The sequence below is a fragment of the Rhodococcus sp. DMU2021 genome (assembly GCF_019641445.1).
GTDB classification, from domain to species: Bacteria; Actinomycetota; Actinomycetes; order Mycobacteriales; family Mycobacteriaceae; genus Rhodococcus; species Rhodococcus pyridinivorans.
In genome coordinates, this window is the sequence record NZ_JAIFKB010000002.1 from 1 (window position 1) to 230,686 (window position 230,686).

Genomic DNA, 230,686 nt, shown 5'->3' on the forward strand with positions numbered 1-230,686 from the left:
GAAGTGCCCGGTGGCCACGGCCACGCCTACACGACCGAGGCCGGGTTCTTCTGGGCGGACATTCTCGGCATCGAGGACGAGGTGCGCGTGAAGGCGGTCTTCGACGCACTGTCGTCGGATGAGTGACGAGGAGAATTCACCCTCCCGCTTAGTCCGGCGAATCGAGTTTTCTCCAGGTTTCTCGCACCACCCCGTGATACAACCTCGATATCGCTTGTGAATCGACACAGGAATGCGAACCGGAGTACGTCGATTCACGGGGATCGATAATTCGTCGACGCGGATCTACCGCGGGAAGGTGTCGCATATGTGCACACGAGTTGTGTGGAACGGCCCGTCCGGTCAAGTGCTCGTGGGACGCAACATGGATTACCACCGCGAAACCGCCACCAATCTGTGGGCGCTCCCCCGGGGTATCACTCGCGACGACGGTGTCGGTGGACAACTCTCGTGGACGTCGAAGTACGGCAGTGTGGTCGCGGGTGCCTACGATATGATGACCGTCGACGGACTCAACGAGGCCGGCCTCGGTGGGCACATCCTGTGGCTCACCGAATCGGACTACGGCACCCACGACAAGAGCCGACCCGCGCTCAGCGTTGCGGTGTGGATGCAGTACTTCCTCGACAACTTCGCGACCGTCGCCGAGGCCGTCGACTGGATCGAGAAGACCGGCGTGCAGGTCGTTCCGCTGGGCGACCCGGCGACCGGTGAGGTACCCGCCGTGCATCTCGCACTCGACGACGCGACCGGCGACTCCGCGATCATCGAATACCTCGACGGCACACCGACGGTCTGGCACAGCCGCGACTACGCCGTCATGACGAACTCCCCCGCCTACGGCGAACAGCTGGAACTGCTGAAGAAGGTGAAGGGATTCGGCGGTGAGGCACCACTCCCCGGCACCGGTAATGCGTCCGACAGGTTCGCTCGCGCAGCGCATTACGTCGGCAGCCTTCCGGAACCGCAGAGCCAAGTGCAGGCGATCGCGGGCGTTCTCAGCGTGATCCGCAATGCCGCGCAGCCGTTCCGCGTACCCGAACCCGGAAAACCGTATGCTTCGCAGACGATCTGGCAGACGGTGGCCGACCTCGCCGAGAAGCGTTACGTGTTCGAATCGACGACGCGCCCCAACATCGTGTGGGTCGACCTGAGCGATCTCGACCTCTCGGAGGGCGTACCGGCGGGCAAGCTCGATCTCCTGGGCGACACGGCACTCGAAGGTGGCCTCGCGGGCAATGTCAGCGGCCGATTCGAGAAGTCGGATCCGCTGACGTTCATCGCGATGCCGTCATAGATCTGCACACGAAAGATCCCCGGATGCCTTCCCTTCGGGGATCTTTCTCCATCCGATGGCCACCGCGAACGCTGGGGCGGCCGAGTCGTCTCAGTAGTCGTCGATCCCCGTCATCGTTCGTGTACCCGCATCCACGGTGTCGTCGACGACCGTTGCATCCACCCGGCCCGGCGCGATCCCGCGACGCTCCAACTCCTCCCACAGCCCGGCCATGGCCGCGACCGGGTCGAGGTAGTACTCCGATTCCCGGACCCGCCAGAACTTCCAGCCGCTGCGGTGCAGTTCACGCTCCCGCTCCAGATCGGCGCTCTGCCGGTCGGGGCTCGTGTGCCACTGCTCGTCGTCGCAGGCGACGGCCAGCTTGCCTGCCGCCCCGGTCACGACGAGATCGATGAAGTGGCCGTTCACCTCGACCCGCGGGTTCACGTGATAGCCGCGAGTGGCAATGTCCAGGAAGACGTCCTGCTGGAAGAGGCTGTCGAATGCCTCGTGCCGCTCGTCACGCGTCACGCCGGCGGGCATCGGCTCGGCCGGCCGCGGGGACGTCGTCCGCATGTGGGTGAGCAGCGAGTACCGCAGGTCGGTGCGGCGCAGCGTGTCGATGGTCCTCGAATGGAACAACCACAGCTGGTCCTGGGCACGCGACGCCGCCACGTTGAACCGTCGCTGGTATTCGGTTCGCGTCAATGCCGCGATGTTCTGTTCGGGCGCGACGACCATCGACAGGAACACCACGTTCCGTTCGTCGCCCTGGAAGTCCGGGGGCGTGCCGACGCGGAGCCTGCGTTCCTCCCACTGCTCCGGGGTGAGCCGCTCGAGCAGTTCGTTCTGGATGATGTCGACCTGCAGCTGCCCCTGCAGCACCACCACACCGAAGGTCTTGCCGTCGTAGGCAGGATCCTCGACGCACTTCACGAGCGTATCGACGAGGGCATGCGCCTCGGCATAGTTCGTCAGCGTCGAGTTCTGGCCGGTGACGGCACCGTCCTCGACAAGGGTGGTGCGCAACGGCTGCAGCCGATCGGAGCCGTACTGCCGCATGGGGACCAGCGGGTCGTCCGCGTAGAACTGGTCGCTCGACCACGCGATGATCTCCGGCATCGACCGGAAGTGCTCCCGCAACCGGACGATGCTGCCGAACCTCGACCGCAGCAACGAGAACAGACTCGATCGCGGAGTGAAGCTGTCGCGCAGATAGTTCGGGATGTCGGGCAGATACGAATCGAGACGGCTGAACACCCCGTCGAGCGCACCCAGCGACACCGCGCTCGGTGCACACTGCTTGTCATCGCCGACGACGATCACGCGCGGCGCCAGCCACAGCAGGAACAGGCTGCTGATGTCGGTCTGGCTCGCTTCGTCGACGATGACGACATCGAACGAATTCTGTTCGGGCGGAATCGAAGCCAGCACCTGCTGCAGCGGCATCACCCAGGCGGGCACTGCCCCCTGTGCGACCTGCATGGCCTCGCGTGCCGCCGCCCGATAACGCTCCGCATAACGGCCGGTGCCCTTACCGATGCTCGCGATGTGATCGCGGTACGAATGGAGCGCCTGGACCTGCTCGGCCGTGGTGCGGTCGAGACATGCGCTCCACGCCTTCTCCTCGACGAGCTCGGTCGTGAGTCGCGCGATGTCCTTCTCGAGTGCGTCGAGGTCGCGTTCGAACTGCCCGTCGTCGGTGCGCTCGTGGAAGCGTCGCACCCATTCGTCCGCGCGTCGCCACGCCCACGCCTCGTCGATGTCGGCGAGACGAACCGGCCAGGCGAGGCTCAACGGATTCTCCGCGAGGGCCTGAGCGAGTGCGGGTGCCGCGGAGGTCAGGCGTGCGTGGAGGGAGACGAGTTCCAGCTCCTCACGCTGCTCCCCCGCCGCCCGGTCCCACGCGTCCAGGGCCGCATTGATGGCGTCGAAGTCGGCGTCGTGGAAGGCACGGGCCAGCGCGCGTCCTTCGGGCGATGCTCCCCCGGAGATCTGTCCCCGCACGTACATGCCGATGGATTCGAGCCAGTTCTTGCTCGCTTCCGCGGTGCCCGCGGCGGCGATGGTCCGTGCCGACTCGGCGGTGGACCGCGCCTGCTCGATGCTCGTGATCCGCGGCGCCCCCGGATGGACTTCGCGCAGTGCGGATTCGACGTCGTGCACCCGGGCCACGAGATTGTCGACGATGGCGCGATCCCGGTCGAGGAATGCGAGGGTGCCGACGGCGCGGCTGCGTGACTCGTCGAGCTCGATGTCGATTCCGAGGTCGCGAAGGACCACCCGCGCGACCCGGATCGCCTCGAGCGCACGGAGGTGCTCGGCGACGATGCGCGCCGTCTGGGCGGTAGTGGCGGCGACGCCGTCGACGGTCGCGATCTCCCCGAGCGCTTCGACGGCGGATTGCTCGTCGCTGCGCCGGAACCGGGTGAAGCCACTGCGCCACGTGTCGCCTGCTTCGAGCTTGCGGGCGAGCGCGTCGTACGCCTCGAAGGCCTGTCGTCCCGTCACCGCGATGTCCACCGAGCTGGCACCGACGATCCGGTCGGCCTCCTGCGCGGCCTGCACGAGCCGGGCGAGCTCGGCGGTCTTCCCCCACAGGTGCTGGGCCCGGCCCGACAGGACGTCGTCGGCGACGCGCTGGATCCGGGCGTCGAGCCGGTCCGCGTCCTCGAGGGCACCCTGCAGCTGCTCGCACAGATCGCGGATACGGCCGAGTGCTTCGAGCGATGCACCCTTGAGGATCCGCAGCAGCCCCTGCGTCTCGCCGTTGGTCGTGCCGCTCGACGCCTGGGAGACGGCGGCGCACGCGTACTGCAGTTCCCTCTGGGTGGGCAGTGACAGTTCAGGGAAACGCTGCTGGCGACGGCGCGCGCGCTCGACGCTCGACCGCTGGTGCAACGAGTGGAGGGTGACGAGTTCGTCGACCGTCAGCGGTGGGGTGTCGGTGAGCAGAGGCGCGGGCAACCACGCGTACTTGGCTTCGTGTGCGCGGACCCGTCGGACGATCGACGCGGCCGTCCCCTCGTAACCGGCGGCGACGTCGGCGTGGACCTCGGTCTCCTCCGCGCGCGCCTGCCGGATCTGTTCCATCAGCGTCGCGCGACGGTCGAGAGCGTCGTTGCGTTGCGAGGTGAGCTCGTCGATGCGTTCCTGCGCGCGTCGAACGTTGAATTGCGCCTTGCGGATGGCGATTTCGCTGACACTGCGAGTGAGTTCGACCGTGCCGCCGTGCACCGGGTCGGTCACGGCCACGCACAGTTCCTGCAGCTCGGACGGGAGCTTCTCCCGGAGCACGCGCAGCGCCTGCGCCTTCTCACTGGTGACCAGCACCCGCTGCCCGCGCGCGAGCAGCGCCGCGACGATGTTGGCGATGGTGTGGGTCTTACCCGTACCCGGAGGTCCCTCGACCACGACACCGCTGTCGCCGGCGAGCCGGTCGATGATGTCGCGCTGTTCCTCGTTCGCGGGCAGCGGCAACAGCTGCTCGCCGGTGAACTCGGTCGACGGCGTGCCGATGCGGTCGAGCCATGCGACCCGGTCGGCCGGTTCGATCGCTTCGACGAGCTGCGCCAGCCCGAGCGGCACCGGGTTCGACTCGTCGGCGGCCGCCTCGGTCATGCGGCTGTAGTACTCGATGAGCGCGTGCGCGCCGCGCTTGCGCAGCACGAGCACCGGCGACGGCGTCACGAAGGCATCCGACGACGACGCTTCGTCCGCACGATCGACGACGTCGACCGGCACGGTGAGCGCACGCTCGGCCCAACTCTTCAGGAACGCGCGAGCCGCGGGGTCGAGAGGCGACGCGACCTGGGTGACGAGGGCGTCGTGCAGCTCACGGACGCTCGTCGGGTCGAAGACCTCCAGACCGGTGAGGAGCTGGACGTCCTCGAGCGACGGCCCCGCGCTGGGACTCAGCCGGACCACCAGGTCGCCGGAATCGCCCTGTCGCTCGATGAGCGCGGCTTGGGTGATCAGGTGCGTGTGGACCCGCGCGCCCGCCACACCCTCGGAGAGGTGCAGCAGACCCGACGCGACGACGAGTTCCAGCGATTCGGGCTGGTCCTCGAGGTCGAGCATCGCTCGCTGCAGGAAGGAATACAGATGCGAGGCGGCCTGCCGTTCGCGGTCGACGACCGCCCACGTGCGCCATTCCGTCAGCCACGCGTCGAGACCGTCGATGCCGATGGCCTGGGGGTCGAGTTCGGGCTCGACGGCGGAATCCGCGATGTCCCCGTGCATGTAGTTCGCGAGCTCGGCGGGCGGGCGCGGGGGCTCTTCGAGCTGAGCGCGACGCGCGCGCAGGACGATGTCGCCCGACGCGGCATGGGCACGCAGGCCGGCCCTGATATTTCCCTCCTCGAGGGACATCACGGCGCGGTGTTTGTCGACGACGCGGACGGGCGCGCTGCGGGCCTTGACGAGCTCGGCCAGGAAGGCAAGCAGGCGCTGCACGCGATCCCTCAATTCGGGTTCGCTCTCGCCTGACTCCACTCGCACTCCACTCACCCCTGCGGACGTCCTTCCGCCCGTCGACGGATACGGGCATGTCCACCTTAGAAGTACCGATCGACATGCCCGTTTCCGGTCCCACGTGACGCTCGCGACACTTCGACGCGCCGTCGCCGCCGATGCGCTGAGCTGCATCGACGGCGACGGTGCTGTGTGGAGGCGTCAGGGGATGGTGACCGTGCGCGATGTCGTCACGCCGTGATTGGTCGCGCCGAGTTCCCGTGCCGTCTGTCGCGGCGGCACCCGATCGAGCGCCCACCGCTCGACCAGCAGCGTGATTTTGGTGAGCATCTCGGTGCGCAGGCGCTGGAACGAATCCTCCGGATCGGTCCCCACCCACCCGAGGAGCACCCACCACGCCCACGCGACCGCGCCGGCGTTGGCGACGAAATCCGGGATCACCGGGATACCGCGTCCGGTGAGCACGGCTTCGGCGTCCGGCGTCGTCGCGGAGTTCGCGGCCTCGATGACGACCCGTCCGGCGACCCGGCCGACGTTCTCCGCCGTGATGGCGTAGGAGATGGCGGCGGGGACGAAGATGTCAACGGGAATGCCGATCACCGCGTCGCGCGGCAGTTGTTCGAGGTGCGACGGGAGGCGGGACCGGTCGATCTCCCCGTACTCGTCCCGAAGGTCGAGCAGTGCCGGGATATCCAATCCGTCAGCGCAATACAGTGTTCCGGCGGCATCGGCGACGGCGGTCACGCGCATGCCCGCTTCGTGCAGGTACCAGGCGGCGCCGCCGCCCATCGTGCCGATTCCCTGGATCGCCACGGTGGTCTCGGCCGGCGCCCAGCGGTATGCGTTCGCGGTGGCGATGCAGGCCTGCGCGACGCCGTAACCACCGATCACGTCGCCCAGCAGGAAACCGCCGTCGACCGGCGCATTCAGGGAGGTGCGCACCCGGTCCAGGGTGATCGCCGGGTCCGCCGCACGGCTGATCGCGGCGTGGAAGGACTGATGCAATCCCAGCCGCTCGAAGACCTCGTCGAGGAGATGCTGGGGAACGCCCAGGTCCTCGGCGGTCACCCAGTGCGCGTTCAACCAAGGACGCATCGCCTGGCAGAAGCGCTGCAGCACGTCGACGGCACGGGGATCCTTCGGGTCGAAGTCGATCCCGCCCTTCGCGCCGCCCACCGGCAGGTCGAACACCGCGGTCTTCGCGGCCATGCCGCGCGCCAGGTCCTCGACCTCCGACATCGTGCACCCGGCCCGCATGCGGGTGCCGCCGGTCGCCAGATCGCCCACCAGGGTGTGGACGACGAGATAACCGTGCGCACCTGTCACCGGATCCGTCCAGGTGAGACGCATGAAAGGTTCGTCCCTGCGGGTGTCCACCGCGTCGACGCGTGCTGCCATGGTGGTCATATGCGGTCCCCCGTTCGTCAGAGCCGTCGTTACGTCGATTCGGCCGGTGACGCCAGCGTGCCCGGGGGTAGCGCGGGGCGTCCAGTTACGAAACTCGAAGGTGAGAGTTCACGATTTCTACACAACGCGAGCTCACAGCGGTTGCAGGTCCCCGGGCGCGCCCTACGCTGACGGCATGGAGTTGTCCCTGCGCCGGTTACGGATGCTTCGAGAACTGCATCGTCGAGGTACCGTCACGGCCGCCGCGCTCGCCCTGCACTACACCACCTCGGCGGTCTCGCAGCAGCTCACCCAGCTCGAACGGGACGTCGGCGCAAAGCTTTTCGAGCGCCGGGGACGTCGGGTCCAGTTGACGGAGGCGGGCGTGCTGCTCGCCGAACATGCCGAGGAGATCCTGCAGTCGGTGGAGCGGGCGACGACCGCGCTCGAACAGTCCCGCGACGGGGTCAGCGCGCGCCTGACCGCCGGTGTGTGGGCCTCCGTCGCATCCACTCTGATCCCCAGCGCGCTGGCGTTGTTGGCTGCCGAGCACCCCGGCATCGAGGTCCGCACGAGAGAGCTCGCCCCCGAGGAGACCGCCGGAGCCGTCCGTGACGGATCGCTGGACTTCTCGTTCGTCATCGAATACTCCGGCTACCCGATGTTGTGGGATCCGGAGCTGACCAAGGTGGTGATCGCGGTCGAGCGACTGCACGCCGCGGTGCCGCCCGGGACGGTGCCGGCGGGCACCATCGCACTCGCCGACCTCGCCGAGCATCCGTGGGTATTGGCCGGCCCGAACTCGCACTTCGGCCGCGCGGTGAGCCTCGCGTGTCAACGTGCGGGGTTCGAGCCGAGGATCAACCACGAGGTCGGTGAGCAGGCGACGGCGCTGGCGATGGTCGCCGCGGGGCTGGGTGTCACGCTCGTCTCCGATCTCGGGCTGACGTTGAGCTCACCCGGGATCGAGGTGGTGGCGCTGACCGAACCGCTCGTGCGCACGATCTCCATCGCGCATCGCGGGGTCGCGTCGGAACGGCCGCCGCTGCGCCTCGTGATCGACGCGGTGCGCACCGCCGCAGCGGAACGGGGGCTCGCGGCGCAGTAGCCACGAGCCCCCGTCTGTCGCTGCCTACTGCGCGAGCTGCTTACGCAGCACGTACTTCAGGATTCCGCCGTGCTGGAAGTACTCGGCCTCGGCGGGGGTGTCGATGCGCACCGTCGCGTCGAACTCCGTGTCCCCCGCCTTCACGTGCACGGTCTCGGGGATCTCGTCGCTGTCCGCCAGACCGGTGATGGTGAATTCCTCCTCCCCCGTCAGGCCGAGGCTCTGCGCCGACTCGCCCTCCGGGAACTGCAACGGCAGCACGCCCATACCGATGAGGTTGGAGCGGTGGATGCGCTCGTACGACTGCGCGATCACCGCGCGCACCCCCAACAGCAACGTGCCCTTGGCCGCCCAGTCACGCGACGAGCCCGACCCGTACTCCGCGCCCGCGAGCACGACCAGCGGTGTGCCGTCCTCCGCGTACTTCTGCGCGGCGTCGTAGATGCTCATCTGCTCGTCGGTCGGCAGATAGCGGGTGACGCCACCCTCGACGTCCGGCACCAGTTGGTTGCGCAGTCGGATGTTGGCGAAGGTGCCGCGGATCATCACCTCGTGGTTGCCGCGTCGCGACCCGTAGGAGTTGAAGTCGGCCTGCTCGACGCCGTGCTCCTGCAGGTAGCGACCGGCGGGGCTGTCGCGTCGGATCGCACCGGCCGGCGAGATGTGGTCGGTGGTCACGGAGTCGCCGAGCAGCGCGAGTACCCGCGCGCCCTCGATGTCGCGCAGCGGCTCGGGTTCCGACGACATGTCCTCGAAGTAGGGAGGACGTCGCACGTAGGTCGACTCGTCCTTCCATTCGAACACCTCGCTGTCGGGCACGTCGAGGTTCCGCCACGTCTCGTCACCGGTGTAGACGTCCTGGTAACCGGTCTCGAACATCTCCGCGCGCACCGCGTCGTCGATGACCTCCTGGATCTCCTGCGTCGTGGGCCAGATGTCGCGCAGGTAGACCTCGTTGCCCTCGCTGTCGGTGCCGAGTGGGTCACTGAAGAGGTCGACGAGCATCGACCCGGCCAGCGCATACGCGATCACCAGCGGCGGCGACGCGAGGAAATTCATCTTCGTCTGCGGATGGATGCGTCCCTCGAAGTTGCGGTTGCCCGACAGCACGGCCGAGACGTTGACGTCGTGCTCGTCGATCGCGGCCGCGATCTCGTCGGGAAGCGGGCCGGAATTGCCGATGCAGGTCGTGCAGCCGTAACCGACGAGGTTGAAGCCGAGCTTGTCGAGATAGGGCGTCAGACCCGAACGTTCGTAGTAGTCGGTGACGATCCGCGACCCCGGAGCCAGCGTGGTCTTCACCCACGGCTTGCTCCGCAGCCCCTTCTCCACGGCCTTCTTGGCGAGCAGCGCCGCACCGATCATCACCGACGGGTTCGACGTGTTCGTGCACGATGTGATCGCCGCGATCACCACATGTCCGTTGTCGAGTTCGAACTCGTCGCCGTCCCCGACCCGCACCGGGACCTTCTTCGACGGCGGCGCCGAGGTGTCGGCGTCGTCGGGCACCGGGTCGCGCGGCTCGTCGCGGGAGTCCTCGCTGCGCACCGACACCGGGTCGCTGGCAGGGAATGATTCGAGCACGCCCTCGTCGACACCCGAGTCCTGGACGCGGGAGACGACGTCGGGCACTTCCTCACCGTTGAGCAGCGAGGTCACGGCCTTCGGCGCGAGGGCGACGGGGATGCGGTCCTGCGGTCGCTTCGGGCCGGCGACGGACGGTCGCACCTTCGACAGATCCAGTTCGACGACCTCGCTGTAGTCGGGTTCGCGATCGGGGTCGTGCCACAGACCCTGTTCTTTCGCATACGCCTCGACGAGGCGGATCTGCCCCTCGTCGCGACCGGTGAGACGCAGGTAGTCGAGGGTCGCGTCGTCGATCGGGAAGATCGAGATCGTCGAGCCGTACTCGGGGCTCATGTTGCCGATGGTCGCGCGGTTGGCGAGCGGCACGTTGGCGACACCGGGACCGAAGAACTCGACGAACTTGCCGACCACGCCTGTCTTGCGGAGCATCTCGGCGACGGTGAGCACGAGGTCGGTCGCCGTGGTGCCCTCCTGCAGTTCGCCGGTGAGCTTGAAGCCGACGACCTGCGGGATCAACATCGACGCCGGCTGGCCCAGCATCGCCGCCTCGGCTTCGATGCCGCCGACACCCCAGCCGACGACACCGAGGCCGTTGATCATGGGGGTGTGCGAGTCGGTGCCGACAAGCGAGTCGGGATAGGCGACGAGCCCGCCGTCCTCGTCCTCCCGCGTGAAGACGACGCGGGCCAGGTACTCGAGGTTCACCTGATGGCAGATGCCGGTGCCGGGCGGGACCACCTTGAAGTCGTCGAACGCCCCCTGCGCCCAGCGCAGTAGCTCATAACGTTCGCGGTTGCGCTGGAACTCGAGGTCGGTGTTGATCCGAAAGGCGTCCTCGGTGCCGAAGACGTCGGCGATCACCGAGTGGTCGATGACCAGCTCGGTGGGGATCAGAGGGTTGATGCGCTTGGGGTCGCCGCCCTGCTGGGTCATGGCGTCGCGCATCGCGACGAGGTCCACGACGCACGGCACGCCGGTGAAGTCCTGCATGAGGACGCGTGCCGGGGAGAACTGGATCTCCGGGTTGTGCGTCGACTTCGGATCCCAACCCGCCACGGCCTCGATCTGCTCCCGGGTGACGAGTCGCCCGTCCTCGGTGCGCAGCAGGTTCTCCAGCAGGACCTTGAGGCTGTAGGGCAGCCGCTCCGAGCCCGGGACCTTGTCGATGCGATAGATCCGATAGTCGGTGTCGTCGACCTTCAGGGTGTCGCGTGTGCCGAAACTGTCGTCACTCATGAACGTGCCTCCCGACTGCGATGTTTCCGGTGGTTACCCGAATGGGTAGCCCGTTCCGCTGCCCGGCAATCACGGGGGGTTCAGGTGGTCGTGCGGGCGATCTCGTCAGTAATGAGAGCGATGCCGTCAGGTGGTTCCATGACGCCGACCAGCACGGCTTGGGTGACGCCGTTACTCACTGCGACGAGGCGTAGGGCTTCCGTTCGTGCTCTGTCGGGTGGCATGCCCAACTCTTCGAGGAGTCGTCGAGTTTCCTCTGTTGTGCCTTGTGTCGACTCTTCCAGGAACGCGCGGATCCAGGGGTCGCTCGCGGATTTGGCGAGGTAGGCGTACCAGACGGACACGCCGAGGCGTCCGGCCTCGTCCGTCGGGACGGGTTGAGCGAGTAGAGCGACGAGGGCCGCCCGTGGATCGGATTCTGCTCGTTCATAGCGTTTTTCGGCTTCGGCGACCATGTATTCGGCGCCCGTGCGGATCAGGTGTTCCTTGGAATCGAAGTAGTGCTGGATCCGGCCGATCGACACTCCCCCGGCGGCGGCCACCGCCTGAAAGGTCACGCCGTCGATTCCTCGCTCGTGGATGACCGCCCACAGCGCGTACACGATTTCCCTACGGCGTTGCGCATGGTCGACGACTCTCGGCATGATCACACGATACAATATGAACATATTGCAACGTCGACAATCGGGGGTCCCGATGACCCAGCACATTCGATCGAGCAGATTTCTTCGGCGCACCGGTCTCGGAGTGGTGGCGACACTCGCAGCCGTCGGCCTGGTCGCCGCCTATCAGTTCTTCTTCGGCGCGCCGGGCGTCGGCCACTTCCGCAGTGATTCCGGTCGGGCCGGTTACGTCGCTGCCTACGAGAGAGCGATGTCTGCGCTGCCGCCACCTTCTGCAGTTCATGACGTTCCTACTCGGTTCGGCACGGTCCGCGTCTACGAATGGACGTCGCCTCGGACGGCCGACTCGGTGCCCGTCGTTCTCGTCCCGGGCCGCGCGTCGGGTGTGCCGATGTGGGGCGAGAACCTTCCGGGCTTCCTCCCCGAGCACCGCGTTCTCGCGTTCGATGCTCTCGGCGACGCAGGCTTGTCCGTCCAGGCGGCGCCTCTGACCTCCACGGACGACCAGGCGCTGTGGATCGATGACACGCTCTCAGGTCTCGGAGTGGAGACCGCTCATGTCGTCGGACATTCCTTCGGCGGGGCGAGCGCAGCGTCCTACGCGAAGCAGTTCCCCGAGAAAGTCCGGTCGCTGACGCTGCTCGAGCCTGTGTTCACCTTCGGCTATCCCCCTGCCCGAATGTTGTTCTGGGCGTCGGTGTCGACACTGCCGGGCCTTCCGACCGATTGGCGGGACACGGCACTCGCGAAGGTCGGGGGTGTCGACGACTACGACTCCGATGACGCCACGGCGACGATGATCTCGGAGGGTTCGGAGCATTTCTCCGCCGCACTACCGACCCCGTCGCCCCTGAGCGACGACGAGCTTGCGGCTTTGGTTATGCCCACCTATGTCGCTATCGCGGAGCGTGATTCACTCGTCGGAAGCGAGAAAGCAGCCGATCGAGCACGGCAACTCGCTGATGCCGAGGTTCTGGTCTTTCCCGACACGACGCACTCGCTCCCCATGCAGGCAAAAGATCGACTGAACTCGGAACTACCCGAGTTCTGGCGCGGGGTCGAGCAGGGCTGACGCGGTAGCGGAGCGGTTGTGTTAGCGTCTGCCCGACAATCGATCGGGGGGTCGCATGGGCAGGTGGGGAATCGTCACGCTCGCAGCAGTCGCGGCAGTCGCGACGGCCTGCAGTCCGAGCGCCGCGGACGATGCCACAGGAGACGAGACGACGACGTCGACCACCCGCACCCCGCGCATCACCGACGACTCCGGTCGACCGCCCGTCACCTTCGACCCCTGCTACGACATCCCCGACGACGTCATGAACGCAGCCGGGTACGACGCGGCAAAGAAGGAACTCGCGGACATGCCGATGGGGACGCATACCTTCCTCGGTTGCACATACAAGAAGGAAGATCTTGTCCCCGGAGTCAGGCGGGGGTACAGCCTGAACATCTTGTCGGGAAACGTCAGCCTCGACGAGGAGTTGAAGAAGAACGGGCATGTAGCAACCAGCGCGACCATCAACGGCCGATCCGCGCTACTCGAGGTGGATCCCGAAAACCGGGATGCATGCACTTATGTACTCCAAACGGACTTCGGCGTGGTCTTCGTCACAAGGCTGTACAACACAGACCATCCAGGGCCCGCGCCCCAGAGCGAATGGTGCGCGGGCATGGAGGAGTTCGTCGGCTCGATCGAACCGCACATCGCGAACTGAAGAGGGTGGTCATGTCGAGTTCCACCAGGCTCGAACCCAGCGTCATCGACGAACTCGTGAGGATATGCAACACAATGCTCACGGAGTTCGAAGACGCGCGAACGACCGCAGAATGGCTCACCAGAACCGAAGGTTTCGGCGACTTCGACTCAGCACAGCAGCTCGCGGCGGGATACCGACGGAAGGCTGCGGGCACTCCGGAATCGGCGAAGGAGCGCGTCGAGCAGTTCATCGATGCCCTCACCCAACTCCGCGACGCATTCGCCACCGGCGGAGAAGCCTTCCTCGACACCGAATCCGACTGGGCCCGCCAACTCGCCATCACCGACCCCGACAGCGGAGCGGGAAACGGTCATCAGGGCGCGCAATAACGCGCACCTCTGACCATTTCGCGCTCCGGAGCAGTGCCCGGGACGGTTGTGTTAGCGTCTGCCCGACAATCGATCGGGGGGTCGCATGGGCAGGTGGGGCATCGTTGCGCTCGCAGCACTGGCTGTCATGGGGACGGCGTGCAGTCCGGGTTCAGCTGATGATGTCGCTGTAGGTGACGAAACTGCCACCACGACAACCCGAACCCCGCGCATCACCGACGACTCCGGCCGCCCGCCAGTCACCTTCGACCCCTGCTACGACATACCCGACGACGTCATGAACGCAGCGGGGTACGACGCGGCCAAGAAGGAAATCGCGGACATGCCGATGGGGACGTACACCTTCCTCGGCTGCGCCTACGAAGGAACCATCAGCATCCCAGGTGTACTGGCTCGTTACGACCTGCTTGTGCTGGCTGGGAACGTCACACTCGACGAGGAACTGAAAAGGAACGGGCATGTCGCCGAGTCAGTGCAGATAGATGGGCGGCCCGCACTCGTCGAAGTCAACCCGAACGCGCGAGACACGTGCCGATACGTCTTACAGACGACCTTCGGAATCGTGGGCCTGAGTCGCATCTATCACAAGGATCACCCCGGTGCAGTCCCCCAAGATGAATGGTGCGCGGGCGTTCTGGATCTGGCAACGACATTGGAACCATTCATCCAAGACTGAATACTGCGGGGAGTAGGCATGTCCGAGGCAGTGAGGCTGGAACCAGAAGTCATCACCGAGATCGTGCGTATACGCGACGTTATGCTCGAAGAGTTCCGAAGCTCTGCAAGAGTCACCGAAAAACTGGCATTCACGGCCGGTTTCGGCGATTTCGACTCTGCACAGCAGCTCGCCGCCGGGTATCGCCGCAAGGCGGCTGGAACCCCGGAATCCGCAAAGGAACGCGTCGAGCAGTTCATAGAAGTACTCACCCAACTTCGCGACGCCTTTGCGGCAGGCGGAGAAGCCTTCCTCAACACCGAATCCGACTGGACACGCCAACTCACCATCACCGACCCCGACAGCGGAGCGGGAAACGGTCATCAGAGCGCGCAATAACGCGCGCCTCTGACCACTTCGCGCGCTCGAGCGGTTGTGTCGGCGTCCGGCTGGCATTCGATCGGGGTCGAATGGGCAAGGGGAACAACCGATGCGACTTCCATCCGCTCGCCCGTTGGCTATTCGGAACGGTGCAGACAGTATCTGCGATTGCGATCACAATCAATCCGATCCTGCGAATCAGGCCACCTTGCAGATACCTATGGGCGCGCGGAGCAGGAAACGGTCATCGGAGCGCGCTACAACGCGCTCTTGTGACTAGTTCGCGCTCCGGAGTGCTGGGCCGAGCCGTTGTGTTAGCGTCTGCCGACAAATCGATCAGGGGGTCGCATGGGCAGGTGGGGAACAGCCGCGCTCGCAGCACTGGCGGTAGTGGCGACGGCGTGCAGTCCGGGTTCGGCGGAGCCGGCCACGAGCGACGAGGCTTCCACGTCGGCCACCCGGACCCCGCGCATCACCGACGACTCCGGCAGACCCCCCGTCACCTTCGACCCCTGCTACGACATCCCCGACGACGTCATGAACGCGGCCGGGTACGACGCGGCCAAGAAGGAAATCGCGGACATGCCGATGGGGACGTACACCTTCCTTGGATGCACGTACCGAGACCGCAACCAAGTCCCCGGTGTACGACGCGGTTATAGTCTCAACATTCTTGCTGGAAACGTCTCCCTCACGGAAGAACTCGACAACAACAGGCACATCGCAACAACGTTGACTATCAACGATCGTCGCGCGTTGCTCGAAATCGACACGAACCGGAGCGACACGTGCAAGTACGTTCTCGAAACCGAGTTCGGAATCGTCATGTTCACGCGAATCCTCCATACCGAGCGACCCGGCAACGCCCTTGTAGAGGAATGGTGCGCTGACTTCGAGGAACTGGTAGCCGCAGTCGAACGGCAAATCCTTAGCTGATTCGCCTGCCAAGTCGAGAGGTTACAATGCCCGAATTCACCAGGCTGGAACCACATGTAGTTGACGAGATCCTGCGGATCTGCGAGGTGATGCTCGCAGAGTTCGACGGTACACAGGCGACGGCAGCGAAGCTCACCGACGTTCGCGGATTCGGTGACTTCGAATCCGCCCAACAGCTCGCAGCCGGCTACAAGCGTAAAGCCATGGGCACTCCGGAGTCAGCTCACGAACGCGTCAAACAATTCATTCAAGCATTGAGGAAACTCCGTGACGCCTTCGCTACCGGCGGCGAAGCCTTCCTCGACACCGAAGCCGACTGGGCCCGACAACTCGCCGCCACCGACCCCGACAACGGAGCGGGAAACGGCCATCAGAGCGCGCGATAGCGCGAACCGACGACCGTTTCGTGCTCCGCCACGCTCAGCTGATCTCCGCCCGAACGACGAAGCAGAAATCAGTCGTCGACCTCCACCCCGTACCGGCGGGCGAGGGCTGCGAGGTCGTCGTCGTATCCTTGCCCCACCGCGCGCAGCCGCCACTTGTCGGCTCGGCGGTAGATCTCGGTGAGCACCATGGTGCGTTCGGTGGTCCCGGCGTCGAGCACGAAGGTCGCGGCGGTGCCGGTCTCACTGTCGACCGCGACCGATACCGCGCCGAGTTCGCCGAAGGTGCGGTTGCCGTCGATGGCCGCTGCGATGGCGATGCGTTCGCATTCGGCGGGAAGTTCCGCGAGGTCGACGCGGATGCAGTGCTCACTCGAACCGTCGATGGTCAGTTCGATGACGCCGTCGTCGTAGAGCGGGTTGTTGTAGAAGACGAAGTCGTCGTCGGTGTCGACCTTCTCGTCGGCGCCGAGCAGGAAGGCCACAATGTCGAGATCGAATTCGTCGCCGACGGCTTCGGCTTTCCAGGCGACGTTCACGGCCCAGCGGTGACTGTCGGACGGCAGGTCGGTCACCTCACCGCGGGACAGCACCGGCGCCGTGAGCCGCGACTCCGCCCGCATGTGCGGGGGCACCACTCCGTTCTCCACCGCGGCATCGACGTCGTCGGGTCGCAGGACGGGCAGCTCGCGCGCCGCGACCCGCGCCATCCGCTTGTCGGCCTCTCCCCCTTCGAGGACCAGCACGTCGGTGACGGCGGCCGTGAAGTTGAGGGCCGGCCGGGCACCGAGCTGAGTGAGGCGCGAGCGCATCATGACGGCCTGCAGGTGCGTGCCGCCGAGCAGCAGTACCTTACGTCCGGTCCACAGCTTGGGCTTCTGTCCGGTCGGCGGCCGGACCGGGGGCACCACCGCGACCTGTGGTTCCGGTGGCGGGATGATGTCGACGACGGTCGCAACCTTCGATTCGCCCGGACTCACCCGCGCCAACAGCTCCTCGAGCTGCTGTTCGCTGATCACGGGAATGCCTTCGGCCATCGCCTTGCGGACCTTGGCGGTCTGCACGGTCGGGTCGTTGCACACCACGACGCTGGTCTGTTTGCTCGCGTTGTTCATCACGTCGAGTCCGGCGTCGGTCAGCCGGTTCGCGAGTGCGACCCGCGGAGTGACGGTGGAGCCGCTGATCACGACCTTCATGCCCTGGACGAGGCCGTCGTCGCCGAGACGACCCGGGTTCTTCCACTGGCACGCGACCCGCGGAACGGATGCGGGATACACCGACTTGCGGCTGCGGCAGTTCACGACGGGTAGCGGCAACTGCAGGTTGTCGGCCATGGCGGCGCTGCGCAGGAATATCTCCGACAGGACGCGCGCGTCGTCGTAGGCGTCGTGCTCCTGCAACTGCTGGACCTGCCAGTGCTGCGCGAGGGTGGCCAACCGGTAGTTGGGGACGTCGAGTTCGAGCCGGCGCGACAACGCGAGCGTGCACAGACGGTGCTCCGCCGGCATCGAGGTGCCGGCCCGACGGAACTCGGCGTCGAGGAATCCGTAGTCGAACGACGCGTTGTGGGCGACGAGTGTGGCGCCGTCGAGAATCCCGGCGAGTTCGCCGGCGATGTCCTCGAAGCGCGGCGACCCGGTGAGGCGCTCCCGCGTGAGGTTGTGGATGTGCACCGGTCCCGGGTCGCAGCCGGGGTCGACGAGAGTCGAGAACTCTCGCTCGGCGGACCCGTCCTCGCGCAACACGAGGGCGGCCACGCTCAGGACCCTGTGGGCGTTGGGACGCACACCCGAGGTCTCGACGTCGACCACCACCCATCGATGGTCGCGGGGCAACGTCACGGACCCCTCCGCCGGTGCATGCACTTCGATCACGTCATCCTCCGATCGCTTTCATCCCCCGACGAAAACCGACACGGTCGGACATTGTGGCCCTTGTTACCGACACTGTCGTCACCGCCCCGACATCGAGCCGATCCCGTAGGAGACGGTTGTCGTAGGCGTGTGCCACCATGGGCGCGATCGAAGCGAGAGGGAAGCTGTGTCGACTGCCGACCTGTACCGCCTGACGCGGCTGCGCGATCAGCACGCCGCGTGGACGCTGCTGCGCGCCGACCACGCCCCCGCAATCCTCGGGATGCTGGGACGACACTTCGATCGGGGAACCCGGCGACTTCCCGCCCCCGAACTGTTCGCCCGCCTCGACGCAGACCTGCAGGACCTCCGCGACCAGGGATTCGACCTTCCACGCACCGCCCAGGCCTACTGCGCAGATTGGGTGCGCGCCGGATTTCTGCTCCGACGTGCCGATACGGGCTCGCGCGAAGAGACGCTGGAGCCGACCGAGTCCGCATTCGTCGCACTGAATTTCGTTGCGCAACTGACGACCGACACCAGTTCGATCACGGAATCACGACTGACAACCCTGTCGAGCCAGTTGCAGGCGCTGGCTCGCGATTCGGACCCACGGAGCGAAACCCGTCTGGCAACGCTGCGGGCCGAGCGCGACGCACTCGACCGGCAGATCGCAGCGGTGGAATCCGGCGACTTCCCTGTCCTCGATGGCCCACGGGCCGCGGAACGCGTGTCGGAGATCCTCGCGCTTGCCGGCGAGATCCCCGGGGATTTCGCACGAGTACGGGCCGAACTCGAAGGGCTCAATCGCGAGTTGCGCGCACGGATCCTCGACGACGAAGGCGACCGCGGCGACACTCTGGGCGAGGTCTTCCGAGGTGTCGACCTCATCGGCAGTTCCGATGCAGGACGCAGCTTCACCGGGTTCTACGACATGATCATCGATCGTGAACGGTCTGCACAGCTCGACGACTGGATCGAGGCGGTACTGACTCGTCCGTTCGCCCGAAGCCTGTCTCCCGAGCAACGTCATCGGTTCCGATCCTTGCTCACCGAGATGGAGGACGCAGGTGGCGAAGTGCATGCGACGATGACGTCGCTGTCACGCTCACTGCGGCATTTCGTGCAGTCCCGCCATTACGAGGAACATCGCCGATTGCAACGTCTGTTGCGCTCGGCGCAACAGCACGCTCTGCAGGTGGCACCCCACCGCAAGCCTTATGAACCGCTCGACCTCGACCTGGTGCGGATCGGCATGAGTATCGAATCGGTCGCGGCATTACAGTTGCACAATCCCGCAGACGATCTGGTGTCCGAACCGGTGGTGTCGCAGACGCCAGGTGAGGTCGACCTCGACGATCTGCGGCGGATCGTCCGCGAATCGGAAATCGACATGGAAGAGCTGGTCGGTAGCATAGCGGCCACACTGCGCGTGCGCGGTAGCGCGACGATCGGCGAGGTCCTGCGCGAACATCCCGCAACCCAAGGGTTGGCAAGCGCCATCGGGCTTCTGGTTCTCGCCGTCGAGCACGGACACCGCGTGGAGGGCGATGAGGAGATTTGCTGGAGCTCCCCATCCGGCGTCGAACGGGTGGCCACGGTACGCCGGCATCTGTTCGATCCCACCGATCCTGCCTTCACCACCTTGGAACAGGACAGCCTATGACCGACACCACGACCGGGCTGTATCCCGGCGACACCGGCGAACTCGAACTCGACACCCGGCGCGCATTGGTCCAGCTCCTCAAGGGTCCGCTCATTACCGCCGGCAAGCATCCCGAGGTGTGGCGGACGGTGATCCGCGACGAGCGCGTGCTGCGTTCTCGGTTGGCCGATGTGTTTCTCGATCTCGTCGTCGACGAGGACGAACAGCTCGCATTCACCCGTCCCGCCGAAACCGGCGATCACAAGGCCCCCGCAGTGTTGCGCACCGAGCGATTGACATTCATGGACACCGTGATGCTGTTGTCGCTGCGGCAGCTGCTCCTCCGCGCACAACCCGGTGATCGGGTCATCGTCGATTTCGACGAAATGGCCGGGCAGCTCGAGATGTACCGTGCGGCCACGAGTACCGACCCGGCCGGTTTCCGGCGCAGGGTCAACGCTTCGTGGGAGAAGTTGAAGAAGTACAGCCTTCTCGCGTCGACGTCGACGGAGGGTCGGATGGAAGTCTCTCCGGTGTTGCGGCAGTTGTTCGATGCCGATCAGGTTGCTGCTGTGGAAGCGGAGTTCCGGCACATCGTCGCGGAGAGTCAGCCGTGACGGCCACCCCTCCCCACCCGTCCCAGTTCCGGCTTGCCCGCGTGCAGGTGGTGAATTGGGGAACCTTACACGGTCACCACGACATTCCGATTGCGCGCAAGGGTTTCCTGATCACCGGCGCGTCGGGATCCGGAAAATCCACTCTCATCGATGCGATCTCCACGGTGCTCATGCCGGGCGGCAGTGTCCGATTCAACGCGGCCGCGCAGGAATCCGCGGCCGGTTCCGGGCGCAACTTCGTCAGTTACATCCGCGGTGCGTGGCGGCGCGAAGCCGACGTCGATACCGACTCCCTGACCGCTTCCTATCTACGTACGGGCGCCACCTGGAGTGCCGTCGCGCTCACCTACCGCACCGGCGACGGTGCCGCGCCCGTGACGCTCGTCAAGCTCATGCACCTGCGGCGTGGAGCCAACGCGAACAACGATGTCTCTCACCTGCATCTGATCTTCGATTTTGATTTCGACCTGATCGATCTCGAGCCGTTCGCCGGCCGCGGTATCGACACCCGGGGCATCCGAAAGCGTTGGCCCGGGGCTACTGTCAATCCCAGTTACACGGCGTTCGCTCGCGCCTTCCGCGCGAAGCTGGGCATTTCGTCGGAGGCGGCCCAACGGTTGTTGCACCGAACACTGTCGGCCAAGAGTCTGAACAGTCTCGATCAGTTGCTGCGCGACTACATGCTCGACGAACCCGACACCTTCGCGATGGCCGATCGCGCGACGTCCCAGTTCCGCGACCTGCGCGAGGCGCACCGTGTCGTCGTCGACGCGCGTCGGCAAGTCGAGGCACTCGATCCCCTTGTCGGTCTCGCGGAGGTTCGCCGCCGAGGCCTCCAGCAACAACGCGAACTACAGGAAGAGAACGACCACCTCGACGCCGTGCATGCCCGGATGACGGTGGATCTGCTACGAGAGAAGCTCGACGAGGCCTACGCACAGATCGGACTGTTGCAGACTACCGTCGACAAGACCTCGGTCGAAGCCGAGCGCGCGGCCGAGCGCACCCTCGATCTGCGGGTGCGGCTCGAAACCACCGACGGTGGACGGTTGTCCACTCTCAGGCTGCAACGCGACGCGGCGGAAGCCGACCTGACTCGGACCGTACAGTCACGGAGCAGGTTCGACACCGCCGTCGGATCGTGGGAAGCAGAGGCACCGACCACCGCTGAGGAGTTCGCGCATCTGCGAGCCCAGCTCGAAACGGAGTTGCGTGAGCTCGACGCGACAGTCGGTACACGCAGAAACGATGTGTACGAGGTGGTGCGAGCACTCGGCACACTGCGTTCCGAACACCGACAACTCATCGCCGACCGAGAGCTGCTCGCCCGGCGACGCTCCAATCTCGATCCCGCTCTACTGCGGATACGCGAACTGGTCTGCACCGCAGCTGGTCTCAGCGAAGACATGTTGCACTTCGCGGGCGAACTCCTCGAAGTGCGCTCCGAGCATGCCGAGTGGACCGGCCCCATCGAGCGCGTACTCGGCGGGCTTGCTCGCACGATGCTCGTACCCGACGAATATTATTCACGCGTTGCAGCAGTGGTCGACGCGCAGCATCTCGGCACCCGGTTGGTGTACCGCCGGGTGCGTACTCGTTCTGGCCGACCTGCCACCCCGGCGAGCGGTGACGAATCGCTGGTTCGAAAACTGGACGTGCGGCCGGGACCGCTGGCAGCGTGGCTGCAGCACCACCTCGCCGAGCGTTTCGACTATGCGTGCGTGGCGACCGTCGACGACCTGAGAGGTGTGCCGCGCGGCGTGACCCGGGCCGGTCAGGTCAAGCACGGCGGCGAGCGGCACGAGAAGGACGACAGGTACCGCGTCGACGACCGCAGCCGATGGGTGCTCGGGTTCGACAACGAAACCAAGCTCTCCGATCTGCGTCGCCGCATCGGCGAGGTCGAATCCGAGATCGCCCGCCTGCAACGTCGGCAGGAGTTGCTCGAGCACGCAGAGTGCACGGTACAGCAGCGTCGACACGCGGCGGAGATCATCCTCGACACGACCTGGGCCGACATCGACGTCGAAGCGGCCGAGGCAGCGGTTGGCGCGATCGAGCATCGACTCGAGGGATGGTTGCAGGGCAATGCCGAGTACGCCTCGCTCACGCTCGATCTTGCCCGTGCGGAAACCGAGGAGAAGGAGGCCCGCGCAGCGTATACCGCAGCCGGATCCGGTCTCGAACGCCACCGTGGCGATGTGGAGCACACTCGGCAGCGGCTTGCAGAAGTGGAAGCACACGCCGATTCGGCGGTTCCCGACGGGATCGACAAGCGCATCCGCGCACGCTTCGATGCTGCCGCACGTCGACCGACGAGCGAGAACATCGACCGGTTACTGCATACCGTCGGACGAACCATCACGGACGAGCACCGTGCGGCGCTCACGAGAACCACGGACGCCGAGCGGCGCATCACCGCGATCCTCACCGCCTATCTCGCCGAATGGGAGTCACGACGCGCCGAGATGCGCTCCGACGCAGAGTACGTAGACGATGCTCTCGCGGTGCTCACTCGACTGCGCAACGACGGATTACCCGCATACGAGGACGAGTTCTTCCGGCTACTCAACGACCAATCGAGCCGCAACATCGGAGAGCTGGCCCGCGCGATCCGCAGGGCACCGGGCGAGATCCGTTCCCGTATCGAGCCGGTGAACGAATCGCTCCGGCGTTCTCCGTTCGACACCGACCGGACTCTGCGGATCGATGTGAAGGATCGGCGTTCGCCTGCCGCGGCCGATTTCCTCGCGGAACTGCAGCGCATTGTCAGCGGCTCGTTCAAGGAAGAGGACCGGGTCGCCGCCGAGCAACGGTTCGAACAGATGGAGCGGATCCTCGAACGCCTCGACTCGGGCGAACCCGCCGACCGGCGCTGGCGGCAGTTGGTACTGGACACCCGCCTGCACGTCGGCTTCATCGGAGTCGAGGTCGACGGGGAGGGCGTGGACGTCAATTTCCACGACTCCAGCTCCGGCCTGTCGGGTGGGCAGGCCCAGAAACTGGTGTTCTTCTGTCTCGCCGCCGCCCTGCGCTATCAGCTGGCGGCATCGGGGGAAGAGTTGCCGCGCTACGGCACAGTGATCCTCGACGAGGCATTCGACCGTGCAGATCCTGCGTACACGCGGCGAGCACTCGACGTGTTCACCCGATTCGGTTTCCATATGGTGCTCGCGACGCCGCTGAAGTTGCTGCAAACCCTCGACGATTACATTGATGGGGTGGCCGCGGTGAGCATCAGGGACAAGAAGTACTCGCAGCTGGCCTTGTTGCCGATCCGCAGCGCGGAGGAGCCCCGCGAGTGAGTACAGTGTGCGTGCCGCCGTCAGCCGTAAGTACCAGGGCAGAGACGGCCTACCGGAATCGTCGCAGCAAGTGGGTGGCCGATCCAATTGCAGCCGAATCCGATTCACTGTCGATTGCGTTGCACCCACCCTCGGAACGGCAGGTCGCGGAGGATCCCGACGCCGTGGTCGCATGGGTGCGCGCCTGGCAGATGCACCGCGGAATCGGTCGCGTGCACTGGGAGACGCGGCGCTGGCCGAGCTTCGGCACGCAGGATGTGCCGGTGCGGGTCGTGTTTGCAGGTCCCGGTGAGATTGCCGCCGCGGCAGGCCGGATGTCCGAATGGCACAGGCTCACCGCCCGGCGGGTGCAGTTGGTGGAGATTCTGGCACCCGGTACCCCCGCGCTTGCCGACGCGATCGGCTCGACGCTTTCACGGTGGCTCGAACTCGGCGAAGCCGACTTCGTGCGCCTTGTCGGCGTGGTCCGGTGGCTGGCCGACCATCCGGCTTCGGACGTTTTCATTCGGCAGCTTCCGGTGCCCGGTGTGGATACCAAGTGGATTTCGCGGCATCGCGGACTGGTCGAGGTACTTCTCGAAGGCGCTGTGGGGAATCGTGACCTCGGTGTGCGTTCGGTGCCTCGATTGTGCGAAATTGCGGTTTGTGACCGCACCTTGCTACCCACGGCACCGCGACATTGTGCAGCGCCGCTGGACGAGCTCGCCGAGTTGCCGCTCCACCCGGAGCGCATACTGGTCCTCGAGAACAAAGAGGGCCTCCATGCGCTGCCTGATCTGCCGGGCACCGTGGCCGTACACGGCAGTGGTTACGCAGTGCACGAACTGGCCGCACTATCCTGGCTCGCCGACTCGGATGTCGTTTACTGGGGTGATCTCGACACGCACGGCTTCGTGATTCTCGACCGTTTCCGCGCTTACCTGCCTGACGTGCGCAGTTTCCTCATGGACCTCCACACCCTGGAAGCGTGGAGTGCTCTCGCGGTAGAGGAACCGTCCCCCAGCTCGCACGTGCCGATGCGACTGACGCCCGCGGAAAATGAGGTCTTCACGCGGTTGCGCGTGGAACGACTCCGCCTCGAGCAGGAGCGGATTCCGTGGCCGCACGTGATGGAGGAACTTGCCCGCGCCTTCACCGGCGCGATCGGACATGATCGAGACTCGACCAGGATGGATCCGACCGCGCTTGGAGAAGGAGTCTCATGACCGAACCGGCCCTCCGCTCACCCCTCAAGATCGTGGCGCGACTGACCGTCGAGGAGAGGGCGTCGCTCACCAGCGGCCTCGACTTCTGGCACACCGAACCGGTTGCGCGCGAGAACATCCCCTCGATCATGCTTACCGACGGGCCGCACGGTGTGCGGAAGCAGACCGCCGAGGGCGACCATCTCGGTCTGCACTCGTCCGTGCCCGCGACCTGCTTCCCGCCTGCCGTCGCCCTGGGATGTTCTTTCGACCCGGAGTTGCTCGAGCGCGTCGGCGCGGCGTTGGGCGCGGAGGCCCGTGCACTGCAGGTCGGTGTCCTGCTCGGGCCCGGTATCAACATCAAGCGCTCCCCGCTGTGCGGGCGGAACTTCGAATACCTGTCTGAGGACCCGCTGCTCTCCGGTGTTCTGGGCGCCGCGCTCGTGCGCGGCCTGCAGTCGCAGGGTGTCGGCGCGTCGCTCAAGCATTTCGCGGCGAACAACCAGGAGACCGACCGCATGCGGGTCTCCGCCGACATCGACCCGCGTCCACTGCGGGAGATCTATCTGCGTGCCTTCGAGCGGGTCGTGCGCGACGCGCAGCCGTGGACGGTGATGTGCTCGTACAACCGGATCAACGGGGTGTACTCGTCCCGTAACCCGTGGCTGCTCACCGACGTCCTGCGCGGCGAGTGGGGTTTCGAGGGTCTGGTGGTGAGCGACTGGGGTGCTGTCGACGACCGCGTCGCGTCCCTCGCGGCAGGTCTGGATCTCGAGATGCCGTCCACAGGAGGTCGTACGGACGCCGAGATCGTCGCGGCGGTACGGGCGGGCACGGTCGACGAATCGGTCCTCGACACGGCAGCCGCGCGGGTGATCGAACTGGTGCAGAAGGCCGTCGCTGCGTCCGATCCCGGCGCGACCTTCGACGCCGATGCCCATCACGCCCTCGCACGCGAGGTGGCCGCGCAGAGCATCGTGCTGCTCCGCAACGAGAACGACCTGCTCCCCCTCGCCACCGACGCGAACATTGCGGTGATCGGCGAACTGGCCCGCACGCCGCGCTACCAGGGCGCTGGATCGTCCCGGATCGAACCGACGCGCCTCGACAACGCGCTCGACGAGATCCGGTCGCTGTCCGGCCGGGACGTTCCCTTCGCCGCCGGTTACGCGCTCGACGGATCGGACTCGGCCGAACTCGTCGATGAGGCAGTGAAGCGTGCCGCAGACGCCGATATCGCGGTCGTGTTCCTCGGTGTACCCGCCGAACTCGAATCCGAAGGTTTCGACCGCGACGACCTTGAACTCCCGCAGCGTCAAACCGCGCTGCTCGATGCTGTGCTGACGGCGAACCCGAACGTCGTCGTCGTGTTGTCGAACGGCGGTGTCGTGCGGCTCAGCGGCTTCGCCGACCGTGTTCCTGCGATCGTGGAAGGGTGGCTGCTCGGGCAGGCCGGTGGGGGCGCCGTCGCCGACGTGCTCTACGGGCACGCGAATCCGAGCGGCCGCCTCGCGGAGACCGTCCCGATCCGGCTCGAGGACACCCCGGCGCACACGAACTTCCCGGGCGAACACGGCCACGTGCGGTACGGAGAAGGATTGTTCGTCGGATACCGCTCGTACGACGCGCGTCGCCTCGACGTGTCCTTCCCCTTCGGTCACGGCTTGTCGTACACGACGTTCGAATATTCCGATGCCGCTGTGGAATCCGACGGCGATCTCACGGTGCACGTCACCGTCACCAACACGGGTGGGCGTGCGGGCGCCGAGGTCGTGCAGGTGTACGCCGGTGCACCCGGTTCGTCCGTTGCTCGGGCGCCGCGAGAGTTGAAGGGCTTCACCAAGGTCCGTCTGGATTCCGGCGAATCGCAACGTGTGGCCGTGAGTATCCGACGCGACGACCTCGCCTACTGGGACACCCGCGTCGATTCCTGGGTGGTCGAAGGTGGCACGTACAGCATCGACATCGGTGCGTCGAGCCGCGACATCCGGCAGACGTTCACCGTCGACATGACGGGCGACGCGGTGCGAATTCCGCTGACGATGGAGTCGTCTCTCGGAGAACTGTTCCAGAACCCCGCGGCCGCCGAGATCGTCCTGCAGGCGTTCGGTTCGCTCGGCGGCGAGGTCGGGGTCGACGAGAGTGTTCTGAAGATGGCAGCGTCGATGCCGCTCGGTCGCCTCGCCGGATTCGCTCCAGGGGTCGAGTCGGAACAGATCCAGCAACTTCTCGATGTGGTCAACCAGCAGGAGTGAAGGCAGAGCCGGTCACGAACCGGCGGTGAGGAGCACCTTTAACGCACCGGTTTCGCCGGCGCGAGAGAACACGTCGTAGGCCTGTTCGAACTCGTCGAGCGCGAACCGGTGCGTGATCATCGGCGACGTGTCGAGCTGACCAGTGCTCACGAGACCGATCAGTGTGGGCGTCGAGTAGGTGTCGACCAGGCCGGTGGTGATCGTCAGGTTCTTGATCCAGATGTCCTCGAGGTGCAGGGTCGCAGGTTTGCCGTGCACGCCGATGTTCGCGACGTGTCCGCACGGCCGAGCGAGCGCGACCGCCTGTTCGAACGTCTCCGGATAGCCGACGGCCTCCATCGTGACGTCTGCGCCGAGACCTCCAGTGAGATCGCGAACGACCGTCGCGACGTCGTCGCGACCGCTGTTGACCACGATGTTCGCCCCGAATGCCTTCGCCGCGTCGAGCCGGCTGTCGGCGAGGTCGACGGCGACGATGCGGCTCGGACTGAACAGTCGTGCGGCGAGGATCGCAGCGAGCCCGATGGGGCCGGCTCCGATGATGACGACGACGTCCGCCGGCCGGAGACGGCCGTTGAGGACGCCGACCTCGTAGGAGGTGGGCAGAATGTCGGCGAGCATGAGCATCTGCTCGTCGCTCACGCCGTCGGGAATGCGGTGGGTCGAATTGTCGGCGTACGGAACTCGGACCAGTTCGGCCTGGGTGCCGTCGATCAGGTGCCCGAGGATCCAGCCGCCGCCTCCGAGGCACTGCCCGTATCGGCTCTCGCGACAGAAGCGGCACGTACCGCACGCGGTGATACACGAGACGAGCACTCGGTCGCCGGGAGCGAGTGTCTGCACTCCGTCCCCCACCTCGACCACGGTGCCGACGGCCTCGTGGCCGAGGATCCGGCCGTCGGTCACCTCGGGCACATCCCCTCCGAGGATGTGCAGGTCGGTGCCGCAGATGGTGACCGCGTCGACCCGCACTATCGCGTCCGTACTGTCCTGGATGGTTGCGTCGGGAACGTCCTCCCAGGATCGCTTCCCCGGCCCGTGGAACACCAGTGCCTTCATGATCTGACCTCCGTACACGGATTCGGCCCTGTTCCAAGGATGACATGAGGGACACTGCGATCGGAATCGTTCGGAGGGGGTGAAAAATTCACCTCGACAGTGGGACATGTCCGGATTCGTGACACCACCACAGAGTCCCCTGCTCTTTGGGGGACCACCGATCCCGAAAGCAGACGATCGATGAAGACACTCGCAACCTCACTCGTGGCTGTGGTCGTACTGGCCGCTTCGGCGTGCAGTTCCGATACCACCGAGCCCGAATCCACACCGTCGCCGACCTCCTCCGATCAAGCTCAGCCCGAGTACGTGGCCGAGCTGGAATCGACCGTCGAGCAGTTGATGCGCGACAACGCCATTCCCGGCGCGGTGGTCCAGATCAGCTCCCCCGACCGCGGCGACTGGACCGGCACGTTCGGCACGTCCGCCCTCGACACCGACGATCCGATCTCCGCCGACGATCATTTCCGGATCGGGAGCAACACGAAGACGATGACGGTCACCGCCATCCTGCAGCTGGTGCAGGAAGGTCGCCTGTCGCTCGACGACCCGATATCTAAGTACATCGACGGTGTCCCGAACGGCGACACCATCACCCTCGCGCAGCTCGCCGAGATGCGGAGCGGCCTGTACAGCTACACCTTCGATCCGGATTTCAACGCGACACTGGACCGCGAACCCGAGAAGGTGTGGACGCAGGAGGAACTGCTGCAGATCGCGTTCGCCCAGCCGGTGAACTTCTCGCCCGGCGAACAGTTCGAATACAGCAACACCAACACGGTGCTCCTCGGACTCGTCGTGGAGGAACTGACCGGCATGCCGGTCGCTGAGGCGTTCGACGAGCGGATCTTCGCTCCGCTCGGATTGGCGAACACCTCGTTCCCGGCGATCGAGGACGCCTCGATCCCGGATCCGCATCCGCGGGGCTACATGTTCGGCACCAACGTCTCCACCATCGATACCTTCGAATTGCCGGACGACCAGCAGGCCGCAGCGGTCGCCGGAACACTGAAGCCGAATGACGTGACCGACGACAATCCCTCCTGGGCGTGGACCGCGGGCGCCGCAATCTCCACCGTCGACGACATGACCACTTATGTGAAGGCACTGGTCGGCGGCGGTCTGCTCGATGAGCAGATGCAGAATACCCGGCTCGACAGCGTGCAGTCGGTGGGCGGGGGAACCGCCGGATACGGACTCGGCATGGCGCAGTTCGGTCCCCTGCTCGGGCACGACGGTCAGCTTCCCGGCTTCATGACCTTCATGGGACACGACCCCGACACCGACCTGACGATCGTCATCGCCACGAATCTGTCGACGGTGCCGTCGGGTGAAGGTTCGGCGCTGACCCTCGTCAAGGGCATCCTGCCGATCTTCTACGGCTCCGATTATCAGGCGCCGAGCGATCCGGCACGCGCTCCCGGAGCGGAGGAAAGCACTCCCGTGCCGACGCCGGGAGGCTGATCGTACCGGCGTCCGGTGGGCGAGCACGGACGCGTCACGTGGTTGTCCACAGGCATTCGTGTTCTCCACAGACCGAGGCGATCGGAGTGCGACGGCCCCGGATCGGGTCCGGCCGTGCCCGAAGATCGGGTCCATGACCCGACAGGTGTGGACGAGGGCGATGCTCGCCGAGGCCGGCATATCGGATCGTGCGGTGCGCACACGGCTCCGGCACGGCGGGCTCGTCAGGATCGCTCGCGGCACGTACATGACACGAGAGGACGTCGACGCCCTCGGCCCCGTGGGAGTTCATCTCGCCCGGGCACGCCTCGTCGGCTCCCGCTTCGACGCCGACGAGGCGCTCAGTCATGTGACGGCCGCGGTCGTCCACGGCCTCGACGTGTGGGACGCGCCGCTGAGACGGATCCACGTCACGCGCCCACCGACGCGCAGCTGCCGGGTGAGCGACGACCTGCACATCCACACCTCCGACCTGGACGGCGACGTCGTCGACGTGGACGGTCTGCGCGTCACGTCGCTCGCTCGTACCGTCGTCGACGTCGCGCGCACGCTGTCGCGTCCACGTGCTCTCGTCATCGGCGACGCCGCGTTGCGCGCGGAACCGACGGCGCATCTCGACCTGCCCCGGATCCTTGCTGCATGTCGAGGTAGGACCGGGATCGTCGCGGCGGAGTCGGTCGCGCGCCTCGTCGACGGCCGGAGCGAGAGTGTCGGGGAGTCGCTGTCGCGGCTGCACATGATCGAGGCGGGTCTACCGATGCCCGACCTGCAGCACGAGATCGTCGTTCGTGACGGACGCCGGTACCGCGTGGACTTCTTGTGGCGCGAACTCGGCATCGTCGGCGAGTTCGACGGTGCCGGAAAGTACACCGAGCGCCACGATCTGCTTGCTGAGAAGGAGCGCGAGGATGCGCTACGGGATCTCGGGCTGGAGGTGATCCGCTGGAACTGGGCGGAACTGTCGCGATTCCACGTCGTCGTCGATCGGTTCGAGCGCGCACGTCGTCGGCAGCAGGCACGTCGGGCTGCTCTGGAGCGCGAAACGGTCATCGGCGCGCGCTACAACCCGCTCCGATGACCGCTTCGCGCTCCGCTATACCGTCTTCAGACCGAGAGAGTCGCGCAGGGTCGAGCCGGGATACTCGGTCCGGAACAGGCCGCGACGCTGCAGTTCCGGGACGACGAGGTCGACGAAGTCGTCGAGGGAATCCGGATAGGCGGGGCACATGAGGTTGAAGCCGTCGCAGGCACCCGCGGCGAACCATTCCTCGATGCTGTCGGCGACGGTCTCGGGAGTACCGATCATCGTCGCGTGACCACCACCCGCGGCGAGGTAGCCGAGCAGTTCGCGCAGGGTGGGACGGCGGGTCTCGATGATGCGCTGCACCGTCGCGTAGCGCCCCTGCGGCCCGGTGAACTCCTCAATGGGTGGCAGGTCGTCGACGGGAGCGTCGAGGTCGTGGCCGGTGTAGTCCTGACCCGTGAACACGCCGAGCTGGGTGATGGCAGCATCTACGTCGAGGAGCGCATCGAGTTCCGTCTTCTTCGCCCACGCCTCCTCCTCGCTGCGACCGACGTAGGTGACGAGCCCGGGCAGGATGGCGACCGTACCGGGATCCCTGCCGGCCGCGGCGATCCGCGCGCGCAGGTCGGTGGCGTACTCGAGCGCCGCAGTGATGTCCCACGCGACGGAGTAGACGGCCTCGGCGTGGCGGGCCGCCAGGTTGCGCCCGGTCTCCGACGCCCCCGCCTGGAACAGCACGGGTCGGCCTTGCGGGCACCGCGGCACGGTCAGGGGACCGTCGACGCGGAAGTGCTTGCCCCGGTGATGGATCGGACGGATCGCGGAGGAGTCCAGGAACCTGCCGCCGGCCCGGTCGACGAGGACACCGCCGTCGTCCCACGAATCCCACAGTGCGCAGAGCACTTCGATGAACTCTTCCGCCCGGGCATATCGCTCCGTGTGCGGCGGGAGCGCGTCGAATCCGTGGTTGCGCGCTTCCTCGTCGAACATCGAGGTGACGATGTTGGCTCCTACGCGGCCACCACTGATGTGGTCGAGTGAGGCCAGCATCCGTGCCGCGTGGAACGGCGTGAAGAAGCTTGCAGAAACGGTGGTGACCAGACCGATGCGCTCGGTCGCGCGGGCCATCGCCGACAGTGTGGTGAGCGGTTCGAGGAACCAGGTGGTGCCCGCTGTGTACTTCGGGTTGACGCTGTGACCGTCGGCGAAGAACACCGCGTCGAGACATCCGCGTTCGGCGGTGCGTGCGAGTTCCTCGAAATACGTGATGTCGCCGATGCGTTCGGCCGCGGAGTCGGGATGCCGCCATGCCGACGAGTGGTGCCCGACGCCGTAGAGGAAGGCGTTGAGGTGGAGGGTGCGTGGTCCGGGCATCAGTTCATCACCAGTCCTCCGTCGACCACCAGGTTCTGCCCGGTGACGGCCCGCGACCAGTCGGATGCGAAGAACAGCACCGCGGCCGCGAAATCCTCGGGGGTGGTGACCTTCCGGAGCGGCGTCGACGACGCGATGAGGTCGAACACCGCTTCGGGGGTCGCCGACGATGCGTCGGTCGTGCGCAGCAGACCGCCGGAGACCATGTTGACGCGGATCCCGTCGGGGCCGAGGTCGGCGGCGAAGGTGCGGGTCAGCGACAACAGCGCGGCCTTGGCGGCGGTGTAGTCGTGGTACGGGACGACGGGATGCTGGAACAGATTGGTGCCGATGTTGACGACGCTGCCGCCGCCGGCTTCCCGCATGCCCGGCAGCGCGGCCTGGATGACGTTGACGGCACCACCGACGACCCCGTCGAACTGGGCACCGAATTCGGCGTATCCGATCTCGTCCGCCTTGGCGCGGGCGTCGCCGTTGAACGAGAAGTCGGGCAGGGCGTTGTTGACGACCGTGGTGACGGGTCGCCCGAAGTGCTCGCGGGCCCGCGCGAACAGCGACTCGACGTCGGCGCGGTCGGTGACATCGGCCTTCAGAGCGACGGCCCGCTCGGGTCCGATCTTGTCGGCCAGTTCGTGCGCGCTCTCGCCGCTGCGCCGGTAGTCGAGAACGACGGCGGCTCCTTCGTCGGCGAACGCCTGCGCGATGCTGTGGCCGAGGCCGCGACCGGCACCGGTGACGAGGACGACCTGGTTCTGCAATGACATCTTCTGTGCCTTCCCTGTGTCGGGAAGGGTGCGTGAGGGCGACAGACCTCAGGCCTGTCGCCGGCTCGGCATCCCTTCGCTCGCATAATCGAGATCAGGTTCGACGGGTGTTCTCTCAGCCGTGTCCGGCACCCCGTGTCGAGTCCTGCGCACAGGTTACACCTCGGGATCTCGACCCCGTCGAGACTGTCGGCGTCGGCATTCATCGGATCGTCACATCACCGACCCGGGAACTTAGCTCAGATCGGCGTTAAAATGAGCCTTTCCTGCCCCGACCCGTGAAAGGAGATTCCGACGCACACGCCGGCCCCCTACAACGCTCCCTACGTCTCCCTTTCCCAGCAGGTCGGAGACGCCCCGCCGTTCGACCGTGCCCCGGTCCGCGGACCCGCGCGCCACGAGGACGTCGTATGGTTCGAGGATCGCTACGCGATCCCCATCACCACCACGACGCCCGACGAAGCGCAGATCGAGGACGTACTGCTCCTGCGCCGCGCCCTCGACCGGGCGCACATCGACTACCTGCTCGTCCGCGACGACAGCGACCGCCCGATCCTGGCGATCGACCGTGCCGATCGGAAGAGATTGCGTGCCGCGCTCGCCGAGGGATGCGCCGACGAGCCGTTCTACTCGAAGGCTGTCGGCTCCAAGCGACGCCCGGTTCCGGTGGCGGACGGTCGGCTCTCGCGCGACAGGAAGGACCGGGTGTTCCGGCTGTTCCGCCCGCGCGTCGAGCTGACCAGCGGGTTGCGGTACGGCGCGTCGAACGGTGTGGACATCGAGCTGTGGACCTACACCGACGACGAGGTGATCATGCCTCGTCCGAACGCCCTCACCCGCACGGTCGCCCTGCGCGACGAGATGCGCCGGACGACGGTCGAGCGGTACGGACAGCTGTGGCCCACGATCGAGGGCATGTTCGACCGCCACCCCGGCGACATCCCATTCGAGATCGACCTCGTGTTCTCGTGGGTGGACGGGTCGTCGAAGTCGTTCCAGGCCAAGCGCGCAAAGCTGATGCAGAACTACGTCGTCGGCGAAGGTGACGACACGCCGGCGCGCTACCGGCAGATCAACGAACTCAAGTACGCCCTGCGTTCGGTCCACATGTACGCGCCGTGGGTGCGGCGGATCTTCGTCGCCACCGACTCGCCGCGACCGGCGTGGCTCGCCGACGACCCGCGTGTGACGTTCGTGCGGAGCGAGGAGTTCTTCGCCGACCCGTCAGCGCTGCCCACCTACAACTCGATGGCGGTCGAGTCGCAACTGCACCACATCCCGGGGCTGTCCGAGCACTTCCTGTACTCGAACGACGACATGTTCTTCGGTCGCCGGGTGAGCCCGAGCCTGTTCTTCTCCGGCGGGGGTGTCAGCAAGTTCATCGAGTGCGACGTGCGGATCGGGCTGGGTCGGAACGACCCGTCGCGCAGCGGATTCGAGAACTCCGCCCGCATGAACCGCAAGCTCCTGCAGGATCGCTTCGGGGTCACCATCACTCGGCACCTCGAACACACCCCGGTCCCGTTGCGCAGGTCGATCATGGCGGAGATGGAACGCGAGTTCGGGGACGAGTTCGCTGCGACGGCGGCGAGCCCGTTCCGGGCGGCCGACAACATCTCGGTGACGAACTCCTTCTACCACTACTACACGCTGCTGACCGGCCGCGCGGTGCAGCAGACCACGGCGAAGGTGGAGTACGTCGACACCACTGTGAAGTCCGGTCTGCGACATCTGGACACGATCCTGGCGCGCCGCAATCTCGACCTGTTCTGCCTCAACGACGGCAGCACGCCCGAGGTCGACCTGGAGCTGCGCACCGCGAAGGTCACGCAGTTCCTGGAGCGGTACTACCCGATCCCGGCACCGTGGGAGACCGGCCACCCGGGCCGACCGGACGTCGGTTAGATCCGAACGGTGAGGTCGGGGTTCTCGGGGATGCGGATGCCGGCTTCGGCCAGACGCCGCGCCGCGTCCTCGGCCGTGTGGGGCTGCCCGGCGGTGGCGTAACTTCCGCTGGGCACCACGGAGTGCACGATCGTGTCGGGATAGACGTGCACGAGGTTGAAACCCTGCGCGCCGTCGTGCCCGCGCTGCGAACCGACCGGGACGTTCAGGTCCTGCGTGTAGCAGGTCGACGAGGCGACGGACACCGGGATGCCCGCGAACGTGGCCGAGGTCGAGTAGTGCAGGTGACCGCCGAGGATGGCGCGGACATCGGTGCCGCGCAGCACTTCGGCGAGACCGGCCTGGTCGCGCAGTTCGACGAGGACAGCCATGTCGAACACGCTCGGCACGGGCGGATGATGCAGTGCGAGAACGGTACCGAACGGGACGGGTGTCGAGAGTTCGTCGGCGAGCCAGGCGAGCTGGTCGTCGGTCACCTCACCGTGGTGATGGCCCGGGACCGAGGTGTCGAGGCTGACGATCCGAAGTCCGCCCACGGTGTGGACGGCGTCGATCGGTGCGCCGAGAGGCGCTTCGTCGAGCAGCTCTTCACGGAAGGTCGCGCGGTCGTCGTGGTTACCCATCGCCCACACGATCGCGGCGTCGAGCGCTGCGGCCAGTGGTTCGACGAGTCCGCGGAGCTTGCGGTAGGCGTCGGGCTGGCCGCGATCGGCGAGGTCGCCGGTGAACACCAGGGCGTCGGGTCGGACCCGGGAGGCACGGATGTCGTCGAGGATCAGGCCGAGGCGGGTGTCGGCGTCGACGGTGCCGTAGAGGAGTTCGTCTCCACCGACGAGGTGGGTGTCGGTGAGGTGGAGCAGCGTGTGCGAAGGTCTGGGGTATTCGGCAATTCGTTCAGGGGCCGGAGAACTGCCCATGATTTCTCACTTCCATTCGCCCGTTTCGGGGCACTTCATCGCTTTCAACGGTAGCGAGTGTATTTCTACGGCTCCACGACTTCCGGCTCACATAGAGACCCCGAACCTGCGGCGAACAGTCCGTTACTACGTGGTGACCTGCGGAAACGAACAATCCGACCTTCATCGGTGATCTGGATCATAATTCTGATCGACAGGAGCACCGGTACCCAGCGCATCCCGCAGCACGGTGTCGATCTCGTCGCTCGGGTACATCGGCAGGGTGTGAGGGGTACCGGCGGTGAGGGTGCCATCCGAGCAGATCGTCGAGCAGGGAATCCACGAAGAGCTGGTGCGTCGCAGCGGCCGCTATGCGCGGTTCTGGGAGACGTCGGTCGGGGTGGCTTCATCGATCCGCGCATAGTGAGCGAACACGGATACTCGGCAGAACCTCGCCCGCCGAACCGCACTTCACCCCGCCTATAGCACGGGCGAAGTACGGTTCGGCGGGCGAACTGCTGTAGGGCACGGGTTCTCCACAGCGGAAGTATTCATCCACAGAATGCGCCTGCGGCCTTTCTGCGGCGCTTCGGCACCCGCACGGGCTGCGACGATCGACTCATGGGCGATCCACCTATACTCACGACCGCGACACTGACGGAATCCGGCATGTCCGACAACGACATCCGCAGAGCAACCAGGGCCGGAGACCTCGTCCGCCTCGGACGCGGTATGTTCTTGCACCGATCGGACGTCGAGGCGCTCGGCGAGGTCGGGGTGCACCGGGCCCGGGCACGGCATCTCGGTCGGCAACTCTCCGCAGGAACGGTCCTGAGCCACGTCTCTGCGGCGTCCCTTCATGGGCTGGATCTGTGGAAGGCCTCGCTCGAACACGTACACGTCTCCAGGCCACCGCACCGGCACGGGCGGATGACGTCGCAGATCCATGTGCACCCGACCGAAGTCGGTGACGACGTCGTTCTCCTCGACGGCCTGCCGGTGACATCGGTCGCCCGGACGGTCGTCGACCTCGCCCGGACGTTGCCGAGAGATCAGGCCGTCGTCGTGGGTGACTCGGCTCTGCGACTGTATCCGGACGCCGCGGCGGACTTGCTCCGGGTGCTCGCCGGATCCGGACACAGGCACGGTCTCGCGAAGGCCCGCGCCGTCGTTCCGTTCCTGGACGGTCGGAGCGAGAGTGCAGGAGAGTCGCTGTCGCGTCTACGTATTGCGGAGGCGGGCCTCCCGCGGCCGATCCTCCAGTACGAGATCGTGGGTGGAAACGGTCGACGCTATCGCGTCGACTTCTTCTGGGAGAACGGCATCGTCGGAGAGTTCGACGGACGGATCAAGTATTCCGCTCCGCGCGACGTGTTCGACGAGAAGCTCCGGCAGGACGCGATCCGCGACGCTGGCTACGAGGTGGTGCGCTGGACCTGGGCGGAACTCGAGCGGTTCGACGTCGTGGCGGAGAGACTGCGGCAAGCTGCGCGTCGTGCTGCGAAGCTGACGCGGTGAACCGGGGTTCGCCCCGCGTGTTGCGGTAGCGAACCCCGGTTCGGCGCGCGAACTACACCGCGGCCGGCTGCTTCACGGGGACGACGACGGGCTCCGGAGCCGTGATCGCGGGGACCGGGCTGCGCACCAGCGCCACGGTCACGTACGCGACCAGCGAGACGAGGAAGCCGATGAAGGTCGTCCAGCCGTCGACGCTCGAGGTGACCAGAGAGTTCGGGATGTACAGCAGGGTGTTGTCGACGCCGTAGATCGTCGGGGTGAGGACGAAGAAGCCGGCGCGCACCGTGATACCGGCGATCGCTGCGGCAGCCACAGCGCGACCGTCACCGCGCGACCAGAACAGTCCGAGGATGAACGGCACTACCAGCGAGGCGAGCAGCAGGTCGAAGGTGAGGGTGAGCAGGATGCCGGTCTGCGGGACCCGCAGCGCGACGAGGGCACCGAAGGCAGCCATCGGCAGCATGAGCAGGCGGGTGGCCTTCATGACGTCCGACGACATCGCGGCGTTCTCGCCGCCTACGCGGAAGACGTTGCGCACCAGAACCGTCGCGGTGGACAGCAGCACACCACTGATCGTGGTCAGCGAAGCCGTCACCAGACCGGAGAGCACAAGGATCGACAACCACTGCGGCGTGTACTCGCCCAGCAGAACGTAGAGGATCGGGGCGTCGGCTGCGCTGTCACCGACGATCGACACGGCAGCAAGGGCCACGAAGGACAGCGGCACACACAGGACGAGAATGCCGGTCGCCGCAGAGAAGCAGGCGCGCTGCGCAGCGATCGGGGACTTGGCGGAGAACACGCGCTGCATCAGGTCGATCGCGACGAGGTTGCCGAGACCGAGAGCGACGATGGTGGCCCAGTTGACCGCGGCCCCCTGCGCCGGATCGGTGAGCTGTCCGAGATCGCCGATGCCGAGGCCGTCCCCGTGGGTGAAGCCGGGTCCGAAGGCCGTCCACACGAGGAGCGAGACGATGCCGACGGCCATGATCGCGAACTGGACCATGCCGGTGTAGACGCTGGCGAACATGCCGCCGGCCACCGTGTAGGCGAGCACGAACGGGATGATCACCAGCACCGCCGCCGTGTAGTTCAGGCCGAGGAAGTACTGGAGCAGGTAGCCCAGGGCGACGAGGTTGCCGGCGAGGAGGATGCCGAAGCTGCCGACCGTGAGCACGGACGCGGTGATCTCGGTGCCGCGGCCGAAGCGGCGGGCGAAGAACTCGGGCAGGGTCACGACGCCCGTCGCGCGTAGGCGCTTCGCGAAGAACAGTCCGACGAGCAGCACGCTCGATGCGACACCCAGCGGCATCGCCGCACCCGCCCAGAATCCGAATCCGGCCGCGAGGTCGGCGGAACCGAGGGTCGCGTTGGAATCGATGACCTGCGACATGAGCAGGACGGCAAGGACAGGGGCACCGAGCGAGCGACCTGCGAGAAGAAAGTTCCCGGCCTGTCCGCGGACCTTGCGGGTGGAGTAGAAGCCGGCCCCGAGGAGAACGACGAGGCACACGGCGACACCGGTGATGATCATGGCTGCTCCGTATGGAGAGGGTCAGACGGCAGGAGCGCTGCGTTGGGCTTCGCGTCCGAGCGAGTAGAGGGGGCGTGCATTGTCGGGAAGGGTGATCTCGCCCGCGGCGAGCCGCTTGCGGAGATAGGTGAAGCTCTGGGCCGTCTGGGCGAACAGGTGCTCGCCGGCAGTGACTCCGCCGTAGCGCGGTCCGTCGGCGTCGACGAACCTCTCCAGCGGGTCGACCCGGGTGTCGTGATCGACGTTGAAGAACAAGGGGAACGAGTAACGTTCCTCGGCAACCTTACGCACCCGATGTGACGTCGCTGTAAATACTCCGTTGGTCCAGATCTCCAGCAGGTCACCGATATTCAGGACGAAGGCATCCTCGCGGTAGGGCACGTCGATCCAGTCGCCGTCGGCGTTGAGGACCTCGAGTCCCGGTGCCGTGGGGAGCAGAAGAGTGAACACCTCGTAGTCGGTGTGGGCACCGATGCCGGGACGGTCCGAGGCGTCGGGATCGTAGGGATAGTGGATCATTCGAAGCTGAGCAGGCGGCGTGGTCACATAGCGGTCGAACCGATCCGCCGCCTCGCCGAGTGCTTCGGCAAAGGCACGCAACAACACACGTCCCAGAGCGAAGACGGATTCGTAGTACGCATTCACGGGCTCGTCGAAGTCCGGCAGGTCGGGCCACTGGTTCGGGCCGAGCAGCGGGTTGCCGGCGAGATATTCGGGATGATCGGACGGAAGGTCGATCGACAGGTCGAATGCTTCCTTGTGGTCCGGTGTGGCTCCGGCGAACACTTCCTCACCGGGCGGCACGTAGCCGCGGTGGTTGGTGGAATTGCCGATGTACACATCCATTTTCGCGTCGTCGGGAAGAGCGAAGAAGCGTTCGGCCGCGTCCTTCAATCCGCCGACGAGGATGGGGTCGACTCCGTGTCCGACGATCTGCGCGAAGCCGACTTCTCGCGCGGCGCGCCCGAGTTCGGCGACGACGGCGTCGCGTCCGGTTTCGTCGCCGGACACCAGCGCATGCACATCGACGATGGGAATACTCGTGAACGTCATGTGTCACTCCTCGGGGTCGGGTGGACGGAACGCCACCGACGGGTGATGGACGTTCCGTCGAATGTTGTGTCTCGGGTGCGGATCTCGTGACCGAAGACGGGGTGGAGATTGCGCCCGCTTCGGTACGGGAGGGTCGATGCGGAGATGGTCCACCGGCTGTCTTCGATGCGACCCACCGCGATCTCGCAGTCCAGCAACGCTCGGGCATCCGACACCGTCGCTGCGCCGAGGATCTGTTCGACGAGGGGTTCGGATCCGAGCGCGTGATCGCGACTCCGCCCGAATGTGAAGCACTCTCCGACCCGCACGAGCACTGCGGTCGCTCCGGTCTCGACGTCCTCGAGTAGGTACTCCTCGATGTCGGGCGAGACATCCGTGATGCGCCAGTGCTCGGTGTACTCCTCGAACACACCGTGTTCGACGAGGGTGTCGGTGTCGAGGGTCTCCAGGGTGCCGGCGTCGGGTGTCGGTCCGAGCGGATGGAACGACACGGCCCGTTCCCATTCGACATGGTTGCTGCTGTCGAGCAGTCGGCCGGCGAATCCGTCCTGGCTCGCGAGAGCGACGAGGTCGTCGATCTCCATCTCGGCGAGAGTAGAGGCCGTCACCGTCGGCAGTGTCGCCGGTCGTCGCAGGTCGCAGTACAACCGCTCACCCTGCAGCCACGTGACGCGGGTGGTGGTGTCCGGGATTGCTCCCGGCCGAGCCAACAGTGTTCGCTCGAACCGGGTTCCCACCGGACGGATCCGTTCGGCGGCCGTCATACGCCGTCCGCCTTCCACCGCGCGCGTTCCTGGCCGAAGGCGACGGACTGCGTCGCCTGGAAGCCGCTGATCGAAGCAGTGTTGTCCGCGAGGAACTTCCGGTGCTCGGTCAGGGAGAATGTGCCGTCGGTGATCTCCACTCCCCCACCGCGACCCGCAGCGAGATCCGCTCGCAGATCGAGCAGTTCGTCGGGGTCGACGGGGTACCACGAGATGCGGTCGAAGAAGCGCAGCAGCCACGGGGTGCCGTCCTCGAACGGGCCGGCCGGCTGCGGGTGCCGGTGGTTCCACACCTGGGTGGTGCGGCCGACGAACTGGTAGCCGCCGGGGCCTTCCATGCCGTAGATGCACAGGTAGGCGCCGCCGATGCCCACGGCGTTCTCGGGGGTCCAGGTGCGCGCGGGGTTGTACTTGGTGGTGACGAGACGGTGCCGCGGGTCGAGCGGCGTCGCGACCGGGGCGCCGAGGTAGACGTCGCCGAGGCCGAGAACCATGTAGTCGGCGGCGAAGACCGTGTCGAAGACGTCGGCGACGGTGTCGAGGCCGTTCATGCGGCGGATGAACTCGATGTTCCACGGGCACCATGGGGCGTCGGAGCGCACGCCGTGCATGTAGCGCTGGATGGCCTCGCGGGTCGCCGGGTCGTCCCAGGACAGCGGGAGTCGTACCTGCCGGCTGGGGACTTCGAGTTCGTCGCTGTCGCCGATGGTGTCCTCGACCTCGCCGAGCAGGCCGAGCAGGGTCGGCACGGGCAGGACGTCGGGGTCGACCTTGACCTGCAGCGACCGGATTCCCGGGGTGAGTTCGAGCAGACCCGCAGGACGGTCGGCCTCGAGGCGCTGGTGCAGCGCGTGCACGCGGGCCCGCAGCGCCAGGTCGAGGGTCATGTCGCCGTACTCGACGAGGACGTTGTCGTCGCCGCTACGGCGGTAGGTGACGGCGGTGTGGCCGTCACGGCGGGTGAGCACTCCGTCGTCACCGTCGCCACCGGCCGAGGTGACCAGCGACAGTCCGGCGCGACGCGCGACGCCGAGTTCGCGGCGGGACGCGGTGTGCTGCGACTTCACGGGCACGAACCGGACCGTGTTGCCGGGAGCGAGCTGGCCGAGCTTCCAACGGTCGGCGGCCACGACGGTCACCGGGCACACGAACCCGCCGAGGCTGGGACCGTCGGGGCCGAGCAGGATCGGGGTGTCGCCGGTGAAGTCGAGTGCGCCGACGGAGTAGGCGTTGTCGTGGATGTTCGACGGGTGCAGGCCCGCCTCGCCACCGTCGGTGCGCGCCCATTCGGGCTTGGGGCCGATGAGCCGCACGCCGGTGCGGTCGGAGTTGAAGTGCACCTCGTAGTCGGTGGCGTAGAGGGCATCGATGTCGGCACGGGTGAAGAATTCCGGTGCGCCGTGCGGACCTTCGGTGACCGCGATCTCCCAGCGCGTGCTCAGTGCGGGCACGTGCTCGGACGGGACCGGGGCGCTCGCGCCGGGAGCGTTCTCCCCGACGACGAGGACGTCACCCTCGCGCAGTGTGCGCCCCTCGTGACCGCCGAACGTTCCGAGCGTGAAGGTCGCTGCGCTGCCCAGGAATTCGGGAACGTCGAGACCACCGCGAACGAGGACGTAGACGCGCAACCCCGGCCCGGAGACAGCTCCGACGTCGAGCAGGCCGCCCGCCGGGACGGTGACCGGGCGCCACTGCGGGACGGCGGCCCCGTCGACGCGCACGGTGACGGGCGCACCCGTCACGCACACCTCGGTTTCCTCCGTGAACCGCAGGGCGGGGCCGGCCATGGCGGTCTCGAGACCGGGGGTGCCCTCGTCGTTGCCGAGCGCGACGTTGCCGAGGCGGAACGACAGGTCGTCCATCGGGCCCGAGGGTGGCACACCGATCTGCCAGTAACCGGTGCGTCCGGGATAGTCCTGGACGGTCGTGAGCATTCCGGGACGTTCGACGGTGATCTTCGTGGTCATGACTACCTCATTCCCCGCGGGTGACGATCATGCGGACCGGCGTGGGGTCGAAGCCGTTGCACGGGTTGTTGATCTGAGGGCAGTTGGAGACGAGGACGAGCACGTCGCGCTCGGCGCGGATTGCGAGTCGCTTGCCGGGTGCGGACAGGCCGTCGACGATGCCGAGGGTGCCGTCGGCCTCGACCGGCACGTTCATGAAGAAGTTGATGTTGGAGACGAGGTCGCGCTTGCCCAGTCCCCACTTGGCGCCTTCGATGAGGAAGTTCTCGACGCAGGCGTGCTGGTGCTTGGTGTGGTGCCCGTAGCGGAGGGTGTTGGACTCCTGCGAGCAGGCACCGCCGACGGTGTCGTGGTTGCCCACCTCGTCGGCGACGAGCGTCATCAGCGGCTCACCGTCGGCGTCGCGCAACACCGAACCGGTGGAGAGGAAGAGGTTCTGCTGGGCGGCCACGGTGGCAGCGGCACTGTAGCGGCGGGTGTGGTCGGCGGCGTCGTAGACGAGGGTGTCGACCGCCTGGTTGCCGTGCAGGTCGACGATGGTGAGTACGTCGCCGGCGGCGACGACGGCCGACCACGGGCCGCGGAGTCCGACGATCTCGTCGAGGACGACGCGACCGGGAACGAGGGCGAGGTCTGCGGTGTCGGCGGTGATGGTCATCGGTGGATCTCCGTTTCGGACGTGGCGGCGGCCCAAGCGTCGTCGGTGTTGAGCACGGCGCGCTGGCACTCGGGGTCGGTGTTCGGCAGCGAGTTCAGTTCGCCGGGTGCCCGCCAGGCGAGGACTTCGAGGCTGCCGGTGGTGAACTCGGGATTCGGATCGAGCGGGTGTGCGGTGTTGGCGATCAGGGCGATCACCGGCAGGTGGATCAGCAGGTCGACGGCGGCACCGGGACCGGCGTTGCCGGTGCTGACGAGGCTGCCGTCCTCCTCGACGCGGACACCGTGGAAGAAGGACAGTGAGGGCGGCAGGTCGCGCGGTTGCAGGTCGTGCTTGGCGGCGGCGACGGTGAACAGTTCGCGACCCGCAGGAGAGCTCGAATGGAGCGATCCCTCACCGTATTTCGCAGTGTTCCCCGCGACGTGGGTGGTGCCGCACAGCGCGTCGTGGCGTCCGGAGGTGTCGGCGACGATCGCGGCGAGGACGCGGCCCTGATCGGAGAGCAGTGGGTGCCCGACACCGAGATAGGCCTGCCACGGCACCTTCACCGTGTCGGCGACGTTGAGCCGTTCGTGCGGGGCGTCGGCGCGGAACAGGAGGATGTTGGCGCAGGCGGTGCCGTGGACGTCCCGCAGGCGCAGGCGGGTGCCGCGGGCGAGGACCTTGCTGGTGTAGCGGCCACCGGGGACGGTCTCGGCCCAGGTCATCGACGCTGCGCGACCGCTGGGCGGAGCCGGCCACGACGATGCCGGGACGATCGGCATGGCGTCGGTGACGGTTCCTGCCTGCGCTCGGGCATGGGCACGAGCAGCGTGCGTGGTGGCGGTCGCGAGGGTCTCGGTCATGGTGATCCGATCGGCGGTCCGGGGAAACTGTCGATCGACAGTTTTCCCATCGCGCATCTTCGGGGAATGTCCATGGCGTAACGAGTCCGTGACGCGTGTTTCGTACGTGTGACGAAAACTTCACGCACGAAGACGGTGGCGCTGCAGCACCTTTCGTCGTGTCACAGTGGAGGCGTGACCCATGCAGGACCAGGACGCCCCCGCCTCCGCGCCCCGCGACGGCCCGGGCCGACCGCGCGTGCCGAGATCCTCGACGCCGCCGCGGAGCTGTTCACCACCCGCGGGTTCTCCCCCACATCGACACGCACGATCGCCGAGGCCGTGGGGATCCGGCAGGCATCGCTGTACAACCACTTCGCGACGAAGAACGACATCCTCGTCGCGTTGCTCGAGGACACCGTCGAACCGACCCTCGACTTCGACGACAATCTCGACCCCGCGCTGCCGCCCGAGGTGCGCCTGTGTGCGCTCGCCTGGTTCGACACCGCCCAACTGTCCGCGGGAAGATGGAATCTCGGTGCGCTCTACCACCTTCCGGAGGTTCGCACCGAACCGTTCGATCGGTTCCGGGAGGAACGTCGGCACCTGATGGAGCGCTACCGGACCCTGGCGGCGCAGATCGTGGGCGACGGCGATCCTCGCACCCATCTGCCGTTCCGGGTCGTCGAATCGGTCATCGGCATGCGAGCCGACGACGGCGACGTCGACGCCGGGCTCCCCGAAGCGCTGGCGACGGCATCGCTGACGGTGCTCGGTGTCAGCGACCTTGCGGCAGTGACGAGCGCGGCCCGGGCACTCGTGGTGGGGGTTCCCGGCTACCTGCTGGGCTCGATGAACCCGCCGGCTCGGCCACCCGCGTGAAACGCAGAGCGGGATCGTCGACCGGTTCGCGGCGCAGCCGTCTGCGGTCGAGATAGTAGTTCTGCTCCATCGACCACGGGCCGCCTTCCCCGGATGTGGGGAACACGTCGGCCGAGCGCCGGAGATAGTTCGACGTGAGGTCCCAGAACGGCCCTCCGCCGACGGCCGGATCGTCGCAGATCGGGGTGACGACGTCGTAGCCCTGGTCCTCCATGTGGTCGAGCAACCGGCACAGATGATGGCCGGTGAGGTCGACCTTGAGGGTCCACGACGAGTTGGTGTAGCCGAACGCGAAGGCGAAGTTCGGCACGCCGGTGAGCATCGTCGCCTTGTAGGTGACGCATTCGTGCCAGTCGACCGGGACGCCGTCGACGCCGACTTCGATCCTCCCGAACGGCACCAGTTTCAGGCCGGTCGCGGTGACGATGACGTCGGCCTCGATCTCGCGCCCCGATTCGAGGGCGATCCCCGTGGGCGTGAACCGGGCGATCCGATCGGTGACCACCGACGCCTCGCCGGTGGCGATGGCGTGGAAGAGGTCACCGTCGGTCGCGACGCACAGGCGCTGATCCCACGGGTCGTAGGACGGGTTGAAGTGCACGTCGACGGGATAGTCGTCGGGCAGCACGCTCGTCATCCGAAGGCGCAGGAGACGGCGGAAAAGGTTCGGCGCCCGGCGACTCGTCCGGTACATCTCGTGCAGCATCCGGATGCTCAGGGAACGGACGGCACGGTCGGCCGCCGCTGTCGGGAGTGCACGTCGCAGCGCGTTGGCGACCTTGTTCTCCTTCGGCCACCCCAAGACGTAGGACGGGGAGCGCTGCAGCATCGTCACGTGCTCGGCGACGCCGGCCAGGGCGGGAATGAGCGTCACCGCGGTGGCGCCACTGCCGATGACGACGACGCGTTTGCCCGCACAGTCGAGAGCCTCGGGCCAGTGCTGGGGATGGACGATCGTGCCGCGGAAGTCGTCGCTGCCCTCGAACTCCGGGCTGTACCCCTCGTCGTAGTCGTAGTAGCCGGTCGCGGAGAAGAAGAACGAGCAGGTCACCGTAAGCATGGTGTCGTCGCTCGTGCGCAGGAGCGTGACCGTCCACCTGCCGGTATCGGACGAGAAGGACGCGCCGACGACGCGGTGCCCGAGGTGCAGGTAGGGACGGAGTCCGTGTTCGTCCACCGTCTCGTGGAGATAGCCGAGGATCTCGCCGCCTCCGGCGTACGCATGCTTCTTCCGCCACGGCTTGAACTCGTACCCGAGGGTGTGGAGGTCGGAGTCGGAGCGCACGCCGGGATATCGGAACAGGTCCCACGTGCCACCGAGCGCGTCACGCGCCTCGACGATCGCGAAGCTCGTCCCCGGTCTCTTCATCTTCAGGTGGTAGGCCGTGCCGATGCCGGAGATACCGGCACCGACGATCAGGACATCCACCTCGGCGGGCACGCTCCCGCCGGGTTCGACTGCGGTCATGTTCGCTCGACTCCGTCCTTCGGCGGGGTTCGTTCGATGCGCGGAGCTATCGCGGTCGATCACTCCCGGGGGATGTCGCCCGGCGTGCGGTCGGCACCTTCGAGCACGTTCACCTCGTGCTTGTCGCTACCCGGACCCACGTGCGCCTCGGCACGCATCCGCTCGACCATGTCGGGATAGTGCAGCTCGAAGGCGGGACGCTCCGAGCGGATCCGCGGCAGCTCGTAGAAGTTGTGCCGCGGCGGCGGGCAGGTCGTCGCCCATTCGAGCGAGTTGCCGTAACCCCACGGGTCGTCGACGGTGACGACCTGGCCGTAGCGGTAGCTCTTGAAGACGTTCCACAGGAACGGCAGCGTCGACGCGCCCACGACGAAGGCCCCGATCGTCGAGATGGTGTTCAAGGTGGTGAACCCGTCGGAGGGCAGGTAGTCGGCGTAACGACGCGGCATGCCCTCGTTACCGAGCCAGTGCTGCACCAGGAAGGTGGTGTGGAAACCGATGAAGGTCAGCCAGAAGTGCCAGCGGCCGAGCTGCTCGTCCATCATCCTGCCGGTCATCTTCGGGAACCAGAAGTAGATGCCGGCGTAGGTCGCGAACACGATGGTGCCGAAGAGCACGTAGTGGAAGTGCGCGACCACGAAGTACGAGTCGTGCAGGTGGAAGTCCAGCGGCGGGCTCGCGAGGATGACACCGGTCAGGCCACCGAAGAGGAAGGTCACGATGAAGCCGACCGCGAACAGCATCGGCGTCTCGAAGGTGATCTGGCCCTTCCACATCGTGCCGATCCAGTTGAAGAACTTCACGCCCGTCGGGACGGCGATCAGGAAGGTCATGAACGAGAAGTACGGCAGCAGCACGGCGCCGGTGGCGTACATGTGGTGCGCCCACACCGCGATGGAGAGCGCGGCGATGGCAATGGTCGCGTACACGAGGCCGCTGTATCCGAAGATCGGCTTGCGGGAGAAGACCGGGAAGATCTCCGAGACGATGCCGAAGAACGGCAGCGCGATGACGTACACCTCGGGGTGACCGAAGAACCAGAACAGGTGCTGGAAGAGCAGCACACCGCCGGTCGCGGGGTCGTAGATGTTGCCGCCGATCACCCGATCGACGAAGGCACCCATGAAGGCCGCGGCGAGCAGCGGGAAGACGAGGAGCACGAGGATCATCGTGATGAAGATGTTCCAGGTGAAGATCGGCATTCGGAACATGGTCATGCCGGGCGCGCGCATGCACACCACGGTGGTGATCATGTTGACGCCGCCGAGGATGGTACCGAGACCCATGACGATCAGGCCGAGGAACCACAGATTGCCGCCGATCCCCGGCGAATGGATCTCGTCGGCGAGCGGCATGTAGGACGTCCAGCCGAAATCGGCAGCGCCGCCGGGCGTGATGAATCCGAAGGCGACCGTGAGTGCGCCGAAGAGGAAGAGCCAGTAGCTGAAGGCGTTCAGGCGCGGGAAGGCGACGTCGGGGGCACCGATCTGCAGCGGCAGGATGTAGTTCGCGAAACCGAAGACGATCGGCGTCGCATACATCAGCAGCATGATGCCGCCGTGGTTGGTGAACAGCTGGTTGTACTGCTCGTTCGACAGGAACTGCAGACCGGGCACCGCCAGCTCCGCGCGCATCAGCAGGGCGAGCACACCACCGAACAGGAAGAACGAGAACGATGTGAAGATGTACATCAGTCCGAGCTTCTTCGGGTCCGTTGTGGTGATCAGGTCGTAGAGGACCGCGCCCTTGGAGTGGTAACGCGGCGGATACGGCCGCGTGGGCTTGACGGGAGCGACAACCGCGTTCATCGGGCCTCCTCGAGCCGCCGTGAGGCGGCAACGGTGCGGCGCGGACGGGATCGACGGCGCACGGCGATCACCACCCGCGATGCTGCAGGTGAACTCAGAGTAGGCGTTCCACCTCACACGCGCACCGGGTTCGCGGACCGAATTGTGACGCGACGACGAGCGACCCGAACGACTCGTGTACGGCGAAGAGAACGTTTTCTCCATATATCCGAGGTAGCCATGGCAGAGACCGTCCAGCAGGCACTCCGTGACCTGTTCGAGAACAACACCGCGGCCTTGGTCCACGCGATCGCCGGGGCCGGGCTCGCGGGCTTCCCGCTCGTCGGCCTCAACAACACCCGACGCGGTGAGGGTCTGGCACGCGACATCCTGCGTGCGGACTGCCAGATCCTGCTGACCGATGCCGAGCACGCCCCTCTGCTGGACGGCCTGGATCTCGGCGACGTCACCGTCTTCGACGTCGCGAGCCCCGAGTGGCGGGCGCTCGTCGACGGGGCCTGTCCGCTCGAGCCGTACCGGGAGGTCGGGCCGACCATCCGTTCATGTTGATCTTCACCTCGGGGACGAGCGACGATCCGAAGCCGGTGATGCTCGCCCACATGATGGTGTTGTTCTCGGGCAGCACGCTCGTCCCGCAGTTCTCGATCACGAGCGACGACGTAATCTACCTGTCGATGCCGTTGTTCCACTCCAACGCGATCCTCGCCGGGTGGCCTACAAGGACGCGGACGGCTGGATCTACCTCGCCGGTCGCACGGCCGACTGGATGCGCGTGGACGGTGAGAACCTCGCCGCCGCCCCTATCATGACCGCGATCGTGCTGCGCGACGAGACGTCGCTCGTACCCGAGGAATTCGAGAAGGAAGGACCCACAGCGGGCGACGGCGTGCTATGGGTCCGCGAGAACGAGAAGTACGTCGTGGCCTGACGTTGAGGAGCGCGAAACGGTCTTCGGCGCGGGATGTTTCGCGCTCCTATGACCGTTTCGCGCTCTGCTGTGTCAGTGCCCGTCGAAGCCGGGCAGTCGCGCCGGCTCCTCGACCACCGAGTACTCGCTCGCGTCGCCCTGCACGACCCTGCTGCGCGAGCCGTCGACGCCGACGGGGATGTCGCCGGCGAGGGTGATGCGATGCAGGCGGCGGGTGTGGTCGCCGAAGTCGGCGATGCCGTAGTGCTGCGTGGCGCGGTTGTCCCAGATCGCGACGTCGCCACTCTCCCACGACCAGCGGAACGTGTTCTCCAGCTTCGTGATCCGACTCTGCAGCAGCTGGAGCAGCGCGGCGGTCTCCGACGGCTCGAGACCGACGAACTCCTTGACGAAGTGACCGAGCAACAGGGTGCGCTCACCCGTCTCGGGATGGACCCGCACCACCGGGTGGATCGTTTCGTAGGTGTTGCGGCGGAACTCGTCCTGGTAGCGGCGTCGCTCCTCGGTCAGCGCCGGATCGGAGCTGCCCGCGTCGAGCTTCTCGGCGTAGTCGTAGAGATTGGTGTGCAGGGCCCACAGGTTGTCGACGAGCGCCTTCAGCGCATCCGGCAACTGCTCGTAGGCCGCGGTCGTGGAGGCCCACGTCGTCGCACCGCCGTACGGCGGCAGGGTCACCGCCCGCAGGATCGACGCCTTCGGAATGCGGTCGACGAAACTGACGTCGGTGTGCCAGCTGTTCGCAGCACCCTCGATGGGCAACAGCCGCTTACCCTTCGAGTGGACCGTGGGGTGCGACTGGGTCTGCGTGCCGAGCAGGCCGGCGAAGGCCCACTGCTCCTCGTCGTCGAGGTGATGCTGGTCGCGGAAGACGATCGCCTTGTGCACGGCGAGTGCGTAGCGGATGGCCTCGACGGTCTCGGACGCCAACGAGCCGGACAACCGCACCCCGTCGATCCGCGCACCGATGTGCTCCCCCAGCTTGATGACGACGATGCCCCCGGCGGTGTAGACGGATTCGGCGGTGGTCGTATCGCGATCGAGTTCGGTGATGGTCATGCGATCTCTCCTTCGATGATCTGAACCTGGCGTTGTCGCTTGCGCCGATTCAGTTCACCGCCATCCGTCGGCAGAGTCGACGGTTGTGGTCAGCGAGATCGAAACGAGCCGAGCTCGCTTACGGGAGATCGAAACGAGCCGAAGCCGCTATCGGGAGTGCGTTCTCACTCGAGGATCTCGCTCCGCCAGAAGGTGTCGCCGTCGGGGACGGTCTCGTGGTCGTCGAAGAAGGTGACGAGCGCCTGTGCGGCTGCCGCGGCGTCGGGGAAGCGACGCCCCTCCATCGGTCCCCGGTTGATCTCGAGCGTCCCGGACACCGGATCGACGCGCCCCTGCACGCGGTATCCCCCGATGTCGGCGACCACCGCGAGCCGTCCGTCGTCGGTGTCGGGTTCGGCGACCGCCGGTGTGGCCGGACGTGCTACGCGGACGGCCGCTGCCGGCACCGGCGCCGCGTCGTGGTCGGGATCCTTGACCGCGTCGAGACCGAGCAGATCCCAATGATCTTGACCGTGAACGACATTGCTGCGCTGAATCGGGTGACTGCCGGTCGGTGTCCGGCCGGGGCGGTCGGCGAGCCAGAGCGCGACCTCCTCCTCGATTCCCCCTTCGATGTCGTCCGCGTCCACCACATAGAACTCCGGTAGCTCGGGTGCGAGATCGACGAACACCCAGTACGACACGCCCGCACCGTCGGCGGCGGGAACTCCGTCGCGGCGTCGCGCGAGCCACGGATCGCTCGCCGTCGAGCACACCCGCACCACACGTTCGGATCCGTCCGCGCCCTGTACGCGGACGTCCCGCTGTCCAGGGATCGGCTCGGCCCGGCCGCCTCGCGCCAGAACCTCGGCCACGAAGGCCGCGACTCCCTGTCGAACGATGTCCCCCATATCGACTCCTCTTCTCGGTGCGCACATCGAGCAGTGAATCGGGATCGACGCGCGATGTGCCCACGTCCTGCGCGGTCTCATCGAGACCGGAGGTCTGGTGCGACCATACGTGGCTACGAGCAGAAGAAGAACTGCATGTGACCGATCACCGGAAAGCATCACCCTTAGTGGTGAGCGCCTTGACCCGTTCGACGATGCGGTCCTGAAGTTTGGACGGGGTGCGCCAGCGCATCGCGAGTTTGTCGTAGTCCATGGCGTGCTCGGCGATGATGTCCTTGAGTTGTTCGACCCCGAGGGTCGACAGCCTCTCCCGCAGAGTCGCCTCGCCGCTCTCGCGGAACACCACGAACGGGTCGAAGGCCCCGGGTGCGCGACGACTGCGACGCGCAGACGTTCGGGCCGCGGCCGGGCGCGTAGCAGGAGCGGGAGCAGGGGTCGGGGCGCTTGCGTCCGCGGTAACCGAGAGCGCTCCCGCGAGTGCCCTCGCGAACCGCGGCGTGCGTGCCGCCTCATCGGCGATCACCTGGACGAGAGCGACGAGCGCGCCGGCCGTGCCGGGTGCCGCCTCGTCGAGACGGAGCAACGCCGAACTCGCCTCGCCGATGCGCACCCGCAGACGCGCCTGTGCCATGTCGGTATCGGGGTCGGGATTCGTCACAGGTACACCTGCGCATTCATCATGATCGTCTCGGTGAGGATTCGCAGTGCGTCGTACTGGCCGGTGTTGCCGTACTTTCGCTTGAGCGTGCCGTAGGGCACGAACTCGGCGGACGCCGCGATCTGATTGGCCTCGGGCACCCAGGCGGGAACGACGCTCGCAATCCGGGGGTCGCGCTGGAGCTGTTCGATGATCGTGCGGTGCAGATTCGAGGCACTGCGGTACTTCGTGATGACGAGACCGATCTCCCGCACGGTGTGCCCGGTCCGTGTCGCGAATTCCTGGATCTTCGTCTGCAGCGGCGGAATTCCGTAGGTGGACAGGATGTCGGGAATCGTCGGGATGAGATAGCCGTCGGCGAGACGCAATCCGTTGAGGGTGAGGATCCCGAGATTCGGCGGGCAGTCGATCAGGATGTAGTCGTACCGGTCGGCGATGGGCCGGACAGCGGAGAGCAGCACCTCGACGGGACGGTGCGAGCCGGGATCGGCGTACTGCTGGTGGGTGAGCCCCTCCTGGATGTCCATGAGATCCAGCGACGACGCGAGCAGGTCGAGATCACGGACCGCTCGCACGGGCGAGACGTTCTTCTGGACGGCCTTCTCGATGTCGAACGCGTCGGCGTGGGGCGTGATCGCCTTACGGAAGAGCGTCGCGAGGGTCAGACCGAGTTCGTTCAGTTCCTGCCAGCGTTCCTCCCCCACCATCATCGTGGTGAGGTTGGTCTGCGGGTCGAGATCGATCATCAGCACCCGCTGCCCGAACTCCGCCGCCATGAACTCGCCCAGAGCGGCCGTCGTCGTGGTCTTGCCGACGCCACCTTTCAGGTTGATCGTCGCGATTACCCGTGCCACCCCACACCTCTTCGGGAAAGAAATTCATTACTCGATATCGCGAGCAGAACTACCCGAAGGCGGACATACGAGGCAGCCGGGTGACAGCTACCGGATCAGCGGCCCCTCGACTCGACCGCGAGACGGGGCATGCCGGCGAGTTCGTCGGGCGTGACGTACGAATCGGAGGTCGCGAAACCGCTCAGGTACAGCGGCGGCTCGCGGTCGGCGACCGCGCGCACGATCTGCCCCTCCGAGACGAAGACGATGAGCCCTTCGGCATCGGATCCCGGCATGTTCCGCCAGGTGACTCCGGGGGTGTGCATCACGCGGTTGAGTTCGCTCATCAGCACCGGGACGCGGAAGTAGTACATCCGGTCCCACGACTCGACACCCGCTGCGGCCGCGACCTCCCCGAGCGTGCGGGACTGTCCGGAGACGAGCACCGATTCGAACTCGGCCTCGAGCTGCGGGTCGTCGACGACGGACACGCTCGTCGTCGCCCCCGAACAACCCGAGACCCCCAGCACCGCAGCGACAGCCAGCGCAAAACCCGTACGCACGAACCGCGACGCCACCGCACCCCCCTGTGTATCGACCCCCGATAGGACGCGAGGAAGCTACCACCGGTTCGGACGAATACACCAGCGAAGACGGTCACTTTCCACGAGTTCGGGGATACGACCCGAAACGCAGCCGAATCGATGTGACAAATGACAGTAACTCCGAGTTACTCCTTTGCGGTGAGCTCGGCGATGTCCGTCCACAGAGCACTGCGGAGCGCGACCATCGGTTCGGCTGCGGCGCCGAGCTGGTCGCCGACGAAATCGGTGTTCTCGGCGGACAACTCGCGCGCACCCGATCTGCCGATCAGGTCGTCGATCCGCTGGTCGAGACTCGCGGTCCGCTGCGCGATGTGTGTGAGATGCAGATGGCCCTCCGCGCGCGTGAGCAGGTCGCCGATGCGCGCGAGCGCGGTGACGCGCGCAAGGATCTGGTCCCATACCGGTTCGAGCGCTGCCACCCGGGATTCGAGACCGGACCGCGCCTCGGGCGCCGATCGGATCGCGGACTGCAACTCGTCGAGCAGGTCGCGCAGGGCGACGGTGTCCACCGCGATCTGGGTGAGCTCCTCGGCGAGATCGAGCTGGGCTCGTTGAACCTCGAAGTACTCCGAACGCCACGCCGCCGATGCCTCGACGCGGTCGTACAGGGAACCGGCGAGGAAGAGCAGGGTGTCGTAGCGGTCGACGAAGCGGTCGTCGCCGGAGGGCACCTCGCGTCCGAGCCGTTCGGCGACGCGACGCCCCGTCTCGGCCAGCGGGGTGCGTTCGGACCAGCGACCCACGCGGTCGACGGCGACACCGAGCACCACTCCCCGGGCCTGCTCGACGGGCGTGACGGGCAGGGGCGCCGGGGTGCGTTGCAGTGCAGCGAACAGCGCCTCGCGTTGTTCGATCTCGAGATGCAGCCCGTCGCGTCGGTCGCGGCGCACGGCGCGGACGCCCTGGGCGTAGTGCAGCGGCGAGTGCACGACGGTCTGTCGCGCCGCCCGGATGCGTTTGCCGAGCTCGTTGGCCCGGTATTCGAGTGCGAGTCGCGCAGCGCCGGGACGCAGGCCGTCGATCCGTGTGCGGAGGCGGGCGTGCTCGTCGGACAGGCGGCGCAGCTCACCGAATCCGTCGAGGGTGGGCAACCGGCGCCCGACGCGCCGGCGGTTCGCCAGCACAGCACGTGCCGATTCGTCGAGGTAGCCGGCGGCCAGTGCGACCGCCGCGGCGTCCGACAGAGGAGCGTGCCCGCCCTCGATACTGCCGGTCTCGCACCACCGGCGGACCTGCCCGGCGATACGTGTCCGCCGGTCCACCGACGGGATGTCCCGGCCGGGCGCGTCGTCGCGCCCCGGGAGGTGGGGTCGATCGGCTTCGGACACGGGGATCCTCCTCGCGGCTCGTCCGCAGGCATGCACCGTCCACTGTTCCAGATTCCGCGCGGGCTCGGAGAAATGCCCGGTAACGGCCCCGATCCCGGGCGCTCGACGGGCACGATCCCACACGTCCACGGCCGCGCTCCGGTTCGGTTGAGACCTTCACCTTTTCGCCCTTCGTGACGGATGTCACAGCATTATCGAGGTAGCTCCGAACGATTTGCCCGATCCCGGATCGCGCCCGAGACGGGGCGCGCGAAAACCGTTGCGTACCAGCAGAAGCGAGAGTACGCCGGCGACGGGTCCCTGACCCCTCCGGAAGTTACCGATCGGTGTTACTGCACAGTACCGGCGGCCTCCGGGACCGGAGACCCCCTCCCCGACACCCGCTCCCGAGCGAAATCCTCTGCGCGCGAATGCCCGTGAGAGAAGTCGGCCACGAGGTCGCCGCCGATCGCCCCGCATGGAAGCAAAACGTGACAAACCCTCATGTTTCCTCCATGCTGTAATCCGAACGGAGCCTTCGCCCAGGGGGACGTGACCGTCGCAACCGACGGCCGTAGCTGCGGAGACCTGTTCGAAACGGTCCTTCGGACACCGCGGATGTTGCCCGGTGGATCGACGACGAACACGCATGCCCATGCCAACCACGAGGAGCCGACCGCTACATGTTCCCGCTCGCGTCACCAACACGAGACGTGGAAGGTAGGACCGGTTAGGTTGACCTCCTCATTGGGGTGGAGCTTCGAGACGCGCGCCCGATGCGTGCACAAACCATGGAGAACGGTGGCAACGAGTATGTTCAAGCGGATCGCAGTGGTCAATCGCGGTGAGGCGGCCGTACGCCTCATCCGGGCAGTCCGGGAGCTCAACTCCGAGCACGGCTACGACATCAAGACGATCGCTCTGCACACCGATGCCGAGCGACGGGCGATGTTCGTCCGTCAGGCCGACGAAGGAGTGACCCTCCGGCCGTCGACGACGGCGGCGACCCCCTACCTCGATCATGCAGAACTCGAGCGCGCGCTCCTCGAGGCGAAGGCCGACGCCGTCTGGGTCGGCTGGGGCTTCGTCGCCGAGGACCCCGCCTTCGCCGAGCTGTGCGCCCGCCTCGGGATCACGTTCATCGGTCCCTCCGCCGACGCCATGCGTCTGCTCGGCGACAAGGTCGAGGCGAAACTCCTCGCCGAGAAGGTCGGCGTTCCCGTCGCACCGTGGTCCGGTGGACCCGTCGATTCCCGCGCCGACGCGCGCCGCCACGCGCAGGCCATCGGCTACCCGCTGATCATCAAGGCCCGCTCCGGCGGCGGTGGCCGTGGCATCCGCAAGGTCTACGCCGAAGACGAGCTCGAGCTCGCCCTCGAGCGCACCCAGGGTGAGGCCGAGCGTTCCTTCGGTGACCCCGTCGTGTTCATCGAGCGTCTCGTCACCGACGCACGCCACGTCGAGGTCCAGGTCATCGCCGACAAGCACGGCAACGTCTGGGCCCCGGGCGTGCGCGACTGCTCGATCCAGCGCAAGAACCAGAAGGTCATCGAGGAGTCCGCCTCGCCGCTGCTCACCAAGGAGCAGTCCGACCACCTGCGCACGGTCTCGGCCGATCTCGTCCGCGCCGCCGGCTACGCCGGTGCCGGCACCGTCGAGTACCTCTACCAGCCCGACCTGAAGATCTTCACCTTCCTCGAGGTCAACACGCGTCTCCAGGTCGAGCACCCCATCACCGAGGCCACGACCGGCATCGACCTCGTGAAGCTGCAGATCCTCGTCGCCTCCGGCGAGAAGCTTCCCGGCGAGTGCCCCGGCGAGTTCGGGCACGCCGTCGAGGCCCGCCTGAACGCCGAGGACGCCGCCAACGGCTTCGCACCCGCTCCCGGCACCGTGCAGCTGCTCAAGTTCCCGCTCGGCTCCGGTCTGCGCGTCGACACCGGCATCGCCCAGGGCGACGTCATTCCGCCCGACTACGACTCCATGGTCGCCAAGATCATCGCGTGGGGCCGCGACCGCGACGAGGCACTCGCCCGCCTGCGCACCGCTCTGCGCGAGACCACCGTCGTCCTCGACGGCGGCACGACGACCAAGTCGTTCCTGCTCGACCTGCTCGACCGTCCCGAGGTCATCGACGCCTCCGCCGACACCGGCTGGCTCGACCGCACCGGCGCCGGCACCGAGACCGGTCCGTCCAAGGTCGCCGACGTCGCTCTGATCGCGACGGCTGTCGACGTCTACGACACCGACGAGGCCCACGAGCGCTCCGCCTTCCTCGCCTCCGCCCGCGGCGGTCGCCCGCGTGCCGGACACGCCGTCGGACGCAAGATCGAGCTGAGCTACCAGGGCCAGGCCTACGAGCTCGTCGTCGGCCAGGTCGGCCCGCACCGCTACCGGGTCGACACCGGTTCCGCCGAGTTCGACGTCGACGTCGAGCGGCTGGGCGACTACGAGTCGCGCCTGACCCTCGGCGGACGCCGCCACAACGTGGTGTCGATCGCCGGTCCGGCCCACTTCCTCGTCGAGGTCGACGGCATCAGCCACCAGATCAGCCAGGACGAGGCCGGCGTGGTGCGCACCCCTGCCCCGGCCGTGGTCGTCGCGGTTCCCGTCGCCGTCGGTGACGAGGTCGAGGCCGGTCAGACCCTCGTCGTGCTCGAGTCGATGAAGATGGAGACCGCGGTCCGCGCTCCCTTCGCCGGCAAGGTCCGCGAGATCCTCGCCGTCGTCAACGCGCAGGTCGACGCGGGCGCCCCGCTTCTGCGGGTCGACCAGATCGTCGAGGAGGTCGTCACCGAGACCGTCGAGCGCGTGGAGTTCGCTGCACCGGCGCCCTCGCTCAGCGACGATGTCGCCGCCGACGCACTCGCTCGCCTCGACTCGCTCGCCGCTCTGGTCACCGGATACGACGTGTCCGCCAAGCGCACCGCGGCACTGCTCGCCGAGTACGAGCGTCTCTCCGGCTCGGTCGACTCGTGCGCGCTCGTCCGCGCCGAGCTCTCGCTGCTGACGACCTTCGCGGACGTGTGCGAACTGTCGCGCAACCGTCCGACCGAGGAGGAGAAGAACAGCGACGACCGGGTCCACAGCCCCCGCGAGTTCTTCCACGGCTACCTGCAGTCGCTCGACGTGGAGGTCGGGGGTCTGCCCGACAGCTTCCGCGCGCGTCTCGCCCGTGCCCTGCGGCACTACGACGTCCTGGAACTCGATCGCACCCCGGAGCTCGAGGAGGCCGTCTACCGGTTGTTCCTCGCGCTCGAGCGCATCGAGGCCCACGTCCCCGTGGTCACCTCGCTGCTCGACCGCTGGGTCGAGCGCGACGACACCGAGGTGGGGATCTCCCACGAGCTCAACGAAGTCCTCGACCGGCTGATCGTCGCGACCCAGGTCCGCTTCCCGGTCATCGGCGACACCGCCCGCAACCTGCGGTACCGCTACTTCGAGGAGCCGGTGATCCGCAAGGCCCGCGAGCAGGTCTACGACGGGGTCCGCGGTTCGCTCGCGTACCTCGCCGAGCATCCGCAGGCGACGGACTACGCGCAGCGCATCGATTCGCTGGTCGCCACACCCGAGCCGCTGATCGACCTTCTCGCACAGCAGATCACGCGTCCGGAGACCGTTCCGGGCCCGCTGCTCGAGGTCATCGCTCGCCGGGCGTACAAGATCCGCACCCTCGAGGACGTGCGTTCGTGCACCGTCGGCGGACACCAGTTCGTCACCGGCAACTTCGATCTGCGCGGCACGCGCCTGTACCTGATCTCCGCCGAGGCCCCGCAGGCCGAGTTCGCGTCGCTGCTCGACGCCGTCGAGGAGTCGGCGGCCTCGGTTCCCGACACGAAGAACCTCGTGATCGACCTGTACCTCGCGTGGGACGACGCTCCGGCCGATGCCGACGCCCAGGCCGACGCGCTGCGCGCCGAACTCGCCGCACGCCCGGTGACCGGCGTGGCCCGTCGCGTGACCGTGACGGTCTGCCACACCGACACGGCCGAAGAGCACGTGTTCACCTTCCGCCCCTACGAGACCGGATACGCGGAGGAGACCAACATCCGCGACATCCACCCGCTCACGGGTCAGCGTCTGGATCTGTGGCGCCTGAAGAACTTCGACGGCACCCGCCTGCCCGCCAACCCGGACACCTACCTGTATCACCTGGTGTCGCAGGACAATCCGTCCGATGAGCGGTTCATCGCCCTCGCCGAGGTGCGCGACCTGACGCCGCAGCGCGACGAGTCCGGTCGCATCGTCGGACTGCCGGCCTTCGAACGCGCTCTCGCGAGCTCGCTCGACGGCATGCGACGCGCCCAGGCCAACCGCGGCGGGCGACGTCTCGACGCGAACCGCGTGGTGCTCTACGTGTGGCCCGCCGTCGATCTCGACATGGAGGACCTGCGCCGCATCGGCCGCAACGCCGCGCCGCTGACCGTGGGTGCCGGACTCGAGGAGATCACCGTCATCGGGTCGTGGCGTGATCGCCAGGACGAGCCGGCACGCGAGGTCGCCCTGCGCTTCTCGTACCGCTCCGGTGCGGGCGTCATCGTGCGGGTCACCGAGCCGCCGAAGGAGCCGCTGAAGCCGCTCGACGAGTACACCCAGAAGGTCCAGCGGTCCCGTGCCCGCGGCACCGTCTACCCGTACGAGCTGATCCCGCTGCTCACCGGCGGCGAGGGCACCTTCGTCGAGTACGACTTCGACGAGCAGGGCACCCTCGTGCCCGTCGACCGCCCCTACGGCCGCAACACCGCGGGTCTGATCGTCGGCGTCGTCGACACCCCGACCCCGCGGTACCCCGAGGGCATGAAGCGCGTCACGCTGTTCGGTGATCCCACCAAGGCGCTGGGCACCGTCGCGGAGGCCGAGTGCTCCCGTGTGGTCGCCGCGATCGACCTGGCGGAGAGCCTGAACGCTCCCGTCGAGTGGTTCGCGCTGTCGTCCGGCGCGACGATCTCCATGGACTCGGGCACCGAGAACATGGACTGGGTGTCGCGCGGTCTGCGTCGCATCATCACATTCACGCAGAACGGCGGCGAGATCAACGTCGTGGTCACCGGCATCAATGTCGGCGCGCAGCCGTACTGGAACGCCGAGGCGACGATGCTCATGCACACCAAGGGCATCCTCGTGATGACCCCGGACAGCGCCATGGTGCTCACCGGCAAGCAGTCGCTCGATTACTCGGGTGGCGTCTCCGCCGAGGACAACTTCGGTATCGGTGGCTACGACCGCGTCATGGGCCCCAACGGTCAGGCGCAGTACTGGGCCCCCAACCTCAGGGCCGCCATCGAGACGCTGTTCGCGCACTACGCCCACGCCTACGTCGCGCCGGGCGAGCGCTTCCCGCGCAAGGCCGCGTCCACCGACCCGGTCGACCGCAACGTGTGCGTGTACCCGCACGTGCATCCGTCCAGCGACTTCACCACCGTGGGCGACATCTTCTCGTCCGAGACCAACCCGGATCGCAAGAAGCCGTTCGACATCCGTACGGTGATGCGCTCGGTGGTCGACCAGGACCACGCTGTGCTCGAACGGTGGGCCGACATGGCCGACGCCGACACCTCGGTCGTGTTCGACGCGCACCTGGGCGGAAACCCGGTGACGGTCATCGGCATCGAGTCCCGCGCGATCCCGCGCAAGGGCTGGTTCCCCGCCGACGGACCGGACCAGTGGACCTCGGGCACGCTGTTCCCCAAGTCGTCGAAGAAGACGGCACGGGCGATCAACGCGGCGAGCGGCAACCGTCCGCTCGTGGTGCTCGCCAACCTGTCGGGCTTCGACGGCTCCCCCGAGTCGCTGCGCAACCTGCAGCTCGAGTACGGCGCCGAGATCGGCCGGGCCATCGTCAACTTCGACGGTCCGATCGTGTTCGTCGTGGTCTCCCGCTACCACGGTGGTGCCTTCGTGGTGTTCTCGGGCGCACTGAACGAGAACATGGAAGTCCTCGCCGTGGAGGGTTCGTTCGCCTCGGTGCTCGGTGGCGCTCCGGCGGCTGCGGTGGTCTTCACCCGCGACGTCAACAAGCGCACCGCGAGCGATCCGCGGGTCGTGGAACTCGAGGCGCAGCTGCGGGCCGCCGAGGACGGCGACAAGGCACGATTGGGCGTCGAGCTCACCGCTCTGCGCACCGCGGTGCGGTCGGAGAAGCTCGGTGAGGTGGCAGCCGAGTTCGAGGCGATCCACAACATCCAGCGCGCACAGCAGGTCGGCTCGGTCGACGCGATCGTGCCGGCGGTCGAGCTGCGGCCGCAGATCATCGCGGCCGTCGAGCGCGGCATGGCACGCACGCTCGCGTAACCCACGCAACGAGAGCGAGACCCCACCGGAACACTTCCGGTGGGGTCTCGTCGTCGTGGGGCCGTCGTGCGGGTCAGTCGTCGTGATCGTCGTCCCGGTCGTCGTCGTGTACATCGTCACAGCGGTCGTCCCACGCGTCGTAGAAGTCCTCGACGTGGTCCGGCACCGTGTCGTCCCAGTCCTCGAACCACGCGTCGCAGCTCGTGACGTCGATGTAGGGGATGTCGGTGGGCAGGTCACCCGGCCCCGCATCCCGGGCCGGGTCGACGCCCGCCCGAACAGTTCCATCCGGGCCGCCGGTCGTCGTCTCGTCCACCACGCGGGCGACGGTGAATGACGACGGTTCGGAGGGAGCGGACTCACCTCGGTTCGCCGACACGAAACCGACGGTGCCGGCCGTCATCGCGACCGCTACAGCGGTCACGGCCCATGCGGTGCGGCTCATCGCCATGATCGTTCTCCTCGACTCGGTGTTCGTCCTGGTCACCGGTAACTTTGGCGCACGACGATGAGGGGTCGATGAGCCGAAGATGACGAAACCTTCATCCGAGACGCGTACGGATCCACTCGACCAGGATCCTGGCTACCTCGTGAGGAGCCTCCGGGACGAGGGCGTGCCCGCAAGCCGGCACGACGGCCGTGGAGACGAGTTCGCTCCCGAACTCGTCGACGAGCTCACCTCGGGTCTCCGCGGGCCGGAAAACGTCCTCTCCTGCTTGTACGTCGAGCAGAGGTGACGGCGCCACCGTCCACCACGATTCCTTGTCGGTCGCGGCCATCGCTGCCCGCTGCGACACGATCGCGTCGGGCCACCACCCGTCGAGCCACACCGCCGGATCGTGTCCTGCGGCGAAGAAGACGTCGCGCAGGTGCACGAGTCGTTCGTGGTCGGGAAGCGAGAGGTCGGAGCACTTGGCGACACGCTCGGTCAGCGAAGCCGGAAACCGGCGGGCCCCGGCGGCGAGCACGGCGACCCCCCGGACGAGTTCGGGCCGGTCGGCGGCGAGTACCCGGGCCACGTAGTGCCCGAACGCATGACCGGCCACAACAGCGGGTGCGGCGTCGAAATGCTCGATGACGGCGGCGACGTCGCCCGCGAGATCGTGCAGGTCGAGACCGGTCATGGGTCCGCGGCTGCTGCCGATACCCCGGGGTTGCGGTCGCAGAGCAGTGAATCCCGCTGCGGCGAGGTCGCTCGCGATCGGATCGAATTCGTAGGAGTCGCGCCCGAGGGAGGGCAGCAGGACGACTGCCGGCCCTTCCCCGTCGAGACGTACCTCGAGTTCGGCCACCGGTGTTTCGACAAGACGAGTGTTGCTCACGGGGCCATCCTCTCATCGCCGGAAAGACCTGTGCTTCGCCACAACGACCCTCTGTAGTGTCGAGAATCACACCGACGCCAGGTGTGGCGCGTTTTCGAACGGGGAATACCAACGAGCTCGTCTTGGTCGAGCTTCGGCGGCACGGAGTGCGTCTCTCCCCGACAGGCGTCAAGCGACCGCCCACGGTAGGAAATCGACTCCGAATCCCTTCATCTGCAATTACTTTCGGGACCATGCGCGAAACACGTTCGCGTCCACGCCATGTGCACACAGTTGTACCTGACTCCCCGGTAGCACGTTGTGCCATTCTGGAGCAGTCCGATTCGTGCAGGCTGTACGTCCGGATGGATACGAACATTCAGCATGTTCGTACCGTGGGGTAACCCCGAATCTTCGTCGAATATGATTGTGCTCCAATACTTCTCGAACTATCTGGACAAATTGACGAGATTCGAGACTCGAATTGTTTCTGGTGACAACATCATCGAGGTGGTGCATGATTGGTGCCGCAGGGAGTTATGAGCCAATGAAGGCTCGTTTCGGGGGACACGCGTTCGAGTCAGGGGGATTCGAAACGTGCTCCTCCACAGAGAAATCAACGCGCAGGGGGCGTTTGTGCGACGTCGGCGAACAGCCGCGCCCGTCGCCCCCTCGCACAGCGAGGAGATCAGCATGACCAGCACCATCGAACCCAGCTCGCAGATCGCTGCCGGCGGAAACAAGCTCCGCGGACGCGTCGCCTTCGTCACCGGCGGCACGCGCGGCATCGGTGCGGCGATCAGCCGCAGCCTGGCGAGCCAGGGCGCCACCGTCGCCGCAGGCTACGGACGCAACACCGCCCAGGCGGATCAGTTCCTCGCAGACCTGAACGAGACGGGCCGCAAGGACGTCCGTTACTCGGTGCACCGCGGTGACGTCGCGAACGCCGACGACTGCCGACGCACCGTCGACGAGGTCATCGAAACGCACGGCCGTCTCGACATCCTGATCAACAACGCCGGCATCACCATCGACCGCACGGTGCTGAAGATGCAGGACGAGGACTGGGACACCGTCATCGGCGTGAACCTCTCGGGTGCGTTCTACCTGGCGCAGGCCGCACTGCGCCACATGCTCGAGCGTGGCACCGGACGCATCGTCAACGTCTCCTCCGTCATCGGCGAGACCGGCAACATCGGGCAGGCCAACTACGCGGCATCGAAGGCCGGCCTGTTCGGTCTCACCAAGACCCTCGCCAAGGAAGCGGCCTTCTACCTGGCCAAGAACGACAAGCTGGACCCGAACGGCATCGGCGTCACCGTCAACACCGTCACCCCGGGCTTCGTCGCCACCGAGATGGTCGAGGCCATCCCCGAGAAGGTTCTCGCACGCATCACCGACACCATCCCCGTGAAACGACTGGCCGACCCGCAGGAGATCGCCCGGGTCGTGCACTTCCTCGCCGCGGACGCCTCCTCGTACATCACCGGTCAGGTATGGGGCGTCAACGGCGGCCTGGACATGTGATCCGGTCTCCCCACCCACTACTTCGAATCGAACGGTCCCCTCGCACATGCAGCCATTCGAGCTCAATCGGCACGGCCGAATTGTCTTCCCCTCCAATTTCGTTCCCGAACTCGACTTCTCCACGCTGAGCAGCGTCGACCACCTCGACGCCGTCATCCGACGCGACTTCGACACCAAGGCACCCACGGTCTCGGAGATCCTCTCCCGGCACGAACTGGGCAAGTACGCCTCGAAGTTCGAGATCATGCGGGACATGGCCCTGAACGTCTTCTGGGCCGACCGATTCCCGCTGATGATGTTCGAGCGGCGCGTCATTCGCTGGGGCGACGTTCCCCGCAACCGCGACGACGTCTACATGCCTCGTCTGACTCCCTGGCCCGAGGCCGAAGAGCGGCTGGGGGCGGTCGAGGAGGCCTACCGCGCTCTCCCCCGCGCATGGGACAGTGCCGCCGAGGACCGCATCTTCGATCGACTCTTCGCGGTCTTCGGTTCGCGTCGTCACTTCGCCGGCGACCTGCCCACGGTCAAACCGACCGTGCCACAGCTGATCTCCGATCCGGAGAACATCACCCTGCGTGTTCGCCACTACGATCCGAACCACCCAGTCTTCGGATACGACGAGATCCTCGACTGTCACGAGGACGTCGCCGAACTCGAGGCACTGAGCCGCTGGTCGATGGTTCTGCACAACCAGCAGCCCTGGGACGGAAGCGAAACCGAACTCGTCCGGGTCGCGGACCTGAAGGACGACGACTACGTCGTGGCCTCCCATCCGCGCAATCGCGAGGTCCAGCGGTTCATCAACCGGGTCATGTCGGGCAAGACCCGTAAGGCCACCTCGTACACGCGGCACGAACCGGTGGCACCGTCTGCGCCCTACCCGGCCGTCGACGTGCGCTCGGAGTTCGCGATCGCACCCCGCATCGATGCGATCGCGGTCGCGCACGGCGACCAGGTGTGCACCAACGAGGACCTGATCCGTAACACCGCCTACAACTGGTCGCCCATGTCGGCCGACGAGATCACGGCCAAGACCGGGATCGAGCAGCGCCGGTACACCTCGGGAACCTTCGAGGACCTGGCCCTGACGGCGGCGAAGCAGGCGATCACCCACGCCGGAGTCGGCCCGCAGGACATCGGCGCGGTCATCACCTGCACGTGCACGAGCGGTCGGCTGATCCCGTCGCTGGCCACGTGGATCTCGGGCGAACTGGGCATCGGGCAGACCCATGCCTCGTTCGACCTGATCGCGGCGTGCGCGGGAATGCCCTACGGCCTGGCCGAGGCGACCCGCATCCTGCAGCAGGTCAAGCGCCCCGTCCTCGTGGTGTGCGTCGAGAAGTTCTCGGACAAGATCGGCACCGTCCGGCCGTCCCGGATGATCTTCGGTGACGGCGCCGCGGCGATGGTCATCTCTCCGGCCGCCGAGGGCGAGGCACCCGATCTCGAGTTCTTCAACAGCTACGCGAGCGGCCCGACGAGCGAGGTCAACTCGATCATCTGGCCGAACCCGGACTTCGACAACTTCATCACGGTCTACGGACCCGAGGTGAAGACGCTCGCCGGTCGTTATCTGGCGCAGATGCTCGACGAGATCAAGGCCCTCCCGTCTCCCGACGACGCCGAGCGTTCGCTGCTCGACGACATCGATCTCATCGTTCCCCATCAGGCGAACAAGACGATGGTCATCGAGCTCGCCGCGAACGCCGGACTCTCGGCCGACCGGTTGTACTTCAACATCGAGAAGGTCGGCAACACGTCGTCGGCGAGCATCCCGCTCGCGATCCACGACGCGGTCCGCGACGGGGTCATCACCGAACCGGTGCGCATCTTCGCTCCCGGCTTCGGTGCCGGAGCGGTGGCGGGGTACACCGTCATGCGGATCGACCCGAAGGTGGTCGTGCCGTTCGAGGAGACTGACGCCGGCTGATCCCGGCGTACGACAGGCATCCGGGCCGTCCCCCGGCAGGCCCGGAGTACATCGGCCCGTTCGCGACATCCGGTCGCGAGCGGGCCGATCGTCGTTTGCGACCGGGCGACGTAACACCCGCGACGCCCAGGCCGACATTTCGATCGGATCCGGCAAATCGGATCCGGACGAAGTACAGAAAGGCCTCGCGCATGAAGTTCCGCCGCATCGTCGCTGCGACGCTGGGGTGTGTGGCTCTGACGGTCGCCGCACCGTCGACCGCCACCGCCTTCCCTCTCGTGGACCTGCTCCCGAAGGGCATCGCCGATCTCGTTCCGAGCGGATCGTTCAATCCGTTCGCTCCGCCGCCAGCACCTCCGGCTCCCCCTGCCCCGCCGGCACCCCAGGCGGCTCCGCAGGTCGCGCCGGCTCCCCCGGCCCGTCAGGCTCCGGCCGTACCGAGCGGTGGGTTCGAGAACTGCACCGAGGCATGGAATGCGGGCGCTGCTCCGGTCCACCGCAACGACCCCGGATACGCTCCGCGTCTCGACCGCGACAACGACGGGATCGGCTGCGAGCGCGATCCGCGCTGATCGGTCCGTCCGGTAGACGGACGAGAGCTCTTCCATTCCCGCAGAAGGGCGAAGGCCCTTCCATCCTCGGGGATGGAAGGGCCTTCGTCGTTCGTACGTGCAGAAACCTCAGAGCCAGCGCGGCGGCGTGAGTTCTCCGCCGGTGACGCCGACGGCGCCGCGACCGGCCGCCCAGCGGACGACACCGGCGAGATCGCCTCGGACGGTGTGGGTGGTCTCGGCGTCGCCGTTCACCCGGACCGCGTCGCGTCCCTCGACCTCGAGCGCGATGCCCGCACCGAGCTCCTTCTTGCGCCACATGCCGACGATGTCGTCGAGCAGGGAGTCGAGGACGACGGGCGGGAAGTCGCCGAAGCGTCCACCGTTGTCGAGATCGACCGCGTGGATCCACACTTCGCGCGTGCGCATCCAGGCGGTCTCCTCGGCCGGCACGAGCCGGCCCTGTGCGGTGCGCACCTGCGACTGCCACGCCGCCTCCGGCAGGTGCCGCCACTTCTCGTCGAGGCGGGCAACTGTGTGCGAGAACAGGTTCCGCAGAGCGGCGGGATTCAGCGTCGCGCCCTCGGCGATCTCCTGCGCCCGCTGCTCGGTGGAGGAGTACATCGGGGTCTCGACACCGGTCGCCGCCCAGTCCATGAGGCGGCACAATGCTGCGGCGTTGTAGCCGATGTGCGCGACGAGATGCCGGCGCGTCCACCCGTCGAGCAGGGTGGGACCGTCGAGTTCGTCGTCGGTGAGCTCGGCGAGCCGCTGCGACAGGTACGCCGTGCCCCGCCGGGCGATGAGGAGCCGCTCGGACAGGTCGAGATCGTTGAATCCCACGGTTCGGCTTCTCCTACTTGATGATCGTCTTGTTCCGGACGGTGCCGAGGCCCTCGATGGTGACCTCGCAGACCTCACCGTTCTGGATGTAGCGAGCAGGCTTGCGGGCGTGGCCGACACCGCCGGTGGTGCCGGTGATGATGACATCGCCCGGCTGCAGGGTCACGATGTGCGAGATGTAGTCGACGAGCTTGGCCGGGGTGAACACCAGATCGTTGGTGTTCGACGACTGCATGACCTCGCCCTCGAGGCGGGTCTCGATGGCGGTGCCGAGCTGGTAGTCGGTGTCGAGGAAGGGACCGAAACCGCTGGTCTTCTCGAAGGTCTTGCCCTGATCCCACTGCAGCGTGCGGTACTGGTAGTCGCGCATCGTGTAGTCGTTGATCACGGAGTAGCCGGCGATGTACTCGGCGGCGTCGGCCTCGGAGACCTGGTAGGCCTGCTTGCCGATGACCACGGCGAGTTCGGCCTCCCAGTCGAGCTGCGACCCCGCGTAGGAGGGAACGACCACATCGTCGTAGGGGCCGGTGAGGGCTTCCTTGAACTTCGAGAACAGGGTCGGGTACTCCGGCAGGTCGCGGCCCATCTCCTTGATGTGGGTCGCGTAGTTCAGGCCGACGCACACGATCTTGCCCGGGGCGGGGACGACCGGGGCGTAGTCGGCGGAACCGAGGTCGACGGTCCTTCCGGATGCCTGCTCGGCGACCGACTTCCAGTTCGAATCGGCGAGCAGCGCGGACAGATCGGCGTAGCCGTCGATGACGGTGGCGCTGGAGTCGCTGTCGACACGGACGGCGGCGGTGCCGCCGTCGAGGCGGAGGGTGGCGAGACGCATGGGGTTCAGGCTCCTTCGGAGATGATGGTGCGGTTGAAGTGCAGACGCTCGACGATCGGCGCGTCGGAGAAGGCGAAGAGATCGACACCCTTGTCGGTCTCGAGCGACCACTCGACCCAGGACGGGACGACGATCATGTCGCCCTTGGTGACGTCGTGGCTCTTGTCTGCGAGATGGAAGCGGCCCTCACCGTCGAAGACCTGGAAGACCACGGATCCGACGTCACGGCGGGCGCGGGTGTGCGCGCCGGCGCGCAGTCGGTGGAACTCGGCGCGGATCGTCGGCATGACGTCGCCGCCGGTGGTGGGGTTGGTGTAGCGGACGGCGGCGTGGCCGGGTTCCGGGGTGGCGGCGTAACCCTCGTCCTCGAGGGCGAGCTGCTCGTTCAGCGCACGGTCGGTGTGCTCCCAGCGGTAGCACGCGATCGGCGAGCTGGTCTTGCGGTCGAGGCCCACGAGCGGGCGCAGACCGGGGTGGACCCACAGTCGCTCGGACCGGGAGATGTCCGGGGTGCCCTCGTCGGTGACACCGTCGGAGCCGAACTCGAAGAAGCCGGTGTCGGTGTAGTGCACGAACGGGATGTCGAGGCCGTCGATCCACGCCATCGGCTGATCGGTCTCGTTGTGGTGACCATGGAAGTTCCAGCCCGGAGTGAGCAGGAAGTCACCGCGGCGCATGGCGACCGGGTCGCCGTTGACCACGGTCCACACCCCTTCGCCCTCGACGACGAAGCGGAAGGCATTCTGGGAGTGCCGGTGCTCGGGAGCGGTTTCCTTCGGGCCGAGGTACTGGATCGCCGCCCACAGCGTGGGGGTGACGTGCGGGACACCACCGAGGCCGGGGTTCGCGAGCGCGATCGCGCGACGCTCACCGCCGCGGCCGACCGGCACGAGATCACCGGCGCGCTGGGCCAGCGGGTACAGCGTCGACCATTTCCAGACGAACGGAACCGCCTTGGATGTCGGGGCCATCGGCATCAGATCGCCGAGCTGGGTCCACAACGGGTTCAGGTGTTCGGTCTCGAAGTCGTCGTACAGCTTCTGGAGCTCGGGATCGACAGGCTCGGTGGCAGTCATGAAATCTCCTTGTCCGGCGTTGTCTCCAAACTAGGGGCGCCGGAACCGGGGAATCCATCTATTTCTGCACAGTGGAATTCGAGACGTCCGGTCCGGCGATATCGGCGACGTCGACCTCGATGCCCCGCACCGCCGCCTGCATCTGCGCGACCAATTTGCCGCGCAGATGCTGGCGGTAGCGGTTGATGGGCACGGCCACCGTGAGGGCACCGACAGCCGCGCCCCGACCGTTGCGGATCACCACCCCGAGCGCCGCGACGCCCTCCTCCGTCTGCTCGACATTGACCGCGAAACCCAGCTTCCGTGCCGCCTCGAGTTCGTGTGCGAACTCCTCGAACTCCCCGATCGCCATCCGGCGGTCGGTCTCGTAGGCGGGGCTCGGCCCGTGACTGATGTGGGGCTCGTCCGCGGGCCGTAGATAGAGCTGTTCGAGTACCGCGCGAGGAAGCTCGGCCAGGAGGATGCGTCCGCCCGCCGTGAGCTCGGCGGGGAGCACCTGACCTCGGCGATCACCCACACGCAGGATCGATGCCGCCTCTGCCGTCCACAGGAAGCGCGCTTGCGATCCCACCCGGATCACGAGGTTGACGGTCTCGTCGGCGAGCGCGGCGAGGGCTTCCATGTGCGGGCGGCAGAGGTCGGTGAAGTCCCGCGTCCACCCCTGACTCGCCGGCCCGACACCGAGCGCCGGGCCCGGGTGGTACATCCGTTTCTCGTCCTGCACGGCGAAGCCGCGGTAGACGAGCATGGCGAGCAGGCGGTGCGCGGTGGATGGCGCCGTCCCGAGTTCCGCGGCCGCATCCTTGAGCCGGATCGCACCTGCATCGCGGAGCAGCTGGAGCAGTAGCAACGCGTTGTCGACCGACTCGAGCATGTAGGTCGGCTTGCGGATCGTGCCCATCGGCTTGTTCTGCATAGCAGAACTTTATTGCATCGCCGGGTGGCGCGCGCCCACCGTTGAGGAATGCATCTCCCCAACGAGGCTTCACCGACGCGGGCCGGTGGCAACATCACCCTCCCCCGGGCCCACGTCATCGCGGTGATCGTCTGCTGGCTGTTCGTCGTCTTCGACGGATACGACCTCATCGTCTACGGAAACGTCATATCGAGCCTCCAGGATGAATGGGGCATCAGCGCCTCCACCGCCGGCACGCTGGGAAGCCTCGCGTTCGTGGGCATGATGATCGGCGCGGTCCTCGCAGGCCGACTCTCCGACGCGATCGGCCGCAAGAACGCCGTCATCGGGTGCGTCGTCGTCCTCTCCGTCTTCACCGCCCTGTGCGCGGTAGCGCCCGGCCCCGTGATCTTCGGTCTGCTGCGTCTCGTCGCCGGCATCGGACTCGGCGGACTCGTGCCGACCTCGAACGCACTTGCCGCCGAACTGGTGCCGGACAAGTGGCGCGCCGCGGTCGCGACGATGATGATGTCGGGCGTCCCGATCGGCGGCTCGATCGCCGCTCTCGTCGGTATCCCGGTGATCCCCAACTGGGGCTGGCGTCCGATGTTCGCGTTCGCGTTGATCCCCCTGTTCGTCCTCGTTCCGCTGGCGCTCAAGGTGCTGCCCGCGCATGCCGTGCCGAAGACCCATCCGGACAACTCCCAGGGTGGTTTCAAGGAACTGCTCGGGTCCCGTTTCCGCACCATCAGCATCATGTTCGCGGCCGTCACCGTCGTGACACTGCTCGCCTGGTACGGCCTCGGGACCTGGCTGCCCAAGCTCATGCAGGGTGAGGGCACCGACCTCGGCAACGCTCTCACGTTCTCGCTGGCCCTGAACCTCGGTGCGGTCGCCGGATCCTTCATCACCGCCTGGGGTGGCGTGCGGTGGGGTTCGGTCCCGACCAGCATCATCGCCGCGCTGATCGCCGGTGTCGCGCTGCTGACCCTGCTGCTCGACCCTCCGGTCGCCGCGGTGTACCTGATCTTCGTGTTCGCCGGTGTGGGCACCCACGGCACGCAGGCCCTGATCATCGCTGCGGTCGCGTCCTACTATCCCGACCACCTGCGCGGTACCGCGCTCGGCTGGGCCCTCGGTGTCGGCCGTATCGGCGCGGTGGCGGCCCCGCAGATCGGTGGCTGGTTGCTTGCCGCCGGCCTCGGCGCCGACTCCAACTTCGTCCTCTTCGGCGTCAGCGCGCTGATCTCGTCGCTGCTGCTGACGGTGGTCTGGAAGAAGTTCCCCGCACGTCACGATTCGCTCCGCCCGGTCGCCGCGCACTGATCGCACCGCGATCGCCGCGCACTGATCGCACCGCGCCCGACCTTCCCCTCTGCTTCACACGATACGAAGGAGTGTCATGTCCGATCTGAAGGACGCACGAGTTCTCATTGCCGGTGGCGGCATCGGCGGTGTCGCCAATGCCCTCGCCCTCGCGCAGAAGGGTGCTCAGGTCACCTTGTTCGAGCGTGCTCCCGAGTTCGGCGAGGTGGGCGCGGGCCTTCAGATCGGCCCGCACGGTTCGCGCATCCTGCAGTCGCTCGGTGTCTACGACGAAGTCATCGCGAAGGGCGTGCTGCCCAAGAACCTCGTCTTCCGTGATGCCGTGACCGCGGAGATCCTCACGAAGGTCGATCTCGGACACGACTACCAGCAGCACTACGGCGGCGTGTACTTCGTGGTGCACCGTTCGGATCTGCACTCGGTGCTCGTCGAGGCGGCCCGCGAGGCCGGTGCGGATCTGCGGACGAACTCGACGGTGACCGACGTGGTAACCGAGGGCGACACCGTGCGGGTCGTGCTGGAGAACGGTGAGGAGCACGTCGGCGACGTCGCTCTCGGCATGGACGGCCTGCACTCGCACCTGCGCCCGAAGTTGTCCGACGACAAGCCCGTCGGCTCGGGTTACGTCGCCTTCCGCGGCACCTTCCCGATGAACGAGGTTCCGCTCGAGGAGGAGATCGAGGATGTCGTGGGCTACATCGGCCCGCGCTGCCACTTCATCCAGTACCCGCTGCGCCAGGGCGAGATGCTCAACCAGGTGGCGGTCTTCCAGTCCCCCGCCTTCCTCCGCGGTGAGGAAATTTGGGGTAGCCCCGACGAACTCGCGCACGCCTACGACCACTGCCACGAGAGCGTGCAGGCCGCACTGAAGTACCTGTGGACCGACCGTTGGTGGCCGATGTTCGACCGCGACCCCATCGACAACTGGGTCGACGGCCGCATGATCCTGCTCGGCGACGCCGCGCACCCGCCGCTGCAGTACCTCGCCTCCGGGGCCGTGATGGCCCTCGAGGATGCGAAGTGCTTCGCCGACTACGCCGCCGAGGACCTGCAGGGCGACAGCGCGAACTGGCCGAAGATCCTGAGGGACGTCAACGCCGAACGCGCACCGCGCTGCAACCGCATCCTCACCACGGGACGCATGTGGGGCGACCTGTGGCACCTCGACGGTGCCGGCCGCGAGGCCCGCAACGAACTGTTCCGCACCCGCGACACCTCGAGCTACAAGTACACGGACTGGCTCTGGGGCTACAGCTCCGATCGCAACCGCTGAGCACTCACACAGCGCCGCAGAGGAATTCGTCCCGTTCCGGACAATGCCGTCCCCGATCCACCGATCGGGGACGGTATTCGCCGTATATGCGTCGTTCGTCCTGCACCGAAGGGTGCCGAAGCGGCGGTGACCAGCACATACTGGGAGCATGACCGCGTCACGGCAGGCGTCGGCGCTCCGCAGCGAGGTTCGGGACATCGCACTCGGAACCGCCGACCCGGTCGAGTTCCGGCACGCCGTCCTCGACACGATCCGGCGGCGCATCCGCTACGACATCGGATGTATCGCTCTCGTCGATCCGGCGAGCATGTTGTTCACGTCCGTGACCATGCTCGGCGCCGACGCCCCGCCCGGTCGTGCCGCGAAGACGGTGGCACACATCGAGTACGGCACGTCGCGCTTCGCGAACACCTACCGCAAGCTCGCCCGGACGCGCACCGGTGTCCAGACGATCCGCGAGGCGATCGACTGCGACATCCGCGATTCCTTGCCCTACAGCGAGATCCTCGAACCGCAGGGAATGGACGACGAGGTGCGCCTCGTCTTCCGGGGCCGTGACGGGCGCGTGTGGGGCGGCGGCACTCTCATGCGCGCCCCCGGCCGACGCTTCGACGCCGACGATGTGGCAGCACTCGCAGGATGCGTGGGCGAGATCGGCGACGGACTGCGGTTGTCGTTGCTCCGCGAATCCCCTCGACTCGCGGCGGACGCATCACCCGGCGGTTCCGGTCCCGCGGTCGTGGTGGTGGGCGCGGACAACGAGATCGAATCGGCTACTCCGCAGGCGGTGGAGTATCTCGAGCGACTCGGTGCCGAAGGCGCCTTCATGCTCCCGGCCGTAGTGGTCGCCGTCCGTTTCCGCTACGAAGGGGCCGCCGCGCGCGTCGTCCGTGTCCGTACGGAGGACGGTCAGTGGCTCGTCCTGCGGGCCGGGTCGCTGGACGGCCGAGGAGAATCGGCCCGGATCGTCGTCGCGATCGAACCCGCGCAGCCCGGTCAACTCGTGGCTCTGACCGCCGCCCTTCACGGTCTCACCGAACGGGAGACCGATGTCCTCGCCCGCGTTCTTGCGGGAGAGACACGCACCGAGATCGCGCGTGGACTGTTCGTCAGCCCGTACACCGTGCAGGACCACCTGAAGAGCATCTATGCGAAGACGGGCGTGAACAGTCGGCAGGAACTCGTCGCACGACTGTTCTTCACGCACTGCCTCCCCCGGGTCGGTACGGAGATCGGGCCGGACGGGTGGTTCGTCGAGAAACCGGCGCCGACGAGCGTCCCGGTCGGTGCACATCGGAAGAGGTGAGCCGTGGCACGCATCCTGATCGTCACACTGGAAGGCGGGGGGAACTACCCACCCGAAGCAGCGCTCGGATGCGAGTTGCACCGCCGCGGACATCACGTTCGGGTTCTCGGTCACGAATCGCAACGGAAGGTCGCGGAGGATGCCTGCCTCGTCTTCTGCGGCTACCGGCACTCGCCGACCTGGACCCCGCACGTAGAACTGAGCACCCCGAAAGTGCTGACCATGGCCTACGCCATGATGACCGACTCCGCCGTCGCACGGGATGTGGAGGACGAGATCGCCGGGGAGCCGACCGATCTGGTGATCGTCGATTGCATGCTGTTCAACGCCCAGGACGCTGCGGCGCGCACCGGGGTGCCGTACGTGGTGCTGTTCCATTCCTTCTTCGCCGCATTCGACGGCGCCTTCCGGCACGGACCGTTCGGGATCGGTTCGCGACTACGCGGCCTGGGTCCGAAGCGACTGTGGGAACAGGCCGACATGCGACTCGTGTGCTCGGACCGAGTGCTCGACCCGGCCGCGCGACGGCGCACGGACGGCTCGCTGACCTGGACCGGTGCGATCCACGACGCGAAGGCCGCGGCGGTCGGTCGAACACCGCCGCGCGTGCTGGTCAGTCTGAGCACTGCCGGCTTCCCGGGTCAGCGCCGCACTTACCAGAACATCTTCGACGCCGCCGCGGAGATGGACGCGGAGTTCGTCGTCACGACCGGGCCGGCGATCGACCCTACCGGGTTGCGCGTACCTTCCAATGCGACCGTCCACCGGTACGTCCCGCACCACGAGTTGATGCCGACCTGTTCGGCGGTCGTCGGGCACGGCGGGCACGCGACGGCCTTCCGGGCTCTCGCACACGGACTTCCGATACTGATCATGCCCATGTCGGCGGTGACGGATCAGGCGATCATCGGTCGTGAGGTCGCGAAGGCGGGTGCGGGCATCCGTCTGCGGAAGACCGCTTCGCCCGAGCACATACGCGCGGCCTTGGAGAGGCTGCTGACCGACGACGGTTATCGCACGGCGGCAGCAGAACTCGGCACCCGTCTCCGAACCGTCGATGGTGCGTCGGCTGCGGCCGACCGGGTGTTGACGCTCGTCGACCACTGACGAACACGCGAAGGACCGGCACCTGTCCGGTAGGTTCGGGTCGATCCTTCGCATCACCCTTCGATCGCATCTCCCTCCTCCAGAAGCTGTTTCGCGTGTTCGAGGTTGTTCCGCACATCGCGCGCGTACAGCTTCTCCACGACCGGCTGGGTGAACTTGCCGAAGAGGTTCCCGACGTCCTCGGTGTCCTGGTGGAAGGTGACGCGGGTTCCCGTCTCCACCGACTCGAAGCGATAGACGGTCTCGTACCGGATCGGACTCTTCACGCTGCGGCGGTGCTGGGCTCTGCCGGGCTCGACGCGGGCCAGTTCCTCGGTGAGTTCGATTCGCCGTCCGGCAAACTTGACGGTGGCGCGCGAGACGGATCCCTCCTTGCCGCCCTCACCCGAGATGCAGTGACTGTTCCTGCTGTACCGCAATGGTTCTCATGGGGTACGCGTCAGGATTCCTGGCGCGGGACCATCCCTCCGAGGGCGATGTCGTATTCCTGCGCCTGCTCGTCGAATCCGACGCTGTAGACGGTGGGATACCAGGCCGAGTGCTGATAGGCGGCCGGCAACTTGATCTGTTCGCGGATGGTGGGACGGGTCAGCAGCCACTCCCGCGTGATCATGGGCTCCATGAAGGTGTAGTCGCCGTCCCACGAACCGTTGACGAACGTCTCGGTGAAGTCGTAGACGCCCGGAACCATTTTCTCCGTGATGTCGAGCCAGTGCACACCCATGAACGGCACCGCGAGTTGCGATGCGAGCATCCCCGGCGGGGTCACGTAGTCGCCGGGCATGTACTTCGGGTCCGGGAGTCGTTCCGCGCGAGCGGCGTAATCCGGTGCGGTCGGGTCGATTGCTTCGATCGCCGCCATGTCGGTCATATAGAAGTGCATGTCGAGATGGGGCTTCCCGAACAGCACGGTCGGATCGTGTCCGCGCGGGTTCCAGTTCAGCATGACGTGGTCGAACACCGTGTCGGATGCCTGAACGGGCAGGTGCAGCATGTACATCTCGTCGGCATCGGGCAGTCCGTCGAGGGTCGCCGGCGAGAAGCGGATACCGACGGCGGTCGGGGCTCCGTTCGCATCGACGGTGGCGTACGCACGCGCGGTTCCGTCACCGACGCTCACGGCCTGACCGAAGTGCAGGTGGGCAGGTGTGGGCACCGCCGACGCCACGCCGCCGACCGCCACGGCGACGCACGCGGCGAGGAGCACTGCGATGGAACGAGATGATCGATGTTTCTTCATGGTGATATCCGATCGCCGAGGGTTCTCGGTGAACCTCTCCATTCCGTGGGTCCAGTCTCGACCGGTGTTCGTCACCCCGGACATCCCTCATTCGGGGGATTTCGCCGAGCGATCCGACAGAAGAGCTCGTCCTCACAGCGTCGCGGCATATACTCGCCGGACTGCAGACAGACGTCACGATCCGCGGAGAACAGGGAGCGGCCCTTGAGTATTCGCAACCTTCGCGTCGCGGTGGTCGGTGGGGGAATCATCGGTGCCGCGACCGCCCGGCGACTCGCCCTCACGGACGCCGACGTCACTCTGTTCGAGAAGGAGGATCGGCTCGCCGCGCATCAGACAGGGCACAACAGCGGTGTCGTCCACGCCGGCCTCTACTACACACCCGGCAGCCTCAAGGCCCGGTTGTGCAGGCGTGGGGTGGAGTTGTTGCAGACGTTCACCACGGACAAGGGCCTGCCCTTTGACGAGTGCGGCAAGGTCGTCGTCGCCCTCGACGAATCGGAACTCGGCCGGCTCGACGCGATCTTCTCGCGGGCCACGGCGAACGGGGTCCCCGGCATCAGACGCATCGGCGGCGACGAGATCACCGCGATCGAACCGCACGCCGTCGGGATCGCGGCCCTTCATTCCCCGCACACGGCGATCATCGATTTCGTCGCCGTCACCCGCGCGCTCGCGAACGACGTCGTCGCCGCGGGCGGCACGGTGCGGACCGGTACCGCCGTGACGGCGATCCGTGAGGCGGGCGAGCAGGTCGTCGTCGACATCCCGGGCGATCAACTGGCCTTCGACCTGGTGATCACGTGCGCGGGACTGCAGTCCGACCGCCTCGCCCACACCTCGGGTGACACCCGCGACCCGCGGATCGTCCCGTTCCTCGGCGACTATCTGCTACTCGAACCCGACGCGGCGGCGAAGGTGCGCGGGTTGATCTATCCGGTGCCCGATCCCCGCTATCCGTTCCTCGGTGTGCATCTCACCCGGCGGATAGACGGTGAGGTGATGGTGGGACCCAACGCCTTCCTCTCCCCCGGCCGCGAGGCCTATCGCGGCGGGCGCGGATCGTGGCGGGATCTGCGCGATGCCGTCGCCTGGCCCGGTTTCTGGCGGTTCGCCGCCCACAACCTGCCCGCAGCGGGCCGGGAACTGCGCACCGCGAGCAGCACTCGGCGGTTCGTCGCCGATGCGGCCGCGTACATGCCCGGGCTGACCGTCGACGACGTGCGGCCGGGTCCGCGCGGCATCCGCGCCCAGGCGATGAACTCCGACGGAAGTCTCGAGGACGACTTCGTCGTCACCGGGCACGGACGGGTCGTGCACCTGCGCAACGCCCCGTCGCCCGGGGCCACCTCGTCGATGGCGATCGCGGAGTATCTCATCGACCACGCACTCGAACGCATCGCCTGATCGGGTCACCCCGCGGCGGACGTCATGGTTCGCGGTGACCGGTTCCGGGCATGCTGCATGGGAAACACTTCATCGTCAGGAGGTCTCCATGGCACGAATCGCACTCTTCGGAGGACACGGCAAGGTCGCGTTGCATCTCGAGCGGCTGCTGGCCGATGCCGGTCACGAGACCAGCGCATTCATCCGCAATCCCGATCACGCCGACGATGTCCGCGCTGCCGGTGGCACGCCCGTCGTCGCCGACGTCGAGAAGATGGACATCGCCGAGATCACCGAGCTGCTGCGCGGCCACGACGCGGTGGTCTGGTCTGCAGGCGCGGGCGGAGGGAATCCCGAACGCACCTACGCGGTGGACCGCGACGCAGCGATCGCCTCGATGACCGCCGCGCAGGAGGCCGGGGTCCGCCGGTACGTGATGGTGTCGTACTTCGGGGCCCGCCCCGACCACGGCGTCCCCGAGGACAACAGCTTCTATGCCTATGCCGAGGCCAAGTCGGCCGCAGACACCCATCTGCGGGGTACCGACCTCGACTGGACGATCCTCGGTCCGAGCGCGTTGACCCTCGACCCGCCCACCGGCCGCATCGAGATCGAGGGGCACGGGGCGAGCGACAAGGGGCAGGTCTCGCGCGCCGACGTCGCGGCCGTCGCCGCAGCGGTGCTCGAGCGACCGGAGACGGTGGGACGCACCATCGAGTTCAACAACGGTGACGTCCCGATCGACGAGGCACTAGACGCGCTGAGGTAGCTCCCCGCGCAGCAGTCCGCCCCCGGTAGCAGGGGTGATCGGGGCGGACATACGAGCGATGTGATCGCTCAGGCCTGCGGGGCGAGTTCCTCCACGCGCAGCGGCGACGTGTCCGCGGCGGCCGCGATGGCCTCCTCGAACTGCCGGCGGTCGACCTGCGAGCCGAGCACCAGCGCGAGTCGCGCCAGGAAGCCCTCGCGGTCGTCCTCAGGGGCCCGGCCCAGGGTGATCGACAGGCCGAGCCAGACGTTCTCACGACGCTGGTCGTCCTCGGTGACCTGCTCGGCGGGCCGGGCCGGGAGCTCCGCGCCGGCCGGAGCGGCACCGGAGCGCAGGGATGCGGCGACACTGTCCAGGTCGGCGACCGGCACACGGCACAGCAGCAAACCGTCGGGGCGGACTACGAAGGCCTCACCGGCCGTCGCGCCGAGTGCCTCGTCGAGGTCGTGCAAGTCGAGCAGCATCCGCAAACGGTTCTGGGTGTCCTCGCGGAAGTCGATGTCGGCGCGAGGGAGAGATAACACCCCACCGCCACCGGACCGACGATGTCGCCCGCCTCCGACTGCGCGTCGCTCTCGAGTTCGCTCGCGTGGTGCAGCAGCATCTTCGCCCGCTCGAGCACCGCGTGACCGGTCGGTGTGAGCTTGACGCCTTGGGCGCGCTGCCGGACGAGGAACTTGACCGCGAGGGCCTTCTGGTCGGTGATCGCAGACGAGAGCGAGTTGCCTCATCGTGTACGTGGGCACCGCGTCCGTCCTGGGCATGGTAGTCCCGAGTCGAGAGCGCTCACACGAACCGGAAGAGCGGCGGGATCGCGACGACCGCCAGTGCCGCCCACCCGCAGTAGACGGGCAGGTAGCGCATCTGCCACCGCTCGACCGCCGCGAAACCGGTGCGGCCCCGCAGGAACGAGATGCCGAGCCACGCCGCCCACACGAGGTTCACCAGGAGGACGAGGTTCAGACCGAGGGCGGTGACCTTGTTGGCGGTGAAGCCGAACTCGGCGATGCGGGTGGCCATCGCGGTGAGCATCAGCAGGTCGACGGCGAGCGCCGCGGCGATCAGCATCACCTGCAGCAGATCGAAGACGTCCGGTGCGGCGTGCGGGTCGCGGGCAGAGATCGAGTAGAGCAGAAGTCCGAGGACGAGCACGAGGATCAGGTCCATGAGGATCAGCAGGCCCCGGTCGACGTCGACGACGCTGTGGGACGCGATCACCGCGACGAACAGCGCGACCAGCATGAGGATCGTGACGGGCGTGAAGACCCGGGTGAGAACGGGAGCGATGTTCTCCACGACCTGCTGCTTCGCCTCGACGAGCCAGGCCGCGACGATGATCGCTCCGGCCGGCCCGAACGGGACGATCCACTGTTCGAAGAACGGTTCGATATCGATCCCCAGGGCGCTGAAGGCACCCGCGGTCAGCCCCATGAGCACGCCGCCGCCGAGCGCGAGCAGCGCCAGGTACACGGCGAACTCCCCGGTGAAGCGCACGAAGTCCATGCGACGGCGATGGGATCGCCACTGCCCTGCGACATAGGCCGCACCGACGACGAACCACAGGACCACCGGGGCGTGGATCGCCGCGATGATCTCGGTGGCGCCGCCCGGTTCGAACGGGAAGACGTTGAGCACGATCGCCACGAGGACGAACGGAACGGCAAGGAGCGCACTGCTCTTCGGACTCATCTGACGCTTCCACGCGAAATACAGCGTGAGGAAGGGCAGCATGAGCACGGCGGCGTTGCGCACCAGTGCGTTATCGGAGAGCCACTCGAATCCGGCCCGGACGGCCAGACCGGCACCGAGCGCGCAGGCGAGGACGACCGCGAGTTCCCTACGGCGACGCGGGGTTCCGGACTCCTCACCGCGACCGCCACCGGTGAGGACGAGCTGATTCCACAGCCGGTCGGAGTGTTCCTGGGCGAACTCGCGGGAGACCTCGTCGAGACCACCCATCCGGCCGACCGCGACGAGGAATGCCTCGTCGGCCGTCAGTCCGACCGACACGAGGTCCGAGATCTGTTCCCGCAGATGATCTTCCATCTCGTCGATGTCCGAGGACGAGATGACCCGATGGTCGGCGACGTAGTTGCGCCAGCCGGCGATCCGGTCCTCGAGATGTGCGTCGAGTGTCATCACGACCACCCCGGCGCGACGGCGGGAGGCAACTGAGCCGACTGCCACACCTGGTGCAGGGCCTCGGCGACGACCGTCCACTGCGCCGCCCGTTCGGTGAGGACTTCCCGGCCCGCGTCGGTGATGGCGTAGTGCTTGCGGCGTCGCCCGTTGTCGGCGACACGCCAGGTGGCGGACACGTGCCCCGCCCGCTCGAGACGGTGCAGGAGGGGATAGAGCATCCCGTCGGTCCACTGCATCCGGCCCTGCGACAGCTCGTTGACGCGTTTGATGATCGCATACCCGTACGACTCGCCCTCGGCGAGGATGCCGAGCACGAGCGGGGTGGCGGACGCGGCCACCAAATCCTTCTCGATGAACATGTCGTCCTCATACCTAGAGGTTCTATGGATAACGGTGACCCTAGCAGATCTAGGTATGAGGACCGAGCGCTCTCCGCAAGGTGGTGCGGTGGCGTCTACTGCCGGTCGTCGGATCCGGCGGTTGTGGATTCGTCGGTTGTGGATTCGTCGGAGCCGGAGGCGGTCGATCCGGAATCCGCAGATCCCGAAGCGGCAGATCCCGAAGCCTCGGAGCGACTCCACGTCTCCGTCACCCGCGCCCGGCCGCGTTCGAACACGTCTCCGAGGACTCCCCCGACCGCCTTGAGCGGACTGCTCATCGAGTCCAGGGCCTCGGCGATCACCGGGTCCTCGTCGTCGAGCCAACCCGACTCGTCGGCACGGCACGCCCACCGGAAGTCGTCGAAGTCCTGACGCAGACCCGCGAGCACCTTCGTCGTCCGTCCCGACGACAAGCGGCGTACGACCTCGATCGGGGTGCCCTCCGCGAACCGGGCGAGCGCGGCACGGGCGCGGCGCAGCAGTTCGGCGTCCTGCGTGAAGTGGTCGGCCAGGACCTGACGGGCGGAGGTCAGCGCGTCGCGCAGTTCGTCGTCGGGCGTGCGTGCCAGGTGCACGCGATGCCACAGGAACAGGCAGTCCTCGACGATCACGAGCAACTGCAGCGTCTCCCCCAGAGCCTCCTCCACCGCGACCTTCTGCAGCAGTTCGACGTGCTCACCCACCGCCGCGTCGAGTCCGAGATCGTCGAGCGACGAAGAGACGCGCCCGCGCAGACGCGTCACCGTCCGGGCGAGGACCTCACCGAGGTCGGCGATCGACTGCCAGTCCCGGTCGGGAAGACCGCCGGTGTGGTCGACCATTGATGCCGCCCTGGTCAGAACATTGTGGGTCGCGACGATGTCGCCGGCCGGCTCCGCCCCGGCCAGGTCGAGCACGCGGTCGACGGTTCCGGGCGCCGCATCGTCGCCTTCGAGACGCACGACGGCGGCCTCCACCGACGCGACTGCTCCCCGCAACGCCTCGAGGACCGCGTCGGGGGCGGTGGGGACTGCGGCGGTGGGTTTCGACGTGTCGGCCATACCCCAATCGTGCTACGTCGAAGGGCCGGATGCATCACGTCTTCCGGCTCAGTTCGGGACGCGCACCCACTTCCCGCTCAGTTCGGGACACGGACCCACTTCCCGCTCAGTTCGGGACACGGACCCACGCCTGTTCGAGCAGGGCCACCACTTCGGTCTCCCTGCGGGCCCGGTAGGCCGACAGGATCCGGCGCGGGCGCGACTCCCCGTCGAGGCCGAGAGCGGACGCCAACGCCGACGCGATCCGCTCCTCGGGGACGGTCTCCGGTTCGGTGTGGCCGATGAGCGAGAGCGCCTTGCGCAGCGGTTCGGCGTTGTCGGCGACGGTGCGCAGCGGCAGGACGTCGAACCGGCCGTCGGTGCGGACCTCGAGCAGCAGCTCGTTGTCCTCCTCCACCCCGACGTCCTCGAGAAACCGGCGGATCGAGGACAGACGCGGCACCGGTCCCGTCCAGCGCAGGGTCTGGCCGCCCAGGCGGGACGGGAGCATCACGTGCCCACCCGGTGCGCACCCGGCGATCGCGGCGACGGCGGACGGAACCGTGAACTCGGCTCCCCGCAGGTGGTCGCGGGTCGCGGGGATGCGCAGGCGCCAGGCCTCCCCCAGCCGGTAGAGGCGGCGTGTGCGCTCGGGCAGGGCGATCGGGACGTGCGAGCGGTGACGACGCCGGACACGGCCGTCGACGACCTCGAAATCCCCTCCGGCCGTGAACGTCCGGGCGGAATCCTCCGAGATGCCGAATCGGTCGACGAGCGCGGCGACCACCATGTCGCGATCGGCGCTTCCGCCGCGGGCATCGACCAGCCGTGCGATGCGGTTGCGGATGGCGGTGACCACGTCGACGTCCCACTCGGCCAGCGCCCAACGTTCACCGTCGGATGTGAAGCGCTCGTCGTCGGCGAGTTCGGAGACGAGGGTGTGGACGTCGGCATTGACCCCCATGCGCGCGACAAGCGTGTCGGCGGTCAGGGGATCGCCGAGCACCTCGAGGACCTGAGCGGCACGCCCGGCGAGCCCGTCCGGCGGGGACAGTAAACGGCCTTCGAAGGTCGTCGTGCCGCAGTACCGGGTCCACGCCTCGAACTCGTCGTCGGGAAGCGACCACACGGCCTTCACGGCGGCGGGCTCGACCACACCGTTCGGTGATTCGAACTCCGAGAGCAGTCCGCGGGTCTGCTTCTCGGCGTCGGGCAGATCCGGTACCGCGATCCACCCGTCCGCGACCTCGAAACGGTCGTCGAGACGGTGCAACACCCGCCACAGGGGCACGTCGAAACCCTGGACCGTCCGGCCCAGCACCGGGTGGGTGCGCACCATCCGGTCGAAGGCCGCCACCGGCCGCACGTCGACGCGCAACGCCGCGAGCAGGTCGCCGACCGCCGTGCCGAATGGGAAGGTGGACGGCCCGGCCGGGTCGTCGACGCCGTCGTGGACGCGGCGCCGCAAGGCCGTGCGTTCCGCGTCGGGCAAGCCCTCGAGGTAGTCGGTGAGTTCGGCGATCGGATCGGCCGGCGCCGCCACCGGCAGGTCGCGGGCGGTGAGTGCCCGCAACCGGGCCGCGGCGTCCTGGATCTCCTCCGGCGCCCCGTCGTCGATCACGGCCAGCAGGAGAGGAGCATCGTCGCGGCCGCACACGCGACTCCACCGCGCCAGCGCCGCCAGGTCGTCGAGGAGCAGCGCCGCGGCGGGCACCCGCGCGGCACGCGGATCGGCTTCGAGGGTGGCCGGTTCGCGGAGCACCGTCGCGACGAGCGCGGCGCAGACGATCTCCTCCACCGCGTCGCGGTCGGCGCCGCGGATCCCGAGCAGATCGGCCGGACTGCGACTGAACAATTCGGCGGTGGTGGGTGCGTGCGGGAGGCGCGCGACGAGGGTCGCGGCGGCCGGACCGAGATCGAGTGCGGCCACAGGCACTTCGTCCTCACGCAGCAGACCGTCCGCGAAGCGCAGCTCCGGGTGGTCGGTGACGTAGATGTGGGCGAGTTCGGCGCACAGTTCGGGGATCTCGGTGTGCTCACAGGTCTCGGCGGGCGACTCGTTCTCCCACCAGCGGGACGACGACACGAGTGCCCCGAGGGCGGCGGTGCGGGCCGATCCGTAGCGGTCGATCCACGGCATCAGATCCACCCAGCGACGACTGTCGAGTTCGTCCGACGACAAGGCACGAGACCACAGCGACACTGACCGATGCTCCTCTTCCACGCCCGGCGGAGGCCGCGGGCCCCCTCTCCGGCGTCGACGCCGCGCTCGTGCAGCGCGTCCACGCGAGGCGCCCTCGACCCGGACGCCGGTTCTCACCCTACAGTCCGAACGCCCCGTTTCCCGTCAGGTGAGGGCGGTGTCGACCGCTCAGGTGATCGCGAGGTCGACCGCTCAGGTGATCGCGAGGTCGACCGCTCAGGTGAGCGCGAGGTCGACCGCTCAGGTGAGCGCGATGTCGGAGTCGTCACGCGCCTCCGGGCGCAGCCGCAGCAGGACGAGTCCCGTCACCGACGCGACGATGAGCGAGGCCACCAGCCCGTTCACGTGCAGCGCCCACACGGCGATCACCGCCCCGGCCAGTCCCCCCAGCAGAGCGATCCAGAGCAGTACTTTTCCCAGGACCGAAGCCATTTCCCCGCACCTTCCGGCAATTCACGATCAGAACGGTGAGGATAGTGTCATCTGTCACAGTCCTCGCGAAAGTCCATCGGTGTGTCGACGGATCGTGCCCGCACGGTGACCGGGGCATACTGGTGCGGTTCGAGACGGTGGGGTCGGCAGGAACACGACCGGGAGGCGGAAACAGTGGCGGAACCGACGAGTGACCGAGCATGCACGGACGTGATCCTGCGCGACGTGACGCTGCGCGACGGACTGCAGCTGACCGGCAAACTGCTCCCCACCGAACGCAAGGTGGAGATCGTCCGGGCGCTGCTCGCCGCGGGCGTGCCCGAACTCGAGATCGGGTCCCTGGCCCGCGCCGACCTCGTGCCGCCGATGGCGAACACCCTCGACCTCGTCGCAGCGCTGACCGAGGAGGAACTCGACCGCTGCTGGATCTGGGTCGCCACGCCGCGCCACGTCGAGAAGGCGATCGCGGCCGGTGCCCGACGGTTCCAGTACTGCTTCTCGGTCTCCGACGCCCATAACCGCGCCAACATCGGCCGCAACACCGCGGACAGCATCGCCGCGATGCCGGCGGCGATCGAACGCGCCCACGCCGTCGGCGGCGGTATCCAGTTGTGCCTGGCCACGGCGTTCACGTGCCCGTTCGACGGGCCGGTCGATCCCGACCGGGTCGTGGAGATCGCATGCGATCCGCGCACCGACGGGGCCGCCGACATCGTCGTCGCCGACACCCTGGGCCAGGCCGTGCCCGGCCAGGTGTCGTCGCTGGTCGCGCGCCTGGCCGCCGAAACCCCCGACCGACGGATCGTCTACCACGGTCACGACACGTGGGGTCTCGGTGTCGCCAACAGCCTCGCCGCGATCGACGCCGGGGCGACCGTCGTCGACGGCGCACTCGCCGGCCTGGGCGGGTGCCCGTTCGCACCGGGTGCGAGCGGCAACACCGCGAGCGAGGACCTGCTGTTCGCGACCCGCCCGTCGTGGCTGGACCCGGAGGCCTTCGGCGCCCTGGTCCGGCTCGGCGAGGACATCGTCGCCGAACTGGACGAACCGAACCGGTCGCGTGCCCGGCAGGGCGCCCGCTCCGAGGCCGAGGCCTTCGACTGGGCCCTCCGGTGACCCGCATCCTGATCGCCCCCGACAGCTTCAAGGGCACCTACACCGCCGTCGAGGTCGCCGACGCGATCGCCTCCGGTGTGGAGAGCGCCGGGCACACCGCGATCCGGATGCCCGTCGCGGACGGCGGCGAGGGCACTCTCGACGCGCTCGCCGGGCCGCTCGGTCTCGCCCGGATCGAGGTCGAGGCCGTGAACCCGTGGCGCGCACCGTGCCGCGGACTGCTGGGGATGTCGCCGGACGGCACGGCCGTCGTCGAACTCGCGACGGCGAGCGGCATCACCACTCCGCACGACGGTCCGCGCGACGCCGTCACCGCCGACACCTACGGCACCGGGATGGTCATGGCCGAAGCCGTCCGGCGCGGAGCACGACACATCGTCGTCGCGGCCGGTGGGTCGGCGACGACCGACGGGGGCGCAGGTGCGATCGCCGCGATCGACGAGCGGGGTGGGCTCGACGACGCCCGCGTCACCGTGCTGTCCGACGTGACGACCCGCTACACCGATGCGGCACGGATCTTCGGGCCGCAGAAGGGCGCCGATACGGCAGCCGTCGCGCTGCTCACGCGCCGCCTCGAAGAGAGGGCGCTGACCCTCCCCCGCGACCCGCGGGAGGTGGACGGCTCTGGAGCGGCCGGGGGTTTCTCCGGTGGGATGTGGTCGCGGTTCGGTGCAGAACTGCGGTCGGGAGCCGACTTCGTGCTCGACGCAGTGGAATTCGACGACGCCGTGCGCACCGCCGATCTCGTGGTGGTCGGCGAGGGACGGCTCGACGGCCAGTCGCGGGCGGGCAAGATCGTCTCGGCGATCCTCGCGCGCTGCAGCGACGTTCCGGTGGTCGCGGTGGTCGGTTCGGTCGGCGACGACCTCGGCGACTACCGCGAGCGGTTCGCCGATGTCGTCGTCGCATCCGATGCGGAATCGCTGACGCGCGCCGGTCGGACACTGCGCACCTGAGAGATGCGCCTTTCGGCACTGCGCACCTGAGAAATGCGCCCGATCACCGGCCGATCACGGAGCGGTGGGAGGTGCGCTGCCGCAGGGAATCTCGGTGGGCGTCTCGGGCGTCGGCACCGGGTCGACCGGATCGGACGCGTGGGCCGGCCACGATGCCGGTCGCGCCTCGGAGCACGGGTCGGCGACGGGTGCGCGATCGGGCGACGGCACCGGCGACGGCGGCGGCGCCACGGCCGTCTGCAGTCCGGGCGCGGAGCGTTCCGCCTGCACGCCGCTGCTCACCGCGACGGCCAGTCCCCCACCCAGCAGGGCGACGAGCGCGACGAGCATGGCCGGCAGGACGGTGCCGCGACGACGGTTCGTGGGCGCGGCGACGACCGTCGGGGAGCGGCGGGCGGCTGCGACGAGCGCGGCACCGGTCGCGCGATGCCAGGGCACCCCGTGCGGAGTCACGAAGGGAACACCGAGGACGGTGGCGAGCTCTCGTGCCGGACGGGCGTCGCCGGGACGCAGATCGAGGAAGACCACCGCGTCGGGCGAGGTGCCGGCGCGGGCGACCGCTTCGTCCATCGCCTCGGGCAGGGACTGCGTGTAGGGACCGAACTCGTCGCCGTCGGGACTCACCGTGGACAGCACCGTGCGCGAGGGGACGTCGACCATCGATGCGGATTCGACGCCGTAGGTACGGGTGTGCAGGGCCAGGACCGGCAGTTCCGCGAGTTCGGGTGCTCCGGCGAGGAAGGCCAGTCGCGCGTCGTCGAGCAGGACCGTGTCGACGTCGATACCGAGCACGGCTCGCACCGCCTCGGTGACCGGTTCGGCGTCCTCGTCGTTCTCGGGACCGGTCACCACCGCGGCCGCGGACAGGGTCAGCGACGCCGCGGCGGCACGTTCCGCCATGGCGGAGGCGGCAGCGGCAGCGGCCTCCGCCGGCGTGTCCCCGGGTGCGCCGAAGCCTCGCTGGGAGTCGAACGGACCGAGACTCGGAACGTCGGCATCGACGAGGACCGCGCACACTTCACCGTCGTCGACGGAGATGCCGAGCATCGGGCGCATCTGTTCGTCCCTCCACGGCTGCCAGCACGAATCACGACGGCCCGAGCGGCCGTCGCTCGGACGAGCCTAGCCGACTACCGGGCCTACTCCGGGTAACAACCGACGGTGAGTCCGACGGTCGCGGCGACGTAACTGCCGAAGGTGATGTACGAGCCGTCGGCCGCGAACATCCGGACGGCGAGACCGGTATCCGGAGGCAGCACATGACGACCGTGGAAGCCCGCCCGCGCGGCGGTGTCCTCGAAGACCCTGGCCGCACGGTCTAGTTCGTCGACCGGCACCGGCCTGCCCGAGCCGTGGATCGGGAGGTGCACCGTCAGGCCCGAGGTGCCGTCGGGCAGCGTGCATCCCGCGGTGGTGCTCGCGTACTTCGGTTCGAAGCGCACGCTGGGGAACTCGGCGGACAGCGCGGTGAGGACGTCGCGCTGCACGGCGGTGTAGAACTCGACCGCGCCCGCGCTGGTCGTGGCGACCGGTTCGGGCATCGCGACCGGGGTCACCGTGGTGGTGCACGCCGCGAGCAGTGCTGCCGGAACGACGACGCACGCCCCGAGCCGAGAACTCCACACAGAGGTCACGGCGTACTCCGTTCTGCGGTGCCCGCGACGACACCGGCGATGTGGTGGGAACTCGACGTTCCGGGGGTGAGATACGAGCTGTGGCCGGTGATGCCCGCGAGCGGGACTCCGGCGGTGGTGGTGCCCGGACCGGCGGGAAGATGCGTCAGGCCGTCGAGGAAGCTCGGGTCGCCACCGAAGGTTCCGACGTCGGCGACGATGTCGCGCTCGGCTTCGACGAGATAGGCGGAGTCGGGCGGGATCCGCAGGTCGGTCACGTCGCCGGTCCCGATCCCCGGAGCCCCGACGAACACCGCGGCATCGACCGCACCGGTCTCCCTCAGCGCCAGACCAGAGACGACGGCCCCGTAGGAATGCCCGACCGTGGTGATACGCGGGTCGTCGGGACGCGAGGCCGCGATGCCGTCGAGGAAGTCGACCAGGCGAGGCGCGGCGATCCGGGCGGCGAGGTCGGAGACCGGACTGCGCTCGGTGAACGCGAGACCCCATCCCCATTGGGGAGCCTGGTAATTCAGCCAGGTGACCGCCGCGACGGAGGGATCGCCGCCGGTGAGGTGGAGCCGAGCGGCGTCGCGCAGCGCCGCGACCTGCGTGTCGTAGCCCTGCAGATTGCCCTGCACGGTCGAGCCGGCGCCGGGGACGAAGACGGCCAGGTGCTCGGCGGTGTCGACGTCCCCGACGGCCACCGCCGCCATCGCTTCGCGTCCGGACAGGTCGAGGGCGAGCAATTGCCGGTCGCCGTGGGCGAGGGTCGCGTCGATCGCGGCGAGGGCCTCGATCTTCCGCACCGTCTGTTCGAGCCCGGCATCGGCGTCGGTGAACAGTCCGGTGACGCCGAGACTGTCGATCACGGTGCCACCGAGGAACATCGCGTCGAGTTCGGCCCGCAGTTGTGTCGCGACGGATTCGAGGCGGCGACGTTCGTCGTCGAGCAGGGCACGATTGGCGAGATCGCGAACCGCAGCGGGTAGTCCGTCGAGGGCGCCGATCCGTTCGGGATGTTCGGCGACCAGCGCGGTGCGTGCCGTGTCGTCGAGACCGTTCCACCACTGCGCGACCTGCACGGGATCGGTGGCCGGATCCGGCAGGACCGGCAGCGTCGTCGATCCGGACCGCGCGATCGCGGTATGTAGGCGACCCTGTTCGCCGAGAACCGTTCCCGGCGGCTCGGATTCGACACTCAGGCGAGCGGCGGCCTCGCGGTCGAGCCCATCGGCACGGACGAGCAGCGATCGCAGCGACGCCGCGAGCAATTCGTCGGCGTCGAGCGGGAAACCCCGCGCAGCGGCCCTGGTCTGCAGCTCGCCCAGTTCGGAGTGCAGTGCCCGCAGTCGCGGCACGACGAACCGCGCACATGCGGACACGCGCCGATACGACTCGGCCTGTGCCGCGAGATCCCGCCCGTACGAGGCGAATGCGGACGTCGCTCCGTCATGCGCCGCACCGCTCCAGGCGTCGCCGAAGGACGCCGACCGCGCGACGTCGCCGGCCACGGCGTCGACGGCATCGGCACATGCCGCGAGCTCGGTCGCCGTGCGCTCGAGCGCATCCGGATCCCACCCCGCCAGATCGTCCACCTGCACACCACCACCCCCTGCCGCGGAAGCATAAGGGGCACCGACGACGGCCGGCCCGCGGAATGCTCCGCGGGCCGGCCGCTGTGGACAACTCCACTGCCTGTGGACAACTCGTGTCCACCTGCACTTTCTGCCTACATGTCGCTGATCGCTTCGAGCGGCGGCGTCTTCGCCGCACGCTGGCCGGGCCACAGCGCCGCGAGGACACCGATGATGCCGGACGCGACGAGCATGCCGACGACCTGCGACCACGGCACCGAGATGATGTCGAGTCCCTGATCGGCGAGGGTGCGTACGAACGCCCAGCCGAACGCGAGACCGAGCACGACACCCACGACCGCGCCGAAGACCGCGATGAGCAGCGACTCCAGGTAGATCGTGCGACGCACCTGGGCGCGTTGCATACCGACGGCGCGGAGCATGCCGATTTCCCGCCGCCGTTCCACCACCGACAGCGCGAGGGTGTTGACGATGCCGAGGATGGCGATGACTACGGCGAGGGCGAGCAGGCCGTAGAGGATCGCGAGGAGCATGTCGATCTGCTGCGCCTGCTGACCCTTGAACTGCTCACGGTCGAGGACCTGCACGATCACGTAGTCCTTGACGGCCTCCTCGATCGACGCGCGCACGGTCTCCGGATCGGCACCGTCGACGGTGTTCATGAGGACGACGAGCGCCGACCGGTTGTTCGGCGGCGTGAACTGCTCGAACAGCTCCTGCGAGACGACCCACGGACCGATCAGCTGGTTGTCGGCGAAGATGCCGGCGACCGTGGTGTCGACGGTGTCGCCGTCGCGACTGGTGAGCGGAACGGTGGAGCCCACTTCCCAGCCGTGGTCGTCCGCCGAGGCCTGCGAGACGAGAATCTCGTTCCCGGTCACCTCGAAGGCTCCCGCGACCATGTCCAGGTCGAGAACGTCCTGGAGGGGCCCGCCCGCTCCGGTGCCGAACTCGAAGTCCTCGTCGATCTTGGCCTGCACGCCGTAGGCGGGCACGACCTCCTCGATGCCGTCCACTCCGCGGACCGCCTCGGCGGCGGGGGCCGGGACACCGAACATCTGCGGCCCGGTGAGCATGAAGTCCGCCTCGACCCCGTTGTCGACGAGCGCGTCGACACTGGCCTTCGCCGACGACCCGAATACCCCGATGACGGAGACGAGCATCAGCCCCAGGGTGAGGGCGAACGCGGTCGCGGCGGTGCGACGCGGATTGCGGGTCGCATTGGTGCGCGCGAGCCGGCCGATCGCCCCGAACGGCCGAGCGAAGACCGCACCGAGCGCGTTCACGACGGGCCGGGACAACGCCGGCGCCGCGAACAGCACCGACAGGATCAGCAGGAAGGCGCCGATACCGACGGTCGCGGCCGCGCCGCCACCGACCTGCTGTGCGCCCACCACGACGAGTGCCGCACCGACGATCGCGCAGAGCACACCGATGATCGTGCGGATGCGCAGCGACTCGACGGTCGCTGTGGATTCCTCGCGCATCGCGGCGACGGGCGGAACGTGGGTCGCGCGCCGCGCCGGGGCGTAGGCGCTGACCATCGTCACGACCACGCCGACGAGCAGCGCGACGATCACGGTGCGCGGGGACAACTGCAGCGGGCCCGACGGCAGTCCGAGATCCGCGGCGTTCAGTGCCGCGCGCAGACCGTAGGCGAGCGCGACGCCCGCGGCGATACCGATGATGCTGCCGATCAGACCGACGACGAAGGCCTCGAGGGTGACCGACCGGCCGACCTGCTTGCGGCTCGCGCCGATCGCGCGGAGCAGGGCGAGTTCGCGTAGTCGCTGGGCGACGATCATCGAGAAGGTGTTGTAGATGATGAACGTGCCGACGAGCAGTGCGATCGCGCCGAACGCGAGCAGGAAGTAGTTGAGGAAGTTCAGGGCCTCGGCGACCTGCGACTTGGTCTCCTCGGTGACCTCGGCTCCGGTCTGCACCTTCAGCTCGGGCAGCGCTGCCGCAATCTCGTCGCGCAGCTGCTCGGGCGAGAGCGAACCGTCGCCTGCGACGTCGAGGAAGCCGATGTGCCGGCCGTCGGTGAACAGCTGGGAGGCCTGTTCCTCGGTGAACAACGCACCGATGTAGCCGCCGGTGTCGGTCTCGAGTTCGTAGATGCCGCTGACGGTCACCGGCACCATGCCCTGCGAGATGGTGAGCACGGTCGTGCTGTCGCCGATCGAGAGATCACCGCGTTCGGCCGCGCTCTCGTTGAGCGCGATCTGCCCGCTCTCCGCGGGTGGTCCACCGGCCACGAAGGTCTCCGGTTCGCCGACGAGACGGTCGGGCGGGATGTAGGCGTAACCCTCGGCGGGTGCGCCTCCGGTCTGGATCGCGGCGCCCTCGGAGTCGAGGACGATGATGCCGCCACCGATCGACGGGGACGTGCGCTCGACGCCGGGGAGGGCGACGACCTGGTCGACGGCCTCGATCGGGACACCGCTGGTGCCGTACTGCTCGGTGCTGACGCGGACGTCGACGCCCTGGGCGACGTCGCCGAAGATGCCGTCGAAGGTGCGCTGCAGTGTGTCGGTGAAGACGAACGAACCGGTGATGAAGGCCGTGCCGAGCACCACGGAGAGCACGGTCAGGGCGAGCCGCACCTTGTGTGCGGCGAGGTTGCGCAGGGCAACCCTGCGGATGGGATTCCCACTCATCGCGGTGTCTCCTATTCCGCCACGGGAGCCGCGGAGGCGGGATCGAACTGTTTCATCCGGTCGAGCACTCGTTCGGCCGTCGGTTCGCGCATCTCGTCGACGATGCGTCCGTCGGCGAGGAACACCACGCGGTCGGCGTAGCCGGCGGCGCGCGGGTCGTGGGTGACGATCACGACGGTCTGGTCGAACTCGTCGACGGCAGCCCGCAGGATGGACAGCACCTCACCGGACGAGCGGGAGTCGAGGTTGCCGGTCGGCTCGTCGCCGAAGATGATCTCCGGCCGGCCCGCGAGGGCACGCGCGCACGCGACACGCTGCTGCTGGCCACCGGACAATTCGCCGGGGCGGTGTCCGAGACGGTCGGTGAGACCGAGACGGGTGACGACGGTGTCGAGCCATTCCTGATCGATCTTGCGGCCCGCGATATCCACCGGCAGGGTGATGTTCTCGAGCGCGGTGAGGGTGGGGACGAGGTTGAACGCCTGGAAGACGAAGCCGATGCGGTCGCGCCGCAGCTGGGTCATCCCCTTGTCGGACAGGGTCGTCAGATCGGTGTCGCCGATGAAGACCGCTCCGGAGGTCGCGCTGTCGAGACCTGCGAGGCAGTGCATGAGGGTCGACTTGCCCGATCCGGAGGGACCCATGATCGCGGTGAACTCACCGGCGGCGAAATCCGCGGTCACACCGTCGAGGGCGTGTACCGCGGTTTCTCCGGTTCCGTAGATCTTCTTCAGGTCCTGGGCGCGGGCTGCTGGGGCCGAGTGCAGTGGCATGCACCCATCTTCCCGGTGCCGGGACCACCGCACCATCGGGGATGACCCCGATCTTCGATTCGGGGATACGGGTGTATGCCGGGGGCGGTGGCTCAGGCCCAGCGTGCCTGACCCCCGTCCAGCGGGATCGTCGCGCCGGTGAGATAGCGTGCGTCGTCGCTCACAATCCACGCCACGGCGCGCCCGATGTCCTCTTCGGGGTCGCCGATGCGGCGGAGCGGGATGGTTTGCACGAACTCGGCGGCCTCCTCCGGGTTCTTCTCCGTCCACCATTTCAGGCCCGGCGAAAGGGCGTGCGGGGCGATGGCATTGACTCGGATGCCGTCGACTCCCCATTCGGATGCCGCGGTGCGGGTCAGCGACCGCAGTGCCTCCTTGGTCGAGGCGTAGCCGCCGTAACCACTCGCGTCCCAGCGCACCGCGGCGGAGGTGACCATGTTGACGATCGACCCGCCACCGCGTTCCTTCATGATCGGGTGGACGAGTTGCATGGCGTGCAGCGCGGCGAGCGGACCCGAGCGGTACGCCTTCTCCAGCACGGCCGGCTTCAGGTCGAGCAGCGGCCCGAGCGGATTGAAGCTCGCGTTGTTGACGAGGATGTCGACACCTCCGAAGGCTCTGACCGTGCGGTCCACCGCGGCGGCGATCGCATCCGGATCGGCGATGTCGCACACGACCGGCTCGGCGGTGCCACCGAAGGCGCGGATCTGCTCGGCGGTGTCGATCAGCTTCGACTCGGTCCGGCCGGCGACCGCGATGGCCACACCTTGGCGGGCCAGCGCGAACGCAACCCCCTGACCGACCCCCTGACCTGCGCCGGTGATCAGCGCGACCCTGCCGTCGAGTTTGCCGCCTTCGAGTGTGCCCATGCGAGGAGTCGAGCAGATTCCGGGCACGTCCGGGTATTGCGGTCCCGGTCGGCGGGACACTGCCCTAACCTGTGGCACATGCGGATAGGTGCGCACGTCCGGCAGGACGACGATCCCATCGGTCAGGGCGAACATCTCGGTGCCGATCTGGTGCAGGTGTTCCTGTCGGACCCGCAGAAATGGACGAAGCCCGGTGAGCATCCGCGCACCGAGGAGATCCTCGCATCGGACGTCGACGTGGTGGTGCACTCGCCGTACGTCATCAACGTAGCGAGCCTGAACAACAGGGTGCGGATGCCGTCGCGCAAGGCCCTCGCCGACCACGCCGAGGCGGCCGCGCGTATCGGTGCGCTCGGGCTGGTGGTCCACGGCGGGCACGTGCGCGCGGGTGAGGACGTCGCCGCCGGGGTGGAGAACTGGCGCAAGCTGTTCGAAAGGCAGGAGGACAAGGGCGGGTTCGGGGTGCCGATCCTCGTCGAGAACACGGCGGGCGGCGACTTCGCGATGGCCCGCTACATCGACGCGATCGGACGTCTGTGGGACGCCATCGGCGACTACGGTCCCGGCTTCTGCCTCGACACCTGCCACGCCTGGGCGGGCGGTGAGGATCTCGTCGGTGTCGTCGAACGGGTGCGTGCGGTCACCGGCCGGATCGATTTGGTGCACCTGAACAATTCGCGTGACGAGTTCGATTCGGCCCGCGACCGGCACGCCAATCTCGCCGACGGGCAGATCGATCCGCAGTTGCTCGCGGAGATCGCGGTGCAGGCCGACGCACCGATCGTGCTCGAGACCCCGGCGGAGGGACTCGCCGAGGACATCGCCTTCCTGCGGGAGCACTCGACCTGACGACACACTCCGTTCTACGTTTGCGTCGTGCGCGGACCGATGCACCGTGTCGACGGCGCGCCTCTGTCTCCGACCGAAGCGCACGCCCCCGAAGCTGCGGTCACATGCCGGGCAGGTCGCCGGTCAGATAGCGCTGCACAGTGGGGGCGACGATCTCGACGAGCTGCTCCGACGACATCGACGCGAGCGGTTCGAGTCCGATGATGTAGCGCACCAGCATGATCCCGGTCATCTGGGTGGCCACCAGTTCGGCCCGCAGCCGGCCGGTGCCGACGGGACGGTCGATACGCTCGAACAGCGGTGCGAGCGCGACTTCCAGCAGGAACGAGCGGATCAGACCGCTGTCGCCCCCGGCGATCTGCGCACGGAACATCGCCACGGCCGCGTCGCGGTGCGGGGAGTCCCACACACCGAGAAGGGCGGTCGTGAGGGCACGGCCGAGATTTTCGGGTTCGGCCGCGTAGACGGGGGCGAGGACGTCGCGCGGATCGACCGGCAGCGCGATGGACGCGGTGAACAGCTGCAGCTTGGTGCCGAAGTAGTGGTGCACGAGCGCCGGGTCCACCCCTGCACGGGCCGCTACCGCACGCACCGTCGTCTTGTCGAAACCGTTGGCGGCAAACAGTTCCCGGGCGCTCGCGAGGATGTCGCCGCGCGCGCCCGAGTTCCCGGGACGGCGGCCGGGGCGCCGCGTCCCGGCCTCGCTCGTCACGGGGTGCGACGGCGCAGCGTCGCCGCACCGAGTGTGAGGGCCGCGGCGGCGAACGCCGCGACGACGATCAGATCCCGCACCATGACGGCGGTGACCCCCGGATTCACGGTGATCTCCTGCAGCGCCTCCACCGCGTAGCTCAACGGCAGTGCGTTGCTGATCCAGCGCAGCCAGTCGGGCAGATCGTCCCGGGCGACGAGTAACCCGCACAGCAGGAACTGCGGAATGACGATCACCGGCATGAACTGCACGGCCTGGAACTCGGTGCGGGCGAAGGCGCTGCACAGCAGCCCCAGGGAGACCCCGAGGACGGCGACGAGAACCGCGACGACCAGCACCCACAGCACGGATCCGGCGCTGGTGACGTCGAGCAGCCAGAAGGCCACCACGCATGCGAGACCGGCTTGGACGGCCGCCGCGAGCGAGAAGGCGCTGCCGTAACCGGCAAGCAGGTCGAGTTTCGTCAGCGGTGTGGTGAGAAGCCGTTCGAGGGTGCCCGAACTGCGTTCGCGTTGCATCGCGATGGAGGTGACCAGGAACATCACGACGAACGGGAGGATCCCGAGCATCGTGACGGCGATCCGGTCGAACAGCGAGACTCCGCCCGGGCCGGTGGGCGCGTTCTGGTACATGAAGTACAGCAGCGTCATCAACAGGCTCGGGACGAGCACGATCATCGCGACGGTGCGATGGTCGGCTCGCAACTGACGCAGGATGCGGGTGGTCGTGGTGGCATAGATGACGGCGCTCACGGTCGTGCTCCCGTCCGGTTCCGGATGAGTCGGAGAAAGGCGTTCTCGAGGCCCGTTTCCCCTGTCTGTTCGCGCAGCTCGGCCGGGGTCAGCTGGGCCACCAGCCGGCCTTCGCGCAGGAGGACGAGCTCGTCGCAGTGGCCGGCCTCGTCCATGACGTGGCTCGACACGAGCAGGGTGGTGCCGCGATCGGCGAGTGCGCGGAAGTGTTCCCACAGTTCGGCGCGCAGCAGTGGATCGAGTCCGACGGTGGGTTCGTCGAGCACGAGCAGTTCGGGATCGCCCACCAGCGCACACGCGAGCGACACCCGGCCCATTTGACCGCCGGAGAGGGCCGCCGTCCGGTTGCCGGCGTGGTCGGTGAGCCCGACCGCCGCGAGGGTATCGGCGACCGCGGCGCCCTTCCGCCCGTAGAGGGAGGCGAAATAGGAGACGTTCTCGGTGACGGTCAGGTCGGGGTAGACGCTCGGCGACTGGGTGACGTAACCGATGCGGCGGCGCAGTTCGGCGCTGCCCGCGCGCAGGCCCAGCACCGTGACCGTGCCGGATTCGACGATCTGGGTGCCGACGATCGTGCGCATCAGGGTGGTCTTCCCGCAGCCCGAGGGGCCGAGCAGTCCGGTGATCGCCCCGCGCGGGACGCGCACGCTCACGTCCTCGAGAGCTCGATGGGTGCCACGCCGAACGTGCAGATCGCGGATGTCGACAGCGTCGGAGATGTGGTCGATGGCCATGATCCACTCAATTCATCGAGTGTTGAAATCATCCTTGGATGAATTGTGCGCCTCACGTCTCGATCCGGTCAACCCCCGCGAGCGTCGCCAGTGGCCGACGGGAGTTCCGACGTACCATGAGCCCCATGAAGCACACGCGTCTCGCCCTGGCCGTCACCGCAACAGCACTGGTCCTGGCGGGATGCTCCGCCGGTGCCGACGAGCCCGCACCCTCCCCCGCCGTCTCGGTCGACACGCCGACGTCCTCGGCTCCCGAGACCACCACCTCCGACGAGGTCCCGCGCGACGCGCGCGAGAAGGTCTCCCCGGCCGGAGAGGGCGCAAAACTCACGGTCGTCGACATCCGCACGGGACGTCACGAGGGCTTCGACCGCGTGGTCTACGAACTCGGCGGCGAGGGCACACCGGGGTGGCGGGTCGGCTACGTCGACGAGGCACTCCAGCAGGGCAGCGGCAACGAGGTCCCCGTCGCCGGCGACGCCGTGCTGCAGGTGCTCATCGACGGCTCGGCCTATCCGTTCGACAGCGGTGTCGAGCAGTACGCCGGCCCGGATCCCGTGCTCGCCGATGCCGGCGGATCCGTGGTGGAGGTCAGCGGGTCCGGCGTCTTCGAAGGTGTCACCCAGTCGTTCATCGGCGTCGCCGCGCACGGCACGCCGTTCTCGGTGTACTCCCTCACCGGACCGACCCGCGTGGTGATCGACGTGGCTCGCTGACGCCTCGTCCTGTCGTGGTGCGAGCCTAGGCTTGACCTCGAGCGCACTCGAGGTCCTAGCCTCGGCTGCGACCCGAGGAGGCCGACACCATGAGCATGGAAGTCACCGCGTGGAACGCGATGTACAACGCGATGCACGCCGAGAGCGACCGCAGGCCGTTCTCCCGAGCGAGCCTGCGGCGGATCGCCGAGTTCGCCCGGCCGCACCGCCGTAACATCACCTTCTATCTCGTCCTGAGCGTGACCATCGCGGCGCTCGGCGTCGCGACACCGGTACTCGCGGGGCGGGTGATCGACGCGATCGTCGACGGCGCCGCGGTCTCGGTCGTGGTGCTGCTCGCGGTGATCATCGCCGCGATCGCACTGATCGAGGCCGGCCTCGGGATCGCGAACCGCTGGTTGTCGGCGAGCATCGGCGAGGATCTCATCCTCGATCTGCGCACCACGGTCTTCGACCACGTGCAGCGCATGCCGGTCGCCTTCTTCACGAGAACCCGTACGGGCGCGCTCGTCTCGCGCCTGAACAACGACGTCATCGGTGCGCAGCGTGCCTTCAGCGACACCCTGTCCGGCGTGGTCGGCAACATCGTCACCCTCGCGATCACCCTGATGGTGATGATCGGGATATCCTGGCAGATCACCCTTCTCGCACTGCTGCTGCTCCCGATCTTCGTGATTCCCGCCCGGCACATGGGCGCCCGGCTCGCGCAGCTCAGCCGGGAGGCCGCCAACCACAACTCGGTGATGAACACGCAGATGACCGAACGGTTCTCGGCTCCGGGCGCCACCCTGGTCAAGCTGTTCGGCCGTCCGGCACAGGAGTCGAGGGAGTTCGCCGTCCGGGCGAAGCGGGTCCGCGACATCGGCGTGCGCACCGCGATGCTGCAGAGCGTGTTCGTCACGGCCCTGACACTCGTGTCCGCACTCGCGCTCGCACTCGTCTACGGCCTCGGCGGTTTCTATGCCCTGCGCGACCAGCTCGATCCCGGTTCGGTGGTCGCGATGGCGATGCTCCTCACGCGCCTGTACTCTCCGCTGACGGCGCTGGCCAGCGCCCGCATGGACGTCATGAGTGCGATGGTGAGCTTCGAGCGGGTCTTCGAGATCCTCGATCTGAAGCCGCTGATCGAGCAGTCGCCCGACGCCCGGCCGGTGCCCGGCGGTCCGGTCGCAGTGGAACTCCGGAATGTCACCTTCGCGTATCCGTCCGCCGACAAGGTCTCGCTCGCATCGCTCGAGGAGGTCGCGGTGCTCGATTCGCGGGGCGGCGAAGAGGTGCTGCGCGACGTGTCGTTCCGCGTGGAACCGGGCCGGATGGTCGCACTGGTCGGATCGTCCGGCGCGGGCAAATCGACCATCGCACAAATGATCCCGCGATTGTACGATGTCGATTCCGGCGCCGTGCTGCTCGGCGGAGCGGACGTCCGCGAACTGACCGCCGACTCGATCCGCGCGACAGTCGGGCTGGTCACCCAGGACGGTCACCTGTTCCACGACACGGTCCGCAACAACCTGCTGCTCGCCCGCCCCGAAGCCGGCGAGAACGAACTGTGGGACGCCCTACGTCGCGCACGCCTCGAGCCCCTGATCGCGTCGTTGCCGAACGGACTCGACACGGTCGTCGGCGAACGCGGCTACCGGCTCTCGGGTGGTGAGCGTCAGCGGCTGACGATCGCGCGACTGCTGCTCGCCCATCCGCGGGTGGTGATCCTGGACGAGGCCACCGCCCATCTCGATTCGACCTCGGAGGCCGCTGTGCAGGAGGCGTTGACCGAGGCGCTCGAGGGTCGCACGTCGGTGGTCATCGCGCACCGCCTGTCGACCATCCGCGCCGCCGACGAGATCCTGGTCGTCGAGGCCGGGCGCATCGTCGAACGCGGCAACCACGACGATCTCCTGGCGGCGGGCGGCCGCTACGCGGAGCTGTACCGCACGCAGTTCGCCGATTCGGGACCGAAGGTATCGGTGGGAGCCCCCATACTCGACGCATGAGCGCCGGGACGTCGACGGTGCCACCGCCGACGTCCCGGCCGAGTGGATCGGCCGGCGGTCTCAGTCGCGGTATCCGCCGCGACCACCACGATCGTTGCGGTCGCTGCGGTGCGTGAAGTCGCCGGAGCGGCCGCCACGGCTGTCGCCGTACTCGCGCTTGCCGCCACGATCGCGCTTGCCGTGATCGCGACGGTCTCCCCCGCGTCGATCGTCACCGCGACGGTCGTCGCGTCCGCGATACGAGCTGGGACGTCCGGACGGTGCGCCGGAGTCGGGCTGCAGCTGGATGAGCACGCCCGAGATTCGGGTGGAGCGCAGCGCGTCGAGGGTCTGCGGCGACAGATCCTTCGGCAGCTCGACGAGGCTGTGATCGGCACGGATGCTGATGTGCCCAAAATCGCCGCGGCGCAGTCCGCCCTCGTTGGCGATGGCACCGACGATCGCACCGGGCTGCACGCGGTGACGCTTGCCTACGGCGATGCGGTAGGTGGTCATCTCCTGGCCGTCGCGACCGACCTTCGGCCCGTCGTCGAAGCGACGCGGCGGACGCTCGCGCGGTTCGCGCTCGCGGCGCGGCGGTGCGACCGGCTCGGGTTCGGCCTCCATGAGGAACGACTCGCCGTCGCGAGACAGCACCGCCAGCGCGGCCGCGATGTCGGCGAGCGGCACGTCGTGCTCACGCTCGTAGTCCTCGATGAAGGTGCGGAACAGCTGCAGGTGATCGGAGGCGAGCGCCTCGGTGATCGAGTCGTTGAACTTCGATACGCGCTGGGCGTTGACGTCCTCGACGGTGGGCAGCTGCATCTCGGCGAGCGGCTGGCGGGTGGCCCGCTCGATCGCCTTGAGCAGGTGACGCTCGCGCGGAGCGACGAACAGCAGCGCGTCGCCGGTGCGGCCGGCGCGGCCTGTGCGGCCGATGCGGTGCACGTACGACTCGGTGTCGTGAGGGATGTCGTAGTTGACGACGTGGCTGATGCGCTCGACGTCGAGACCACGCGCGGCGACGTCGGTAGCGACGAGGATGTCGAGCGTGCCGTTCTTGAGCTGGTTGATCGTGCGCTCGCGCTGGGCCTGCACGATGTCGCCGTTGATGGCGGCGGCGGAGAAACCGCGGGCGCGCAGGCGCTCGGCCAGGTCCTCGGTGGCCTGCTTCGTGCGCACGAAGATGATCATGGCCTCGAAGGTCTCGACCTCGAGGATTCGGGTCAGCGCGTCGAGCTTGCGCTGATGGGAGACGAGAACCCAGCGCTGGGAGATGTTCGCCGACGTCGTCGTCTTCGACTTGACGGTGATCTCCTGCGGATCCTTCAGGTACTGCTTCGACAGCCGGCGGATCGCGCCCGGCATGGTCGCGGAGAACAGCGCGACCTGCTTGGTGTCGGGGGTGTCGGCGAGGATGCGCTCGACGTCCTCCTGGAAGCCCATGGTGAGCATCTCGTCGGCCTCGTCGAGGACGAGGAACTCGAGTTCGGAGATGTCGAGGGTGCCCTTGGCGAGGTGATCGATCACACGTCCGGGGGTGCCGACGATGACCTGGGCGCCGCGGCGGAGGCCGGATAGCTGTACACCGTATGCCTGACCGCCGTAGATGGGCAGGACGGACAGGCCCGGGATATGGACGGAATACTTACCGAAAGCCTCCGCGACCTGCAGCGCGAGCTCGCGGGTGGGCGCCAGCACCAGCGCCTGGGGCCGCTTCACGGAGGTGTCGATACGCGAGAGGATCGGCACCGCGAAGGCGGCGGTCTTGCCGGTGCCGGTCTGAGCGAGACCGACGACGTCCCGTCCCTCCAGCAGCGGTGGGATGGTCGCCGCCTGGATCGGCGACGGGGACTCGTAACCCACATCCGAAAGAGCTTGCAGCACACGTGCATCGATGTCGAGATCGGCAAACGTGAGAGCTGCGGTCTCCTGGTCGGGGGCGTCTTGAATATCACTCATTTGACCAGCAGTTTATCGGATGAACTCACCTCTTCGCGCCCGGACCCGGCCGCGACCCGGGCTCGAGCGCGCGAACAATGACCCACCCCACCCCGTCGCCGGCACCCGGGGCGCGTCACACTGGGCAGGTTCACCGTCCTCGACCGAAGGATTCCCCAGTGACGGCTTCCCCCTCCGCGCACGCGTCCGCGACACCCCCGTCCGTCGCCGATTCGGGTATTCCGACGTACTGGTACAACATCGTCGGCGACCTCGCGGTGGCCCCGCCGCCGCACCTGCACCCCGGCACCCGCGAACCGATCACCGCCGACGATCTCGCACCTCTGTTCGCCGCGGGACTGATCGAGCAGGAACTGTCGACCGAGACCGACATCGAGATCCCGGAGGCCGTGCGCGAGGTCTACGCCGGTTACCGCTCCACGCCCCTTTTCCGCGCCCGCTCGTTCGAGAAGGCACTCGGCACCCCGGCCCGCATCTACGTCAAGTACGAGGGCGTGAGCCCGGTGGGCAGCCACAAGGTGAACTCGGCGGTCGCACAGGCCTACTACAACTCGCTCGACGGCGTCACCCGGCTCACGACGGAGACCGGTGCCGGACAGTGGGGTTCGGCCCTGTCGTTTGCGTGCGCGAAGTTCGGTATCGATCTCGAGGTGTGGCAGGTCCGCGCCTCCTACGACTCGAAGCCCTACCGCCGCTTCCTCATCGAGACCTACGGCGGCACAGTACATCCCAGCCCGTCCGACCTGACGGAGGCCGGTCGCGCCGTCCTTGCCGAGCACCCGGACACACCCGGCTCGCTCGGCATCGCGGTCTCGGAGGCCGTGGAGGTCGCAGTGAAGGACGCCGCCGCCCGCTACACCCTCGGCAGCGTGCTCAACCACGTGGTGCTGCACCAGACCGTCATCGGCCTCGAGGCCGTGGAGCAACTGCGGGCCGCGGGTGAGGACCAGGCCGACGTCGTCTTCGGTTGCGCGGGCGGCGGTTCGAACCTCGCCGGCCTGTCGTTCCCGTTCCTGCGCGAGGTCATCCACGAGCGGGCGACCACGCGTGTCGTCGCCGTCGAGCCCGCGGCGTGCCCGTCGATCACCCGCGGCGAGTACCGCTACGACCACGGTGACATCGCGGGTCTGACCCCGCTGCTGAAGATGCACACCCTCGGCCAGGACTTCATCCCGGATCCGATCCACGCCGGCGGGCTGCGATATCACGGCATGGCGCCGTTGCTCAGCCACACCGTCGAGCTCGGCTACGTGCAGGGACAGTCCGTGGCACAGACCGATGCCTTCTCCGCGGCGGTGCTCTTCGCCCGGAACGAGGGCATCGTGCCGGCGCCGGAGTCGTCGCACGCGATCGCCGCGGCCGCGGAGTACGCGCGGGGCCTCACCGAACCCGAGGTCATCGTGATCGGCCTGTCCGGCCACGGCCAGCTCGATCTGCCCGCCTACCACTCGTACCTGTCGGGCGAGCTCGACCGAGATCCCCTCGGTCCGTCCGGGCGGTGAGTGCTCGCCCGCCCGGGCGGACCGTCCCATACTGGAGGTGTGGGGTACGCCACACGCGAGGAGGCAGGCCGGCGACTCGCCCGGTCGGCCGGGCACCTGCGCGACGCCGACCCGGTGGTCCTCGCACTACCTCGCGGCGGCATTCCCGTCGCCCGTGAACTCGCCGCAGCCCTCGATGCGCCCCTGGACGTCCTCGTGGTGCGCAAACTGGGCGTGCCCTGGCATCCCGAACTCGCGATGGGCGCGATCGCCGAAGGACCGGGTCCCGGAACCGCCGGGGAATCGACCACGCAGGACGCCGTCTTCCGGGTCCTCAACGACGACGTGATCCGGCGCGGGCGGATCGCCCCCGAATCCGTGGCGGCCGTCGAGCGACGCGAGCTGGCCGAACTGGCTCGACGTGCCGATTGCCTGCGTGCCGGTCGCACCCGGGTGCCGCTGGAGGGCCGCACGGCGATCGTCGTCGACGACGGCATCGCCACAGGTGCGACGGCCGCGGTGGCATGCCTCGCCGCGCGCGCCTCCGGAGCGACCCGGGTCGTCCTCGCGGTGCCGGTGGCCTCCCCCGACGCACTGCGCCGGGCCGGCCGGACGGCCGACGAGGTGATCTGCCCGTGGACGCCGGTGGACACCGACAGCGTCGGCGCCGCCTACGACGACTTCCATCAGCTCGGCGACGACGAAGCGATTCTCCTTCTCCGAAATACTGGTACTTCCGGTACCGGGAAATCCGACGAGACGATCCGATAGTGGCAATCCTCGTTACCGGCGGGTAGCATTGTTACCTGGATCACTGCCTATCGGACTGTAAAAAGAGGGCAAAGCGGTCCGAGGGTAATGCATTTCCCAACGACGTGTGATGCAATGCACACCGACAGCACCTAACGATGGAGGGGTCACAGTGAGTGAGATTGCCGTACCACAGTCGTTCTCGATTCCCGAGAACACGTCGATGGCCGACAGCGTCTTCCGGCACGAGAAGGAGTCGCCGGAGTTCGTGCCGTTCGAGCGACTGGTCGACGGCAAGTGGGTTCCCGTCACCGCCCGCCAGTTCGCATCCGAGGTGCGCGCCGTGGCGAAGGGCCTGATCGCGTCGGGTATCGAGCTCGGCGACCGCGTCGCGGTCCTGTCGGCGACGCGCTACGAATGGGTCCTGCTCGACTATGCCATCTGGGCCGCGGGCGGTGCCACCGTGGCGATCTACGAGACGTCGTCGGCCGACCAGGCCCAGTGGATCCTCGAGGACTCCGGGACCAAGCTGCTCATCGTCGAGAACTCCGGTCACGTCGACACCGTCCGCGAGGTCGCCGAGAACGCCCCGACCGTGCGCGAGGTCCTGCAGATCGAGCCGGCGCCGGGCGGCAAGAGCGCGGTCGACGAGCTCATCGCACGCGGCGCAGCGGTCACCGACGAGCAGGTCGAGGAACGGCGCAACTCGGTCACGGCCGAATCCGCGGCGACCCTCATCTACACCTCCGGCACCACGGGCCGGCCGAAGGGCGTCCAGCTCAAGCACCGCCACTTCGCCTCGGAGTCCGCGGCCTGCGGCCTGGCCCTGCCCGACTCGATGCACGAGGGCCAGCGCACCCTGCTGTTCATCCCGATGGCACACGTCTTCGCGCGCCTGATCTCGTTCGCGGCATTCGACAGCAAGGTCACCGTCGGTCATACCTCCGACCTGACGACGCTGCTCGACCAGTTCGCGGTCTTCAAGCCGAACTTCATCCTCTCGGTGCCCCGCGTGTTCGAGAAGGTCTACAACTCGGCGAAGCAGAAGGCCTACGACGGCGGCAAGGGCAAGATCTTCGAGAAGGCCTCGGAGGTCGCGATCGAGTACAGCAAGGCCCTCGAGAACGGCGGCCCCGGCCTCGGCCTGAAGATCCAGCACTTCGTCTTCGACAAGCTGGTCTACGGCAAGCTGAAGGCCGCGCTCGGCGGCAACGTCACCCGGGCCGTCTCGGGCGGCGCCGCACTCGGCGCACGTCTCGGCCACTTCTTCCGCGGTGTCGGCGTCACCATCTACGAGGGTTACGGCCTGACGGAGACCACCGGCGGCATCATCATGAACACCCCGGCCGCCCAGAAGATCGGCACCGTCGGCACGCCGTTCAACGGCTGCGCCGCGAAGATCGCCGAGGACGGCGAGCTCCTCCTCAAGGGCCCCCAGGTGTTCGACGGCTACTGGCAGAACGACAAGGCCACCGACGAAGCCATCCGCGACGGCTGGTTCCACACCGGCGACATCGGTGCGATCGACGAGGACGGCTTCATCTCGATCACCGGCCGCAAGAAGGAACTCATCGTCACCGCGGGCGGCAAGAACGTCGCCCCGGCCGTCCTCGAGGATTCGCTGCGCGCCCACCCGCTGATCAGCCAGGTCATCGTGGTCGGTGATTCCAAGCCATTCGTCGGCGCGCTGATCACCCTCGATCCGGAGGCGCTGCCGGGCTGGCTCGAGCGACACGGTCTGCCGGCGGAAACCACGGTCGCCGATCTGATCAAGAACCCCGACCTGATCGCTGAGATCGACGAGGCGGTTGCCGAGACCAACAAGAAGGTCTCGAAGGCCGAGGCGATCCGCAAGTACCGCCTCCTCGAGACCGATTTCAGCGTCGAGAGCGGCGAGCTGACCCCGACGCTCAAGCTCAAGAGGAACATCATCCACGACAAGCACGGCGCCGAGATCGCAGCGATCTACAACTGAGGTTCCACACCGTCGACCGGGCCCCTCGTCACCGCGAGGGGCCCGGTCGTTTCTCGGGGAATCTGGGAATCCGGTCGGCCACGTCGCCCACGAACGCGGCAATATCCGAAGTCACCCTGCGATGTACGGGTTCGTGCAACAGGTCGTGCCCGGCATCGGAATACTCGCACCACTGTGCCCCGGGCAGCGACGACGCCCACTCGCGTACCGGGTCGATGGGGGCCAGCCGGTCGTCGACGCCGTGGACCAGCAGGACCGGCAGGTCGCTCGCGCCGAGCGCTTCGGCCGTCTCCGGCAGGGCCGCGGTGCGCGGCGTACCGCACAGCACGACGCCCGCGAGGCGGCTACCACCGGAGGGATCGGCATCCAGCGCCGTCAGGACCGTCGCCGCCCCCAGCGAATGGCCCATCATCACCAGCGGCAGACCGGACTCGGCGGCGAGGCCGGTGAGCACGCCGAAGTCCTCGGCGTGGAACTCGACGTTGCCCGGTGAGCCGGGTTCTCCTTCGGAGAGCCCGTGTCCGGCGAGGTCGAGTCCCCACCACGCGATGCCGTGGGCGGCGAGGCCGGAGGCGAAACGGTGGTAGTGCCCGGTGTGCTGCCCGAAACCGTGCGCGAACACCACACCGGCTCTCGCGTCGTCGACGGTCCGGCACCGCCAGTGGACCCGGCCGACCGACCCGGGGAAGAACGTCAACGGCATGGCCTCATTGTGGCCGGAGCCGGAAGGTCACCAGCAGCCGCCCTCACCGCGATAAGTGGGAACCTCGGTGCGTCCGTTCTCGTCGACGAGGTACACCCGGTCGAACCTCTCGCACAGTTCGCCGGCCTTCGCGTGGCGGAACCACACCCGTCCCCCGACGGGGATCGACGCGGCAGCGCGACCGCGCACCGGGGTCTGCACCTCGCCGGCACCTTCCGTCCCCAGCAACTTCAATCCCACAGGACGGACCGGGCGCGGCACCCGCGAGGCGCCGGTCGGGCCGGACGCGATGTACCCGCCGCCGAACAACGTCGTGACCGACGGTGACGGTTTGCGTACGGCAGGCAGCGCGAAGAACATCGACGGGTTCGGGGTGAACGCCCGGTAGCCGTCGAACAGGGTGGGCACGTACAGCCCCGATCCCGCGGTGGCCTCGGTGACGACACGATCGGCGGTGGTCACCTCGAGCGAGCCGGTTCCGCCACCGTTGACCAGTTCGAGGTCACCCACGACCGCACGCACGGCCTCCACCACGGCGCGGCGACGAGAGGAGAGATCCCGCGCCGACAGTCCCTTGACGAGCCGTACCGGCAGCGACGAGTCGGGCAGGCCCGCGATCTGGGCCTCGTAGAACATCACTCCGACGACGTCGAATCCGGCGGCGTCGGCGCGACGGGCCAGGCCGGAGGCTGCCTCCGGGTCGCGCAGCGGAGAACGGCGCACACCGAGATGGAGCGGACCCACCCGCAACGACGCATCGATGTCCAGGCAGACCTTCGTCCGGAAAGTGTTCTTCCCCAAAGCCGTACGGATGATGTCGAGGTGCTCGGCCGAATCGACCATGAGCGTGATCGCCTGCACCGCGTCCGGCGACACCGCGAGCTTCCCGAGCGCCGCCCGGTCGACCGTGGGGTAGCCCATCAGGATGTCGCGCGCTCCGTGCTCGACGAGCCACAGCGCCTCCCGTAGCGAGTACGCCATGATGCCGCGAAAACCGCCGCGGGTGGTCAGTTCCGGACCGAGGACCTCGGCGAGGACGGCACGACAGCGCACCGATTTGCTCGCGACCCGCACGGGCACACCGTTCGCGCGGCGGATCAGGTCGTCGGCGTTGCGCCGCAGGGTGGGCAGATCGACGGCGGCGAACGGCGGGTCGAGGTCGGCCGTCGCCGCGTGCACCCGGTCGAGGGCGGCGTCGTGAACGGAAGCAGCACGGAGCACGGGCGATCCCTTCGAAAAGGTCGGGTCGGGTCAGGAACGTTCTACGGCACGGGTCGCGATGATGTCGGCGACGACTCCCAGTTCGGCCGTGGCCGCCTCGCCGTCGCGATCGACGAGCCACCGGAGCACGACGCCGTCGAGCACGGACAACGACAGTCGTGCGAGCGTCGAAGTGGGCAGCGACCATTCGACGCCGCACCGCTCGGCGCAGGTGTCGAGGAACAACTGGGCCTGCTTGTCCATCAGGCGGTACTGCTCCACGGCGATGTCGCCGCCGGCGGGACTGCCATCGGTGCGCTGCCGGAGCGAGTAGGCGGTGATCTCGTAGGTGAGGGTCTGCAGCCCCGGCGTGGACTCGATCGTCGACCACATGGAGCGAAGGCCGGTGTGGAGCATCGAGCGGAGACAGTCGACGCCGCCGGTCTGCTGCGCGTCCTCGGGCACATCGAAGGCCGCGTGCATGGCTCCGGCGAGTTCGCCGACGACGGCGTTCGCCATGGCGACGACGAGGGCTTCCTTGCTGTCGAAACAGTAGTGGACAACGCCCAGTGACACTCCGGCCTTCTCGGCGACGGCGCGGACCGTGACGGCTCCGACTCCCCCGCCCTCCGCCAGTTCCAGTGCTGCTGCCACGAGTTGGGCGCGGCGCTCGTCAGCAGGCAACCGATTCGGCATGACCCTGATGGTAGAGGTCGGGAAAGGTTCACGAGCAGGTGTTGACTTGGACGATTGTCCAGGTCGAAGATGAGGCATGGCCACCTGGCACAATTGGGCTCGCACCGAGAGTGCGGCACCTCGCCGTTTCGAGACCCCCGGCAGCACCGACGACCTCGCGCGCGTCGTCGTCCGCGCCTCCGAGCAGGGCGAACATGTCAAGGCCGTGGGCGCCGGGCACTCGTTCACCGGCGCGGCCGTCACCGACGGCACGCTCATCTCGCTCGACCGGATGTCCGGTCTCGTCGCGGTGGAACCGTCGGCCACCGGCGCGCGCGTCACCGTGCGGGCGGGGACGCGACTGCGCGGCCTGGGCGACCTGCTGTGGGCACAGGGCCTCGCCGTACCGAATCTCGGCGACATCGACGTGCAGTCCGTCGCCGGCGCGATCTCGACCGGCACCCACGGCACCGGCGCGACCTTCCGCGGACTGGCAGCAGCCGTGTGCGGCGCGACGATCGTGCTCGCCGACGGCCGGATCGTCGACTGCTCCCCCGAGCACGAGCCCGACCTGTTCGAGGCCGCCCGGCTCGGTCTCGGCGCCCTCGGCGTGCTCGCGACCGTGACGCTCGATTGTGTCCCCGCATTCCGCCTGCGCGCAGAGGAAGCCCCCTCGTCGCTCCGCACCACACTCGATGTCCTCGACGAACTGCGAAGCGGTGTCGACCATTTCGAGTTCTACTGGTTCCCACACACCGACGGCGTGCTCATCAAACGCAACACCCGCCTCCCCGGTGAGGCACCGGTGCAGCCGGTCGGGCGGGTGCGCACCCTCCTCGACGACGAACTGCTCTCCAACGGCGCCTTCGCACTCCTCCAGCAGGTCGGGACGCGGGTTCCCGCCACCATCCCGGCGCTGAACCGGGTCGCGTCCCGGGCGTTGTCCCCGCGCACCTTCGTCGACCGCAGTTACCGGGTGTTCGCCTCCACCCGCCGGGTGCGGTTCCGGGAGATGGAGTACGCGCTCCCCGCCGAGCACCTTCCAGCGGTTCTGCGCGAGATCGATGCGTGGCTGCAGCGCACGGACGTTCGTGTCGGTTTTCCGGTGGAGGTGCGGTTCGCGCAGGGCGACGATGTCTGGTTGTCCACGGCGCAGGGCCGCGATACCGCCTATGTGGCCGTGCACCAGTACCATCGGCGCGACCACACGCCCTACTTCGACGGTGTCGAGCCGATCCTGCGCGCCGCGCAGGGACGCCCGCACTGGGGCAAGCTCCATTCCCTGACCGCGGACGCTCTACGCGAGCTCTACCCTCGGTTCGACGACTTCCTCGCCGTGCGCGACCGCGTGGATCCGCACCGCACCTTCACGAACCCGTATCTGCGCCGCGTCCTGGGCGAATGACGCCCGAGCCGACTCACCCGGACGGACTCAGAGGAAGGCGGCGTCCCACGAATTGCGCCGGAGCACATCCCGTTCGGCATCGGTCAGACCGAGCTGATCCTTCAGCCCTGCGAGGTTGTCGTCGACGTAACCACCGAAATAGGCGGGATCGTCCGAGTGCACGCTCACCGACAGGCCCGCCTCGAGCATGCGGCGCAGCGGATGGTCGGCGAGCGTATCCACCACGCGGAGGCGGACATTCGAGAACGGGCAGACGGTGAGGGGAATGCTCTCGTCGACCAGGCGCGCGACGAGTTCGGGATCCTCGAGCGAGCGGATGCCGTGGTCGATGCGCTCGGCGCCGAGCAGATCGAGCGCCTGCCAAACATATTCCGGAGGTCCCTCCTCCCCCGCGTGCGCGGTGATGTGCAGCCCTTCGGCCCGCGCCCGCGCGAAGACGTCCTCGAACAGTGACGGCGGGTGACCGACCTCCGCCGAGTCCAGGCCGAGAGCGATGATCGGCGCACCGAGGCGCAGCAGTTCGCCGAACACCTGATGCGCTTCGGGCACGGGGCGATCGCGCACGATCGACGCGATCATCGCCGCATCGACCCCGAACTCCCGGTGTGCCCCGGCGACCGCGTCGGAGAGCCCGGCTACGACCTCTGGCAGCGGGACACCGCGCGAGGTGTGGGCCTGCGGATCGAAGAAGAACTCCGCGTGGGTGACACCCGCCCGCGCCGCACGAGCGAAATAGGCGCGGGCGAGGTCGGCGAAGTCCTGCGCCGTGCGCAGGACCTCCATGTTCGCGTAGTACAGGTCGAGGAACGACTGCAGATCGGTGAACTCGTAGCGGCTGCGCAGATCGTCGAGATCGCGATAGGGCAACTCGATGCGGTTCCGCTCGGCGAGGGCGAGGATCAGCTCGGGTTCGAGCGTGCCCTCGATGTGTACGTGCAGTTCTGCGAATCCGTCGGTCACCTGATCCTCGTCATCTCTCGTTCGGTCTTTCAGCGACCCTTCCAAACCGGAGCTCAGCGACCCTTCCACACCGGAGCTCAGCGACCCTTCCACACAGGGGGTCGCTTCTCGGCGAATGCGGTGGCGCCTTCACGCGCGTCCTCCGAGGTGAACACGGGCGCCATGATCTCCATCTGCTTCGCGAATGCTTCGTCGCTCGACCAGTCGGCCGAGCGGACGATGATCTCCTTGGTCGCCGCCACGGCGAGCGGTCCGTTCGCTGTGATGCGCTCGGCCAGTTCGAATGCACCCTCGAGTGCCCCACCGGGTTCGGTGAGACGATTGACGAAACCGTATCCGTAGCCTTCCTCGGCGGTGAACGCGTCCCCGGTGAGGGCGAGTTCGAGGGCCTTCTGGTAAGGGATGCGCGACGGCAGGCGCAGCAGGCCACCGCCACCGGCGACGAGGCCGCGCTTGACCTCCGGGATGCCGAACTTCGCGTCCTTCGCGGCGACGACGAGGTCGGTGGCCAGGACGAGTTCGGTTCCGCCGGCGAGGGCGAATCCTTCGACGGCGGAGATGAGCGGCTTGCGCGGCGGCGCCTCCGTGAAGCCGAGACCCTTACCGGGCACGACCACGTTCTCGCCTGCGACGAACGCCTTGAGGTCCATGCCCGCGCAGAAGTTGCCGCCGGCGCCGGTGAGCACACCGACCGACAGGGAGTCGTCGCTGTCGAGCTGGTCGACCGCCTGGGCGAGCGCGTGGCTCACGGCGGCGTTGACGGCGTTGCGCGCCTCGGGCCGGTTGATGGTGATGACGAGAACGCGATCGCGTCGTTCGAGCAGGACTACGTCGGACATGGACACACCTCTCCACTACGAAAAATGCCGGTTCATCGGGTTACAGGCTGTATACCGGACGGGAACCTGTTGCAGGGTTCACGACACCCGGACGGCGATCTGATCGACGAAGCCCTCGTCGTCGATGCGCACCTGATCGCCCGTGCGGAACCAGCCGTCCTCCGTGAACGTCTCGTCCGTGGCGCACGGATCGCGCCAATAGCGGCGGGCCACGCTCGGTCCGCGACAGAGCAGTTCGCCGACACCGTGTTCGGCATCGGGCCCGAGCAGCGCGATCTCGATCCCTCCGAACGGCACTCCGACACTGCGGGGATGGCGGGAGCGGTGTTCCGAGGGCAGCAGCAGACCGATCCCTCCCGTCTCGGCGACTCCCCAGCCGCGCACACACCGCGAGGTGGGGAAAGCTGCGCGGAGGTGCCGCCACGGTGCGCGGATCACGCGCGATCCCGAGACCACGACGGTTCCCCCGGAGGCGAGGGTGGGCAGCAACTGGACGCTGCATCCGACCGCCGTGGACAGCGGCGCCGTCAGCACGGTCCGTACGCCGTCGCCGACGAGATCCATTGCGTGGGCGACGGCCTCGATCGTCGACAGCACGTTGGTGTTCGTCAGTTCGACGCCGCGCAGTCCACCACCGGCGACGCGCACGTAGTAGAGCACCGCGAGCTCGTCCGGTGACGCACCTCCGTCGAGGAAGGCGACACCGTCGGGCAGATCGGAGTCCAGGGTGAGGACCGCACCGCTGTGGACCCCGATCTCCGACGTTTCCTCGGGGCTGCAGCTCGGGTCGGGGAGCACCGGAACACCTCCGGCAAGGACCACGCCCAGGAACCCGATCAGCCAACGGACCCCGTTCGGCTGACAGACGACCACCCGGTCGGTGGGGCCGACCCCCTGATCGAGGAGACCACCGGCGACGCGGGCGGCGGCGGCCCACAGTTCGCGGTAGGTGAGTGCGCGGCCGCATCGGTCGACCACCGCGACGCGGTTCGCGAAACGCAACGCACTCCGATCGAGCAGCTCGGCGATGCACGGCTCCAGGCAGTCGTACTGGAGGATGCCGCTGTCGCGGCGAGTGACCCGATCGTCCCGGAGCCAACGACTCCCTGCCGGAATTTCCACTACGGCCACCGACATGCCACCTCCCACCCGGCGTGCGTGCCTGCACTATATGGCGTGGATCACAGCCATGTGAGGAAACGGCGGGTCACGGACAACCGGGGAAGGTGCCGCAGGGTGGTCGCTGGAACGTCCGTCAGGCGCTCGCTGCCGCCGAACGCTCCTCGGCGGCACGCTGTTCCTTCTGGCTCGCGGGACGGTCGAAGGCGAGCGCGGCCACGAGCCCGATGAGCAGGATGCCGGCAGGAAGCCACAACGATTCGGCCATCGCCGCGGCGAACGGTTCGTGCAGGGGCTCCGGCAGGACGGAGCCGGACGTCTCCATCTCCGGCGCCCCTCCTCCCCCGCCGACACCGTTGGCGCTCAACCGCGCCGCCATGATCGCACCGAGAGCGGCACTCCCCATCACCGCGCCCACCTGACGCGTCGTGTTGTACACACCGGAACCCGCCCCGGCCCGGCTCGGTGCGAGACCGTTCGTCGCGGTGGCCGAGAGCGGCGACCAGATGCCCGCGTTCGCCACCCCGATCAGGGCGATCGGCAGCAGCAACTGCCAGATCTCCGCGTCGGGGGTCATCACCAGCGCGAGCCAACCCAGCCCGATCGTGAGCAGCGAGAAGCCGGTGCCGGCGATCAGCCGCGGATGGACCCGGTCGACGAGCCTGCCCACGAGCGGCGCGAGCACACCACTGAAGACCGCCATCGGCACCATGAGCATCGCGGCGCCGGTCGGGCTCAGACCGCGCACCGACTGGGCGTAGAACATGATCGGCAGCATGACGCCGGTGATGGCGAAACCCATCGTCGCGATACCGATGTTCGCCAACCCGAAGTTGCGGTCCCGGAACAGCGACAGCGGTACGAGCGGTTCACCGCGGTTGAGCGACTGCTGGACGACGAACACGACGAGCAACACGATGCCCAGCCCGATCAGCACCCACACGCGGGCGGTCCACTCGAACGAGTTGCCCTCCTGGATCCCGAACACGAGGCAGAACAGGCCGGCGCCGCTGAGCAGCATGCCGAGCACGTCGAACCGGTGCGGGCTCGTGGGCAGCACCGGCACGTACCGCACTGCGAGCGCGAACCCGACGATCCCGACGGGCACGTTCACGAAGAAGATCCATTCCCAGCCCAGCCCGTCGACCAGGACACCGCCGGCCAGCGGCCCGACGAGCGTCGCGACCCCGGCCACGGCGCCCCACAGGCCCATCGCGGTCCCGCGCCGCTCACGCGGGAAGATCCGGGTCACCACGGCCATGGTCTGCGGCGACATGAGCGCCGCGCCGAATCCCTGGAACACGCGGGCGACGATGAGCATCTCGATCGTCGACGAGAAACCGCACCACAACGACGCGATCGTGAACAGCACCAGCCCGCAGAGGTAGACCCGGCGCTGACCGAAGCGGTCGCCGAGGCGGCCCGTCACGAGCAGCGGCACCGCGTAGGCGAGCAGATAGGCGCTCGTGACCCACACGACGGCGGCGATGTCGGCCCCGAAGGTCCGCATGATCGCCGGGTTGGCGACGGCGACGATCGTGCTGTCCACCAGGATCATGAAGAAGCCCAGGCACAGAGCGCCCAACGCCGCCCAGCGGGCACCGTCGGACATCTCCACCGCCACATCGGACCCGCGTTCGCGCGTGTCCACCCCGCTGTCGTCGCTCACCGGACCTCTCCCCTCGTCGGCGGTCTACGGTAGCGGGGTGGACCCGCACATCTCGAGCATCGCCGCCCTCGCGTGGTGTCGTGCACTGGGCCTACCCGACGGCGCACTCGTCGAACCCGGGTGCGTGACGCGTGTCGACGACTCGTTCCGCGACGTCCGACTGCTCGCCGTGGGGCGCGCCACCGCGATCGTCGGACCCGACGCCGCGGTCTCCCGCCTCGCGGCCGAACCCGACCCGGCCGAGATCGATGCCCCGAACGCCGAGCTCGTCGTCGCAGGCCACGCGGGTCGCACGGAGATCCTCGCCCTGTGCACCGACTGGATCGACGCGACACGCGTCGAGAACCCGCTCATCTCCGACGACCCCGAGGACCTCGCCGAACTGCTGCGGTGCTGCCCGCCCGACGACGTCACCGAGGCCGAACTGTCGCCGACCGGGCCGTCGCGCGTGTTCGTATTGCTCGACGACGATCACCGTCCCCTCGCCGGCGCGGCCTACAGCGAACTCGGGTCGTTGCTGGCCGATGTGCGGGTGCTGACGACACCGCCGGCGCGCCGGCTCGGGCTCGCCTCGACGGTCGCGACGCTGGCGACCCACGACGCGCTCGACGCCGGACTCGTCCCGCTGGCCCGCATGCGCCGCGACAACCGCGGTGCCCGGACGGTCGCGGCGGTGTCGGGATACGACATCTGGGGAACCCTCGTGACGGTTCGGGTTCCACCCGGGAAGTGACGAGTGTGCACGGAAGGATGCGTAGGTGACCGAGAACAAGTACGTCGAGCCGGGTGCGGAGTTCGCCCGCGACACCAACTACATCCGAACCCGCGTCACCGCGGACGGGCGCGACGGCTATCCCGTCGAGTCGGGGCGGTACCGGCTCGTCGCCGCCCGGGCGTGCCCGTGGGCCAACCGCACCCTCATCGTGCGGCGGCTGCTCGGTCTCGAGGACGCTCTGTCGCTGGGACTGTGCGGCCCGACGCACGACGAGCGCAGCTGGACGTTCGATCTCGACCCGGGCGGGGTCGACCCCGTCCTCGGCATCCCGCGACTGCAGGACGCGTACTTCGCGCGATTCCCCGGATACGACCGCGGCATCACCGTCCCGGCCGTCGTCGACGTGCCCACCGGGCAGGTCGTGACGAACGACTATCCGCAGATCACCCTCGACTTCTCCACCGAGTGGACGCAGTTCCACCGCGAGGGCGCCCCGGATCTGTATCCCGAGGAGCTACGAGGCGAAATCGACGAGGTGGCCGAGCTCGTCTACCAGGACGTCAACAACGGCGTGTACCGGTGCGGTTTCGCCGGTTCGCAGGAGTCCTACGACAAGGCCTTCGACCGTCTCTTCGCCCGCCTCGACTGGCTCGAGGAACGCCTCGGGGCGCAGCGCTATCTCGTGGGCGAGACCATCACCGAGGCCGACGTGCGCCTGTTCACCACGCTCGTCCGGTTCGATCCCGTCTACCACGGGCACTTCAAGTGCAACCGGAACCGGCTCGCGGACTTCCCGGCGCTGTGGGCCTACGCGCGCGATCTGTTCCAGACACCCGGCTTCGGCGACACCATCGACTTCGTTCAGATCAAGCAGCACTACTACCTCGTGCACACCGACGTCAATCCCACGGGCATCGTGCCGAAGGGACCGGACCTGTCGAACTGGCTCGATCCGCACGGCCGTGAGGCGCTCGGCGGGCGGCCGTTCGGGGACGGCACACCGCCGCCCCCGCCGCGTCCGAGCGAGGTGGTCCCCGAAGGGCACGGCACGGTCGCCCGCTGATCCCCTGCGACGCTGACCCCCCTGCGACGGTTCCTACGGCCGGCGGGGCCGGTAGGTGCCGATCGTCCAGTACACACCGTGCGGGTCCCGGCAGGTGAACCCGTGCGATCCGTAGTCCTCGTCGCGGAGTTCGACGGTCACGGTCGCGCGGACCGCCGGGTCCTCCGCCTGCGCCGAGGCGAGCACCCTCTCGTACAGGGCATCGACGGTGACGTCGTCGGGAAGCACGAGATAGGCGGCGCCCCTGTCGGCGTGCTGGTCGAGCGGCGACCCGCGACCGGTCGAGCCGAGCATGACCCCTCCGCCGTGCGGCCAGAGCAGGGCTGCGTGGTCGACGCGATCCCCTTCCCCGTAGACCTCCGCTTCGGCGAACCCGAGGGTGTCCACGAGGAAACGGATCGCGCCCCGGGCGTCGGTGTAGGCGAAGCACGGCCACACCGTGTCGACGGTGGGTGTGAGGGTGGTCGACTGCTGCGTGGAATTCGTTGTGTACGTCATGTCTCCGAGTGTCGGCCCGGAACCCCCCGGTCGTCTTGGACGAATGGGAACACCTCGTCCTCGAGCCACCGCGACGGCGGGACGCCCGCCAGATCGCGCCAGTCGCGGGCGAGATGCGCCTGGTCGTAGAAGCCGCACTCGGCGGCGACATCGGCGAGGCGGCGGCCGGGGTCGGCCCGCAGCATCCGTCGCGACCGGTCGAAGCGCGCCACCCGGGCCACGTCCTTCGGGGACAGTCCGAACTCGGCGGCGCACCGGTTCGCGAGGTGTCGCCTGCTCCATCCGAGTTCGTCCGCAACAGCGCGGACCGGGCGAGCCGGGTGCGTCACGAGCAGGTGCCAGGCGTGGACGAGGTGCCCGTCCGGACTCGTCGACCGTGCGGCGACCAGGCGGCGGGTGAGAATCCGGTCGAGGACGGCGAACCGCTCGTCCCACGATTCGACCGCGGAGATCCGGTCGAACAACTCCCGGCCGTCGGCGCCGATGACGTCCTCGAGATCGACGGCCCACAGCCCGAGCGCGGCGGCGGGCACACCCAGCAGGGCGCGCGCACCCGCGGGGGTGAGCGCGAGTTGGATCCCGTGCTGCCGGCCGTGGTGGACGATGGGCACCGGTTGCGTCGACAACCCTCCGGCGAGCGCGTCGAAACGTTCCGGGCACCGTCCGTCGCCCCGCGAGAGTTCGACGGGTTCGGAGATCGTGAGGATTACGGTGACCTCCGGAGAGGGCATACCCAGATGGGTCCCCGACGGGAAACCGTCGAGCCGATACCCCTCGTACGACCGTACGTAGGGTGTCAGCAGGGGTGTCGGACGCCGCCTGGCGCCGTCAGACTCACCGACTGCGGACCCGGTCATGGCACCAGCGTAGTGAGAGCAGTCCGGAAGACAAGAGCACCGGAGAACAGGGGCACGATGAGCAACAAGGCAGGCGTCGCAGAGGCCTTTATCGTCAAGATGCTGGACAACGGCGCGAGGCTGCAGGGCCCTGCGGTGGCCAAGTACGTCGATCTCATGCGGCGCTCGCACCCCGACGAGTCCCCGGCGCAGATCATCGAGCGGCTCGAGAAGCAGTTCCTGCTGACCGTCACCGGCAGCGGGTCCGCGGCGGGCGCGACCGCAGCCTTCCCCGGCATCGGGACACTCGCGGCCATCGGCGCGGTCGGCGCCGAGACGGCCTTCTTCTTCGAGGCGTCCGCGCTGCTCACCCTGGCCATCGCATCGGTGCACGGGATCGAACCCCACAACCACGAGCAGCGCCGCGCGCTGGTGCTCGCCGTCTCCCTCGGTGACGCCGGCCGGGAGATCGTCGCGACCGCGACCGGCGCGTCGCTGCGCAACTGGCCCAAGGCGCTGACCACCGGCGCGGGCGGCACCCAGCTGAAGACGCTGAACAATTCCCTGGTCAAGAAATTCATCCGCCGGTACTTCGCCAAGCGCAGTCCGCTGCTGATCGGCAAGCTCGTCCCCGCTGGTATCGGCGCCGCGATCGGTGGCGTCGGCAACCGTGCGCTGGGCAAGCGCACGATCCAGAACGCCCGCGACGCCTTCGGTCCACCGCCGGCCGCGTGGCCCGTCGCACGTCCCGTCCTCCCGGCGAGCGGAGAGGCACCGGCGCTCGACACCGGTGTTCCGGTCCCGAAGGACTGACCGTGCCGGCCGACGGGAAGGTGTTCGTACGGGAGTCCGGTGCGGGACCACGCACCGTCGTTCTGCTGCACGGCTTCTCCGATCACGGCGGTACGTGGTGCAAGGTCGCGCCGGCGATCGCCGAACGGCACCGGGTGCTCGCGGTCGACCTGCCCGGTTTCGGACGTAGCGCGCAGCACTGGGAGACCCCCGTGCTCGACCACTATGTCGACGTCCTGGACGAGCTCGTCGACGACGTTCCCGAACCGGTGTCGCTGGTCGGGAATTCGCTCGGTGCGGTCACCGCACTGGTGTTCGCGTCGGTCCACCCGTCCCGGGTCGACCGCGTGGTGCTCGCCGACATGCCGGGTCTCGCCGGGATCCCCCGGTGGTGGACGCAGGGTGCACGCATGCCGATCGAACTGTCGCGCCTGCTGCCCGCTCCGGTGATGCAGCAGGCCATGGGTGCCCTGTACGCGCGGGCCGCCGTGCACCGGCGCGGCACCTTCGACCGGGCGGCGCGCACGGCGTTCGCGGCGAACTACGCGACCCGCGAGCAGGTCGACACGCTGCTGACCGTGGGCCGGCACGCGATCGGTGAGCTCGGCCGACTGCCGATCCCGGAGATGGTGCACGCCCTCGACATGCCGGCCCTGCTGGTGTGGGGTGCACAAGACCGGTTGACGCCCGCTCACGCCGCGCGACGGGTGCAGGCCGGCGGCCGGAGACGGGTGGTGATCATCCCCGATGCCGGGCACTGTCCTCAGCTCGACGCGCCCCGCGAATTCCTCGACGCCGTCCTGCCCTTCCTCGACTGACCCGTAAGCTCACGGCGACCGCGGCACCAAGCCGCACCCATATCTCGACGACGCGGGGGTCCGAATCCGTGACAGCACCGTCAACGCAACCGCCGTACGGCACACCCGATCCCCGGGTGCCCTCGGGGGCACCGGGCGCGGGGATCGCCGTCCACGGCCTGAACAGGACGTTCGGTGACCACACGGCCGTATCGAATCTGTGGTTCACGGTGCCGCCGGGCTCGATCACCGGCTTCCTCGGACCCAACGGATCGGGCAAGACCACCACCCTCGGCATGATGCTCGGCCTCGTCCGGCCGAGCGCCGGGAACGCCTTCGTCGACGGCGTGCCGTTCACCTCCCTGCAGCAGCCTGCACAGGTCGTCGGAGCGGTGCTCGACGCGCGCAGCGCCCACCCCAAACACCGGGCGCTGACACACCTGCAGATCTACTGTGCCGCGATCGGCGTGCCCGACGAACGGGCGAGGCAGATGCTCGACCTCGTCGGCCTGGGGTCGGTCGCGCGGCGTCGCATCGGGGAGTTCTCCCTCGGCATGCGGCAGCGACTCGCCCTGGCGACGGCCCTGCTCGGACAACCGCGTTATCTCGTGCTCGACGAACCGGCGAACGGACTCGACCCCGAGGGCATGGCCTGGCTGCGCGACTTCCTCCGCGCATTCGCCGCCAACGGCGGGACCGTGCTGATCTCGAGCCACATCCTGCGGGAGATCGAGCAGATGGCCGACCGCCTCGTGATCATCGCGAACGGTCACCTGGTCGCGGAGACCTCGATGACCGATCTGCGCGACGCCTACCGCTCGCGGGTGTTCGCCGCGGCCTCCGACCCGGCCCGCCTCGCGACCGCACTCGCCGCGGCCGGGCACACCGACGCGCAGGTGCAGCAGGACGGACGGCTCGCGGTCGTCGGTGTGACTTCCGACCGCATCGCCGAGATCGCCGCGACCGCGGAGGTGACGCTGTTCGGGACGAGTGTCGAGCACGTCGATCTCGAGCAGGTCTACCTGGCGATGACGGCCGGTCGCTACGCGGCCGCGCCGGTCGCGCAGTATCCGGGGCACGGAGCCCACCATCCGCCGGGCGGGCAGTATCCGCAGGGCCCGCAGTACCCGAGTGCCCAGCAGCACCCGCAGGCCCAGCCGTATCCGAACGGCCAGCAGTATCAGCAGTACCCGACCGCACAGCAGTACCCGCAGTCGCAGTGGGGACAGCCGAACCGACCGCCGACCGGGCAAGGAGGTCCCACCGCATGACCGCGCTTCTCACCGCCGAGTTCCGCAAGGTCCTGAGCCTGCGCTACTGGTGGATCCTCGGCATCGCACCGCTGCTGGTGGGACTGTTCTGCGGGGCGCTGACGCTGCCGGTCGCGCGGCAACTCGAACTCGGCTTCGGTGACGGTTTCGCCGAGGCCGTCGCCGCCGCGGTCGGCATCTCCCTCTCGTTGTCGCTGGTGTTCCTGTTCGCCGCGATCTTCGGCGCGGTGGCGACGGGCAGCGAGTTCGCGCACCGAACGATCGTGACGACCTTCCTCACCGCGCGGGGACGCGACCGGGTCGTCGGCGTGAAGTTCGCGACCGTCGCCGTGATCGGGCTGCTGTACTGCATCGTCACGGAAGTCGCGGCGGCCGCGACGCTCGTGTTGTTCGGTGGGGGCTTCGACGGTGCCGACCTCGGATCGGTCGCCAAGGTGATGGGCATCGGTCTGTTCTGCGCGCTGATGTGGTCGCTCATCGGAGCGGGGCTGGGTCTGCTCACACGGTCGACGACGGGCAGTGTGCTCGCGATCTGCGCGTGGGTGCCGTTCGGGGAGCTGATGGTCTCGGTCGTCCTGCACGGTCTCGGTCTCGGCGCGATCGCGTCGTACCTGCCGGCGCAGGTGGCCTGGTACGTGCTGTTCTCCGCGGTGTCGATGCCCGAGGACGTAACACTCGAGATGACGTGGCCGGCGGCCCCGCTGCTCCTGCTCCTCTGGACCGTGGTGCTGGGCGGCCTCGGCTGGTGGCGCGCCCGCACCGCCGACGTCGTCTGACACGTTCGATCACCTGCGTCACCGGCCCTCCCCGAGCGGCTTCGACGTGCCCTGTCGGCGCTCGGCGCTAATGTCGGTTCGATGGCACACGACCCGATTCCGCGCTCGCCGGGATGGATTTCCCGGCTCGTCGCCGAATGCCTGAAACACCGCAGAACAGCCGTCGGGGCGCTGGCCGTCACCGTCGTCGCCGCCCTGATCGACATCACCTTCCCACTGCTGACGAAGGTCGCGGTCGACAGCGCGACCGGGCAGGGCGACGTGCCCGCCGACGACCTGCGCCTGATCGGGCTGGCCGCGGCTGCGATCGCGGCAGGTGCGGTGATCCGGTTCGGCTGCCAGTACGGGCGCCGCATGCTCGCCGGACGCCTGTCGCTCGACGTGCAGCACGACCTGCGGTTGCGCCTGCTCGGCTCACTCCAACGTCTCGACGGCCACGGTCAGGACCGCATCCGCACGGGTCAGGTGGTCTCGCGGTCCATCACCGACCTGCAGCTCGTGCAAGGGCTGCTCGCGATGGTGCCGATGTCGGCGGGTGCGCTGCTGCAATTCGTGCTCGCGCTGGTGATCATGACGACCCTCTCGCCGCTGCTCACGCTGGTCGCGGTGGTCATCGTACCGATCATCGCGGGTCTCGTGCGGGTCGTGCGCCCGAGGCTGTTCGCCGCGACCTGGTCGGCGCAGCAGCGCGCGGCCGATCTCGCCCAGCACGTCGAGGAGACGGTCACGGGCGTGCGGGTCGTGAAGGGATTCGGGCAGGAATCGCACGCGGTCGACCAACTCGAGGAGCACGGTCGCAGGCTGTACGCGGAGCGTCTGCGTGCCGCCCGGATCAACGCGTGGTTCTCGGCGCCGATGGGTGCGATCCCGCAGTTCGGGCTCGTCGCCACCATCGCTCTCGGCGGCTGGCTCGCCCTCGAGGGCGGAATCACCGTGGGCACCTTCGTGGCGTTCACCGCCTATGTGGCGACGATGACGGGGACGACCCGCACCCTCTCGCAGGTCGTGATCATGGCGCAGCTGTCCCGCGCCGCCGTCGAGCGGGTGTACGAGGTGATCGACACCGAACCCGACGTCGCCGATCCCCCGCATCCCGTCGAACTGCCCGACGGTCCGCTCGGGGTGCACCTGGAGGACGTGACGTTCGGCTTCGACGACGACCGGGACGTACTGCGCGGCCTCGACCTGGAGATCGCGCCCGGCGAGACCGTCGCGATCGTCGGCCCGGCCGGGTCGGGCAAGACCGTGCTGTCGCTGCTGCTCCCCCGCTTCTACGCGCCACACCGCGGGTCGGTGTGCCTGACCGCGGACGGCCGCGACATCGACGTCGCCACGCTCCGCGCCGACGATCTGCGCGGGGCGGTCGGCCTCGTCTTCGACGAGCCGTTCCTGTTCTCCGACACGGTCGCGTCCAACATCGCGCTCGGCCGGCCCGACGCGTCGGACGACGAGATCCGCACCGCGGCCGCGGCGGCACGCGCCGACGACTTCGTCGAGGCCCTCCCCGAGGGTTACGACACGGTCGTCGGTGAACGCGGCCTGACACTGTCCGGTGGGCAGCGGCAGCGGGTCGCGCTGGCGCGGGCACTGCTCGTCGATCCGCGGGTGCTGATCCTCGACGACGCGACCTCTGCGGTCGACGCCGAGACCGAGGCTGCGATCTACGGCGCGTTGCGGGCGGGTCGGCGCCGCACGACCCTCGTGCTCGCCCATCGGCGGTCGACGCTCGCACTCGCCGACCGGGTCGCCGTGCTCGACGAGGGACGCATCGTCGACATCGGGACGGTCGACGAACTCGAGGAGCGCAGTCCCGTCTTCCGGCGTCTGCTCTCGACCGACGACGACGCCGCACCGGCACCGGAACGCCCGGTTCCCGCCGGTGAGTTGTGGCCCGAGGAACCGGACGACGATGAGCCGTCCGGTACCGTTCGGAATCCTCCGGCGGTCGGTGGAGGTCGCGGCGGACCGGCGGGCAGTGGAGGTCGCGGCGGACCGGCGGGCAGTGGTGGCCGCGGCGGGCCGGTGTCCGGGGCGCTCGGCGCGGTGGCCCCGACCCCGGAACTGCGCGCGGCCGTCGACGCGCTTCCCCCGGCCACCGAGACCCCCGGACGCGATCCGGCCCTGCGGTCCGAGGTCCTGCGCCTGCCCGACCCGCAGTTCCGATTGTGGACGACGCTGCGCCCGGTGCGCGCACTGCTGGCGGTCGTCGTGCTGTGCCTGGCGGTGGAGTCGCTGACGAGCATCGCGTTCCCGTCGCTGGTGCGGTACGCCGTCGACCGCGGGGTGACCCCGGGCGATCCGTCCCGGCTGTGGCAGGCGACCGCCGCGGGTGTGGTGCTCGCGCTGCTCGGCTGGTTCGTGGTCGCGATCCTCACGGTGCTCACCGCGCGGGCGGGCGAACGGGTGTTGTTCGGGCTGCGCGTGCGCTCGTACGCGCACCTGCAACGGCTCGGGCTCGACTACTACGAACGCGAACTGTCGGGCCGGATCATGACGCGGATGACGACCGATGTGGACGCGCTGTCGCAGTTCATCCAGACCGGCCTGTCCACCGCGGTCGTGGCGGTGCTGACGCTCACCGGTATCTCGATCGCGCTGATCGCCACCGATCTGTCGCTGGCCCTGGTAGTGCTGGCGGTGCTGCCCGTGCTGGTCGGCGCGACCCTGTGGTTCCGGAAGGTCTCCGGGACGGCGTACGCGCAGTCCCGCGAACGCATCTCCCTGGTGAACGCGGATTTCCAGGAGAACGTCACGGGTCTGCGCGCCGCCCAGGCCTACCGCAGGGAGGAGACCGCGGCGCGGCGGTTCGCCGAGCGCGCGGAGGCCTATCGGCGCAGTCGCCTGCGGTCGCAGCGGGCCATCTCGCTGTACTTCCCGTTCATCACTTTCCTGTCCGATCTGGCGCTCGCGGCGGTCGTCTTCGTCGGCGCCCGCGAGGTGGCGTCGGGCGCGGTCGGCCCCGGTGTGCTGATCGCGTTCGTGCTGTATCTGAACCTGTTGTTCGCACCCATCCAGCAGTTGTCGCAGGTCTTCGACGGTTACCAGCAGGCGCGCGTCGGTCTGCGCCGGATCGGCGACCTGCTGCGGACCGAGAGCTCGCTCGAGTCTGCCGAGGAGGGCACGGTCGCCATCGCCGGGCACCTCCGCGGCGACGTCGACCTGCGGCAGGTGGGCTTCCGGTACAGCGAGACCGACCGTGACGCGTTGAGCGATGTGGACCTGTCGATCCCGGCCGGGTCGACGGTCGCCCTGGTGGGCCGCACCGGTGCCGGGAAGTCGACGGTCGTCAAACTGCTCGCCCGGTTCTACGACCCGACCTCCGGTTCGGTGCGGGTGGACGACACCGATCTGCGCCGTTACCGTCTGCGCGACTATCGGGGCCGGCTCGGGGTGGTGCCGCAGGAGGCGCACCTGTTCACGGGCACGGTGGCGACCAACATCGCCTACGGCCGGCCCGAGGCGACGCGCGAGGAGATCGAATCGTCCGCGCGCGCCGTGGGGGCGCTGGACATGATCGCGGGACTCGCCGGCGGCATGAACCATCCGGTGGGTGAGCGCGGTCAGGGTCTGTCGGCAGGGCAGCGTCAGCTCATCGCACTCGCGCGCGCCGAACTGGTGGACCCCGATCTTCTGTTGCTCGACGAGGCCACCGCGACCCTCGATCCCGCCACCGAGAAGGCGGTGCTCGAGGCGGGTGCGCGGGTGGCCCGCTCGCGGACGGCCGTGGTGGTGGCGCACCGTCTCGCGACCGCCGCACGCGCCGATCTCGTGGTGGTCGTCGACGACGGCCGTATCGTCGAGTGCGGGCCCCACGACGAGCTCCGCCGAGCGGGAGGTCTGTACACCACTTTGTGGCAACTCGCTACCGGTGGTCTCGTTCCGGAGGAGCCCGAGGTCCTGCTCACTTCGACGACGGAAGGATCGAACATGAGATCGTCCTCACGTTTGTAACGGGGTGCGCGCTGCGCCGATGCACCTTAGAGGGAATAATCGGCTCTCGAGAACCGTCATCGATGGAGACCCCATCGCACCAGATTGTGAGGTAGCCCACCGACATGCGCGGTCAGTTCGGATCGTCACATGCCACGGGCTAGCCTCATATTCACAGGCGCTCCGATCGGGTACCGAAGAAAGAAACGAGGCGAACAACTGCCGTGAGCAGCAGCTCTACATCACAGTTCGGACAGAACCAGTGGTTGGTTGACGAGATGTACCAGCGCTTCCAGGACGACCCTTCGTCCGTGGACGCGAGTTGGCACGAATTCCTCACCGACTATTCGCCGGAAGCCGCGGTGGCCGGAGGCACCAACGGCTCCGACACCGCCACGACCGAGAAGCCCGCGCCGAGCACAGCATCTGCGCCGAGTTCCTCCGCTTCGGCCCCCACCAAGCCTGCACCGAAAACCGAGACCGCGTCGGCGAAGCCCGCACCGCAGGCCGAGGCCGCGCCGGCCAAGCCTGCACCGAAGGCGGAGACCAAGCCTGCGACGCAGCCGAAGGCCCAGGCCGCGCCCGCGAAGCCGGCTCCCAAGCCCGCCGCGGCCCCGTCGGGCCAGGCCACCGAGGAGAAGAAGGTTCTGCGCGGCGCCGCTGCTGCCGTTGCGAAGAACATGAACTCCTCGCTGTCGATCCCGACGGCCACCAGTGTTCGCGCGGTGCCCGCGAAGTTGATGTTCGACAACCGCATCGTCATCAACAACCACCTCGCCCGCACCCGGGGCGGCAAGGTCTCGTTCACCCACATCCTCGGTTACGCGATCGTCCAGGCGGTCAAGGCGTTCCCGAACATGAACAACCACTTCGCCGAGGTCGACGGCAAGCCGAACCTCGTCGTGCCCGCGCACACGAACCTCGGTCTCGCGATCGACCTGCCCGGCAAGAACGGCCAGCGTTCGCTGGTCGTGGCGGCCATCAAGAACTGCGAGACGATGAACTTCGCGCAGTTCTACTCGGCCTACGAGGACATCGTGCGCCGCGCCCGCGACGGCAAGCTCACCGGCGACGACTTCTCCGGCGTCACGATCTCGCTGACCAACCCGGGCGGTATCGGCACCGTGCACTCGGTCCCGCGTCTGATGCAGGGCCAGGGCGCGATCATCGGCGCCGGCGCCATGGAGTACCCGGCCGAGTTCCAGGGTGCGTCCGACGCGCGGCTCGCCGAGATCGGCATCGGCAAGCTGCTGACGCTCACCTCCACCTACGACCACCGCGTGATCCAGGGCGCGGAGTCGGGTGAGTTCCTGAAGAAGATCCACGAGCTGCTCATCAGCGACGACTTCTACGACGGCATCTTCCACACCCTGCACATCCCCTACGAGCCGGTCCGCTGGCGCAAGGACGTGCCGGAAGGTCTCGTCGACAAGCACACCCGTGTGCTCGAGCTCATCGCCGCCTACCGCAGCCGCGGCCACCTCATGGCCGACACCGATCCGCTGCAGTTCGTGCGCGACAAGTTCCGGTCGCATCCCGATCTCGACGTCACGACCCACGACCTGACGCTGTGGGATCTCGATCGCGAGTTCAATGTCGGTGGCTTCCACGGCCGCCCGAAGATGAAGCTGCGCGACGTGCTGTCGGTGCTGCGCGACGCGTACTGCCGCCACGTCGGTGTCGAGTACACCCACATCCTCGAGCCCGAGCAGCAGCAGTGGCTGCAGGAGCGGGTCGAGGCGCACCACGTCAAGCCGACGGTCGCCCAGCAGAAGTACATCCTGAGCCGCCTCAACGCCGCCGAGGCGTTCGAGACGTTCCTGCAGACCAAGTACGTCGGTCAGAAGCGCTTCTCGCTCGAGGGCGCCGAGTCCGTCATCCCGATGATGGACGCGATCATCGACCAGGCCGCCGAGCACACGCTCGACGAGGTCGCCATCGCGATGCCGCACCGCGGTCGCCTGAACGTGCTCGCGAACATCGTCGGCAAGCCGTACTCGCAGATCTTCTCGGAGTTCGAGGGCAACCTGAACCCGGCCGCTGCGCACGGTTCCGGCGACGTGAAGTACCACCTCGGCGCCGAGGGCACCTACATCCAGATGTTCGGCGACAACGACATCAAGGTCTCGCTCACCGCGAACCCCTCGCACCTCGAGGCGGTCAACCCGGTGCTCGAGGGCCTCGTCCGCGCCAAGCAGGACATCCTCGACAAGGGCGAGGACGGCTTCACCGTCCTGCCCTTGCTCCTGCACGGCGACGCTGCGTTCGCCGGTCAGGGCGTCGTCGCGGAGACCCTCAACCTCGCGCTGCTGCGCGGCTACCGCACCGGCGGCACCGTGCACATCGTCGTCAACAACCAGGTCGGCTTCACCACCGCGCCGGAGCACTCGCGTTCGTCCGAGTACTGCACCGACGTGGCGAAGATGATCGGCGCGCCGATCTTCCACGTCAACGGCGACGACCCCGAGGCCTGCGTGTGGGTCGCGAAGCTCGCCGTGGACTTCCGCGAGAAGTTCCACAAGGACGTCGTCATCGACATGATCTGCTACCGCCGCCGCGGTCACAACGAGGGCGACGACCCGTCGATGACCCAGCCGGCGATGTACGACGTGATCGACACCAAGCGCAGCGTCCGCAAGAGCTACACCGAGGCCCTGATCGGCCGCGGCGACATCTCGCTCAAGGAAGCGGAAGACGCCCTGCGCGACTACCAGGGACAGCTCGAACGGGTCTTCAACGAGGTCCGCGAACTCGAGAAGTACCCGCCGGAGCCGTCGGAGTCGGTCGAGCTCGACCAGACCCCGCCGAAGCGTCTCGACACCTCCGTCGACCGGCCGGTGCTCGAGCGGATCGGCGACGCCTTCGCCGAGGCGCCCGAGGGCTTCACCGTCCACCCGCGCGTCAAGCCGGTGCTCGAGAAGCGTCGTGAGATGTCACGCAACGGCAAGATCGACTGGGCGTTCGCCGAGCTGCTCGCGTTCGGTTCGCTGGCCGAGGAAGGTGCCCTGGTGCGCCTGGCCGGTCAGGACTCGCGTCGCGGCACGTTCACGCAGCGCCACTCGGTCATCATCGACCGCAAGACGGGCGACGAGTACAACCCGCTCGCCTCGCTGGCCAACCAGGCCGGCAACGGCGGCCGCTTCATGGTCTACGACTCGGCGCTGACCGAGTTCGCGGGTCTGGGCTTCGAGTACGGCTACTCGGTGGGCAACCCCGACGCGCTCGTGCTGTGGGAGGCGCAGTTCGGCGACTTCGTCAACGGCGCGCAGCCCATCATCGACGAGTTCATCTCGTCCGGTGAGGCCAAGTGGGGTCAGCTCTCCGACGTCGTGCTGCTGCTGCCGCACGGCCACGAGGGCCAGGGTCCCGACCACACCTCGGGCCGCATCGAGCGCTGGCTGCAGCTGTGCGCCGAGGGTTCGATGACGGTCGCGGTTCCGTCGACCCCGGCGAGCTACTTCCACCTGCTGCGCCGCCATCACCTCGACGGCATCCGCCGCCCGCTGGTGGTGTTCACGCCCAAGTCGATGCTGCGCAACAAGGCCGCGGTCAGCAACATCGAGGACTTCACGCAGGGCAAGTTCCGCTCGCTGCTCGAAGAGGTTCCTTACGAGGAGGGCACGGCCGACCGGTCGAAGGCCACTCGTGTGCTGCTCACCTCCGGCAAGATCTACTGGGAACTGCTGGCGAAGAAGCAGAAGGAAGGTCGTGACGACGTCGCGATCGTGCGCATCGAGCAGCTGTACCCGGTGCCGCGTCGCCGCATCGCCGAGACGCTCGAGCAGTACCCGAACGCCACCGAGTTCTTCTGGGTCCAGGAGGAGCCGGCGAACCAGGGTGCCTGGCCGTTCCTCGGCCTCGCGCTGCCGGAACTGCTGCCCGACAAGCTCAGCGGTATCAAGCGCGTGTCGCGTCGCGCGATGTCGGCACCGTCGTCCGGTTCGAGCAAGGTCCACGCTGTCGAGCAGCAGGAGATCATCGAGAAGGCCTTCGGTCGCTAGAAGCTCCGTTTCGGATCCTTCGGGTCCTTGACGGTTCTCATGTGAGCCGGGTCGGTTCGTCCCCGCGAGGGGCGATCGACCCGGCTCACGCCTTTTTCCGGTGTGTTTCGGACCGGGCACGACGGGCACCCTCCGGAGGACCCCCGATCGTGTCCTGCGAGGAGCTACCGATGGCAAATCCGACCGTGGCCGACTACCTGTTGCACCGCCTGCGCGCGTGGGGGGTGGACCACGTCTTCGGATATCCCGGCGACGGCATCAACGGGATCCTCGCCGCCTGGACGCGCACCGGCAACGATCCGGTCTTCGTGCAGTCCCGGCACGAGGAGATGAGCGCCTTCGAAGCCGTGGGCTATGCGAAGTTCACGGGCCGGCCCGGGGTGTGCATGGCGACCTCCGGCCCGGGCGCGATCCATCTGCTCAACGGCCTGTACGACGCGAAACTCGACCACGTTCCGGTGGTGGCGATCGTGGGCCAGACCGACCGTTCAGCGATGGGCGGTCGGCTTCGACCGTCCCCGGATCACACCGGACGACGACGCGATCCGGCGGGCCGCGGAGATCCTCAACGCTGGGGACAAGGTAGCGATGCTCGTCGGCAGCGGCGCCCGCGGTGCGCGGGCGCAACTCGAGCAGGTCGCGGATCTGCTCGGCGCCGGGGTGGCGAAAGCCCTGCTGGGCAAGGACGTGCTGTCGGACGAGTTGCCGTGGGTCACCGGATCGATCGGGTTGCTGGGCACGCGGCCCACCCACGAGATGATGACCGGCTGCGACACGCTGCTCATCGTCGGTTCGTCCCTCCCCTACAGCCAGTTCCTGCCCGAATACGGCCAGGCCCGCTGCGTGCAGATCGACATCGACCCGAACATGATCGGGATGCGCTATCCGAACGAGGTCAACCTCGTCGCGGATGCCGCCGCCACGCTCGACGCGCTCGTCCCGCTGCTGCAGCGCAAGGAGGACCGGTCATGGCGTGAGGGCATCGAGCAGAACGTGCAGCGCTGGTGGCAGACCATGGGACAGCAGGCGGAGGTCGAGACGGAGTTCGTCAATCCGCTGCGGATGTTCGCCGAGGCCTCACCACGACTGCCGGACGATGCGATCGTCACCGCCGACTCGGGTTCGGCCGCCAATTGGTATGCGCGCCAATTGCAGTTCCGCGGTGACATGCGCGGTTCGCTGTCGGGCACCCTCGCGACGATGGGTCCGGCGGTGCCGTACGGGATCGGCGCGAAGTTCGCGCATCCGGGTCGTCCGGTGGTCGCGTTCGCCGGCGACGGGGCGATGCAGATGAACGGCATGGCCGAGCTGATCACCATCCAGCGGTACTGGCAGCAGTGGACCGATCCGCGGCTCGTCGTCGCGATCATCCACAACAACGATCTCAACCAGGTCACCTGGGAGATGCGTGCGATGGGTGGGGCACCGAAATTCGCGGAGTCCCAGTCGCTTCCGGACGTCGACTACGCTGCCTTCGCGCGCAGTCTCGGGCTGGGCGGCGAAACCGTGAAGTCCTCGGACGAGATGGGCTCGGCCTGGGATCGCGCGCTGGCCGCGGACCGTCCGACGGTGCTCGACGTGTACACCGATCCGGACATGCCGCCGATCCCGCCGCACGCGACGTGGGAGCAGTTCACCGATGTCGCCAAGGCCGTGCTCGCCGGTGACGAGAACCGTTGGGGCTTCGTGAAACAGGGCGTCAAGACGAAGCTGCAGGAGTACCTTCCCGGAAACGATCGCTGAGAAACCCACCGGCCGGAGCAGCGTCACCAGCCGATGAGTGGAGCGAATGTGCCGCCAGCGCAACGCCGGACAGCGCCGCTATGGCCAGTTCGACGAACTCGTCGCGGGTGAGTTCGGGATCGCGTAGCCACGCGATGGTCGTGTCCTCGACGAAGGCCACCCAGCCGCGCACGGCGAGCCGCACGGCGGGCGTCGGCTCGATCCCGATGGCGGGCAGGTGCGCGACGGTCCGGTCGACGAGCGCTGTGCGGGTGTCCTCGAAGGCCGCCCGCATGTCGGGGTCGCCGCTGGTGGCGCCGCGCAGGATCGAGACGTACATGTCGCGGCGCCGGGTGACGTAGTCGACGTACGCGACGAGCGTGCCGCGCAGCATCTCGATCGGTTCGAGACCTTCGTCCGGTGCGGTGTACTCGACGAGATCCTGGCCGACGCATCGCACGAGTTCGACGTGGTAGTCGTGCTTCGAGGCGAAGTAGTGGAACAGCAGCCCCTTCGAGACCCCGGCCCGGTCGGCGACCTCGTCGACGGAGATCTGCTCGAGGGGCCGGTCGGCGAGCAGTTCGAGACCCTGTTCGATCAGCTGGGCCCGGCGTTGGGCGGGACCGAGGCGGGTCCGGCGGGGTCCGGGACTGTCGTCTGTCACGTCCACTATGCAAACACCGTTATTGAATTATGGTCAACAAGTGTTGACCAGGTCACTGGAACGCTCTAACCTCGAGTACATGAGTCTTCCGGTTACAGATACCGTCGCCGACGCGGAGATCCGTCAGGTCGACACGCTGATCATCGGCAGCGGGTTCGCCGGGCTCGGTGCGGCCATCCGACTGTCGCAGGCGGGCAAGGACTTCCTCGTGCTCGAACGCGCCTCCGAGGTGGGCGGCACCTGGCGCGACAACACCTACCCCGGCGCGGCGTGCGACGTGCCGTCGAACCTGTACTCCTACTCGTTCGCCCTCAACCCCGGCTGGACGCGCTCGTTCTCGCCGCAGCCGGAGATCCAGGAGTACATCCGCTCGGTCGCCGACCGGTACGACGTGCGGCGACGCACTGTCTTCGAGTGCGACGTGCAGACGGCCCGCTGGAACACCGCGACGCACCGCTGGGACGTGGCCACCACGCGCGGGAAGTACAGCGCCAAGGTCGTGATCTCCGCGGTGGGCGCCCTGTGCGAGCCATCGCTGCCCGACATCGAGGGCATCTCCGGTTTCGAGGGCGAGATCTTCCACTCGGCACGGTGGAACCACGACGCCGACCTCGCCGGCAAGCGCGTCGCGGTCATCGGCACCGGCGCCTCCGCCATCCAGATCGTGCCGGCCATCGCCGGCACCGTGGGCCATCTCGACGTCTACCAGCGCACGGCACCGTGGATCCTCCCCCGCTTCGACCGCGAGTACACCGCTCCCGAGCGGTTCGCCTTCCGGTTCATCCCCGGCTTCCAGCGCCTTTCACGCGCCCTGCAGTACACCGCCCGCGAGACGCAGGTCGTGGGTCTGGCCAAGGCGCAGGCCTTCATGAAGCCGCTCGAGCTCGCCGCGCGCATCCAGGTCCGGCGGCAGATCCGCGACAAGGAACTGCGCCGGAAGGTCACGCCGAACTACGGTATCGGCTGCAAGCGCATGCTGATCTCGAACAACTATTACCCCGCGCTCGACCGGCCGAACGTCGACCTCGTCACCGACGGCATCGCCCGCGTCACCCCGCGCGGCATCGTCACGAAGGACGGCACCGAACGCGAGGTCGACGCGATCGTCGTCGCGACGGGCTTCCACGTCACCGACTCGCCGACCTTCGCCGGCATCTTCGGCGAGGAAGGCCGTTCGCTCGCCGAGGTCTTCGACGAGACCGGCATGCGGGGGTACAAGGGCAGCTCGGTCGCCGGCTTCCCGAACCTGTTCTTCCTCGTCGGACCGAACACCGGACTCGGCCACACCTCGATGGTGTACATGATCGAGTCGCAGCTCGAATACGTCGTCGACGCCATTCGCACGATCGATCGCAACCGCATCGGCACGGTCGAGGTCCGCGAGGACGTGCAGGACGAGTACAACCGCGACCTGCAGCGCGCGATGCGGTCGAGCGTGTGGAACAACGGCGGGTGCGCGAGCTGGTATCTCGACAAGCACGGCAACAACACCACGCTGTGGCCGGGATTCACCTTCGAATTCCGCCGTATCACCCGCAGATTCGACCTCGAGGCGTACCGTAGCGTCGCCGAATCGGATCTCCCCGTCGCCACCGACCGTCCCGCGCAGGAGCGCACGTCCCGAGAGGCAGCAGTTCGATGAGTGATGTCGCAGGCCGGGTCGTCGTCGTCACGGGCGCGGGTTCCGGGATCGGCCGGGCCCTCGTCCTCGCCCTCGCGGCCCGAGGCGCCCGCCTGGCGATCTCGGATGTCGACACCACAGGGCTCGAGGAGACCGCGCGTCGCGCACGGGAACTCGGCGCCGAGGTGAAGGCCGACCATCTCGACGTCACCCAGCGCGAGAAGGTCCTCGAGTACGCCGAGCAGGTCGCCGCCCACTTCGGCGCGGTCCACCAGGTGTACAACAACGCGGGCATCGCCTATCACGGCGACCTCGAGCGCACCGAGTTCAAGGACATCGAGCGCGTGATGGACGTCGATTTCTGGGGAGTCGTCAACGGCACCAAGGCTTTCCTGCCGTATCTCATCGCGTCGGGCGACGGCCACCTGATCAATGTCTCGAGCCTGTTCGGTCTGCTGAGCATCCCGGGTCAGGCGGCGTACAACTCGGCGAAGTTCGCCGTGCGCGGCTTCACCGAGGCGGTGCGGCAGGAGATGCTCGTCGCGCGGCATCCCGTACAGGTCACGTGCGTGCATCCCGGTGGTATCAAAACCGCGATCGCGCGCAACGCCGCCGTCCCCGACGGCGACGACCAGGCGACCTTCGCGGAGTTCTTCGACCGCAAGCTCGCACGCACGACCCCCGAGGACGCGGCGAAGACCATCCTCACCGGTGTGCGGAAGAACAAGGCGCGTGTACTGATCGGCGCCGATGCGAAGCTGCTCGACGCCTTCGTCCGCGTTGCCGGACCGGCCTATCAGCGTGTCGTCGCCACCGTGACCTCCCGGGTCGTGCCGAGGGGATAGGCTGCGGCATGCCTCCGACACCGCAGCTGTCACCGCGGGTGGCGCGTACCGCCCTGCGTCCTCTCTTCCGCGCCCTGCTGTCGCCGCGCTGGTCGTTCGCCACGCAGCGCCGGTTGCTCGACCTCGCGGCGCCGTTGCAGTTCCTCCCGAAGGACACCGTGGTGCGCCCGATCGGTCTGGCGGGACGCCCCGCCGAGCGGATCACGGTGGGCGCCACCGAGAGGACCACGGCGATCCTGTACCTGCACGGCGGGGCGTACACCGGCGGGTCGCTCGCCACGCACCGCTCGCTCGCGGCGCATCTCGCCGCCGCGTCCGGAGCGGCCGTGTACGTCCTCGACTACCGGCTCGCGCCCGAGCATCCCTATCCGGCGGCGTTGAACGACGCCGAGGCGGCCTATCTCGAACTCGTCAGCGAGCACGGCTTCGAGGTGTCGAGCATCGCGATCGCCGGCGACTCGGCCGGCGGTGGCCTCGCCGCGGCCACCACACACCGGCTCGTCGACCGTCACGGGATCACCCCGCCGGCGCTCGGATTGTTGTCGCCGTGGACCGATCCGGCCGCCCGCGACCTGCCCGACGTGAACGACGTCGTTCTGAACAAGGGCTGGGTGTATTCCTCGGCCGAGGCGTATCTCGCCGGAGGCGATCCCACCGATCCCGGTTACGCGCCCATCCACGCCGATCCCACGGGTCTGCCGCCGACGCTCATCCAGGTGGGCACCGCGGAGATGTTCCACCCACAGGTGCGGCAGTACGCCGAGAAGCTCCGGGCGGCGGGCGTCGAGGTCACCCTCGTCGAACAACCCGAGCTGTGGCACGTCGCGCCGTTGCAGGCGTCGCTCGTTCCCGAGGCCGCCGCGGCGATCTCCGACTTCGGTGTGTTCCTCCGCGACCGGATGGGCACCCGCGCGGGCTGAGTACTCGCGGGGTGCCGTTCACGCTCCGGCGTGTTCGTCGATCCATTCGCGGGCCACGGTCTCGGGATCGTCTCCCTCCTCGACACGCGCACGCAGTTCGGTGAGATCGCTCGTGGTCAGTTCACCCGCGATGGTCCGCAACGCGTCGAGTTGTGCCTCGTCGAGGGTGCCCTTGCGGAAGACCGGGACGACGTTCTGGGCCGGCAGGACCGGGGCGGGCGCATCGTCGGCGTTCGTGTCGTCCTGCGGGCTGCGGTCGGGTGCGTCGGGCACGGTGCTCACGGGCGAATCCGCGTCGATCTCCGCGAGGGCGGACGACGTCGTGGTGGTTCCGACGACCGTGTCGGGTTCCGACGCGACGGCGACGGACTGTGCATCCTCGATCCGTCGCACCTCGCGCGGGCGGCAGTCGGCACGTTCGAGGGCGGTGAGTCCACCGGCGGTGTCGAAGTCCTCGGTCACCGCGAAGGTCAGGTCGGCGCAGCGGCCGGCGAGGTCGGCCACGCGGCTCACCGACCATTGCGTGAGCCGTTCGCGGTCGGCGAGCAGCACCGCGCGGTCCTGCGCCGAGGCGTAATCGGAGATGGTCAGTTCGTCGGGCAGTGCGCGCGCCAGCGCTTCGAAGACGTCCTCGGCGTCGGTCGCGTCGGCACCGGGATCGTAGGACGCGAGCAGCCGTCCCGTGTAGCCGGGCATCAGTGTGAGATCGGCGGCATCGAGCGCTGGGGCCGGATCGGCGACGTCGGAGCGGACCTTCACGTCGATCCCGCTACTGCGCAGCGCTCCCGCGTACAGCTGCGCGAGCAGTTCCTCGTCGGGCCGCTCCCCCGCCCCGACGATCACTGTCGCCGACGGTGCCGCCTCGTCGAGAACGGGCGACGCACACCCCTGGAGCACGGCCGCCGCCGCGCATGCGGTGAGCACCGTCGCCGCGACCGGCCGGATCCGTCTCGCTTCGTTCGCCACGGCGGTCATTGTCGCCCACCGGTGCGCCACGGTCCGCACGTGCCCGACCGTCCGGCCCGCCGAGGCGCCGAACGCCCCGGTCCGGAACCCTTGTGCGGTTCGGATCGGGGCGTTCGGTGCGATCTCGCCGGGAGCGAATCCCTAGTCGGTGACACCTTCGGCCTTCGCCGCGGCCGCGACGGCCTCGGCGACGGCGGGCGCCACGCGCGGATCGAGCGGGCTCGGGACGATCTTGTCCGCGGCCAGTTCGTCACCGACGACCGAGAGGATGGCCTCGGCGGCGGCGAGCTTCATGCCCTCGGTGATACGGCGGGCACCTGCGTCGAGAGCGCCCTTGAACACACCGGGGAAGGCCAGCACGTTGTTGATCTGGTTCGGGAAGTCGCTGCGACCGGTCGCCACGATCGCGGCGTGCTTGTGGGCGATGTCGGGGTGGATCTCCGGATCCGGGTTCGACATCGCGAAGATGATGGCGTCGTCGGCCATCGTCGCGACGATCTCCTCGGGCACGGTGCCCGACGACACGCCGAGGTAGACGTCGGCGCCGTCGAGCGCCTCGGCGATGCCGCCCTTGCGGCCCTCCGGGTTGGTGCGGGAGGCCAGATCGGCCTTGATCTCACCGAGATCGGTGCGGTCGGAGGAGATGATGCCCTTCGAATCGAGAACCACCACATCGCGCGCACCGGCGGCGAGCAGGATGTTCGCGCACGCCACGCCGGCAGCTCCGGCGCCGGAGATCACGATGCGCAGGTCGGCGATGTCGCGGCCCTGCACCTTCACCGCACCCTTGAGGGCGGCCAGGGCGACGATGGCGGTGCCGTGCTGGTCGTCGTGCATGACCGGGCAGTCGAGCGCCTCGATGACGCGCTTCTCGATCTCGAAGCAGCGCGGAGCCGAGATGTCCTCGAGGTTGACGGCGCCGAAGGACGGACGCAGCCGGATGAGGGTCTCGACGATCGCGTCGGGATCGGTGGTGTCGAGCACCAGCGGGATGGAGTTCAGGCCCGCGAACTTCTTGAACAGCGCGGACTTGCCCTCCATCACCGGCAGCGAGGCACGTGCGCCGATGTTGCCGAGACCGAGGACCGCGGTGCCGTCGGAGACGACGACGACCAGGCGGTTGGTCCAGGTGTAACGGTCGACGAGGGTCTCGTCGGCGGCGATGGCCCGGCAGACCTGGGCGACACCGGGGGTGTATGCAATGGACAGATCGCGCTGGTTCTCGAGCGGCGCGGTCAGTTCGACCGACAGCTTGCCGTCGACGTGACTCGAGAAGATCTCCTCGTCCGTCAACTCGAGCTTCTGAGGGGTAGGTGCATCAGACACAATTGACACGATGACACTCCTGCGTGTTCCGAGTCGACCTCTGGACTCGGTTGCTGCGAAACACCGCAGTTCAATGCATCTCACACACGTGCATGCATCGAGTTGCAGCGCTTCGCCAAGGACATTGGATTGAAGCTTCCGGGCGCGATCACGACTGCCGCTGTACAACGCTGTACGGCTTCCGGAACGTGATGGAGCCGGGGCGGGTGGCCCTGGCATCGAGCCCTGGGTGATCTAGCCCTGGGTGGGTCTGCCATCCTTCGTCCGATTCCGGGGTATTCCGGCTTTCGGATTGCCGCAAGTTTGCCACCTTCGCAGACGAACAATCAAATCGGCATCGATTGCGAAGGTCTCACGGTTTTGTCGCCTCACCTGTGAGTTTACGTGCCGTGAACACCGCGCCGCGGGCGCACCGCGATGAATTTCCGCAGTTACACGATGGCTACCGACGGGTAGCCGAGATGGCACTCGGGGCCGTCATCCCCACCACTGAGTGATCATCAGAATCGATGCAGTGAAGATCACCACAAGGCTGGACAGGAGTGCTGTGCCACCCGAGCGTCGATCCGCCGTCACCTGGGCGATCACGGCCACGAGCGCGGCGACGACGTGCGCGGCGACCGAGGTGGCGCCCGGGCCGGGGAAACCGCGGTCGCCGGCGAGGTACTGGGCCCCGCACACCACGAACGTCAGGACCAGCACCGCCCCGCACACCACACCGGAGAGAGCGCGGAGGGCGCGGACGGGCAGACTCGCGCGGCGCGATGCGGGTTCGTACGGATCGGCGTAGCACCCCTCGTCCGGGTAATACGGTTCGTTGTAGTACTCACTGTCGTAGTAGTTTTCGTCGTTCGGCGACCCGTACTCCTCGTCCGGATACCGCGCACCCCGTCGCCTCATCCCTCGAGCACCTCCACGCCGGTCGCGCGGTCGAGCAACGCCTCGTACGCCGCCGGAGCCGTGGTGAAGCTGCCGAGCCTGATGGTCTTGTTGTCGCCGTGATAGTCGGACGATCCCGTGACGACGACCCCGAGCGACCGCGCGAGATCGCGCATCGTCCGCACATCCTGCTCGTCGTGATCGGGATGATCGGCCTCGACACCGCCGAGTCCGAGTTCGGCGAGTTCCTCGATGTGGTCGAGGGCGAGGAGCCGCCCACGCGCACGTGCCCGGGCGTGCGCCACCACCGGCACACCGCCCGCGGCCGTCACCATCTTCACGGCGTCGGCGAGCGGGGTATCAGCCTTCGGTACGTAGTAACGGCCGCGCGGCGACAGCAGCTCGGTGAATGCGTCGGCCACCGTGGGCACCACACCGGCGGCGACGAGCGCCCGCGCCAGATGGGGCCGGCCCGCGGCGGGGCCCGCCTCGGCGAGCACTGCGTCGATGTCGATCGGCAGACCGTCGTCCGCCATCCGCACACCCATCGCCCGGATCCGCGACACCCGTTCGCCACGGAGCCGCTCGAGTTCGGCGACGAAGACCGGATCGTGCGGGTCGAACAGATAGGCCAGCAGGTGCACGGCGACCGGGGCGCCGTCCTCCCCGCGTCCCGTGCAGGACATCTCCATTCCCCGGACGAGACGCAGGCCCGTCGGCAGGGCCGCTGCGGCCTCGTCCCATCCCGCGGTCGTGTCGTGGTCGGTCAGGGCCACGACGTCGAGACCCGCCCGGGCAGCGGCACGGACCAGTTCCGCGGGACGGTCGGTGCCGTCCGATGCGGACGAGTGGGTGTGGAGATCGATACGCACGCCACCAGTCTGTCAGGTCGGCGGGCTAGCATGATTGGAGCTGCCCCGCCCGGTCCCCGTCGACGGGCGACCGCCGCGCCGCGGGCCTGCGACCGGGCCGCGTCCCAGCGGCATGCCGTGAGGAAGGACAACATGCCGCACCAGCCTTCTCGTGCCCCCCCGTCGCGGCCCCACTCCCCCGGTCCCCACCGAGCAAGCGGTGGTCGACTGCGCGGTCTACGTCGACGGGCACCGCCTGCCCGGCCGCTACAGCCACACCGAGGCGGTGGCAGAGGTACGTCGGCGCGGTACGGGATTCGTGTGGCTCGGGCTGCACCACCCCGACGAGAAGCAGATGACGAACGTCTCGCACACCTTCGGACTCCACGAGCTGATGGTCGAGGACGCCGTCCACGCCCACCAGCGCCCGAAGCTCGAGCGCTACGACGACGTGCTGTTCCTGGTGCTGCGCACCGTCAGTTACATCGAGCACGAGTCGGTGACGACCACCAAGGACATCGTCGAGACCGGCGAGATCATGTTGTTCACCGGCCCCGACTTCATCGTGAGCGTGCGGCACGGCGACCACTCCGAGCTCTCGCACGTGCGCAAGCGCCTCGAACGCGACCCCGATCATCTGTCCCGCGGTCCGGCGGCCGTGCTCCACGCGATCGCCGACCACGTGGTCGACTCCTATCTCGCCGTCACCACGGCCGTGCAACCCGACGTCGACGACATCGAGGAACTCGTGTTCACCCCCGACACGCGGATCGCGGTCGACCAGATCTACATGCTCAAGCGCGAGATCGTGCAGTTGCGCCGCGCCGTCGTGCCGCTCGCCGAACCACTGCAGCAACTCATCCGGGCGCCGGGCAACCCGATCCCGAAGGACGTCCGGCGCTACTTCCGCGACGTCGCCGACCACCACACCACGGTGTCCGACCGCATCGCGGCCTTCGACGAGACGCTCGGCACGCTGCTCGACGCGGCGATCGCGAAGGTCACCGTGCAGCAGAACACCGACATGCGCAAGATCTCCGCGTGGGTCGCGATCGCCGCCGTGCCGACGATGATCGCCGGGATCTACGGCATGAACTTCGATCGCATGCCCGAACTGCATTGGCAATACGGCTATTACGTCGTGCTCTCCGCGATCGTCGCGATCACCGTGGGACTGTTCGTCACCTTCAGGCGCAACAACTGGTTGTGACCACCGAACTCGACCGCCCCTCGACACGCGCTGCGCAGGCTGCGCGATCTCCTCGGCGCCACGTGCTCGCCGTCGCCCTCGCGCTGATCCTGCTGCAGACGATCCTCCGGACCGTGGTGGCCGCGACCGGCGAGTTCTACTGGGACGACCTGATCCTCGTCGGGCGCGCGGGGTCGTATCCGCTGCTGTCCGACGCCTTCCTGCGGTATGACCACGACGGTCACCTGATGCCCGCCGCCTTCCTCGTGGCGGGGATCGCCACGGCGATCGCGCCGCTGGAATGGTGGCCGGCGGCGGCCTCGCTCGTGATCGGTCAGTTGCTCGCCTCGCTGGCGGTGCTGCGGGTGCTCTGGTTGCTGCTCGGCCCGCGACGCGCTCTGTGGGGACCGTTGCTGTTCTATCTCCTCACGCCGCTGACGCTTCCGGCCTTCGCGTGGTGGTCGGCCGCGCTCAACGCGTTGCCGCTGCAGGCCGCACTGGCCTGGGTGGCGGGAGATGCGCTGCAGTACAGCAGGACCGGCCGGCGCCGTCATATCGTGAGCGCCCTCGTCGTCACCGCTGTGGCGCTGGTGTTCTTCGAGAAGTCGGTCCTCGTTCCGTTCGCCGCGTTCGCGACGGTCGCCCTCGCACACCACGTCGACGGACTCGTTCGGCCGATCCGCAGCACGTGGGCGCAGGCCCGGCCGTTGTGGCTCGGCTCGGCGGCCGTGCTGGTCGTGTGGGCGGTCTGTTACTCGACGATCGTCGAATCCCGGTTCGGGATCCCGCCGTGGTCGATGGTGGCCGGGTTGACCCATCACGGCATCTCCTACGGGCTGTTGCCGTCGCTGCTCGGGGGTCCCTGGGAATGGGAGCGGTGGAATCCGAGCCCGCCCTGGGCCGATCCCCCGCTCGTGCTCGTCGTGGTCGCGTGGCTCGCTGTCGCGGGCGCCGCAGCGTGGACGGTGCGCCGGCGACGGCGGACCGGGCCCGTGTGGTTCGCTGTGATCGCCTACATCCTGGCCTCGCTCGCGGCGATGATCAGCACCCGCTTCGGCCCGGAGACCACCTACGAACTCGCGCGCACTCTGCGCTACTTCGCCGACTCCGCCGTGGTCGTCGCGATCGCCGCGGCGCTGATCCTGCGCGCCCCGCGACGAGGCACGACGTCCCGTCCTCGTGCCGTGCGTGCGGCCGCCTGGACCTGCGCGGCCGTGTTCACCGTCGGCTCCCTGTGGTCGACCGTGACGTTCGCGCGCAGCTGGTCGGACAATCCGACGGGCGATTATCTCGGGGCGGCGAAGGCGGCGCTCACGGCCCGGCCCGACGAGCCCGTGCTCGATCACCCGGTGTCGGTATGGATCCTGCTGCCCGTCACCTACCCGCACAACCTGGTGGGGTCCGTCTTCTCCGCGCTGCCCGTCCGGTCCGACATCCGCGACCACGCGACCGACCTGTGGGTCCTCGACGATCTCGGTCACCGCACTCCTGCCGACCTGCTGCCGCTGCGCCTCGTCCCGCCCGGCCCCGAGCCCGACTGTGGCCATCGCGTCACCACCGACGCCGTCACGGCCGTGCCGCTCGATTCCCCCGCGGGCGACTGGGAGTGGACCGTGCAGGTGAACTACCGGGCCTCCGCCGACGGCACGATCGACCTCGGCTTCCCCGGCCGCGCATCCGTTCCGGTCCCCGTCACCGAAGGACTCGGGACGGTGTACGTCCGCGTCTCCGGGGACGGGTCGGCGTTGCAGGCGCGCTCGTCCACCCCCGGCACGACCGTGTGCCTCGGTGCCGGATCGCTCGGAGTGGTCGTGCCGCGGGGGTGACGGCGGGCCAGCGTGGCGCGTCCGAGCGCGCGGTCCGTGAGAACCGGGACGGTCACAGACGTGCTTGCGCCCGGCGCGGGTCGCTCAGGTCGATGCCCGCTTCCTCCCACGCCTCGCGCAGCGCCTCGGTTCCCTTCAGCCGCTTCCAGGCCGCCTCGGTACCGGTGATCGGGCGGGCCTCGAAGAAGTGGACCGGATCGGAGGGCTCGGGCAGTTCCAGCGACGGCACGTCGGCCGTCTCGAGCAACACCGCGGTGAACGGAGCGCCCGGCCACAGCGGCTCCCCGAGATCGAGCAGGGCGTCGTCGGTGAGGACCACGCCCTCCACGGCGGGCAGCGCAGCGAGCACCGCGAGGGTGCGGTGGACACCGGCGGTGACGCCCTCGTTGTCGCGCAGGCTGAGGACCAGTTCGGCCCGCGGCCCGCGCGTCGGGTCGGCCACCATGTCGGTCGGATCGCCCATCGGATGCCGTGAGCACCCCAGAGTGGCGTACCGCAGGAGCTCTGCACCACGGAAGCGGAGGACCTCGATCGGTTCGAGACCGAGGAAGGTCACCGACGCCGATTCCGGCTCCGGATCCCCCGGCACGGTCAGATGCTCGGTGAGGTGGCTGCGGACGGTGGCGAGAACTGCGTCGGTCACCCCTGCAATGTAGTCCCCGTCCCCGCACATGCGGTTCACACCCGGACCTGTGCACCGCGCGGTACCGTCGAAGCGTGGCTCGCGACACCGGTTTTCCGGTCTCCGATGCCGGCGACGATTTCGCCCGGCAACGCCGGCGCGCCGAGTACGCCCGGCTGATCGCATGGCTGCGCCGCGAACCGGCCGACGTCAACACGGTGCTGCCCTTCGACGACGTCGTCGCAGCCCTCGGACGCCTCGGTGAACGGCGACTCGGGTTGCAGATCATCGAGGTCGCCTCGATCGTCGGCAGCGTCGACCGTGCCGACGACTTCGACCGCCGTTTCCGCCCCACCTCGGCACGCCTGCGCGCCAGGTGGGAACGCATCGCGGCCGCGCGGCGGCGCGGCGAGGCCATGCCCCCGATCTCCGTGTACCGGGTGGGACCGATGCATTTCGTGCAGGACGGGCACCACCGTGTGTCCATCGCCTACGCGCAGGGCGACCGCACCATCGACGCCTACGTCACCGAGATCACCACGAAGGTGCCCGCGGAGGGCATCACCGCCCGTCCCGATCTCGTGCGCAAGGACCACTTCAGGATGTTTCTCGGCCGCGTTCCCCTGCACGGCGCGGCCCAGGACACGATCCGCGTGTCCGACCCGTGGGGATACGCCGAACTGGCCGAGGCCGTCGAGGCGTGGGGTTTCCGCTTGATGCAGGATCTCGGCGAGTACCTCACCCGCGAGGAGGTCGCGCGGCGCTGGTACGAGGAGGAATTCGTCCCCGTCGTCGCGATGGCCCGGGAAGCGGGGATGTTGCGCTCACGCACCGACGCCGAGGTGTATCTGTGGATCGCGAGCGAGCGGTACCGGCTCGTGCGGCGGCACGTGTGGAGCGAGGAGATCGTCGACGAGCTCCGTAGCCGCGCACCCCGCTGACGGCTTCGGTGGATCCGGACCCGTTTTCCGGGGTCGGATCCACCGAAGCCGGTTTGTCAGAGGGTGACGTTCGCGCCGGTCTCCTGATCGAACAAGGCGATCTTCGCCCTGTCGAACCACAACTGCACGGTCCCGCCCTTGGTGGCCTGCGATTCCACCGACAATCGCGCGACCAGCGATTCGGCCGACATGTCGGCGCCGGCGTCGGCGGCGAGTTCGTCGAGGTCCTTCGAGTGCACGCCCGGCCCCTCGGCCGTGAAGTACGCGAACTTGTCGGAGCCCATCGACTCGAGCACGTCGACCTCGGCGGAGAAGGTCACGCCCGTCTCCCGTTGGGTCGGGTCGAGCAGGTCGGTGTCCTCGAAGTGCTCCGGACGGATACCGACGACCACCTCGCGCGACGGATTGTTGCGACGCACGGTCTCCCACCGCTCGTCGGGCAACCGGAACTCGCCGAACGAGGTGCGGATCGAACCGTTCTCGATCTGCCCCGGAACGAAGTTCATCGACGGCGATCCGATGAAGCCGGCGACGAACAGGTTCCGCGGATGGTCGTACAACTCCTGCGGCGCCCCGACCTGCTGCACGATCCCACCGCGCATCACGACGACGCGGTCGCCGAGCGTCATCGCCTCGGTCTGGTCGTGCGTGACGTACACCGTCGTGGTCCCGAGACGCTTCTGCAGGCGCGCGATCTCGGTGCGCATCTGCACGCGCAGCTTCGCGTCGAGATTCGACAGCGGCTCGTCCATGAGGAACGCCTTGGGGCTGCGCACGATCGCACGACCCATGGCCACGCGTTGCCGCTGACCGCCCGACAGGTTGGCGGGCTTGCGGTCGAGATGCTGTGTGAGATCGAGGATCCGGGCCGCCTCGTCGACCTTGCGGGCGATCTCGTCCTTGGACACCTTCGCGAGGGTGAGCGGGAACGCGATGTTGTCGCGCACCGACATGTGCGGGTACAGCGCGTAGGACTGGAAGACCATCGCGATGTCGCGGTCCTTCGGTGCCCGCTCGTTGACACGCTCACCCGCGATGCGCAGCTCGCCGTCGGAGATGTCCTCGAGACCGGCGATCATGTTGAGCGTCGTGGATTTTCCGCACCCGGACGGGCCGACGAGGATGATGAACTCGCCGTCGGCGATCTCGAGATCCACGTCGCTGACGGCCTTCGCTCCGTCCGGATATTCCTTCGTCACCTTGTCGAGCACGATCTCGGCCACGGTAGTTATCCCTTCACTGCGCCGGAGGTCAGTCCGGCGACGATTCGACGTTGGAAGATCAGGACGAACACGATGATCGGGATCGTGATGACGACGGCCGCCGCCGCGATCGAGCCGGTCGGTTCCTCGAACTGCGATGCACCCGTGAAGTTCGCGATCGCGGCGGGTGCGGTGATGGACCGCTCGGTGGAGGTCAGCGAGATCGCGAACAGCAGGTCGTTCCAGCAGAAGATGAATACCAGGATCGCCGCCGTGATGATGCCGGGAGCGGCGAGTGGGGCCACGACCTTCCGGAACGCCTGACCCGGTGTCGCGCCGTCCATCTTCGCGGCCTTCTCGAGTTCCCACGGGATCTCCTTGAAGAAGGCCGACAGGGTGTAGATCGCGAGCGGTAGCGAGAAGGTGATGTACGGCAGGATCAGCGCCGCCCACGTGTCGAACAGTCCGAGGCCACGCATGATCTCGAACAGCGGGCTGACGAGGGAGATCTGGGGGAACATCGCGATGAGCAGCGCCACGCCCACCAGAATCTTCTTACCGGGGAAGTCGAGCCGGGCGATCGCGTAGGCGGCCATCGTCCCGAGGATCACCGCGATGACCGTGGCGATCAGGCCGATGCCGATGGAGTTGATCAGCGCGCTCGTGAACGCGTCGGTGCGGAAGATGCCGCGGTAGTTGTCGAGCGTCCACTGCTGCGGGATGAACCGGCCGTCCTGGATGGTGCCGGGCGGCTTGAACGACAGGCTCGCGATCCACAGCACCGGGACGAGTGCGTAGAGCAGGACGATCAGGTTCACCGCCGACCACGACAGGGTCCGTTTCCTGGTCTCGGCCATCATCGGCCCCCTTCGTCCGAGCCGGGCGCGGATGCACCGAACAACTTGATGAACACGAACGCGATGATCGCGACGCACAGGAAGATCAGGACGCTGATCGCCGACCCGATGCCGAGGTTGAAGGCCCGGAACAGATTGTCGTAACCGAGGATCGACACCGATCCGGTGCCGTTGGCACCGCGGGTGAGGACGTAGATGTTGTCGAAGATGCGGAAGGCGTCGAGCGTGCGGAAGAGCAGGGCGACGAGGATCGCCGGTTTCATCAGCGGCACGATGATCCGCACCAGACGTGTCCACGCTCCGGCGCCGTCGACCTGCGCCGCCTTGAGCAGATCGTCGGGGACGAGTGCGAGGCCGGCGAGGAGCAGCAGTGCCATGAACGGCGTGGTCTTCCACACCTCGGCGAGCACGATGATCGCCAGGGACGGGATCTGGTCGGTGAGCGGGGCGCTGCCGTCGGGCAGCAGGTTCGCGAGATAGCCCGTGCCCGGGGTCCACGCGTAGTACCAGCTGTAGGCGGCGGCGACGGTGACGATGCCGTACGGGATCAGCACCACCGTGCGCACGATGCCCTTGCCGACGATGGTGCGGTGCATGACGAGTGCGATCGCGAGGCCGAGCACGAACTCGATCGCGACGGAGACCAGGGTGACGAGCGAGGTGACGATGAAGGCCTGCCACCAGAATCCGTCGCTGAGCACCGCGATATAGTTCGACAGTCCGACGAAGCGCCGTTCGTCGGGGAAGCGCAGATCGTAACGCTGCAGACTGAGCCAGACGGCGTATCCCACCGGATAGGCCGTGACGGCGAGCATCACGATCGCGGCGGGTGCGACGAGCAGCAGACCGAGTCGCCGTTCGGCCTTCTTCCCCTCGGACAGCGCTGCTTTCGTCTTCGTCGACGGTTCCTTCGGGGTCTCGTCGGTCGGTGTCGATTCGACGGCGGTCACGGGATCAGTCCTTCCGAATTGACCGCCTTGCGCACCTGCTCGGCGAGTTCCTCGACGGTGCGGGGCGGATCGATCTGGTCGACCGGGTTGAGGGTGGCCGTCACCAGTGTCGAAATGCTCTGGTAGGCCGGTGAAGCGGGACGCACCGCGGCGTTCTCGAGACCGGCGCGGACCTCACGCCAGGCCGGATAGGCCTCCTGGAAATCGGGGTCGTCGTACAGCGCCGCGAGCGTCGGCGGCACGCCGCCACCGATGGCGTTGTTGCGCTGGTTCTCCTCGTTGCGCAGGCACTGCATCGCTTCGAACGCGAGATCCGGGTGGGTACTCGTGCGGGCGACGGCGATGTTGAACCCGCCGATGGTGACCTGGGCGGGCTCGCCGGGGGTCACCGAGGGGTACGGCGCGGGAAGGAAATTCTGCTCACCGTCGACGGTGAGGACCGTGTTGCCGGTGTTCTCCGAGGTGACATTGCCGTTCTCGTCGATGAAGGGCAGGGCCCCCTCGTTCTCCATGATGCCCGGCAGGACGAACGGCCAGTTGACCTGGAACGCGGTGCGCCCGCTCTCCATACCGAGACGGACGGCCGCCTCGTCGGCCTGGTTCAGGGAGGGATCGGCGCCGGGCGCGGTCGCAACGCGCTTCATGATGTCGAGCGCGGTCACCGCCGCGTCGTTGTCGGTGAGGGTGACGGTGACACCGTCCTCCCCCACCACCGAGCCTCCGGCGCTCGAGAGCAAGGTGTTGAACCACACCATCAGCCCCTCGTACTGCCGGCCCTGCACACCGATCCACGACGGCCGGCCCTCCTCGGCGAGGCCGCTCGCAATCTCGATCATCTCGTCCCAGGTCTCCGGAGGTTGCCCGTCCGGCATGAGATCCTTTCGGTACCAGAGCAACTGGGTGTTGGTGTTGAGCGGTGCGGCGTACAGCCGGTCCTGCCAGGTCGCCGATTCGAGGGGACCTTCGAGGGTGCCCTCGGAGACCGCAGCTGCAACATCGTCGGGCAGCGGCAGCGCCCACCCGGCCTCGGCGAACTCGGCCGTCCACACGACGTCGAGGGTCATGAGGTCGAGCCCCGGGTCGTTACCCGTCAGCCGCCGCGCCAACTGCAGTCGCTGGTCGTCGGCGTTCTTCGGAAGTGTCCTCTGCTGCACGCGATATCGGCCGCCCGCCTCCGCGGTGCACACCTCCGCGGCCTGCGCGTACTGCTCGGCACCGTCGGCGGCCGTGTAGAAGGACAGGACGACACCCTCGTCGTCGCTGCCGCACGCGGCCAGCCCCGACGCCAGGAGCACAGCAGCCGCGGAAGCTGTGACCGCTCGGCTCGTCCGCCGACTCTTGCCCGACCGTCTCATGCGCGACTCCGCTCGCATCGGGGACCTCGTGATCCGACGATAACGCCCGTACCGGCCAGCCGTAGCAAAACGAGCAGGGCGTACATCCGGAACGGAATCGGCACGACGACGAGGTCAGAAGGAGGTCCCCGAGAAGGGTGCCTGGGGCCAGGAGAACAGCAGGTCAGCGGTGTCGACGGCCTCGGGCCGGTGCACCCGGGCGCGCCCCGCGTCGACCATCCGGTGCCAGCCCTGCCGGCCGAGCAGGAGCGCACCGAGGTCGGCGATGTCGATCGTCAGGTCGGCCGGTCCCGCGGTGCGCGCCACGCCGTCGGCGGAGATCTCGAAGACACCGGCGTTGTCGGTCAGCACCGGATCGGTCACCTCCACGGTCACCGAGCCGAAGCCTCGGTAACTCCGCGCCGACAGCGCCCGATCGAGGTCGAGGATGCGCAACCACGTCTCGTCCGAGACCGAGCGGAAGTGCACGGCACGCGCGTCGCCGAGCATGAGCGGGAGTTGGTCGTCCTGCGGAAGTGCCGCGAACCGCAAGGTGTCGACCAGGTCGAGGTCGAGCAGGAACCGGATCAGGCCGGCGTACGCCGCGGGCGAGGGGGCGAAGAAGTCGTCGACCACGACGGTGCGGTTGCGACTGGTGAACCACCCCTGCGTGTCGACGGGGTGGTACCGGACGAAACCGTCCTCCTGTCCCGGTTCGCCGTGCACCGCCACGTACATCGGATCGGTGAGCGAGTCGGCCCGCCACCGGCGCGAGTTCCACCAGTACTCCGACCGATCGATCATGCCGGGGCGCGGCGGCAGATGACGGGAATGGATCTGCGCCAGCACGTCCCACGCCTCCGGATAGGTCAGCAGACGCACCGCTCCGGACTCGGGCACGTCGGGACGCAGTGCGGCACCACGCACGTCGACGTCGACGGACACCGAAGTCGAGGCGACGCCGTAGCCGAACCGGCCGTAGATGGTCGCTTCGGAGGCACGCAGCGTCGCGAGGATCTCACCGCGGTCGCGCGCGTCGCTCAACTGCCGGTGCACGAGTCCGGAGATCACGCCGCGACGCGTGTGGGTGGGCAGCACACCGATGTGGGTGACCGCCGCGTGCGGCACCCGGGCGCCGCCGGGCAGGGTGAGATTTCCGCTCGTGGCGTCGACTGTCCCGACGAGCATGCCGTCGAGGAAAGCACCCCACGTGCGGCCGGCCTCGAGGTAGCGGCTCACCGTCCCGTCGGGAACCTCGGGCCACGAGGGCAGACCCACCATCGCCGTGCGGAACAGCGCGGACGCCTCCCGCAGTTCGGCTTCCGACTCCAGAACTCTGATCTCCGGTTCCGTTCGCTCACCCATGGAACGACACTATCGACCGCGAACTTGCACCGCGGGTGAACGGCCGTGACGTTCGGTACACCGGCTCCGGGCGGGTAGGTTTCCAGCGTGCGACGCGAGTGGGATCCAGCAGACACCGGGGTGCTGCAGCTGCCCTCCGGCCGACTCGTGCGGGGACGCGGGATGCGCAGACCGGTGTTCGGCGAGCCGTTTCCCGACTTCGGGGTGTATCTCCTCGGCCGCCCCCCGGCAGCACCGTTCGAATGGGAGTCGCGGTGGATCCACTGGCCCGACTTCCGCACGCCACGCGACCCGGAGGACGCTCTCGCCATCCTGTACGAGGCGTGGATCCGCGCGGGAAGACAGCGGGTGGAGATCGCGTGCGGGCGTGGACGCGGCCGCACCGGCACCGCACTGGCGTGCCTCGCCGTCCTCGACGGGCTCTCCCCGGAGGAGGCGGTCGACTTCGTTCGGCGGCACTACCATCCGCGCGCGGTCGAGACGCCCTGGCAGCGCAAATTCGTCGCGCACGCGAAGGCGCATTCCTGACAGCTCAGTTCTTCGTCCGGGCGAGGTCGACCTCGGCGGCCGAGACGGCACGTTCGGCGGCGACCACCCGCTTCTTCGCCTCGGCGGCGGCGCGGCGCGCGAAGGTGCGTTGCTGCTCTGCGTGTTCGAGCTTCGCCCGCAGCTCGGCGACCTCCTCCTCGTGACGGGCCAGCTCCTGCTCTGCCGCCGACGCGGCTTCGCGCGCTTCCTCGGCCGCGTTGTGCGCCGAGTCGAGAGCGGCAGCGGCCTCGTCGATCTCCGCCTCGCGAGCCGCCTGGTCCGCCTTCTCACGCTCCGTGGGTTCGCGCTCGCCCTTGCTCTTGCGTGCAGACTTGCCCGCTGCCGTCCGGTCGTCCTCGTCGTCCTCCTCCGACCCTCCGCGGACGACGGTGAGCGGCATCGCCGACAGGTCGCCGAAACCGTCGGACTCGACGATCGCGTCGAGCCGGCCCTGCCGGACCTGCTCCCCGATGTCGGGATCCGACAACGCGGCGTTGAGGGTGCGCCCCACCTCTCGCAGTGCGCTCTCCGAGACGGTGCGGCCGCGGTCGGCGGCGAGCCGACCCGCGTCGCGCTCGAGCGCGGCGACCACCCGGCGACGCTGCTCCGACAGTTTCCGCATCTCGCTGCCGGACAGTCGTCGTTGCGCGGTGCGCAGGGCGGATCCGATGTCGAGCAACGCCGCGAGTTCGTCGGCCCGTTCGCGGGCGAGCAGGTTGACCATCCAGGCCGCGACCGTCGGTTTGCGCAGTCTGCCGATGGCCGCCGTCAGCTCGCGGTCGCCCGCTTCGCGTGCCTGCGCCGCGAATTCGGAGCGGGCCGCCACGAAGTCTCCTGGGTCGAGGCCGTAGAGGGCATCGGCCACCGAATCGAGGTCGGGCATGGGATCGACAGTAGTGGCGCGAGGCCGATCACGACGAGTGCCGTTCTCGGCGAACGCGCGACCGCGAGACGATCAGATGGCGAGCTTGGCGAGGATGTCGCGCGCCTTCTCGGCGGTGGGCGGCTGGCACAGCACGTCGTAGCGGCCGGCGACGAGCTGCATGGTGGACGAGAAGTCGCGCTGACCGCGGGTCGCGGCGTACGGGATGCTCGCCGAGATGAGGCCGAAGATGATGCCGCCGACGAGGCCGACGAGCAGCGGGCCGAGGAAGTCGGTGGAGAAGATGCCGAGCAGGAGACCGAAGAACACGCCGAGCCATGCGCCCGAGACGATGCCGCCGCCGATCACCTTCGGCCACGTGAGCCGACCGGTGACCCGTTCGACCTGCATGAGATCGACACCGACGATGGTGACGTCCTCGACGGAGAAGTTCTGATCGGCCAGGTGGTCGACCGCCCGTTGCGCCTCGGCATAGGTCGGGTACGAACCGACGGGCCAGCCCGTGGGAGGTGTCGGCAGACCGGGTACCTGGCGACCGGGTCCGAGGGGATTCGTCATGTCGTTTCGGCTCCTTCGCGATGCACGCCGACGGTCGCGGCGCCGGTCTCCATTCTGCCTCGACAGGGACCGGCACGCCGCGATGGTTCGCCCGATATGTTCTTTTCCCTGGTCGTTCCCGTCAGGAGGCCGGCGGCTCGAACTTCTGGGTGCGCTGCAACCCCGCGGCCCGGCCCTTCGCGGAGATCACGAGGGCCATCTTCCGGCTCGCCTCGTCGATCATCTCGTCACCGAGCATCGCGGCACCGCGGGCGCCGCCCTCGGCCGAGGTGTGCCACTCGTAGGCGTCGAGGATCATCTCGGCCTTGTCGTAGTCCTCCTGCCGGGGGCTGAAGACCTCGTTGGCCGCGTCGATCTGGCTCGGGTGCAGCACCCACTTGCCGTCGAAGCCCAGGGCGGCGGTGCGCTGCGCCGACCGGCGGAAGGCGTCGACGTCGCGGATCTGGAGGTAGGGACCGTCGATGGCCTGCAGCCCGTGCGCACGCGCGGCCATGAGGATCGTCATGAGGATGTGGTGGTAGGCGTCGCCGACGTCGTAACCCTCGGGCTGCTCACCGACGACGAGGGTGCGCATGTTGATGCTCGCCATGAAGTCTGCCGGACCGAACACGAGTGTCTGCACGCGCGGGCTCGCCGTCGCGATCTCGTTGATGTTCGTCAACCCGATGGCGTTCTCGATCTGCGGTTCGATACCGATCCGTCCCGCCTCGAGACCGTGGGCCTTCTCGACCTGCGTGAGGAGCAGGTCGAGCGCCTTCACGTGGCTCGCGTCGGGCACCTTCGGCAGCAGGATCGCGTCGAGATTCGCTCCGGCACCACCGACGACCGCCGCGACGTCGAGATAGGTCGCGTCCGTGGTCCAGTCGTTGACGCGCACGACCTTGATCTGGTCGCCCCAGCCGTCCTCGTTCAGAGCTTCGACGATGGTGCTGCGGGCCTGCTCCTTGGCCAGCGGCGACACCGCGTCCTCGAGATCGAGGAAGATCTCGTCAGCGGGAAGGCCCTTGGCCTTGTCGATCATCTTCCGGTTGCTGCCGGGAACCGCGAGTACCGATCTTCGGGGCCTGAACGAGAACGACATGACCTGACCAGACCTCCGAGTTCCGGGAACAGCGTGGGCACGCTCTAGCCTGGCAATCATGGCAGCAGTGAGCAAGGTCTTCGTCGCGCGGCTGGCCGGACTGGTCGTTCTCGGCCCCGACGGCGAGTCCATCGGCCGCGTCCGCGATGTCGTGCTGACCATACGAGTGGGACGTCAGCCGCCTCGTGCGCTGGGGCTCGTCGTCGAACTGCCCACCCGCAAGCGGATCTTCGTCCCGATGCTGCGCGTGACCGCGATCGAACCCGGCGCGGTCACCCTCGTCACCGGCAACGTCAGTCTGCGCCGGTTCACGCAGCGACCCTCGGAGGTGCTCGCCCTCGGTCAGGTCCTCGATTCGCGTGTGCGCGTCGACGACCCGGAGCTGCCGGACCTGATGGGTGTCGACGCCGTCGTGGTGGATCTGGGGCTCGAGCTCATGCGCACCCGCGACTGGGTCGTCGCCCGCGTGGCGGTGCGTCGCCATCGCGGCCGGCTCGCGCGCCGCTCCCCCATCCACATCGTGGAATGGCCGCACGTGCACGGACTCACCCAGCAGACACTGTCGATGCCCGGACAGGGTGTCGCGCAGTTGCTCCTGCAGTTCGAGGACATGCGCCCGCCGGACGTCGCGAACGCCCTGCGCGACCTGCCGATCAAGAGACGCACCGAGGTCGCCGCGGCGCTCGACGACGAACGCCTCGCCGACATCGTGCAGGAGCTGCCCTCCGACGACCAGACCGACCTGCTCACCCAGCTCGGCCTCGACCGGGCGGTCGCGGTGCTCGAGGCGATGGATCCCGACGACGTCGCCGACCTCCTCGGTGAGCTGCCTGCGACGGATGCCGAGTCGTTCCTGCAACGCATGGACCCCGAGGACTCCGAGCCGGTGCGCCGCCTGCTCGAGCACTCCCCCGACACCGCCGGTGGTCTGATGACCCCCGAGCCGGTCGTGCTGACGCCGGCGACCACGGTGGCCGAAGCGCTCGCCCGCGCCCGCAATCCGGATCTGAGTCCCGCCCTGGCGTCGATGGTCTTCGTCGTGCGGCCGCCCACCGCGACGCCCACCGGCAAGTACCTCGGCTGTGTCCATCTGCAACGATTGCTCCGGGAACCGCCTGCGAGCCTGGTGGGAGGGGTCGTCGACGACGACCTGCCGCGCCTGGCCCCCGACGACGCCCTGACCACCGTCACCCGGTACTTCGCGACGTACAACCTGGTCTGCGGTCCGGTGGTGGACGACGAGGGGCACCTGCTCGGCGCGGTGAGCGTCGACGACGTGCTCGACCATCTGCTGCCGGAGGACTGGCGCGAGGAGGACATCGAGGATGAGTGACCGCAGCACGCAGGGCCGCTCGCGCCTCGAGACCCCACAGGCGTCGAGGTTCCGCTTCAACTTCGACGCCGAGGCGGTGGGCCGGGTCAGCGAGTCGATCGCCCGGTTCCTCGGAACGGGCCGTTATCTCGCCATCCAGACGATCGTCGTCATCGTGTGGATCGCCCTCAACATCGCCGCGGTCGGACTGCAGTGGGATCCCTATCCCTTCATCCTTCTCAACCTGGCCTTCTCGACGCAGGCCGCCTATGCGGCGCCGTTGATCCTGCTGGCGCAGAACCGGCAGGAGAACCGCGACCGCGTGTCTCTCGAGGAGGATCGCGCCCGCGCCGAGCAGACCAAGGCCGACACCGAGTTCCTGGCACGCGAACTCGCGGCTCTGCGACTCGCGGTGGGTGAGGTCGCGACCCGCGACTATCTGCGTCGCGAACTCGACGATCTGCGCGCCCTGCTGATCGACGACGAGAACGAGGACGACGCCGGCACTCCGCGCACCCGCGGGCCCCGTCGCTGAGGGACCCCGTCCTGTTGTCCGGCACGCCCCGTTGCACACAACCCGACACCCTTCTGTAACCTTCGTCACATCAGTCGGACGGACGATCGGAGGAGGGTGATCGCGTGCGGTGGAAGGTCGCGCTGGCGATGCCGGTGATCGTCGCTGCCGGACTCGCGGCGACAGCGTCGTCGGCGACGGTGGTGGCGGAGACGACGTCCGCCGAGACCGAGCCGAGCGCCGCTCCGGCGGTGGGCGTGCTCCCCGGCGAGATGCGCGAGGCGCAACCGCTGCGCAGCCCGAGCGACCCGCTCACCCAGCTTCCGCCCGACGCCGTGGCCGCGGCAGGGGGTGCGGCGGCCCTCGGCGACGGGCCGCTCGCGATCCCCGAACTCGTCTTCTACGCCTATCGCGCGGCCGAGATGCAGCTGGCCATCGACTCTCCCGAGTGCGGCCTGCCGTGGAATCTGCTCGCCGCCGTCGGGCGCCTGAACTCCGGACACGCGGACGGGGGACGCACCGACATCCTGGGCACGCTGACCGCGCCGGTCGTCACCCCGGAGGGGCTGCTCGGGCCGATGCGCCTGGCCCCCGCGGTGTGGGAGCAGTACTCGGCCGACGGCAACGCGGACGGCACCGCCGATCCACAGAACATCTTCGACGCGACCCTGGCCGCCGGTGCCCGGATGTGCGCGGAGGGCGGAAACCTGCGCGAGCCGGACGGGGAGGCGCGGGCGGTGGCGTCGGTCGATCCGTCACCGGACTATCTGGCGAACGTCCGGCACTGGTCCGGTGCGTATTCGAAGGCCGCCGAGGTGGCTCCCGCCGATCTCGCTCCGATCCCGGCGCGGCCCGTTCCGAACGCCGCGGATGTCGCGGCCCCCGCGCCGGCTCCGGCGGTCACCGCGCCCGCTCCGGAGGCGACACCTCAGCCGGCCCAGCAAGCGCCCGCCGACACTCCGGCTCAGCAGGCACCCGAACAGAACATCCCGGCTCCGCCGCCGATGCCGGAGTTGCCCGAACTCCCCTGCCTGGTGCCCGCCTTCTGCGAGTAACTCCCGGCACACACGTGAGGTGACGCCACGCGCGACACGCGTGTCGTCATCTTTTTCTTTCACCCCACCCGACCCACCGGACCAGCACGGACGGGCCACAGCAGTACGCATACACCCCCGTTACATCACGTTTGAGTAACGGAAAGGCATCGAATGCTGTAGCCTCGGCCCGGCACGTAACGAAGGTGTCTCGTTCCGAGGCACCCGAGGGAGGGTTATCCATTGGGCCGCCACGCCAAACCGTCGGATTCGAAGCTTCGGCGAAATTCCGTCATCGCGATGACCGGACTCGTTCCGGTCGGACTGGTCGCCGCAGCCGCGACCACCGCGGGTGCGTCGCCGCGAGCGCTGATGGGTGCAGCTCACCACGAGACCGAGCCGACGGCGTCGTCGACCGACTCGGCCGACCTCGCGAACGCGATTCCCGAAGCGGTCGCCGCCGTGCAGACGATCATGCTCGAGCCCGAACCGGCACCCGTGCGCACCTTCAAGGCCGCCCCCCAGCCGGAACCCGAGCCCGAGGTCCTCCACGAGGGCCCCCTCGGCATCCCCGGCATAAACTACGCCGCCTACCGCAACGCCGAGCGCATCCTCGCCGAGGAGAATCCCGCCTGCGGCATGCACTGGACGCTCCTCGCCGGCATCGGCCGCGTCGAGTCCGGACACGCCAACGGTGGTCATGCCGACGCCAAGGGCAACCTGCTCGAGCCCGTCATCGGACTGCCGCTCAACGGCAGCCTGCCCGGCCAGGCCGTCATCCACGACACCGACGGCGGCGCCCTCGACGGCGACACCGTCTACGACCGCGCGGTCGGGCCGATGCAATTCATCCCCACCACGTGGAACCAGTACGCGGGCGACGGCAACGGCGACGGAGTCTCCGATCCCCAGAACCTGTACGATTCGACGCTCACCACCGCGAAGTACCTGTGCGACGGTGGCCTCGACATGCGCAACCTCGCGCACTCGACGAAGGCGATCCACCGCTACAACAACTCGATGGCCTACGTGGCGAACGTGCTCGCCTGGTCGACGGCCTACTCCACCGGCATCGACCCGAGCCCCGCGGATCTCCCCCGCATCCACTGAGGTCCGGAGAGGGTCGTCGGGTCACCCCGGACCGAAGGCGGTCGTCGGGTCACCGTCGACCCGTATCCGGTCGCGAGCGGCGTGCCGCCTACCATGGGCGTCATGGCAGTCAGTGAGTCCGACGTCCGCAGTGCGCTCGCACGGGTCCAGGACCCGGAGATCCGCAAGCCCATCACCGATCTCGGAATGGTCAAGAGCATCGAGATCGGCGCCGACAGCAGCGTCGATGTGGCGATCTATCTGACCACCGCCGGGTGCCCCATGCGCACCGAGATCTCGGAGCGCGTCACCAAGGCCGTCGCCGACGTCGCCGGCGTGGGCGAGGTCCGGGTGACCCTCGACGTGATGAGCGACGAGCAGCGCACCGAGCTCCGCAAGTCGCTGCGCGGCGACTCCACCGAGCCCGTCATCCCGTTCGCCCAGCCCGGTTCGCTCACGCGCGTCTACGCGGTGGCCTCCGGCAAGGGTGGTGTCGGCAAGTCGTCGGTCACCGTCAATCTCGCCGCGGCGATGGCCGCGCGCGGACTGTCGGTGGGTGTGCTCGACGCCGACATCTACGGTCACTCGATCCCCCGCATGCTCGGCACGTCCGCCAAGCCCACGCAGGTCGAGCGGATGATCATGCCGCCGATCGCGCACGACGTGAAGACGATCTCCATCGCCCAGTTCACCGACGGCAACACCCCGGTGGTGTGGCGTGGCCCGATGCTGCACCGCGCGCTGCAGCAGTTCCTCGCCGACGTCTTCTGGGGCGACCTCGACGTCCTGCTCCTCGACCTGCCGCCCGGCACGGGTGACGTCGCCATCTCCGTCGCGCAGCTGATCCCCAACGCCGAGATCCTCGTCGTGACGACGCCGCAGCAGGCAGCCGCCGAGGTCGCCGAGCGCGCCGGTTCCATCGCGCTGCAGACGCGTCAGCGCATCGCCGGCGTGGTGGAGAACATGTCGTGGCTCGAGCTGCCCGACGGCACCCGAATGGACGTCTTCGGCAGCGGCGGCGGTCAGGCCGTCGCCGAGCGGCTCACCCGCGCGGTGGGCGCGACGGTGCCGCTGCTCGGCCAGATCCCGCTCGACCCGGCAGTGCGCGAGGCCGGCGACTCCGGTACCCCGATCGTCCTCGCGGCGCCCGACTCGGCACCCGCCGTGGCGCTCGAGGAGATCTCCGACAAGCTCGCCGTGCGCAGGCGCGGACTGGCCGGCATGTCGCTGGGAATCGACACCACGCGTCACCTGTAAGAACCCGATATCGATCGAGCCCCCGCCGTGCTTCACGGCGGGGGCTCGATCGTAGGAAAGCTGTCAGGTGGCGTCGGGATCGATCGGCGGCTTCTCGTCCGGAGCGAGCGGCTTCGACAGGTTCGGCCGGGCCGCGCCGTTGGTGGGCGTTCCCGGAGCCGCCGAGGACGGCTTGTCGAAATTGCCGGTGAGGATCGAGTCGTCGCCGTCGAGCAGATGCTTCGTGATCACGGCCCGCGGTGTCATGCCGCGCAGCTGGTTCAGCTCGGACAGCGGTTGCCGCAGGTCGTCGAACTCCGGTCCGAGTTCCTGCTCGAGCTGGTCGCGCGCACCCGTGGCGTAGTCGCGTACCTGACGCAGCGACTTGGCCACCCACGAGACGGCGCCGGGGAGGCGCTCCGGGCCGAGGACCACGAGGGCCGCCACGATGAGTACCAGGAACTCGCCCCAACCGATGTTGCCGAACACGCATCCAGGGTACGTGGTCTCGTCCGGATCGCAGCACCTACGTGGAAGGTCACATCACACGGCTGGGACGTTCTGTCCGAGACAGGGGCCGCTCAGTCGGAGACTGGGGTGACCTCGACGTCGACGAGACGGCCATTGCGCACGAGCTGGACGGTGATCGGTTCGTCGATCTCCTGCTGCTGGACCGCCACGACGAGCTCGTCGGCGCTGGTGACTTCGCGGTCGCCGACCTTGACGATGACGTCGCCCTCGACGATGCCGGCGCGCTGGGCCGGGCTGTCCTGACGGACGTTGGCGACCTCCGCGCCGCTCGCGACGTCGTTGACCACCGAGCGTGCGTTCACGCCGATGTCGGGGTGCCGCATCTCGCCGGTGCGGATCAGCTCCTGCGCCACCTCGGTGACGTCGTCGATGGGGATCGCGAAGCCCAGGCCCACCGAACCGCCGGTCTCCGACTTGATCGCGGAATTGATACCGATCACGCGACCCTCCATGTCGATGAGGGGGCCGCCGGAGTTGCCGGGGTTGATCGAGGCGTCGGTCTGGACTGCGTCGATCACCGCGTCGGTGTCGGTGCCCTGCCCGCTGAGCCGCATGGGCCGGTGCAGCGCGCTGACGATGCCGCGGGTGACGGTCTTGCTCAGGCCGAGCGGCGAACCGACCGCGACGACGTCCTCGCCCACCTGGACGTCCTCGGAGCGGCCCAGCTCGGCGACGACCAGGTTGTCGACGTTCTCGACGGCGAGCACGGCCAAGTCGGTCTTGATGTCGCGTCCGACGATCGAGGCGGGCACCTTCGTGCCGTCATCGAAGGTGACCTGTACCTTCGCATCGGGATTGCCGGCGGCCATCGAAACGACGTGGTTGTTGGTGACGATGTAACCGGCACCGTCGATCACCACGCCCGAGCCGGTGCCGGCGTCGCCGCCGACGGTGGTCTGGATGGAGACGACCGCGGGCAGCACGGTGTCGGCGACACGCGCGACCGCGCCGGTGGGCAGTTCCTCGTCGGGACCCGACTGGCTCAGCGTCACTCCGCGACTGGTCAGCGAACCGTTGTCGGCGGTCGCGAGCGCGACGACGAGTCCGCCGACCATGCCGATCACGACAGCCACAGCGGCCAGGGTCGCGAGTGCGCGGGGTTGGACGCGGCGGTCGAACAACACCTCACGCAGGGTCAGTCCGGGAGCCGGAGGAAGTTCCTTCTCCTCGGTCTGCCCGGCCAGGGGCGGACCGAGCCGCACCGCTGAGTCGGGGTCGCGCCAGGGATCGGGTTCGGTGTCGTCCTCGGTCTCGGCCGCGGGCTGCGAAGGGGGACGCTGGAGCGTCTCGTCGACGTCGGACGGCCGTCCGTAGGCCTCGGCCAGGATCGCATCGGTCGGAGGTGCCTGCTGGACGCGCGGGTCGACGACGCGGGGATGGGCCGAGGAGTCGAACGATCCCTCGGCGCCGGCCGGGCGCCCGAAGACACGGGCCGATGCCGGGTCGACGGTGGGCCGGTAGACGGGCCGCGGTTCGAGACGGGGAGCGTCGTCGGGGCGCGCGATCGCTCCGTCGGGGAGACCCGACGAGGCGTTGCCGGACGAGCCTCTGCCGGACGAGTCTCCGCCCGAGGAGTCCTTACCCGACGAGGCATGGGGCAGCTCGTCGTCGCGACGACGATCGTCGCCGCCCCGCCGTCCGGTGTGCTGCGCAGATTCGGCCGTCACGCGTGCCCGTCTCCCCCGTCTAGGTCCGTCACGCAGCCCAGTATCACCGATGGCATCGGATCACCTGTTACCGCCCGTCCGGTCACCGGCGCCGGAGAATCGACCAGCGGCGCGCGGCGAAGCCTTCCTCCGCCTGAGGGCGCGGGGTCGGGTCGCACAGGTGGGACGGGATGTTGCTGAGCGTACCGCGCAGTGAACTCGGCATACGCGGTATGTGATCGGCAGCGGACCGCAGTGCGTGGCGGGCCTGCTGCTGGGCTTCGACCTCGGCGGCACACTCCGGACACATCGACAGATGCTGGGCGGCCCGCATGTAGGCCGCCATGCGCAGTTCGCCGTCGACGAATGCGGCAATTGCCTCGCTGGCGAGGTGTTCCGTGGAGCCGAACCTGCGAGGTGGTTGCACCATCGTCATCACTACCTCCCGGCGGCTACCCCGCATCGACGCGACCGTTTTCGACCTTTCCATGCTCGCGCAGGTACTCGCGGAGTGCCTGGCGGCCTCGGTGGATACGACTACGCACCGTACCGAGTTTCACCCCCAGTGTGGCACCGATCTCCTCGTAGGACAGACCTTCGATGTCACAGAGCACCACCGCGGCACGGTACTCGGGTCCGAGCGAGTCCAGAGCGGACTGCAGGTCGGCGCCGAGACGCGCGTCGTGGTAGATCTCCTCGGGGTTCGGCCCTGCGGCCGGTACACGATCGTAGTCCTCCGGGAGCGCTTCCATCCGGATGCGGTTCCGGCGGCGCACCATGTCCAGGAAGAGGTTCGTGGTGATGCGATGCAACCAACCCTCGAAAGTGCCGGGCTGGTAGTTCTGCAACGACCGGAAGACGCGGATGAAGGTCTCCTGCGTGAGATCCTCGGCGTCCTGGGCGTTGCCGGAAAGACGGTAGGCGAGGCGGTAGACGCGGTCGCCGTGCTCACGAACGAGTTCGTCCCACGACGGCATGGCCGCGTGGTCCCCGGTGGCGTCGAACGCCGCGGTGCCGCTCAGGTCCGCCTCGAGCGCCGAGGCGTCGTTCTCGGGAACAGTGTGGGCTCGGGTCATGTGGATCGGTGGATCCTCCTCGTCGGGACCGCAGTGGTACTGGCTTCAGGGCCTATCAACACTCGATCTGCAGGGAATATTCCTTCACAGGAGCGTTCCCCGAGAGCGGTGCGTCCTCGAAGTCGTGAACCGGTGCGATCGTCCGGTTCGCCGATTGTCAGTTTTCCTCGCGGCGATGTGGCCGCCGTATGAGTAACCTGAAACGTCCCTGAGAAAATCGGTTCGGGCGTGGTCATCCGCCTGAATCACACAACTGGCGGCACCACTCCGTGCGCGCCTGCCTGCGCGAACGAATCGCCGAGGATAGCCTCAGTGAGGTGCAGACCAACGCCGATCGCATCCTGACCCACGCCGAGAACATCGTCGTCGAGGACGACGAGCTCGCCGCGGCGCGTGACCGTGCCGAAGATCTGGGCGCCGACCCGGTGTCCCCCTCCGTCGGAGCCGCCCTCGCGATGTTCGCCCGCATGCTCGACGCCAGGACGGTAGTGGAGATCGGGACCGGTGCGGGTGTGAGCGGACTGTGGTTGCTGCACGGCCTCCGCGAGGACGGCGTGCTCACCACCATCGACAGCGAGCCGGAGCATCAGCGGGCCGCGAAGATCGCCTTCCGCGAGGCGGGTGTCGTGGCGTCGCGCACCCGGCTCATCAACGGCCGCGCGCTGGACGTGCTGCCGCGACTCGCCGACTCCGGCTACGACATGGTCTTCGTCGATGCGACCCCGGCCGACCATCCGCACTTCGTGCGCGAAGGGGTGCGTCTGCTCCGGCCGGGTGGGGTGATCGTGCTGCACAACGCCCTGCTCGACGGACGCGTCGCCGACCCCGCTGCCCGCGACGCAACGGTGCTCGCGGTGCGCGAGGCGACCCGCGCGGTGTCCGACGACGAGCGTCTCGCTCCGGTGGTCCTGCCGCTCGGCGACGGCCTGCTCTGCGCGGTGCGCCTCAGCTGATCCGCGCAGCCGCCTCCGGGCGGGCAGCACGCTCTCAGATCCAGATGCCCTTGCCGATGGCGACGACACCGCCGTTGCTCACCGCGAACCGCTGACGGTCGCGCTCGAGGTCGACGCCGATGATCTCGCCGTCGCCGACGACGACGTTCTTGTCGAGGATCGCTCGTCGCACGACCGCACCCTTGCCGATGCGCACACCGGGCATGAGCACGCTGCCCTCGACGGTCGCGCCGTCGTCGACCATGACGTTCGAGCTGAGCACCGAGTTGCGGACCGTGGCGGCCGACAGGATGCTGCCGGCGCCGACGATCGACTCCTGCGCCAGACCGCCCTGCACGAACTTCGCGGGCGGCAGGTTCTCGGCGGCACCGCGGATGGGCCAGCGCCGGTTGTAGAGATTGAAGATCGGGTGGACCGACACGAGGTCCATGTGAGCGTCGTAGAAGGCGTCGAGCGTACCGACGTCGCGCCAGTAGGCACGATCGCGTTCGGTCGCGCCCGGGACGACGTTGTCGTTGAAGTCGTAGACGTGAGCCTCGCCCCGCTCGACGAGCGCCGGGATGATGTCGCCCCCCATGTCGTGGTCGGAGTCGGGATTCTCCGAGTCGGCCCGCAGCGCCTCGACGAGGACCTTCGTGGTGAAGACGTAGTTACCCATGGACGCGAACGTGACGTTGGGGTCGTCGGGTGTCCCGGGCGGATGAGCGGGCTTCTCGAGGAACTGGGTGATCCTGCCGCTCTCGTCGCTGTCGATGCAGCCGAACGCGAATGCCTCGCTGCGCGGGACGCGGATACCGGCGACGGTGACACCGGCGCCCGACTCGATGTGCTGGCGCACCATCTGCTCGGGGTCCATCCGGTACACGTGGTCGGCGCCGAAGACCACGATGTACTCGGGATCCTCGTCGTAGACCAGGTTGAGCGACTGCAGGATCGCGTCGGCGCTGCCGGTGTACCAGCGTGGACCGAGCCGCTGCTGGGCCGGCACCGGGGTGATGTACTCACCGGTGAAGCCGGAGAGGCGCCAGGTCTGCGAGATGTGCCGGTCGAGGGAGTGCGACTTGTACTGCGTGAGAACGCAGATGCGCAGGTAACCGGCATTCACGAGATTGCTGAGCACGAAATCGATGAGGCGGTATGCGCCCCCGAACGGCACTGCCGGCTTGGCTCTGTCCGCGGTCAGCGGATACAGACGTTTGCCCTCGCCGCCGGCGAGAACGATTCCAAGCACATGGGGCTGGCTCCTCACACGCTTCAACCTATCCCCCGACCCAGGCCGCCGCCAGCGAAGCGCGATCTCGACGCCCTTCGGAGTGTCGGGGCCGGGTGGCCGGAACCTGCGCGGCCCGCTACTTTGAGGCGGTGAGGGTGGCAATGATGACGCGGGAGTATCCGCCTGAGGTGTACGGCGGGGCAGGGGTCCACGTCACCGAACTCGTCGAACAACTGCGTCGACTGGTCGAGGTCGACGTGCACTGCACGGGCGCACCGCGCGATACCGCGTTCGTGCACTCCCCCGACCCGGCACTGCGCGATGCCAATCCTGCCCTGACGACCCTGTCGGCCGGGTTGCGCATGGCGCACGCCGCGGCCGGAGTCGACGTGGTGCACTCGCACACCTGGTACACCGGGCTGGCCGGTCATCTGGCCGCCGAACTCCACGACGTCCCGCACATCCTCACCGCGCACTCCCTCGAACCCCGACGGCCGTGGAAGGCCGAGCAACTCGGGGGCGGTTATCGCATCTCCTCCTGGTCCGAGCGCAACGCCGTCCGGTACGCCGACGCGATCATCGCGGTCAGCGACGGGATGCGCCTCGACGTGCTCGACGCCTATCCGTTCGTCGATCCCGCTCGGGTCCACGTGGTGCGCAACGGGATCGACACCACCGTCTGGCATCCGGGCCCGGCCGAGCCCGGCCACGAGTCCGTCGTCACCCGCATCGGTCTCGATCCGGATCGTCCGATCGTCGTATTCGTCGGCCGCATCACCCGGCAGAAGGGCGTCGGGCACCTGATCGCCGCGGCGCACCATCTCGACCCCGACATCCAGCTCGTCCTGTGTGCCGGCGCGCCCGACACCCCCGAGATCGCCGCGGAGACCGAACGGGCGGTGACCGCCCTGCAGGACGCCCGTGACGGGGTGCACTGGGTACGCGAGATGCTGCCCACCGAATCGGTCCGCGAACTACTCTCGATTGCAACGGTTTTCGTCTGTCCGTCGGTGTACGAGCCGCTGGGGATCGTCAACCTCGAGGCGATGGCCTGCGAGACCGCCGTGGTGGCGTCCGACGTCGGAGGCATCCCGGAGGTCGTGCAGGACGGGGTCACCGGGCGATTGGTGCACTACGACGCCTTCGACACCGAGACCTACGAGCGTGCGCTCGCCGATGCGATCGACGACGTCGCGCGCGACCGCGACCGTGCCGCCCGGTGGGGCCGGGCCGGACGCGACCGCGCTGTCAACGAGTTCTCGTGGGCGCAGATCGCCCGCCAGACCGTCGCCGTCTACCAGCAGGTGCTCACGACGCGCTAGGTTCGTCGGCCGTCTCGACCCGTCGCCACGAGGTGACGGTGACCGAGACCGTCACCTCGAACGGATCGGGCAGGGAGGCCAGCAACTCCGCACGCCGGTCGGACGTCACATGATGGGCGGACGGTCCCATCCCCGCGACGAGACCGAGCGCCTCGCACGGGAGTGCGGCCGTGAAGCGCACGTCCGTCCGTCCCGTTCGCTCGAAACGTCCCGACAGCGCGGACGAGAGCCGCTCCGTCTTCCGGCCGTCCACACTCACCATGCCGGGCAACGCGACCAGTTCGCGCAGATGCTCCGAGGTGGGTGTAGCAACCACGAGCGTTCCTCCGGGGACGAGCACGCGATGACTCTCGGCGGCGTTGCGGGGCGCGAACACCGACAGCACGTGGGTGAGCGATGCCGACTTCACAGGCAGTCGTTGCCACGCATCGGCGAGGATCGCTCCGGTCCGCGGATGACTGCGGGCGATGCGCCGCACCGCGGGCTTGGAGACGTCGAGCCCGATGCCGCGCGCCGCCGGCAGGGCGTCGAGCACGGACGCGAGGTACTGCCCCGTACCGGCCCCGACCTCGAGGATCACAGCGTCGGCGGCTGCGACTACCGCATCGGTGTCCACCGTATCGGCGGTGTCGAGGCATGCGTCGGCCACCGCGCGCCGGATCGGGTCGTAGTGCCCGGCACCGAGGAAATCGGCGCGGGCCGCGATCATGTCGGCGGTGTCGCCGGTGAACGGCGTCGAACCGCCGGCGAGCAGCGACACGTAGCCCTGACGTGCAACGTCGAAGCTGTGCCCGCGATCGCACACCACGACGTTGTCGTCGAGGTCGAGCGCGGACTCGCAGTGAGGGCACGCGAGAAGATCGATCACGTCGGCGAGCATCGCGCCTCCGATCCTGCTCTCAGGACGACACCGGGCCCCGCGCGCCGAGGAGCGCGGGGCCCGGAGTGCCCTGAGAGGGGCCGATCAGCTGGTGACACTCTTGAGTTCGTCGCCGAGTGCCGCAGCCTCTTCCGGCGTGAGCTCGACGACCAGACGTCCGCCGCCCTCGAGTGGAACCCTCATGACGATTCCTCGTCCCTCTTTGGTTGCTTCGAGGGGACCGTCCCCGGTCCGGGGCTTCATGGCCGCCATCCTCTGCTCCCTCCAAATCTGCACCCGACCGCCGGGCGCGTGGGTTACCGTGTGGTTGCATCGCCGGTCGCGGCGACGCGCACCTTCTCATTCTTCCCTATCCGGAATACGTGCGCGTAGCTGACTCCTGGGTAAGACACTCCTCCGGGTTCTACGAGTCGAGTGACACCCAGCACGATTCGAGGTGATCGTCGACCATTCCGGTAGCTTGCATCAGCGCATACGCAGTGGTAGGGCCCACAAAACGGAAGCCGTGGCGCTTCAGCTCACGGGCCATCGCCGTGGACTCCGGCGTCACCGCCGGAATCTCCTCGACCGTCACCGAACGTCGCGCGCGTCGCGGCGGTGCGAACGACCACAGCAGCTCGTCGAGATCGGTGGACAGTTCGAGCACGGCCCGCGCGTTGGCGATCACCGCCTCGATCTTGCGGCGGTTGCGCACGATGCCGGAGTCGACAAGCAACCTCTCGACGTCGGCCTCCGTGAAGCGGGCGACCGCCTCGACGTCGAAGCCGTGGAAAGCCGCGCGGAAGGCCTCCCGCTTGCGCAGGATCGTCAGCCACGACAGTCCCGACTGGAATGCCTCGAGGGAGAGCCGCTCGAACATCTCGTCGCGGCCGTGGAGCGGCCGACCCCACTCGTAGTCGTGATAGTCGCGGTAGAGCGACGAACCGGGACCGTCGACGGCCCACGGGCACCGCACGCGGTCGTCGGTATCGGTTACGGGACCCTGCCCGTCGGTATCGACCACGGGACCCTGCCCGTCGGTATCGACCACGGGACCCTGCCCGTCTGCCGTCATCGTGACTCCCCCGTCGACTCCGACGAAGCCCGCTCGGCGACGTTCTCCCCATCGACGTCGGCTGCTCCGACGTCCTCTGCTCCGACGTCTTCTGCCCCGCCGCCCTTTCCGGTGCCGTCGACCTTTCCGGTGCCGTCGACCGGCGGCTCCTCTGCGCGGGCCTCGGCGTCGGCGAGGCGGACCCGCAGATCGTCGACCTCGCGGGCGAGACGATCGAGCGCCCAGTCGACCTCGCTCATCTTGTAACCCCGCACGGTCTGTTGGAACCGCAGGTCGCGGATGTCGGTGCCGGTGACGTCGGTGGCCGGCAACACCGTGACGGTGGTGCCCGGAGGCAGCGGCGCCAACGTCTCGCCCCGGCCGAAGACGGCGCTCGCGACGAAGAACAGCACCGCGGCGACGCCCGCCATCACGAGCACGTACAGCAGAACCGTGAGCATGCTCCGATCTTGGCACGAGCGGCCGACACCGGCCGGGACCGGTGCCGGACGGTCGGGTCAGCCGGTGACCGTCACCATCGGGGGGCGGTCGGTGAGATCGACGGAGGTGTCGAACGGCACGAACGCATCGCCCTCCACCAGGAACTGGGTGAGCGGCGCACCCGAATCGGGGATCCCGCAGCGCGCGAGCATCGTGCCCACGATCTGCCGGCTCATCGCCCCGAGTTCGGACAGCGGCCGGTTGCGGTGCTTGCGGACCCCGAGGTTGACCTGCGCGATCGCGTGGAGACCGAACCGGTCGTAGGTGTCGAGCAGCAACCCGATCTCCACCCCGTAACCCGGTGCGAACGGGACCGACTCGAGCAGTTCCCTCGTCCCCGCGTACTCACCGCCGAGCGGTTGCAGCACGCAGGTCAGCTCCGGTCGCAGTGCCGCGAGCAGCGGCCGTGCGACAAGCTCGGTGACGCGGCCACCGCCGTGGGCGTCCTCGCCCCCACCGGTGCGCAGCGGGCGCCGGTAGTACCCCTTGACGAGGTGCACACCGTCGCCGAGCAGCAGGGGTCCGAGCAGTTTCGGCACGAAGGCCGGATCGGGATCGATCAGATCGGAGTCGACGAAGGCGATGATGTCGCCGGAGGTCGCCGCAAGCGACCGCCACAGCACCTCCCCCTTGCCGGGGACCGGTTCGATGCCCGGCACCGCTTCCTCCCTGGACATGACACGGGCACCCGCCGCCCGCGCCCGGGTGGCGGTCTCGTCGGTGGAACCCGAATCGAGGACCACCAGTTCGTCCACGAGACCACCGAGCAGCGGGTGGATCGTGTCGATCACACTCGCGACGGTCTCCTCCTCGTTGAGGGCGGGCAGCACCACGGTCACTGTGCGGCCGGCCTTGGCCGCGATCAGCTCGTCGATCGCCCAGGCGGGCCGATCCCAGCTGTTGGCTTCGTTCCACGTGCGTGCAGGTGCACTCATGCCAACCCCCTCACCGTGCGCGCCGGCGGGCGTGTGCCCGCGATCGCCGCGACCATGTCGACCACCCGACGTGTGGCTGCCACCTCGTGTACCCGGAACATTCGTGCGCCGGCCGCTGCCGCCAGAGCTGTCGCTGCCAATGTGCCCTCCAACCGGTCGGCGAGTTCGACTCCCAGAGTCTCCCCCACGAAGTCCTTGTTGCTCAGCGCCATAAGCACAGGCCACCCGGTTTTTACAAGAACGTCCGCGTGCCGCAACAGAGCGAGTCCGTGATGGGTGTTCTTTCCGAAATCGTGGGTCGGGTCGATGAGGATCGAGTCGCTCGCGACGCCGGCGCGGGCGGCGGCATCCGCGGCCGCGACGACCTCCCGCACCACCTCCCCGACGACGTCGGTGTACCGCACACGGTGCGGGCGGGTGCGCGGGACGGCGCCGCCCGTGTGGGAGCAGACGATGCCGGCCCCGAGTTCCGCGGCGACCGCGACGAGCTCGGGATCGGCACCGGCCCACGTGTCGTTGATCAGATCGGCGCCTTCGCCCACAGCGCGACGCGCGACCTCGCTGCGCCAGGTGTCGACGCTGATGAGCACATCCGGATAGCGCTCGCGGATCGCGGCGACGAACGGCACGACGCGCCGGATCTCCTCGTCGCTGTCGACGACCTCACCCGGCCCGGCCTTCACCCCGCCGATGTCGACGAGGTCGGCACCCTCGGCCACTGCGCGGTCGACGGCCGCGAGCGCCACGTCGTCCTCGAAGGTCGCTCCCCGGTCGTAGAACGAGTCCGGGGTGCGGTTGACGATCGCCATGACGAGCGCCCTGTCGGTGGCGACGGGGCGCCCGCACAGGGTGGACGGTGCCGGACCGGGACGGGTCACGGGGGTCTGCTCGTCGACATCGGTCGCGGGGCCGCTCATGATCCCATCCTGACATGCTCAGCGACCGGGCAATTCTCCTCGCGCGACGCCGTCGACGAAGCCGTCGAAGATCGGCCGGTAACCCTCGCTGCGACTCGCGAGGACGTACACCTCGTCCTCACCGGTCTCGCTGTAGCCCTGCTTGCGCAGATCGACCTTCCTGCTCTTGAAGGTCGTCGTGTACTCGAGCTCGTCGACGATGCGGACGAACAGCGGAACCGCGTAGTCCGGCAACGCGTCGTGCAGCGACTTCGCGAGCGCCGCTCCGTCGAGCTCGGCGCCCTCCTTCAAGGTGATCGCGGCCATCCCGGTGCGGCCGTCGGCCCCGTCGACCTCGACGCCGTAGACGACGGCCTCGGCGATCGTCTCGTGCGACGACACCGCGGCTTCGACCTGCGTGGTCGCGACGTTCTCGCCCTTCCACCGGAAAGTGTCGCCGAGCCGGTCGACGAACGCGACGTGCATCCATCCCTGATTGCGGACGAGGTCGCCGGTGTCGAACCAGACGTCGCCGTCGGAGAACGCGTCGCGGAGCAGCTTCTTCTCGGTGGCCTCGGGATCGGTGTACCCGTCGAAGGGTGCGCGGGAGGTGACCTTCGCGAGGAGCAGTCCGACCTCGCCCTTGCCGACCTTCTTCAACCGGCCGTCGTCGCCGCGACGTGCCTGGCCCGAATCGGGGTCGTACTCGACGACGGCGTAGGGCAGCGGGCAGATGCCGGCGGTGCGCTTCTGGTCGAGCGCGTTGATGAAGGCGATGTTGCATTCGCTCGCACCGTAGAACTCCGCGACGCGGTCGATACCGAAGCGTTCGGTGAACTCGTCCCACAGTTCTGCGCGCAGACCGTTGCCGACGGCGAGGCGGATCCCGTGGTCGGCGTCGTCCTCCCGCGGCGGCTGGTTGAGCAGGTAGCGGCAGATCTCGCCGATGTAGATGAAGGCCGTGGCGCCGTTGCGCTCCGCGTCGTTCCAGAAGTTGGACGCCGAGAACTTCCGGCCGAGCCCGAGCGTGGCGCCGGCGGCGAGCACCGAGGACAACGCGACCGTGAGGGCATTGTTGTGATAGAGCGGCAGGCAGGAGTACAGGACGTCGGTCCGGCGCAGGCGCACGCCGAGGCTGCCCAGGCCCGACATCGACTTCAGCCACCGGAAGTGCGTCATGCGGCTGGCCTTCGGCAGTCCTGTCGTGCCGGAGGTGAAGATGTAGTAGGCCGTCTCGGACGCTTGCAGCTCCTCGGTGACTGCGGGATTCGACGCGTCGGCGTCGCGGGCGGCGGTGTCGAGATCGTCGAAGCGCAGCACGGTGCGGGCCTGCGGCTCGCCACCGAGAGAGTCGACGGCCTCCTCGCACTCCTCCCCGATCACGAGGGCGGCGCTGTCGAGCAGCGACAGGCTGTGCTCGAGCACCTCACCACGCTGGTTGATGTTGAGCATGCCGGCGGCCGCACCGAGCTTGACCGCGGCCAGCGCGACCAGCAGGGTCTCGGGCCGGTTGCCCATGAGGATGCCCACGACGTCGCCCATGCCGACACCGCGATCGGCGAGCACCGCTGCGTACCGGTTGACCTGCGCGTTGGCCTCGCCGTACCCGATGGAGGCTCCCTCGAACCGGATGAAGGGCCGCTCCGGGTGACGCTCGGCGAGCTTCTGGAAGACCGACCCGATCGTCTCGCGGGCGGTCGGCTTCCGGGTCATCCCGGCTGCTCCGCGCAGCACGATGGGGAGATCGGTAGCCATCCGGGGCAGTTTCGAGACGAGTCCGGGCAGGGACACGACGGGGACATAGCCTCGATCGGATCGAGTGGTCACGACAGATTTCCTCACGGCGACGTTGGGGACGGGCGGGCTCGCTCGGGCGACACCCACGGCGTTCCCCCGAACTTACCGAAGAGTAGATAAGCGCGCGGCGAAGTGGAACACCTCAGACCGTCGCGTACGGCGCAGCGCAACGGTCGAGCGCGTCGGCGAGGTCGGTGGTGACCGCGAGACCGTCGAGTGCGCGTTGCGCGACGAAGCCGGTGTCGACCATCGACCCGAGCCAGCCGAGCAGGCCGTCGAAGTGGCCCGTGGGATCGAGCAGGACGACCGGCTTGTCATGCATACCGAGATACCCCGCGGTCCACGTCTCGAACAGTTCCTCGAGGGTTCCGATGCCGCCGGGCAGGGTCAGGAAGGCGTTGGCGCGGTCCTCCATGATGCGTTTGCGCTCGCGCATCGTCTCGGTGACGATCAACTCGTCGGCGTCGACGTCCGCGACCTCGCGGTGCACGAGTGCCTTCGGAATGACCCCGATCGTGTGAGCGCCGGCCGCGCGGGCCGCGTCGGCGACCGCGCCCATCATCGATACGTTGCCGCCGCCGGAGACCAGCTGCCAGCCCCGTCGGCCTATCTCGGTGCCGACAGCGGCGGCGAGTTCGAGGAACTTCTGGTCGACAGGGCCCGACGCGCAGTACACACAGACCGACAGAGCTTCGGTTACCATCCACTCCCGTTTCCGTACAGTTCGTTCTCGTCCTCGCCGCGATGCGCCTCGAGGATGATGTCCACCGTCTCCTCGACGCTGTCGGTGACGAAGAGGAGGTCGAGGTCGGCGGGCGAGATCTTGCCGCCGCGGACCAGGGTCTCGCGCAGCCAGCCCACCAGACCGTTCCAGTACTCCGAACCGAACAGCACGATCGGGAACTGCGTGATCTTGCGGGTCTGCACGAGGGTCAGTGCCTCGAACAGCTCGTCGAGCGTCCCGAAGCCCCCGGGCAGGCACACGAACGCCTGCGAGTACTTCACGAACATCGTCTTGCGCGCGAAGAAGTACCGGAAGTTCAGGCCGAGATCGACCCACTCGTTGAGGCCCTGTTCGAAGGGCAGCTCGATCCCCAGTCCGATCGACAGTCCCCCGGCCTCGCTGGCACCGCGGTTGGCCGCCTCCATCGCGCCCGGACCGCCACCGGTGACGACGGCGTATCCGGCGTGGACGAGTGCGGCGCCGAGCTCGCGGCCGATCTCGTACTCCTCGTGACCGGCCGGGGTGCGCGCCGATCCGAAGACGGTGACGGCGCGGGGCACCTCGGCGAGCGCACCGAAGCCTTCGACGAACTCGCTCTGGATCCGCAGCACACGCCACGGATCGGTGTGCACCCAGTCGGACGGGCCGCGGCGATCGAGCAGCCGCTGGTCCATCGTCGTCGCCTCGCGGGCGAGAGAGCCGCGCAGTTGCACCGGGCCCTGGTGCACGACCTCGCGCCGGGAGCCGCGTTCGGAGGAGGAGTTGTCGCCGGACATGGCGGCCACGTTATCGGGTGAGATAGGAGCGCAGAACGGAGGTCACCTCGGTGATCCGCCCGACCTCGACGTGCTCGTCGCGCTTGTGCGCGAGGTTCGGGTCGCCCGGCCCGTAGTTGACGGCCGGAATCCCCAGCGCGGCGAACCGCGAGACGTCGGTCCAGCCGTACTTGGCCCGGAACTTCCCGCCCGCGGCCTCGACGAGCGCCGCCGCGGCCGGGTTCGACAGTCCGGGCAGCGCGCCGGGTGACATGTCGGTGAGTTCCATCGAGATCGCGAGACCGTCGAAGACCTCGCGGACGTGCGCGAGTGCGTCGTCGGGGCTGCGATCCGGGGCGAACCGGAAGTTCACGTCGAGCGCAGCGGCGTCGGGCACCACGTTGCCGGCGACACCGCCCTCGATGTGCACGGCCGACAGTCCTTCCCGGTACACACAACCGTCGATGTCGACCGACCGTGCCTCGTAGCGGGCCAGACGGTCGAGCACGGGAGCAAGCTTGTGGATCGCGTTGTCGCCGAGCCAGGAGCGCGCCGAATGCGCCCGCACACCGTCGGTCGTGATGCGCACCCGCAGGGTGCCCTGGCAACCGGCCTCGATCTCACCCGAGGTGGGTTCGCCGAGGATCGCGACGTCCGCGTCGAGCCAGTCGCGCAGTTCGGTCTCGATCCGTCCGAGCCCGTTGTACGCGGCCGCGATCTCCTCGCAGTCGTACATCACGATCGTCAGGTCGTGAGCGAGATCGGTGACGGTCGCCGCGAGGTGCAGGAAGACGGCGTCGCCGGCCTTCATGTCGGAGGTGCCGCAGCCCCACATCAGGTCGCCGTCGCGCCGCGACGGCACGTTGTCGGCGATCGGGACGGTGTCGAGGTGGCCGGCGAGCATCACACGGCTGCCGAGTCCGCGGTTCGTCCGCGCCAGGACACAGTTGCCGTTGCGCACGACCTCGAAGCCGTCGGTCTGCTCGCGCAGGGCCGTCTCCACGGCGTCGGCGATGAGCGTCTCGTTCTGCGACACGCTCGGGATGTCGACGAGCGCGGCGGTCAGTTCGACGGGGTCGGCGTGCAGGTCCAGCTGCGGTACGGGCATACCTGCACGATACGAAACGCGCCTGTTCCTCAGACCCCGCACACGATTTTCTCAGGGGGGACACAGGCGCAGGACCGCCTCGCGTACGCTTCTCACCCGTGAGTGCACACGGAGCATCAGCAGTAGGCATCGCGAACATCACGGAGGACGGGACCGTCCTCGACACGTGGTACCCGGCACCCGCCCTCGGCGAGCCGAGCGAAACCGGAACGACGCGACTCGAGGGCACGGACATCCCGTCCGATCTCGCCCTGCTCGCCGGTCACGATGAGGCGCGCGAGGTCCAGCAGGTCGTGGTGCGCACCGACATCGCGGACCTGTCGAAGCCGCCCGTCGACACTCACGACGTCTACCTGCGCCTGCACCTGCTGTCGCACCGTCTCGTCCAGCCGCACGGGCTCAGCCTCGACGGCATCTTCGGCATGCTCGCGAACGTCGTGTGGACCAACTACGGCCCGTGCTCGCTCGAGAACTTCGAGACCGTGCGCTCCCGTCTGCGCATCCGCGGACCGGTGACAGTCTTCGGTGTCGACAAGTTCCCCCGCATGGTCGACTACGTCGTTCCGGCCGGTGTCCGCATCGCCGACGCCGACCGCGTCCGCCTCGGTGCGCACCTCGCGTCCGGCACCACCGTGATGCACGAGGGCTTCGTCAACTTCAACGCCGGCACGCTCGGCAACTCGATGGTCGAGGGCCGCATCTCCGCGGGTGTCGTCGTCGACGACGGTTCCGACGTCGGTGGAGGCGCCTCGATCATGGGCACCCTCTCCGGTGGCGGCAAGGAGGTCATCTCCGTCGGCAAGCGCTGCCTGCTCGGTGCGAACGCGGGCGTGGGCATCTCGCTCGGCGACGACTGCATCGTCGAGGCCGGCCTGTACGTCACCGCCGGTACCAAGGTCACCGGCCCTGACGGCACCGTCGTAAAGGCCGCGACCCTCAGCGGCGCGTCCAACCTCCTGCTGCGACGCAACTCGGTGAGCGGCGCGGTCGAGGTCGTGCCGAACAAGGGCAGCGGAGTCGAACTGAACGCGGCTCTGCACGCCAACGACTGACTCTGCACCCACAACAGATTCGGAACCGAGAAACTGTGAGTGAAACCCAGCGGCCCGCGTCCGAGGCCGAACATCTCGGGAGCGGCCTGAAGGTCCGCCATCTGACCATGATGGGACTCGGCTCCGCCATCGGCGCGGGCCTGTTCCTCGGTTCCGGAGTGGGTATCGCCGCAGCCGGTCCGGCCATCATCGTCTCGTACCTGCTCGCCGGCGTGATGATCATCTTCGTGATGCGCATGCTCGGCGAGATGGGTGCCGCGCTGCCGGTGAGCGGTTCGTTCTCGCACTACGCGCGCATCGGAATCGGCCGCTGGGCCGGATTCAGCATGGGGTGGCTGTACTGGTTCATGCTGATCATGGTGCTCGGTGTCGAGATCACCGGTGCCTCCGCGATCGTGCAGTCGTGGCTGCCGGGCGTACCCCAATGGGTGGTCGCGCTGGTGTTCGTCACCTTCTTCGCGGTGGTCAATCTGGCGAGGGTCGCCAACTTCGGTGAGTTCGAGTTCTGGTTCGCGGCACTGAAGGTCGCGGTCATCCTCGGGTTCCTGGTGATCGGCATCCTGCTCGTGTTCGGTCTGCTTCCGGGCACCGAACCCGTCGGCACCACGCACCTGCTCGGCGACGGCGACGGTTTCGCGCCCAACGGGATCGCCGGTGTCGCGGCCGGTCTGCTCGCGGTGGCCTTCGCGTTCGGCGGCATCGAGATCGTCACGATCGCCGCGGCCGAATCGAAGGATCCGGAACGGTCCATCGCGACGGCCGTGCGCAGTGTCGTCTGGCGGATCTCGGTCTTCTACCTCGGGTCGATCTCGATCATGGTGCTCGTGCTGCCGTGGACCGCGGCGAGCGGTGAGACCTCCCCGTTCGTCTCGGTGCTCGACATCGCCGGCATCCCCTACGTGTCCGGCTTCATGGAACTCGTCGTGGTGATCGCGCTGCTGTCGGCGTTCAACGCCAACGTCTACGGCACCTCCCGCATGGCCTACTCGCTGGCACGCGGCGGCGACGGACCGGCCTGGCTCAGTAAGCTCACCCACCACGGAGTGCCCCGCAACGCGGTGCTCGTCTCGGTGTTCTTCGGCTTCGTCAGCGTGTGGCTCAACTGGCTGCTGCCCGACACCATCCTCGGGATCCTGCTCAACGCGGTCGGATCGGCGCTCATCGCGATCTGGTTGTTCATCGTCGTCTCGCATCTGCGGCTGCGCCGCAAGTTCGAGCGCGAAGGCACCATCCGCCTGCGCATGTGGCTGTTCCCCTATCTCAGCTGGTTCACGCTCGCGATGCTCATCGGCTTCATCGTGCTGATGCTGTCCGACAGCGCGGCCCGGGTCCAGCTCGCGTCGACCTTCGTGCTGTTCCTGATCATCACGGCGCTCGGCTTGCTCTGGCACCGCACCCACGACGACAAGACGGTCAGCCACCCGTCCGATCGGCCAGCGCAGTGAGCACGAGCTCGGTGATGTCGAGCGGATCGCTCGTCCGGTAGCTCACCCCTCCGGTCGCCGCGGCGATCTGCTCGAGGGTTGCGGTGTCCACGTCCTCACCGAGTCCGATCGTCACGATCCGTACCGGCCTGGACGGATCGTTCTCGTTCGAGAGGACCGCGAGCAGTTCGTCCTTCGACATCGCGGAACCGTTGTCGGCGCCGTCGGTCACCACGACGACACTGTTGGCCGCGCGCGGATCGTAGCTGTCCTGCACGTACCGGAAGGCCGCGAGGATCGTGTCGTAGAGCGCGGTGGTCTCGTCGGCCGTACCGGCCATCTGCGCGACGAGCGAGGTGAGCAGGTCGCGTTGGGTACCGTCGTCCACCACCGCATCGAAGCGCCGGATCGGTGCCGCCACGATGTAGTCCCCCGTTGCCTCGGCGCGGTCGTTCGGCAATGTGGCGTAGTCGCTCACTCCCCCACCGAAGAACCACAGGCCCGCTGAGACGTTCCCGGGCAGGACCTCGTTGGCGGCGGTCGCGGCGCGCCGGACCAGTTCGATCCGACTCTCGTCGCCGAGATTACGGTTCATCGACGCGGAGACGTCCACCGCGAACACGGTGCGCACGGGAAGCGCCTGCAACGCCCACACGTTCATCGCCTCCTCGGCGACGGTCTCGTCGTCGAGTTCGAGCACCGGCACCGCTCCCACACCGCGGCCGTCGGGCAGGGGTCGTCCGCCTCCGTCCCGGAAGCCGTGACGGGTCAGCCTGTCGAGTCCTTCGGATGTGTGCAGCGCGTCGGTCAGCGCCGTGGCGGCCGCCGCCGCGGCGTCGTGCCGTTCTCCGCGCGCCGTCACGACCACCGGATAGTCCACGAGCAGCGTCCCGGTGACGGGTACCTCGATGCCCAGTTCGCGCTTGTGGACGCTGCGATAGGTCTCGACCTGCTGTTCGGTGCTCACCACCGTCCCACCATCGGCGACGGTCTCCTCGAGCAAGGTCGATCCGGTAGGTACCTCCTCGTCGCGAACCCCCTCCCGCTCGGCGAGCGGCGCCATGACGGGACGGACCGTGCCCATCGCGACGGGATCGTCGGCGGCCTCGGCCAGCACGGCGCGGATGGCACCTGCCGCGGGACCGGAGCGCAATGGATTGCCGAAGACGAGACCGGGATCGGACAGGGCCTCCTGCCAGTCGGCCGCCGGTTCGACGGTGCCCGGCGCACCCGCGATCACGAGGGGCGTGGTGGCCAGCGGTGTCGACACCGTGCGCACCGGGCCCGTGGCGGTCTCACCCGCCCACGACGCCCACCAACCGCCCGCCGGGAGCCACAGGTCGGGAACGTCGTCGGTCGCCAGTCGCGCCGACACCTCCCCCGGTTCCTGTTCGACGACCTCGAACTCCGTACATCCGGATACCGAGGTCCCCTCGATCACCGGTGCGAGGTCGGCGGTGACCGCCACGGTGTAGTGCTCGGAGTCGTCGCACCCACTCCGCCGCTCCACGAACAGGAAGGCGACGGATCCGGCCGCGAGGACGAGGATCACGGCGACGACAAACCAGCGCGCCCGACCCCCGCCCGGCCGTGCATCCCCACTCACGCCGCCACGACGGCTCGGCGGACCCGACTCGGACGGTCCGGACTCCCCCGCCATGCGTCGGCCCCCTCGTGCTCACTCCGGGTGACGCCCCTCGGTCGCCCGAGACCGATGATATAGACCGGCACGCCTCGGGAAGCCGAATCCGACGCGATATCAGCCCTGTTCGGAGCTCTCCAGTTCGAGTCGTCGAGCGATCAGCGCCGCCTGCAGCTGGCGCAGTCCGGAGGGCCGGGTGGGGTCGAATCCGGTGAGTTGCGCGACCCGCTTGAGGCGGTAGTCGACAGTGTTCGCGTGGACGTGCAGGGTCTTGGCCGTGAGCTGGCGGCTCAGGTCGTGGGCGATGTGCGTTTCCAGCGTCTCGACGAGTTCGGGTGATTCGTCGAGCGGGTCGAGGACGCGTGCGAGGTGACGGCGCGCCGGTCCGGGCCGCGTGAGCTGGTACTCGAGGGCCAGATCCTGCATACCGTAGGCCCCGACCGCACGGCCGAGCCGTCGCACCAGATCGAGCAGTTCGTGGGCCTGCTTCGCCGCGGTGGGCACCTCCCGGACGGGGGCGTGGACGAGAGCGATCGTGACGGACACGCCCGCGACGGTCTCGATGCGCTGCCGGAATTCCTCGATCGCCTCGGTCGAGGGCGATTCGGGGAGCAGGACGGTGCCGCCCTCGGGGCCGAGCATCGCGAGGTGGCGGCCCTCGCAGATCGCCTCGAGTTCGGTCTCGACCCGGCGCAGGGTGCGCCGCGCGACGACCTCCGGCCGCACGTGCGGATTGCGTTCGTCGGGATGTCGGGTGAGCGAGACCGCGAGCACGGTGTAGGTGTCGGCGAGCACCAACCCGGAGCGTTGCGCCACGGCCGCGGCGTCCTGCCCGCTCAGCAGCGCGGCGACCAGTTCCTGCGCGGCGACGTCGCGTTCACGGCGGATGGCGTCGAGTTCGGCGACGAAACCGGTGGTCGCGGCGACGGTGACCTTCTCGAGCAGCGCCATCCACAGGCGGGACGCGTCGGCGACGGAGGAGACATCGCCCTCCCGGGCCCGATCGGTGACCAGCTCCCACCCGAGACGGATGCCTTCGTGATAGATCCGGAGCATGTATTCGAGCCGGAAGCCGGCGCGGGCCCACTGGGCTGCGCTGCTGCGCAGGTCGGCGAGTTCCGCGTCGGAGGGTAGTTCTCCGGAGTCGAGGAGATGGATCGCGATGCGCAGGCAGCGCACGGTGACCTCGGTGACGTCACCGCGCAGCGATTCGCCCGGTCGCAGCGAACACGGCGCCACGTTGTCGGCGAAGTGCGCCACGAGTTTGCGAGCCACGGCAGGCAGATCGCGCAGCGGAACGGACGCGGGCTTCCCGTCCACCAGGAAGAGCGGAGCGTTGTCACCGTCCCCCCGACGATCGTGCCCGGTCACCCGGACCTGATCCGTTACAGACATCCCTCGAACCCCCATCGAAGTGAGTAGATCTACATACGGTGCAGTAGAGAATCCGCCTCGCAGTGTGACACATGCAACCCCTGTGACCGATTTTCCACGAAGTTCCGGTGACAGGAACCTGCCCGCGGGCGCTCCCCACCGACCCTGTCAGCCCAGTTTCTTCTTCTGCACCTTGCCCATCGCATTGCGTGGAAGGTCACCCACCACACGCACCTCCCGGGGCCGCTTGTGCACGGAAAGCTGTTGTGCGACAAGGTCGATCAGTTCCGACCCGTCGACTTGGGGGCCGTCGGCGGCGGGCACCACGAACGCGACGATCCGCTGACCGAGGTCGTCGTCGGGCAGGCCCACCACGGCCACCTCCCGCACCGCGGGATGACCGAGCAGAACGGTCTCGATCTCCCCCGCACCCACCCGGAACCCACCGGTCTTGATCAGATCGGTCGACTCGCGACCCACGATGCGGTGGAATCCGCCCTCGTCGACGGCCGCCACATCGCCGGTGACGAACCATCCGTCCTCGGTCCACGCGGCCGCGGTGGCCTCCGGCCTGTTCAGGTAGCCGTCGAAGAGCATCGGTCCACGCACCTGCAAGACGCCGATGCTCTCCCCGTCGTGGGGCACGTCGCGGCCCTGCTCGTCGCGCAGGCGCGTCTCGACCCGGGCCACCGGCGTGCCGACCCAGCCGGGACGGCGCTCGCCGTCGACGCGCGTGCTGAGCGTCAGCATCGTCTCGCTCATGCCGTAGCGCTCGATCGGAACCAGTCCCGTGAGCTCACGCAGTCGTTCGAAGACCGGCACCGGCAGCGGCGCGCTGCCGGAGACGAGCAGTCGCGCGCCGCTGAGCGCGCGGGCGGAGTCCTCGTCCTCGACGACGCGTGTCCACACCGTCGGCACCCCGAAGTAGAGGGATCCCTGCGCTTCGGCGTAGGCCTGCGGAGTGGGCTTCCCCGTGTGGATCAGCCGGCTGCCCACCCGCAGGGCTCCGACCACACCGAGCACGAGTCCGTGCACGTGGAACAGCGGCAGCCCGTGGACGAGCGTGTCGCGCTCGGTCCAGGCCCACGCCTCGGCGAGCGCGTCGATGCCCGCGGCGATCGCCCGGCGGCTCAGCAGCACACCCTTCGGAGCGCCGGTGGTCCCGGAGGTGTAGAGCACGAACGCGATTCGCGCCGGGTTCGGCTCGGGCAGGTGGTGCCAGTCGCGGGCGTGCAGGCGGACCGGCAGGCTCGGCAACTGCGGAACGTCGGGATGCTGCACCTCCGGCGCCGGACCGAGCCAGGCCTGCGCGTCCGAGTCCGTCAGGATGTGGGCGAGTTCGGCGGGCCCCGAGTCCGGTGGCACCGGCACCACGGTCGTCCCGGCGAGCAGGGCACCGGTCACGGCGACGACGGTGGTCGCGCTCGGAGTCGCGAGCACGGCCACCCGATCGGCGCGCGCCACCCGCGCCGCGACGGCGGTGGCCGCGCCGAGCAGATCGCTGCGGGAGAAGGTGTGGCCGTCGATACGGACGACGTCCGGGAGATCGTCGCCCCGCGCGACGGCCAGCGGATTCAGCGAACGAAGCAGTGCAGACACGACAGCCACGATTCCATATCGATGCCGCAGCCTCGCGGGGGCGGTCGGGTGTGGCGGTCAGGTGTGGATGCCGCCGCGCGCCGCGGATATCGATGTCCGCGCCAGATGTGCCGGGGGAAGCACGGTGGCCAGGACCGCGCCCAGCAGCATTCCGACGAGGACGGCCACGCCGTGCGCATCGCCCGCGATCACGAGGACCACACCGAGAAGGAAGGTCGCCGCGGAGGCGACGAGCAGCGAGCGTGTCGCTCCGACGACCGGCCACAGTCCCGCGAGGGTCGCGGCCGCCGCGAGCGTCGCGCCGGTTGTTCCCGCGCCGTCGGACGGGAAGACGAAGGTGGTGAACAACCCCCACAGCACCTGGCCGACCAGGAACAACCCGAGTGCGCGGTACCACCCCCACACCCGCACGATCGCGATGGCGACCACCGCGAGCAACAGCAGGTTCACGACGGTGAGGAGCACGCCGCCGTCCTCGATCAGACCTGCGGTGAGGACGCGCCACCACTCCCCCGAGTCCCGGGTGCGGACCGGCTGCCGCCGGAAGACGTCGAGCAGTCCCGGGAAGACCAGTCGCGCGAGCGAGGCCACCGCGACCACCGACCACAGGATCGTCGCCGCGACCGGCGGAGGCCACCAGAACGATCGCGTCGTCGCGTGCACGGAACTTCCCGCATGGGAGCGTGACGCGCTCACCGCAGCGATGGCCACCACGGCGACGTAGAGCACCCACAGCAGCGGATCCTCACCGGACGAACTCACGGGGCCAATCTACCGGCGAGCTGCTCGCTGAGCGGTGCGTCGGCGCGCTCTATCGGCGCAGTCGGGCAGCGGCGGCGTCGATGGCGTCGTCGGTCGCGGTGAGCGCGATCCGGACGTGCAGGACACCTCCGGGACCGTAGAACTCGCCGGGTGCGACGAGGATGCCGCGGTCGGCGAACCAGTCGACGGTCGCGCGGCATCCCTCACCGCGCGTCGCCCACAGGTACAGGCCCGCCTCCGAATGGTCGACGGTGAAGCCGGCGCCGCGCACGGCCCCCAGGAGCACCTCGCGACGCTTGCGGTACTTCTCGCGCTGCGCGTTCTCGTGCTCGTCGTCGTTCAGTGCCGCGGTCATCGCAGCCTGGATCGGCAGCGGCAGCATCATGCCGGAGTGCTTACGGACCTCGAGCAGGTCGGCGACGAGGTCGGCGTCGCCGGTGACGAAACCGGCCCGGTAGCTCGCGAGATTGGAGGTCTTCGACAGCGAGTGCACCGCGAGGAGGTTGGTGTGGTCGCCCCCGCACACGTCCGGGTGCAGGATCGACAGGGCCTCACACTCCCAGGTGAGCCCGAGATAACACTCGTCGGAGACGACGATCGCGTTGCGGCTGCGCGCCCAGTCGACGACCTTGCGCAGGTGGTCGGGTCCGAGCACCTTGCCGGTGGGGTTCGACGGCGAGTTCACGAAGACCAGCGACGCGACCTCGGGGCCGAGGCGGGTCAGCCCGTCGGCGCGGATGATGCGGGCACCGGCGAGCAGCCCGCCCACCTCGTAGGTCGGGTACGCCAGTTCGGGGATCACGACGAGATCGTCGGCACCGAGGCCGAGCAGCGACGGCAGCCAGGCGATCATCTCCTTGGTGCCGATCGCCGGCAGGATCGCCGAGTCGTCGAGACCGGTGATGCCGTAGCGACGTTCGAGCGCACCCACGGCCGCCCGCCGCAGTTCGGCGGTGCCGTGCGTGGTCGGGTAGCCCGGCTCCTCCGCGACGGAGACGAGCGCCTCCCGGATCACGGGGGCGACCGGGTCGACCGGTGTGCCCACCGACAGGTTGACGATGCCGTCGGGATGCGCCGCTGCCTTCGCCTTCGCGTCGGTCAGGGAATCCCAGGGGAAGTCCGGCAGGCTCTTCGCCACCGAACGGCGGACACGCGTGCTCACGAAAGTTCCACCGGTCCGTTCGTCACTCTTCGCCCATGGGAGGGAGATTCTTGACGAACGGCGGGTCGTAGTCGACCTTGCCGAGCTTCGTGGCGCCACCGGGCGAGCCGAGATCGTTGAAGAAGTCGACGTTGGCCTTGACGTACTCGGACCACTCGTCCGGGACGTCGTCCTCGTAGAAGATCGCTTCGACGGGGCACACGGGCTCGCACGCACCGCAGTCGACGCACTCGTCGGGGTGGATGTACAGCATGCGACCGCCCTCGTAGATGCAGTCGACGGGGCACTCCTCGATGCATGCCTTGTCCAACACGTCCACGCACGGTTCCGCAATCGTGTACGTCACTGCTGTTCTCCCTGCCTCTCTGTAAGCCCGCCGACCTGCGCGGTCTCGCCCGAGCGGGCACCCTCGGCGCCCACGGTCCTCCAGTATCCCCCGTGCCCGTGCCACACACCGGAGTAAGGGTCCCCTACTTCAGAGTGCAGACCGTCGAGGCGGGTCAGCCCGCGGTGACCGGGAGCTCGATCGGCGTGTACGCGGTGGTCCGTTGGCGCGCCGGCCGCCCGATGCCCTCGGCGATCGCGACCAGTTCGGCGACGGTCTTCTCCGAACCGTGCTGCGAGCCCGCCATGCGCGAGATCGTCTCCTCCATGAGCGTGCCGCCGAGATCGTTCGCCCCGCCCTCGAGCATGGCCTGCGTCCCGGCGACACCCAGCTTGACCCAGCTGGTCTGGATGTTGTCGATCCGGCCGTGCAGCATGACCCGGGCGAGGGCGTGCGCGGCACGGTTGTCGCGCATGGTCGGGCCGGGACGCGACGCGCCGGCCAGATACAGCGGCGACGACTGGTGCACGAAGGGCAACAGCACGAACTCGGTGAATCCGCCCGTGCGGTCCTGGATCCCGCGGATCACCTCGAGGTGGCCGACCCAGTGGTGCGGCTGGTCGACGTGCCCGTACATCATCGTCGAGCTCGATCGCAGGCCCACCTCGTGCGCGGTGGTCACCACCTCGATCCACTCGGCGGTCGGGAGCTTGCCCTTCGTGAGCACCCACCGCACCTCGTCGTCGAGGATCTCCGCGGCGGTGCCCGGGATGGTGTCGAGCCCGGCCTCACGCAGTTCGGTGAGCCAGTCCCGGATCGACGTGCCGCTGCGCGCGACACCGTTGACGATCTCCATCGGCGAGAACGCGTGGACGTGCATCGACGGCACCCGCGCCTTGACGGCGCGGACGAGATCGGCGTAGCCGGTCACCGGCAGTTCCGGATCGATACCGCCCTGCATGCACACCTCGGTGGCGCCGGCGACGTGCGCCTCCCACGCCCGGTCGGCGACCTCGCTCGCCGAGAGGGTGAACGCGTCGGCGTCGCCCTTGCGCTGCGCGAAGGCGCAGAACCGGCAGCCGGTGTAGCAGATGTTGGTGAAGTTGATGTTCCGGTTGACGACATAGGTGACGTCGTCGCCGACGGTGTCGCGGCGCAGCTGGTCGGCGAGCGCCACGAGTGCTTCGAGACCGGCGCCGTCGGCGTTGGCGAGGGCGATGTACTCCGCTTCGGTGCAACCGCCCGGATCCCGTTCCGCGGAGCGCAGCGCCGAGAGCACGTCGCTGTCGAGCCGCACCGGTGCGGAGGCGCCCAGCTCGAGCACCTGTTCGCGGACGGTCTCCCAGTCGCCGAAAGCGCTCCCGAGATCGGACCGGTGCTCGGTGTTGCGTCCGGTCACGTCGATCTCGGAGTTCAGATCGACGCGACCCGACGACTTCCAGTCGATGTCGGGTTCCTGCCAGGGCAGTCCGGACGGGATCACCTCGCGCGCGAGGCCCGTGGCCGGATCGGCGAGGGCGTGCACGTGCGCGGTGATGCGCGGATCGATCCACGGCTGCCCGGCGAGCACGTACTTCGGCTGCGCGGCGATCCGCTCGGTGAGCTCGAAGCCGGCCTCGGAGCTCAGGCGCGCCAGGGTGTCGAGATTCGGCCAGGGCCGTTCGGGGTTGACGTGATCGGGCGTCAACGGCGAGACACCACCCCAGTCGTCGACACCCGCCCCGAGCAGCGCGCGGCACTCGTCGAGCGAGACGAGATTCGGCGGGGCCTGGATGCGCATTCCCGGCCCGAGGACGAGCCGCGCAACGGCGATCGCGGCGAGGAACTCGCCGAGATCGGCGTCGTCGTGCTCGCGCATCGCGGTGTCGTCCTTGGCGCGGAAGTTCTGGACGATTACTTCCTGGATATGACCGAATGCCTTGTGCGACTTACGGATCGCGTGGATCGATTCGGCACGCTCGGTGAAGTCCTCACCGATGCCGACGAGGATGCCGGTGGTGAACGGCACCGCGAGTCGGCCCGCATCGGTGAGCACCCGCAGCCGCACCGCCGGATCCTTGTCGGGGCTGCCGTAGTGGCACTGCCCCTTCTCGGTGAACAACCGTTCGGAGGTGGTCTCGAGCATCATGCCCATCGACGGGGCGACCGGCTTCAGCCGCGAGATCTCGGCCCAGCTCATCACCCCGGGATTGAGGTGCGGCAGCAGACCGGTCTCCTCGAGGACGCGGATCGCCATCGCTCGCACGTAGTCGAGGGTGGAATCGTAGCCGCGCTCGTCGAGCCACTGCTTCGCTTCGGGCCACCGGTCCTCGGGCCGGTCGCCGAGTGTGAACAAGGCTTCCTTGCAACCCAGTTCGGCTCCCTGACGGGCGATCTCGAGGATCTCGTCGGGTTCGAGATACATGCCGTGACCCTCGGCGCGGAGCTTGCCGGGGACGGTGACGAAGGTGCAGTAGTGGCATCGGTCCCGGCACAGCCGGGTGATGGGGACGAAGACCTTGCGCGAATAGGTGACCGTGCCGGATCGACCCTCCGCGAGAAGGCCGGCATCGCGCACCCGCGCCGCCGACGCACAGAGATCCTCGAGATCGGCACCCCGGGCCTGCAGCAGGACCGCCGCTTCGTCGACGTTCAGTGCGACCCCGTCGCGAGCCCGACGCAACGCTCGACGCATTCCCGAGGGAGTCGCCGTGGATCGGTGCGCAGCGCCGGGACGCACGGTGGGGGTCGGGAGCATCGCGGACTGCGGGGTGTCGTCTGCGGAATCGGTCATGGGCCCGATCATGCGCCTACGAGCACCCCCATGCCACTTCGGGGTCTATCCGCGCGGGTAGTCGTCGTCCGCCGGGACTTCGCGGGACTGCTCGTAGGTGTCTGCCGGGTCGGCTTCGAGGGGCACGTCCGAAGGCAGGTCGTCGGCAGGATCGTCGTAGACGGGAATGGCCTGCTCGAGCCGGTCGGCCTCGGAATCGTTGTCGGACTGGATCTCGATGCCGAGCGCATTCGACTCCGTCATTGCGATCTCCTCCTGATAGGGCCCGATCGTGAGATCGGATCGGGCGAGTCCGGCCGGGTTCTACGGATCCCAGCCTAGCGTGGAACCGGACACGGGGCCCGATGGAGCAGGAGGTGCGGGTGGAGGACGACGAGAGTTCGCCGGCGGGGTCGGCCGACAACACGGCAGCGACGAGCGTGGTGATGAGGGAACCGTCGTGGCGGCCGAGCCCGAAGGCGCGTGTGCTGTGGGCCGTGAGTGCAGCGCTGATGTGGTTGCCGCTGGTCGTCGCGCAGGTCGTGTGGGTGCTCGTCACGCCGGTGGGCGCCGGGTGGCACGTCGCCGCCGCGGCCGCGACCGTCGTCCTCGGTGGACTGCACGTCGCGGTGGTGCCGGTCTGGCGATACCGCGTCCATCGCTGGGAGATGGACGAGACCGCGGTCTACACGCGTTCGGGTTGGTGGACGCAGGAGCACCGCATCGCACCGATCTCCCGGATCCAGACCGTCGACACCGAGCGTGGACCGCTCGACCGGTGGCTCGGCCTGACCACCGTCACCGTCACCACCGCCTCGGCGGCGGGTGCGGTGGAGATCGTCGGGCTCGACAGCCGGGTCGCCGACGAGACCGTCGCTCGCCTGACCGCACTCGCGGCGAGCTCGGAGACGGACGCGACATGAACGACGCCCTCGTGGCCGGGACGGACGAGGAGGTGCCGTGGTCGCGTCTCGATCGCCGGATGCTGCTGATCCACCCGATCGAGGAGATCCTGCGCCTGCTGCCCGTCCTCGCAGGCTCGTTCGTCATCGGGTCCACCAGCGGCAATCCCGTGTGGGGCCTCGCAGCGATGGGCGTGCTCGTGCTGGTCGGTCTGCTGCGCTGGTTCACCACCACCTACCGCGTAGGACCAGAGCACGTCGAACTCCGCCGCGGCCTGCTGCAACGACGCGAGTTGTCGATCCCCCGCAGCCGCATCCGGTCGGTGGACGTCGAGCAACGCCTCCTGCATCGCGTGCTGGGCCTCGCGGTCGTGAAGATCGGCACGGGTCAGAGCGGGGGCGCCGATCGCAACCGGTTCGAACTCAACGGCCTTCCGATCGCAGCAGTCCCCGAGCTCCGTGCCGTTCTCCTGAGGGGTGGGCAACAGGACGACGTGCCGGTCGAGACGACCTCGACCGCTGCCGTCACCGAGCGTCAGCTGGCGCGATTCGACCCGGCCTGGGTGCGCTACGCGCCGTTCTCCACGACGGGACTGCTCGCCATCGCGGCCGTCGCCGGTGCCGCCTTCCAGTTCGGGCTCGGCCGGTGGATCGCCGAATCGCAGGTCGTCCGCCGCGCGGTGGAGACCGCGGAAGACCTCGGCCTGGTGGTCGCGCTCGTGATCCTCGTGCTGGTCGTCGTGCTCGTCGCCAGCCCGGCCGCGTGCGTGCGGTACCTGCTGCTCTACGGCGATCTGCGGGTAACCGACGACCAGCGGGTCCTGCGCATCGCGCACGGCCTGCTCACGACCCGTCACACCACCCTCGACCGGGCGCGGCTGCGCGGGATCGCGCTGCACGAACCGCTGGCGCTGCGGCTCGTCGGCGCCGCACGGCTCGACGCCGTCATGACGGGCAGAACCGCGCAACAGGGCGGTTCGTCACTGGTCCTGCCGTCGGCGCCCGACGGGGAGGTCCGGCGGGTCGCGGCCGAGGTGCTCACCGGGGGGCTGCCGCTCGACGTTCCGCTGCGCAGTCACGGTCCCCGTGCCCGGCGTCGCCGCTACACGCGGACGCTGTGGCCGGTGGCCGTCGTGGTCGCCGCCGGGCTCGTCGCCCTGAGCGTCACCGACCGGCACGTGCCGTTCGCCGTGATCGCCACGGTGGTCGTGGTGCTGGTCGCGGGGGCGTGCGCGCTGGCGCAGGACCGCTACCGGGGTCTCGGCCACGCCGTCGTCGACGGACATCTCGTCGCCCGCAGCGGTTCGATCGACCGGCAGCGCATCTGTCTCGATGCGGACGGTGTGATCGGCTGGACGGTGCGGCAGACCTTCTTCCAGCGCCGTGTCGGTCTCGCGACCGTCGTCGCGGCGACGCCGGCGGGTGCGGGACGCTACGAGGTGATCGACATCCCCGTGGACGAGGCGTGGGCGCTTGTCCAGGAGGTCACACCGGGTATGGGAGAAGCATGGATCGACCGATGAAGCCGACATCCGGCAAAGGCCCCCTGCACGGCACTCCCCCGGCGACGCTGGCCGAGCTCGACGACGCGCTCGTCGACTGCCACGCGTGTCCGCGGCTGGTCGCATGGCGTGAGCAGGTCGCGCGGGAGAAACGAGCGGCCTTCCGCGACGAGGAGTACTGGGGCCGGCCCGTCCCGGGCTTCGGCCCGGCCGATGCGTCCCTGCTGATCGTCGGGCTGGCGCCCGCCGCGCACGGCGGGAACCGCACAGGACGGATGTTCACGGGCGACCGGTCGGGCGACGTGCTGTACGCGGCCCTGTACGACGCGGGACTGGCGTCGCAACCGACCGCGACGCACATCGGCGACGGCCTCGAACTGTTCGGCACGCGCATCACGTCGCCGGTGCACTGCGCGCCACCGGCCAATCGCCCCACGGTCGTCGAACGCGACACCTGCCGGCACTGGCTCGAACAGGAACTCGACCTGCTCTCCCCCACGCTGAGGTCGGTCGTCGTGCTCGGCGGGTTCGGGTGGCAGGCACTACTGCCGGTCCTGTCGGCGGCGGGGTGGACGATTCCGGTTCCCCGCCCCAAGTTCGGGCACGGCGCACATGTGCTGCTCGCTGCCACCGAGGCGCGGGAGCACCCGTTGCACCTCTTCGGTTGCTATCACGTCAGCCAGCAGAACACCTTCACCGGCCGGTTGACGAAGGAGATGGTGACCGAGGTGCTCAGGGACGCGGCGCGGGCTGCGTCCCTCCCACTGCCTGGGTGATCTCCCTGATGCGGGCCGAGAACAGGTAGCCGCCGGCGGGGGCGAGCGCGGCCACGGGCAGCAGCAGGGTCCGCCAGTCGCCGAGCGCGAGCTGGTCGCCGCCCGGCCCACCCACGAGGCAGACGAGGAAGACGACGGCCCAGGCCAGCAGCGGCAGGGCCGCGCTGCGCAGGGATCCGGTCTCGGCGCGGAGGGCCATCACCAGCAGCAGGTTGACGAGGCCGGCCAGCAGGATGGTGATCGGGAAGGGCGCTCCGGCGATGTACACGCCGAGATAGAAGACCGACAACAGGGCGCACAGCGCACCGTCGAGCACGAGCAGCGCGACGAGCCCCCGCCGGGGTTGGACGCCCACCGGTGACGCGAGGGGTGCAGCGGTTGCTGGATCGACCGTCATGCTTCGATGGTGCGCTACCGGACGCGCCCGAGCACAACCGGGGTCCGCGGAACCATCCGCGACCCACGCACGGGACGTCAGGGAACCGGCGGGTATCCGAGCATGGTGAGCAGCGCGCTCTGCTGGTCGGCGAAGGAGTACAGAGCGTGCCAGTAGTCGGCCCGGATCTCGTCGGCGTACGGCCTCAACGACTCCACGAACGCGACGATCTGGTTCTGGACGGACCAGTTGTACATCGACAACCCCCTGACGGTGTGCCTGCGTGGTACGCGAGGCCGGGTGACGCGAACCACCCACAGCCTCGTTGATGACTCGGGTCACACTAGCCGATGCCGGAGAAGAGGTCGTCCTCTCGTCCCGTGGAGTCGGTCAGGCCGAGCTGCCCGCGCACGAGCACGAAGTGCTCCTGGTCGAAGACGGGCTGGGCGACGAGGTTGGAGAGCACGAACTGCTCGCCGTCCTCCGCGACCAGCACCTGGGTCGTGTGCGCGGCCATCGCGGTCCGCTTCGCGTCGAGAACCGAGCGGACGTCGACGACGGTGGTGACCTCGTCGTCGGGCACGCTCGGCAGTTCGCCGGCCTCCGGTCGGCGCCAGCCGTCGGGCAGCGTGCCCATGGCGGCGATGCCGCGTTCGAGCGCGGACCGTTCGGCGACGGTCCAGTACACCTTCGCGGGGGTCCACGCCGCCCCGGCGGACGGATAGTCCTCGGTGCCGGCCGCTTCGACGGCCGCGGTCACCCGTTCGTGCACCGCGATGTGGTCGGGATGCCCGTAGCCACCGAACGGGTCGTAGGTGACGACCACGTGCGGACGCGTCTCGCGGATCACGGCGACGAGCGCCTCGATCGCCTCGTCGCGGTCGGCGTTGACCCAGGCCCGAGGATTGTCGGCGGACGGGGTGCCCGCCATCCCGGAGTCGCGCCAGTGCCCGGCACCGCCGAGAAAACGCGGTCGCTCGACGCCGAGCGCGTCGAGCGCCCGGGTGAGTTCGAGGATGCGGTATCCGCCGAGCTGATCGGCGCGGTCGGCGGTGAGCTGGGCCCACTCGTCGCCGATCACTTCGCCCTCCTCACCGAGCGTGCAGGTCACGACGGTGACCTCGGCGCCCTCGGCGACGTACCGGGCGATGGTGCCGCCGGTGGTGAGGGTTTCGTCGTCGGGATGGGCGTGGACGAGCAGAAGTCGTCGATCCGCAACGTCGGGGAGAGCTCCCGGAGCATCGGTCACGGTGTGGTCCTTCCCCACAGATGGGCGTCGCCGAGAATACCGGTGGCGACGGCGGCTGTCAGCGAGACGTTCTCGACGCCCGGACCGGCGGCGACAACGGCCCGGTCCTGCAGGATCGGCAGATTCACCGCGAGATCCCACAGCCTGGCCTGCGCGTCGGCGACGACCTTCGCCGGGTCGGTGGTGCCGTTCAGTGCAGCGAGCAGATCGGGTTCGAGACCGGGATCGCACGCACCCGAGAGGTTGCTCGGAGCCTCGAGCTGCGCTGCGAGCGCATCCTCACGTTCCTCGACGTCGTCCTCGTCGAGCGTGGTGGTCGCGGGGTCCGACGACTGTGCCGCCTCCGCCGTCCCGGGGGCGTCGGGCTGCGCCGGGAGGTCGGACTCGGGCACGGTCGGCAGGTCCTCCCCCGCCACGGTGGGTGCTGCGGCCACCGGGACGCATCCGAATCGGGACAGCGCGGCGGTGGCAGGGTCTCCACCGGCACGCATCCAGCCGACGACCGCGTGCACGGTGCCCTCGACGAGGGCTTCGCCGTACAGCTCGTCGGGGGGAAGTTCGTCGACCGATGCGTCGATCCCGGCGCCACGCCACAGGTCGACGGCGGTGCGTGCGACGGCGCGGGCGGTCTCGTCACCCTCCGGCACGCCCACGACCAGCGTCAACGGCACGCCGGCCCGGGCCAGGGTGCCCTCGGGCAGGGCCGGCCCGTCGGGAGTTCTCGGTCCGGGAGTCGCGCTCGTCGGCGCCGCCGTCTCGGATGCCGCCGTCTCGGATGCCCCCGTCTCCGGTGCAGCGGCCTCCGGCGCTTCGGGGCCGGGTGCGCCGGGGTCCGTCGGCACCGGGGGCACGGCAGGCGGGACGGGTAGATATCCGGCCTCGGCGAGACGTCCGAGGGCCTGCTCCCGGGACAGACGCGCCGGCATCGTGTCGGTGTATCCCGGATCGGACGGCGCGAGCACCTGGGCCCGCGCCCGCACGACCCCGGTGCTGTTGGCCGTGGCGACAAGTCCGAGCAGCTCGGGGTCGAGCAGGTCGAGTATGCCTCGCCGGACGACCGGGTCGGCGAGTTCGGCGGTGCGCGTGTTGAGGGTCAGATCGAGGGTGCGCGGCTGGAGCTGGACGCCGGTCCGCACACCCGGCACGGCGGCGAGCTGCGCCTCGAGAGCGACACCGCCCGCGCTCTGGACCACTTGGGCGTCGTCGCTGCGCACCGATTCGGTCACCTGGGCGTCGGTGCCGGCGCGGCGCATGATCAATTCGTCGGGTCCGGCCGGGGTGCCCCAGAACCGGTCGTTGCGTTCGAGCAGCACCTCGGCGCGCCCCCGATCGACGTTGTCGACGTGGAATCGCGCGCCGGACACGGGAATCGTCTCGGACAGGCCGGTGGAAAAGCCACCCGGAGTGTCCTTGACCAGGTGCGCGGGCAAGAGATTCGTGAACAGTTCGCGCCAGGCCGGATACGGCTCGCGCAGGGTGACGGTGACAATCTTGCCTCCGCCCGACGATCGGATGTCGTCGATGAGGCGGTAGCCGGCAGGATCGACGACGCCGGGCTGGGTGATCATCTGCCGCCACAGATACCGGAAGTCCTCGGCAACGATCGGCGCTCCGTCCGACCACTGGGCCTCGTCGCGCAGGCGGTAGGTGATGGTGAACGGCGCCTCGTCGGTGACCTCCGCGGACAGCAGCAGCGAGTCGTCCGGAACCCACAGTGCTGCAGCGGGATTCTCCGGATCGGGCACGGCCCGGAAGGCACTCGGGAGCACGAGTTCGGCAACGGCGTTCGCGACGGGCGACTGGTCTGCGAGCAGGTGGGGGTTGAAGCCCGAACCGACCTCGTCGATCGCGACCACCACCGTGCTGCGCTTCGGAGCGGGAGCCGGGGTCGTGGTCGGCTCCGTCTGCTCGATGGGCGGCGGCGGGTCGGCGGTGCAACCGGTGAGGACCAGCGCAGCCACGGCCAGGCCGGCCGTCGCCCCGATCAGTCGGCGACGAGCGCGCGTACGCGACACTCGGGCTCCTTCCGTGAGGCAGGTGGTACGTGGGTGGCCCCGGCCAGCATGCGCTCGCCGGGGCCACCCCACACCTGGACTACTTGTTACGGGCCTTCTCCCGCGACCGCGCACGCGCACGGTCGGTCTGCGAGAGGTGCAGCTTGCGCACGCGCACGTCCTCCGGCGTGACCTCGACGCACTCGTCCGCAGCACAGAACTCGAGCGCTGCCTCGAGGGTCAGCTCGATCGGCTTGGCGAGGGTCTCCATCACGTCGGCGGTCGAAGAGCGCATGTTGGTGAGCTTCTTCTCGCGGGTGACGTTGATGTCGAGGTCCTCGGCGCGCGGGTTGATGCCCACGACGTGGCCCTCGTAGGTGTCGCTGCCCGGTTCGACGAAGAAGGTGCCGCGGTCGGCGAGCTGGATCATCGCGAACGGGGTGACCGAGCCTGCACGGTCGGAGACGAGCGAACCCGTGTGGCGGGCGCGGATCTCGCCGGCCCACGGCGCGTAACCGTGGAAGATGGCGTTGGAAATGCCGGTGCCGCGGGTCTCCGTGAGGAAGTCGGTACGGAAACCGATCAGACCGCGCGACGGGATGATGAACTCCATACGAACCCAGCCGGTGCCCTGGTTGGTCATCTGGACCATCTTGCCCTTGCGGTTCGCGAGCAGCTGGGTGATGGCGCCGAGGTGCTCCTCGGGGCTGTCGATGGTCAGCTCCTCGTAGGGCTCGTGGAGCTTGCCGTCGATGGTGCGGGTGACCACCTGCGGCTTGCCGACGGTCAGCTCGAAGCCTTCACGGCGCATCTGCTCGACGAGGATGGCGAGGGCGAGTTCGCCTCGGCCCTGCACCTCCCACGCGTCGGGGCGTCCGATGTCGAGGACGCGCAGCGAGACGTTGCCGACGAGCTCGGAGTCGAGCCGCGTCTTCACCATGCGAGCGGTGAGCTTGTGGCCCTTGACCCGGCCGACGAGCGGCGAGGTGTTGGTGCCGATGACCATCGAGATGGCCGGCTCGTCGACGGTGATGCGCGGCAGCGCCACCGGGTTCTCCGGATCGGCGAGCGTGTCGCCGATCATGATCTCCGGGATGCCGGCCACGGCGACGATATCGCCGGCGACCGCGACCTCGCCCGGCTGCCGCTCGACACCGACGGTCTTGAGCAGCTCGGTGATCTTGACGTTCTTGACGCCGTCGGCGTGCATCCACGCGACGGTCTGGCCCTTGCGCAGCTCACCCTGGTGGATGCGCAGCAGCGCGAGACGACCGAGGAACTCGGAGGCGTCGAGGTTGGTGACGTGGGCCTGCAGCGGCGCCGACGGATCACCCTTGGGTGCGGGGATGCACTCCATGAGGACCTCGAAGAGCTCGTCGAGGTTCTCGGCGTCGGGGACCTGGCCGTTCTCGGGCTGCTTCTTCGAGGCCTTGCCCTCACGACCGGAGGCGTAGAGGACGGGCAGCTCGAGGGCGAGCTCGGCGGCTTCGGCGGCCTCGTCGTCGAGGTCGGACGCGAGGTCGAGCAGCAGGGTCTGGCTCTCCTCGACGACCTCGGCGATGCGGGCGTCCGGGCGGTCGGTCTTGTTGACCACGAGGATCACCGGCAGCGACGCGGCGAGCGCCTTGCGGAGCACGAAGCGGGTCTGCGGCAGCGGGCCCTCGGAGGAGTCGACCAGCAGGACGACGCCGTCGACCATGGACAGGCCGCGCTCGACCTCACCGCCGAAGTCGGCGTGGCCGGGGGTGTCGATGACGTTGATGACAGTGACGGTGCCGTCCGGGTGGTGACGGTGCACCGCGGTGTTCTTCGCGAGAATGGTGATGCCCTTCTCGCGCTCGAGGTCGCCCGAGTCCATGACCCGGTCGACGAGTTCCGCACGTTCGGCGAACGCGCCCGACTGGCGCAACATGGCGTCGACGAGAGTGGTCTTTCCATGGTCGACGTGCGCCACGATGGCGACGTTCCGAAAATCAGCGGTGCTCACGCGATAGCTCTCCTGGCTGTAGTCCGGCCACACGGCACTGGACCCGGTCGGCACCTCGCCCGTACGGCGTTCGTCTCGATGGCCGCGACGCGAGATTGCGAGCTACCTGCCCCGTCCGATTCTCGGCGTGCAGGCACTGCGGCCGTCAATACACTTTACAGGCCGTTCGTCGGTCGCCGCTTCTACCTCATCAGATACCCGCAGGTCGGCGACGATCGGGGTGACGCTCGACACTCCCCCAGGAGACGTAACCGCCGAATCCGGCACCACATGCACCCCTGGGTCCGCGAGTAAGGGGATGCTAACCTTCGCTCGCCGGTGATTCGCCGCGCGCAGGACCGTGGAAGGCAGGCGGGACGTATGGGGAAGGTGAAGGCGAGCAAGGTCGCAGGCCTGAAGCCGAAGAAGAAGTGCTGCCGCAAGAAGACGCGGTGCCTCAAATGCCCCGTCGTCGTCATGCGCATGAAGAAGGTCGAGAACGACGGGCTCAGCAAGAAGGAACTGCGCAAGTATCTCGACAAGGCCCGCGCCGCCTGACCACCAGGCATGCGCCGTATGACCTCAGCGCCGCAGATGTTCGCGTAGATCGGGAATCCACGCACGATCGGCCGGGACGAGATCGACCTCCCCGAGTTCGTCCGCGTCGACCCACCGCAACGCCGCGTGGTCCAGCGGCTCGGGATCACCCGAGACGAGTTCGACCCTGTAGGCACACAACTCGCGACCTCCGGCCAACGGCACCGCGACCCCCAGTCGCTCCGCACCGCGCACCTCGACACCGAGCTCTTCCCTCAGCTCCCGCACGAGCGCCGCCTCCACGCTCTCCCCCGGTTCCGCCTTGCCTCCGGGCAACTCCCACAGGCCCGCGAGGTCGACGGGCCGCGTGCGCTGGGCGAGCAGCACGCGTCCGTCCCGGATGACGGCGCCGGCCACGACGTGCCCGTCGGGCGCCGGTGTACTCGCGGACGATGTGCTTGCAGACATGACGTGCATCGTCCCAGAATGAGTCATGTCCCAGCTGCTGACGGACGGAGAGATCGACGCCGCGCTGGCCGAGTTGCCGCACTGGCACCGCGCGGGACAGTCGCTGGTCCGCACCATCGAGGCGCCCACCTTCCCCGACGCGATCGCACTCGTCGACCGGGTGGCCGTCGTCGCCGAGGAGGCGAATCACCATCCGGACATCGACATCAGGTGGCGGAAGGTGACCTTCGCGTTGAGCACGCATTCCGCCGGTGGCATCACGGAGTCGGATCCGGCTCTTGCGCGTCGGATCGACGAGGAGGCACGGCGCTCGGGTCTGTAGTCACCCGTTCGTCCTGCCCCTCACGTCCCCGGGCTGCGAGGATCACGACGACGTAGACGGCGAGGACACCGACCACGTTGACGGCGCCGAGCCAGGCGAGCGGAGCGGGACGTTCGACATCCCAGATCGAGTTCTGCGCCGTACTCAGTACCCACGGAACGCCGATCAGCGTGACCGCGGCCCAGCACGCGGCGACGATGCGGGCTCCGAGCGACCGCGCCAAGGGTCCGTAGAGAAGCCACAGCACCAAAGGGACCACCCACACCCAGTGGTGGACCCACGAGATGGGCGAGACGAGCAGACCGAACAACTGCACGATCAGCAGCGTGCCGAGACGGTCGCGCGTTCCGTCGGGCAGCGGTTCCAGCGACCGCCACGCCGCGAACGCGAGGACCGCGCAGACCACGACGCCGACCAGCCACACCGGCCCGAGTCCGACGTCCTCACCCGCGAGACGACCCAGCGCTCCGCGCAGCGACTGGTTCCACACCGACACGACCGGCCCGATCCGATCCGCGTCGCCGAAGAGGGACCCGAAATAGGTGGCGGCTTGGGAGCCGAGCACGAGCAGGCTCACCAGGACGGTCCCCACGAAGACGACCGCGGAGAACACCGCCTCGCGCCAGCGTCGCTGCGCGAGGAAGTACAGGCCGGTGATGGCAGGCGTGAGCTTGATCCCGGCAAGCACGCCGACGAGCCCACCCGACAGCCACCACCGGGAACTGCGGGCCGCGAGCATCACGCCGAGGACGAGAAAGACGTTGATCTGGCCGTAGTCGAGGGTCGTGCGTACCGGCTCGGTCCATATGCCCGCAGCCGTCCACAGCATCGCGACACCGACCCACGACCGGCTCCGTGCCCGCGCGTCCACGACGAGTTCGAGCGAGATCCACACGACGGCGAACAGCGCCGCGACCGTCAGCAGCTGCCAGGCCACGCCCAGGATTCCGAACGGGATCAGGTGCAGGGGCAGGAAGACGAGCGCGGCGAAGGGCGGATAGGTGAACGGCAGGGGGAAGTCGGGGGTGTCCTCCGAATAGGTGAACCCGTAGAGGTCGCCCTGCAGCAGAGCGGCCGATCCGTCGACGTAGACGTGCAGGTCGACGAGGTTCATGCCGTTGGGAGTGATGAATCCCCAGGCGATCCGGACGACGACGGACAGCGCCAGTAACGCCGCGCACCACCACATCCGGTGCGAAGGAAACCCTCGTGGCACTGCGGTGCGGCCTCTCCCGTCGAACGTCCGTCCGGTGAACCGGACCCGGCGAAGGAGATTACCGTTCCGATAGGCATGCAAACGAACCGGAGTTCACTCCCGTAACGATTTCATCTACAGTCACAATCTTCTCAGGTCGAACGCGTTATGTTCGACAGGATCCGAGGGACGGAACACCCCGTGGTTAGAATCCCGAACCAGCGATGGGCGCGCCGTTCCGAAACGGCAGGCTTGTCCCGTGTGCGGGGGGTCCATAGAGTGTCTCCTCGAGCCGTCAGCATCCGGTCGTTCGTCCCGAACAACCGGATGCTTCAACGACAAGGATGGGGAACAGTGCTTCGTACTCGAGGAATGCGACGGGCGCTCACGCTGTGCGCACTCGCCGCCACCGCGGGATTGGCCGTGCCTACGCAGGCCGTCGCGCAACCGGCGCCACCCGTACTGCCGGACCTGGCAGGGCTCGTCGAACTGCCCCAGTTCGAGATTCCCGCTGATCTTTCCGTAGAGTCGTTGACCGACCTGCTCGCCGGGGTCCGGGCGAACCCCGAAGAGGCCGAGGCCCTGGCTTCCCTTGCGCCCGCGATCATCGGTGCGGCCGCGGGCCCCGCCGATGTCGCCGACGCGGCCGACGGCAAGAACGACCTGCTGGCGCAGGCCAAGGAACTGCTCGCGAACTCCGAGCTCCCCGAATCGGTGAAGAGCACGCTCCAGCGCGTCATCACCTTCCTCGATGGCAGCGGCGGCGGCGGACCCGAGATCCCCGAGCCCGGCGCCGTGGTGATCTCGCAGTTCCTCTACCCGACTATCGGCAAGGGCTGCATCGGCGACAGCCAGGACTCCGTGGGCACCGCCCTCGCGGTCGCGGGTCCGTCGCACCTTCCCCCTCCCGGACCGGGCGCAGGCCAGACCGGCTTCGTCTTCACCGCGCTGGGCACCGCACCCGCCGCCGGCGAACAGCAACAGCCGCTCACCCTGAGCTGGGTCAACGTCTCCAACGGACGCACGGGCACGCAACCGCTCACCAACGACGCGAAGATCAACCCCGACGGCCCGACCACGCTGAGCGCGATCGCCGACACCGGTTCGGGTCAGGTCCTTGCCGTGATCTCCGGTGGAATCACCACGCAGGACGAGGGCGCCGATCCGCGTTCGTGCACCTTCCTGCCCACCGTGGGTCTCGTCGCCGTTCCCTGATTCACGTACTCACCGAAGGCCGCCGGGAGTTTCTCCCGGCGGCCTTCGTGTCTTCCCCCGTCGACGCCGGGCGTGATAGACCGGAGCATGGCCTTCACCGCGTCGCGCATCCCGTCGAAGCAGCGTCGTCTGCGGCACCCGGCCGGCGCCGCGTCCGTGAATTCCCGCCGCTCACTCCTCTCTCACCGCTCGATCCTGTCGATCGCCTCGGAGCGGTCGATCCTGTCGATCGGTTCCTCGTACTCGATCCTGTCGATCGGTGGCTGCGGGTCGGTTCTGTCCATCGGCTCCGTCGGGTCGTTCGGTTCGGCGTTGTCCTCACTGTCGTTCGCGAGTCTCGGCTCGGCACTGTCCGGCCTGTCGCGCTGGTCGCTGCTGGCGTGGCGCGGCGATCATTCCGCGCCCGACGAGCATCCGCCGCTCTCGATCACCGTCGACGAATCCGAGCCCGACAAGCACTGTCAGTCCTGACACCGGACGCCGGTCGAACGGCCACGCAGGACCGGACGGCGGGAGGGCACTAGGGATCGACGGCCCTGCCGTGTTAGACACGATGGCAGCGTCGTTCGTATTGCGCACAAATTGTCGTTGTAGGCCGCGTCACCCCGGCCCCGGACCGAGGAGCCGCATGGCCGTAGAGACACCGCTCTCCACCCGGGAGATTCCTGCCCCGCGCGGCATCGTGCCGGTCCTCGCGACCGTCGGGATCAGCGTCGCGCTCATGCAGACCCTGATCGTCCCGATCCTCCCGCGGCTGCCGGTGCTCGTCGGCGCGTCACCCGAGAACACGTCCTGGGCTGTGACGGTGACTCTGCTCGCCGGCGCGGTGGTCACCCCCATCAGCGGTCGCCTCGGCGACATGTTCGGCAAACGCCGGATGCTGCTGACCTCGCTCTCGCTCATGGTGCTCGGTTCGGCGGTCTGCGCGCTCGCGACGACCCTCGTCCCGCTCGTGGTCGGCCGGGCTCTCCAGGGCGCCGCGATGGGCGCGATCCCGCTCGGTATCGCGATCCTGCGCGACGAGCTGCCTTCCCGGCGACTCCCGGGCGCCATGGCCACCATCAGCGCCACGATGGGTGTCGGCGGCGCGATCGGCCTTCCGGCCGCGGCCTTCGTCGCCCAGGCGACCGACTGGCACATGCTGTTCGTCGCGTCGCTGGTCCTCGGGCTCATCGGTATCACCGCGATCCTGTTCGTCGTGCCCGAATCGTCGCACCGCAATCCGGGACGTTTCGACATCGCCGGGGCGCTGCTGCTCTCCGTCGCCCTCGTGTTGTTGCTCCTGCCCGTCACCAAGGGCAACGACTGGGGATGGACCGCCCCGGCCACGCTCGGGATGCTCGCGGGGGCAGTCGTGGTGTTCGTCGGTTGGGGCCTGTACGAGCTGCGGGTACCGCGACCTCTCGTGGACCTTCGATTGTCGGCCCGCCGACCGATCCTCATGACGAATCTCGCGTCGGTCGCGATCGGCTTCTCGATGTACTCGAACATCCTGGCGTTCCCGCAGCTGCTGATGGCACCGACGGAGACCGGCTACGGCTTCGGGCAGACGATGGTCACCGCCGGTATCGCGCTCGCCCCCGCGGGGCTCGTCATGATGGCGCTGTCCCCCGTCTCGGCGCGCATCACGACGCGGTTCGGCGCGCGCGTGACCCTCGGTTGCGGCACGGTGCTCGTAGGCCTCGGATACCTGATGGCGTACGTGCTGTACCAGGAGGTCTGGCACATCGTCGGCGCGTCGATGCTCATCGGCGCCGGCATAGGCCTCGCCTACGCCGCGATGCCCGCACTCATCATGGGTGCCGTGCCGCTACGCGAGTCCGCCGCGGCCAACAGCCTCAACACCCTGATGCGGTCCATCGGCACGACGAGTGCCGCAGCGGTGGTGGGCGTGATGCTGGCAGTGATGACCCAGCGCATCGGCGACTCCGTGGTGCCCGCACTCGAAGGGTTCCGCGCCACCTTCCTGGTGGCGATGTGGGCGGCGGTGGTGGGACTGGTCTTCACGGTCCTCATCCCGCCGCCGGGCCGCTCCGTGCGACCCGTCGACGACACCCGACCCGAGCGCTAACTTCCCAGGAGTCCCGGGTCCGAACTCGGTGCGCTGCCGGCGAGCGACCACTGGCCGTAGTCGGGCGTGAGCACGTGGTTGATGTCGACGCCGATGCCCTCGATCCGGACCTCGCCCGGAATCTGGTGCAGGTTCGCCCGCGGATGCACGTACCCGTTGGGCGTGCCCCAGTCGTGCTGCCAGTAGAAGGACCCGAGGGAGATCGCCGACGCCCAGTCGATGGTCGGCGAGTTGGCATACACACCGAGATTTCCAGCGCCGACCACTTCCTGCCAGCCCAGCAGGTACGGCACGACCTGGAGCGTGAACTGCTCGAAGGTCGGGTTGTCGTCGATCGAGGCGTAGATCGGCCGGTTCTCCGGGCCACCGGCCGCGTAGTGGAGGTCGAGGCCGCGCCGGGCGTGCTTCAGCCCCGCCTCGTAACCACCGAGCCAGTCGGCGGTCGCGGCCTTGCCGTACTGGTAGCACGAGACCACTTCGAGTCCGCTGTCGAGCAGCGCGTCCGCTTCCCGTCCGGTGAGCGGCTTGGCGCGCATCCAGGCGGCATCGGGTCGCGCATCGGACACGTACCGGATGGCGCCGATATGGCCGGCGGCGCGGATCGACGACGGCGACGGTACGGCGGCCGAGTAGTCGATGATGGTCCCGAGCACCGGGCGTCCCTGGGCCAGACCCGGTGCGCCGAGCGCAGAGATCAACGCGACGCCCGATCCGAGCGTCGCGTACCGCAACATGTCCCGCCGCGAAAGGCTCATCGCAACCTGTCCTTCGTATTGCCGTCTGTACGTCCGCCGTATTGCATCACAATCACAGCCGTCCCACCGGCCACACCGAGAATTCGACAGGTCGCGGCAGGCGATATCCGCAACGGCGCTACGAGGTCAGCGGCCGGACAGTTCGGCGAAGAAGGCCGGCACCAGGGAGACGTCCTCGACCGTCCGCACCGTGGAACGGACACCGAGACCGTGCTCCTTGAGCAGATCGCACAACCCGTCGCCGTCGACGAGATCGATCGGCGGGGCGCCGTGCCGGTGGGCTTCGGCGCGCGCGTCCTCGGTGAACGATCCGGTGGCGACGAGCAGACCCTTCTCGCCCCGCCCGACCATCGCGGCGCGGAACTCGCGGACCACGTCGGCACCCGCCTTCTCCGGTGCCCGCAGGAAACGGAAGAACACCGAGAAGCTCAGCAGCGATACGCGCAGGACACCGGTGCCCTCGACGTGACCGGCGCCCTCGGGGGCGTGGGATCCGCCCGGGGCCGGAATCGTCAGGGTGGTGAATCCGGCCGCGCGCAGTACCGCGGTGGCGAGCCGTTCGAAACCGTCCTCCGACAGGTCGGCGACGGCACCGAGGACGGGTTCGCGCCACAGTTCGGGATCCTCGGGGGCGGCTGCGAGCGGCACGACCTGGGCACCCTGCGAGACGTTCCGCACCATGCGCTTGCGACGCTTCTCGGCCGTGTACGCGACCTGCATGGGCTTGATCTCCGACTCGCGCACGGCGCGGCCACGGTCGGTCACGCTCCACACACCGCGGCAGGTATTCGACAGCAGACCCATGCCCTTGAGGTAGGTCCGGGCCCAGGCCAGCCGGTATTCGATCTCCGTTCCGGGGCCGTCACCGTGGAGTACCGCCTGTGCGGCCTCGGACAGTCCCGTCCGGGAGATCACGGCGGAATCGATCTCCTCGATGACACCGGATCCGCCGAGTTCGATCACCGCCTGCACGGTCGGCCAGAGAAGTTCCGTGTACGGCGGCAACGTGGCCTCGTCACCTCCGGTGTTCCGGACGGAGTTTCCGATCGCGTTCCGGCGCTGCACACCTTCCCCTAACGTCGCGGCCGTGCGGCCGCACTATCAGTCCTGCACGTAGGCAACAACCCTATCCGATGCACGGTCCCCGTCCGTGGGTGTGGGATCGGGCGCGCCGAATCACGAACCGATCGCCCTTCCCGGTCCTACGATTGCCCCACAGAAGAATCGCCTCCACCGAAGCGAGTCGTCATGCAACGTCCGGCGCCTGTCGACCTGGCACACCATCCGCATCTCAGTGGCCTGTTCGCGCCTCAACGCGAGGAAGTGGACGTCCGCGAGCTGGAGGTCCACGGGGAACTGCCCGCAGATCTGCACGGAAGCTATCTCCGCAACGGACCCAATCCGCGCTTCGACCCGATCGGTCACTACGTCTACCCGATCGACGGCGACGGCATGGTCCACCGCGTGCAGATCGCCGGGGGCACCGCGCGCTACACGAACAGGTTCGTGCGGACCCCGCAGGTCGTCGCGGAGGAGAAGGCCGGTCGCGCGCTGTGGGCCGGCATCACCGATCCGTACTTCCCTCCCGAGGAGGAGGTCGGGCCCGACCTGGCGAACACCATGCGCGAGCTGCCGGACATCAACATCGTCCGGCACGGCGGGCGGCTCATGGCGATGGCCGAAGCGGCGCCACCGTACACCTTGGGTTCCGACCTCGAGACGCTCGGACGCGAGACCTTCGACGGAACCCTGCCGGTCGGGCTGACGGCGCACCCGAAGATCGATCCGCACACCGGCGAGATGGTCGCCTTCTGCTACATGCTCGACCCGCCGTATCTGACCTGGTCGGTGGTCGCACCGGACGGGACGGTGACGCGCGTGCCCACCCCGATCGACGGCATGGACCGGCCGTTGATGATCCACGACATGGCACTGACGCCGACCTATGTCGTCCTGGTCCTGGCCCCGCTCGTGTTCGATCTCTCGCAGATCTTCTCCGGCGGGTCGCCTCTCGACTGGAAGCCGGATCTCGGAACGCGTGTCGCGCTCGTCCCCCGCGACGGCGGCGCGGTGCGGTGGTTCTCGACCGACACGTTCTGGATGTGGCACACCGCCAACGCCTTCGACCTGCCCGACGGCGACGTCGCGCTCGACTACGTGGAGTGGGCGTATCCGGGCGCGTTGACCGAGAAGGCAGGTCCGAACCGGTCCGTCCTGCGACGCGCCGTGATCGGTCGTGACGGGGTGACCCGCACGACCCTGCACGAACGAGACATCGAGTTCCCCCGCATCGACGACCGGTCGATGACCCTCGGCCACTCCGTCGTCGCGACCATCGGGCGCAGCAGGTCGCAGAAACTCCCAGCGGGAGCAGCTGATTCGCTCTTCTGGTTCGATGTGGCGTCCGGGACCGAAGCAGTCTGGGCACACGAGACCCTCTCCCCCGGCGAACCCGCCTATCTCTCGGGTGATTCGGGCGGCTACTGGGGCGCGATCGCGACCGATCGGGCGGACATGACGAGTTGGTTCCTCGTCTTCCCCGAGACCGACCCGGCCTCGGGGCCGATCGCGCGGGTCCGTCTGCCGATCCGTGTCCCGGCCGGCTTGCACGGAGCCTGGCTCCCGCCGGACTGAGCGTCGCTCCGGCTAGTTTGGGTGGATGGGTTTCACACGAGCCGAACTCGAGTCCTTCCGCGATGCGGTGATCCCCGATCTCGTCGCGCCCGGTTGCCGCCTGTTGTTCGTCGGCATCAATCCGGGATTGTGGACCGCGGCGACGGGAGCCCACTTCGCGCGGCCCGGAAATCGATTCTACCCCGCCCTGTTCCGTGCCGGCATCGTCGACCGGCCGATCGACGCGTCGTCCGGTATGAGCGACGCCGACCGCGATCACCTGCTCGAGCGGGGTGTCGGCATCACGAACCTGGCGCCGCGTGCGACGGCCCGCGCCGACGAGCTCACCGACGAGGAACTGCGTGAGGGCGGACGCCATCTGGCGCACGTGGTGGCGCAGTTCCGCCCTCGCGCCGTGGCGGTCGCGGGCATCACCGCCTACCGCGCGGCCTTCGGCCGGCGCAAGGCGAAGGCCGGGCGGCAGGACGACACGATCGGTGACGTCCCGTTGTGGGTGGTGCCCAATCCGAGCGGGTTGAACGCCCACGAGACGGTGGAGTCGCTGGCGCGGGCCTACGCCGAACCGGCCCGGGCGGCCGGCATCCTGTCCTGAACTACCGCTGAGCGCCGAACACCTTGTCGAGGAAGTGGGTGGCGCGGTAGCCGGGCGGTGTGCCCTGCACGACGACCGCCCATCCCTCGGAGTTCTCGGTGCGCAGCGGGAGGATCGCCTGGTACTCCGGGGATTCGTACCAGGACCGGGCACGGTCGACGTCGGGGAATTTACCCCGGAAGTAATGGTGACCGTTCCCGGCCGGCTCTACTGTCGGGTGCATGACCACGGTCGACACTCCCCACGCCGGCGCCCTGCTGCGGGCATGGCGCGAGCGCCGCGGCCTGAGCCAGCTCACCCTGGCCCATACCGCCGGCATCTCGTCGCGGCATCTCAGCTTCGTCGAGACCGGCCGGTCCCGCCCGTCACGCGCGACCGTGCTGAAGCTGAGCGACCGGCTGGACATCCCGCTGCGCGAACGCAACACCATCCTGGTCGCGGCGGGACATGCGCCTGTCTACCCCGAGCATCACCTCGGCGATATGCCGATGGCGGCGATCTCCGACGCGATCACGCGAATCCTGTCGTCGCACCACCCCTTTCCCGCACTCGTCGTCGACCGGCATTGGACGATGGTCGATTCCAACGACGCCGTCGGGGTGTTCGTCGAGGGGTGCGCTCCGGAACTGCTGGAACCGCCGATCAACGTGCTGCGACTGACTCTGCACCCGCGGGGACTGGCGCCGCGCATCGTCGATCTCGGGCAGTGGCGCGGTCATCTGCTCGCCCGGCTGCAACACCAGATCGGTGCGACCGCCGACCCTGTCCTGCTGCGCCTGTACGACGAACTCGCCGGTTATCCCTGCGACGATCCGGTGGAGGAGATCGAACCGCATTCGCTGGTCGTGCCGATGCGATTGCGGACCGAGGCCGGCGAGTTGTCGTTCTTCAGCACGACCACCCTCTTCGGGACCCCGCTCGACGTGACGGTGTCGGAACTGGCGATCGAGGCGTTCTATCCCGCCGACGAGGCGACCGCCCGGGTCCTGAACGGATCGTGATCGCCGAATCGGCCGATCACGAACGGTTTCCGCGCTAACGTGGGAGGTGCGCGTCTGCCGAGCGGATCATGCGGAGGACACCGACATGAGCACTGCGAAATGGTGGGTTCTCGATCAGCGGGAGTCCGGCTTCGCCCTCGAACACCGCCCCAGCGGCGACCTCGTACTGATGAACACCGCGACGTCGGAAGAACACGTCCTGCACGGCTACGTGTGGAAGCACTGTCCGCACTTCGGCCTGCAGATCCAGAGCGAGGGCCCACCCCCGTACGGACCGTGGGTGGAGAACCCCGAGGAGTGAGTTTCCCTCACGGGATCATCCGTAGCGGCGTGTGCTCGCCGGTGGCGGTGTCGATCAGCACCGCGCGATCGAGTGTCGCTTCGATGGGCAGCACGTCGTAGACGACCGCGCCCAGACGGTCGAGTTCCTCACGCCGGGTTCGGGGACTCAGCGAACAGTGCGGGGTCCAGCGTCCCGGGACGTAGTAGCGGTGCAGGTCCGCTCCCGTCGTCTCCACGACCCGCACGACGCGGTCCTGTCGCTGCACGAGTTCGGACGAGGGGGCGGGCACGAGCGACGCCCGGCCGCGCCGGAACATCCCGGCCCCACAGGCGCCGGATCGCGCGGTCGGTCTCGGGGTCGAACAGGAGACAGACCGCCAGCGCCATCAGTTGAGTGTGGCGTGCCAGACGAGCGCGGCGGCGAGGGCACCGGCGCCGTTGAGCGACCAGTGCAGGGCGATGGGCGCGAGGATGCTGCCGCTGCGACGACGCAGCCACGTGAAGACGAAGCCCGCGGCGGCGGTCGCGATCACCGCGCCGACGATGCCGGCGATCTGCGCGAGCAACCCGGCGCCGAGGAAGGCGCTGAGGCCGGCGTTACCCGCCGTGAGACCGAACGACGAGGCGACGTGCCACAGCCCGAACAGCAGGGATCCCGCGGCGAAGACCCCGCGTGCGCCCCACACTCGCTCGAGGGTTCCGTGGAGCACCCCGCGGAAGGCGAGTTCCTCGGGGATGACGGTCTGGAGCGGGATGATGATCATCGAGGCGACGAGGGCACCGGAGATCGTGGCGTAGCGCTCGGAGAGGAAGAACTGCCTGGTGAACGGCAGGGCGATGCCGATCGCCACCACCGCCAGGACGAGGGCCACGGCTGCTACCGAGTAGAGCGTCCCCTTCTTCCAGTGCCGGGGTGAGAGGCCGAGTTCCGACCAGCGCATGCCGCGTCGACGCATCATCGCGACCAGCACGCATGCTGCGATCGGCACGGTCGCGATCGACGCCCACGCCGTGGTGAAGTGGGCGATCAGGTTGGTGGTGACGAGCACCGCGATCACGACGGCGAGATCGATCCAGGCGTGGAAACGGGGAAGCCAGGCCAGCGACGGCAGGCGTCCGGTCTCGGGCGAGGGCAACCGTTCGATTTCTACGGTCACGTGCGATCCCTCCGGAAACTCTCGAACATCCGGTCAAGTGTACGGATCGGGGCCTGCCGGCCGCCGTGACGGCGAACACTCCGGCCTCGACTCCCTTGCGGGATTTCCGGTCGTCGGCGACATAAACACGCCGCCGAAAGTCGCGAGACGCAGGTCACATCCAGTCTGCAGGTCGAGTCCGTCACATGCCCCGTTGTCAAGGCCTTGCGCCGGCGCCGCTAACGTGTACGGCGATCACCAGCCCTCTTCCAGGAGAAACAATGGCCGACTTCCTCTACGAGGACCTGCTGCCGATCGGGGAAGACCCCACCGAGTATCGGTTGCTGACCACCGAGGGGGTGTCCACCGTCGAAGGACCCGACGGCCGCACCTTCCTGAAGGTGGAACCCGAGGCCCTGCGCCTGCTCACCGAGACCGCGCTGCACGACATCTCCCATTACCTGCGCACGGATCACCTGAAGCAGCTGGCGAGCATCCTCGAGGACCCCGAGGCGTCGAACAACGACAAGTTCGTTGCGCTCGACCTCCTGAAGAACGCAAACATTGCCGCCGGCGGCGTGCTGCCCATGTGCCAGGACACCGGCACCGCCATCGTCATGGGCAAGCGCGGCCAGCAGGTGCTCACCCCGGGTGACGACGAGGAGTCCATCGCGCGCGGTGTGTACGACGCGTACACGAAGTTGAACCTGCGGTACTCGCAGAACGCCCCGCTGACGATGTGGGACGAGAAGAACACGGGCAACAACCTGCCGGCGCAGATCGAGCTGTACGCGGACACCGCGAAGGGCCACGAGAACGCCTACAAGTTCCTGTTCATGGCCAAGGGCGGCGGATCGGCCAACAAGTCGTACCTGTACCAGGAGACGAAGGCCATCCTGAACCCGGACTCGATGATGCAGTTCCTCGAGGCCAAGATCCGGTCGCTCGGCACCGCGGCGTGCCCGCCCTACCACCTCGCGATCGTTGTCGGCGGCACCTCCGCCGAGTTCGCGCTCAAGACGGCCAAGTACGCCTCGGCGCACTACCTCGACGAGCTGCCCACCGAGGGTGCCATCACCGGCCGCGGCTTCCGCGATCTCGAACTCGAGAAGAAGGTCTTCGAGCTCACCCAGAAGATCGGCATCGGCGCGCAGTTCGGTGGCAAGTACTTCTGCCACGACGTCCGCGTCGTCCGCCTGCCGCGCCACGGCGCGTCGCTGCCCGTCGCGATCGCCGTCTCCTGCTCGGCCGACCGCCAGGCCAAGGCCAAGATCACGCCCGAGGGTGTCTTCCTCGAGCAGCTCGAGTTCAACCCCGGTCAGTTCCTGCCCGAGGTCACCGACAGCCAGCTCGACTCCGAGACGTCGGGCGTCTCGGGCACCGGCAAGGGTGCCGCGGTCAAGATCGACCTCACCCGGCCGATGCCGGAGATCCTCGCCGAGCTGTCCAAGCACCCGGTCAAGACGCGCCTGTCGCTCACCGGTCCGCTGGTCGTCGCGCGCGACATCGCGCACGCGAAGATCAAGGAGCGCCTCGACCGTGGTGAGGAGATGCCGCAGTACCTGAAGGATCACCCGGTCTACTACGCCGGTCCGGCGAAGACCCCCGAGGGTCTGGCGTCGGGTTCGTTCGGCCCGACGACGGCCGGTCGTATGGACTCCTACGTCGACCAGTTCCAGGCCGCCGGTGGCTCGATGGTGATGCTCGCGAAGGGCAATCGCTCCAAGCAGGTCACCGACGCATGCCACACGTACGGCGGCTTCTACCTAGGTTCGATCGGCGGTCCGGCCGCGCGTCTGGCGCTCGACTGCATCAAGAACGTCGAGGTCGTCGAGTACGAAGAGCTCGGCATGGAAGCGGTCTGGAAGATCGAGGTCGAGGACTTCCCCGCCTTCATCGTCGTCGACGACAAGGGCAACGACTTCTTTGCGCACACCGGCGAGGTCACGCTCACGGTCGGCAAGCGCCCCGGTCTGTAGACCCGACTCGCTGTAGACGCACTATCCCGAACGGCCCGGCAGGATTTTCTGCCGGGCCGTTCGCGTTCGGGTGGATGTGCGCACCGTGCGGACAGAAACACGCTGCCGGAGCGTGTGCTCATGTCCACAGGACGAGCAAATTCGGACTCAAGCAGCGCAAGTGTGCGTCCGCGCGAGCACCGCGGGCGACTGCACGACCACCTGCTGCAGGAAGTCGAGGACGACGTCCGGTGCCGGTTCGGCGCCGGGTGCGAGCACCGAGCACAGTGCGCGGTACTGGTCGTCGCTCATCACGGGCGCGATACGGAAGTGCGTGGTCATCGCGAGCGTGAAGTCGATCCCGAAGTCGCGGGCGCGGACCTGCAGCTGCGGACCGTGCTCCCCCGCGATCAGGCAGACGTCGAAGACGGCCCGTCCGGCGGTGTGCTCGAACGATGCGGCCGGAACGTTGTTGCGGACCATCTGCCGGTAGAGAGGCCGCAGTCCGCCGAGCACGACCGGCGGAAGCGTCACTGCTCGAGGACGGTCGGCGGTGAACATGTGATCACTCCTTCAACCCTGCGACCCCACCCGGGTCGCCCACTTCTTCTGGAATAAATCCAATAACTGGAACTATTCCAGAAAAACGTTCAAGACGCAACCACCTCGTTGGCCGATCATCCAACCGGCGCACCCGCGGCGAACCGAACTCTGTAGCGCTTGCACCTCCCCCGCCGCACGCCCACCGGACAGTATCGAATGCACCGACGAAAGGAGGGTCCGTGCAGCTCACAACGGCCCGGTTCGATGCGATGCCCGAGGACGAGGCCGTCGCTCTGTTGCTCGACTGCTGTTCGAGCCGGACATGGGCACACTCCGTCGTCGCAGCGCGCCCGTTCGGTTCGCGCACCGTGCTGCTCACCGCCGCCGCTGCCGCGGCCGAGAACCTCGACGGTGACGACCTCACCGACGCCCTCGCCGGCCACCCGCGCATCGGCGAACGCAGCGAACACGCTGCTTCCCGTCGCGAGCAGTCCGCCGTCGCCACGGCCGACGCCGACATCCTCGACCGGCTCGCCGCCGGCAACCGTGAATACGAGGAACGGTTCGGGCACGTCTACCTCGTCCGCGCCGCCGGCCGCACGGCCCCGGAACTGCTGGAGATCCTCGAGCGTCGCCTCGACAACGACCCGGAGAGCGAGAAAGCCGAGATGCGTGCGGCGCTCGCCGAGATCACCCGACTCCGCCTCGAGCGGATCGTCATCGAGACCGCAGGGAGCCGCGCATGAACACCCTGAGTACCCACGTGCTCGACGCGACGGCCGGTGCCCCCGCGGTGGGGTTGCGCGTCGCCCTCACCGATACGCACGGAACCTCGTTGGGCGCCGGTGTCACCGACGACGACGGTCGTCTCACCGGTTTCACCGATCCATTGCCCGAGGGCACCTACCACCTGACCTTCGCCACCGGTGACTGGTTCTCGCGCCGCGGAGTCGCGTCCTTCTATCCGGAGGTGACCGTCACCTTCCGTATCCCGGAGGGCAGCAGCCACTTCCACGTGCCGCTCCTCCTGTCGCCCTATTCGTATTCCACCTACCGCGGGAGCTGACCACCATGACCGAACTGACCGGCAAGATCGTCCTCGGACCGCACCGCTACGGCAAGGCCGAGAATCGGGTGGTGCGCATCGTGCGCGACACCGACCGGCACGAGATCCGCGACCTGAACGTCTCGTCCTGCCTGCACGGCGATTTCGACGCCGCACATCTCGAGGGAGATCAGGGCACGGTGCTGCCCACCGACAGCCAGAAGCAGACCATCTACTCCTACGCCAAGGAGAAGGGCGTCGAGTTCGTCGAGGAGTACGGCCTCGCGCTCGCGCGGCATTTCGTCGACGACGTCGAACCCGTCCGCTCGGCGCGCATCGAGATCGAGGAGTACGCCTGGGAGCGGGTCGTCGTCGACGGCGCCGAGCACGACCACACCTGGACGCGCAAGGGATCCGAGGTCCGCACCGCCGCGATCACCGTCGAGGGCACCGGGACCGACCGACGCGAATGGGTGGTCGGCGGCCTGAAGGATCTCGTCGTCCTCAAGTCCACCGGCTCGGAGTTCCAGGGCTTCCTCACCGACCCGTACACGGTTCTCGAACCGGCGGAGGATCGCATCATGGCAACGAGCCTCCAGGCGCGGTGGCGGTTCGCGTCGACCGACGTCGACTGGGACGCCGTCTACGCGGGCGTGCGCGCCACCCTCCTCGAGGTGTTCGCGAACCTGCATTCGAAGGCCCTGCAGGAGAGCCTGTACGAGATGGGCCGCGCCGTGCTCGAGCGCTACCCGTCGATCGCCGAGATCCGCCTGTCCGCACCGAACAAGCACCACTTCCTCTACGACCTGACACGTTTCGGAGTGGAGAACGCCGGTGAGGTCTTCCACGCCGACGACCGGCCCTACGGACTGATCCAGGCGAGCGTGCTGCGCGAGGACGCCCCCGATGCCGGCATCGCCTGGGAGCCCTACACCGGCGCCATGTGATCACTCATGCGGCGCGACAACGGATGTCGATCACACGACAGCAGGTTCTAAGGAACGCAACGCGAGATACAGGTCGAAGCGGTCACCCGTGCGTGTGAGGGAACGCCCGGTGAGCGCTTCGACCCGTCCGATGCGGTAGCGGACCGTGTTCAGGTGCACGTGCAGTCGATCGGCCGTGCGCCGCCACGATCCGTCGCAATCGAGGAATGCCTCGAGGGTCGCGAGCAGACCCGCGTCGGTGCGTCGGTCGTGTTCGACGACGTCCCCGAGCAGTCGGTCGGCGTAGGCGCGACGCAGTTCGTCGGGCAGGGTCGACAACAGGTCGAGCGCCGAATCGAGTTCGGCACGTCGCACCGACACCGAGCCCGGATCGTTGTGTGCGGCAGCGCATGCCGATGCTGCTGCACGGACCGCGCCGGCCGGGTCGTCGTCGGAACTCTGCCCGCCGACACCGACGAACATTCGGGCGCCGCGCAGCGCCGGCGCGAGACGGCCGAGGCGTCGGCTCAACAGCCGTGCCACGTCGACGTCGCTGCCGGCCGCCGAGGCGACCACCCTGTTCGCCGCGTCGATCGACGTGACCGCTCCGTCCAGGACGTCCTCGACGAGACCACGCAGGACGTCCGGCGAGATCCGGCCCTCGGCCTCGGCCACCACCGCGACCCGCAGGTCCGCAGCGCGCACGGTCGGGGTCCGGTCGGTGATCTCCCATGCCACCCGGCGCCGTTCGTCGCGCCGGATCCGATCGAGCGCGACCACCGAGGCGAGCTCGGAGAACGCCTCGACGCACTCCGGTCCGCTCTCATCGTGCCGGATCACCAGGAACCACGCGTCGATCCGGTCCGTCAGTCCGCGTCCGACCGGCAGGACGGTCAGGTCGCCCGTGAGCCGCAGTGGAAAGCGGTCGGCGGTCAGCGCTGCTGCGGTGATCCGGTCGAGTTCGGTCTCGTCGAGCTCGGCGTTTCCCGCCACCGTCACGCCCGTGGAGGTGACCAGCGCCGATTCCACCCCGAGCTGCTGCGCGAGTCCGTCGAGCAGCTCCCCCACACTCCGACCGTCGGCGACGGCGGCGAGCCATTGCCGCTGCCGTGCCAGTCCCGTCTGCAGACGATCCATCCGGGCTCCGGCCATCTGCCCGGTCATGTATTCGATGACCCGGCTGAACGGCACCTCGTCGGGCACGACCAGCAGCGGCATGCGATGTCGTGCACACGCCTCGATCACGTCGTCGGGTACCCGGCCGTGCAGGGCCTCGCCGGCGGCCATCGCCGTCACCCCCGCTCGGACGAGCCGTTTGACGAACAGGTCGGAGTCCTCGACGGAACGTCGCCACACCAGGCCGGTGAACACGAGCGAGCCTGCGCTGACGTAGCGCGTGGGGTCGGGCATGTCGGTGGTGCACGCGCGCAGCACGGGACGGCTCAGGGCCTCCGCGTCGCCGTGCAGTACACCGATTCCCAGCCCCGGCGCCTCCACCACATCTCGAAGAAGCACGATGTTCACCTCCTGGTGACGGTCTTGGACGATCGCACAGTACGAGCCGCGGATTTCCGAGGTGTTTCGTGCGTGCTGCCGCAGAGGTACATCTGTTCGGCGCAGTTGACTGAAGACTCCCGACGATCCGAGGAGTCGACTATGCACGCGCATCCCACCACCCGGCCGCTCGTCATCCGCGGCGCACACGTGGTGAGCATGGACGCCGCCCGCGCCGAACACCGCGACGGTTATGTCGTCGTCTCCGGCAACCGGATCGTCGCGGTCGGGTCGGGCGAACCCGCCCATGAGGACGGCACAGCCATACACGACGCGCAGATCGTCGACGGCACCGGGTGCGTGCTCACCCCCGGCCTGATCAATACCCACCACCACCTGTACCAATGGATCACGCGTGGGCTCGCCGCCGACCACACCCTGTTCGAATGGCTCACCACCCTCTATCCAGTCTGGGGTGGCATCGACGCCGACGCCGTGCACGTCGCGGCCAAGGGCGCACTCGCGCATCTGGTGCGCACCGGATGCACGACCAGCACCGACCACCACTACGTCGTGCCTCGCGAGGGCGGTGACGTCTTCGGCGCGGAGATCGCCGCAGCGGCCGAGGTCGGTATCCGCTTCCATCTCTGCCGCGGGTCGATGGACCTCGGTGCGAGCGCCGGGGGTCTGCCGCCCGATCACATCGTCGAGGACATCGACGCGATCCTCGAGGGCAGCAGCGAGGCCGTCGACCGCTGGCACGATCCGTCGTTCGATTCGATGTTGCGGGTCGCGCTCGCGCCGTGCTCGCCTTTCTCGGTGACCGGTGAGCTGCTGAAACAGTCCGCGTTGCTCGCCCGCGATCTCGGGGTGCGGCTGCACACCCATCTCGCCGAGACCCTCGACGAGGAGGACTTCTGCCTCGAGAAGTTCGGATGCAAGCCCGTGCAGTACATGGAGTCGCTGGGGTGGACCGGCCCCGACGTCTGGTACGCGCACGCGGTGCACCTCGACGACCGTGACATCGGTGTGCTCGCCGCGTCGGGTACGGGTGCGGCCCACTGCCCCACCTCGAACGCCCGGCTCGGTGCCGGCATCGCCCGCGCCGCCGACCTCTACGCCGCGGGCGTGCCGCTCGGCCTCGGTGTCGACGGTGCCGCGAGCAACGAGTCGTGCTGCATGCTCGAAGAGGCCCACCACGCCGCCCTGTTCGCCCGTGCCCGCAGCGGCCCCCGCGCCATGACGGTGCGGCAGAGCCTCGAACTCGCCACCATCGGCGGTGCCCGAGTCCTCGGGCGCGAGAACGAGATCGGATCGATCGAGGCCGGCAAGCTCGCCGATCTGGCGCTGTGGCGGATCGACGGCCTCGCCCACTCCGGCATCGCCGACCCGGTCGCGGCCCTCGTCCTCGGCAGCACCCCGCCTCTCGAACTGCTGTTGATCAACGGTCGCGAGGTGGTCGTCCGCGACGAGGTCCGGACCGTCGACGAGGACGTCGTGGCACGGCAGGTCGCGGCGGAACACGCCGCGCTGGTCGCCAAGGCGGGGTGAAGGCGATGGATCTGCACAACATCACCGCCTACGACATCGCCCGCGACCGCACCGATCTGACCTTCGAGGAGGGCGCGGCCCCGCTCGGCGGTGGCACCTGGTTGTTCTCCGAACCGCAACCGCACCTCCACCGACTCGTGGATCTGTCCGGTCTCGGCTGGCCTGCCGTGACCCGGCACCCCGACGCTCTCGAGATCGCCGCGACCTGCACGGTCGAACAGATGGCCGCACTCTCGGACGAGGCGGAACATACTGCGGCACCGCTGTTCCGGCAGTGCGCCGAGGCACTGTTGGCGTCGTGGAAGATCTGGAAGCGCGCCACGGTCGGCGGCAACATCTGCCTGTCCTTCCCCGCCGGTGCCATGATCTCGCTGGCGACCGCACTCGACGCGGACGCGGTGATCTGGACGATCGACGGCGGCGAACGGCGGATCCCGGTGGCCGACTTCGTCCTCGGAGTCGCCTCCAACGCCCTCGCACCCGGAGAGATCCTGCGGAGCATCCGGATTCCTCTGCGGGTCCTGAGTTCCCGCACGGTCTTCCGCAAGATCGCCCTCTCTCCGCTGGGACGTTCGGGGGCCGTCGTGATCGGACGCCGCGACGACGACGGCAGTGTCACGCTGTCGATCACCGCGTCGACGGTGCGTCCCTGTCTCCTGGGGTTCACGGAAGTCCCGTCGGCACAGGCGTTGTCCGACGCACTGGCCCGTCTCGTCCCGACGACGAGCTACTACACCGATGCGCATGGCTCCGCCGACTGGCGACGTGCCGTTACCGCGGTGCTCGCCGAAGAGATCCGCACCGAACTGTCGAACACTGCACTGCCGAAAACGGAGGTTCAGCCGTGAAACTCACCGTCAACGGCCGCGAACGCGACGTCGACCCCCGGCCCGGCCAGTGCCTGCGTACCCTGCTGCGCGAGACCGAGCACTTCGAGGTCAAGAAGGGCTGCGACGCCGGCGACTGCGGCGCGTGCTCGGTCCTGCTCGACGGCGAACCCGTCCACTCCTGCGTGGTCCCGGCCGTGCGGGTCGAGGGTCGCGAGGTCACCACGGTCGCGGGACTGGGAACCCCCGACGACCTGCATCCCGTCCAACAACAGTTCGCCGACGCCGCCGGTTTCCAGTGCGGCTTCTGTACCGCAGGCATGATCGTCACCGCGTCCACCTTCACCGACGAAGATCTCGACGACCTGCCGAAACGCTTGAAGGGCAACCTGTGCCGGTGCACCGGCTACCGATCGATCGAGGATGCCCTGCGGTCGCGCACCAACGTCGAGCAGGTCGATGGCCCGTCGTGCGGCCGCTCGCAGCGCGCACCGGCCGCGACGCGGGTCGTCACCGGCACCGAGCCGTACACCCTCGACACCACCGTCGAGGGCCTGCTGCACATCGCCGTCCTCGGCAGCCCGCACACCCATGCGCGGATCCTCTCCGTCGACGTCTCGGCCGCCGAGGCGTTCCCCGGTGTCCACGCTGTGTTGTACCACCGCGACGCCCCGGCCACCGCCTATTCGACCGCTCGCCACGAGAACCGCAACGACGATCCCGACGACACATACCTGTTCGACCGGGTCGTGCGCTTCCGCGGACAGCGGGTCGCCGCGGTGGTCGCCGAGAGTCCGGCAATCGCACACCGGGCGCTCGCGTCGATCCACGTCGAGTACGAGGAACTGCCCTTCGTCCTCGATCCCGACGAGGCCCGGAAGCCTGGGGCTCCCCTCCTGCACGCCGACAAGTCCGCCGACGCGCGCATCGCCGATCCCGGACGCAACGTCGTCGCCGCGATCCACGGCAGCAGCGGGGACGTCGACGCGGCGGTCGCGTCCGCTGCGGCGGTGGTGCAGGGACGCTGGCAGACCCACCGCGTCCAACACACCCATCTCGAAACACACGGAGCCATCGGTCATCTCGACGAGGCCGGACGGCTCGTCATCCGCAGTTCCACACAGGTTCCGTTCCTGGTGCGCGACGAGCTGTGCCATATCTTCGGACTCGACCGGGACCGGGTGCGCGTGCACACGGCCCGGGTGGGCGGGGGTTTCGGCGCCAAGCAGGAGATGCTGGTCGAAGATGTCGTCGCGGCGGCGGTCCTGAAGACGGGGTGCCCGGTGCAGTGGGAGTTCACCCGTTCCGATCAGCTCACCGTCGCTCCGTGCCGGCATCCCATGCGGGTCGACGTCACCCTCGCCGCCGACGCCGACGGTGTCCTCACCGCCCTCGCGATCGACGTGCTGGCCGACGCGGGCGCCTACGGCAACCACAGCCCCGGGGTGATGTTCCACGGCTGCACGGAGTCGATCGCGGTGTACCGATGCCCGAACAAGCGGGTCGACGCCGAATCCGTGTACACGAACAACCGGCCGTCGGGCGCCTTCCGCGGCTACGGCCTCGGCCAGGTGATCTTCGCCGTGGAGTCGGCCATGGACGAACTCGCCATCAAGCTCGGCATCGACCCGTACGAGTTCCGGCGCCGCAACATCATCGCGCCGGGAGAGCCCCTGGTCGCGGCGCATCCCGAGGGCGTCGACCTGACGTACGGCAGCTACGGACTCGACCAGTGTCTCGATCTTGCCGAACGGGCGATGGCGCGCACCGGCGGCCGGCCCACGCCGACCGGTGATCACTGGCGGATCGGCGAGGGGATGGCGCTCGCGATGATCGCGACCAACCCGCCCAACGGGCACATCTCCGAAGCGTCGATCGAACTTCTGCCCGACGGCCGGTATCTTGCCCGGGTGGGCACCGCGGAGTTCGGCAACGGCACCACCACCGTCCACACCCAGATCGCGGCCACCGCGCTCGGCACCACTCCCGACCGCATCGTGGTCCAGCAGTCCGACACCGACGTCACCACCCACGACACCGGCGCGTTCGGGTCGTCGGGCACGGTCGTCGCGTCGAAGGCCCTGCTGGCGGCCTCCCACGAGTTGCGACGGCGGATGGCCAAGGCCGCTGCGGAGCTGACCGGCCTCGACCCGGAGCAGGCCGAGCTGCAGGCCGACGGCGTGCGGTGCGGCGATCGTCTCGTCACGCCTGGTGAGCTGCTGGAGGTCGCGGGTGGCCGGTTGCGCGCCGAGGGCCGGCACGGCGGGCTGCCGCGATCGCTGTCGTTCAACGTGCAGGCCTTCCGCGTCGCCGTCGACACCCGTACCGGTGAGGTGCAGATCCTCCGCTCGGTCCAGGCCGCCGATGCCGGCACCGTCCTCAACCCCGAGCAGTGCCGCGGGCAGATCGAAGGCGGCACTGCGCAGGCGCTCGGTGCGTCGATGTACGAGGAGATCATCACAGACGACGCCGGTCGCGTGACGACGGATGTGTTGCGCAACTACCACATTCCGCAGTTCGCGGACGTCCCGCGCACCGAGGTCTACTTCGCCGACACCTACGACGAACTCGGGCCGATGGGCGCGAAGTCGATGAGCGAGGCCCCGTTCAACCCGGTGGCCCCGGCGTTGGCGAACGCCGTGCGCAACGCCATCGGGGTGCGGCCGCACGAGCTGCCGCTCTCCCGCGACCGCATCTGGCGCCTCATGCAGTGAGCCCGACCCGTCGAGACCGATGTTGTGTGCGATTTCCGGCCGGATTTCGCACACGACATCGGTCTCGTTCGTTGTACGGCCGGACACGCAACGCAGCCGTAACACGAAGTTGATGCAGCGGGGTCGATTCGACTCATCACGCTGTGTGCGCGATGGGCGTGGGATCCGACGCCGTCGTCGACCCGGACCTGCGGGTCCACGGCGTGGACGGAATGCGCGTCGTCGACGCCTCCGTCATCCCGGTGCTCCCGTCGTGCAACACCAACGCCCCCGTGATCGCCCTCGCCGAGCGCGCGGCCTCGCTGATCACCGGAACCGAGAGGAGACTGTCGTCTGGGACTACGAGAACGGCGCCGCCGGGCCGGAGAACTACTTGGAGACGAAGACGGTGTGCTTGTCGATCTGACCGTCGGTCGGGGCCCCGAGGTATGCGTGCGTCGCTTCGAACCGCGATTGAAGGTACTCGCCGGCCCCGATCGGTGGATGGATCGGCTCCGCGCCCGGTTCGACACAGGTCGGGATCGCCTCGATCACGGCGTGGTAGTCCGGGGTGACGAAATAGGGCAGCGAATAACGGTGTCCGTGTGTGGGATTCAGCACCCGATGGCGGGTGGAGACGTAGCGGTGGTTGGTCCACCGGGCGATCATGTCGCCGAGGTTGACGATCAGCGCGTCGGGCGGGGTCACGACGTCGATCCATCCGCCGCCTCGCGCGGCGACCTGCAGCCCACCGATGTCGTTCTGGGCGAGCAGTGTCAACGAGCCGTAGTCGGTGTGGGGCGCGACGCCGAGTGTGGTATCGCCGACAGGAACGGGTGCGTAGTGCAGCATACGGAGCGACCCGAGCGGGTCGGTGAACATCGGCACGAAGGCGTCGGCGTCGAGGCCGAGAGCGAGTGCGAGACCGCGCATGAGGTGGGCGTTGATGTCCAGACACGCCTTCGCGTACTCGTCGGCGACACTCTTGAAGTCGGGCATCAGCGAGGCGGGCCACTGTGCCGGACCGTGCAGCGGCGTACCCGCCATCACCTCCGGATGATCGGCCGCACGGTCGGTGGTGATGTCGAGGGCCTCCTTGCCGTCGGCTCCGACGGTGGGGTCGAGTGCCTCGGTCTTCGGCGGCACATATCCGCTGTGACAGGTGGATCTCGCGATGGCGATCTCCATCTTCTCCTCGAAAGGCAGCGCGAAGAAGCGCCGCGCCTGCTCCATCGTCGCCGCGCGGAGGTCGGGGTCGAGTCCGTGACCGGTGACGACGAAGAACCCGAGGTCGGTACACGCGGCGTCGAGCGCGCCGACGACGGCGTGCGGGTCGCTCCCGTCGCGCAGCGGACGCAGATCGATGAGAGGCAGGGCTTCCATAGGTGACTCCTGGACAGAGCGGACGGGTGATCGCTCCGAGTCAACTCCTGCGATACTGCGGATCCGTCTCGCTGAGGTGAGGACCGTGTTACGGGTTCCCGGACCGCGCCCCGACGCAGAGCACCGGGCGAGCCGGATCGAGGAAGTCCGACGGCGACCGTCCGAGCGACGCGATCCTGTTCCGGCACTGCATTCTCCGTCGGCATCACGAACTTCATTCCCTTCCGCCGCCCGAAACACAATCGTCATGAATCGGACACGACCGCTCAACTACCAACCTGGATCGTCTCGACTCGACACATAGCGATTACTCGGAAGGCCCCACCGTATGGTGACAGCAACTTCGACCGCGAGCATCACCACCACTGCGGGAGTGACAGAATCGGTTCCCGCCGAGGGCGTCGTGATGCGCGGTATCCACCGGTCCTTCGGTGAGAACACCGTCCTGCGCGACGTGTCGTTGCATGTGCGCCCCGGCGAGGTCTACGCACTGCTCGGCGAGAACGGCGCCGGCAAGTCGACCCTGATGCGCATCCTCACCGGGCTTCTCCCGCCCGACTCCGGTTCCATTGCGGTGGACGGAGAGTCGCTCATCGACGGAGGCCGGGAACGGATCGCGATGGTCCACCAGCACTTCATGCTCGTGCCGAGCATGACGGTTGCGGAGAACTTCCTGCTCGGCCGGTCCCGCGGAGTGATCGGCCGGAAGCGCCTGCGGCGCAACGAAGCCGAGATCGCCGCCCTCGCGAAGAACACCGGTCTCGCCTGCGACCCCACCGCACGCGTGGAGAACCTGTCGGTCGGCGAGCAGCAGCGCGTCGAGATCCTCCGAGCCCTGCACCTGGGCGCCCGTTACCTGCTGCTCGACGAACCGACCGCGAATCTGGCTCCGGCCGAGGTGCACTCACTGCTCGCACAGGTCCGCCGACTCGCCGCCGAACGCGGCGTCGGGATCGTGCTCATCACTCACCATCTGGAAGAGGTCCTCGAGGCCGCCGATCGGGTCGGTGTGCTGCGGGGAGGACGGCTCGTCGCCGAACGCCCCATCCGCGGGAACGGCGCCGAGAGGGTCACCACCGCCGAACTCGCCCGCGACATGGTCGGCCGTGAGGTCGGGCTCGGTATCCGCCGTGCGGCCACCGAACCGGCCGGGAACCGGATGCTCGAACTGGTCGGTGTGTCCGTCCCCGGTCAGTTGCACGACGTGACCCTGCGGGTCGCATCCGGGCAGCTCGTCGCCGTCGCCGGAGTCGAGGGCAACGGCCAGTCCGCCCTCGAGGACGTCCTGTCCGGGCTCTCCCCCGACTCCACCGGTGCGGTGGTCGTCGCCGAACGGGAGATCGACTCCTCGTCCCCCCGCGCGATGCGCGAGGCCGGTGTCGGCATCGTCCCCGCCGACCGCTACACCCGGGGACTGATCAAGTCGTTGGGAATCGACACCAATCTCGCGATCGACAGCTACACCGATCCCCCGCTCGCCCGTCACTGGGGCCGCCTGTCGCGGGCAGCCGTCCGCGAACGCGCCGAGCGCATCATCGCCGCCCTGTCGGTCAAGGCCCAGAGCCCGCGCACGCTCGCCGGCACCCTGTCCGGTGGGCACGCCCAGCGCGTGGTGCTCGGCCGGGTCCTCGACGGTGAGCCGGACGTCCTCGTCGTCGCCCAGCCCACCCGCGGTCTCGACATCGGCGCCACCGAGTTCGTCTGGGACACGCTCGTCGACCATCGCTCCCGGGGCGCCGCGATTCTGCTCATCTCGTCCGATCTCGACGAGATCTGCAGCCTCGCCGACAGGATCGTCGTGCTCTACCGCGGACGGATCGTCGCCGAGTTCGACGAAGGCCCGTTCGACCGCGAAGCCCTCGGCTCGGCCATGGGCGGATTCCAGGAGGCCGCAGCATGACCGCCACGCTCAGCCCACCGGTGACGACGCCACCCGAGCCGCCCACCGCGTCGCGGATCCGGAGTCTCACGACCACTATCGGGGTGCCGCTACTCGCCGTCGCCGTCGGTCTCGCGGCGGGCGGGATCCTCATCGTCCTCGCGGGCGGTGATCCGGGGCAGGCCTACGCGACGATGCTCGACGCCGCTCTCGGCGGCGATACGCAGCTCGGCCGCCTGCTCACGGGTATGACGCCGCTCGTCCTCATGGGTCTCGGCTACGCGATCGCGTACCGCACCGGCTTCATCACCATCGGCGCGCAGGGCCATTACGACGTCGGCGCGATCACCGCGACGGCCGTGGTGCTGAGCATGCCGTTGGGGACGAGCTGGATCGCGATCCCGATCGTCGCCGTCACCGCCGCGGCCGCAGGTGCGTGCATCGGCGGCATCGCAGGCGTGCTGAAGGCGCGGCTCGGGGTCAACGAGATCATCTCGTCGCTCATGCTCAACTACCTCGTCTTCTACACATTGGCGTGGGCGGTGCGCAAACCCCTCGCCAATCCCAACGGTTTCACCCCCGAGTCCGAGCGCATTCCCGACTGGGCCGCACTCGCGACGATTCCCGGCACCCGCATCCACATCGGTGTGTTCGTCGCGATCGCGGCGGTGCCGCTGGTGTGGTGGCTCATGCGTTCGACCCGGTTCGGTTTCGCGTCGCAGATCGTCGGTGGGAGCCCGAGCGTCGCCGAGGCCAATGGCATCTCCGTCGCCCGCACCGTGGTCACCTCCGCTCTGATCAGCGGCGCACTCGGCGGTATCGCCGGCGCGATCATGTTGCTGGGCAGCGAGTTCCGACTGTCGCTGGCGATCTCCTCCGGGATCGGGTTCACCGCGATCGTGGTAGCACTGCTCGGGCGTCGCAATCCGTTCGGCATCGTGCTCGCAGCAGCATTGGTCTCCGGGCTGACCCTCGGCAGTCAGGCGGTGCAGCGTACCCAGGAGATCCCCGCGTCCATCGGCACCGTCGTCCAGGCAGTGATGATCCTGACGGTGCTGCTCGCCAACCGAATCGTGGAGCGTGCTCGATGAACTGGTCCGATGTCCTGGGCGCCGGTGCGCTCGTCCCGCTGTTCACCGCTGCGCTGCGGCTGGCGGTGCCGATCATCCTCGCCGCCGCCGGCGCGTGCCTCGCCGAGCGCTCGGGGCTGATGAACCTCGGTATCGAGGGACAGATGATGGTCGGCGCGATCATCGCGTTCGTGACGGTGTACTACACCGGGCAACCGATGCTCGGCGCCGCCACCGGCGCCGCCGCGGGCCTCGTGATCGCCGCGATCGTCGGCTACCTGACGATCACGATGGCCGTCGACCAGATCATCACGGGGATCTCGGTGGTGATCCTCGGGACCGGACTCGCGTCCTTCCTGTACCTGCAGGTGTTCGGCATGACCGGTACACCGCCGCGCATCCAGGGCACCATTCCCCTCGACCTTCCGGTGCTGTCCGACCTGCCGGTGCTCGGCCCGATCGTGTTCTCGCAGTCCCCGCTCGTCTACCTCGCGCTCGCACTCGTCGTCGCCCTGTGGTGGGTGCTCACCCGCACGGCCTTCGGCCTGTCGATCCGCGCGGCCGGGGAAAGCCCCGAGGCCGCCGACTCGGTGGGCGTCTCCGTCCCCCGCACCCGATGGAGCACGCTGCTGATCTCCGGCGCCGCAGCAGGTATGGCCGGCGCGCTCGTCATCGACAGCCTGGGCTTCTTCCAGGACGGCATCACCGGTGGTCGCGGCTGGATCGCGCTCGGTGTCGTCATCCTCGCCCGGTGGAATCCGCTCGGCGCCATCGTCGGTGGCTTCATGTTCGGTCTCGTCGACGCCTTCCAGCTGCGCGTACAGGCCGCGTCCGGTGGACAGGCCACGTCGGTACCGTACGAGCTGTTCCAGGCCATGCCGTACGCGGTGACGTTGCTCGCGGTCATCGCCACAACCGTGTGGTTCTCGCGCAGCAATTCCCCGAAGGCGCTCGGCATCCCGTTCGTGCCCGCGAAATAGCTTTCCGTCAGCTTTCCCGTCAGTCCCGGGGTTCGCAGTCGCGAGCCCTCCCTTCCCCGAGGAGAACCACGTGAAGAAATTGGGTACCGCTGTGGCGGCCGCCGCCGTCGTCGGAGCCGCCGTGACCGGGTGTTCGAGTTCCGACCCCGGTGGGAGCGGCTCGGCCGACGGGGTCGTCAAGGCCGCGATCATCACCTCGGGTCCGGTCAACGACGTCGGCTGGAACCAGGGCATGGTCGAGGGCGCCGAGAAACTCGAAGCGGAAGGTCTTATCGACCTGACCGTGGTGCAGCAGGATTCGGGCGCGACCTCGGAGCAGATCGCCCAGATCGTCACCGACCTCGCGGAGGACGGCAACCAGCTCATCGTCGGCCACTCGTTCAATTACGGCGAACCCATCAAGGGCATCATCGCCGACTACCCCGACGTGCTGTTCGCCTATCCCGGCGGCTTCGGCGACATCACCGCCAACCTCGCCGACTACAGCCAGCCGTTCTATCAGGGTTCGTTCCTCACCGGCATCCTCGCCGGCGACCTGACGGAGACCGGCATCCTCGCCGGCACCGCCGGTTTCGAGATCCCGGTGTGCAAGGCCCAGATCGAGGCGTTCGCCGACGGCGCGCGCCTGACCTACAAGGGCCCCGGTGAGATCCAGTTGCGTCCGTCCTACATCGGCGGATGGTCCGACGCGGCGGCCCAGACCATCGAGGCCGTCAACGCCCTCGTCGACCAGGGCGCCGACCAGTTCTCCACGTGCGGTGTCGACGCGGCCACCATCGAGGGCGCCAAGCAGCGCGGCGTCGGCGTCGCCGGCTACACGATGGATCAGACCCCGCTGGCACCCCAGAACGTCGTCTCCTCCGTCGTGTGGAATCTCGACGAGGTCCTCCGCGCGATGATCGCCGACGTCGAGGCCGGCAACGTCGACCCGGCGAAGTACTACGAGGTGGACATCACCGAAGGCGGCCTGGACGTCGTCATCAATCCGGCCTTCGCCGACAAGATCTCGCCCGAGGCGATGGCGCTGTTCGAGGAGTACCGCGAGAGGATCATGGCCGGCGAGTTCGAGGTCGAGTACAAGGGCGGCGACTGACCCGGAGCACCTCCTGTAGAACGAACGAGACCGACCTTGTGCGCGATTTCCCACCGGATTTCGCACACAACGTCGGTCTCGTTCCGTAGCTTCGACCTTTGTGAAGATCCGACCTATGTTCGGACGCGCTCCGCGCACCACTCCACCAGCGCCGCCGCGAGGTCGTCGCGGGCGGACAGCTGTGGCGCATGGTCGGACTCGAGCGACACGACCTGCGCACCCGGGGTGAGGCGTTGCATCCCCCGTTGGGTGACGAGGGGAACCGAACGATCCAGTGTCGCTTCGACGTACAGGCGTGGCAGGCGCCCGAATCGTTCCGGTGTCCAGCTGGGCGCCATGAGCCGGGTGGTCTCGAGTTGCGGCACGAGTCGGCGCGCGGCACCGATCGCGTCGGCCGAATCCGCCTCGTGGAAGAACACCGCCGCACCGGCCTCCGGGGGCACGATCGTCCCGCGACCGTCCTCGGTGGGTTCGAGCCATCGCGAGATGCCCACCGGCGATTCGAGACCGATTCCGTCGCAGAGCATCCCGAAGTCGACCCCGGACGGAAGCATCATCCCCGCCACATAGGCGACCCCGGTGACACGCTCGGGTAGCATCTCCGCGACCTGCGTGACGACGATGCCGCCACCGGAATGGCCGACGAGGATCACCGGACCGTCGAGCCCGGTCACCCGATCGGCCACGACCGCGGCGACGTCGTCGAGCGTCACGTCGTCGGCGCCCCACGATCCGACACCGGGCAGCGCCAGCGGGTGCGGGACGTGCCCGGCCCGGCGGAGCGGTTCGAGCAGCGTGTCCCACACCCAGCTTCCGGCCCATGCGCCGTGCACGAGCACGACATGACTCACGCGCGGTTCTCCCCCGTCGCCGCCAGCACACGGGCGGCTTCCCGCACGGCAGCGGTGTTGGCCTTGCCGTGCCGCGACCCGGCGAGCTTCGCCTTGATGTGATCGCGGATCAGGATGGGTTCGTAGGGCTCCGGGCCCGCATACTCGGGCAGCGTGGAGACCACCGCGTCGACGTTGCCGTCGTGGAAGAACGCCACCGAACGACGGCGCCGGATCCTGCCGTCGACGATCGGCGGCTTGACGCGGTGCAGCGTCGACATCCACCGGTCGTCGGTGATGCGGGCGGTGAGATCACCGAGATTGACCAGCAGGGCGCCGGGCAGCGGTTCGACGTCGTGCCAGATGCCGTCGGTGCCGAGCACCTGCAGCCCTGCGACCCGGTCGGCCCACAGCACGGTGACGATCCCGAAGTCGGTGTGCTCGCCCATGCCGGTGAGGTCGCCGTCGAGGTCGACAGTGCCTTCGGGCAGCGCGTAGTTGTTCATGCGCAGCACGTCGATCGAGTGGTCGGTGAGCCGCTCGAAGTAGTCGGGGGCCTGCCCGAGCGCGTCGGCGAAGATCCGGGTGAGGGTCCGCGCGACCCGCGAGGCCTCGGTGAAGTAGGTCTGCACGCGGTCCTCGAAGCCGGGGACGTCGGGCCAGACGTTGAGTCCGTAGTCGTCCTCCGACAGGTCCAGGTGGGGGAACGACCGGGCCTCCACGCCGACGTTGTATGCCTCGAAGAAATCGTTCATACGGCTGGCGGATTCGACGCCGAGGCTCAGGCTCAGCGACTCGCTCTTCGGCGGGCTGTATCCGCGGTTCGCGCCGACCACCCGGTACTGCTGCTTGTCGTCCATCGGCAGACCGAAGAAGTCGTCGAGGGCGCCGGCGAGGCCGTCGACCACCGGATCGGGGATGCCGTGTCCGAGGATCTGGACGAATCCCACACGGCTGCAGGCTTCGTCGATCTCACGGGCGACACGAGAGCGTTCGGCCTCGTCGCCGGCCCGGACGTACGGGCCGATATCGACGGCGGGAACGACGAAGGCGTCAGACGGCGACTGGTTCATGGGCAACTCCGTGGGGAGAGGGGGTGCCGGCCGAGGTGACGGGGGCCGGTGTGCCGGACCGGGACGCGCGAGCCAGTGTCCCGAGACGAGTGTGGTTGAACAGCAGGTTCAACGAGAACGCCGCGATCGCGGCGAGCGTGATGCCGCTGCCGAGCAGGATCTGCGCGGCGGACGGGAAGCGCTCGAACATGCCCTCGGCGAGTTCGGGGAGCAGACCCACACCCACCGCGACGGCGGCGATCGTGGAGTTGATGCGGTCGGACAGGTCCACCGAGCGCAGCGTGTTGATGCCCACCAGGGCGACGGTGGCGAACAGGATCAGGCCGACACCGCCGACCACGGGCTTCGGCAGCGCCGCGACCACCGAGCTCACCTTCGGCAGGGCACCGAGGACGACAAGGATCGCACCCGACGTGGCGGTGACGTAGCGGCTGTAGACCCGGGTGGTGGCCACCGCACCGACGTTCTGGGTGAAGACGGTGTCGACGAAGGCGTTGAAGACACCGGCGAGCACAGCGGACGCTCCGTCGCCGGCGAGTCCGCGGGCGATGTCGCCCTTACTGACGCGCTTGCCGGTGATCTCGGCGACGGCGAGCATGCTCGCGGTGGATTCGGCGAAGACCACGGCCATGACGATGCTCATGGCGACGACCGCGGTGATCGGGAATTCCGGTGCGCCGAAGTGGAAGGGCGCGGGCAGACCCACCCACGCCGAGCCGGCCACGCCGCCGAGGTCGATCAGGCCGAGCGGAACCGCGACGACGGTGCCGACGGCGAGGGCGATCAACACCCCGAGCTGTGCCCAGATGCCGCGCCCGAGGCAGAGGAAGGCAACGGCGACGACGATCACCAGCACGGCCAGGGCGATGTTGGTGGGCGAGGCGAAGGTCGGCGACGACGGGTCGGTGCCGACGATCAGCCCGCCCGCCACGCCGATGAGCGAGATCCCGACGACGGTGAGCACGGCACCGGTGACGAGCGGCGGGAAGAAGCGGATGATCCTGGCGAAGGGCCAGGCCAGGGCGAGACCGACGATGCCGCCGATCAGCATGGATCCGTAGACGGCCTGCAGGCCGTATTCCTTCGCGATGAGGATCATCGGCGTCAGGCCGGCGAAGGTCGCACCGCAGACGATGGGCAGGCGGACGCCGACGAGTTTGCCGACACCGAGACTCTGGACGATGGTGATCAGACCGGCGATCAGCAGGTCGGCGCTGATGAGCATCGCGATGGTGTCGCGGTCGAGTCCGACGGCCGCGCCGAAGACCAACGGGACGGTGATGCATCCGGTGTACATGATCAGGACATGCTGGAGGCCGAACGCGAACTGCCGGAGGAACGGCAGTCGCGCGTCGACGGGGTGCGGTGAGGTCATGTGATCGCTCCCATTTCGGATGCAGTGCTGTATACGGTGCCGGATACAGCTTGGGGGCCGAAGTTTTCGGGCTCGAGTCATCGTGTTTCGTGCGGGTAAGGAACCGCTCACCGCACCCGCGTCGGAGTTAGGTCAGTCGTCCGTTCACGCGCAGGCGGGCGATGCCGCCGTCCGGATAGACGTCGAGCCGCACGAATTCCACCGGCGTCGGCGAATCGACGCGGAAACGGTGCCGGCAGTCCGGGAGCAGCGCGGTGCGCGGCACGAGTTCGACCCAGGACGATTCGTCGGACATCGCGTTCCCGCTGGGAATTCCGCTCAGGCGTGCCGCTCCCGGTGCGTTGCCGACGAAATAGGAGGTGTCGATCTCGACGTGGTCGACGCAGCCCTGCCCCGCGAGGCGGATCACGACGTAGTCGTTGCCGTCGTCGCGGCGACGCGCGTTCTCCCAGCCCTCCCCCATGTGCCGCGAGCGGCCGAGGCCGATGATGTTGCGCGGCGACGAATAGAAACGGTTCGAGCAGGCGACGACGTCGCCACCGTTCTCGAGGGCTGCGAGATCGATCGTGCCCGTGAGAAAGGCCGGGTCCGGACGGGCATGTCCGTGCACGCGGAATCGGGCTACACCGCCGTCGGGAAAGATGTTCAGGCGCAGGTGTGTCCAGCGCCGGTCGTCGTCCACCGCGAAGGCGTTCGCGGTGTCGCCCTTCAGGGCCACGCGATCGAGGACCGGTTCCCACGGCGCGTCCAGCAACTCCTGATCGGTCGGGTATCCGTCGAGGTTCACCCCGTCGACGGATGCGAAGGGCGGGTAGTTACCGGTGAACCAGGCGGTGTCGATCACGACGCCCTCGACGACGCCGGGAACGCCGAGCCGGACCACCGCGAAGTCGTGCCCGGCTTCGCGGCGACGCCGGGTCTCCCACCCGTCGTAGACCTTTCCCTTGTGCCCGAACTCGGACGGATCGAAATCGGGTGCACCCGGCGAGATCAGGTTCTCGCGACTCGCGAAGAACTCGTCGTTCGCGAACACGACGGCCCCGCCCAGCGATCGCGCGGCGAGATCGGGTAGTTGCAGGAAATCTGCTTCGGTCAACGGTTTTCCTTTCGGGAGAGCAGCGCACCACGCGGTGCGGGGTCGGTGGCGTCGAGGGTGACGGTGAGCGGTTCACCGGCGAGCCAGGTCTGCCGCACGACCCCGGCCAGCGCGCGTTCGGCGTAGGGCGTCACGGCGTTGCGGTGGTGCAGCCGCTCCGGGAAGACGACGAAGGCGTCGTCGGGCGCGAAGACACACAGGTCGGCACTGTTGCCCACGGCGATGGCACCGCGGTCGGCCAGTCCCACGAGGTCGGCGGTGCGGCCGGCCATCCAGCGCACCACGTCGACGAGGGTGTGCCCGCGCTTGCGGGCCTCCGACCACACGATGGGCAGTCCGAGTTGCAGCGACGAGATTCCGCCCCAGGCCTCGCCGAAGTCGCCGGTGACGAACTTCTTCAGCTCCGGCAGGCACGGCGAGTGATCGGAGACGATGCAGTCGAGCGTGCCGTCGGCCAGGCCGCGCCACAGCGCTTCCCGGTTGCGGGCCTCACGGATCGGCGGGCAGCACTTGAAATGTGTGGAGCCGTCGAGGATCTCCTCGCTGAACAGCGACAGATAGTGCGGGCAGGTCTCCGCGGTGACGGGCAGGCCCTCGGCCTTCGCCGCGGCCACGAGCGGAAGGCTTCCCGCATCCGACAGATGCAGGATGTGCACGCGGCACCCGGTCTGCCGCGCGCCGTCGATCACCTGGGCCACGGCACGGGACTCGGCGACCGGTGGTCGCGAGTACAGGAAGTCGTCGTAGCGCGGTCCGGCCGGTGGGTCCTGCGCGTCGAGGGTCGGTCCGTCCTCGGCATGCACGATGAGCAGGCCGCCGAAGCCGGCGATCACGCGCATCGCCTCGATCATCTGCTCGCGGTCCAGCGGCGGGTACTCGTCGAGACCCGAATACGCGAGGAAGCACTTGAATCCGTACACCCCTGCGTCCCAGAGCGGTTCGAGATCGGCGAGGTTACCGGGAATCGCACCGCCCCAGAATCCGACGTCGACGGTGACCTGCCCGTCCGCGACCTTCTGCTTCACCTCGAGGGCCGCCACGTCGACGGTGGACGGGATGGAGTTGAGGGGCATGTCGACGATCGTCGTCACTCCCCCGGCCGCGGCGGCACGCGTGGCCGTCGCGAAGCCCTCCCATTCGGTGCGGCCGGGTTCGTTGACGTGGACGTGCGTGTCCACCAGGCCGGGGAGCAGCACCTCGTCGTCGGCGAGGACGGTCTCCCGCGCACCGGTCGGAGCGGCACCGTCGTATTCCTCGATCGCGACGATGCGGCCGTCGCGCACGTGGACGGCGCAGCTGCGTTCCTCGTCCCCCACCACAGCGCGTCGCGCGCGGATCACGGTGGTCATCGCGTCACCGCCGTCGGTCGACCCGCGAGCCGGGCCAGGTGGTCGAGATTCGTGCCGGTGCGATCGCATACTTCCTTCTCGGTGAGAGCTCCGCAGCTCGTTCCCCGCAGGAGGAAGGCGGCGAGAGCACGGGCGGTGGCGGGTTCGTCGAGATACCCCGACGACAGGGCCGGGTCGATGTAGGCCGCGACGCGTCCCGCGGCGGTGGACAGCGACCGGCGGTAGAACGCGAAGGTCGCGGCGTAGCGGGTGGGCAACTGCGCCGGATGCAGGTCCCAGCCCTGGTAGAAGCCGCGGCGCAGCGACCGGTCGATCAGGCGGGCGTGCAGTCCCCATGCCGCGCGGATCTCGTCGCGGGTGCCGACGGGAAGGCGATTGGTGGACCCATCGGACAACCGCACCCCGGTACCCGCTGCCGCGACCTGCATCGTGGCCTTGGCGTGGTCGGCGACGGGGTGGTCCATCGCTTGGTACTCGGCGGCGATGTCGCACGCGGCCGAGTAGTCGTAGGTGCCGTAGTGCAACCCCGAACAGCGCCCGTGGGCCGCTCGGATCATGGTGGCGACGGCAGCGGTGCCGTCGGGGCCGCAGATCGCCTGCGGCGTCTCGATCTGGATCTCGAACCGCAGGGACGCGGCGAGCGAGTGGGTGGCTTCGAGATGTTCGCAGACCGTCACCATGGCGGCGACCTGCTCGGGCGCGGTGACCTTGGGCAGTGTGACGACGAATCCGTCCGGGAGAGCGCACTTTCCGGTCAGCTCGGCGACGAAGGTGTCGAGCGTGCGGAGACCGCGGCGCCGGGTGGCGGCCTCGAAGGACTTGAACCGGATGCCGACGAAGGGTGTCGCGGTGGGATCGGTCGCCAGCGCGCCGGCGGCGCGGGCGATGTGGGCGTCCTCGTCGGCGTCGCGTTCGTGCTCGGGAATGCCCGGGCGGGTGAACCCGTCCTCGAAGTCGATGCGCAGATCCTCGATCGGTTCGGTGCGCAGTTTGGCCTCCACGAGCGGGAGGACGGCTTCGGCGAGTTCGGGTTCGATGCCGGTGACCGCGGCGAGGTCCGCGGGACCGTCGATGTGGGTGTCGAGGACGTCGAGCGCGTCGGCCCCCCACCGCGCCACGATCCCGGCGTCGTAGCGGTCGGCCGGGACGTAGACGGTGTGCACCGGTTGGCGGGCACCGTCGGTCCCGGGATAGGTCGCGGCGTATGCCGCGTCGGTGTCCGCGAGCTGCGCGTCGAGCGCAGCCGCAAGCCTGTGCAATCCTGTCGGCACCCGAACTCCTGTCCTGTATCCACGGCTGTATACGTCGTGGTGCGCCGACGTTATCGGCGCCAGGTCATGTGTTCGGTTAACTGCGGTTACGGGCCCGTTACACATCTGCCGGGGCGGTGTTCGTCCTCGGCTGAACCCGGTCCGATGCCGCCGGATCGACGGCACAATGGTCGGCATGGAGCCGGAGCAGGGTCGTGTGATCGATTTCGCCACCGCCGCGAAGGCGGCACGGGCGACCGCCGCGAGGGCGGCACGTGCGACCGCCGCGAACGCGGCACGGACTCCCGTGCGGGGAGCCGACGGCACCGAACCCCGTCTGCTCCGTCAGATCTACGGTGAGATCCTGCGCGACGAGCGTCGCGATCAGGACCGCAGCCTCGAGGACGTCGCCCGCACGGTCGGGATGTCGAAGCAGTACCTGTCGGAGGTCGAACGTGGGCGCAAGGAGGCATCCTCCGAGGTGCTGCGGTCCGTGTGCGATGCGCTGGATCTTCCGATGGAGCAACTGCTCGCGCGCGGGATCCGCCGGATGACCGCGCACCGCACACTCCGGACCACGGGTCACGCCGGCGTCGAGTTGTGCGCCGCGTGACGGTGCAACTACGTCACAGTGTGACCACGTGACGGGTCATCCGTCCCGGTCGACGATGACGTGATCGGCCAGGCCGTAGGCGACCGCCTCCGCCGGTGAGAAGATTCGGTCCCGGT

Annotated in this window: 202 protein-coding genes, 3 pseudogenes and 1 riboswitch (1 of these 206 cut by a window edge); of the genes and pseudogenes, 90 read left to right on the forward strand and 115 right to left on the reverse strand. The window is 68.3% G+C overall.

Annotation, left to right across the window (positions count from 1 at the left end):
- Nucleotides 1-307 precede the first annotated feature (307 nt).
- Nucleotides 308-1,297, forward strand: coding sequence for a linear amide C-N hydrolase (locus K3M35_RS03420; RefSeq protein ID WP_039958818.1), 990 nt, complete (start codon nucleotides 308-310; stop codon nucleotides 1,295-1,297).
- A 90-nt stretch (nucleotides 1,298-1,387) separates the two neighbouring features.
- Here K3M35_RS03420 and K3M35_RS03425 read toward each other — a convergent pair whose 3' ends face one another.
- Both K3M35_RS03425 and K3M35_RS03430 read right to left on the reverse strand, forming a co-directional pair.
- The gene (locus K3M35_RS03425) at nucleotides 1,388-5,776 is read right to left on the reverse strand and encodes an AAA domain-containing protein (protein WP_220666138.1); all 4,389 of its coding nucleotides are present in this window, start codon (nucleotides 5,774-5,776) and stop codon (nucleotides 1,388-1,390) included.
- 174 nt (nucleotides 5,777-5,950) lie between these two features.
- Complete coding sequence (locus K3M35_RS03430; RefSeq protein WP_016694173.1) at nucleotides 5,951-7,156, reverse strand: glutamate dehydrogenase; 1,206 nt, start codon at nucleotides 7,154-7,156, stop codon at nucleotides 5,951-5,953.
- Between the two features lie 175 nt (nucleotides 7,157-7,331).
- Between K3M35_RS03430 and K3M35_RS03435 the strand changes: the two genes are divergently transcribed.
- Nucleotides 7,332-8,243, forward strand: coding sequence for a LysR family transcriptional regulator (locus K3M35_RS03435; protein WP_220665979.1), 912 nt, complete (start codon nucleotides 7,332-7,334; stop codon nucleotides 8,241-8,243).
- A 24-nt stretch (nucleotides 8,244-8,267) separates the two neighbouring features.
- Here the strand turns inward: K3M35_RS03435 and K3M35_RS03440 are convergent, their stop codons facing one another.
- The gene (locus tag K3M35_RS03440; RefSeq protein WP_220665980.1) at nucleotides 8,268-11,066 is read right to left on the reverse strand and encodes an aconitate hydratase; all 2,799 of its coding nucleotides are present in this window, start codon (nucleotides 11,064-11,066) and stop codon (nucleotides 8,268-8,270) included.
- An 80-nt stretch (nucleotides 11,067-11,146) separates the two neighbouring features.
- Nucleotides 11,147-11,710: a TetR/AcrR family transcriptional regulator gene (locus K3M35_RS03445; protein WP_259443586.1), complete on the reverse strand. Its 564-nt coding sequence runs from the start codon at nucleotides 11,708-11,710 to the stop codon at nucleotides 11,147-11,149.
- 52 nt (nucleotides 11,711-11,762) lie between these two features.
- On the opposite strand from K3M35_RS03445, the gene K3M35_RS03450 reads away from it, so the two are divergent.
- The 7 genes from K3M35_RS03450 (at nucleotide 11,763) to K3M35_RS03480 (ending at nucleotide 16,133) form a co-directional block, all read left to right on the forward strand.
- Nucleotides 11,763-12,761: an alpha/beta fold hydrolase gene (locus K3M35_RS03450; RefSeq protein ID WP_220665981.1), complete on the forward strand. Its 999-nt coding sequence runs from the start codon at nucleotides 11,763-11,765 to the stop codon at nucleotides 12,759-12,761.
- A gap of 55 nt (nucleotides 12,762-12,816) precedes the next feature.
- Entirely contained in the window at nucleotides 12,817-13,404 is a 588-nt protein-coding gene (locus K3M35_RS03455; RefSeq protein ID WP_094980742.1) for a DUF3558 domain-containing protein, read from the forward strand.
- Nucleotides 13,405-13,415: 11 nt separating this feature from the next.
- Nucleotides 13,416-13,775, forward strand: coding sequence for a hypothetical protein (locus K3M35_RS03460; protein ID WP_220665982.1), 360 nt, complete (start codon nucleotides 13,416-13,418; stop codon nucleotides 13,773-13,775).
- An 85-nt stretch (nucleotides 13,776-13,860) separates the two neighbouring features.
- Entirely contained in the window at nucleotides 13,861-14,451 is a 591-nt protein-coding gene (locus tag K3M35_RS03465; RefSeq protein WP_220665983.1) for a DUF3558 domain-containing protein, read from the forward strand.
- A gap of 18 nt (nucleotides 14,452-14,469) precedes the next feature.
- The gene (locus K3M35_RS03470; RefSeq protein WP_220665984.1) at nucleotides 14,470-14,829 is read left to right on the forward strand and encodes a hypothetical protein; all 360 of its coding nucleotides are present in this window, start codon (nucleotides 14,470-14,472) and stop codon (nucleotides 14,827-14,829) included.
- Nucleotides 14,830-15,159: 330 nt separating this feature from the next.
- Complete coding sequence (locus K3M35_RS03475; protein ID WP_220665985.1) at nucleotides 15,160-15,747, forward strand: DUF3558 domain-containing protein; 588 nt, start codon at nucleotides 15,160-15,162, stop codon at nucleotides 15,745-15,747.
- Nucleotides 15,748-15,773: 26 nt separating this feature from the next.
- Complete coding sequence (locus tag K3M35_RS03480) at nucleotides 15,774-16,133, forward strand: hypothetical protein (protein WP_220665986.1); 360 nt, start codon at nucleotides 15,774-15,776, stop codon at nucleotides 16,131-16,133.
- 68 nt (nucleotides 16,134-16,201) lie between these two features.
- Here the strand turns inward: K3M35_RS03480 and K3M35_RS03485 are convergent, their stop codons facing one another.
- Complete coding sequence (locus K3M35_RS03485; protein WP_308257048.1) at nucleotides 16,202-17,971, reverse strand: TerD family protein; 1,770 nt, start codon at nucleotides 17,969-17,971, stop codon at nucleotides 16,202-16,204.
- Between the two features lie 199 nt (nucleotides 17,972-18,170).
- Between K3M35_RS03485 and K3M35_RS03490 the strand changes: the two genes are divergently transcribed.
- Genes K3M35_RS03490 through K3M35_RS03510 form a run of 5 tightly spaced genes read left to right on the forward strand, consistent with a single transcriptional unit; the run spans nucleotide 18,171 to nucleotide 26,989 of the window.
- A complete protein-coding gene (locus K3M35_RS03490; RefSeq protein WP_220665988.1) occupies nucleotides 18,171-19,649 on the forward strand; it encodes a DUF3375 domain-containing protein in 1,479 nt (492 codons plus the stop codon).
- A complete protein-coding gene (locus K3M35_RS03495) occupies nucleotides 19,646-20,245 on the forward strand; it encodes a DUF4194 domain-containing protein (RefSeq protein WP_033097366.1) in 600 nt (199 codons plus the stop codon). The genes K3M35_RS03490 and K3M35_RS03495 overlap by 4 nt, the downstream gene beginning before the upstream one ends.
- Nucleotides 20,242-23,550 (forward strand): ATP-binding protein, encoded by a 3,309-nt coding sequence (locus K3M35_RS03500; protein ID WP_220665989.1) that lies wholly within the window; start codon nucleotides 20,242-20,244, stop codon nucleotides 23,548-23,550. Before K3M35_RS03495 ends, K3M35_RS03500 begins: the two co-directional genes overlap by 4 nt.
- Before the next feature lie 11 nt (nucleotides 23,551-23,561).
- Nucleotides 23,562-24,755: a DUF3322 domain-containing protein gene (locus K3M35_RS26595; RefSeq protein ID WP_231782095.1), complete on the forward strand. Its 1,194-nt coding sequence runs from the start codon at nucleotides 23,562-23,564 to the stop codon at nucleotides 24,753-24,755.
- Nucleotides 24,752-26,989, forward strand: a complete 2,238-nt coding sequence (locus K3M35_RS03510) for a glycoside hydrolase family 3 C-terminal domain-containing protein (protein WP_220665990.1) — start codon at nucleotides 24,752-24,754, stop codon at nucleotides 26,987-26,989. Before K3M35_RS26595 ends, K3M35_RS03510 begins: the two co-directional genes overlap by 4 nt.
- Nucleotides 26,990-27,001: 12 nt before the next feature.
- On the opposite strand, the gene K3M35_RS03515 is transcribed toward K3M35_RS03510, so the two are convergent.
- Nucleotides 27,002-28,048, reverse strand: a complete 1,047-nt coding sequence (locus tag K3M35_RS03515; RefSeq protein ID WP_220665991.1) for a zinc-dependent alcohol dehydrogenase family protein — start codon at nucleotides 28,046-28,048, stop codon at nucleotides 27,002-27,004.
- 180 nt (nucleotides 28,049-28,228) lie between these two features.
- Here K3M35_RS03515 and K3M35_RS03520 point away from each other — a divergent pair, with 180 nt between their 5' ends.
- Together K3M35_RS03520 and K3M35_RS03525 are read left to right on the forward strand one after the other, a co-directional pair.
- Complete coding sequence (locus K3M35_RS03520; RefSeq protein WP_220665992.1) at nucleotides 28,229-29,509, forward strand: serine hydrolase; 1,281 nt, start codon at nucleotides 28,229-28,231, stop codon at nucleotides 29,507-29,509.
- A 133-nt stretch (nucleotides 29,510-29,642) separates the two neighbouring features.
- Complete coding sequence (locus K3M35_RS03525) at nucleotides 29,643-30,587, forward strand: type IV toxin-antitoxin system AbiEi family antitoxin domain-containing protein (protein ID WP_259443587.1); 945 nt, start codon at nucleotides 29,643-29,645, stop codon at nucleotides 30,585-30,587.
- 15 nt (nucleotides 30,588-30,602) lie between these two features.
- On the opposite strand, the gene K3M35_RS03530 is transcribed toward K3M35_RS03525, so the two are convergent.
- The gene (locus K3M35_RS03530) at nucleotides 30,603-31,907 is read right to left on the reverse strand and encodes an LLM class flavin-dependent oxidoreductase (RefSeq protein WP_220665993.1); all 1,305 of its coding nucleotides are present in this window, start codon (nucleotides 31,905-31,907) and stop codon (nucleotides 30,603-30,605) included.
- A complete protein-coding gene (locus K3M35_RS03535) occupies nucleotides 31,907-32,671 on the reverse strand; it encodes a 3-oxoacyl-ACP reductase (protein ID WP_033097362.1) in 765 nt (254 codons plus the stop codon). Before K3M35_RS03535 ends, K3M35_RS03530 begins: the two co-directional genes overlap by 1 nt.
- Nucleotides 32,672-32,725: 54 nt before the next feature.
- A riboswitch (TPP riboswitch) is annotated at nucleotides 32,726-32,817 on the reverse strand.
- A gap of 286 nt (nucleotides 32,818-33,103) precedes the next feature.
- Between K3M35_RS03535 and K3M35_RS03540 the strand changes: the two genes are divergently transcribed.
- Nucleotides 33,104-34,576, forward strand: a complete 1,473-nt coding sequence (locus K3M35_RS03540) for a stealth family protein (RefSeq protein ID WP_064060099.1) — start codon at nucleotides 33,104-33,106, stop codon at nucleotides 34,574-34,576.
- On the opposite strand, the gene K3M35_RS03545 is transcribed toward K3M35_RS03540, so the two are convergent.
- On the reverse strand, nucleotides 34,573-35,493 hold the full coding sequence (locus tag K3M35_RS03545; protein ID WP_019288141.1) for a phosphodiesterase: 921 nt from the start codon (nucleotides 35,491-35,493) through the stop codon (nucleotides 34,573-34,575). The genes K3M35_RS03540 and K3M35_RS03545 overlap by 4 nt on opposite strands.
- A gap of 280 nt (nucleotides 35,494-35,773) precedes the next feature.
- Between K3M35_RS03545 and K3M35_RS26035 the strand changes: the two genes are divergently transcribed.
- Together K3M35_RS26035 and K3M35_RS03550 are read left to right on the forward strand one after the other, a co-directional pair.
- A complete protein-coding gene (locus K3M35_RS26035; RefSeq protein ID WP_255312760.1) occupies nucleotides 35,774-35,896 on the forward strand; it encodes a hypothetical protein in 123 nt (40 codons plus the stop codon).
- Nucleotides 35,897-36,093: 197 nt separating this feature from the next.
- Nucleotides 36,094-36,990, forward strand: a complete 897-nt coding sequence (locus K3M35_RS03550; protein WP_220665994.1) for a type IV toxin-antitoxin system AbiEi family antitoxin domain-containing protein — start codon at nucleotides 36,094-36,096, stop codon at nucleotides 36,988-36,990.
- 52 nt (nucleotides 36,991-37,042) lie between these two features.
- Here the strand turns inward: K3M35_RS03550 and K3M35_RS03555 are convergent, their stop codons facing one another.
- Genes K3M35_RS03555 through K3M35_RS03580 form a run of 6 tightly spaced genes read right to left on the reverse strand, consistent with a single transcriptional unit; the run spans nucleotide 37,043 to nucleotide 43,811 of the window.
- Nucleotides 37,043-38,524 carry a sodium:solute symporter family protein gene (locus K3M35_RS03555; protein WP_006550409.1) on the reverse strand — a complete coding sequence of 494 codons (1,482 nt, stop codon included), beginning with the start codon at nucleotides 38,522-38,524 and terminating at the stop codon, nucleotides 37,043-37,045.
- Nucleotides 38,525-38,545: 21 nt separating this feature from the next.
- Nucleotides 38,546-39,577, reverse strand: coding sequence for an isopenicillin N synthase family oxygenase (locus K3M35_RS03560; RefSeq protein WP_006550408.1), 1,032 nt, complete (start codon nucleotides 39,575-39,577; stop codon nucleotides 38,546-38,548).
- Nucleotides 39,574-40,341, reverse strand: a complete 768-nt coding sequence (locus K3M35_RS03565) for a hypothetical protein (RefSeq protein ID WP_220665995.1) — start codon at nucleotides 40,339-40,341, stop codon at nucleotides 39,574-39,576. Before K3M35_RS03565 ends, K3M35_RS03560 begins: the two co-directional genes overlap by 4 nt.
- Complete coding sequence (locus K3M35_RS03570) at nucleotides 40,338-42,308, reverse strand: 5-oxoprolinase/urea amidolyase family protein (protein WP_220665996.1); 1,971 nt, start codon at nucleotides 42,306-42,308, stop codon at nucleotides 40,338-40,340. Before K3M35_RS03570 ends, K3M35_RS03565 begins: the two co-directional genes overlap by 4 nt.
- 7 nt (nucleotides 42,309-42,315) lie before the next feature.
- On the reverse strand, nucleotides 42,316-42,966 hold the full coding sequence (locus K3M35_RS03575) for an urea amidolyase associated protein UAAP2 (protein WP_019288136.1): 651 nt from the start codon (nucleotides 42,964-42,966) through the stop codon (nucleotides 42,316-42,318).
- A complete protein-coding gene (locus K3M35_RS03580) occupies nucleotides 42,963-43,811 on the reverse strand; it encodes an urea amidolyase associated protein UAAP1 (protein ID WP_220665997.1) in 849 nt (282 codons plus the stop codon). The genes K3M35_RS03575 and K3M35_RS03580 overlap by 4 nt, the downstream gene beginning before the upstream one ends.
- Nucleotides 43,812-43,985: 174 nt before the next feature.
- Here K3M35_RS03580 and K3M35_RS03585 point away from each other — a divergent pair, with 174 nt between their 5' ends.
- On the forward strand, nucleotides 43,986-44,672 hold the full coding sequence (locus K3M35_RS03585; protein WP_220665998.1) for a TetR/AcrR family transcriptional regulator: 687 nt from the start codon (nucleotides 43,986-43,988) through the stop codon (nucleotides 44,670-44,672).
- On the opposite strand, the gene K3M35_RS03590 is transcribed toward K3M35_RS03585, so the two are convergent.
- A complete protein-coding gene (locus K3M35_RS03590) occupies nucleotides 44,569-46,140 on the reverse strand; it encodes an NAD(P)/FAD-dependent oxidoreductase (protein WP_220665999.1) in 1,572 nt (523 codons plus the stop codon). The genes K3M35_RS03585 and K3M35_RS03590 overlap by 104 nt on opposite strands.
- A gap of 59 nt (nucleotides 46,141-46,199) precedes the next feature.
- Nucleotides 46,200-47,948 (reverse strand): cytochrome c oxidase subunit I, encoded by a 1,749-nt coding sequence (gene ctaD, locus K3M35_RS03595; RefSeq protein WP_024103513.1) that lies wholly within the window; start codon nucleotides 47,946-47,948, stop codon nucleotides 46,200-46,202.
- Between the two features lie 264 nt (nucleotides 47,949-48,212).
- Here ctaD and K3M35_RS03600 point away from each other — a divergent pair.
- Nucleotides 48,213-48,876, forward strand: a pseudogene (locus K3M35_RS03600) (AMP-binding protein); the annotation flags it as partial.
- 72 nt (nucleotides 48,877-48,948) lie between these two features.
- On the opposite strand, the gene K3M35_RS03605 reads toward K3M35_RS03600, so the two are convergent.
- The 6 genes from K3M35_RS03605 to K3M35_RS03630 form a co-directional block, all read right to left on the reverse strand.
- Nucleotides 48,949-49,932 (reverse strand): TauD/TfdA family dioxygenase, encoded by a 984-nt coding sequence (locus K3M35_RS03605; protein ID WP_248689777.1) that lies wholly within the window; start codon nucleotides 49,930-49,932, stop codon nucleotides 48,949-48,951.
- A gap of 164 nt (nucleotides 49,933-50,096) precedes the next feature.
- Nucleotides 50,097-50,822: a hypothetical protein gene (locus K3M35_RS03610; protein WP_033097347.1), complete on the reverse strand. Its 726-nt coding sequence runs from the start codon at nucleotides 50,820-50,822 to the stop codon at nucleotides 50,097-50,099.
- Between the two features lie 145 nt (nucleotides 50,823-50,967).
- The gene (locus K3M35_RS03615; RefSeq protein WP_006553962.1) at nucleotides 50,968-51,480 is read right to left on the reverse strand and encodes a hypothetical protein; all 513 of its coding nucleotides are present in this window, start codon (nucleotides 51,478-51,480) and stop codon (nucleotides 50,968-50,970) included.
- Nucleotides 51,477-52,334 carry a ParA family protein gene (locus K3M35_RS03620; protein WP_006553961.1) on the reverse strand — a complete coding sequence of 286 codons (858 nt, stop codon included), beginning with the start codon at nucleotides 52,332-52,334 and terminating at the stop codon, nucleotides 51,477-51,479. The genes K3M35_RS03615 and K3M35_RS03620 overlap by 4 nt, the downstream gene beginning before the upstream one ends.
- A 95-nt stretch (nucleotides 52,335-52,429) precedes the next feature.
- Nucleotides 52,430-52,876, reverse strand: coding sequence for a hypothetical protein (locus K3M35_RS03625; RefSeq protein ID WP_230826357.1), 447 nt, complete (start codon nucleotides 52,874-52,876; stop codon nucleotides 52,430-52,432).
- 167 nt (nucleotides 52,877-53,043) lie between these two features.
- Nucleotides 53,044-54,246 (reverse strand): hypothetical protein, encoded by a 1,203-nt coding sequence (locus tag K3M35_RS03630; protein ID WP_064851424.1) that lies wholly within the window; start codon nucleotides 54,244-54,246, stop codon nucleotides 53,044-53,046.
- 792 nt (nucleotides 54,247-55,038) lie between these two features.
- Here K3M35_RS03630 and K3M35_RS03635 point away from each other — a divergent pair.
- Nucleotides 55,039-60,516 carry a carboxyl transferase domain-containing protein gene (locus K3M35_RS03635; protein WP_024103509.1) on the forward strand — a complete coding sequence of 1,826 codons (5,478 nt, stop codon included), beginning with the start codon at nucleotides 55,039-55,041 and terminating at the stop codon, nucleotides 60,514-60,516.
- A gap of 73 nt (nucleotides 60,517-60,589) precedes the next feature.
- Here K3M35_RS03635 and K3M35_RS03640 read toward each other — a convergent pair whose 3' ends face one another.
- Nucleotides 60,590-60,961: a hypothetical protein gene (locus tag K3M35_RS03640; protein WP_259443589.1), complete on the reverse strand. Its 372-nt coding sequence runs from the start codon at nucleotides 60,959-60,961 to the stop codon at nucleotides 60,590-60,592.
- A gap of 97 nt (nucleotides 60,962-61,058) precedes the next feature.
- A complete protein-coding gene (locus tag K3M35_RS03645) occupies nucleotides 61,059-61,838 on the reverse strand; it encodes an alpha/beta fold hydrolase (RefSeq protein ID WP_033097343.1) in 780 nt (259 codons plus the stop codon).
- A 672-nt stretch (nucleotides 61,839-62,510) separates the two neighbouring features.
- Between K3M35_RS03645 and K3M35_RS03650 the strand changes: the two genes are divergently transcribed.
- The 3 genes from K3M35_RS03650 to K3M35_RS03660 all read left to right on the forward strand — a co-directional run bounded on the left by K3M35_RS03650 (nucleotide 62,511) and on the right by K3M35_RS03660 (nucleotide 65,846).
- Nucleotides 62,511-63,344 (forward strand): 3-oxoacyl-ACP reductase family protein, encoded by an 834-nt coding sequence (locus K3M35_RS03650; RefSeq protein WP_024103504.1) that lies wholly within the window; start codon nucleotides 62,511-62,513, stop codon nucleotides 63,342-63,344.
- 46 nt (nucleotides 63,345-63,390) lie between these two features.
- On the forward strand, nucleotides 63,391-65,274 hold the full coding sequence (locus K3M35_RS03655) for a ketoacyl-ACP synthase III (protein ID WP_220666001.1): 1,884 nt from the start codon (nucleotides 63,391-63,393) through the stop codon (nucleotides 65,272-65,274).
- 191 nt (nucleotides 65,275-65,465) lie between these two features.
- The gene (locus tag K3M35_RS03660) at nucleotides 65,466-65,846 is read left to right on the forward strand and encodes an excalibur calcium-binding domain-containing protein (RefSeq protein ID WP_064060113.1); all 381 of its coding nucleotides are present in this window, start codon (nucleotides 65,466-65,468) and stop codon (nucleotides 65,844-65,846) included.
- A gap of 108 nt (nucleotides 65,847-65,954) precedes the next feature.
- Here K3M35_RS03660 and K3M35_RS03665 read toward each other — a convergent pair whose 3' ends face one another.
- Genes K3M35_RS03665 through K3M35_RS03680 form a run of 4 tightly spaced genes read right to left on the reverse strand, consistent with a single transcriptional unit; the run spans nucleotide 65,955 to nucleotide 69,495 of the window.
- The gene (locus K3M35_RS03665) at nucleotides 65,955-66,668 is read right to left on the reverse strand and encodes a maleylpyruvate isomerase family mycothiol-dependent enzyme (protein WP_120281936.1); all 714 of its coding nucleotides are present in this window, start codon (nucleotides 66,666-66,668) and stop codon (nucleotides 65,955-65,957) included.
- A gap of 13 nt (nucleotides 66,669-66,681) precedes the next feature.
- Complete coding sequence (locus tag K3M35_RS03670; RefSeq protein ID WP_220666002.1) at nucleotides 66,682-67,503, reverse strand: fumarylacetoacetate hydrolase family protein; 822 nt, start codon at nucleotides 67,501-67,503, stop codon at nucleotides 66,682-66,684.
- Nucleotides 67,504-67,508: 5 nt separating this feature from the next.
- Nucleotides 67,509-68,579 (reverse strand): cupin domain-containing protein, encoded by a 1,071-nt coding sequence (locus K3M35_RS03675; protein WP_120281934.1) that lies wholly within the window; start codon nucleotides 68,577-68,579, stop codon nucleotides 67,509-67,511.
- Nucleotides 68,580-68,637: 58 nt separating this feature from the next.
- The gene (locus tag K3M35_RS03680; protein ID WP_120281933.1) at nucleotides 68,638-69,495 is read right to left on the reverse strand and encodes an IclR family transcriptional regulator; all 858 of its coding nucleotides are present in this window, start codon (nucleotides 69,493-69,495) and stop codon (nucleotides 68,638-68,640) included.
- 48 nt (nucleotides 69,496-69,543) lie between these two features.
- Between K3M35_RS03680 and K3M35_RS03685 the strand changes: the two genes are divergently transcribed.
- The 4 genes from K3M35_RS03685 to K3M35_RS03700 all read left to right on the forward strand — a co-directional run bounded on the left by K3M35_RS03685 (nucleotide 69,544) and on the right by K3M35_RS03700 (nucleotide 74,486).
- Nucleotides 69,544-70,800, forward strand: coding sequence for an aromatic acid/H+ symport family MFS transporter (locus tag K3M35_RS03685; protein WP_230790749.1), 1,257 nt, complete (start codon nucleotides 69,544-69,546; stop codon nucleotides 70,798-70,800).
- A gap of 76 nt (nucleotides 70,801-70,876) precedes the next feature.
- Entirely contained in the window at nucleotides 70,877-72,073 is a 1,197-nt protein-coding gene (locus tag K3M35_RS03690) for an FAD-dependent monooxygenase (RefSeq protein WP_120281932.1), read from the forward strand.
- A gap of 148 nt (nucleotides 72,074-72,221) precedes the next feature.
- The gene (locus K3M35_RS03695) at nucleotides 72,222-73,379 is read left to right on the forward strand and encodes a helix-turn-helix transcriptional regulator (RefSeq protein WP_220666003.1); all 1,158 of its coding nucleotides are present in this window, start codon (nucleotides 72,222-72,224) and stop codon (nucleotides 73,377-73,379) included.
- A gap of 3 nt (nucleotides 73,380-73,382) precedes the next feature.
- Nucleotides 73,383-74,486, forward strand: coding sequence for a glycosyltransferase (locus tag K3M35_RS03700; RefSeq protein WP_220666004.1), 1,104 nt, complete (start codon nucleotides 73,383-73,385; stop codon nucleotides 74,484-74,486).
- Between the two features lie 53 nt (nucleotides 74,487-74,539).
- On the opposite strand, the gene K3M35_RS03705 is transcribed toward K3M35_RS03700, so the two are convergent.
- Together K3M35_RS03705 and K3M35_RS03710 are read right to left on the reverse strand one after the other, a co-directional pair.
- Nucleotides 74,540-74,905: an SRPBCC family protein gene (locus tag K3M35_RS03705; protein WP_220666005.1), complete on the reverse strand. Its 366-nt coding sequence runs from the start codon at nucleotides 74,903-74,905 to the stop codon at nucleotides 74,540-74,542.
- Nucleotides 74,906-74,925: 20 nt separating this feature from the next.
- Nucleotides 74,926-75,726, reverse strand: a complete 801-nt coding sequence (locus K3M35_RS03710; protein ID WP_220666006.1) for a DUF5602 domain-containing protein — start codon at nucleotides 75,724-75,726, stop codon at nucleotides 74,926-74,928.
- A 210-nt stretch (nucleotides 75,727-75,936) separates the two neighbouring features.
- Between K3M35_RS03710 and lhgO the strand changes: the two genes are divergently transcribed.
- Both lhgO and K3M35_RS03720 read left to right on the forward strand, forming a co-directional pair.
- A complete protein-coding gene (gene lhgO / locus K3M35_RS03715; protein WP_220666142.1) occupies nucleotides 75,937-77,133 on the forward strand; it encodes an L-2-hydroxyglutarate oxidase in 1,197 nt (398 codons plus the stop codon).
- An 88-nt stretch (nucleotides 77,134-77,221) separates the two neighbouring features.
- The gene (locus K3M35_RS03720) at nucleotides 77,222-77,881 is read left to right on the forward strand and encodes an SDR family oxidoreductase (protein ID WP_006553946.1); all 660 of its coding nucleotides are present in this window, start codon (nucleotides 77,222-77,224) and stop codon (nucleotides 77,879-77,881) included.
- 68 nt (nucleotides 77,882-77,949) lie between these two features.
- Here K3M35_RS03720 and K3M35_RS26600 read toward each other — a convergent pair whose 3' ends face one another.
- The 6 genes from K3M35_RS26600 to K3M35_RS03750 all read right to left on the reverse strand — a co-directional run bounded on the left by K3M35_RS26600 (nucleotide 77,950) and on the right by K3M35_RS03750 (nucleotide 84,057).
- Entirely contained in the window at nucleotides 77,950-78,405 is a 456-nt protein-coding gene (locus K3M35_RS26600; RefSeq protein ID WP_308257049.1) for a hypothetical protein, read from the reverse strand.
- 262 nt (nucleotides 78,406-78,667) lie between these two features.
- Entirely contained in the window at nucleotides 78,668-80,020 is a 1,353-nt protein-coding gene (locus tag K3M35_RS03730) for a permease prefix domain 1-containing protein (protein ID WP_217579996.1), read from the reverse strand.
- Nucleotides 80,020-80,382 carry a PadR family transcriptional regulator gene (locus tag K3M35_RS03735; protein ID WP_024103494.1) on the reverse strand — a complete coding sequence of 121 codons (363 nt, stop codon included), beginning with the start codon at nucleotides 80,380-80,382 and terminating at the stop codon, nucleotides 80,020-80,022. Before K3M35_RS03735 ends, K3M35_RS03730 begins: the two co-directional genes overlap by 1 nt.
- Before the next feature lie 95 nt (nucleotides 80,383-80,477).
- Nucleotides 80,478-81,443 (reverse strand): hypothetical protein, encoded by a 966-nt coding sequence (locus K3M35_RS03740; protein ID WP_094980767.1) that lies wholly within the window; start codon nucleotides 81,441-81,443, stop codon nucleotides 80,478-80,480.
- 106 nt (nucleotides 81,444-81,549) lie between these two features.
- On the reverse strand, nucleotides 81,550-83,625 hold the full coding sequence (locus K3M35_RS03745; RefSeq protein WP_019288111.1) for a hypothetical protein: 2,076 nt from the start codon (nucleotides 83,623-83,625) through the stop codon (nucleotides 81,550-81,552).
- A gap of 240 nt (nucleotides 83,626-83,865) precedes the next feature.
- Nucleotides 83,866-84,057: a hypothetical protein gene (locus tag K3M35_RS03750; protein WP_006553937.1), complete on the reverse strand. Its 192-nt coding sequence runs from the start codon at nucleotides 84,055-84,057 to the stop codon at nucleotides 83,866-83,868.
- 210 nt (nucleotides 84,058-84,267) lie between these two features.
- Between K3M35_RS03750 and K3M35_RS03755 the strand changes: the two genes are divergently transcribed.
- Together K3M35_RS03755 and K3M35_RS03760 are read left to right on the forward strand one after the other, a co-directional pair.
- Complete coding sequence (locus K3M35_RS03755; RefSeq protein WP_220666007.1) at nucleotides 84,268-85,173, forward strand: hydroxymethylglutaryl-CoA lyase; 906 nt, start codon at nucleotides 84,268-84,270, stop codon at nucleotides 85,171-85,173.
- On the forward strand, nucleotides 85,170-86,129 hold the full coding sequence (locus tag K3M35_RS03760; RefSeq protein WP_033097330.1) for a glycerate kinase: 960 nt from the start codon (nucleotides 85,170-85,172) through the stop codon (nucleotides 86,127-86,129). The genes K3M35_RS03755 and K3M35_RS03760 overlap by 4 nt, the downstream gene beginning before the upstream one ends.
- 54 nt (nucleotides 86,130-86,183) lie before the next feature.
- On the opposite strand, the gene K3M35_RS03765 is transcribed toward K3M35_RS03760, so the two are convergent.
- The 6 genes from K3M35_RS03765 to K3M35_RS03790 all read right to left on the reverse strand — a co-directional run bounded on the left by K3M35_RS03765 (nucleotide 86,184) and on the right by K3M35_RS03790 (nucleotide 93,642).
- Nucleotides 86,184-87,185 carry a hypothetical protein gene (locus K3M35_RS03765; protein ID WP_039586261.1) on the reverse strand — a complete coding sequence of 334 codons (1,002 nt, stop codon included), beginning with the start codon at nucleotides 87,183-87,185 and terminating at the stop codon, nucleotides 86,184-86,186.
- Nucleotides 87,186-87,268: 83 nt separating this feature from the next.
- Nucleotides 87,269-87,763 (reverse strand): LppA family lipoprotein, encoded by a 495-nt coding sequence (locus tag K3M35_RS03770; protein WP_006553933.1) that lies wholly within the window; start codon nucleotides 87,761-87,763, stop codon nucleotides 87,269-87,271.
- Nucleotides 87,760-89,340: an alpha/beta hydrolase gene (locus K3M35_RS03775; RefSeq protein ID WP_308257050.1), complete on the reverse strand. Its 1,581-nt coding sequence runs from the start codon at nucleotides 89,338-89,340 to the stop codon at nucleotides 87,760-87,762. Before K3M35_RS03775 ends, K3M35_RS03770 begins: the two co-directional genes overlap by 4 nt.
- Nucleotides 89,341-89,474: 134 nt before the next feature.
- Nucleotides 89,475-92,000: an ABC transporter permease gene (locus tag K3M35_RS03780; RefSeq protein ID WP_033097327.1), complete on the reverse strand. Its 2,526-nt coding sequence runs from the start codon at nucleotides 91,998-92,000 to the stop codon at nucleotides 89,475-89,477.
- Between the two features lie 11 nt (nucleotides 92,001-92,011).
- Nucleotides 92,012-92,773: an ABC transporter ATP-binding protein gene (locus K3M35_RS03785; RefSeq protein WP_006553930.1), complete on the reverse strand. Its 762-nt coding sequence runs from the start codon at nucleotides 92,771-92,773 to the stop codon at nucleotides 92,012-92,014.
- Between the two features lie 92 nt (nucleotides 92,774-92,865).
- Nucleotides 92,866-93,642 carry an SDR family NAD(P)-dependent oxidoreductase gene (locus tag K3M35_RS03790; RefSeq protein WP_006553929.1) on the reverse strand — a complete coding sequence of 259 codons (777 nt, stop codon included), beginning with the start codon at nucleotides 93,640-93,642 and terminating at the stop codon, nucleotides 92,866-92,868.
- A gap of 78 nt (nucleotides 93,643-93,720) precedes the next feature.
- On the opposite strand from K3M35_RS03790, the gene K3M35_RS03795 reads away from it, so the two are divergent.
- Complete coding sequence (locus tag K3M35_RS03795) at nucleotides 93,721-94,491, forward strand: deoxyribonuclease IV (protein ID WP_071934589.1); 771 nt, start codon at nucleotides 93,721-93,723, stop codon at nucleotides 94,489-94,491.
- 100 nt (nucleotides 94,492-94,591) lie between these two features.
- On the opposite strand, the gene K3M35_RS03800 is transcribed toward K3M35_RS03795, so the two are convergent.
- The 3 genes from K3M35_RS03800 to K3M35_RS03810 are packed head-to-tail and all read right to left on the reverse strand — an operon-like array spanning nucleotide 94,592 to nucleotide 96,689.
- Nucleotides 94,592-95,203: a TetR family transcriptional regulator gene (locus K3M35_RS03800; RefSeq protein ID WP_006553927.1), complete on the reverse strand. Its 612-nt coding sequence runs from the start codon at nucleotides 95,201-95,203 to the stop codon at nucleotides 94,592-94,594.
- Entirely contained in the window at nucleotides 95,200-95,955 is a 756-nt protein-coding gene (locus K3M35_RS03805) for an ABC transporter permease (protein ID WP_033097325.1), read from the reverse strand. The genes K3M35_RS03800 and K3M35_RS03805 overlap by 4 nt, the downstream gene beginning before the upstream one ends.
- Nucleotides 95,952-96,689, reverse strand: a complete 738-nt coding sequence (locus tag K3M35_RS03810; protein WP_064851497.1) for an ABC transporter ATP-binding protein — start codon at nucleotides 96,687-96,689, stop codon at nucleotides 95,952-95,954. Before K3M35_RS03810 ends, K3M35_RS03805 begins: the two co-directional genes overlap by 4 nt.
- 125 nt (nucleotides 96,690-96,814) lie before the next feature.
- On the opposite strand from K3M35_RS03810, the gene K3M35_RS03815 reads away from it, so the two are divergent.
- Nucleotides 96,815-97,405 carry a hypothetical protein gene (locus K3M35_RS03815; RefSeq protein WP_006553924.1) on the forward strand — a complete coding sequence of 197 codons (591 nt, stop codon included), beginning with the start codon at nucleotides 96,815-96,817 and terminating at the stop codon, nucleotides 97,403-97,405.
- Nucleotides 97,406-97,494: 89 nt separating this feature from the next.
- Nucleotides 97,495-99,396: an ABC transporter ATP-binding protein gene (locus K3M35_RS03820; protein ID WP_220666009.1), complete on the forward strand. Its 1,902-nt coding sequence runs from the start codon at nucleotides 97,495-97,497 to the stop codon at nucleotides 99,394-99,396.
- A gap of 60 nt (nucleotides 99,397-99,456) precedes the next feature.
- On the opposite strand, the gene K3M35_RS03825 is transcribed toward K3M35_RS03820, so the two are convergent.
- Nucleotides 99,457-101,337, reverse strand: a complete 1,881-nt coding sequence (locus K3M35_RS03825; protein ID WP_006553923.1) for a DEAD/DEAH box helicase — start codon at nucleotides 101,335-101,337, stop codon at nucleotides 99,457-99,459.
- A 158-nt stretch (nucleotides 101,338-101,495) separates the two neighbouring features.
- Between K3M35_RS03825 and K3M35_RS03830 the strand changes: the two genes are divergently transcribed.
- The 3 genes from K3M35_RS03830 (at nucleotide 101,496) to K3M35_RS03840 (ending at nucleotide 105,543) form a co-directional block, all read left to right on the forward strand.
- A complete protein-coding gene (locus K3M35_RS03830; protein WP_220666010.1) occupies nucleotides 101,496-102,839 on the forward strand; it encodes a TrpB-like pyridoxal phosphate-dependent enzyme in 1,344 nt (447 codons plus the stop codon).
- 39 nt (nucleotides 102,840-102,878) lie between these two features.
- Entirely contained in the window at nucleotides 102,879-103,589 is a 711-nt protein-coding gene (locus tag K3M35_RS03835; protein WP_024103477.1) for a phosphoribosyltransferase, read from the forward strand.
- Between the two features lie 151 nt (nucleotides 103,590-103,740).
- On the forward strand, nucleotides 103,741-105,543 hold the full coding sequence (locus K3M35_RS03840; protein WP_039586272.1) for a long-chain fatty acid--CoA ligase: 1,803 nt from the start codon (nucleotides 103,741-103,743) through the stop codon (nucleotides 105,541-105,543).
- A gap of 28 nt (nucleotides 105,544-105,571) precedes the next feature.
- On the opposite strand, the gene K3M35_RS03845 is transcribed toward K3M35_RS03840, so the two are convergent.
- From K3M35_RS03845 to K3M35_RS03855, 3 genes are read right to left on the reverse strand one after another with little or no spacing between them, the layout of a single operon-like run.
- Nucleotides 105,572-106,246, reverse strand: coding sequence for an alpha/beta hydrolase (locus tag K3M35_RS03845; protein ID WP_220666011.1), 675 nt, complete (start codon nucleotides 106,244-106,246; stop codon nucleotides 105,572-105,574).
- A gap of 27 nt (nucleotides 106,247-106,273) precedes the next feature.
- Nucleotides 106,274-107,467, reverse strand: a complete 1,194-nt coding sequence (locus K3M35_RS03850; RefSeq protein ID WP_220666012.1) for an alanine racemase — start codon at nucleotides 107,465-107,467, stop codon at nucleotides 106,274-106,276.
- Between the two features lie 30 nt (nucleotides 107,468-107,497).
- Nucleotides 107,498-108,142: a TetR/AcrR family transcriptional regulator gene (locus K3M35_RS03855; RefSeq protein ID WP_024103473.1), complete on the reverse strand. Its 645-nt coding sequence runs from the start codon at nucleotides 108,140-108,142 to the stop codon at nucleotides 107,498-107,500.
- Between the two features lie 76 nt (nucleotides 108,143-108,218).
- On the opposite strand from K3M35_RS03855, the gene K3M35_RS03860 reads away from it, so the two are divergent.
- Complete coding sequence (locus tag K3M35_RS03860) at nucleotides 108,219-109,526, forward strand: D-arabinono-1,4-lactone oxidase (protein ID WP_033097315.1); 1,308 nt, start codon at nucleotides 108,219-108,221, stop codon at nucleotides 109,524-109,526.
- Between the two features lie 27 nt (nucleotides 109,527-109,553).
- Here the strand turns inward: K3M35_RS03860 and K3M35_RS03865 are convergent, their stop codons facing one another.
- From K3M35_RS03865 to K3M35_RS03880, 4 genes are all read right to left on the reverse strand, one after another.
- Nucleotides 109,554-110,486 (reverse strand): adenosine deaminase, encoded by a 933-nt coding sequence (locus tag K3M35_RS03865; RefSeq protein WP_220666013.1) that lies wholly within the window; start codon nucleotides 110,484-110,486, stop codon nucleotides 109,554-109,556.
- Nucleotides 110,487-110,563: 77 nt separating this feature from the next.
- Entirely contained in the window at nucleotides 110,564-111,325 is a 762-nt protein-coding gene (locus tag K3M35_RS03870; RefSeq protein ID WP_193903393.1) for a crotonase/enoyl-CoA hydratase family protein, read from the reverse strand.
- A 78-nt stretch (nucleotides 111,326-111,403) separates the two neighbouring features.
- Nucleotides 111,404-112,447: a class I adenylate-forming enzyme family protein gene (locus K3M35_RS03875; RefSeq protein ID WP_193903856.1), complete on the reverse strand. Its 1,044-nt coding sequence runs from the start codon at nucleotides 112,445-112,447 to the stop codon at nucleotides 111,404-111,406.
- A gap of 133 nt (nucleotides 112,448-112,580) precedes the next feature.
- A complete protein-coding gene (locus K3M35_RS03880; RefSeq protein WP_033097394.1) occupies nucleotides 112,581-114,056 on the reverse strand; it encodes an MFS transporter in 1,476 nt (491 codons plus the stop codon).
- A gap of 94 nt (nucleotides 114,057-114,150) precedes the next feature.
- Here K3M35_RS03880 and K3M35_RS03885 point away from each other — a divergent pair, with 94 nt between their 5' ends.
- Together K3M35_RS03885 and K3M35_RS03890 are read left to right on the forward strand one after the other, a co-directional pair.
- Entirely contained in the window at nucleotides 114,151-114,846 is a 696-nt protein-coding gene (locus K3M35_RS03885; protein WP_024103467.1) for a hypothetical protein, read from the forward strand.
- 25 nt (nucleotides 114,847-114,871) lie between these two features.
- Nucleotides 114,872-115,891 carry a glutathione S-transferase family protein gene (locus tag K3M35_RS03890; RefSeq protein ID WP_220666014.1) on the forward strand — a complete coding sequence of 340 codons (1,020 nt, stop codon included), beginning with the start codon at nucleotides 114,872-114,874 and terminating at the stop codon, nucleotides 115,889-115,891.
- A 33-nt stretch (nucleotides 115,892-115,924) separates the two neighbouring features.
- On the opposite strand, the gene K3M35_RS03895 is transcribed toward K3M35_RS03890, so the two are convergent.
- On the reverse strand, nucleotides 115,925-116,389 hold the full coding sequence (locus K3M35_RS03895) for a VOC family protein (RefSeq protein ID WP_039586280.1): 465 nt from the start codon (nucleotides 116,387-116,389) through the stop codon (nucleotides 115,925-115,927).
- Nucleotides 116,386-117,246, reverse strand: a complete 861-nt coding sequence (locus K3M35_RS03900; protein WP_220666015.1) for an AraC family transcriptional regulator — start codon at nucleotides 117,244-117,246, stop codon at nucleotides 116,386-116,388. Before K3M35_RS03900 ends, K3M35_RS03895 begins: the two co-directional genes overlap by 4 nt.
- Before the next feature lie 57 nt (nucleotides 117,247-117,303).
- Between K3M35_RS03900 and K3M35_RS03905 the strand changes: the two genes are divergently transcribed.
- The 7 genes and pseudogenes from K3M35_RS03905 (at nucleotide 117,304) to K3M35_RS03935 (ending at nucleotide 130,535) form a co-directional block, all read left to right on the forward strand.
- Entirely contained in the window at nucleotides 117,304-118,038 is a 735-nt protein-coding gene (locus K3M35_RS03905) for a hypothetical protein (RefSeq protein WP_006554327.1), read from the forward strand.
- 2 nt (nucleotides 118,039-118,040) lie between these two features.
- Nucleotides 118,041-118,835: an alpha/beta fold hydrolase gene (locus K3M35_RS03910; RefSeq protein ID WP_220666016.1), complete on the forward strand. Its 795-nt coding sequence runs from the start codon at nucleotides 118,041-118,043 to the stop codon at nucleotides 118,833-118,835.
- Nucleotides 118,836-118,951: 116 nt separating this feature from the next.
- On the forward strand, nucleotides 118,952-120,085 hold the full coding sequence (locus tag K3M35_RS03915) for an ATP-binding cassette domain-containing protein (protein ID WP_220666143.1): 1,134 nt from the start codon (nucleotides 118,952-118,954) through the stop codon (nucleotides 120,083-120,085).
- Entirely contained in the window at nucleotides 120,082-120,861 is a 780-nt protein-coding gene (locus K3M35_RS03920; protein WP_220666017.1) for an ABC transporter permease, read from the forward strand. Before K3M35_RS03915 ends, K3M35_RS03920 begins: the two co-directional genes overlap by 4 nt.
- Nucleotides 120,862-120,942: 81 nt before the next feature.
- A complete protein-coding gene (locus K3M35_RS03925; RefSeq protein ID WP_220666018.1) occupies nucleotides 120,943-124,812 on the forward strand; it encodes an ABC transporter ATP-binding protein in 3,870 nt (1,289 codons plus the stop codon).
- A 203-nt stretch (nucleotides 124,813-125,015) separates the two neighbouring features.
- Nucleotides 125,016-128,792 carry a multifunctional oxoglutarate decarboxylase/oxoglutarate dehydrogenase thiamine pyrophosphate-binding subunit/dihydrolipoyllysine-residue succinyltransferase subunit gene (locus K3M35_RS03930; protein ID WP_071934582.1) on the forward strand — a complete coding sequence of 1,259 codons (3,777 nt, stop codon included), beginning with the start codon at nucleotides 125,016-125,018 and terminating at the stop codon, nucleotides 128,790-128,792.
- 170 nt (nucleotides 128,793-128,962) lie between these two features.
- A pseudogene (locus K3M35_RS03935) lies at nucleotides 128,963-130,535 on the forward strand (pyruvate oxidase).
- On the opposite strand, the gene K3M35_RS03940 reads toward K3M35_RS03935, so the two are convergent.
- Nucleotides 130,492-131,187 (reverse strand): TetR/AcrR family transcriptional regulator, encoded by a 696-nt coding sequence (locus K3M35_RS03940; protein ID WP_033097304.1) that lies wholly within the window; start codon nucleotides 131,185-131,187, stop codon nucleotides 130,492-130,494. The pseudogene K3M35_RS03935 and the gene K3M35_RS03940 overlap by 44 nt on opposite strands.
- A 70-nt stretch (nucleotides 131,188-131,257) precedes the next feature.
- Here K3M35_RS03940 and K3M35_RS03945 point away from each other — a divergent pair, with 70 nt between their 5' ends.
- Genes K3M35_RS03945 through K3M35_RS03955 form a run of 3 tightly spaced genes read left to right on the forward strand, consistent with a single transcriptional unit; the run spans nucleotide 131,258 to nucleotide 134,564 of the window.
- Entirely contained in the window at nucleotides 131,258-132,820 is a 1,563-nt protein-coding gene (locus K3M35_RS03945) for an NAD(P)/FAD-dependent oxidoreductase (RefSeq protein WP_006554318.1), read from the forward strand.
- Nucleotides 132,817-133,644, forward strand: a complete 828-nt coding sequence (locus tag K3M35_RS03950) for an SDR family oxidoreductase (RefSeq protein WP_019288078.1) — start codon at nucleotides 132,817-132,819, stop codon at nucleotides 133,642-133,644. Before K3M35_RS03945 ends, K3M35_RS03950 begins: the two co-directional genes overlap by 4 nt.
- 8 nt (nucleotides 133,645-133,652) lie before the next feature.
- Nucleotides 133,653-134,564 carry an alpha/beta hydrolase gene (locus tag K3M35_RS03955; RefSeq protein ID WP_006554316.1) on the forward strand — a complete coding sequence of 304 codons (912 nt, stop codon included), beginning with the start codon at nucleotides 133,653-133,655 and terminating at the stop codon, nucleotides 134,562-134,564.
- 18 nt (nucleotides 134,565-134,582) lie between these two features.
- On the opposite strand, the gene K3M35_RS03960 is transcribed toward K3M35_RS03955, so the two are convergent.
- The 4 genes from K3M35_RS03960 to K3M35_RS03975 form a co-directional block, all read right to left on the reverse strand.
- Nucleotides 134,583-135,539: a glycine betaine ABC transporter substrate-binding protein gene (locus tag K3M35_RS03960; protein ID WP_220666019.1), complete on the reverse strand. Its 957-nt coding sequence runs from the start codon at nucleotides 135,537-135,539 to the stop codon at nucleotides 134,583-134,585.
- A gap of 132 nt (nucleotides 135,540-135,671) precedes the next feature.
- Nucleotides 135,672-136,865 carry an NADP-dependent malic enzyme gene (locus K3M35_RS03965; RefSeq protein ID WP_024103455.1) on the reverse strand — a complete coding sequence of 398 codons (1,194 nt, stop codon included), beginning with the start codon at nucleotides 136,863-136,865 and terminating at the stop codon, nucleotides 135,672-135,674.
- A 468-nt stretch (nucleotides 136,866-137,333) separates the two neighbouring features.
- Nucleotides 137,334-137,756 carry a hypothetical protein gene (locus K3M35_RS03970; RefSeq protein ID WP_220666020.1) on the reverse strand — a complete coding sequence of 141 codons (423 nt, stop codon included), beginning with the start codon at nucleotides 137,754-137,756 and terminating at the stop codon, nucleotides 137,334-137,336.
- A complete protein-coding gene (locus tag K3M35_RS03975) occupies nucleotides 137,753-138,607 on the reverse strand; it encodes a PHP domain-containing protein (protein ID WP_220666021.1) in 855 nt (284 codons plus the stop codon). Before K3M35_RS03975 ends, K3M35_RS03970 begins: the two co-directional genes overlap by 4 nt.
- A 151-nt stretch (nucleotides 138,608-138,758) precedes the next feature.
- Here K3M35_RS03975 and K3M35_RS03980 point away from each other — a divergent pair, with 151 nt between their 5' ends.
- Together K3M35_RS03980 and K3M35_RS03985 are read left to right on the forward strand one after the other, a co-directional pair.
- Nucleotides 138,759-139,796: a magnesium and cobalt transport protein CorA gene (locus K3M35_RS03980; protein ID WP_220666022.1), complete on the forward strand. Its 1,038-nt coding sequence runs from the start codon at nucleotides 138,759-138,761 to the stop codon at nucleotides 139,794-139,796.
- Nucleotides 139,793-141,601, forward strand: coding sequence for a hypothetical protein (locus K3M35_RS03985; RefSeq protein WP_006554309.1), 1,809 nt, complete (start codon nucleotides 139,793-139,795; stop codon nucleotides 141,599-141,601). The genes K3M35_RS03980 and K3M35_RS03985 overlap by 4 nt, the downstream gene beginning before the upstream one ends.
- A gap of 52 nt (nucleotides 141,602-141,653) precedes the next feature.
- Here K3M35_RS03985 and K3M35_RS03990 read toward each other — a convergent pair whose 3' ends face one another.
- Nucleotides 141,654-142,244, reverse strand: a complete 591-nt coding sequence (locus K3M35_RS03990) for a suppressor of fused domain protein (RefSeq protein WP_024103453.1) — start codon at nucleotides 142,242-142,244, stop codon at nucleotides 141,654-141,656.
- Between the two features lie 74 nt (nucleotides 142,245-142,318).
- On the opposite strand from K3M35_RS03990, the gene K3M35_RS03995 reads away from it, so the two are divergent.
- Nucleotides 142,319-143,164 carry a hypothetical protein gene (locus tag K3M35_RS03995; RefSeq protein WP_006554307.1) on the forward strand — a complete coding sequence of 282 codons (846 nt, stop codon included), beginning with the start codon at nucleotides 142,319-142,321 and terminating at the stop codon, nucleotides 143,162-143,164.
- A 56-nt stretch (nucleotides 143,165-143,220) separates the two neighbouring features.
- On the opposite strand, the gene K3M35_RS04000 is transcribed toward K3M35_RS03995, so the two are convergent.
- The 5 genes from K3M35_RS04000 to K3M35_RS04020 form a co-directional block, all read right to left on the reverse strand.
- Nucleotides 143,221-144,387, reverse strand: coding sequence for an ABC transporter ATP-binding protein (locus K3M35_RS04000; protein ID WP_024103451.1), 1,167 nt, complete (start codon nucleotides 144,385-144,387; stop codon nucleotides 143,221-143,223).
- Between the two features lie 5 nt (nucleotides 144,388-144,392).
- Complete coding sequence (locus K3M35_RS04005; protein WP_006554305.1) at nucleotides 144,393-145,223, reverse strand: carbohydrate ABC transporter permease; 831 nt, start codon at nucleotides 145,221-145,223, stop codon at nucleotides 144,393-144,395.
- Nucleotides 145,223-146,104 (reverse strand): carbohydrate ABC transporter permease, encoded by an 882-nt coding sequence (locus K3M35_RS04010; RefSeq protein WP_138845484.1) that lies wholly within the window; start codon nucleotides 146,102-146,104, stop codon nucleotides 145,223-145,225. The genes K3M35_RS04005 and K3M35_RS04010 overlap by 1 nt, the downstream gene beginning before the upstream one ends.
- Before the next feature lie 65 nt (nucleotides 146,105-146,169).
- Complete coding sequence (locus K3M35_RS04015) at nucleotides 146,170-147,528, reverse strand: ABC transporter substrate-binding protein (protein WP_064060620.1); 1,359 nt, start codon at nucleotides 147,526-147,528, stop codon at nucleotides 146,170-146,172.
- A 114-nt stretch (nucleotides 147,529-147,642) separates the two neighbouring features.
- Nucleotides 147,643-148,872: a GNAT family N-acetyltransferase gene (locus K3M35_RS04020; RefSeq protein WP_006554302.1), complete on the reverse strand. Its 1,230-nt coding sequence runs from the start codon at nucleotides 148,870-148,872 to the stop codon at nucleotides 147,643-147,645.
- 87 nt (nucleotides 148,873-148,959) lie between these two features.
- On the opposite strand from K3M35_RS04020, the gene K3M35_RS04025 reads away from it, so the two are divergent.
- Nucleotides 148,960-149,400 (forward strand): protein-tyrosine phosphatase family protein, encoded by a 441-nt coding sequence (locus K3M35_RS04025; protein WP_019288067.1) that lies wholly within the window; start codon nucleotides 148,960-148,962, stop codon nucleotides 149,398-149,400.
- A gap of 4 nt (nucleotides 149,401-149,404) precedes the next feature.
- Here the strand turns inward: K3M35_RS04025 and K3M35_RS04030 are convergent, their stop codons facing one another.
- The 3 genes from K3M35_RS04030 to K3M35_RS04040 form a co-directional block, all read right to left on the reverse strand.
- The gene (locus K3M35_RS04030; protein ID WP_006554300.1) at nucleotides 149,405-150,283 is read right to left on the reverse strand and encodes a hypothetical protein; all 879 of its coding nucleotides are present in this window, start codon (nucleotides 150,281-150,283) and stop codon (nucleotides 149,405-149,407) included.
- Between the two features lie 72 nt (nucleotides 150,284-150,355).
- Nucleotides 150,356-150,841, reverse strand: a complete 486-nt coding sequence (locus tag K3M35_RS04035; RefSeq protein WP_006554299.1) for a general stress protein — start codon at nucleotides 150,839-150,841, stop codon at nucleotides 150,356-150,358.
- Nucleotides 150,842-150,962: 121 nt separating this feature from the next.
- Nucleotides 150,963-151,922: a CoA ester lyase gene (locus tag K3M35_RS04040; protein ID WP_064060621.1), complete on the reverse strand. Its 960-nt coding sequence runs from the start codon at nucleotides 151,920-151,922 to the stop codon at nucleotides 150,963-150,965.
- A gap of 58 nt (nucleotides 151,923-151,980) precedes the next feature.
- Here K3M35_RS04040 and K3M35_RS04045 point away from each other — a divergent pair, with 58 nt between their 5' ends.
- The 5 genes from K3M35_RS04045 to K3M35_RS04065 all read left to right on the forward strand — a co-directional run bounded on the left by K3M35_RS04045 (nucleotide 151,981) and on the right by K3M35_RS04065 (nucleotide 157,128).
- Nucleotides 151,981-153,255 (forward strand): magnesium transporter MgtE N-terminal domain-containing protein, encoded by a 1,275-nt coding sequence (locus tag K3M35_RS04045; RefSeq protein WP_064060622.1) that lies wholly within the window; start codon nucleotides 151,981-151,983, stop codon nucleotides 153,253-153,255.
- On the forward strand, nucleotides 153,248-153,769 hold the full coding sequence (locus K3M35_RS04050; RefSeq protein ID WP_024103444.1) for a DUF1003 domain-containing protein: 522 nt from the start codon (nucleotides 153,248-153,250) through the stop codon (nucleotides 153,767-153,769). Before K3M35_RS04045 ends, K3M35_RS04050 begins: the two co-directional genes overlap by 8 nt.
- A gap of 104 nt (nucleotides 153,770-153,873) precedes the next feature.
- Nucleotides 153,874-154,803, forward strand: coding sequence for a hypothetical protein (locus tag K3M35_RS04055; RefSeq protein ID WP_064060623.1), 930 nt, complete (start codon nucleotides 153,874-153,876; stop codon nucleotides 154,801-154,803).
- A 222-nt stretch (nucleotides 154,804-155,025) separates the two neighbouring features.
- Nucleotides 155,026-155,892 carry a lytic transglycosylase domain-containing protein gene (locus tag K3M35_RS04060; RefSeq protein WP_006554294.1) on the forward strand — a complete coding sequence of 289 codons (867 nt, stop codon included), beginning with the start codon at nucleotides 155,026-155,028 and terminating at the stop codon, nucleotides 155,890-155,892.
- Nucleotides 155,893-155,994: 102 nt separating this feature from the next.
- The gene (locus K3M35_RS04065) at nucleotides 155,995-157,128 is read left to right on the forward strand and encodes an Mrp/NBP35 family ATP-binding protein (RefSeq protein WP_064060671.1); all 1,134 of its coding nucleotides are present in this window, start codon (nucleotides 155,995-155,997) and stop codon (nucleotides 157,126-157,128) included.
- A 63-nt stretch (nucleotides 157,129-157,191) separates the two neighbouring features.
- Here K3M35_RS04065 and tatB read toward each other — a convergent pair whose 3' ends face one another.
- The 4 genes from tatB to sigE all read right to left on the reverse strand — a co-directional run bounded on the left by tatB (nucleotide 157,192) and on the right by sigE (nucleotide 160,360).
- Nucleotides 157,192-157,596, reverse strand: a complete 405-nt coding sequence (tatB, locus tag K3M35_RS04070; protein WP_064060624.1) for a Sec-independent protein translocase protein TatB — start codon at nucleotides 157,594-157,596, stop codon at nucleotides 157,192-157,194.
- A gap of 92 nt (nucleotides 157,597-157,688) precedes the next feature.
- Complete coding sequence (locus K3M35_RS04075; RefSeq protein ID WP_039586307.1) at nucleotides 157,689-159,305, reverse strand: S1C family serine protease; 1,617 nt, start codon at nucleotides 159,303-159,305, stop codon at nucleotides 157,689-157,691.
- Between the two features lie 82 nt (nucleotides 159,306-159,387).
- Nucleotides 159,388-159,720: an anti-sigma factor gene (locus K3M35_RS04080; RefSeq protein ID WP_019288062.1), complete on the reverse strand. Its 333-nt coding sequence runs from the start codon at nucleotides 159,718-159,720 to the stop codon at nucleotides 159,388-159,390.
- Between the two features lie 16 nt (nucleotides 159,721-159,736).
- A complete protein-coding gene (gene sigE, locus K3M35_RS04085) occupies nucleotides 159,737-160,360 on the reverse strand; it encodes an RNA polymerase sigma factor SigE (protein WP_039586309.1) in 624 nt (207 codons plus the stop codon).
- Nucleotides 160,361-160,677: 317 nt separating this feature from the next.
- Between sigE and K3M35_RS04090 the strand changes: the two genes are divergently transcribed.
- Nucleotides 160,678-161,313 (forward strand): O-methyltransferase, encoded by a 636-nt coding sequence (locus K3M35_RS04090; protein WP_006554288.1) that lies wholly within the window; start codon nucleotides 160,678-160,680, stop codon nucleotides 161,311-161,313.
- Nucleotides 161,314-161,347: 34 nt separating this feature from the next.
- On the opposite strand, the gene glgC is transcribed toward K3M35_RS04090, so the two are convergent.
- Complete coding sequence (glgC, locus tag K3M35_RS04095; protein ID WP_006554287.1) at nucleotides 161,348-162,562, reverse strand: glucose-1-phosphate adenylyltransferase; 1,215 nt, start codon at nucleotides 162,560-162,562, stop codon at nucleotides 161,348-161,350.
- A gap of 113 nt (nucleotides 162,563-162,675) precedes the next feature.
- Here glgC and glgA point away from each other — a divergent pair, with 113 nt between their 5' ends.
- Complete coding sequence (glgA, locus tag K3M35_RS04100; RefSeq protein ID WP_006554286.1) at nucleotides 162,676-163,848, forward strand: glycogen synthase; 1,173 nt, start codon at nucleotides 162,676-162,678, stop codon at nucleotides 163,846-163,848.
- Here the strand turns inward: glgA and K3M35_RS04105 are convergent.
- The 10 genes from K3M35_RS04105 to dapE form a co-directional block, all read right to left on the reverse strand.
- Nucleotides 163,835-164,728 carry a putative RNA methyltransferase gene (locus K3M35_RS04105; protein WP_064060627.1) on the reverse strand — a complete coding sequence of 298 codons (894 nt, stop codon included), beginning with the start codon at nucleotides 164,726-164,728 and terminating at the stop codon, nucleotides 163,835-163,837. The genes glgA and K3M35_RS04105 overlap by 14 nt on opposite strands.
- Before the next feature lie 84 nt (nucleotides 164,729-164,812).
- On the reverse strand, nucleotides 164,813-164,980 hold the full coding sequence (locus K3M35_RS04110; protein ID WP_006554284.1) for a DUF3117 domain-containing protein: 168 nt from the start codon (nucleotides 164,978-164,980) through the stop codon (nucleotides 164,813-164,815).
- A 151-nt stretch (nucleotides 164,981-165,131) separates the two neighbouring features.
- Nucleotides 165,132-165,782, reverse strand: a complete 651-nt coding sequence (locus K3M35_RS04115) for a DNA-3-methyladenine glycosylase I (protein WP_248846205.1) — start codon at nucleotides 165,780-165,782, stop codon at nucleotides 165,132-165,134.
- Complete coding sequence (locus K3M35_RS04120; RefSeq protein ID WP_024103436.1) at nucleotides 165,779-166,222, reverse strand: DivIVA domain-containing protein; 444 nt, start codon at nucleotides 166,220-166,222, stop codon at nucleotides 165,779-165,781. Before K3M35_RS04120 ends, K3M35_RS04115 begins: the two co-directional genes overlap by 4 nt.
- Nucleotides 166,223-166,279: 57 nt before the next feature.
- On the reverse strand, nucleotides 166,280-167,197 hold the full coding sequence (locus K3M35_RS04125) for a glucosyl-3-phosphoglycerate synthase (RefSeq protein WP_024103435.1): 918 nt from the start codon (nucleotides 167,195-167,197) through the stop codon (nucleotides 166,280-166,282).
- Nucleotides 167,194-168,114 carry a dihydropteroate synthase gene (gene folP, locus K3M35_RS04130; protein WP_220666023.1) on the reverse strand — a complete coding sequence of 307 codons (921 nt, stop codon included), beginning with the start codon at nucleotides 168,112-168,114 and terminating at the stop codon, nucleotides 167,194-167,196. Before folP ends, K3M35_RS04125 begins: the two co-directional genes overlap by 4 nt.
- Nucleotides 168,115-168,132: 18 nt before the next feature.
- Nucleotides 168,133-169,884, reverse strand: coding sequence for a long-chain-acyl-CoA synthetase (locus K3M35_RS04135; protein WP_219130441.1), 1,752 nt, complete (start codon nucleotides 169,882-169,884; stop codon nucleotides 168,133-168,135).
- A 148-nt stretch (nucleotides 169,885-170,032) separates the two neighbouring features.
- Entirely contained in the window at nucleotides 170,033-170,593 is a 561-nt protein-coding gene (locus K3M35_RS04140; protein WP_019288053.1) for a TIGR00730 family Rossman fold protein, read from the reverse strand.
- Nucleotides 170,587-171,390, reverse strand: coding sequence for a TIGR00730 family Rossman fold protein (locus tag K3M35_RS04145; protein ID WP_006550564.1), 804 nt, complete (start codon nucleotides 171,388-171,390; stop codon nucleotides 170,587-170,589). Before K3M35_RS04145 ends, K3M35_RS04140 begins: the two co-directional genes overlap by 7 nt.
- Nucleotides 171,391-171,400: 10 nt before the next feature.
- Nucleotides 171,401-172,477 (reverse strand): succinyl-diaminopimelate desuccinylase, encoded by a 1,077-nt coding sequence (gene dapE, locus K3M35_RS04150; RefSeq protein WP_006550565.1) that lies wholly within the window; start codon nucleotides 172,475-172,477, stop codon nucleotides 171,401-171,403.
- Between the two features lie 98 nt (nucleotides 172,478-172,575).
- Here dapE and dapD point away from each other — a divergent pair, with 98 nt between their 5' ends.
- Nucleotides 172,576-173,529 carry a 2,3,4,5-tetrahydropyridine-2,6-dicarboxylate N-succinyltransferase gene (gene dapD, locus K3M35_RS04155; RefSeq protein WP_006550566.1) on the forward strand — a complete coding sequence of 318 codons (954 nt, stop codon included), beginning with the start codon at nucleotides 172,576-172,578 and terminating at the stop codon, nucleotides 173,527-173,529.
- Between the two features lie 107 nt (nucleotides 173,530-173,636).
- A complete protein-coding gene (locus tag K3M35_RS04160; protein WP_220577881.1) occupies nucleotides 173,637-174,974 on the forward strand; it encodes an amino acid permease in 1,338 nt (445 codons plus the stop codon).
- Here K3M35_RS04160 and K3M35_RS04165 read toward each other — a convergent pair.
- The 8 genes from K3M35_RS04165 to K3M35_RS04200 form a co-directional block, all read right to left on the reverse strand.
- The gene (locus K3M35_RS04165; protein WP_308257051.1) at nucleotides 174,943-176,559 is read right to left on the reverse strand and encodes a substrate-binding domain-containing protein; all 1,617 of its coding nucleotides are present in this window, start codon (nucleotides 176,557-176,559) and stop codon (nucleotides 174,943-174,945) included. The genes K3M35_RS04160 and K3M35_RS04165 overlap by 32 nt on opposite strands.
- Before the next feature lie 153 nt (nucleotides 176,560-176,712).
- A complete protein-coding gene (locus K3M35_RS04170) occupies nucleotides 176,713-177,966 on the reverse strand; it encodes a CdaR family transcriptional regulator (RefSeq protein ID WP_006550569.1) in 1,254 nt (417 codons plus the stop codon).
- Nucleotides 177,967-178,137: 171 nt separating this feature from the next.
- On the reverse strand, nucleotides 178,138-179,568 hold the full coding sequence (locus K3M35_RS04175) for an acyl-CoA synthetase (protein ID WP_039957868.1): 1,431 nt from the start codon (nucleotides 179,566-179,568) through the stop codon (nucleotides 178,138-178,140).
- A gap of 57 nt (nucleotides 179,569-179,625) precedes the next feature.
- Nucleotides 179,626-180,330, reverse strand: coding sequence for a rhomboid family intramembrane serine protease (locus K3M35_RS04180; protein WP_220666025.1), 705 nt, complete (start codon nucleotides 180,328-180,330; stop codon nucleotides 179,626-179,628).
- A 49-nt stretch (nucleotides 180,331-180,379) separates the two neighbouring features.
- The gene (dapC, locus tag K3M35_RS04185) at nucleotides 180,380-181,492 is read right to left on the reverse strand and encodes a succinyldiaminopimelate transaminase (RefSeq protein WP_308257052.1); all 1,113 of its coding nucleotides are present in this window, start codon (nucleotides 181,490-181,492) and stop codon (nucleotides 180,380-180,382) included.
- Nucleotides 181,493-181,514: 22 nt separating this feature from the next.
- Nucleotides 181,515-181,838: a ferredoxin gene (gene fdxA, locus K3M35_RS04190; RefSeq protein WP_220666026.1), complete on the reverse strand. Its 324-nt coding sequence runs from the start codon at nucleotides 181,836-181,838 to the stop codon at nucleotides 181,515-181,517.
- A 154-nt stretch (nucleotides 181,839-181,992) separates the two neighbouring features.
- Nucleotides 181,993-184,590: a bifunctional FO biosynthesis protein CofGH gene (locus K3M35_RS04195; RefSeq protein WP_220666027.1), complete on the reverse strand. Its 2,598-nt coding sequence runs from the start codon at nucleotides 184,588-184,590 to the stop codon at nucleotides 181,993-181,995.
- Between the two features lie 45 nt (nucleotides 184,591-184,635).
- Nucleotides 184,636-184,833, reverse strand: a complete 198-nt coding sequence (locus tag K3M35_RS04200) for a hypothetical protein (protein ID WP_006550575.1) — start codon at nucleotides 184,831-184,833, stop codon at nucleotides 184,636-184,638.
- A 101-nt stretch (nucleotides 184,834-184,934) separates the two neighbouring features.
- Between K3M35_RS04200 and K3M35_RS04205 the strand changes: the two genes are divergently transcribed.
- From K3M35_RS04205 to K3M35_RS04215, 3 genes are read left to right on the forward strand one after another with little or no spacing between them, the layout of a single operon-like run.
- Nucleotides 184,935-185,492 carry a PH domain-containing protein gene (locus K3M35_RS04205; RefSeq protein WP_006550576.1) on the forward strand — a complete coding sequence of 186 codons (558 nt, stop codon included), beginning with the start codon at nucleotides 184,935-184,937 and terminating at the stop codon, nucleotides 185,490-185,492.
- A complete protein-coding gene (locus K3M35_RS04210) occupies nucleotides 185,489-186,994 on the forward strand; it encodes a PH domain-containing protein (protein WP_220666028.1) in 1,506 nt (501 codons plus the stop codon). The genes K3M35_RS04205 and K3M35_RS04210 overlap by 4 nt, the downstream gene beginning before the upstream one ends.
- Nucleotides 186,991-187,749, forward strand: a complete 759-nt coding sequence (locus K3M35_RS04215; protein ID WP_019288045.1) for a uracil-DNA glycosylase — start codon at nucleotides 186,991-186,993, stop codon at nucleotides 187,747-187,749. The genes K3M35_RS04210 and K3M35_RS04215 overlap by 4 nt, the downstream gene beginning before the upstream one ends.
- On the opposite strand, the gene K3M35_RS04220 is transcribed toward K3M35_RS04215, so the two are convergent.
- The 5 genes from K3M35_RS04220 to typA form a co-directional block, all read right to left on the reverse strand.
- A complete protein-coding gene (locus K3M35_RS04220) occupies nucleotides 187,706-188,146 on the reverse strand; it encodes a hypothetical protein (RefSeq protein WP_094980799.1) in 441 nt (146 codons plus the stop codon). The two genes, K3M35_RS04215 and K3M35_RS04220, sit on opposite strands and share 44 nt — an antisense overlap.
- Nucleotides 188,147-188,223: 77 nt before the next feature.
- The gene (locus tag K3M35_RS04225) at nucleotides 188,224-188,382 is read right to left on the reverse strand and encodes a hypothetical protein (RefSeq protein WP_006550580.1); all 159 of its coding nucleotides are present in this window, start codon (nucleotides 188,380-188,382) and stop codon (nucleotides 188,224-188,226) included.
- Between the two features lie 86 nt (nucleotides 188,383-188,468).
- Nucleotides 188,469-189,392 carry an N-acetyl-1-D-myo-inositol-2-amino-2-deoxy-alpha-D-glucopyranoside deacetylase gene (gene mshB / locus K3M35_RS04230; protein ID WP_050993397.1) on the reverse strand — a complete coding sequence of 308 codons (924 nt, stop codon included), beginning with the start codon at nucleotides 189,390-189,392 and terminating at the stop codon, nucleotides 188,469-188,471.
- Nucleotides 189,371-191,389 carry an ABC transporter family substrate-binding protein gene (locus K3M35_RS04235; RefSeq protein ID WP_220666029.1) on the reverse strand — a complete coding sequence of 673 codons (2,019 nt, stop codon included), beginning with the start codon at nucleotides 191,387-191,389 and terminating at the stop codon, nucleotides 189,371-189,373. The genes mshB and K3M35_RS04235 overlap by 22 nt, the downstream gene beginning before the upstream one ends.
- Before the next feature lie 79 nt (nucleotides 191,390-191,468).
- A complete protein-coding gene (gene typA, locus K3M35_RS04240) occupies nucleotides 191,469-193,355 on the reverse strand; it encodes a translational GTPase TypA (protein WP_006550583.1) in 1,887 nt (628 codons plus the stop codon).
- A 360-nt stretch (nucleotides 193,356-193,715) separates the two neighbouring features.
- Here typA and K3M35_RS04245 point away from each other — a divergent pair, with 360 nt between their 5' ends.
- Entirely contained in the window at nucleotides 193,716-193,892 is a 177-nt protein-coding gene (locus tag K3M35_RS04245) for a hypothetical protein (RefSeq protein WP_006550584.1), read from the forward strand.
- Between the two features lie 24 nt (nucleotides 193,893-193,916).
- On the opposite strand, the gene K3M35_RS04250 is transcribed toward K3M35_RS04245, so the two are convergent.
- Nucleotides 193,917-194,339 (reverse strand): (deoxy)nucleoside triphosphate pyrophosphohydrolase, encoded by a 423-nt coding sequence (locus K3M35_RS04250; protein WP_024103420.1) that lies wholly within the window; start codon nucleotides 194,337-194,339, stop codon nucleotides 193,917-193,919.
- A gap of 25 nt (nucleotides 194,340-194,364) precedes the next feature.
- Between K3M35_RS04250 and K3M35_RS04255 the strand changes: the two genes are divergently transcribed.
- On the forward strand, nucleotides 194,365-194,661 hold the full coding sequence (locus K3M35_RS04255) for a 4a-hydroxytetrahydrobiopterin dehydratase (RefSeq protein WP_006550586.1): 297 nt from the start codon (nucleotides 194,365-194,367) through the stop codon (nucleotides 194,659-194,661).
- Here the strand turns inward: K3M35_RS04255 and K3M35_RS04260 are convergent.
- Complete coding sequence (locus tag K3M35_RS04260; protein ID WP_220666145.1) at nucleotides 194,597-195,850, reverse strand: mannosyltransferase; 1,254 nt, start codon at nucleotides 195,848-195,850, stop codon at nucleotides 194,597-194,599. The two genes, K3M35_RS04255 and K3M35_RS04260, sit on opposite strands and share 65 nt — an antisense overlap.
- 378 nt (nucleotides 195,851-196,228) lie before the next feature.
- Between K3M35_RS04260 and K3M35_RS04265 the strand changes: the two genes are divergently transcribed.
- From K3M35_RS04265 to K3M35_RS04275, 3 genes are all read left to right on the forward strand, one after another.
- The gene (locus K3M35_RS04265; protein WP_006550588.1) at nucleotides 196,229-197,071 is read left to right on the forward strand and encodes a hypothetical protein; all 843 of its coding nucleotides are present in this window, start codon (nucleotides 196,229-196,231) and stop codon (nucleotides 197,069-197,071) included.
- An 87-nt stretch (nucleotides 197,072-197,158) separates the two neighbouring features.
- Nucleotides 197,159-197,542, forward strand: a complete 384-nt coding sequence (locus tag K3M35_RS04270) for a hypothetical protein (RefSeq protein WP_006550589.1) — start codon at nucleotides 197,159-197,161, stop codon at nucleotides 197,540-197,542.
- Between the two features lie 157 nt (nucleotides 197,543-197,699).
- Nucleotides 197,700-199,142 carry an MFS transporter gene (locus tag K3M35_RS04275; RefSeq protein WP_220666030.1) on the forward strand — a complete coding sequence of 481 codons (1,443 nt, stop codon included), beginning with the start codon at nucleotides 197,700-197,702 and terminating at the stop codon, nucleotides 199,140-199,142.
- On the opposite strand, the gene K3M35_RS04280 is transcribed toward K3M35_RS04275, so the two are convergent.
- Both K3M35_RS04280 and K3M35_RS04285 read right to left on the reverse strand, forming a co-directional pair.
- Nucleotides 199,139-199,897 (reverse strand): DUF1906 domain-containing protein, encoded by a 759-nt coding sequence (locus K3M35_RS04280; RefSeq protein WP_006550591.1) that lies wholly within the window; start codon nucleotides 199,895-199,897, stop codon nucleotides 199,139-199,141. The genes K3M35_RS04275 and K3M35_RS04280 overlap by 4 nt on opposite strands.
- Before the next feature lie 126 nt (nucleotides 199,898-200,023).
- Nucleotides 200,024-200,962, reverse strand: a complete 939-nt coding sequence (locus tag K3M35_RS04285; RefSeq protein WP_220666031.1) for a winged helix-turn-helix domain-containing protein — start codon at nucleotides 200,960-200,962, stop codon at nucleotides 200,024-200,026.
- 183 nt (nucleotides 200,963-201,145) lie between these two features.
- Between K3M35_RS04285 and K3M35_RS04290 the strand changes: the two genes are divergently transcribed.
- Together K3M35_RS04290 and mug are read left to right on the forward strand one after the other, a co-directional pair.
- Nucleotides 201,146-202,531: a carotenoid oxygenase family protein gene (locus K3M35_RS04290; RefSeq protein ID WP_220666032.1), complete on the forward strand. Its 1,386-nt coding sequence runs from the start codon at nucleotides 201,146-201,148 to the stop codon at nucleotides 202,529-202,531.
- 25 nt (nucleotides 202,532-202,556) lie between these two features.
- Nucleotides 202,557-203,123: a G/U mismatch-specific DNA glycosylase gene (gene mug / locus K3M35_RS04295; RefSeq protein WP_033097284.1), complete on the forward strand. Its 567-nt coding sequence runs from the start codon at nucleotides 202,557-202,559 to the stop codon at nucleotides 203,121-203,123.
- Nucleotide 203,124: 1 nt separating this feature from the next.
- Here the strand turns inward: mug and K3M35_RS04300 are convergent, their stop codons facing one another.
- Nucleotides 203,125-203,346, reverse strand: a complete 222-nt coding sequence (locus K3M35_RS04300) for a DUF1330 domain-containing protein (protein WP_019288032.1) — start codon at nucleotides 203,344-203,346, stop codon at nucleotides 203,125-203,127.
- On the opposite strand from K3M35_RS04300, the gene K3M35_RS04305 reads away from it, so the two are divergent.
- Nucleotides 203,345-204,124, forward strand: a complete 780-nt coding sequence (locus tag K3M35_RS04305; protein ID WP_006550596.1) for a helix-turn-helix domain-containing protein — start codon at nucleotides 203,345-203,347, stop codon at nucleotides 204,122-204,124. The genes K3M35_RS04300 and K3M35_RS04305 overlap by 2 nt on opposite strands.
- Before the next feature lie 85 nt (nucleotides 204,125-204,209).
- On the forward strand, nucleotides 204,210-204,425 hold the full coding sequence (locus K3M35_RS04310) for a hypothetical protein (protein WP_026061451.1): 216 nt from the start codon (nucleotides 204,210-204,212) through the stop codon (nucleotides 204,423-204,425).
- A 7-nt stretch (nucleotides 204,426-204,432) separates the two neighbouring features.
- Here the strand turns inward: K3M35_RS04310 and K3M35_RS04315 are convergent, their stop codons facing one another.
- Complete coding sequence (locus tag K3M35_RS04315; RefSeq protein ID WP_019288030.1) at nucleotides 204,433-204,723, reverse strand: 2'-5' RNA ligase family protein; 291 nt, start codon at nucleotides 204,721-204,723, stop codon at nucleotides 204,433-204,435.
- Between the two features lie 69 nt (nucleotides 204,724-204,792).
- Entirely contained in the window at nucleotides 204,793-205,542 is a 750-nt protein-coding gene (locus K3M35_RS04320; protein ID WP_085989295.1) for a CPBP family intramembrane glutamic endopeptidase, read from the reverse strand.
- A gap of 281 nt (nucleotides 205,543-205,823) precedes the next feature.
- Here K3M35_RS04320 and K3M35_RS04325 point away from each other — a divergent pair, with 281 nt between their 5' ends.
- Nucleotides 205,824-207,521, forward strand: coding sequence for a fumarate hydratase (locus K3M35_RS04325; protein WP_019288028.1), 1,698 nt, complete (start codon nucleotides 205,824-205,826; stop codon nucleotides 207,519-207,521).
- 147 nt (nucleotides 207,522-207,668) lie between these two features.
- Here K3M35_RS04325 and K3M35_RS04330 read toward each other — a convergent pair whose 3' ends face one another.
- The gene (locus K3M35_RS04330; protein WP_019288027.1) at nucleotides 207,669-208,061 is read right to left on the reverse strand and encodes a hypothetical protein; all 393 of its coding nucleotides are present in this window, start codon (nucleotides 208,059-208,061) and stop codon (nucleotides 207,669-207,671) included.
- A 221-nt stretch (nucleotides 208,062-208,282) separates the two neighbouring features.
- On the opposite strand from K3M35_RS04330, the gene uraD reads away from it, so the two are divergent.
- Genes uraD through pucL form a run of 3 tightly spaced genes read left to right on the forward strand, consistent with a single transcriptional unit; the run spans nucleotide 208,283 to nucleotide 210,035 of the window.
- Nucleotides 208,283-208,789 carry a 2-oxo-4-hydroxy-4-carboxy-5-ureidoimidazoline decarboxylase gene (uraD, locus tag K3M35_RS04335; RefSeq protein WP_006550602.1) on the forward strand — a complete coding sequence of 169 codons (507 nt, stop codon included), beginning with the start codon at nucleotides 208,283-208,285 and terminating at the stop codon, nucleotides 208,787-208,789.
- Nucleotides 208,786-209,109: a hydroxyisourate hydrolase gene (uraH, locus tag K3M35_RS04340; RefSeq protein WP_006550603.1), complete on the forward strand. Its 324-nt coding sequence runs from the start codon at nucleotides 208,786-208,788 to the stop codon at nucleotides 209,107-209,109. Before uraD ends, uraH begins: the two co-directional genes overlap by 4 nt.
- Nucleotides 209,110-209,114: 5 nt before the next feature.
- On the forward strand, nucleotides 209,115-210,035 hold the full coding sequence (gene pucL / locus K3M35_RS04345; protein ID WP_217580013.1) for a factor-independent urate hydroxylase: 921 nt from the start codon (nucleotides 209,115-209,117) through the stop codon (nucleotides 210,033-210,035).
- A 30-nt stretch (nucleotides 210,036-210,065) separates the two neighbouring features.
- On the opposite strand, the gene K3M35_RS04350 is transcribed toward pucL, so the two are convergent.
- Entirely contained in the window at nucleotides 210,066-211,529 is a 1,464-nt protein-coding gene (locus tag K3M35_RS04350; RefSeq protein WP_308257053.1) for a PucR family transcriptional regulator, read from the reverse strand.
- Between the two features lie 141 nt (nucleotides 211,530-211,670).
- Here K3M35_RS04350 and K3M35_RS04355 point away from each other — a divergent pair, with 141 nt between their 5' ends.
- The 4 genes and pseudogenes from K3M35_RS04355 to K3M35_RS04370 all read left to right on the forward strand — a co-directional run.
- Nucleotides 211,671-213,059, forward strand: coding sequence for an 8-oxoguanine deaminase (locus K3M35_RS04355; protein WP_220666034.1), 1,389 nt, complete (start codon nucleotides 211,671-211,673; stop codon nucleotides 213,057-213,059).
- Nucleotides 213,060-213,064: 5 nt separating this feature from the next.
- Nucleotides 213,065-213,907, forward strand: coding sequence for a xanthine dehydrogenase family protein subunit M (locus K3M35_RS04360; protein WP_220666035.1), 843 nt, complete (start codon nucleotides 213,065-213,067; stop codon nucleotides 213,905-213,907).
- Nucleotides 213,904-216,600 (forward strand): molybdopterin-dependent oxidoreductase, encoded by a 2,697-nt coding sequence (locus K3M35_RS04365; RefSeq protein ID WP_220666036.1) that lies wholly within the window; start codon nucleotides 213,904-213,906, stop codon nucleotides 216,598-216,600. The genes K3M35_RS04360 and K3M35_RS04365 overlap by 4 nt, the downstream gene beginning before the upstream one ends.
- Nucleotides 216,601-216,743: 143 nt before the next feature.
- Nucleotides 216,744-216,875, forward strand: a pseudogene (locus tag K3M35_RS04370) (GMC oxidoreductase); the annotation flags it as partial.
- Between the two features lie 94 nt (nucleotides 216,876-216,969).
- Here K3M35_RS04370 and K3M35_RS04375 read toward each other — a convergent pair.
- Entirely contained in the window at nucleotides 216,970-217,962 is a 993-nt protein-coding gene (locus K3M35_RS04375) for an isopenicillin N synthase family oxygenase (protein WP_006550608.1), read from the reverse strand.
- 328 nt (nucleotides 217,963-218,290) lie between these two features.
- On the opposite strand from K3M35_RS04375, the gene K3M35_RS04380 reads away from it, so the two are divergent.
- The 4 genes from K3M35_RS04380 (at nucleotide 218,291) to K3M35_RS04395 (ending at nucleotide 222,984) form a co-directional block, all read left to right on the forward strand.
- Nucleotides 218,291-219,862, forward strand: coding sequence for an ABC transporter ATP-binding protein (locus tag K3M35_RS04380; RefSeq protein WP_064060645.1), 1,572 nt, complete (start codon nucleotides 218,291-218,293; stop codon nucleotides 219,860-219,862).
- The gene (locus K3M35_RS04385) at nucleotides 219,859-220,932 is read left to right on the forward strand and encodes an ABC transporter permease (RefSeq protein ID WP_006550610.1); all 1,074 of its coding nucleotides are present in this window, start codon (nucleotides 219,859-219,861) and stop codon (nucleotides 220,930-220,932) included. The genes K3M35_RS04380 and K3M35_RS04385 overlap by 4 nt, the downstream gene beginning before the upstream one ends.
- The gene (locus K3M35_RS04390) at nucleotides 220,929-221,891 is read left to right on the forward strand and encodes an ABC transporter permease (RefSeq protein WP_006550611.1); all 963 of its coding nucleotides are present in this window, start codon (nucleotides 220,929-220,931) and stop codon (nucleotides 221,889-221,891) included. Before K3M35_RS04385 ends, K3M35_RS04390 begins: the two co-directional genes overlap by 4 nt.
- A gap of 70 nt (nucleotides 221,892-221,961) precedes the next feature.
- Nucleotides 221,962-222,984, forward strand: a complete 1,023-nt coding sequence (locus tag K3M35_RS04395) for a BMP family protein (protein WP_228044946.1) — start codon at nucleotides 221,962-221,964, stop codon at nucleotides 222,982-222,984.
- Between the two features lie 113 nt (nucleotides 222,985-223,097).
- Here K3M35_RS04395 and K3M35_RS04400 read toward each other — a convergent pair whose 3' ends face one another.
- From K3M35_RS04400 to K3M35_RS04425, 6 genes are all read right to left on the reverse strand, one after another.
- Complete coding sequence (locus K3M35_RS04400; protein ID WP_064060646.1) at nucleotides 223,098-223,835, reverse strand: alpha/beta fold hydrolase; 738 nt, start codon at nucleotides 223,833-223,835, stop codon at nucleotides 223,098-223,100.
- Nucleotides 223,832-224,887 carry an isopenicillin N synthase family oxygenase gene (locus tag K3M35_RS04405; RefSeq protein ID WP_019288017.1) on the reverse strand — a complete coding sequence of 352 codons (1,056 nt, stop codon included), beginning with the start codon at nucleotides 224,885-224,887 and terminating at the stop codon, nucleotides 223,832-223,834. Before K3M35_RS04405 ends, K3M35_RS04400 begins: the two co-directional genes overlap by 4 nt.
- Complete coding sequence (locus K3M35_RS04410) at nucleotides 224,868-226,262, reverse strand: uracil-xanthine permease family protein (protein WP_019288016.1); 1,395 nt, start codon at nucleotides 226,260-226,262, stop codon at nucleotides 224,868-224,870. The genes K3M35_RS04405 and K3M35_RS04410 overlap by 20 nt, the downstream gene beginning before the upstream one ends.
- Nucleotides 226,263-226,389: 127 nt before the next feature.
- A complete protein-coding gene (gene alc, locus K3M35_RS04415) occupies nucleotides 226,390-227,358 on the reverse strand; it encodes an allantoicase (RefSeq protein ID WP_019288015.1) in 969 nt (322 codons plus the stop codon).
- Nucleotides 227,355-228,707 (reverse strand): allantoinase AllB, encoded by a 1,353-nt coding sequence (allB, locus tag K3M35_RS04420; protein ID WP_160874867.1) that lies wholly within the window; start codon nucleotides 228,705-228,707, stop codon nucleotides 227,355-227,357. The genes alc and allB overlap by 4 nt, the downstream gene beginning before the upstream one ends.
- Entirely contained in the window at nucleotides 228,704-229,978 is a 1,275-nt protein-coding gene (locus K3M35_RS04425; protein ID WP_220666037.1) for an aldolase, read from the reverse strand. Before K3M35_RS04425 ends, allB begins: the two co-directional genes overlap by 4 nt.
- 166 nt (nucleotides 229,979-230,144) lie before the next feature.
- Between K3M35_RS04425 and K3M35_RS04430 the strand changes: the two genes are divergently transcribed.
- Nucleotides 230,145-230,570, forward strand: coding sequence for a helix-turn-helix domain-containing protein (locus tag K3M35_RS04430; protein ID WP_217580024.1), 426 nt, complete (start codon nucleotides 230,145-230,147; stop codon nucleotides 230,568-230,570).
- Between the two features lie 36 nt (nucleotides 230,571-230,606).
- On the opposite strand, the gene K3M35_RS04435 is transcribed toward K3M35_RS04430, so the two are convergent.
- A protein-coding gene (locus K3M35_RS04435; protein WP_160874873.1) for a ClpP family protease crosses the window boundary here: on the reverse strand, nucleotides 230,607-230,686 show its end. The gene runs 514 nt beyond the window's last position; the window shows 80 of its 594 coding nt (coding positions 515-594); its start codon lies off the right edge, out of view; the stop codon is at nucleotides 230,607-230,609.

What these genes read in the sequence shown, in the direction of transcription:
- K3M35_RS03920 (WP_220666017.1), top strand. Translation starts at nt 120,082, where the DNA reads ATGACCGCGCTTCTCACCGCCGAGTTCCGCAAGGTCCTGAGCCTGCGC.
- K3M35_RS04005 (WP_006554305.1), bottom strand. Translation starts at nt 145,223, where the DNA reads ATGGCCGAGACCAGGAAACGGACCCTGTCGTGGTCGGCGGTGAACCTG.
- K3M35_RS03420 (WP_039958818.1), top strand. Translation starts at nt 308, where the DNA reads ATGTGCACACGAGTTGTGTGGAACGGCCCGTCCGGTCAAGTGCTCGTG.
- K3M35_RS03545 (WP_019288141.1), bottom strand. Translation starts at nt 35,493, where the DNA reads ATGGGCAGTTCTCCGGCCCCTGAACGAATTGCCGAATACCCCAGACCT.
- K3M35_RS03470 (WP_220665984.1), top strand. Translation starts at nt 14,470, where the DNA reads ATGTCCGAGGCAGTGAGGCTGGAACCAGAAGTCATCACCGAGATCGTG.
- K3M35_RS04125 (WP_024103435.1), bottom strand. Translation starts at nt 167,197, where the DNA reads ATGAGTGCACCTGCACGCACGTGGAACGAAGCCAACAGCTGGGATCGG.
- K3M35_RS04280 (WP_006550591.1), bottom strand. Translation starts at nt 199,897, where the DNA reads ATGAGCCTTTCGCGGCGGGACATGTTGCGGTACGCGACGCTCGGATCG.
- K3M35_RS04410 (WP_019288016.1), bottom strand. Translation starts at nt 226,262, where the DNA reads ATGACCTCACCGCACCCCGTCGACGCGCGACTGCCGTTCCTCCGGCAG.
- K3M35_RS03520 (WP_220665992.1), top strand. Translation starts at nt 28,229, where the DNA reads ATGAAGACACTCGCAACCTCACTCGTGGCTGTGGTCGTACTGGCCGCT.
- K3M35_RS03660 (WP_064060113.1), top strand. Translation starts at nt 65,466, where the DNA reads ATGAAGTTCCGCCGCATCGTCGCTGCGACGCTGGGGTGTGTGGCTCTG.
- K3M35_RS03555 (WP_006550409.1), bottom strand. Translation starts at nt 38,524, where the DNA reads ATGATCATCACCGGTGTCGCCGTGTGCCTCGTCGTTCTCCTCGGGGCC.
- K3M35_RS04065 (WP_064060671.1), top strand. Translation starts at nt 155,995, where the DNA reads ATGGCAGTCAGTGAGTCCGACGTCCGCAGTGCGCTCGCACGGGTCCAG.
- K3M35_RS04160 (WP_220577881.1), top strand. Translation starts at nt 173,637, where the DNA reads ATGATGGGACTCGGCTCCGCCATCGGCGCGGGCCTGTTCCTCGGTTCC.
- K3M35_RS04405 (WP_019288017.1), bottom strand. Translation starts at nt 224,887, where the DNA reads ATGAACCAGTCGCCGTCTGACGCCTTCGTCGTTCCCGCCGTCGATATC.
- K3M35_RS04250 (WP_024103420.1), bottom strand. Translation starts at nt 194,339, where the DNA reads ATGTCTGCAAGCACATCGTCCGCGAGTACACCGGCGCCCGACGGGCAC.
- sigE (WP_039586309.1), bottom strand. Translation starts at nt 160,360, where the DNA reads ATGACCCGAGCCCACACTGTTCCCGAGAACGACGCCTCGGCGCTCGAG.
- K3M35_RS03570 (WP_220665996.1), bottom strand. Translation starts at nt 42,308, where the DNA reads ATGACCACGAAGATCACCGTCGAACGTCCCGGAATGCTCACGACCGTC.
- allB (WP_160874867.1), bottom strand. Translation starts at nt 228,707, where the DNA reads ATGACCACCGTGATCCGCGCGCGACGCGCTGTGGTGGGGGACGAGGAA.
- K3M35_RS03670 (WP_220666002.1), bottom strand. Translation starts at nt 67,503, where the DNA reads ATGCGTCTCGCCACCCTCCGCCTCGACGGCGGCACCGCCGCCGTCCGT.
- K3M35_RS03750 (WP_006553937.1), bottom strand. Translation starts at nt 84,057, where the DNA reads ATGGCTTCGGTCCTGGGAAAAGTACTGCTCTGGATCGCTCTGCTGGGG.
- K3M35_RS04330 (WP_019288027.1), bottom strand. Translation starts at nt 208,061, where the DNA reads ATGTTCACCGCCGACCGTCCTCGAGCAGTGACGCTTCCGCCGGTCGTG.
- K3M35_RS03460 (WP_220665982.1), top strand. Translation starts at nt 13,416, where the DNA reads ATGTCGAGTTCCACCAGGCTCGAACCCAGCGTCATCGACGAACTCGTG.
- K3M35_RS04030 (WP_006554300.1), bottom strand. Translation starts at nt 150,283, where the DNA reads ATGCCCGACCTCGATTCGGTGGCCGATGCCCTCTACGGCCTCGACCCA.
- K3M35_RS04225 (WP_006550580.1), bottom strand. Translation starts at nt 188,382, where the DNA reads ATGTACAACTGGTCCGTCCAGAACCAGATCGTCGCGTTCGTGGAGTCG.
- K3M35_RS03575 (WP_019288136.1), bottom strand. Translation starts at nt 42,966, where the DNA reads ATGACCATCACCGCCGACACCGCAGACCTCGCCCTCGTTCCCGGTCGC.
- K3M35_RS04120 (WP_024103436.1), bottom strand. Translation starts at nt 166,222, where the DNA reads ATGCTCACGGTTCTGCTGTACGTGCTCGTGATGGCGGGCGTCGCCGCG.
- K3M35_RS04015 (WP_064060620.1), bottom strand. Translation starts at nt 147,528, where the DNA reads ATGAGACGGTCGGGCAAGAGTCGGCGGACGAGCCGAGCGGTCACAGCT.
- K3M35_RS04115 (WP_248846205.1), bottom strand. Translation starts at nt 165,782, where the DNA reads ATGACGGCAGACGGGCAGGGTCCCGTGGTCGATACCGACGGGCAGGGT.
- K3M35_RS04325 (WP_019288028.1), top strand. Translation starts at nt 205,824, where the DNA reads ATGGCCGACTTCCTCTACGAGGACCTGCTGCCGATCGGGGAAGACCCC.
- K3M35_RS03855 (WP_024103473.1), bottom strand. Translation starts at nt 108,142, where the DNA reads ATGCCGAATCGGTTGCCTGCTGACGAGCGCCGCGCCCAACTCGTGGCA.
- K3M35_RS04110 (WP_006554284.1), bottom strand. Translation starts at nt 164,980, where the DNA reads ATGGCGGCCATGAAGCCCCGGACCGGGGACGGTCCCCTCGAAGCAACC.
- K3M35_RS03780 (WP_033097327.1), bottom strand. Translation starts at nt 92,000, where the DNA reads ATGAGTGGGAATCCCATCCGCAGGGTTGCCCTGCGCAACCTCGCCGCA.
- K3M35_RS03810 (WP_064851497.1), bottom strand. Translation starts at nt 96,689, where the DNA reads ATGGCCATCGACCACATCTCCGACGCTGTCGACATCCGCGATCTGCAC.
- K3M35_RS04380 (WP_064060645.1), top strand. Translation starts at nt 218,291, where the DNA reads ATGGTGACAGCAACTTCGACCGCGAGCATCACCACCACTGCGGGAGTG.
- K3M35_RS03970 (WP_220666020.1), bottom strand. Translation starts at nt 137,756, where the DNA reads ATGAGGCGACGGGGTGCGCGGTATCCGGACGAGGAGTACGGGTCGCCG.
- K3M35_RS03525 (WP_259443587.1), top strand. Translation starts at nt 29,643, where the DNA reads ATGACCCGACAGGTGTGGACGAGGGCGATGCTCGCCGAGGCCGGCATA.
- K3M35_RS04145 (WP_006550564.1), bottom strand. Translation starts at nt 171,390, where the DNA reads ATGTCCGGCGACAACTCCTCCTCCGAACGCGGCTCCCGGCGCGAGGTC.
- K3M35_RS04035 (WP_006554299.1), bottom strand. Translation starts at nt 150,841, where the DNA reads ATGACGAATCCCCTCGGACCCGGTCGCCAGGTACCCGGTCTGCCGACA.
- K3M35_RS03590 (WP_220665999.1), bottom strand. Translation starts at nt 46,140, where the DNA reads ATGACCGCAGTCGAACCCGGCGGGAGCGTGCCCGCCGAGGTGGATGTC.
- K3M35_RS04215 (WP_019288045.1), top strand. Translation starts at nt 186,991, where the DNA reads ATGAAGCCGACATCCGGCAAAGGCCCCCTGCACGGCACTCCCCCGGCG.
- K3M35_RS03635 (WP_024103509.1), top strand. Translation starts at nt 55,039, where the DNA reads ATGTTCAAGCGGATCGCAGTGGTCAATCGCGGTGAGGCGGCCGTACGC.
- K3M35_RS03955 (WP_006554316.1), top strand. Translation starts at nt 133,653, where the DNA reads ATGCCTCCGACACCGCAGCTGTCACCGCGGGTGGCGCGTACCGCCCTG.
- K3M35_RS04020 (WP_006554302.1), bottom strand. Translation starts at nt 148,872, where the DNA reads ATGGGTGAGCGAACGGAACCGGAGATCAGAGTTCTGGAGTCGGAAGCC.
- K3M35_RS04300 (WP_019288032.1), bottom strand. Translation starts at nt 203,346, where the DNA reads ATGCACCCGACAGTAGAGCCGGCCGGGAACGGTCACCATTACTTCCGG.
- K3M35_RS03820 (WP_220666009.1), top strand. Translation starts at nt 97,495, where the DNA reads ATGAGCATGGAAGTCACCGCGTGGAACGCGATGTACAACGCGATGCAC.
- K3M35_RS04305 (WP_006550596.1), top strand. Translation starts at nt 203,345, where the DNA reads ATGACCACGGTCGACACTCCCCACGCCGGCGCCCTGCTGCGGGCATGG.
- mug (WP_033097284.1), top strand. Translation starts at nt 202,557, where the DNA reads ATGGGTTTCACACGAGCCGAACTCGAGTCCTTCCGCGATGCGGTGATC.
- K3M35_RS04255 (WP_006550586.1), top strand. Translation starts at nt 194,365, where the DNA reads ATGTCCCAGCTGCTGACGGACGGAGAGATCGACGCCGCGCTGGCCGAG.
- K3M35_RS03790 (WP_006553929.1), bottom strand. Translation starts at nt 93,642, where the DNA reads ATGGGCACACTCGAAGGCGGCAAACTCGACGGCAGGGTCGCGCTGATC.
- K3M35_RS03510 (WP_220665990.1), top strand. Translation starts at nt 24,752, where the DNA reads ATGACCGAACCGGCCCTCCGCTCACCCCTCAAGATCGTGGCGCGACTG.
- K3M35_RS04220 (WP_094980799.1), bottom strand. Translation starts at nt 188,146, where the DNA reads ATGACGGTCGATCCAGCAACCGCTGCACCCCTCGCGTCACCGGTGGGC.
- K3M35_RS03870 (WP_193903393.1), bottom strand. Translation starts at nt 111,325, where the DNA reads ATGTCCGACGTAGTCCTGCTCGAACGACGCGATCGCGTTCTCGTCATC.
- K3M35_RS03515 (WP_220665991.1), bottom strand. Translation starts at nt 28,048, where the DNA reads ATGAAGGCACTGGTGTTCCACGGGCCGGGGAAGCGATCCTGGGAGGAC.
- K3M35_RS03495 (WP_033097366.1), top strand. Translation starts at nt 19,646, where the DNA reads ATGACCGACACCACGACCGGGCTGTATCCCGGCGACACCGGCGAACTC.
- K3M35_RS04040 (WP_064060621.1), bottom strand. Translation starts at nt 151,922, where the DNA reads ATGTCGTTCTCGTTCAGGCCCCGAAGATCGGTACTCGCGGTTCCCGGC.
- K3M35_RS04430 (WP_217580024.1), top strand. Translation starts at nt 230,145, where the DNA reads ATGGTCGGCATGGAGCCGGAGCAGGGTCGTGTGATCGATTTCGCCACC.
- K3M35_RS03880 (WP_033097394.1), bottom strand. Translation starts at nt 114,056, where the DNA reads ATGTCCGACGGTGCCCGCTGGGCGGCGTTGGGCGCTCTGTGCCTGGGC.
- K3M35_RS03675 (WP_120281934.1), bottom strand. Translation starts at nt 68,579, where the DNA reads ATGACTGCCACCGAGCCTGTCGATCCCGAGCTCCAGAAGCTGTACGAC.
- K3M35_RS04045 (WP_064060622.1), top strand. Translation starts at nt 151,981, where the DNA reads ATGGCAGCAGTGAGCAAGGTCTTCGTCGCGCGGCTGGCCGGACTGGTC.
- K3M35_RS03640 (WP_259443589.1), bottom strand. Translation starts at nt 60,961, where the DNA reads ATGAGCCGCACCGCATGGGCCGTGACCGCTGTAGCGGTCGCGATGACG.
- ctaD (WP_024103513.1), bottom strand. Translation starts at nt 47,948, where the DNA reads ATGAACGCGGTTGTCGCTCCCGTCAAGCCCACGCGGCCGTATCCGCCG.
- K3M35_RS03860 (WP_033097315.1), top strand. Translation starts at nt 108,219, where the DNA reads ATGGCCACCTGGCACAATTGGGCTCGCACCGAGAGTGCGGCACCTCGC.
- K3M35_RS03535 (WP_033097362.1), bottom strand. Translation starts at nt 32,671, where the DNA reads ATGTCATTGCAGAACCAGGTCGTCCTCGTCACCGGTGCCGGTCGCGGC.
- K3M35_RS03690 (WP_120281932.1), top strand. Translation starts at nt 70,877, where the DNA reads ATGTCCGATCTGAAGGACGCACGAGTTCTCATTGCCGGTGGCGGCATC.
- K3M35_RS03435 (WP_220665979.1), top strand. Translation starts at nt 7,332, where the DNA reads ATGGAGTTGTCCCTGCGCCGGTTACGGATGCTTCGAGAACTGCATCGT.
- K3M35_RS03815 (WP_006553924.1), top strand. Translation starts at nt 96,815, where the DNA reads ATGAAGCACACGCGTCTCGCCCTGGCCGTCACCGCAACAGCACTGGTC.
- K3M35_RS03720 (WP_006553946.1), top strand. Translation starts at nt 77,222, where the DNA reads ATGGCACGAATCGCACTCTTCGGAGGACACGGCAAGGTCGCGTTGCAT.
- K3M35_RS03740 (WP_094980767.1), bottom strand. Translation starts at nt 81,443, where the DNA reads ATGGCCGACACGTCGAAACCCACCGCCGCAGTCCCCACCGCCCCCGAC.
- K3M35_RS03825 (WP_006553923.1), bottom strand. Translation starts at nt 101,337, where the DNA reads ATGAGTGATATTCAAGACGCCCCCGACCAGGAGACCGCAGCTCTCACG.
- K3M35_RS04210 (WP_220666028.1), top strand. Translation starts at nt 185,489, where the DNA reads ATGAACGACGCCCTCGTGGCCGGGACGGACGAGGAGGTGCCGTGGTCG.
- K3M35_RS03695 (WP_220666003.1), top strand. Translation starts at nt 72,222, where the DNA reads ATGACCGCGTCACGGCAGGCGTCGGCGCTCCGCAGCGAGGTTCGGGAC.
- uraH (WP_006550603.1), top strand. Translation starts at nt 208,786, where the DNA reads ATGAACACCCTGAGTACCCACGTGCTCGACGCGACGGCCGGTGCCCCC.
- K3M35_RS03550 (WP_220665994.1), top strand. Translation starts at nt 36,094, where the DNA reads ATGGGCGATCCACCTATACTCACGACCGCGACACTGACGGAATCCGGC.
- K3M35_RS04205 (WP_006550576.1), top strand. Translation starts at nt 184,935, where the DNA reads ATGGAGCAGGAGGTGCGGGTGGAGGACGACGAGAGTTCGCCGGCGGGG.
- K3M35_RS04050 (WP_024103444.1), top strand. Translation starts at nt 153,248, where the DNA reads ATGAGTGACCGCAGCACGCAGGGCCGCTCGCGCCTCGAGACCCCACAG.
- K3M35_RS03655 (WP_220666001.1), top strand. Translation starts at nt 63,391, where the DNA reads ATGCAGCCATTCGAGCTCAATCGGCACGGCCGAATTGTCTTCCCCTCC.
- K3M35_RS04375 (WP_006550608.1), bottom strand. Translation starts at nt 217,962, where the DNA reads ATGGAAGCCCTGCCTCTCATCGATCTGCGTCCGCTGCGCGACGGGAGC.
- K3M35_RS03465 (WP_220665983.1), top strand. Translation starts at nt 13,861, where the DNA reads ATGGGCAGGTGGGGCATCGTTGCGCTCGCAGCACTGGCTGTCATGGGG.
- K3M35_RS03845 (WP_220666011.1), bottom strand. Translation starts at nt 106,246, where the DNA reads ATGCCGTTGACGTTCTTCCCCGGGTCGGTCGGCCGGGTCCACTGGCGG.
- K3M35_RS04270 (WP_006550589.1), top strand. Translation starts at nt 197,159, where the DNA reads ATGGCCTTCACCGCGTCGCGCATCCCGTCGAAGCAGCGTCGTCTGCGG.
- K3M35_RS04315 (WP_019288030.1), bottom strand. Translation starts at nt 204,723, where the DNA reads ATGTTCCGGCGCGGCCGGGCGTCGCTCGTGCCCGCCCCCTCGTCCGAA.
- K3M35_RS03605 (WP_248689777.1), bottom strand. Translation starts at nt 49,932, where the DNA reads ATGACCATCACCGAACTCGATCGCGATACGACCACCGCCGAATCCGTC.
- K3M35_RS04360 (WP_220666035.1), top strand. Translation starts at nt 213,065, where the DNA reads ATGGATCTGCACAACATCACCGCCTACGACATCGCCCGCGACCGCACC.
- K3M35_RS04265 (WP_006550588.1), top strand. Translation starts at nt 196,229, where the DNA reads ATGCGACGGGCGCTCACGCTGTGCGCACTCGCCGCCACCGCGGGATTG.
- K3M35_RS03900 (WP_220666015.1), bottom strand. Translation starts at nt 117,246, where the DNA reads ATGACCGGGTCCGCAGTCGGTGAGTCTGACGGCGCCAGGCGGCGTCCG.
- K3M35_RS04105 (WP_064060627.1), bottom strand. Translation starts at nt 164,728, where the DNA reads ATGCTCGCCGACGTGATCGATCTTCTCGCGTGCCCTCACTGCGAGTCC.
- K3M35_RS04355 (WP_220666034.1), top strand. Translation starts at nt 211,671, where the DNA reads ATGCACGCGCATCCCACCACCCGGCCGCTCGTCATCCGCGGCGCACAC.
- K3M35_RS03650 (WP_024103504.1), top strand. Translation starts at nt 62,511, where the DNA reads ATGACCAGCACCATCGAACCCAGCTCGCAGATCGCTGCCGGCGGAAAC.
- K3M35_RS04245 (WP_006550584.1), top strand. Translation starts at nt 193,716, where the DNA reads ATGGGGAAGGTGAAGGCGAGCAAGGTCGCAGGCCTGAAGCCGAAGAAG.
- K3M35_RS03560 (WP_006550408.1), bottom strand. Translation starts at nt 39,577, where the DNA reads ATGACGTTCACGAGTATTCCCATCGTCGATGTGCATGCGCTGGTGTCC.
- K3M35_RS03580 (WP_220665997.1), bottom strand. Translation starts at nt 43,811, where the DNA reads ATGACCGAGACCCTCGCGACCGCCACCACGCACGCTGCTCGTGCCCAT.
- dapE (WP_006550565.1), bottom strand. Translation starts at nt 172,477, where the DNA reads ATGCCCGTACCGCAGCTGGACCTGCACGCCGACCCCGTCGAACTGACC.
- K3M35_RS03960 (WP_220666019.1), bottom strand. Translation starts at nt 135,539, where the DNA reads ATGACCGCCGTGGCGAACGAAGCGAGACGGATCCGGCCGGTCGCGGCG.
- K3M35_RS03430 (WP_016694173.1), bottom strand. Translation starts at nt 7,156, where the DNA reads ATGACCACCATGGCAGCACGCGTCGACGCGGTGGACACCCGCAGGGAC.
- K3M35_RS04260 (WP_220666145.1), bottom strand. Translation starts at nt 195,850, where the DNA reads ATGTGGTGGTGCGCGGCGTTACTGGCGCTGTCCGTCGTCGTCCGGATC.
- K3M35_RS03950 (WP_019288078.1), top strand. Translation starts at nt 132,817, where the DNA reads ATGAGTGATGTCGCAGGCCGGGTCGTCGTCGTCACGGGCGCGGGTTCC.
- K3M35_RS03685 (WP_230790749.1), top strand. Translation starts at nt 69,544, where the DNA reads ATGCATCTCCCCAACGAGGCTTCACCGACGCGGGCCGGTGGCAACATC.
- K3M35_RS04290 (WP_220666032.1), top strand. Translation starts at nt 201,146, where the DNA reads ATGCAACGTCCGGCGCCTGTCGACCTGGCACACCATCCGCATCTCAGT.
- K3M35_RS03450 (WP_220665981.1), top strand. Translation starts at nt 11,763, where the DNA reads ATGACCCAGCACATTCGATCGAGCAGATTTCTTCGGCGCACCGGTCTC.
- K3M35_RS04275 (WP_220666030.1), top strand. Translation starts at nt 197,700, where the DNA reads ATGGCCGTAGAGACACCGCTCTCCACCCGGGAGATTCCTGCCCCGCGC.
- K3M35_RS03765 (WP_039586261.1), bottom strand. Translation starts at nt 87,185, where the DNA reads ATGCGCCCGATGCTCGGCATCTCCGTCGACGACGGTGAAGTGTGCGCG.
- K3M35_RS03610 (WP_033097347.1), bottom strand. Translation starts at nt 50,822, where the DNA reads ATGGGGGACATCGTTCGACAGGGAGTCGCGGCCTTCGTGGCCGAGGTT.
- K3M35_RS03945 (WP_006554318.1), top strand. Translation starts at nt 131,258, where the DNA reads ATGAGTCTTCCGGTTACAGATACCGTCGCCGACGCGGAGATCCGTCAG.
- K3M35_RS03735 (WP_024103494.1), bottom strand. Translation starts at nt 80,382, where the DNA reads ATGTTCATCGAGAAGGATTTGGTGGCCGCGTCCGCCACCCCGCTCGTG.
- K3M35_RS03445 (WP_259443586.1), bottom strand. Translation starts at nt 11,710, where the DNA reads ATGCCGAGAGTCGTCGACCATGCGCAACGCCGTAGGGAAATCGTGTAC.
- K3M35_RS03785 (WP_006553930.1), bottom strand. Translation starts at nt 92,773, where the DNA reads ATGCCACTGCACTCGGCCCCAGCAGCCCGCGCCCAGGACCTGAAGAAG.
- folP (WP_220666023.1), bottom strand. Translation starts at nt 168,114, where the DNA reads ATGAGCGGCCCCGCGACCGATGTCGACGAGCAGACCCCCGTGACCCGT.
- K3M35_RS03565 (WP_220665995.1), bottom strand. Translation starts at nt 40,341, where the DNA reads ATGACGGCCGCCGAACGGATCCGTCCGGTGGGAACCCGGTTCGAGCGA.
- K3M35_RS03795 (WP_071934589.1), top strand. Translation starts at nt 93,721, where the DNA reads ATGCGGATAGGTGCGCACGTCCGGCAGGACGACGATCCCATCGGTCAG.
- K3M35_RS03480 (WP_220665986.1), top strand. Translation starts at nt 15,774, where the DNA reads ATGCCCGAATTCACCAGGCTGGAACCACATGTAGTTGACGAGATCCTG.
- K3M35_RS03530 (WP_220665993.1), bottom strand. Translation starts at nt 31,907, where the DNA reads ATGCCCGGACCACGCACCCTCCACCTCAACGCCTTCCTCTACGGCGTC.
- pucL (WP_217580013.1), top strand. Translation starts at nt 209,115, where the DNA reads ATGACCGAACTGACCGGCAAGATCGTCCTCGGACCGCACCGCTACGGC.
- K3M35_RS03680 (WP_120281933.1), bottom strand. Translation starts at nt 69,495, where the DNA reads ATGCAGAACAAGCCGATGGGCACGATCCGCAAGCCGACCTACATGCTC.
- K3M35_RS03440 (WP_220665980.1), bottom strand. Translation starts at nt 11,066, where the DNA reads ATGAGTGACGACAGTTTCGGCACACGCGACACCCTGAAGGTCGACGAC.
- K3M35_RS04390 (WP_006550611.1), top strand. Translation starts at nt 220,929, where the DNA reads ATGAACTGGTCCGATGTCCTGGGCGCCGGTGCGCTCGTCCCGCTGTTC.
- K3M35_RS04080 (WP_019288062.1), bottom strand. Translation starts at nt 159,720, where the DNA reads ATGACGATGGTGCAACCACCTCGCAGGTTCGGCTCCACGGAACACCTC.
- K3M35_RS04195 (WP_220666027.1), bottom strand. Translation starts at nt 184,590, where the DNA reads ATGACCGATTCCGCAGACGACACCCCGCAGTCCGCGATGCTCCCGACC.
- K3M35_RS03475 (WP_220665985.1), top strand. Translation starts at nt 15,160, where the DNA reads ATGGGCAGGTGGGGAACAGCCGCGCTCGCAGCACTGGCGGTAGTGGCG.
- K3M35_RS03710 (WP_220666006.1), bottom strand. Translation starts at nt 75,726, where the DNA reads ATGAAGAAACATCGATCATCTCGTTCCATCGCAGTGCTCCTCGCCGCG.
- K3M35_RS03925 (WP_220666018.1), top strand. Translation starts at nt 120,943, where the DNA reads ATGGCACACGACCCGATTCCGCGCTCGCCGGGATGGATTTCCCGGCTC.
- K3M35_RS04385 (WP_006550610.1), top strand. Translation starts at nt 219,859, where the DNA reads ATGACCGCCACGCTCAGCCCACCGGTGACGACGCCACCCGAGCCGCCC.
- K3M35_RS03730 (WP_217579996.1), bottom strand. Translation starts at nt 80,020, where the DNA reads ATGACACTCGACGCACATCTCGAGGACCGGATCGCCGGCTGGCGCAAC.
- K3M35_RS03455 (WP_094980742.1), top strand. Translation starts at nt 12,817, where the DNA reads ATGGGCAGGTGGGGAATCGTCACGCTCGCAGCAGTCGCGGCAGTCGCG.
- K3M35_RS03895 (WP_039586280.1), bottom strand. Translation starts at nt 116,389, where the DNA reads ATGACGTACACAACGAATTCCACGCAGCAGTCGACCACCCTCACACCC.
- K3M35_RS04200 (WP_006550575.1), bottom strand. Translation starts at nt 184,833, where the DNA reads ATGACGGAGTCGAATGCGCTCGGCATCGAGATCCAGTCCGACAACGAT.
- K3M35_RS03905 (WP_006554327.1), top strand. Translation starts at nt 117,304, where the DNA reads ATGAGCAACAAGGCAGGCGTCGCAGAGGCCTTTATCGTCAAGATGCTG.
- K3M35_RS04140 (WP_019288053.1), bottom strand. Translation starts at nt 170,593, where the DNA reads ATGGTAACCGAAGCTCTGTCGGTCTGTGTGTACTGCGCGTCGGGCCCT.
- K3M35_RS04310 (WP_026061451.1), top strand. Translation starts at nt 204,210, where the DNA reads ATGAGCACTGCGAAATGGTGGGTTCTCGATCAGCGGGAGTCCGGCTTC.